Annotated in this window: 210 protein-coding genes and 5 pseudogenes (2 of these 215 only partly in view); 118 read left to right on the top strand and 97 right to left on the bottom strand. The window is 65.2% G+C overall.

Going from position 1 to position 218,928, the window contains the following annotated elements:
* The 7 genes in view from ACMGG8_RS22160 to ACMGG8_RS22130 are tightly spaced (at most 22 nt apart) and all read right to left on the bottom strand, a layout consistent with a single transcriptional unit that may run on beyond the window.
* Positions 1 to 393, bottom strand: partial view of an ATP-binding protein gene (locus tag ACMGG8_RS22160; protein WP_129405574.1) — the start only. The gene continues 1,020 nt to the left of window position 1, outside the view; 393 of the gene's 1,413 nt are visible here — the first part of the coding sequence; it begins with the start codon at positions 391 to 393; its stop codon lies off the left edge, out of view.
* On the bottom strand, positions 390 to 1,052 hold the full coding sequence (locus ACMGG8_RS22155; protein WP_060838808.1) for a response regulator: 663 nt from the start codon (positions 1,050 to 1,052) through the stop codon (positions 390 to 392). The genes ACMGG8_RS22160 and ACMGG8_RS22155 overlap by 4 nt, the downstream gene beginning before the upstream one ends.
* Positions 1,053 to 1,074: 22 nt before the next feature.
* Positions 1,075 to 1,719, bottom strand: a complete 645-nt coding sequence (locus tag ACMGG8_RS22150; protein ID WP_060838809.1) for a tetratricopeptide repeat protein — start codon at positions 1,717 to 1,719, stop codon at positions 1,075 to 1,077.
* On the bottom strand, positions 1,716 to 2,525 hold the full coding sequence (locus tag ACMGG8_RS22145) for an SDR family oxidoreductase (protein ID WP_108543048.1): 810 nt from the start codon (positions 2,523 to 2,525) through the stop codon (positions 1,716 to 1,718). Before ACMGG8_RS22145 ends, ACMGG8_RS22150 begins: the two co-directional genes overlap by 4 nt.
* Positions 2,512 to 3,186 (bottom strand): TenA family transcriptional regulator, encoded by a 675-nt coding sequence (locus tag ACMGG8_RS22140; protein WP_108543050.1) that lies wholly within the window; start codon positions 3,184 to 3,186, stop codon positions 2,512 to 2,514. The genes ACMGG8_RS22145 and ACMGG8_RS22140 overlap by 14 nt, the downstream gene beginning before the upstream one ends.
* Entirely contained in the window at positions 3,183 to 4,664 is a 1,482-nt protein-coding gene (locus tag ACMGG8_RS22135; RefSeq protein ID WP_414158415.1) for an AMP-binding protein, read from the bottom strand. The genes ACMGG8_RS22140 and ACMGG8_RS22135 overlap by 4 nt, the downstream gene beginning before the upstream one ends.
* Positions 4,654 to 5,343: a thermostable hemolysin gene (locus tag ACMGG8_RS22130; protein ID WP_060843286.1), complete on the bottom strand. Its 690-nt coding sequence runs from the start codon at positions 5,341 to 5,343 to the stop codon at positions 4,654 to 4,656. The genes ACMGG8_RS22135 and ACMGG8_RS22130 overlap by 11 nt, the downstream gene beginning before the upstream one ends.
* Positions 5,344 to 5,552: 209 nt before the next feature.
* Here ACMGG8_RS22130 and ACMGG8_RS22125 point away from each other — a divergent pair, with 209 nt between their 5' ends.
* A complete protein-coding gene (locus ACMGG8_RS22125; protein WP_060838814.1) occupies positions 5,553 to 6,098 on the top strand; it encodes a cytochrome b in 546 nt (181 codons plus the stop codon).
* 13 nt (positions 6,099 to 6,111) lie between these two features.
* Here ACMGG8_RS22125 and ACMGG8_RS22120 read toward each other — a convergent pair whose 3' ends face one another.
* From ACMGG8_RS22120 to ACMGG8_RS22110, 3 genes are all read right to left on the bottom strand, one after another.
* Positions 6,112 to 7,218 (bottom strand): DNA alkylation repair protein, encoded by a 1,107-nt coding sequence (locus ACMGG8_RS22120; protein WP_414158414.1) that lies wholly within the window; start codon positions 7,216 to 7,218, stop codon positions 6,112 to 6,114.
* Between the two features lie 212 nt (positions 7,219 to 7,430).
* Complete coding sequence (locus tag ACMGG8_RS22115; protein WP_060843289.1) at positions 7,431 to 9,254, bottom strand: monovalent cation:proton antiporter-2 (CPA2) family protein; 1,824 nt, start codon at positions 9,252 to 9,254, stop codon at positions 7,431 to 7,433.
* A 174-nt stretch (positions 9,255 to 9,428) separates the two neighbouring features.
* A complete protein-coding gene (locus ACMGG8_RS22110) occupies positions 9,429 to 10,319 on the bottom strand; it encodes a LysR family transcriptional regulator (RefSeq protein WP_016966118.1) in 891 nt (296 codons plus the stop codon).
* A gap of 170 nt (positions 10,320 to 10,489) precedes the next feature.
* Here ACMGG8_RS22110 and ACMGG8_RS22105 point away from each other — a divergent pair, with 170 nt between their 5' ends.
* From ACMGG8_RS22105 to ACMGG8_RS22090, 4 genes are all read left to right on the top strand, one after another.
* Positions 10,490 to 11,572 carry a 4-oxalomesaconate tautomerase gene (locus ACMGG8_RS22105; protein WP_414158413.1) on the top strand — a complete coding sequence of 361 codons (1,083 nt, stop codon included), beginning with the start codon at positions 10,490 to 10,492 and terminating at the stop codon, positions 11,570 to 11,572.
* A gap of 43 nt (positions 11,573 to 11,615) precedes the next feature.
* Positions 11,616 to 12,941, top strand: coding sequence for a C4-dicarboxylate transporter DctA (gene dctA / locus ACMGG8_RS22100; protein ID WP_060838818.1), 1,326 nt, complete (start codon positions 11,616 to 11,618; stop codon positions 12,939 to 12,941).
* A gap of 139 nt (positions 12,942 to 13,080) precedes the next feature.
* A complete protein-coding gene (locus tag ACMGG8_RS22095; protein ID WP_041117598.1) occupies positions 13,081 to 14,385 on the top strand; it encodes a CitMHS family transporter in 1,305 nt (434 codons plus the stop codon).
* A gap of 91 nt (positions 14,386 to 14,476) precedes the next feature.
* Positions 14,477 to 15,730: an OprD family porin gene (locus ACMGG8_RS22090; RefSeq protein WP_060845107.1), complete on the top strand. Its 1,254-nt coding sequence runs from the start codon at positions 14,477 to 14,479 to the stop codon at positions 15,728 to 15,730.
* Positions 15,731 to 15,735: 5 nt separating this feature from the next.
* Here the strand turns inward: ACMGG8_RS22090 and ACMGG8_RS22085 are convergent, their stop codons facing one another.
* Together ACMGG8_RS22085 and ACMGG8_RS22080 are read right to left on the bottom strand one after the other, a co-directional pair.
* Positions 15,736 to 16,746, bottom strand: a complete 1,011-nt coding sequence (locus tag ACMGG8_RS22085) for a M48 family metallopeptidase (protein WP_414158412.1) — start codon at positions 16,744 to 16,746, stop codon at positions 15,736 to 15,738.
* A 27-nt stretch (positions 16,747 to 16,773) separates the two neighbouring features.
* Complete coding sequence (locus ACMGG8_RS22080) at positions 16,774 to 17,373, bottom strand: LemA family protein (RefSeq protein ID WP_060838821.1); 600 nt, start codon at positions 17,371 to 17,373, stop codon at positions 16,774 to 16,776.
* Between the two features lie 199 nt (positions 17,374 to 17,572).
* On the opposite strand from ACMGG8_RS22080, the gene ACMGG8_RS22075 reads away from it, so the two are divergent.
* The 4 genes from ACMGG8_RS22075 (at position 17,573) to ACMGG8_RS22060 (ending at position 19,285) form a co-directional block, all read left to right on the top strand.
* Positions 17,573 to 17,992: a DUF4265 domain-containing protein gene (locus ACMGG8_RS22075; RefSeq protein WP_231979029.1), complete on the top strand. Its 420-nt coding sequence runs from the start codon at positions 17,573 to 17,575 to the stop codon at positions 17,990 to 17,992.
* A gap of 22 nt (positions 17,993 to 18,014) precedes the next feature.
* Positions 18,015 to 18,422 (top strand): Imm10 family immunity protein, encoded by a 408-nt coding sequence (locus tag ACMGG8_RS22070; protein ID WP_108543064.1) that lies wholly within the window; start codon positions 18,015 to 18,017, stop codon positions 18,420 to 18,422.
* 76 nt (positions 18,423 to 18,498) lie between these two features.
* Positions 18,499 to 18,837: an FKBP-type peptidyl-prolyl cis-trans isomerase gene (locus ACMGG8_RS22065; RefSeq protein ID WP_060843293.1), complete on the top strand. Its 339-nt coding sequence runs from the start codon at positions 18,499 to 18,501 to the stop codon at positions 18,835 to 18,837.
* A complete protein-coding gene (locus ACMGG8_RS22060; protein ID WP_108543066.1) occupies positions 18,827 to 19,285 on the top strand; it encodes an NUDIX hydrolase in 459 nt (152 codons plus the stop codon). The genes ACMGG8_RS22065 and ACMGG8_RS22060 overlap by 11 nt, the downstream gene beginning before the upstream one ends.
* 16 nt (positions 19,286 to 19,301) lie before the next feature.
* Here the strand turns inward: ACMGG8_RS22060 and ACMGG8_RS22055 are convergent, their stop codons facing one another.
* On the bottom strand, positions 19,302 to 20,324 hold the full coding sequence (locus ACMGG8_RS22055; RefSeq protein WP_060843295.1) for a sensor domain-containing diguanylate cyclase: 1,023 nt from the start codon (positions 20,322 to 20,324) through the stop codon (positions 19,302 to 19,304).
* Positions 20,325 to 20,416: 92 nt separating this feature from the next.
* Here ACMGG8_RS22055 and ACMGG8_RS22050 point away from each other — a divergent pair, with 92 nt between their 5' ends.
* Positions 20,417 to 20,860 carry a hypothetical protein gene (locus ACMGG8_RS22050; RefSeq protein WP_414158411.1) on the top strand — a complete coding sequence of 148 codons (444 nt, stop codon included), beginning with the start codon at positions 20,417 to 20,419 and terminating at the stop codon, positions 20,858 to 20,860.
* On the opposite strand, the gene ACMGG8_RS22045 is transcribed toward ACMGG8_RS22050, so the two are convergent.
* A complete protein-coding gene (locus ACMGG8_RS22045; protein WP_181321565.1) occupies positions 20,759 to 21,340 on the bottom strand; it encodes a LysE family translocator in 582 nt (193 codons plus the stop codon). The two genes, ACMGG8_RS22050 and ACMGG8_RS22045, sit on opposite strands and share 102 nt — an antisense overlap.
* A gap of 162 nt (positions 21,341 to 21,502) precedes the next feature.
* Between ACMGG8_RS22045 and ACMGG8_RS22040 the strand changes: the two genes are divergently transcribed.
* Positions 21,503 to 22,462, top strand: a complete 960-nt coding sequence (locus ACMGG8_RS22040) for a LysR substrate-binding domain-containing protein (RefSeq protein WP_414159967.1) — start codon at positions 21,503 to 21,505, stop codon at positions 22,460 to 22,462.
* A gap of 2 nt (positions 22,463 to 22,464) precedes the next feature.
* Here ACMGG8_RS22040 and ACMGG8_RS22035 read toward each other — a convergent pair whose 3' ends face one another.
* The gene (locus ACMGG8_RS22035) at positions 22,465 to 22,959 is read right to left on the bottom strand and encodes a DUF1543 domain-containing protein (RefSeq protein ID WP_108543072.1); all 495 of its coding nucleotides are present in this window, start codon (positions 22,957 to 22,959) and stop codon (positions 22,465 to 22,467) included.
* 50 nt (positions 22,960 to 23,009) lie between these two features.
* Positions 23,010 to 24,176 (bottom strand): cytochrome P450, encoded by a 1,167-nt coding sequence (locus ACMGG8_RS22030; RefSeq protein WP_414158410.1) that lies wholly within the window; start codon positions 24,174 to 24,176, stop codon positions 23,010 to 23,012.
* A gap of 81 nt (positions 24,177 to 24,257) precedes the next feature.
* Between ACMGG8_RS22030 and ACMGG8_RS22025 the strand changes: the two genes are divergently transcribed.
* Positions 24,258 to 25,007: an ArsR/SmtB family transcription factor gene (locus ACMGG8_RS22025; protein WP_414158409.1), complete on the top strand. Its 750-nt coding sequence runs from the start codon at positions 24,258 to 24,260 to the stop codon at positions 25,005 to 25,007.
* Positions 25,008 to 25,058: 51 nt separating this feature from the next.
* On the opposite strand, the gene ACMGG8_RS22020 is transcribed toward ACMGG8_RS22025, so the two are convergent.
* On the bottom strand, positions 25,059 to 28,661 hold the full coding sequence (locus tag ACMGG8_RS22020; protein WP_060838832.1) for a transporter substrate-binding domain-containing protein: 3,603 nt from the start codon (positions 28,659 to 28,661) through the stop codon (positions 25,059 to 25,061).
* A gap of 339 nt (positions 28,662 to 29,000) precedes the next feature.
* Between ACMGG8_RS22020 and ACMGG8_RS22015 the strand changes: the two genes are divergently transcribed.
* The 5 genes from ACMGG8_RS22015 (at position 29,001) to ACMGG8_RS21995 (ending at position 34,444) form a co-directional block, all read left to right on the top strand.
* Entirely contained in the window at positions 29,001 to 30,212 is a 1,212-nt protein-coding gene (locus ACMGG8_RS22015) for an EAL domain-containing protein (protein ID WP_414158408.1), read from the top strand.
* Between the two features lie 90 nt (positions 30,213 to 30,302).
* Positions 30,303 to 30,803 (top strand): AAA family ATPase, encoded by a 501-nt coding sequence (locus ACMGG8_RS22010; RefSeq protein WP_108543078.1) that lies wholly within the window; start codon positions 30,303 to 30,305, stop codon positions 30,801 to 30,803.
* Positions 30,804 to 31,286: 483 nt separating this feature from the next.
* A complete protein-coding gene (locus ACMGG8_RS22005; protein ID WP_060838835.1) occupies positions 31,287 to 32,696 on the top strand; it encodes a circularly permuted type 2 ATP-grasp protein in 1,410 nt (469 codons plus the stop codon).
* 3 nt (positions 32,697 to 32,699) lie between these two features.
* Entirely contained in the window at positions 32,700 to 33,650 is a 951-nt protein-coding gene (locus ACMGG8_RS22000) for an alpha-E domain-containing protein (protein ID WP_060838836.1), read from the top strand.
* A complete protein-coding gene (locus ACMGG8_RS21995) occupies positions 33,647 to 34,444 on the top strand; it encodes a transglutaminase family protein (RefSeq protein ID WP_060838837.1) in 798 nt (265 codons plus the stop codon). Before ACMGG8_RS22000 ends, ACMGG8_RS21995 begins: the two co-directional genes overlap by 4 nt.
* Before the next feature lie 14 nt (positions 34,445 to 34,458).
* On the opposite strand, the gene ACMGG8_RS21990 is transcribed toward ACMGG8_RS21995, so the two are convergent.
* Positions 34,459 to 35,256, bottom strand: a complete 798-nt coding sequence (locus ACMGG8_RS21990) for an AraC family transcriptional regulator (RefSeq protein WP_060838838.1) — start codon at positions 35,254 to 35,256, stop codon at positions 34,459 to 34,461.
* Between the two features lie 111 nt (positions 35,257 to 35,367).
* On the opposite strand from ACMGG8_RS21990, the gene ACMGG8_RS21985 reads away from it, so the two are divergent.
* Complete coding sequence (locus ACMGG8_RS21985) at positions 35,368 to 36,339, top strand: DMT family transporter (RefSeq protein ID WP_060838839.1); 972 nt, start codon at positions 35,368 to 35,370, stop codon at positions 36,337 to 36,339.
* Positions 36,340 to 36,519: 180 nt separating this feature from the next.
* Complete coding sequence (locus tag ACMGG8_RS21980) at positions 36,520 to 37,686, top strand: DUF1624 domain-containing protein (RefSeq protein ID WP_414158407.1); 1,167 nt, start codon at positions 36,520 to 36,522, stop codon at positions 37,684 to 37,686.
* 62 nt (positions 37,687 to 37,748) lie between these two features.
* On the opposite strand, the gene ACMGG8_RS21975 is transcribed toward ACMGG8_RS21980, so the two are convergent.
* Positions 37,749 to 38,399 carry a sel1 repeat family protein gene (locus ACMGG8_RS21975; protein WP_060843303.1) on the bottom strand — a complete coding sequence of 217 codons (651 nt, stop codon included), beginning with the start codon at positions 38,397 to 38,399 and terminating at the stop codon, positions 37,749 to 37,751.
* Positions 38,400 to 38,577: 178 nt separating this feature from the next.
* On the opposite strand from ACMGG8_RS21975, the gene ACMGG8_RS21970 reads away from it, so the two are divergent.
* The 3 genes from ACMGG8_RS21970 to ACMGG8_RS21960 are packed head-to-tail and all read left to right on the top strand — an operon-like array spanning position 38,578 to position 41,399.
* The gene (locus ACMGG8_RS21970) at positions 38,578 to 39,798 is read left to right on the top strand and encodes a putative DNA modification/repair radical SAM protein (protein WP_060838842.1); all 1,221 of its coding nucleotides are present in this window, start codon (positions 38,578 to 38,580) and stop codon (positions 39,796 to 39,798) included.
* A complete protein-coding gene (locus ACMGG8_RS21965; RefSeq protein ID WP_414158406.1) occupies positions 39,795 to 40,688 on the top strand; it encodes a TIGR03915 family putative DNA repair protein in 894 nt (297 codons plus the stop codon). Before ACMGG8_RS21970 ends, ACMGG8_RS21965 begins: the two co-directional genes overlap by 4 nt.
* 12 nt (positions 40,689 to 40,700) lie before the next feature.
* The gene (locus tag ACMGG8_RS21960) at positions 40,701 to 41,399 is read left to right on the top strand and encodes a hypothetical protein (RefSeq protein ID WP_414158405.1); all 699 of its coding nucleotides are present in this window, start codon (positions 40,701 to 40,703) and stop codon (positions 41,397 to 41,399) included.
* A gap of 99 nt (positions 41,400 to 41,498) precedes the next feature.
* Here ACMGG8_RS21960 and ACMGG8_RS21955 read toward each other — a convergent pair whose 3' ends face one another.
* The 5 genes from ACMGG8_RS21955 to ACMGG8_RS21935 all read right to left on the bottom strand — a co-directional run bounded on the left by ACMGG8_RS21955 (position 41,499) and on the right by ACMGG8_RS21935 (position 47,812).
* Positions 41,499 to 42,518, bottom strand: coding sequence for a branched-chain amino acid aminotransferase (locus tag ACMGG8_RS21955; protein ID WP_015635266.1), 1,020 nt, complete (start codon positions 42,516 to 42,518; stop codon positions 41,499 to 41,501).
* A 287-nt stretch (positions 42,519 to 42,805) separates the two neighbouring features.
* The gene (gene lpdA / locus ACMGG8_RS21950) at positions 42,806 to 44,197 is read right to left on the bottom strand and encodes a dihydrolipoyl dehydrogenase (RefSeq protein WP_060838845.1); all 1,392 of its coding nucleotides are present in this window, start codon (positions 44,195 to 44,197) and stop codon (positions 42,806 to 42,808) included.
* 17 nt (positions 44,198 to 44,214) lie between these two features.
* Positions 44,215 to 45,516, bottom strand: coding sequence for a dihydrolipoamide acetyltransferase family protein (locus ACMGG8_RS21945; protein WP_060843307.1), 1,302 nt, complete (start codon positions 45,514 to 45,516; stop codon positions 44,215 to 44,217).
* A complete protein-coding gene (locus ACMGG8_RS21940) occupies positions 45,517 to 46,575 on the bottom strand; it encodes an alpha-ketoacid dehydrogenase subunit beta (RefSeq protein WP_047303847.1) in 1,059 nt (352 codons plus the stop codon).
* Between the two features lies 1 nt (position 46,576).
* Positions 46,577 to 47,812 (bottom strand): 3-methyl-2-oxobutanoate dehydrogenase (2-methylpropanoyl-transferring) subunit alpha, encoded by a 1,236-nt coding sequence (locus tag ACMGG8_RS21935; RefSeq protein ID WP_060838847.1) that lies wholly within the window; start codon positions 47,810 to 47,812, stop codon positions 46,577 to 46,579.
* A 196-nt stretch (positions 47,813 to 48,008) separates the two neighbouring features.
* Here ACMGG8_RS21935 and bkdR point away from each other — a divergent pair, with 196 nt between their 5' ends.
* Positions 48,009 to 48,497 (top strand): Bkd operon transcriptional regulator BkdR, encoded by a 489-nt coding sequence (gene bkdR / locus ACMGG8_RS21930; protein WP_060838848.1) that lies wholly within the window; start codon positions 48,009 to 48,011, stop codon positions 48,495 to 48,497.
* Between the two features lie 3 nt (positions 48,498 to 48,500).
* Here bkdR and ACMGG8_RS21925 read toward each other — a convergent pair whose 3' ends face one another.
* Positions 48,501 to 49,709, bottom strand: coding sequence for an HD-GYP domain-containing protein (locus ACMGG8_RS21925; RefSeq protein ID WP_414158404.1), 1,209 nt, complete (start codon positions 49,707 to 49,709; stop codon positions 48,501 to 48,503).
* Between the two features lie 120 nt (positions 49,710 to 49,829).
* Entirely contained in the window at positions 49,830 to 51,437 is a 1,608-nt protein-coding gene (locus ACMGG8_RS21920; protein WP_414158403.1) for a methyl-accepting chemotaxis protein, read from the bottom strand.
* A 297-nt stretch (positions 51,438 to 51,734) separates the two neighbouring features.
* Here ACMGG8_RS21920 and ACMGG8_RS21915 point away from each other — a divergent pair, with 297 nt between their 5' ends.
* Entirely contained in the window at positions 51,735 to 53,219 is a 1,485-nt protein-coding gene (locus ACMGG8_RS21915) for a DASS family sodium-coupled anion symporter (protein ID WP_060843310.1), read from the top strand.
* Between the two features lie 6 nt (positions 53,220 to 53,225).
* On the opposite strand, the gene dapF is transcribed toward ACMGG8_RS21915, so the two are convergent.
* The gene (dapF, locus tag ACMGG8_RS21910; protein WP_414159966.1) at positions 53,226 to 54,020 is read right to left on the bottom strand and encodes a diaminopimelate epimerase; all 795 of its coding nucleotides are present in this window, start codon (positions 54,018 to 54,020) and stop codon (positions 53,226 to 53,228) included.
* A 238-nt stretch (positions 54,021 to 54,258) separates the two neighbouring features.
* On the opposite strand from dapF, the gene ACMGG8_RS21905 reads away from it, so the two are divergent.
* Together ACMGG8_RS21905 and ACMGG8_RS21900 are read left to right on the top strand one after the other, a co-directional pair.
* Entirely contained in the window at positions 54,259 to 55,914 is a 1,656-nt protein-coding gene (locus tag ACMGG8_RS21905) for an MFS transporter (RefSeq protein ID WP_414158402.1), read from the top strand.
* The gene (locus ACMGG8_RS21900) at positions 55,911 to 57,041 is read left to right on the top strand and encodes an HlyD family secretion protein (protein ID WP_414158401.1); all 1,131 of its coding nucleotides are present in this window, start codon (positions 55,911 to 55,913) and stop codon (positions 57,039 to 57,041) included. The genes ACMGG8_RS21905 and ACMGG8_RS21900 overlap by 4 nt, the downstream gene beginning before the upstream one ends.
* A gap of 186 nt (positions 57,042 to 57,227) precedes the next feature.
* Here ACMGG8_RS21900 and copD read toward each other — a convergent pair whose 3' ends face one another.
* From copD to ACMGG8_RS21885, 3 genes are read right to left on the bottom strand one after another with little or no spacing between them, the layout of a single operon-like run.
* Positions 57,228 to 58,103 carry a copper homeostasis membrane protein CopD gene (gene copD, locus ACMGG8_RS21895; protein ID WP_414158400.1) on the bottom strand — a complete coding sequence of 292 codons (876 nt, stop codon included), beginning with the start codon at positions 58,101 to 58,103 and terminating at the stop codon, positions 57,228 to 57,230.
* Positions 58,104 to 58,106: 3 nt separating this feature from the next.
* Positions 58,107 to 58,475 (bottom strand): copper homeostasis periplasmic binding protein CopC, encoded by a 369-nt coding sequence (gene copC / locus ACMGG8_RS21890; RefSeq protein WP_414158399.1) that lies wholly within the window; start codon positions 58,473 to 58,475, stop codon positions 58,107 to 58,109.
* Between the two features lie 31 nt (positions 58,476 to 58,506).
* Positions 58,507 to 58,941 carry a GNAT family N-acetyltransferase gene (locus tag ACMGG8_RS21885; protein ID WP_129405554.1) on the bottom strand — a complete coding sequence of 145 codons (435 nt, stop codon included), beginning with the start codon at positions 58,939 to 58,941 and terminating at the stop codon, positions 58,507 to 58,509.
* Between the two features lie 264 nt (positions 58,942 to 59,205).
* Between ACMGG8_RS21885 and ACMGG8_RS21880 the strand changes: the two genes are divergently transcribed.
* Positions 59,206 to 59,826, top strand: coding sequence for a TetR/AcrR family transcriptional regulator (locus ACMGG8_RS21880; protein ID WP_414158398.1), 621 nt, complete (start codon positions 59,206 to 59,208; stop codon positions 59,824 to 59,826).
* A gap of 66 nt (positions 59,827 to 59,892) precedes the next feature.
* On the opposite strand, the gene preA is transcribed toward ACMGG8_RS21880, so the two are convergent.
* From preA to hydA, 3 genes are all read right to left on the bottom strand, one after another.
* Positions 59,893 to 61,182, bottom strand: coding sequence for an NAD-dependent dihydropyrimidine dehydrogenase subunit PreA (preA, locus tag ACMGG8_RS21875; protein WP_060838858.1), 1,290 nt, complete (start codon positions 61,180 to 61,182; stop codon positions 59,893 to 59,895).
* Positions 61,183 to 62,550, bottom strand: a complete 1,368-nt coding sequence (locus ACMGG8_RS21870) for an NAD(P)-dependent oxidoreductase (RefSeq protein ID WP_414159965.1) — start codon at positions 62,548 to 62,550, stop codon at positions 61,183 to 61,185. It abuts the gene before it with no gap.
* A 409-nt stretch (positions 62,551 to 62,959) separates the two neighbouring features.
* Positions 62,960 to 64,399 (bottom strand): dihydropyrimidinase, encoded by a 1,440-nt coding sequence (gene hydA / locus ACMGG8_RS21865; protein ID WP_414158397.1) that lies wholly within the window; start codon positions 64,397 to 64,399, stop codon positions 62,960 to 62,962.
* A 621-nt stretch (positions 64,400 to 65,020) separates the two neighbouring features.
* On the opposite strand from hydA, the gene ACMGG8_RS21860 reads away from it, so the two are divergent.
* From ACMGG8_RS21860 to msrA, 7 genes are all read left to right on the top strand, one after another.
* The gene (locus ACMGG8_RS21860; protein ID WP_129405551.1) at positions 65,021 to 66,511 is read left to right on the top strand and encodes an NCS1 family nucleobase:cation symporter-1; all 1,491 of its coding nucleotides are present in this window, start codon (positions 65,021 to 65,023) and stop codon (positions 66,509 to 66,511) included.
* A gap of 173 nt (positions 66,512 to 66,684) precedes the next feature.
* Positions 66,685 to 67,962: a Zn-dependent hydrolase gene (locus ACMGG8_RS21855; RefSeq protein ID WP_414158396.1), complete on the top strand. Its 1,278-nt coding sequence runs from the start codon at positions 66,685 to 66,687 to the stop codon at positions 67,960 to 67,962.
* A gap of 121 nt (positions 67,963 to 68,083) precedes the next feature.
* Positions 68,084 to 68,635 carry a hypothetical protein gene (locus ACMGG8_RS21850; RefSeq protein ID WP_231979030.1) on the top strand — a complete coding sequence of 184 codons (552 nt, stop codon included), beginning with the start codon at positions 68,084 to 68,086 and terminating at the stop codon, positions 68,633 to 68,635.
* 109 nt (positions 68,636 to 68,744) lie between these two features.
* A complete protein-coding gene (locus tag ACMGG8_RS21845) occupies positions 68,745 to 69,713 on the top strand; it encodes an aliphatic sulfonate ABC transporter substrate-binding protein (protein WP_414158395.1) in 969 nt (322 codons plus the stop codon).
* A 151-nt stretch (positions 69,714 to 69,864) separates the two neighbouring features.
* Positions 69,865 to 71,946: an ATP-binding cassette domain-containing protein gene (locus ACMGG8_RS21840; protein ID WP_414158394.1), complete on the top strand. Its 2,082-nt coding sequence runs from the start codon at positions 69,865 to 69,867 to the stop codon at positions 71,944 to 71,946.
* Positions 71,943 to 72,998 (top strand): glycine betaine ABC transporter substrate-binding protein, encoded by a 1,056-nt coding sequence (locus tag ACMGG8_RS21835; RefSeq protein WP_041117702.1) that lies wholly within the window; start codon positions 71,943 to 71,945, stop codon positions 72,996 to 72,998. The genes ACMGG8_RS21840 and ACMGG8_RS21835 overlap by 4 nt, the downstream gene beginning before the upstream one ends.
* Positions 72,995 to 73,459 (top strand): peptide-methionine (S)-S-oxide reductase MsrA, encoded by a 465-nt coding sequence (msrA, locus tag ACMGG8_RS21830; protein ID WP_414158393.1) that lies wholly within the window; start codon positions 72,995 to 72,997, stop codon positions 73,457 to 73,459. Before ACMGG8_RS21835 ends, msrA begins: the two co-directional genes overlap by 4 nt.
* A gap of 226 nt (positions 73,460 to 73,685) precedes the next feature.
* Here msrA and ACMGG8_RS21825 read toward each other — a convergent pair whose 3' ends face one another.
* The 6 genes from ACMGG8_RS21825 to ACMGG8_RS21800 all read right to left on the bottom strand — a co-directional run bounded on the left by ACMGG8_RS21825 (position 73,686) and on the right by ACMGG8_RS21800 (position 81,580).
* On the bottom strand, positions 73,686 to 73,958 hold the full coding sequence (locus ACMGG8_RS21825) for a hypothetical protein (RefSeq protein ID WP_414158392.1): 273 nt from the start codon (positions 73,956 to 73,958) through the stop codon (positions 73,686 to 73,688).
* 1,080 nt (positions 73,959 to 75,038) lie between these two features.
* Entirely contained in the window at positions 75,039 to 75,446 is a 408-nt protein-coding gene (locus ACMGG8_RS21820) for a type II toxin-antitoxin system HicB family antitoxin (RefSeq protein WP_102864418.1), read from the bottom strand.
* A 43-nt stretch (positions 75,447 to 75,489) separates the two neighbouring features.
* Complete coding sequence (locus ACMGG8_RS21815) at positions 75,490 to 75,669, bottom strand: type II toxin-antitoxin system HicA family toxin (protein ID WP_414158391.1); 180 nt, start codon at positions 75,667 to 75,669, stop codon at positions 75,490 to 75,492.
* Between the two features lie 128 nt (positions 75,670 to 75,797).
* Positions 75,798 to 77,219 (bottom strand): efflux transporter outer membrane subunit, encoded by a 1,422-nt coding sequence (locus ACMGG8_RS21810; RefSeq protein WP_414158390.1) that lies wholly within the window; start codon positions 77,217 to 77,219, stop codon positions 75,798 to 75,800.
* A complete protein-coding gene (locus tag ACMGG8_RS21805; RefSeq protein ID WP_060838866.1) occupies positions 77,203 to 78,369 on the bottom strand; it encodes an efflux RND transporter periplasmic adaptor subunit in 1,167 nt (388 codons plus the stop codon). Before ACMGG8_RS21805 ends, ACMGG8_RS21810 begins: the two co-directional genes overlap by 17 nt.
* Positions 78,359 to 81,580: an efflux RND transporter permease subunit gene (locus ACMGG8_RS21800; protein WP_414158389.1), complete on the bottom strand. Its 3,222-nt coding sequence runs from the start codon at positions 81,578 to 81,580 to the stop codon at positions 78,359 to 78,361. The genes ACMGG8_RS21805 and ACMGG8_RS21800 overlap by 11 nt, the downstream gene beginning before the upstream one ends.
* 229 nt (positions 81,581 to 81,809) lie before the next feature.
* Here ACMGG8_RS21800 and ACMGG8_RS21795 point away from each other — a divergent pair, with 229 nt between their 5' ends.
* From ACMGG8_RS21795 to ACMGG8_RS21785, 3 genes are all read left to right on the top strand, one after another.
* Positions 81,810 to 82,214, top strand: a complete 405-nt coding sequence (locus tag ACMGG8_RS21795) for a hypothetical protein (RefSeq protein ID WP_108543130.1) — start codon at positions 81,810 to 81,812, stop codon at positions 82,212 to 82,214.
* Between the two features lie 33 nt (positions 82,215 to 82,247).
* A complete protein-coding gene (locus tag ACMGG8_RS21790) occupies positions 82,248 to 82,658 on the top strand; it encodes a hypothetical protein (RefSeq protein ID WP_060838869.1) in 411 nt (136 codons plus the stop codon).
* Positions 82,659 to 82,781: 123 nt separating this feature from the next.
* Positions 82,782 to 83,798, top strand: coding sequence for a PDDEXK nuclease domain-containing protein (locus ACMGG8_RS21785; RefSeq protein ID WP_414158388.1), 1,017 nt, complete (start codon positions 82,782 to 82,784; stop codon positions 83,796 to 83,798).
* Positions 83,799 to 83,873: 75 nt separating this feature from the next.
* On the opposite strand, the gene ACMGG8_RS21780 is transcribed toward ACMGG8_RS21785, so the two are convergent.
* The 6 genes from ACMGG8_RS21780 to ACMGG8_RS21755 form a co-directional block, all read right to left on the bottom strand.
* Complete coding sequence (locus ACMGG8_RS21780) at positions 83,874 to 84,212, bottom strand: YkvA family protein (protein WP_060838871.1); 339 nt, start codon at positions 84,210 to 84,212, stop codon at positions 83,874 to 83,876.
* 104 nt (positions 84,213 to 84,316) lie between these two features.
* Positions 84,317 to 84,736: a DUF6691 family protein gene (locus ACMGG8_RS21775; protein WP_060838872.1), complete on the bottom strand. Its 420-nt coding sequence runs from the start codon at positions 84,734 to 84,736 to the stop codon at positions 84,317 to 84,319.
* Positions 84,733 to 85,173 carry a YeeE/YedE family protein gene (locus ACMGG8_RS21770; protein ID WP_060838873.1) on the bottom strand — a complete coding sequence of 147 codons (441 nt, stop codon included), beginning with the start codon at positions 85,171 to 85,173 and terminating at the stop codon, positions 84,733 to 84,735. The genes ACMGG8_RS21775 and ACMGG8_RS21770 overlap by 4 nt, the downstream gene beginning before the upstream one ends.
* Before the next feature lie 136 nt (positions 85,174 to 85,309).
* Positions 85,310 to 86,137, bottom strand: a complete 828-nt coding sequence (locus ACMGG8_RS21765) for a sulfite exporter TauE/SafE family protein (RefSeq protein ID WP_060838874.1) — start codon at positions 86,135 to 86,137, stop codon at positions 85,310 to 85,312.
* On the bottom strand, positions 86,134 to 87,411 hold the full coding sequence (locus ACMGG8_RS21760) for an FAD/NAD(P)-binding oxidoreductase (protein ID WP_108543134.1): 1,278 nt from the start codon (positions 87,409 to 87,411) through the stop codon (positions 86,134 to 86,136). Before ACMGG8_RS21760 ends, ACMGG8_RS21765 begins: the two co-directional genes overlap by 4 nt.
* 30 nt (positions 87,412 to 87,441) lie before the next feature.
* The gene (locus ACMGG8_RS21755) at positions 87,442 to 88,326 is read right to left on the bottom strand and encodes an MBL fold metallo-hydrolase (protein ID WP_060843326.1); all 885 of its coding nucleotides are present in this window, start codon (positions 88,324 to 88,326) and stop codon (positions 87,442 to 87,444) included.
* A gap of 251 nt (positions 88,327 to 88,577) precedes the next feature.
* Between ACMGG8_RS21755 and ACMGG8_RS21750 the strand changes: the two genes are divergently transcribed.
* Complete coding sequence (locus ACMGG8_RS21750) at positions 88,578 to 89,891, top strand: sigma-54 interaction domain-containing protein (protein WP_060838877.1); 1,314 nt, start codon at positions 88,578 to 88,580, stop codon at positions 89,889 to 89,891.
* Positions 89,892 to 89,918: 27 nt separating this feature from the next.
* On the opposite strand, the gene ACMGG8_RS21745 is transcribed toward ACMGG8_RS21750, so the two are convergent.
* Positions 89,919 to 90,467, bottom strand: a complete 549-nt coding sequence (locus tag ACMGG8_RS21745) for an N-acetyltransferase family protein (protein ID WP_414158387.1) — start codon at positions 90,465 to 90,467, stop codon at positions 89,919 to 89,921.
* A 132-nt stretch (positions 90,468 to 90,599) separates the two neighbouring features.
* Between ACMGG8_RS21745 and ACMGG8_RS21740 the strand changes: the two genes are divergently transcribed.
* Positions 90,600 to 92,099 carry a PAS domain S-box protein gene (locus tag ACMGG8_RS21740; protein WP_414158386.1) on the top strand — a complete coding sequence of 500 codons (1,500 nt, stop codon included), beginning with the start codon at positions 90,600 to 90,602 and terminating at the stop codon, positions 92,097 to 92,099.
* Positions 92,100 to 92,235: 136 nt separating this feature from the next.
* On the top strand, positions 92,236 to 92,523 hold the full coding sequence (locus ACMGG8_RS21735) for a DUF1652 domain-containing protein (protein WP_060838880.1): 288 nt from the start codon (positions 92,236 to 92,238) through the stop codon (positions 92,521 to 92,523).
* Between the two features lie 158 nt (positions 92,524 to 92,681).
* Here the strand turns inward: ACMGG8_RS21735 and ACMGG8_RS21730 are convergent, their stop codons facing one another.
* Together ACMGG8_RS21730 and ACMGG8_RS21725 are read right to left on the bottom strand one after the other, a co-directional pair.
* Positions 92,682 to 94,076 (bottom strand): sensor histidine kinase, encoded by a 1,395-nt coding sequence (locus ACMGG8_RS21730; RefSeq protein ID WP_060838881.1) that lies wholly within the window; start codon positions 94,074 to 94,076, stop codon positions 92,682 to 92,684.
* On the bottom strand, positions 94,054 to 94,737 hold the full coding sequence (locus ACMGG8_RS21725) for a response regulator transcription factor (RefSeq protein WP_060838882.1): 684 nt from the start codon (positions 94,735 to 94,737) through the stop codon (positions 94,054 to 94,056). The genes ACMGG8_RS21730 and ACMGG8_RS21725 overlap by 23 nt, the downstream gene beginning before the upstream one ends.
* A 168-nt stretch (positions 94,738 to 94,905) precedes the next feature.
* Between ACMGG8_RS21725 and ACMGG8_RS21720 the strand changes: the two genes are divergently transcribed.
* The 6 genes from ACMGG8_RS21720 (at position 94,906) to hcnC (ending at position 100,159) form a co-directional block, all read left to right on the top strand.
* Positions 94,906 to 95,247 carry a hypothetical protein gene (locus tag ACMGG8_RS21720; protein WP_108543142.1) on the top strand — a complete coding sequence of 114 codons (342 nt, stop codon included), beginning with the start codon at positions 94,906 to 94,908 and terminating at the stop codon, positions 95,245 to 95,247.
* Positions 95,248 to 95,285: 38 nt separating this feature from the next.
* Positions 95,286 to 95,672: a hypothetical protein gene (locus ACMGG8_RS21715; protein WP_060838884.1), complete on the top strand. Its 387-nt coding sequence runs from the start codon at positions 95,286 to 95,288 to the stop codon at positions 95,670 to 95,672.
* A 195-nt stretch (positions 95,673 to 95,867) separates the two neighbouring features.
* The gene (locus ACMGG8_RS21710) at positions 95,868 to 96,809 is read left to right on the top strand and encodes a hypothetical protein (RefSeq protein ID WP_414158385.1); all 942 of its coding nucleotides are present in this window, start codon (positions 95,868 to 95,870) and stop codon (positions 96,807 to 96,809) included.
* Positions 96,810 to 97,189: 380 nt separating this feature from the next.
* Positions 97,190 to 97,507 carry a cyanide-forming glycine dehydrogenase subunit HcnA gene (hcnA, locus tag ACMGG8_RS21705; protein ID WP_047303914.1) on the top strand — a complete coding sequence of 106 codons (318 nt, stop codon included), beginning with the start codon at positions 97,190 to 97,192 and terminating at the stop codon, positions 97,505 to 97,507.
* Complete coding sequence (hcnB, locus tag ACMGG8_RS21700) at positions 97,504 to 98,913, top strand: cyanide-forming glycine dehydrogenase subunit HcnB (RefSeq protein WP_060838886.1); 1,410 nt, start codon at positions 97,504 to 97,506, stop codon at positions 98,911 to 98,913. Before hcnA ends, hcnB begins: the two co-directional genes overlap by 4 nt.
* Entirely contained in the window at positions 98,906 to 100,159 is a 1,254-nt protein-coding gene (hcnC, locus tag ACMGG8_RS21695; RefSeq protein ID WP_060838887.1) for a cyanide-forming glycine dehydrogenase subunit HcnC, read from the top strand. The genes hcnB and hcnC overlap by 8 nt, the downstream gene beginning before the upstream one ends.
* A 128-nt stretch (positions 100,160 to 100,287) precedes the next feature.
* Here hcnC and ACMGG8_RS21690 read toward each other — a convergent pair whose 3' ends face one another.
* Positions 100,288 to 100,899 carry a glutathione S-transferase gene (locus ACMGG8_RS21690; protein WP_414158384.1) on the bottom strand — a complete coding sequence of 204 codons (612 nt, stop codon included), beginning with the start codon at positions 100,897 to 100,899 and terminating at the stop codon, positions 100,288 to 100,290.
* 631 nt (positions 100,900 to 101,530) lie between these two features.
* Complete coding sequence (locus tag ACMGG8_RS21685) at positions 101,531 to 102,754, bottom strand: multidrug effflux MFS transporter (protein ID WP_414158383.1); 1,224 nt, start codon at positions 102,752 to 102,754, stop codon at positions 101,531 to 101,533.
* Positions 102,755 to 102,846: 92 nt separating this feature from the next.
* Here ACMGG8_RS21685 and ACMGG8_RS21680 point away from each other — a divergent pair, with 92 nt between their 5' ends.
* The 4 genes from ACMGG8_RS21680 (at position 102,847) to ACMGG8_RS21665 (ending at position 106,550) form a co-directional block, all read left to right on the top strand.
* Complete coding sequence (locus ACMGG8_RS21680) at positions 102,847 to 104,322, top strand: PLP-dependent aminotransferase family protein (protein ID WP_414158382.1); 1,476 nt, start codon at positions 102,847 to 102,849, stop codon at positions 104,320 to 104,322.
* A gap of 82 nt (positions 104,323 to 104,404) precedes the next feature.
* The gene (locus ACMGG8_RS21675) at positions 104,405 to 105,325 is read left to right on the top strand and encodes a DHH family phosphoesterase (protein ID WP_108543150.1); all 921 of its coding nucleotides are present in this window, start codon (positions 104,405 to 104,407) and stop codon (positions 105,323 to 105,325) included.
* A gap of 16 nt (positions 105,326 to 105,341) precedes the next feature.
* Complete coding sequence (locus ACMGG8_RS21670; RefSeq protein WP_060838892.1) at positions 105,342 to 105,593, top strand: hypothetical protein; 252 nt, start codon at positions 105,342 to 105,344, stop codon at positions 105,591 to 105,593.
* Between the two features lie 84 nt (positions 105,594 to 105,677).
* Positions 105,678 to 106,550, top strand: a complete 873-nt coding sequence (locus ACMGG8_RS21665; protein ID WP_414158381.1) for a patatin-like phospholipase family protein — start codon at positions 105,678 to 105,680, stop codon at positions 106,548 to 106,550.
* Here ACMGG8_RS21665 and ACMGG8_RS21660 read toward each other — a convergent pair.
* A complete protein-coding gene (locus tag ACMGG8_RS21660; RefSeq protein ID WP_060838894.1) occupies positions 106,547 to 107,467 on the bottom strand; it encodes a MurR/RpiR family transcriptional regulator in 921 nt (306 codons plus the stop codon). The two genes, ACMGG8_RS21665 and ACMGG8_RS21660, sit on opposite strands and share 4 nt — an antisense overlap.
* 310 nt (positions 107,468 to 107,777) lie before the next feature.
* On the opposite strand from ACMGG8_RS21660, the gene ACMGG8_RS21655 reads away from it, so the two are divergent.
* From ACMGG8_RS21655 to ACMGG8_RS21590, 14 genes are all read left to right on the top strand, one after another.
* Complete coding sequence (locus ACMGG8_RS21655; RefSeq protein WP_414158380.1) at positions 107,778 to 109,718, top strand: bifunctional 5-dehydro-2-deoxygluconokinase/5-dehydro-2-deoxyphosphogluconate aldolase; 1,941 nt, start codon at positions 107,778 to 107,780, stop codon at positions 109,716 to 109,718.
* 130 nt (positions 109,719 to 109,848) lie between these two features.
* Positions 109,849 to 110,757, top strand: a complete 909-nt coding sequence (iolE, locus tag ACMGG8_RS21650) for a myo-inosose-2 dehydratase (RefSeq protein WP_414158379.1) — start codon at positions 109,849 to 109,851, stop codon at positions 110,755 to 110,757.
* The gene (iolB, locus tag ACMGG8_RS21645; protein ID WP_414158378.1) at positions 110,754 to 111,560 is read left to right on the top strand and encodes a 5-deoxy-glucuronate isomerase; all 807 of its coding nucleotides are present in this window, start codon (positions 110,754 to 110,756) and stop codon (positions 111,558 to 111,560) included. Before iolE ends, iolB begins: the two co-directional genes overlap by 4 nt.
* 50 nt (positions 111,561 to 111,610) lie before the next feature.
* Positions 111,611 to 113,110, top strand: coding sequence for a CoA-acylating methylmalonate-semialdehyde dehydrogenase (locus ACMGG8_RS21640; RefSeq protein ID WP_414158377.1), 1,500 nt, complete (start codon positions 111,611 to 111,613; stop codon positions 113,108 to 113,110).
* A gap of 36 nt (positions 113,111 to 113,146) precedes the next feature.
* The gene (locus ACMGG8_RS21635) at positions 113,147 to 113,968 is read left to right on the top strand and encodes a TIM barrel protein (protein WP_414158376.1); all 822 of its coding nucleotides are present in this window, start codon (positions 113,147 to 113,149) and stop codon (positions 113,966 to 113,968) included.
* 142 nt (positions 113,969 to 114,110) lie between these two features.
* Entirely contained in the window at positions 114,111 to 116,048 is a 1,938-nt protein-coding gene (iolD, locus tag ACMGG8_RS21630; protein WP_414158375.1) for a 3D-(3,5/4)-trihydroxycyclohexane-1,2-dione acylhydrolase (decyclizing), read from the top strand.
* A gap of 34 nt (positions 116,049 to 116,082) precedes the next feature.
* On the top strand, positions 116,083 to 117,093 hold the full coding sequence (locus ACMGG8_RS21625) for a Gfo/Idh/MocA family protein (protein WP_414158374.1): 1,011 nt from the start codon (positions 116,083 to 116,085) through the stop codon (positions 117,091 to 117,093).
* A gap of 288 nt (positions 117,094 to 117,381) precedes the next feature.
* Positions 117,382 to 117,573, top strand: a complete 192-nt coding sequence (locus ACMGG8_RS21620) for a hypothetical protein (protein WP_414158373.1) — start codon at positions 117,382 to 117,384, stop codon at positions 117,571 to 117,573.
* A 53-nt stretch (positions 117,574 to 117,626) separates the two neighbouring features.
* Complete coding sequence (locus tag ACMGG8_RS21615; RefSeq protein ID WP_108543162.1) at positions 117,627 to 118,553, top strand: sugar ABC transporter substrate-binding protein; 927 nt, start codon at positions 117,627 to 117,629, stop codon at positions 118,551 to 118,553.
* 86 nt (positions 118,554 to 118,639) lie between these two features.
* Positions 118,640 to 120,205: a sugar ABC transporter ATP-binding protein gene (locus ACMGG8_RS21610; RefSeq protein ID WP_108543164.1), complete on the top strand. Its 1,566-nt coding sequence runs from the start codon at positions 118,640 to 118,642 to the stop codon at positions 120,203 to 120,205.
* A gap of 69 nt (positions 120,206 to 120,274) precedes the next feature.
* Complete coding sequence (locus ACMGG8_RS21605; RefSeq protein ID WP_060843343.1) at positions 120,275 to 121,297, top strand: ABC transporter permease; 1,023 nt, start codon at positions 120,275 to 120,277, stop codon at positions 121,295 to 121,297.
* A gap of 423 nt (positions 121,298 to 121,720) precedes the next feature.
* Positions 121,721 to 122,125: a TraR/DksA family transcriptional regulator gene (locus ACMGG8_RS21600; protein WP_016962869.1), complete on the top strand. Its 405-nt coding sequence runs from the start codon at positions 121,721 to 121,723 to the stop codon at positions 122,123 to 122,125.
* Positions 122,126 to 122,435: 310 nt separating this feature from the next.
* Positions 122,436 to 124,058, top strand: coding sequence for a methyl-accepting chemotaxis protein (locus ACMGG8_RS21595; protein ID WP_108544037.1), 1,623 nt, complete (start codon positions 122,436 to 122,438; stop codon positions 124,056 to 124,058).
* Between the two features lie 118 nt (positions 124,059 to 124,176).
* Positions 124,177 to 124,395, top strand: a complete 219-nt coding sequence (locus ACMGG8_RS21590) for a hypothetical protein (protein WP_060838905.1) — start codon at positions 124,177 to 124,179, stop codon at positions 124,393 to 124,395.
* Positions 124,396 to 124,499: 104 nt separating this feature from the next.
* Here ACMGG8_RS21590 and ACMGG8_RS21585 read toward each other — a convergent pair whose 3' ends face one another.
* Positions 124,500 to 124,730, bottom strand: coding sequence for a hypothetical protein (locus ACMGG8_RS21585; RefSeq protein WP_060838906.1), 231 nt, complete (start codon positions 124,728 to 124,730; stop codon positions 124,500 to 124,502).
* A 670-nt stretch (positions 124,731 to 125,400) separates the two neighbouring features.
* Between ACMGG8_RS21585 and ACMGG8_RS21580 the strand changes: the two genes are divergently transcribed.
* The 3 genes from ACMGG8_RS21580 to ACMGG8_RS21570 all read left to right on the top strand — a co-directional run bounded on the left by ACMGG8_RS21580 (position 125,401) and on the right by ACMGG8_RS21570 (position 127,225).
* Complete coding sequence (locus ACMGG8_RS21580) at positions 125,401 to 125,871, top strand: hypothetical protein (protein WP_082729236.1); 471 nt, start codon at positions 125,401 to 125,403, stop codon at positions 125,869 to 125,871.
* Positions 125,871 to 126,074: a hypothetical protein gene (locus ACMGG8_RS21575; protein WP_016962864.1), complete on the top strand. Its 204-nt coding sequence runs from the start codon at positions 125,871 to 125,873 to the stop codon at positions 126,072 to 126,074. The genes ACMGG8_RS21580 and ACMGG8_RS21575 overlap by 1 nt, the downstream gene beginning before the upstream one ends.
* Before the next feature lie 137 nt (positions 126,075 to 126,211).
* Positions 126,212 to 127,225, top strand: a complete 1,014-nt coding sequence (locus ACMGG8_RS21570) for an ABC transporter substrate-binding protein (protein WP_414158372.1) — start codon at positions 126,212 to 126,214, stop codon at positions 127,223 to 127,225.
* Positions 127,226 to 127,370: 145 nt separating this feature from the next.
* On the opposite strand, the gene ACMGG8_RS21565 is transcribed toward ACMGG8_RS21570, so the two are convergent.
* Both ACMGG8_RS21565 and ACMGG8_RS21560 read right to left on the bottom strand, forming a co-directional pair.
* On the bottom strand, positions 127,371 to 129,506 hold the full coding sequence (locus ACMGG8_RS21565; protein WP_414158371.1) for a TonB-dependent receptor: 2,136 nt from the start codon (positions 129,504 to 129,506) through the stop codon (positions 127,371 to 127,373).
* Between the two features lie 88 nt (positions 129,507 to 129,594).
* Entirely contained in the window at positions 129,595 to 129,981 is a 387-nt protein-coding gene (locus ACMGG8_RS21560; protein ID WP_181321550.1) for a DUF2946 domain-containing protein, read from the bottom strand.
* 96 nt (positions 129,982 to 130,077) lie between these two features.
* Between ACMGG8_RS21560 and ACMGG8_RS21555 the strand changes: the two genes are divergently transcribed.
* A complete protein-coding gene (locus ACMGG8_RS21555; protein WP_060838911.1) occupies positions 130,078 to 130,515 on the top strand; it encodes a DUF3995 domain-containing protein in 438 nt (145 codons plus the stop codon).
* Between the two features lie 133 nt (positions 130,516 to 130,648).
* Here ACMGG8_RS21555 and ACMGG8_RS21550 read toward each other — a convergent pair whose 3' ends face one another.
* From ACMGG8_RS21550 to ACMGG8_RS21525, 6 genes are read right to left on the bottom strand one after another with little or no spacing between them, the layout of a single operon-like run.
* Entirely contained in the window at positions 130,649 to 131,017 is a 369-nt protein-coding gene (locus tag ACMGG8_RS21550; RefSeq protein ID WP_060838912.1) for a Na+/H+ antiporter subunit G, read from the bottom strand.
* Complete coding sequence (locus tag ACMGG8_RS21545) at positions 131,014 to 131,292, bottom strand: K+/H+ antiporter subunit F (RefSeq protein WP_016962858.1); 279 nt, start codon at positions 131,290 to 131,292, stop codon at positions 131,014 to 131,016. The genes ACMGG8_RS21550 and ACMGG8_RS21545 overlap by 4 nt, the downstream gene beginning before the upstream one ends.
* Positions 131,289 to 131,777 carry a Na+/H+ antiporter subunit E gene (locus tag ACMGG8_RS21540; protein ID WP_060838913.1) on the bottom strand — a complete coding sequence of 163 codons (489 nt, stop codon included), beginning with the start codon at positions 131,775 to 131,777 and terminating at the stop codon, positions 131,289 to 131,291. Before ACMGG8_RS21540 ends, ACMGG8_RS21545 begins: the two co-directional genes overlap by 4 nt.
* Entirely contained in the window at positions 131,774 to 133,459 is a 1,686-nt protein-coding gene (locus ACMGG8_RS21535) for a monovalent cation/H+ antiporter subunit D (RefSeq protein ID WP_060838914.1), read from the bottom strand. The genes ACMGG8_RS21540 and ACMGG8_RS21535 overlap by 4 nt, the downstream gene beginning before the upstream one ends.
* On the bottom strand, positions 133,456 to 133,800 hold the full coding sequence (locus tag ACMGG8_RS21530; protein ID WP_011060906.1) for a Na+/H+ antiporter subunit C: 345 nt from the start codon (positions 133,798 to 133,800) through the stop codon (positions 133,456 to 133,458). Before ACMGG8_RS21530 ends, ACMGG8_RS21535 begins: the two co-directional genes overlap by 4 nt.
* The gene (locus tag ACMGG8_RS21525) at positions 133,800 to 136,718 is read right to left on the bottom strand and encodes a monovalent cation/H+ antiporter subunit A (protein WP_060838915.1); all 2,919 of its coding nucleotides are present in this window, start codon (positions 136,716 to 136,718) and stop codon (positions 133,800 to 133,802) included. The genes ACMGG8_RS21530 and ACMGG8_RS21525 overlap by 1 nt, the downstream gene beginning before the upstream one ends.
* A 223-nt stretch (positions 136,719 to 136,941) precedes the next feature.
* Here ACMGG8_RS21525 and ACMGG8_RS21520 point away from each other — a divergent pair, with 223 nt between their 5' ends.
* Positions 136,942 to 137,283: a hypothetical protein gene (locus ACMGG8_RS21520; RefSeq protein ID WP_414158370.1), complete on the top strand. Its 342-nt coding sequence runs from the start codon at positions 136,942 to 136,944 to the stop codon at positions 137,281 to 137,283.
* Between the two features lie 56 nt (positions 137,284 to 137,339).
* On the opposite strand, the pseudogene ACMGG8_RS21515 reads toward ACMGG8_RS21520, so the two are convergent.
* Positions 137,340 to 138,354 (bottom strand): annotated as a pseudogene (locus ACMGG8_RS21515) (DMT family transporter).
* Between ACMGG8_RS21515 and ACMGG8_RS21510 the strand changes: the two are divergent.
* From ACMGG8_RS21510 to ACMGG8_RS21460, 11 genes are all read left to right on the top strand, one after another.
* Entirely contained in the window at positions 138,349 to 138,912 is a 564-nt protein-coding gene (locus ACMGG8_RS21510; protein ID WP_060843348.1) for a helix-turn-helix domain-containing protein, read from the top strand. The pseudogene ACMGG8_RS21515 and the gene ACMGG8_RS21510 overlap by 6 nt on opposite strands.
* Before the next feature lie 201 nt (positions 138,913 to 139,113).
* The gene (locus ACMGG8_RS21505; protein WP_414158369.1) at positions 139,114 to 140,316 is read left to right on the top strand and encodes an SfnB family sulfur acquisition oxidoreductase; all 1,203 of its coding nucleotides are present in this window, start codon (positions 139,114 to 139,116) and stop codon (positions 140,314 to 140,316) included.
* A 12-nt stretch (positions 140,317 to 140,328) separates the two neighbouring features.
* Entirely contained in the window at positions 140,329 to 140,793 is a 465-nt protein-coding gene (locus tag ACMGG8_RS21500) for an acyl-CoA dehydrogenase (protein ID WP_414158368.1), read from the top strand.
* Positions 140,793 to 142,196: an LLM class flavin-dependent oxidoreductase gene (locus tag ACMGG8_RS21495; protein ID WP_414158367.1), complete on the top strand. Its 1,404-nt coding sequence runs from the start codon at positions 140,793 to 140,795 to the stop codon at positions 142,194 to 142,196. Before ACMGG8_RS21500 ends, ACMGG8_RS21495 begins: the two co-directional genes overlap by 1 nt.
* A 431-nt stretch (positions 142,197 to 142,627) precedes the next feature.
* Complete coding sequence (locus tag ACMGG8_RS21490; protein WP_414158366.1) at positions 142,628 to 143,617, top strand: AMP-binding protein; 990 nt, start codon at positions 142,628 to 142,630, stop codon at positions 143,615 to 143,617.
* Positions 143,614 to 144,390, top strand: coding sequence for an ABC transporter ATP-binding protein (locus tag ACMGG8_RS21485; RefSeq protein WP_414158365.1), 777 nt, complete (start codon positions 143,614 to 143,616; stop codon positions 144,388 to 144,390). Before ACMGG8_RS21490 ends, ACMGG8_RS21485 begins: the two co-directional genes overlap by 4 nt.
* Positions 144,390 to 145,271 (top strand): branched-chain amino acid ABC transporter permease, encoded by an 882-nt coding sequence (locus ACMGG8_RS21480; RefSeq protein WP_414158364.1) that lies wholly within the window; start codon positions 144,390 to 144,392, stop codon positions 145,269 to 145,271. The genes ACMGG8_RS21485 and ACMGG8_RS21480 overlap by 1 nt, the downstream gene beginning before the upstream one ends.
* A 4-nt stretch (positions 145,272 to 145,275) precedes the next feature.
* Positions 145,276 to 146,325 (top strand): branched-chain amino acid ABC transporter permease, encoded by a 1,050-nt coding sequence (locus tag ACMGG8_RS21475; RefSeq protein ID WP_060841929.1) that lies wholly within the window; start codon positions 145,276 to 145,278, stop codon positions 146,323 to 146,325.
* 28 nt (positions 146,326 to 146,353) lie between these two features.
* Positions 146,354 to 147,688 carry an ABC transporter substrate-binding protein gene (locus ACMGG8_RS21470; RefSeq protein WP_102864475.1) on the top strand — a complete coding sequence of 445 codons (1,335 nt, stop codon included), beginning with the start codon at positions 146,354 to 146,356 and terminating at the stop codon, positions 147,686 to 147,688.
* Positions 147,689 to 147,691: 3 nt separating this feature from the next.
* On the top strand, positions 147,692 to 148,459 hold the full coding sequence (locus ACMGG8_RS21465) for an ABC transporter ATP-binding protein (RefSeq protein WP_235758400.1): 768 nt from the start codon (positions 147,692 to 147,694) through the stop codon (positions 148,457 to 148,459).
* Between the two features lie 13 nt (positions 148,460 to 148,472).
* A complete protein-coding gene (locus ACMGG8_RS21460) occupies positions 148,473 to 149,909 on the top strand; it encodes an FAD/NAD(P)-binding protein (protein WP_414158363.1) in 1,437 nt (478 codons plus the stop codon).
* Positions 149,910 to 150,350: 441 nt separating this feature from the next.
* Here ACMGG8_RS21460 and ACMGG8_RS21455 read toward each other — a convergent pair whose 3' ends face one another.
* The 6 genes from ACMGG8_RS21455 to ACMGG8_RS21430 form a co-directional block, all read right to left on the bottom strand.
* Positions 150,351 to 151,460: a Gfo/Idh/MocA family protein gene (locus tag ACMGG8_RS21455; RefSeq protein ID WP_414158362.1), complete on the bottom strand. Its 1,110-nt coding sequence runs from the start codon at positions 151,458 to 151,460 to the stop codon at positions 150,351 to 150,353.
* Positions 151,461 to 151,691: 231 nt separating this feature from the next.
* A complete protein-coding gene (locus ACMGG8_RS21450) occupies positions 151,692 to 152,459 on the bottom strand; it encodes an SDR family oxidoreductase (protein ID WP_060838929.1) in 768 nt (255 codons plus the stop codon).
* Positions 152,460 to 152,498: 39 nt separating this feature from the next.
* On the bottom strand, positions 152,499 to 153,566 hold the full coding sequence (locus tag ACMGG8_RS21445) for a phosphotransferase family protein (RefSeq protein WP_108543192.1): 1,068 nt from the start codon (positions 153,564 to 153,566) through the stop codon (positions 152,499 to 152,501).
* Positions 153,567 to 153,820: 254 nt separating this feature from the next.
* Positions 153,821 to 154,771 (bottom strand): 2-hydroxyacid dehydrogenase, encoded by a 951-nt coding sequence (locus ACMGG8_RS21440; protein WP_414158361.1) that lies wholly within the window; start codon positions 154,769 to 154,771, stop codon positions 153,821 to 153,823.
* A 17-nt stretch (positions 154,772 to 154,788) separates the two neighbouring features.
* The gene (locus ACMGG8_RS21435) at positions 154,789 to 155,184 is read right to left on the bottom strand and encodes a VOC family protein (RefSeq protein ID WP_414158360.1); all 396 of its coding nucleotides are present in this window, start codon (positions 155,182 to 155,184) and stop codon (positions 154,789 to 154,791) included.
* Positions 155,185 to 155,317: 133 nt separating this feature from the next.
* Entirely contained in the window at positions 155,318 to 155,857 is a 540-nt protein-coding gene (locus ACMGG8_RS21430) for a cysteine hydrolase family protein (protein ID WP_060838933.1), read from the bottom strand.
* Positions 155,858 to 156,368: 511 nt separating this feature from the next.
* Between ACMGG8_RS21430 and ACMGG8_RS21425 the strand changes: the two genes are divergently transcribed.
* From ACMGG8_RS21425 to ACMGG8_RS21415, 3 genes are all read left to right on the top strand, one after another.
* Positions 156,369 to 157,649, top strand: coding sequence for a serine/threonine transporter (locus ACMGG8_RS21425; protein ID WP_060838934.1), 1,281 nt, complete (start codon positions 156,369 to 156,371; stop codon positions 157,647 to 157,649).
* 189 nt (positions 157,650 to 157,838) lie between these two features.
* A complete protein-coding gene (locus ACMGG8_RS21420; RefSeq protein WP_060838935.1) occupies positions 157,839 to 158,456 on the top strand; it encodes a ParB-like protein in 618 nt (205 codons plus the stop codon).
* Positions 158,446 to 160,128, top strand: coding sequence for a SulP family inorganic anion transporter (locus ACMGG8_RS21415; RefSeq protein WP_060838936.1), 1,683 nt, complete (start codon positions 158,446 to 158,448; stop codon positions 160,126 to 160,128). Before ACMGG8_RS21420 ends, ACMGG8_RS21415 begins: the two co-directional genes overlap by 11 nt.
* A gap of 147 nt (positions 160,129 to 160,275) precedes the next feature.
* On the opposite strand, the gene acnB is transcribed toward ACMGG8_RS21415, so the two are convergent.
* Entirely contained in the window at positions 160,276 to 162,876 is a 2,601-nt protein-coding gene (gene acnB / locus ACMGG8_RS21410) for a bifunctional aconitate hydratase 2/2-methylisocitrate dehydratase (protein WP_060838937.1), read from the bottom strand.
* Between the two features lie 409 nt (positions 162,877 to 163,285).
* Between acnB and ACMGG8_RS21405 the strand changes: the two genes are divergently transcribed.
* Positions 163,286 to 163,753 (top strand): DUF1289 domain-containing protein, encoded by a 468-nt coding sequence (locus ACMGG8_RS21405; RefSeq protein ID WP_060838938.1) that lies wholly within the window; start codon positions 163,286 to 163,288, stop codon positions 163,751 to 163,753.
* Positions 163,754 to 163,846: 93 nt separating this feature from the next.
* On the opposite strand, the gene ACMGG8_RS21400 is transcribed toward ACMGG8_RS21405, so the two are convergent.
* The gene (locus tag ACMGG8_RS21400; RefSeq protein ID WP_060838939.1) at positions 163,847 to 164,710 is read right to left on the bottom strand and encodes a universal stress protein; all 864 of its coding nucleotides are present in this window, start codon (positions 164,708 to 164,710) and stop codon (positions 163,847 to 163,849) included.
* A gap of 291 nt (positions 164,711 to 165,001) precedes the next feature.
* On the opposite strand from ACMGG8_RS21400, the gene ACMGG8_RS21395 reads away from it, so the two are divergent.
* The 3 genes from ACMGG8_RS21395 (at position 165,002) to ACMGG8_RS21385 (ending at position 167,779) form a co-directional block, all read left to right on the top strand.
* Positions 165,002 to 165,607: a tRNA-(ms[2]io[6]A)-hydroxylase gene (locus ACMGG8_RS21395; RefSeq protein ID WP_060838940.1), complete on the top strand. Its 606-nt coding sequence runs from the start codon at positions 165,002 to 165,004 to the stop codon at positions 165,605 to 165,607.
* A gap of 171 nt (positions 165,608 to 165,778) precedes the next feature.
* Entirely contained in the window at positions 165,779 to 166,489 is a 711-nt protein-coding gene (locus ACMGG8_RS21390) for a winged helix-turn-helix domain-containing protein (protein WP_060838941.1), read from the top strand.
* Positions 166,490 to 167,779 carry an ATP-binding protein gene (locus ACMGG8_RS21385; RefSeq protein WP_060838942.1) on the top strand — a complete coding sequence of 430 codons (1,290 nt, stop codon included), beginning with the start codon at positions 166,490 to 166,492 and terminating at the stop codon, positions 167,777 to 167,779.
* A gap of 69 nt (positions 167,780 to 167,848) precedes the next feature.
* Here the strand turns inward: ACMGG8_RS21385 and ACMGG8_RS21380 are convergent, their stop codons facing one another.
* Together ACMGG8_RS21380 and ACMGG8_RS21375 are read right to left on the bottom strand one after the other, a co-directional pair.
* Positions 167,849 to 168,649: a MipA/OmpV family protein gene (locus ACMGG8_RS21380; RefSeq protein ID WP_060838943.1), complete on the bottom strand. Its 801-nt coding sequence runs from the start codon at positions 168,647 to 168,649 to the stop codon at positions 167,849 to 167,851.
* 6 nt (positions 168,650 to 168,655) lie between these two features.
* On the bottom strand, positions 168,656 to 170,476 hold the full coding sequence (locus ACMGG8_RS21375) for a serine hydrolase domain-containing protein (protein ID WP_414158359.1): 1,821 nt from the start codon (positions 170,474 to 170,476) through the stop codon (positions 168,656 to 168,658).
* 175 nt (positions 170,477 to 170,651) lie between these two features.
* Between ACMGG8_RS21375 and ACMGG8_RS21370 the strand changes: the two genes are divergently transcribed.
* From ACMGG8_RS21370 to ACMGG8_RS21355, 4 genes are read left to right on the top strand one after another with little or no spacing between them, the layout of a single operon-like run.
* Entirely contained in the window at positions 170,652 to 171,770 is a 1,119-nt protein-coding gene (locus ACMGG8_RS21370) for an AAA family ATPase (RefSeq protein WP_414158358.1), read from the top strand.
* Positions 171,767 to 172,204, top strand: a complete 438-nt coding sequence (locus ACMGG8_RS21365) for a hypothetical protein (protein WP_060843363.1) — start codon at positions 171,767 to 171,769, stop codon at positions 172,202 to 172,204. Before ACMGG8_RS21370 ends, ACMGG8_RS21365 begins: the two co-directional genes overlap by 4 nt.
* Position 172,205: 1 nt before the next feature.
* Positions 172,206 to 174,023 (top strand): hypothetical protein, encoded by a 1,818-nt coding sequence (locus tag ACMGG8_RS21360; protein WP_414158357.1) that lies wholly within the window; start codon positions 172,206 to 172,208, stop codon positions 174,021 to 174,023.
* Positions 174,016 to 177,024, top strand: coding sequence for a bpX6 domain-containing protein (locus tag ACMGG8_RS21355; RefSeq protein ID WP_414158356.1), 3,009 nt, complete (start codon positions 174,016 to 174,018; stop codon positions 177,022 to 177,024). Before ACMGG8_RS21360 ends, ACMGG8_RS21355 begins: the two co-directional genes overlap by 8 nt.
* A gap of 125 nt (positions 177,025 to 177,149) precedes the next feature.
* On the opposite strand, the gene ACMGG8_RS21350 is transcribed toward ACMGG8_RS21355, so the two are convergent.
* Complete coding sequence (locus tag ACMGG8_RS21350) at positions 177,150 to 177,716, bottom strand: GNAT family N-acetyltransferase (RefSeq protein WP_060838945.1); 567 nt, start codon at positions 177,714 to 177,716, stop codon at positions 177,150 to 177,152.
* Between the two features lie 273 nt (positions 177,717 to 177,989).
* On the opposite strand from ACMGG8_RS21350, the gene ACMGG8_RS21345 reads away from it, so the two are divergent.
* Complete coding sequence (locus ACMGG8_RS21345; protein ID WP_414158355.1) at positions 177,990 to 178,421, top strand: GTP pyrophosphokinase; 432 nt, start codon at positions 177,990 to 177,992, stop codon at positions 178,419 to 178,421.
* A gap of 36 nt (positions 178,422 to 178,457) precedes the next feature.
* On the opposite strand, the gene ACMGG8_RS21340 is transcribed toward ACMGG8_RS21345, so the two are convergent.
* The 4 genes from ACMGG8_RS21340 to ACMGG8_RS21325 form a co-directional block, all read right to left on the bottom strand.
* Positions 178,458 to 178,787, bottom strand: a complete 330-nt coding sequence (locus ACMGG8_RS21340) for a hypothetical protein (protein ID WP_060843366.1) — start codon at positions 178,785 to 178,787, stop codon at positions 178,458 to 178,460.
* 53 nt (positions 178,788 to 178,840) lie between these two features.
* Positions 178,841 to 180,298: an amidase gene (locus ACMGG8_RS21335; protein WP_414158354.1), complete on the bottom strand. Its 1,458-nt coding sequence runs from the start codon at positions 180,296 to 180,298 to the stop codon at positions 178,841 to 178,843.
* A 105-nt stretch (positions 180,299 to 180,403) separates the two neighbouring features.
* On the bottom strand, positions 180,404 to 181,525 hold the full coding sequence (locus ACMGG8_RS21330) for a polyamine ABC transporter substrate-binding protein (RefSeq protein WP_060843368.1): 1,122 nt from the start codon (positions 181,523 to 181,525) through the stop codon (positions 180,404 to 180,406).
* 106 nt (positions 181,526 to 181,631) lie between these two features.
* On the bottom strand, positions 181,632 to 182,663 hold the full coding sequence (locus tag ACMGG8_RS21325) for an AraC family transcriptional regulator (RefSeq protein ID WP_060838950.1): 1,032 nt from the start codon (positions 182,661 to 182,663) through the stop codon (positions 181,632 to 181,634).
* A gap of 70 nt (positions 182,664 to 182,733) precedes the next feature.
* Between ACMGG8_RS21325 and ACMGG8_RS21320 the strand changes: the two are divergent.
* Positions 182,734 to 182,982, top strand: a pseudogene (locus ACMGG8_RS21320) (TRAP transporter large permease subunit); the annotation flags it as partial.
* Between the two features lie 248 nt (positions 182,983 to 183,230).
* Here the strand turns inward: ACMGG8_RS21320 and ACMGG8_RS21315 are convergent.
* The 5 genes from ACMGG8_RS21315 to ACMGG8_RS21295 all read right to left on the bottom strand — a co-directional run bounded on the left by ACMGG8_RS21315 (position 183,231) and on the right by ACMGG8_RS21295 (position 189,273).
* The gene (locus tag ACMGG8_RS21315) at positions 183,231 to 183,848 is read right to left on the bottom strand and encodes a DNA-3-methyladenine glycosylase family protein (protein WP_414158353.1); all 618 of its coding nucleotides are present in this window, start codon (positions 183,846 to 183,848) and stop codon (positions 183,231 to 183,233) included.
* Positions 183,849 to 183,963: 115 nt separating this feature from the next.
* Positions 183,964 to 184,878, bottom strand: coding sequence for an alpha/beta hydrolase (locus ACMGG8_RS21310; protein WP_060838953.1), 915 nt, complete (start codon positions 184,876 to 184,878; stop codon positions 183,964 to 183,966).
* Positions 184,879 to 184,898: 20 nt separating this feature from the next.
* Entirely contained in the window at positions 184,899 to 187,133 is a 2,235-nt protein-coding gene (locus ACMGG8_RS21305) for a TonB-dependent siderophore receptor (RefSeq protein ID WP_414159964.1), read from the bottom strand.
* Between the two features lie 110 nt (positions 187,134 to 187,243).
* Positions 187,244 to 188,581, bottom strand: coding sequence for a histidine kinase sensor domain-containing protein (locus ACMGG8_RS21300; RefSeq protein WP_414158352.1), 1,338 nt, complete (start codon positions 188,579 to 188,581; stop codon positions 187,244 to 187,246).
* Positions 188,581 to 189,273, bottom strand: a complete 693-nt coding sequence (locus ACMGG8_RS21295; protein ID WP_108543224.1) for a response regulator transcription factor — start codon at positions 189,271 to 189,273, stop codon at positions 188,581 to 188,583. The genes ACMGG8_RS21300 and ACMGG8_RS21295 overlap by 1 nt, the downstream gene beginning before the upstream one ends.
* Positions 189,274 to 189,454: 181 nt before the next feature.
* On the opposite strand from ACMGG8_RS21295, the gene ACMGG8_RS21290 reads away from it, so the two are divergent.
* The 4 genes from ACMGG8_RS21290 (at position 189,455) to ACMGG8_RS21275 (ending at position 192,168) form a co-directional block, all read left to right on the top strand.
* Entirely contained in the window at positions 189,455 to 190,150 is a 696-nt protein-coding gene (locus ACMGG8_RS21290) for a transcriptional regulator (protein ID WP_414158351.1), read from the top strand.
* Positions 190,151 to 190,155: 5 nt separating this feature from the next.
* Positions 190,156 to 190,941, top strand: coding sequence for a PhzF family phenazine biosynthesis protein (locus ACMGG8_RS21285; protein ID WP_414159963.1), 786 nt, complete (start codon positions 190,156 to 190,158; stop codon positions 190,939 to 190,941).
* A gap of 112 nt (positions 190,942 to 191,053) precedes the next feature.
* A complete protein-coding gene (locus ACMGG8_RS21280) occupies positions 191,054 to 191,701 on the top strand; it encodes a hypothetical protein (protein WP_414158350.1) in 648 nt (215 codons plus the stop codon).
* On the top strand, positions 191,698 to 192,168 hold the full coding sequence (locus ACMGG8_RS21275) for a surface-adhesin E family protein (protein WP_060838959.1): 471 nt from the start codon (positions 191,698 to 191,700) through the stop codon (positions 192,166 to 192,168). Before ACMGG8_RS21280 ends, ACMGG8_RS21275 begins: the two co-directional genes overlap by 4 nt.
* A 10-nt stretch (positions 192,169 to 192,178) precedes the next feature.
* Here the strand turns inward: ACMGG8_RS21275 and ACMGG8_RS21270 are convergent, their stop codons facing one another.
* Positions 192,179 to 192,607 carry an N-acetyltransferase gene (locus ACMGG8_RS21270; RefSeq protein ID WP_173655894.1) on the bottom strand — a complete coding sequence of 143 codons (429 nt, stop codon included), beginning with the start codon at positions 192,605 to 192,607 and terminating at the stop codon, positions 192,179 to 192,181.
* A gap of 89 nt (positions 192,608 to 192,696) precedes the next feature.
* Between ACMGG8_RS21270 and ACMGG8_RS21265 the strand changes: the two genes are divergently transcribed.
* The 4 genes from ACMGG8_RS21265 (at position 192,697) to ACMGG8_RS21250 (ending at position 194,697) form a co-directional block, all read left to right on the top strand.
* The gene (locus tag ACMGG8_RS21265) at positions 192,697 to 192,990 is read left to right on the top strand and encodes a hypothetical protein (protein WP_414158349.1); all 294 of its coding nucleotides are present in this window, start codon (positions 192,697 to 192,699) and stop codon (positions 192,988 to 192,990) included.
* Between the two features lie 39 nt (positions 192,991 to 193,029).
* The gene (locus ACMGG8_RS21260) at positions 193,030 to 193,380 is read left to right on the top strand and encodes a hypothetical protein (RefSeq protein ID WP_414158348.1); all 351 of its coding nucleotides are present in this window, start codon (positions 193,030 to 193,032) and stop codon (positions 193,378 to 193,380) included.
* Between the two features lie 107 nt (positions 193,381 to 193,487).
* Positions 193,488 to 194,099, top strand: coding sequence for a hypothetical protein (locus ACMGG8_RS21255; protein ID WP_041117820.1), 612 nt, complete (start codon positions 193,488 to 193,490; stop codon positions 194,097 to 194,099).
* A 10-nt stretch (positions 194,100 to 194,109) separates the two neighbouring features.
* Positions 194,110 to 194,697, top strand: a complete 588-nt coding sequence (locus ACMGG8_RS21250; RefSeq protein WP_414158347.1) for a hypothetical protein — start codon at positions 194,110 to 194,112, stop codon at positions 194,695 to 194,697.
* 85 nt (positions 194,698 to 194,782) lie between these two features.
* Here ACMGG8_RS21250 and ACMGG8_RS21245 read toward each other — a convergent pair whose 3' ends face one another.
* Both ACMGG8_RS21245 and ACMGG8_RS21240 read right to left on the bottom strand, forming a co-directional pair.
* Entirely contained in the window at positions 194,783 to 195,337 is a 555-nt protein-coding gene (locus ACMGG8_RS21245; RefSeq protein ID WP_060838964.1) for a UPF0149 family protein, read from the bottom strand.
* 95 nt (positions 195,338 to 195,432) lie between these two features.
* Complete coding sequence (locus tag ACMGG8_RS21240; RefSeq protein WP_414158346.1) at positions 195,433 to 195,834, bottom strand: hypothetical protein; 402 nt, start codon at positions 195,832 to 195,834, stop codon at positions 195,433 to 195,435.
* Positions 195,835 to 195,950: 116 nt separating this feature from the next.
* Here ACMGG8_RS21240 and ACMGG8_RS21235 point away from each other — a divergent pair, with 116 nt between their 5' ends.
* Positions 195,951 to 196,664 carry an RNA polymerase sigma factor gene (locus ACMGG8_RS21235; RefSeq protein WP_414158345.1) on the top strand — a complete coding sequence of 238 codons (714 nt, stop codon included), beginning with the start codon at positions 195,951 to 195,953 and terminating at the stop codon, positions 196,662 to 196,664.
* Positions 196,665 to 196,815: 151 nt separating this feature from the next.
* Here ACMGG8_RS21235 and ACMGG8_RS21230 read toward each other — a convergent pair.
* The 4 genes and pseudogenes from ACMGG8_RS21230 to ACMGG8_RS21215 all read right to left on the bottom strand — a co-directional run bounded on the left by ACMGG8_RS21230 (position 196,816) and on the right by ACMGG8_RS21215 (position 199,410).
* A pseudogene (locus tag ACMGG8_RS21230) lies at positions 196,816 to 197,084 on the bottom strand (ribbon-helix-helix domain-containing protein).
* A 107-nt stretch (positions 197,085 to 197,191) separates the two neighbouring features.
* Positions 197,192 to 197,812, bottom strand: coding sequence for a LysE family translocator (locus ACMGG8_RS21225; RefSeq protein ID WP_414158344.1), 621 nt, complete (start codon positions 197,810 to 197,812; stop codon positions 197,192 to 197,194).
* Between the two features lie 171 nt (positions 197,813 to 197,983).
* Entirely contained in the window at positions 197,984 to 198,556 is a 573-nt protein-coding gene (locus ACMGG8_RS21220) for an AidA/PixA family protein (protein ID WP_060843384.1), read from the bottom strand.
* 224 nt (positions 198,557 to 198,780) lie between these two features.
* Positions 198,781 to 199,410, bottom strand: a complete 630-nt coding sequence (locus tag ACMGG8_RS21215) for an alpha/beta fold hydrolase (protein ID WP_060838969.1) — start codon at positions 199,408 to 199,410, stop codon at positions 198,781 to 198,783.
* 232 nt (positions 199,411 to 199,642) lie between these two features.
* Here ACMGG8_RS21215 and ACMGG8_RS21210 point away from each other — a divergent pair, with 232 nt between their 5' ends.
* The gene (locus tag ACMGG8_RS21210) at positions 199,643 to 200,839 is read left to right on the top strand and encodes a PrpF domain-containing protein (protein ID WP_414158343.1); all 1,197 of its coding nucleotides are present in this window, start codon (positions 199,643 to 199,645) and stop codon (positions 200,837 to 200,839) included.
* Positions 200,840 to 201,520: 681 nt separating this feature from the next.
* Here ACMGG8_RS21210 and ACMGG8_RS21205 read toward each other — a convergent pair.
* A complete protein-coding gene (locus tag ACMGG8_RS21205) occupies positions 201,521 to 201,862 on the bottom strand; it encodes a low molecular weight protein tyrosine phosphatase family protein (RefSeq protein WP_414158342.1) in 342 nt (113 codons plus the stop codon).
* A gap of 189 nt (positions 201,863 to 202,051) precedes the next feature.
* On the opposite strand from ACMGG8_RS21205, the gene ACMGG8_RS21200 reads away from it, so the two are divergent.
* From ACMGG8_RS21200 to katG, 3 genes are all read left to right on the top strand, one after another.
* A complete protein-coding gene (locus ACMGG8_RS21200; RefSeq protein WP_178116115.1) occupies positions 202,052 to 202,609 on the top strand; it encodes a helix-turn-helix domain-containing protein in 558 nt (185 codons plus the stop codon).
* Between the two features lie 124 nt (positions 202,610 to 202,733).
* Positions 202,734 to 203,306 (top strand): HD domain-containing protein, encoded by a 573-nt coding sequence (locus ACMGG8_RS21195; protein WP_414158341.1) that lies wholly within the window; start codon positions 202,734 to 202,736, stop codon positions 203,304 to 203,306.
* Between the two features lie 256 nt (positions 203,307 to 203,562).
* Positions 203,563 to 205,743: a catalase/peroxidase HPI gene (katG, locus tag ACMGG8_RS21190; RefSeq protein WP_414158340.1), complete on the top strand. Its 2,181-nt coding sequence runs from the start codon at positions 203,563 to 203,565 to the stop codon at positions 205,741 to 205,743.
* A 61-nt stretch (positions 205,744 to 205,804) separates the two neighbouring features.
* Here katG and ACMGG8_RS21185 read toward each other — a convergent pair whose 3' ends face one another.
* The 3 genes from ACMGG8_RS21185 to ACMGG8_RS21175 all read right to left on the bottom strand — a co-directional run bounded on the left by ACMGG8_RS21185 (position 205,805) and on the right by ACMGG8_RS21175 (position 207,566).
* Positions 205,805 to 206,458 carry a hypothetical protein gene (locus ACMGG8_RS21185; protein ID WP_231979031.1) on the bottom strand — a complete coding sequence of 218 codons (654 nt, stop codon included), beginning with the start codon at positions 206,456 to 206,458 and terminating at the stop codon, positions 205,805 to 205,807.
* On the bottom strand, positions 206,451 to 207,071 hold the full coding sequence (locus tag ACMGG8_RS21180; protein WP_060838976.1) for a hypothetical protein: 621 nt from the start codon (positions 207,069 to 207,071) through the stop codon (positions 206,451 to 206,453). Before ACMGG8_RS21180 ends, ACMGG8_RS21185 begins: the two co-directional genes overlap by 8 nt.
* A gap of 66 nt (positions 207,072 to 207,137) precedes the next feature.
* A complete protein-coding gene (locus ACMGG8_RS21175) occupies positions 207,138 to 207,566 on the bottom strand; it encodes a hypothetical protein (RefSeq protein WP_060838977.1) in 429 nt (142 codons plus the stop codon).
* Positions 207,567 to 207,744: 178 nt separating this feature from the next.
* On the opposite strand from ACMGG8_RS21175, the gene ACMGG8_RS21170 reads away from it, so the two are divergent.
* The 3 genes from ACMGG8_RS21170 to ACMGG8_RS21160 all read left to right on the top strand — a co-directional run bounded on the left by ACMGG8_RS21170 (position 207,745) and on the right by ACMGG8_RS21160 (position 209,683).
* A complete protein-coding gene (locus tag ACMGG8_RS21170) occupies positions 207,745 to 208,689 on the top strand; it encodes a helix-turn-helix transcriptional regulator (RefSeq protein ID WP_060843390.1) in 945 nt (314 codons plus the stop codon).
* A gap of 36 nt (positions 208,690 to 208,725) precedes the next feature.
* Complete coding sequence (locus ACMGG8_RS21165; protein ID WP_060838979.1) at positions 208,726 to 208,989, top strand: hypothetical protein; 264 nt, start codon at positions 208,726 to 208,728, stop codon at positions 208,987 to 208,989.
* 121 nt (positions 208,990 to 209,110) lie between these two features.
* Positions 209,111 to 209,683: a DUF1963 domain-containing protein gene (locus tag ACMGG8_RS21160; RefSeq protein WP_198419651.1), complete on the top strand. Its 573-nt coding sequence runs from the start codon at positions 209,111 to 209,113 to the stop codon at positions 209,681 to 209,683.
* 134 nt (positions 209,684 to 209,817) lie between these two features.
* Here ACMGG8_RS21160 and ACMGG8_RS21155 read toward each other — a convergent pair whose 3' ends face one another.
* Positions 209,818 to 210,246 (bottom strand): hypothetical protein, encoded by a 429-nt coding sequence (locus ACMGG8_RS21155; protein WP_060843391.1) that lies wholly within the window; start codon positions 210,244 to 210,246, stop codon positions 209,818 to 209,820.
* A 234-nt stretch (positions 210,247 to 210,480) separates the two neighbouring features.
* Between ACMGG8_RS21155 and ACMGG8_RS21150 the strand changes: the two genes are divergently transcribed.
* Both ACMGG8_RS21150 and tnpB read left to right on the top strand, forming a co-directional pair.
* Positions 210,481 to 211,395 (top strand): SGNH/GDSL hydrolase family protein, encoded by a 915-nt coding sequence (locus tag ACMGG8_RS21150; RefSeq protein ID WP_060843392.1) that lies wholly within the window; start codon positions 210,481 to 210,483, stop codon positions 211,393 to 211,395.
* 49 nt (positions 211,396 to 211,444) lie between these two features.
* Positions 211,445 to 211,699: pseudogene (tnpB, locus tag ACMGG8_RS21145) on the top strand (IS66 family insertion sequence element accessory protein TnpB); the annotation flags it as partial.
* A gap of 41 nt (positions 211,700 to 211,740) precedes the next feature.
* On the opposite strand, the gene ACMGG8_RS21140 reads toward tnpB, so the two are convergent.
* Positions 211,741 to 212,406 carry a hypothetical protein gene (locus ACMGG8_RS21140; protein ID WP_060843393.1) on the bottom strand — a complete coding sequence of 222 codons (666 nt, stop codon included), beginning with the start codon at positions 212,404 to 212,406 and terminating at the stop codon, positions 211,741 to 211,743.
* A 95-nt stretch (positions 212,407 to 212,501) separates the two neighbouring features.
* Positions 212,502 to 212,630 (bottom strand): transposase, encoded by a 129-nt coding sequence (locus ACMGG8_RS21135; protein ID WP_082729237.1) that lies wholly within the window; start codon positions 212,628 to 212,630, stop codon positions 212,502 to 212,504.
* A gap of 214 nt (positions 212,631 to 212,844) precedes the next feature.
* Here ACMGG8_RS21135 and ACMGG8_RS21130 point away from each other — a divergent pair, with 214 nt between their 5' ends.
* Both ACMGG8_RS21130 and ACMGG8_RS21125 read left to right on the top strand, forming a co-directional pair.
* On the top strand, positions 212,845 to 213,108 hold the full coding sequence (locus ACMGG8_RS21130) for a hypothetical protein (RefSeq protein WP_060843394.1): 264 nt from the start codon (positions 212,845 to 212,847) through the stop codon (positions 213,106 to 213,108).
* A 2-nt stretch (positions 213,109 to 213,110) separates the two neighbouring features.
* Complete coding sequence (locus ACMGG8_RS21125) at positions 213,111 to 213,299, top strand: DUF6360 family protein (protein ID WP_232512107.1); 189 nt, start codon at positions 213,111 to 213,113, stop codon at positions 213,297 to 213,299.
* A 47-nt stretch (positions 213,300 to 213,346) separates the two neighbouring features.
* On the opposite strand, the gene ACMGG8_RS21120 is transcribed toward ACMGG8_RS21125, so the two are convergent.
* Positions 213,347 to 214,015, bottom strand: a complete 669-nt coding sequence (locus tag ACMGG8_RS21120; protein ID WP_060843395.1) for a phytanoyl-CoA dioxygenase family protein — start codon at positions 214,013 to 214,015, stop codon at positions 213,347 to 213,349.
* A gap of 430 nt (positions 214,016 to 214,445) precedes the next feature.
* On the opposite strand from ACMGG8_RS21120, the gene ACMGG8_RS21115 reads away from it, so the two are divergent.
* From ACMGG8_RS21115 to ACMGG8_RS21095, 5 genes are all read left to right on the top strand, one after another.
* Positions 214,446 to 214,739, top strand: coding sequence for a DUF3077 domain-containing protein (locus ACMGG8_RS21115; protein WP_060843396.1), 294 nt, complete (start codon positions 214,446 to 214,448; stop codon positions 214,737 to 214,739).
* 347 nt (positions 214,740 to 215,086) lie between these two features.
* On the top strand, positions 215,087 to 216,436 hold the full coding sequence (locus ACMGG8_RS21110) for an SIR2 family protein (protein WP_082729238.1): 1,350 nt from the start codon (positions 215,087 to 215,089) through the stop codon (positions 216,434 to 216,436).
* Between the two features lie 149 nt (positions 216,437 to 216,585).
* Positions 216,586 to 217,482 (top strand): restriction endonuclease, encoded by an 897-nt coding sequence (locus ACMGG8_RS21105; RefSeq protein WP_148659633.1) that lies wholly within the window; start codon positions 216,586 to 216,588, stop codon positions 217,480 to 217,482.
* Positions 217,483 to 218,193 carry a sensor histidine kinase gene (locus ACMGG8_RS21100; RefSeq protein WP_082729240.1) on the top strand — a complete coding sequence of 237 codons (711 nt, stop codon included), beginning with the start codon at positions 217,483 to 217,485 and terminating at the stop codon, positions 218,191 to 218,193.
* Positions 218,190 to 218,612 (top strand): hypothetical protein, encoded by a 423-nt coding sequence (locus tag ACMGG8_RS21095; protein ID WP_148659634.1) that lies wholly within the window; start codon positions 218,190 to 218,192, stop codon positions 218,610 to 218,612. The genes ACMGG8_RS21100 and ACMGG8_RS21095 overlap by 4 nt, the downstream gene beginning before the upstream one ends.
* Before the next feature lie 310 nt (positions 218,613 to 218,922).
* On the opposite strand, the pseudogene ACMGG8_RS21090 reads toward ACMGG8_RS21095, so the two are convergent.
* Positions 218,923 to 218,928 (bottom strand): annotated as a pseudogene (locus ACMGG8_RS21090) (cupin domain-containing protein); its annotated part runs 405 nt beyond the window's last position; the annotation flags it as partial.

Below are 218,928 nucleotides of genomic sequence, written 5' to 3'. Positions count from 1 at the left end.
CCACTGATGGTCGTTGCCGTCCTGTTCATTGCCGAACCCTGGCGCCAGCGGCTGTAGCGCCAGGACCGGGGCGCTGGTGGTGCGCACCAGCAGGTTGCCTTTGCGGTTCCATACCTGGAAGGCGATCTTGCTTTCGTAAGGGTGACCGTCGACCTGGGGCATGGCCTGGCTCAGGGCCAGGTTGAAGGCGTGATACAGCTGGGCCTGATCGATGCTGCTGCTGGGCATGCGCATGATGCCCAAAAGCAGCCGGGCATGTTGCGCCAGCTGGGCGTCGTAGACTTCGTCGATCTCATGGTTGCTGTCGTGCAGGTTGAAGCTGGTCAGAATCAGCAGGCCGGCGAACAGCAGACCGATGATCAGGGTCAGGGTGCGCTGGCGGATCGAATTCATCGACGCTCCTCCACCAGGTAACCCACCCCGCGAATGGTGCGGATCAGGTCGGCGGAAAACTTCTTGCGCAAGTGGTGGATGTGCACTTCCAGGGTGTTGCTCTCGGCCTCTTCATTCCAGCCGTAGAGCAGTTGCAGCAGGCGGTCGCGGGTCATCACCCGGCCCGGCGGCGAGAGCAGTTCGTAGAGCAGCTGGTATTCCTTGGGCGTCAGGGCCACCGGCTCGCCGTGGTAATGCACCTGCTGGGTGCCCGGATCGAGGCTGATGCCGGCATGCTCGATCAGCACCCGGGCGCGGCCGGCGCTGCGTCGCAGCAGGGCCCGCAGCCGGGCCTTGAGTTCGTCCAGGTCGAAGGGCTTGATCAAGTAGTCGTCGGCGCCGGCGTCGAGGCCGGCGATGCGATCCTCGGTGGCATCCCGGGCGGTGAGAATCAGCACCGGCAGGGTCGAGCCGCTGTCGCGCAGGCGCTTGAGCACTTGCAGGCCGTCCAGGCGCGGCAGGCCCAGATCGAGCAGGGCCAGGTCGAAGGTTTCGCTGAGCAGCGCATGCAGCGCGCTGTTGCCGTCCCTGAGCCAGTCCACGGTGTAGCCTTCGCGGGTCAAGGCCTGGTGGATACCTTCGCCCAGGGGCTGGTCATCCTCGATCAGTAGTAAGCGCACATCGACTCCTGTCCTGTTCCGGTCATCTGATTTTCTTGCCCACCTCGGCCAGCAAGGCCCGGATCTCTTCGCGCCGGCCCTGGTCGGCCACTTCCCGACCGGGGCGCGGCGGCGCCTGCAGGGCCTTGAGCAAGGCGACCCGGGCTTCGCCGTAGCGGCCCTGGCGATACAGGTGGTCACCCCAGAAGTACAGACTATCCAGGCCCTCGGGGTTCTGCTGCAAGGCTTGCCGGAGCAACTCCTCGGCCTTGTCGGCGTCGCCGAAACCGATGGGCCAGCCGGGAACGCGATCATACAGCGCGGCGAGGCTGGTGTAGGCGGAACCTTGCAGGGCCTTGGGGTCCAGGCCCAGGGCCAGTTCCAGGTCGGCCTTGGCCGCCTTGGCCTTGCTCAGGGCGCCGAGTCCGCCCTGGGCGCCGGCCCAACTGCTGGTGACGATGCCCGACCAGATCCAGGCCTCCGCCAGCGCGGGACGCTCCTGGGTAAAGGCCCGGGTTTGCGTGGCCAGTTGTTCAAAGGCCGCCGCCCGCTGCTCGGCCGGCAGTTGGTACTGAATGTGCGCCCAGCCTTGCTGGATACCGTTCAGACGCTGCTGGTCGGCGGCATCCAGGGCCCAGGCGGGCAGGCTCAGACAGCCCAGCAACAATGCACTGATCAGGGTTTTCATGGTTCCTCGTGCTCCCGTTCGGAACGGATGCTCAGCCGCCGGATCAGCGGCAGGTGTTTGCGCAGGCCGCGATCCACCAGATTCGGCAGCAGGCTGTTGAGGCGGACAAAGAAACGTTCCGGCCAGCCCAGGTACAACTCGCGGTGGTCGCCGGCGATGGCGTGCAGCACCGCGTTGGCCACGGTCTGCGGATCGTCGACATTGCTTTTCAAGGCATCGTTCAAGGCCTGGGCCGCGGGGCTGTTCATGCTGGTGCGGGTGGCGCGCGGCGCCACATAGAGCACGTTGACCCGGGTGTCCGCCAGCTCCCGGCGCAGGGCCTCGGAAAAACCCCGCAGGGCGAACTTGCTGGCGCAGTAGGCGGCGTAGCCGGGGTAGCCGATGGAGCCGTAGGTGGAGCCGACGTTGACCACCATGGCGCTGGGAGCCTGTTGCAGCAGGGGCAGCAGCAGGCGGGTCAGGCACATCGGCGCGCCGATGTTGACCGCCAGCATGGCGTTGATCTCGGCATCGTCGAGCTGTTCGAGCATGGCGAAGTGGTTGATTCCGGCGGCGTTGATCAACAGGTTGACCCCGCCGATGGCCTCGGCGGCCAGCAGCACCTTGCGCCGGTCGCTGAGGAAGGTCAGGTCCGCCGAGACCCAGCACAGCTGGTCGGGGTAGCGCGCCAGCAGGTGGGCCAGGGGCTCCTTGTGCCGGGCCACGGCCAGCACCCGGGCACCACTGGCGCACAGGGCCTCGGTGATGGCCAGGCCGATGCCGCCACTGGCGCCGGTGAGCACCGCGCGGGTTTCAGACAGACGCATGGGCGCTCTCCCCGACACGTGGCAGACCACGGAACATCTCGCTGTACAGGTGGTAGACCACCTTCGAGGCATGGATCACTGCGGCCTGGTCGGCGGGATCGTCGAGACGATCCATCAGGCGCCGGTAGGTCTGCATGTGTTCGATGTCCAGGGCGCCGTGGGACGCCAGGTAGCTGAACGCGCTCTGCGGCAGTTGCAGCGTCTCCCGTATGCTGCCGGCGGCCAGGGTGGCCAGGGCGATGCTGGTGCCTTCCAGCACGTTGACCATGCCGAACAGGCCCACCGGGTTGCCGCGGGCGATCAGGTCGTAGAGAAAGCTCACCATCAGTTCGATGGCCAGGCAGGGCTGACCGTCGCGCACCGCCAGGCGCTGGCCGCCGCAGGCGACGATGTCGTTGAGCACCCATTGTTCGTGGCCGTACTCGTCCTCGATGTACTCGCACACCGCGCCGCGCAGCCATTCCAGGCGCTCGGGCAGGCGGGCGCCGCAAGCCATCATCAGCGGCACGGTGTGGCGCACGTGGTAGTAGGCCTGGACCAGGAAGGCCCGGTAGCCCTCAAGGCTGACCTGGCCCGCCAGGGCTTCACGAATGATCGGCAGGTTGAACAGTTGCTCCCGCTCCTGGGCGGTGGCCGCTTGCAGTTGGTCAAAAAAACTCATGACGATGATTCCTCGGAGTGAACAGTCGGGCAGAGCAGGTCGCGATAGTGTTCGACGATGGCCTCGCGACGAGGCCGGCCGTTGGCGGTCAGCAGGCCGTTGGCCGGGGTGAAGGGCTGTTGCAGGCGGGTCCAGTGATGGACCTGGGCGTAGTCGGGCAAGGCCTCGTTGGCCTGGGCCACGGCGGCGGCCAGCTGGCTGTCGCTGCAGTCCGCGCGGTGGGGCCAGAGCAGGGCGTGGTTGCGGGGCTTGGCCTCGCCGTAGACGAAGGCCTGGGCAATGTGGCTGCGCTGGGTCAGTTCGGCCTCGACCCATTCGGGGTTGACGTTGCGCCCGTAGCTGGTGACGAACTGATGCTTCTTGCGGCCCTTGAGGTAGAGGTAGCCGTCGCTGTCGAACTCGCCGATATCGCCGCTGTGCCACCAGCCATCGGTCGTCGCGGTCTGCCCCAGGTAGCCCAGCAGCACCGAACCTTCGATCAGTACCTCGCCATCGGCCGCCAGATGCACCCGGACATGGGGCAAGGGCTGGCCGACGCTGCCCGGACGATGAGCCCCGGGACGGTTGAGGCACACCACCGAGGCGCATTCCGACAGCCCGTAGCCTTCGTAGACCGGCAGGCCCAGGCGTTGGGCCCGTTGCAGCAGCTCCAGGGACACCTTGGCCCCGCCGACCGCGGCGAAACGCAGGTGGGTGGGGTTGAACTGGCGCTGCTCGGCGGCGGCCACCAGCAACAGCAGCAACTGTGGCACCAGGATCAGGCTCTCGGCCTGGCGCTGGGCCAGGCAGCCGAGCAGGGTCGGCGCGTCGACGCCGCTGGCGCCCTGGATGCCCAGGGTCTTCTGGCTGGGCAGGCTGAGGGTGGCCCCGGCGTAGAGCGCGGCGTAGCAGCCCAGGTTTTCCAGAAGAATCCCCAGCGGCAGCAGCGCCAGGTGATGGCGCGGATTGCTGGAATGGCTGGCCTGCTCCAGCTCCCGGGCCACCCGCAGCAGGCTGTCGGCGCCCAGGCATACGCCCTTGGGGGTGCCGGTGGTGCCGGAGGTGAAGGTCAGTTTCGCGGTGCCCGGGGGCATGATCGACGGCCCGTCGAAGCGCCGGCGCCAGAACTCGCCCTGGCGCTGGTAGCCGGCGGCTTGCAGCGCTGCGTCCTGGCCGTCTTCGGCCACCAGCAGTTCGGCGCGGCTGTGTTCCAGGCAATGCAGGCGCTGGGCGTCGGTGAAGAACGGTGGCAGGGTCAGGCAGGCCAGGCCCTCGAACAGCGCGGCCAGATCCCACAGCAGCAGTTCCGGGCCGTTGTCCAGGACCAGCGCCACGACCTGCACCTGTTCATCGCGCAGGCGTTGCTGGCGGTAGATCACCTCGGCGTAGAGGGTGGCGTAGTCCAGGCGCAGGCGGTCGCCCCACAGCGCGATATGCACGGTCTTTTGTTCGGCGTGTTGGCGAAGCGCTTCCTTGAAACGCTGCACTTCAAGCGACATGACTGCTCTCCTCGAACGACAGCGGCAGGCCCAGGCGGTTGAACATCCCCATGTTGCGCAAATGGATGAACCCCGCCCGGATACTGCCCACATGCACGGCTGGCTGGCTCTGGTAATAGCTGCCCCAGTGATGACGGTCTTCACCCAGGCGCTCGGGGTCGGCCACGCACAGGGTCAGGGGGCGCAGGCCCAGGCGATGGAAACTGTTGACCAGGCCGACGTTGCCGGTGAACGCCACCCATTCCAGGTCACCCATGGCCAGCAGCCAGGTGATGGCGATGATCGACAGCCGCGCGCTGCCGGTGTCGCTGGCCGCCAGGTTGCCCACTTCCACCACGCCCTGGCGTTCCACCGGGCCTTGCACCGGGCGTTGTGCGGCGAGGTTGATCAGGTCCTCGATGGGCTCGTCCAGGTAGCGTTCCAGAAACAGCGGGCCAGCCTTGGCCAGGCGCACCCCGGCCACGGCGCACAGCGCGCCCTGGGGATCGCTGAGGCCGAACAGCTCGGGCATGAATTGACGGATATCGGCGCCGTGAACCTGGCGAAAGCGCTGGCTGACGTAGGTTTCGAAAAGTGCTCGCTGCCCGTCCCCGGGCAGGCTGCGGTCCAGGGTGAGGGGTGGGGCGCAGTCGCGCCCGAAATGCAGCGGCAGATGGATGTTCCAGTCGAAGCCAGGCATTGATATAGAGCCTCCCGGGGCGTGTTGGGGAGGAGTATCGGCAGGCTTTCTTAAGCCAATCTGAAGATGGCAAAGAGACAGTTCTGCGCTCTTCAGGTTGCCTTAAGGCTGGCCCGGCAAGGTGGCGCACCCGGGCAGCCAAAGGCGTTGCACGGGCCCTGCGACGACCTGAACGACTCGGGCGTCCCGAACCACCGTGAGGACTGTGTATGACTGCTGAAACCGCACCGCTGCGTTACGCGCGACTGTCGATCCTGATGCACTGGCTGATGCTGGCGTTGTTCGTCGGCGTCTACGCCTGTATCGAACTCAAGGGCCTGATGCCCCGGGGCAGCACGGCCCGGGGCCTGTTTCTCGGACTGCACAGCCTGTTCGGCATCAGCATCTTTGCCCTGGTGTGGATTCGCCTGCTGGCGCGCCTGCAACCACGGCCGGCGATCTCCCCGGCGCCGGCGGCCTGGCAGACCGGGCTGTCGCACCTGATGCACCTGATTTTGTATGGCCTGATGATCGCCACGCCGCTGCTGGCCTGGCTGATGCTCTCGGCGGCGGGCAAGCCGGTGCCTTACTTCGAGTTCTTCCTGCCGGCTGCGCCGGTGCCCGTGGACCCGGACCAGGCGCGTTTCTTCAAGCACTGGCACGAGCAACTGGGCAACGCCGGCTATTGGCTGATCGGCCTGCACGCCGCGGCCGGGCTGTTCCACCACTACTGGGTGGGCGACAACACCCTCAAGCGCATGCTGCCGGGCCGCTAGTCGGCGGGGGCCCTCAGGGGATCGACAGCTCGAAATGCGCGCTGGCCACGGGTTCGCCGTTGACCCGCAACTGCACGCCATGGCGCCCCGGATAATGGCGCCGGGTGGTCAGCTCACGGATCGGCTGGCTGCGGCCCAGGTCCACCTGGGCCAGGGCGGGCAGGGTGAAGGTCTTGAGCTTGAACACCTTGCTCGCCGTGGCGCCGGAGGCCTTGACGTAGTCGATGGCGTAATCCACCACCAGGCGCTGGTCGCGGGGGCTGGTGGAAGCCAGGGTCAGGGACAGATTGAGGCGTTCGCCCAGGCGCAGCTGCCCGGGAGTGACCTGAAAGCGCCTGACGTCGACCTCGGCCCGGGCTCCGGCGCCGATGATCGCCAGGGCCCGGCGCTCGCCCTGCTTGATCAGGCTGCGCAGGGCATGGCGGGCGATCCAGGCGCTGTGGGGATTATCCAGGGGCCAGCCTTCCAGGCGCTGCATGACCCACTGCGGATGGTCCTTGGTGATGTCGTTGAGGTGGTTGGCCACCGACTTGCGCACGTACAGGCTGGGGTCGCTCCTCAGGCGTTCGAGAATCGGCGCCGCCAGCTGCGGGTCGGCCTGCAGCTGTTCCAGGCGAAACGACCAGGGCAGCCGCGGGCGACTGCCCTCGCTGGCCAGGCGGCGCACGTGTTCATCCGGGTCGCCGGCCCATTCCTGCATCTGGGCCAGGGTGCGGGCGCAATCCTGGCGCAGGAAATGCCGCACGGCGAACTCCGAGGAGCCGAAGCCGGTGAAGTACTTCAATGCCGCCATCGACAGCTCGAAGTCATGCAGGCCATGGCTGGCCACGTAATGCGGCAGGAAGATGCACACGAAGCGGCTGTTCAGGCGCGGCGCCAGGGCCCGCAGCAATGCCAGGCTGGTGGGGTAGTCCAGCTCCAGCACCTGATGCAGGCTGTCGCTGACCCGGGCCAGGCGCTGCATCAACGACAGCTCGGCGAGATTGTGGCCGGCCAGTTGCAGGAAGCCTTGGCGGTCGAAGGCCGGGTACACCGCGAACATGGCGTCGGCGATGTGCTCCAGGCGTTGCTGGTTGAAGATTTCCTTGAGGGCCGGGGCGTTCTCTTGGGTGGAGCTCATGGGGCGTATCCATTCAAAGGCGAGGCGGCGCTCACTGTACACAACCCCTCCTGACAGAACCTGACGGTAGTCGCTGGAGGGAATGGTGTGTCCTTGCGTCCTTCAGAGCATTTGCCGGCGTCCTCGAGGCCGCCTTCGCCGGCAAGCCGACTCCTACGGAGTGTGCGTGCCGCAGGTGTAGGAGCTGGCTTGCCAGCGAAGGGAACGCTGCGTCAGCGCATGGGCGGCAGCGGGCTTTCGAGCTGTTCTTCCTGCTCGTCGGCCTCGAACAGCCGGGCCAGTTCGGCCCGGGCCTCCTGGGCGCTCTGCAGCACTTTGGCGGCGTCGTCGTAGACCGCGTGCTGGGCCGCCAGCAGCTGTTCGTCGTGCTGGGTGAAACGCTGGATTCGCGAGTCGGCCTGAGCCTGGCTCAGCCCCAGGCCGACCAGGGTGCGACGGCTCATTTCCAGGCTCGAGTAGTAGGTTTCCCGCACGGCCTGGGCCTCCAGGTCCACCAGCCGGTGCACGTGCTGGCGGTTGCGCGCCCGGGCGATGATCTTCAGGTGCGGGTAGAGCTTGCGCACCTGCTCGGCGGTCTTGATGTTGGTCTCCGGGTCGTCGGTGGCAATCACGAAGTACTCCGCTGTGCCGACCTTGGCCGCACTGAGGATTTCCGGGCGCATGGGGTCGCCGTAGAACACCGGCATGCCGCCAAAACTGCGGATCAGTTCGATGGTGTCCACCGAGGTGTCCAGGGCCACGAAGGGGATTTTCTGCGCCCGCAGGATACGCGCCACGATCTGCCCCATGCGGCCCATGCCGGCGATCACCACCCGGGGGCTATCCGCTTCGATCTGGCGGTATTCGGCGGGCATTTCCAGGGGTTTGGCCTTGGGTTTGAGCCAGCGCGAGCAGGCCAGCAACAGCAGGGGCGTGAGGGCCATGGACAGGGTGATGGTGAGCACCAGCAGGTCATGCAGGCGGGCCTCGAACAGGCCCTGGTCGCGGCCGATCTTGAACACCACGAAGGCGAATTCACCGCCGGCCGCCAGCACCACGCCCAGGCGCAGCGCGCTCTCGCGATTGAGCTCGCCGGCCAGCCGCCCGACCACGTACAGCAGCGGCAGCTTGAGGCCGATCAACAGCAGGGTCAGGCCCAGCACCGCGATGGGCGCGCTGAGCAGCAGGCCGATATTGGCGCCCATGCCGACGCTGATGAAGAACAGCCCCAGCAGCAGGCCCTTGAAGGGTTCGATCTGCGCTTCCAGCTCGTGGCGGTACTCGGAGTCGGCCAGCAGCAGGCCGGCGAGGAAGGCGCCCAGGGCCATGGACACGCCCACCAGATCCATCAGCCAGGCGGTGCCGATCACCACCAGCAGGGCGGTGGCGGTGGACACTTCCGGCAAGCGGGTGCGCGCCACGATGCGAAACACCGGACGCAGCAAGTAGCGTCCGCCCACCACCACCACGGCGATGCTGCCCAGCACTTGCAGGCCGTGGCGCAGGTCCTCGGCGCTGCTGGTGTGGTGATCGTTGCCGGCCAGCACCGGGACCATGGCGATCAGCGGAATGGCGGCGATGTCCTGGAACAGCAGGATGGCGAAGGCCATGCGCCCGTGGGGGCTGTTCAGCTCCTTGCGCTCGGCCAGGCTCTGCAGGCCCAGGGCGGTGGATGACAGGGCCAGCCCCAGGCCCAGCACGATGGCGCTGTTCAGCGATTGGCCGAACAGAAACAGGGCCACCACGCCGATCACCGTGCCGGTCAACAGCACCTGGGCCAGGCCGACGCCGAACACCGCCTTGCGCATCACCCACAGGCGCTTGGGCGACAGCTCCAGGCCGATGATGAACAGCAACAGCACCACCCCCAGCTCGGAGATATGACTGACGCTTTGCGGGTTGCCCACCAGCCCCAGCACCGACGGGCCGATCAGCACCCCGGCCAGCAGGTAGCCGAGCACGGCCCCCAGTTGCAGGCGCTTGGCCAGGGGCACGATGAGCACGGCGGCGCAGAGGAACACGACGGCGGCTTGTAGCAGGTTGCCTTCATGGGGCATTGGGGGGACTCCAGGGAAAACGGGGCACAGGTGATGACAAGGGCTCACCGGTGACGATGAGCGCACGGGTGTCGCCAGTCTGCGCCCGGATAAAAACGGCGTGGATGTCCTGAGACTGGCGGTGCGCCCTTCAAGGCACGTTGGAGTATGGGGGGCGTTGCCGGGGTGTGCCGGTCAATGTGGCCACTGCTCCAATAGGATCGCCACAAATTTTTCCGCCGCCGGCGACAGCGATGCGCCGCGGCGGTACACCAGGCCCAGGGTGCGGTTGACCACCGGCTCGGTCAGCGGAACGCTGACCAGGGTCGGGTGATCGGCGGCGGGCATGGCCAGGCTGGGCATGGCCGACACCCCGAGCCCGGCTTCCACCATGCCCAGTGACGTGGACAGGTGCTGCACCTCGTAGAACCACTGGGGCCGCCAGCTCAAGCCGGACAGGGCATGGTCCAGCAGCATGCGGTTGCCGCTCAGGCGGCCGACGCCGATCAAGCGATAGTCGCTCAGTTCCGACCAGGTCACCGAGCTGCGCTCGGCCAGTTCGTGGTCGCGCCGGCAGGCCAGGACAAAGGGTTCGTTGACCAGTGGCACGAACTCGATGTCCGGGTGCTGGCCGCTCATCATGTTGATGCCGAAGTCCGCTTCGCCGCGCAGCACCGCTTCAAGGCCCTCGTTGGCGCTGAGGTCGAGCAGGCGGATGCGGATTTTCGGGTAGCGCTGGTTGTACAGGCGAATCACCGACGGCAGGAAATAGAACGCCGCCGTGGGGATGCAGGCCAGGGTCACCTGACCGATCTGCCGTTCCGCCAGCTCACGGATGTTGAGGATCGAATCGTCGAAGTCGTCCAGCAGGCGGCGGGCCTTGGGCAGGAAGTCGCGGCCGACGCTGGTCAGGCTGACCTTGCGCGTGGTGCGATCGAGGAGGGCGGTGCCCAGCCCCTCTTCGAGCTTTTTCATGCGCCGGCTCAGGGCCGGTTGGGACAGGTGCAAGGCGTCGGCTGCTTCGTGAAAACTCCCCAGTTCGGCGATTTTCACGAAAGATCTGATGTCCTGGAGCTCATATTCCATGGGGGCTACTCAAGGCGGGAGTCGGGTGGGGCGCTGGCGGACACGATATTTAATTCATGCGCCAAACGCAATAATCTCTCTGATCTTTGCATTGGAAACACATTTTAATCCCTGACACTCTTGTGCCCAGAACATCAATTACCTCGATTGATCAACAAGAGTCAGTGTTCATGCAACGAATTCCTTGTGTGTTGATGCGCGGCGGCACCTCCAAAGGGCCGTTTTTTCTGGCCTGGGATCTGCCGGTGGCCGTGTCCGAGCGTGATGAGCTGTTGCTCAACCTGATGGGCTCCGGCCATGAGCTGGAAATCGACGGCATCGGCGGTGGCAGCCCGCAAACCAGCAAGGTGGCGATCGTCAGTCCGTCGCTGCACCCGGAGGCGGATGTCGATTACCTGTTCGTCCAGGTCATGGTGTCCCAGCGGCGGGTCGATACCGCGCCCAACTGCGGCAACATGCTGTGCGCTGTCGGGCCTTTCGCGATCGAGCAGGGGCTGGTCAAGGCCACGGGTGCTCAGACCCAGGTGCGGATCCGCAACCTCAACACCGGCACCCTGGTCCATGCCCAGGTCCAGACTCCCGATGGCAAGGTCAGCTACGAAGGCGGCACCACGATTGACGGCGTGCCGGGCAGCGCAGCGCCGGTGGCCCTGACCTTTCTCGATGCCGCCGGGAGCAAGACCGGCCAGTTGTTCCCCACCGGCCAGCCCCAGGATTTGATCGACGGCATTGCCGTGACCTGCATCGACATGGCCATGCCCATGGTGCTGGTGCAGGCGGCCTGCCTGGGCAAGCGCGGCGATGAAAGCCCCGCCGAACTGGACGCCGATACGGACTTTCTCCAGCGCCTGGAGAGCCTGCGGCTCAAGGCCGGCCTGGCCATGGGCCTGGGGGATGTCAGCGACAAGGTGATTCCCAAGCCGGTGCTGGTGTCCCCGGCCCGGGCGGGGGGCACCCTGGCGGTGCGCTATTTCATGCCCCACAACTGCCATCGGGCCCTGGCCATCACCGGCTCCATCGGCCTGGCTACCGCCTGTGTCACCGCCGGCAGCGTGGTGGCCGAGATGCTCGGCGGGATCAGTGAACCGCGTCTGCATCAGGTTCGAATCGAACACCCCAGCGGGGCGATAGATGTCGTATTGTCCTACAGCGGAACCAGCCCCGAGACCATCCGCGCCTCGGTGGTCCGCACCGCTCGCCGGTTGTTTTCCGGGTATGTCTACGCGCCTGCTGCACAACGTCTAGCCGGTTAGTCGACGCGCTGTCGATCCTGGTTGCATCAGAACAATTCTAAAAATGGGTGATGCCATGAAAGTTGTTAAATCGCTCTACTTCCAGATCCTCTGCGCGGTGTGCCTCGGGGTACTGGTGGGGCACTTCTGGGCCCAGCAAGCCATTGCCTTGAAGCCGCTGGGCGACGCCTTCATCAAGCTGATCAAAATGATGATCGCTCCCGTGGTGTTCTGCACCATCGTCACCGGCATCGCCGGCATGAGCGACAAGCGTTCCCTGGGGCGGCTGCTGAGCAAGACCATGCTGCTTTTCCTGGGCCTGACGCTGATCAGCCTGTTCATCGGCCTGGCGGCGGTCTACCTGTTCCAGCCCGGCGCGGGGATGAACATCGACCCCACCCGGCTGAACACCCAGGGCCTGTCCCAGTACACCGAGTCGGCGGCCAAGCTGGGGGTGGTGGAATTCTTCATGCACATCATCCCCGAGACCTTCATCGGCGCCTTCAACAAGGGCGAGGTCCTGCCGGTGCTGTTTATCGCGGTGCTGTGCGGGTTTGCCCTGTCGTCCCTGGGCGAGCGTGGCAAGCCGGTGCTGGAGGTACTGGAGTCGGCCTCGCAGATGGTGTTCAAAATTTTTTCCTACCTGATGCGTTTTGCCCCCGTCGGCGCCTTCGGGGCCCTGGCCTTTACCGTGGGCCAGTACGGCATCACCTCCCTGGGCGCCCTGGCCAAACTGATCATGACCCTGTATGTCGCCTGCGGCTTCTTTGTCTGCGTGGTCCTGGGGGGCATTTGCCGGGCCAACGGCTTCAGCCTGTGGAAGCTGCTGCGCTACCTGCGCGAAGAGTTCCTGGTGGTGCTTGGCACCTCGTCCACGGAGCCGGTGATGCCGCGCATGCTGGAAAAACTCCAGGCCCTGGGCTGCCGCAAGAGCGTGGTGGGGCTGGTGCTGCCCACCGGCTACTCGTTCAACCTCGATGGCACGGCGATCTACCTGTCCCTGGCGGCGATCTTCATTGCCCAGGCGTGCAACATCGACCTGAGCGCCGGGCAGGTGGTCACCATGCTGGCGATCATGCTGCTGTCGTCCAAGGGCGCCGCCGGAGTGACCGGCAGCGGTTTCGTGGCCCTGGCCTCGACCCTGACGGTGATTCATGACATCCCCCTGGCCGGCCTGGCGTTGCTGATCGGCATCGATCGCTTCATGTCCGAGGCCCGGGCCCTGACCAGCCTGGCCAGCAACGCCGTGGCAACCGTGGTGATCGCCATTTCGGAGCAGGCCTGCGACCGCCAGGTGCTGTTGCGCACGCTCGATGGCCAGCCCCTTGCGGCCCAGGCCGCTGCTGCCGACGACACCCCGGCGAGCGCGCTGGCGAACAAGCTCGGCTAGACCCGCCAGGCCGCACCGCTTCACCCCAAGTACCGACTCAACACCTGTGCCGGGCGCCCTTGATCGGGGCGTCCGGTGCTCGGGTGGCCGTGCGCCCGCGCGTCGGCCACGCTCATCATAAAAACAAGAGAATCGACTTATGCTCGCTTTACTCGGCCTCGCCATGGTGGTGGTCTTCACCTTCCTGATCATGACCAAGCGCCTGTCGCCCATCGTGGCGTTGACGCTGGTGCCTATCGTCTTCGCGGTGCTCGGCGGGTTTGCCGGCACCACCGGCAAGATGATGCTCGACGGCCTGAAAATGGTCGCGCCGTCGGCGGCGCTGTTGCTGTTCGCCATTCTGTTCTTCGGCTTGATGATCGATTCGGGGCTGTTCGACCCGCTGATCCGCAAGATTCTCAAGCGGGTCAATGGCGATCCGACCAAGATCGCCATGGGCACCGCGCTGCTGTCGCTGGTGGTGGCCCTGGACGGTGACGGCACCACCACCTACATGATCACTTGCGCGGCCATGCTGCCGCTGTACAAGCGCATCGGCATGAACCCGATGATCCTCGCCACCATCTCCATGCTGTCCTTGAGCATCATGAGCGGCATGACCCCCTGGGGCGGGCCGGCCACGCGCGCCATCGCCGCCCTGGGCCTGGATGCCGGCGAGTACTTCGTGCCGCTGCTGCCGACCATGATCGGTGGCGCCGCCTGGGTGGTGTTCACCGCCTACCTGCTGGGCCGGGCCGAACGCAAGCGCATCGGCAATACCCAGCTGCAAAGCGGCGGTGGCGACTGCTACATCAAGGCGATTCTCGAAGACACCCCGCACAAGCGGCCCAAGCTGGCCTACGTCAACCTGCTGCTGGTGATGGCGGTGATGACCGCGCTGGTGCTGGGCCTGATGCACTCGGCGGTGCTGTTCCTGATCGGTTTTGTCCTGGCCTTGATGATCAACTACCCGCAGCTGGATATTCAGAAAGAGCGCATTCTGGCCCACTCGGGCAACGCCATGACCGTGGTGCTGCTGGTGTTCGCCGCGGGGATCTTCGCCGGCATTTTCTCCGGCACCAAGATGGTCGACGCCCTGGCGCAGACCCTGGTGGACTGGATCCCGCCGTCCTGGGGCCACCTGTTCCCGCTGGTGGTGGCGCTGACCAGCATGCCGTTGACCTTCGTCCTGTCCAACGACGCCTACTACTTCGGCGTGGTGCCGATCCTGGCCAACGCGGCGGCGGCCTATGGCATTTCTCCCCTGGAAATCGCCCGTGCCTCGATCCTCGGTCAGCCGGTGCACCTGATGAGCCCGCTGGTGGCCTCGACCTTGCTGCTGGTGGGCATGGTGGACCGCGACATCGGCGACTTCCAGAAAGCCACGGTGAAGTGGGCCGTGCTGACCTCCCTGGTCATTACCGCCCTGGCCTTGCTGACCGGGGCCCTGACCCTGTTCGTCTGATTGCCTCGAAACCCTCTTTTGTAGCCGGGCGCGCCTGCTGGCGGGGCGCTTGGCGAACTGCGCCTTGAATAACAACAACGAGAAGTACGACATGAGCCATTTGCTGATTCGCGCAACGGTATTTTCCTGCTTGAGCCTGCCACCCGTGGCCGGGCTCCAGGCCGCTGACTTCATCGACGACAGCAGCCTCAAGCTGCAACTGCGCAACGTCTATTTCAACGAGAACTTCCGCGACGAACACGGCCTCAGCGCCAAGGCCGCGCGCACGGCCAAGAGCGAGCGCACCGAGTGGGCTCAAGGCTTCCTGCTGGACTATCAGTCCGGATTCACCCCGGGCACCCTGGGGTTCGGGGTCGATGCCCTGGGGCTGCTGGGGGTTCGGCTCGATTCCGGCAAGGGCCGCAGTGGCACGGGGCTGCTGCCGGTGCACGACGACGGTCGCGCCGCGAGCGAATTTGCCAGTGCCGGCGCCACGGCCAAGGTGCGGCTGGCCAAGACCACCCTCAAGTACGGCACCTTGCTGCCCAAGACCCCAGTGCTGGTCTACAACGATGCCCGCCTGTTGCCGCAGACCTATCAGGGCACCCAGCTCACCAGCACCGATATCGACGGCCTGAGCTTGACCGGCGGTTATCTGCAGCGCTTCAAACTGCGGGATTCCACCGACAGCGTGGGGCTGGTGCCCGACGGCTACAGCGGCGGCCAGTCCGGGGACTTCCGCTACGGCGGGGGCGAATACAAATGGAGCAAGACCCTGCGCCTGAGCTATTTCCATGGCGAGCTCGAAAACTTCTATCGGCAGGATTTTGTCGGCCTGCAACATGACCTGGCGCTGGGGCAGGGGACCTTGACCAGCGATCTGCGCTACTTCCGCAGCGCCGATTCAGGCGCGGCGTTCGACGGCAAGATCGCCAACCGCATGTTCAGCGGCCAGCTGACCTACGCGATTGCCGGGCATTCCCTGGGCGGCGGCTATCAGCGCCTGAGTGGCGATGCCGGCTTGCCCTATATCAGCGGCGCCACGGTCTACTCCTTCAGTAACGCCGGCATCGGCAAGTTCATCGAGGAGGGCGAGAAGACCTGGATGCTCGGCTATGGCTACAACTTTGCCAGCCTGGGTGTCCCCGGCCTGACCTTCAGCTCGCGCTACCTGAGCGGCAATGATGGCAAGTCCAATACCCGCGTCGATGAGTGGGAGCGCGACAGCGAACTGGCCTACGTGCTCCAGCAGGGCTCGTTCAAGGGGCTGGGGGTCAAGCTGCGCAACTACGTGTATCGCTCCGACTACTCCCGTGGACGCGACAGCAACCGCCTCTACATCACTTACGACATCGCCCTCTGGTAGCGCGTCTACAGCGGCGTGAAGCGCCCATCCCACTGCGGATCCAGGCGCTGGATGCGCGCGGCCAGCGGCGGGTGGGTGGCGAACAGGCGTTCCAGGCGCAGTTTCACCCCCTGATGGAAATACAGGTGGCTGTACTGGGCGGCGGCGAAGGCCCGCAGGCGTGAGCCGGCGCTGCTGCCGCCGATCTTTTTCAGGGCCCCGGCAATGCCCTGGGGGTTGCGGGTGAACTGCACCGCCGAGGCATCGGCGAGAAACTCGCGCTGACGGCAGATGGCGGCCTTGATCAGGTTGCCCAGCAGGCTGCCCAGGGAGCCGAAGATGAGCAGGGCCAGGCCCAGCACGGCAAACACGATCTGCCAGAAGAAGCGGTGGCGGTCGTTGCCCAGGTGTTGCTTTTCGGCCTGGCGCAGCACCGCGATGCCCGCCAGGCTGAACACCAGCAGGCCGTGGATCACCGCCAGCAGCCGAGTGTTGAGGCGCATGTCACCGTTGTAAATGTGGCTGAACTCATGGGCGACCAAGCCCTGCAATTCGTCGCGGTCCAGATGGACGAGGGCGCCACGGGTGATTCCGAGCACCGCCTGCTCCGGGGTCAGCCCGGCGGCGAAGGCATTGATCGCGTCTTCCGGCAGTACATACACCGCCGGCAGGGTGGCGCCGGAGGCCAGGGCCATTTCCTCGACGATATTGAGCAGGCGCTGTTCTTCGCTGCCCCGCGGCGAGTCGTTGATCAGGCGTCCGCCCAGGTGCTCGGCGATCACCTTGCCGCCGGCCCGCAGGCGCCAGATCTTGTACCAACTGCCCAGCACCACCACCAGCAGCATAAGCAGTGCTATGACCGCGACCACGGCCCAGTTCAGCACCTTGGGCTGGCCGTACTCCTGGCTCAGCTCGCGCCACAACAGGCCCAGCCCCAGGCTGCTGAGGCTGACCAGGGTGGTCACCGCCAGGGTCATCAACAGCAGCAGTTTGAGGGTGTGGCGCCGGGCACGGGCCTGGTGTTGAAAGAACTTCATGCAAGTTTCCGGGGGCAGGCGGCGGGGTTATTGAAAGGACACTTTGCTGGCGTCCTGGATCTGCGCGCTGTCGGCGAATTGCAGCAGCGCGGCATCGGCGCGATGGCCGAACAGCCCGGCGAAAAACAGCGCCGGTACTTGCTGCTTGCACAGGTTGTAGTCGGTCACGGCGTCGTTGAAGGCCTGGCGCGCGTAGGCGACCTTGTTCTCGGTGCTGGTCAGTTCTTCGCTGAGCTGCGCCATGTTCTGCGAGGCCTTGAGTTCCGGGTAGGCTTCCAGGCTCAGGTGCAGGCGGTCGAGGACCTGGTCCAGGGCACCCTGGTCCTGGCCCAGGCGGGCGATGCGCGCGCTGTCGCCGGGTTGCGCGGCGGCCGCTTGCAGGCTGTCCCGGGCGCTGTTGCGGGCCTCGGCCAGGGCGGTCAGGGTCTGGCGCTCGTGCTGCAGGTAGCCCTTGACGGTTTCCAGCAGGTTGGGGATCAGGTCGTAGCGGCGCTTGAGTTGCACTTCGATCTGGGCGAAGGCATTGCGCAGGCGATTGCGCCGGGTCGTCAGACGGTTGTAGAGACTGACCAGGTACAGCGCCAGAACGGCGAGCAGCACCAGGGCGACGATATCGGCGGTGGCCATGGGATGTCCTTATCGGGGTGAGGCGTGGGGGCGGCCATGGTAACGGAAACGTCCCGGGCCGTGACAGCGCTTTGCTCAAGTAGCCAATCAGGGATTGCCCCGGGCCGGCAATTCTGCGAAAAAGCGCGCGGCGCTCCGGCTTCAAGGTCGAGGGGGCGCCTTTCATTCGATGAACCAGGGACAGGCGATGGACAAGATCATGCTCAGGTTGACGGTGGTCGACGATTACCCACCGGTTGCCAGCGAAGGGGTCTGGGCTGAGCAGCAGCCGGACGGCCTGTACCGGATCGCCAATCTTCCTTTCTATTCCCAGGACGTCTGTTATGACGACGAGGTGGCCGTCCAGGTCGAGGCCGATGGCCTGAAATGGTTCAGGCAGGTGGGGCGCAGCAGTGGCAACAGCACCCTGCGCGTGGTGTTCTTCAAGGCCGGCCGGGAGCGGATCCCGGAGGTGCTGGAGCGGATCAACGCCCTGGGTTGTCGCTGGGAGGGCATGAGCCAGGCCTTCTTCGCGGTCAACGTACCGGCCTCGGTGCCGTTGGACAGCGTGCTGGAGTACCTGCAGGCGTGCGTTGACCAGGATTGGCTGGATTATGAAAGCGGGCTGTTGCGCCAGTGACCGCGCCAGGGAGCAAGGACCGATGAACTTGAAATTTCATGCCAACACCTACAGTGCCTATACCGAGGACGACGTGCAGATCCTGGGTTTTGCCGACGATGGGCAGCAGCCCGAGCACTACCTGCTGTTGCAGCGTGCCGAATGCTTCGACGAGCAGGATCGGCAACTGGGCATGGACACCTATTACGTCGAGCTGGGCGGGCAGGGCGTGGCCGGCTATGGCGGCATCGAGCAGCTGCAATTGGCCCCGGGGCGCTTGACCCTGCAGTTCTCCAGCACCCTGGACTGGTGCCGGGGCCTGCCCGGCCTGGACATCAGCTGGGACGCCGGGCTGGCCAGCGTCGAGGAGGTCCGGGCGGCGCTCGGCGAAATGCTGCTCGGCACCGACACGCGCATTCAGCTTCAGCCCGGGCCGGGGGCGCTGCAGTGATTGCCAAGGCGCGGCAATTCTGCGAAAAAGCGCGCCGCGGTCCCGTGTCGGGGCAATGTTTGAACGGGAGTGAAGCATGAGTGACCAATTACAGGTGATCGATATCCAGCTGGGCGACGGCAAGGCGGTGGTCAAGGGCGCTTTGATCACCACCCAGTACCGGGGCTTTCTGGAGGACGGCAGCAGCTTCGATTCCTCCTACGATCGCGGCAAGCCGTTCCAGTGCGTGATCGGCACCGGGCGGGTGATCAAGGGGTGGGACCAGGGCCTGATGGGCATGCAGGTGGGCGGCAAGCGCAAGCTGCTGGTGCCGGCGCACCTGGGGTACGGCGAGCGCAGCATGGGCGCGATCCCGCCCAACTCGAACCTGATCTTCGAGATCGAGTTGCTCGAAGTGCTGACCCGTGACGACTGAGGGGCCGGCGCACACCTCAGCCGCACCCTCGACACCCGCCAACAAGGCTTGCCCGGTGCTGCTGCGCTACACCACCGAGCTTGAGGTCTTGGCCTTTCGCCATCCGCTGGCCGGCCTGCAACTGGTCAAGGGCACGGTGGAGGCGGGAGAGTCGACGGCCGCTGCGGCGGTCCGCGAGCTGGCGGAAGAAGCGGGCGTCGAGGCCGAGGAAAGCCGTTTTCTCGGCCTCTGGCACTCGGGGTTTGCCGGCCAGGTGTGGGCTTTCCATGAGTGCCGGGTGCCGGCGCCGCTGCCCGAGAGCTGGACTCACTTCACCGCGGATGACGGCGGCCATCACTTCGAGTTCTTCTGGCACCCCCTGGCCAGCCCGCCGTCGGCCCAATGGCACCCGCTGTTCCAGGCGGCCCTGGTGTTTTTGCGCGAGCGCCTGCTCGACGCCGACGCCTAGGCCGGGTTGGCGGGTATCACTGCCCCAGGCGGTACTGATTGTTGCCGCTGCGCTTGGCTTCGTACATCGCCAGGTCGGCGATGTGCAGCAACTGGTCCATGCGCCCGGCATGGTCGGGAAACACCGCCACCCCCAGGCTGCTGCCGATGCTGTGGCGCTGGCTGTCCACCTCCACCGGGGGCGATAGCTGGCTGAAGATCTTTTCGCCGATGCGCCGGGCTTCTTCCGTCAGGTCGAGCCCCGGGGACAGTCCCTCCAGAATCACCACGAATTCGTCACCGCCGATCCGCGCCACGGTGTCGCTGCTGCGCAGGATGCCTTGCAGGCGCTGGGCCGTGGCGCTCAGCACCCGGTCCCCGGCGGCGTGGCCGTACTGGTCGTTGATGGCCTTGAAGCCGTTGAGGTCGACGAACACCAGGGCCACCCGGGTCTGATTGTGCCGCGCCTGTTCCAGGGCCCGGGACAGGCGCTGTTCCAGCATCAGGCGATTGGGAAGGCCGGTCAGCGGATCAAAGTGAGCCAGTTGTTGCAGCTGGCGGGTGGAAACCTTTTCATCGGTGATGTCGCGCACCACGCCGAGCATCTTGATGGTGGTGTCGTGCACGTTCTTCACCACGTTGCCGGTCTCGCGCAGCCAGTGGATGCTGCCGTCGGGCCACACCACGCGGTATTCCTCGTCATGGTTCTCGCCGGTTTCCAGGCAGCGCAATTCGCCGGCGCGCACCCGTTCCCGGTCCTCGGGGTGCACACAGGAGCAGAACAGTTCGTAGGAGGGCACCACTTCGCCGACCTTGAAGCCGAACATGCCGTAGATGGCTTCCGACCAGTACAGGCGCTGGGTGTCGACTTCCCAGTCCCAGGTGCCGATGCGTGCGAAGTACTGGCTGCGCTTGAAGCGCTCGGCATCGTCGGGCAGGCCCTCGACCCGTTGGCGATAGGCCCGCAACTGGGCCTGGGCGCGGCGCTCACGGCGCAGCAACCACAGTGTCAGCAGGGCCAGCAACAGGGTCAGGCACAGCAGGGACCAGACAGCAATCATGAGATTCTGGACAGCATGGAAGGGGGAGTCCTGAGGGTTGATGGCACGGGGCTATGTTAATCCACGCTATCGGCTGCAGAGCAGTTTTTTCTGTGGCGTCCGCTCATTCGGCGGCTGCCGGGGGGGCAACCCTGGGGATTGCTGGCGAGTCGCTGGTGCGGCTGTTGCAGCCCACCATGGTGGCCTTTGCCGAGGCCCTGACCTCGGTGCTGGCCATTGTCGCGCTGCTGGGCGGGCGCTACCGGGGCTGGGTCTGGCTCGACCCGGTGATGGGAATGATCGGCGCGCTGCTGATTGCCCGCAGGTCCCATGCGCTGATCAACTCCAGCGCGGCGGTGTTGCTTGACACCCGTGATGACCGCCTGGCCGCGGTGCCCGGGCTGGCGCACTTGCCCTTCGAACTGCGCAGCCTCCGAGGCCACTGGCCGGGCGCCTCAGCGGTACAGTTCCAGCACCGAATACACCAGCCCCACCACGGCCACCGCCAGCAGCATCAGGCTCGACAGGCCGGTCACCTGGCGCTTGTACTTGAGTGAGAACCCCTGGCGCGCCATCAGGATATAGGCCCCCAGCACGGCAAAGTCGATCACCACCCAGACCAGCGTCAGCAGCAGCGCGCTGCGCTCGAAGGAGCGACTGACCTGGATGAACTGGGGGAAGAACGAGACAAAGAAAATGATGTCCTTGGGGTTGCTGATGCCCAGCAGGAACCCATTGGCCAGGCCGCGCCGGCCCGGGGCGGTCGGCGCTGTGGCCGCTGCGGTTTGCGGGCCTGCGGCCTCCCGCAGGCCTTGCAACGCCAGCCAGCCGATAAAGCCGCAACCCAGCAGGCTGAACCCGCTGATCAGGCGCGGATCCAGCGCCAGGCCGGTGGTCAGCATCAGCACCGCCAGCAGCGCCAGGAGCAATGAGGCGGCATGGGTGCCCAGGGCGGTGAGCAGCGCCTGTCGCGGTCCGGCATGCAGGCTGGTGGTGACAATCAGCGCCACCACCGGTCCCGGGGTGGCCACCAGCATCAGCACGCTGAGGGCATAGGCCAACAATAACGACAGGTTAAGATCCACGGTGCAGGTCTCCTGCTCAATTCGAGAGCGCGCAGCTTGGCGCCTTTGCCCAGCGTTGAAAAACGCAAAAAGCTGTGAGCTACTATGATTTTTTATCATCATGAGTGCCTGTCGATGGTCGAGCCCCTGCCGCCGCTCTACGCCTTGCGTGCCTTTGAAGTGGCCGCCCGTTCCTGCTCCTTCACCCGTGCCGCCGAGGCGCTGTCCCTGACCCAGAGCGCCATCAGCCGGCATATCCGTACCTTGGAAAGCCAGTTCGGTTGCCGCCTGTTCCAGCGCCACGGCCCGCGGCTGCAGCTCACCGAGGCCGGGGAGCGCCTGGCCCGGGAGCTCAAGGTCGGTTTCCGGATCATCGAGGATGCCTGCCTGCCGCTGCGGGCCAGCCGCGGCCAGTTGCGTCTCAAGGCGCCCTCGACCCTGACCATGCGCTGGCTGCTGCGGGTTCTGCAGACGCTCAAGGGCGAGCAGCCGGAGCTGGCGGTGCAACTGGCCAGTGTGTGGATGGATTTCGATCACGTGGACTTCTACGCCGAGCCCTACGACTGCGCGATTCTGCTGGGCAACGGCCACTTCGGCGACGGGGTCGAGGCCTGCAAGCTGTTCGATGAGTGGCTGATTCCTATCGGCCCGCCGCAGGCTGCGGACGGCGCGCCCTGGCCCCTTGAGCGGCTCAGGGACGCGGAGCTGATCCACCCGTCGGCGGACCGCCGCGACTGGCGCCGCTGGCTGCAGGCCCAGGCGTTTGAGGAGCGGGCACTGCTGGAGCCGCTGCGGCTGGAGCGCGGCACGGTCTTCGACACCCTGGACCAGGCGATCAGCGCCGCCATGGCCGGGCACGGTCTGTCGATCGGTGACCTGCACCTGGTGGCGCAGGACATACGCGGCGGGCGGATCAGTCTGCCGTTCCCCAGCGCGGTGGCGTCAGGAGACGGCTACTACCTGGTGTGGCTGCGCGACAGCCCGAGCCAGGAGCGCATTGCCCGGTTGCGCACATTCCTGCTGAGCCAGGTCACGGATATCAGCGATCTAGGCGTGCACTACCGGGCCCCGGGCAGCGCTGACCGGCCGGCATGACGTCAGTTGAGGATGATGTAGTCGTTGCGTTGTTCGATGCCCTGGTGCGGCCCTGGCACCAGGTGCACATAGCGCCCTTGCAGCAGGTCGATCGGCAGGCAGTCGTCGACGTCGAGCAGGGCGTCGGTGTGGGATTTGTGCCAGTGGGCCAGCATCTGCCGCTTGCCCTTGGCCTTGGCTTCGGTCTTGTCTCTGGCCACCACCAGCAGGTAGCGGTGGGCCTCGCCGAAGGTTGCCGCCTCGTAGCCGCCCAGGTTGAGGAAGTACAGGCGCGGCGCGCCCGGCCCGGGGGCCAGGGGGCTGAACTCGACCTTGTATTCATCGACGCCGTCGACCTGCATCCACGAATCGATATGCAGGCCCGCCGGGCTGCCGAACCAGGCCTCGCGCAGTTGCGCGTAGGCCGACTCAAGGCGGTCGGCGACCACGAATTGGACGTCGTGGACTTCGATTGTCGCTTTGGGGTGCTTGCCCCCGAGCATCACCACAAACAGCATGATCCTTCCTTTTTCCAATAGCGGCGTCGGCAGAGGGGGCACTTTTTACCTCAAGCGTCCGCTTGCTGCCAGTCCCTTGGCCGGCTGCCCGGTGCGTCGCTGAACTGGGGCAGGCGGCCATTGACCGAGGCCCGGTACTGCCACTGCAGGGCCAGCGCGTCCAGGCCCGGTGGTTGCAGCAGGGTGCGCAGCAGGCTGTGGACGATGTTCAAGGCCAGGTCCCGCCCCGGGCAGCGGTGGGCGCCGGCGCCGAAGCTGAAGCCTTGCTGCGCCGGATCGCTGCCGGTGATCGCGCACAGGGCCGGGTCGTGGTTGGCCGCGGCCAGCAGCACCAGCACGCTATCCCCGGCTTGCAGGTCGACACCGAGCAGGGTGCAAGGCTCGGCCACGAAGCGGCGGGTGTTCTGCACCGGCGGGTCCAGGCGCTGCAGTTGCAGCAGCCAGTCCTGCAACTGCCGCGGATCGTGCTGCAGGCTCCGGGCCAGGGCCGGGTCCGCCAGCAAGGCCAGCAGGCTGTTGCCGAGCAGCCCGGCGCAGGCGTCGTGGGTTTGCGCCAGCAGGCCCACCAGGTTGGCCTGCAGGTCCTCGGGGGCCAGCCCGTTGCTGCGCTCAAGGATCGTTCTCAGCAGCGGGCCGGGTTGCGGGTTGTCGAGCACGGCCTGCATCTGTCGGAGCAAGGCTTGCGCCGCCGAGTCGGCGACCTGCAACTGTGGTTCCGTGCTCAGGGGCGAGAAGCAGGCGACGAACTCGCCGGTGCGTCGGGCCAGTTCTTCGCATTGCGCGGCGGGCACCCCCAGCAGGGCTGCCAGCAGGGCCACCGGCAGGCGCCACTGCCAGCGTTGCAGGTCGGCGGCGCACTGCGGGGCGCGAAGGGCCGGGCGCCATCGGGCCAGCCAGGGCATCAGGTCGATCCCGCCCAGTGCCTGCAGCCCAGGGGCCATGGCCTGTCGCGGACAGCCGTGGCGCGGGCCGTCGTTCATGCGCATCAGGCGGGCAAACACTTGCCCGGCGGGCCGTCCGGCGATGGCCCGGGGCACCGGTTCCTGCAGCGGTCGGACCCGGCAGGCCGGGTGGTTGAGCACCGCGGCGACCGCCGCGGCACTGCTGGCCACCCACAGTCCGAGGGCCGAATCGTAGGTCAGGCCGCCCCGGGCACGCAGGCGGGCGTAGTAAAAGTCGTAGGGGTCGAAATGGGTAGCGGCGCTGATCGGGTCCATGATTTTTCTCTTTGTTGGGCAGATATCCAGGTTGCTACTATCCTCTGCCTTTCGAAGACACGATTCGTCATGGAGCGAAATATGAATGTAGTGCAGAACGACCTTGGGCTATCCAACGTGGCGGCAGCCATCGCCGAGCCGGCCCGGACCCGGATGCTCTGTGCCCTGATGGACGGCCACGCCCGCACCAGCACCGAACTGGCGGCGATCGCCCAGGTCAGTACCTCCACCGCCAGCGCCCACCTGGCCAAGCTCAAGGACGCCGGTTTGCTGCGGGTGCAGGTCCAGGGGCGGCATCGTTACTACGACCTCGGCGATCCCCTGGTGGCCCAGGCCCTGGAGGCGCTGATGGTGATCGGCCAGGGCGGCACCTTCACCCCACGCACCCCGGACCGACTGCAGTTCGCCCGCACCTGCTACGACCACCTGGCGGGCACCCTGGGGGTGCAGTTGCACGACCGGATGCTCGACGCCGGCTGGTTGCTGGCGGCCGGGGAGGGCGAGGAGTACCAGGTCAGCGACAGCGGCGTCGAGTTCTTCCGCGGCCTGGGCATCGAGGTGGCCGAGCTTCGCGCCCTGCGTCGGCGCGTTGTCTGCTCGTGCCTGGACTGGAGCATGCGCCGTCCGCACCTGGGGGGCGCCCTGGGCGCTGCTGTGCTGCGGGTATTGCTGGAGCGCAAATGGCTGATCCGCGACCTGGACAGCCGTGCCCTGACCCTGACCGGCACCGGCGGGCGCTACATCAGCAAGCGTTTTGGCATGCCGCTGATCCAGCCGTCGCGGCCACTGTCGGCCTCGGCCAGCCGGGAGCTGCAGCAACTGGGGGGCTGAGCCCAATGAGGATGCGGCGGCTGGGGCTCGCCCGGGCGCCGCATGGGCCGTTCAATCGGGTTCCAGGGCCTCCAGCAGGTCGCCGTCGAGCCCGAGCATGGCCTGCTCCAGGCGCGTCAAGGCCGCCTTGATCTGATCGGCATTGGCGCCCTCGCGGCAGGCCTTTTCCAGGTACTCGCATTCATCGATCAGGGCCTGGGCCTTGATGATCCGCGCCGCGCCATGGATGCGGTGGGCCAGATCGGCCACCCCCTTGCTGTCGGAACCGGCGAGCTGTTCGCGGATCTGTTTCAGGTCCTGCCGGTTGCTCTGCTGCAGGCCCTTGAGCACTCGCTGGATGGAGGCGGGGTTGCCGCCGGTGAGGTGGTCCAGTTGCTGGATGTCGAAACGCTGGCTGGTACTTTTCAGCTGGGTGCGCGGCAGGGCCTGCAACTGGCGCAGGCGCCGATCCAGTTCGGGCAGGGCGATGGGCTTGAAGATGCAGCCGTTCATGCCGGCGTCCAGGCAGCGTTGCTGTTCTTCGGGTTGGACATTGGCGGTGAATCCGAAGATCTGCACCGGCGGCCGTCCCTGGATCTGCTCGGCAAGGCGAATCTGCCGGGTCAGGTCGTAGCCGTTCATCACCGGCATGTTGCAGTCGGTGATCACCACATCGAAGGTTTCCCGCAGCCACAGCTTGTAGGCGTCGGCGCCGTTTTGCGCCTGGCTCAGGCTGTAGTCGAGAAAGCGCAGTTGTTCGCAGAGCAGTTGGCGGTTGGCCTGGCTGTCGTCCACCACCAGGATGTGCAGCGCGGCCCTGGCGGCCAGCGGCTGGGTGTCCGGCGTCAGCGGCGGCGGGGTATCCGGCAGCGGCTCGAGTCGGCTCAACTGCAGCTGGACCCGGGCCAGGGTGCCGACCCCGGGCTGGCTTTGCAGGCTCAGCTGGCCGCCCATCATCTCGCACAGGGTGCGGCAGATCACCAGCCCCAGGCCGGTGCCCGAACGGGCGTTCTGATGCTGTCCGGGCACCTGGCTGAAGGGCTGGAACAGCAGTTGCTGGTCCTCGGGTTCGATGCCGATGCCGGTGTCCCGGACCGTCAGCAGCAGGGGCAGGGTCTGCGGATCGTCGCGCTCGGCCTGCAGGCGGATCTGCACGGTGCCGCGCTCGGTGAACTTGATGGCGTTGCTCACCAGGTTCGAGAGGATCTGCTTGAAGCGCAGCGGGTCGACCAGCACGTCGCCGCTGGCGCCGCCGTCCAGGTCCAGTTCCAGGCGCAGGCCCTTCTGTCGGGCCAGGCCATCGAAGACCCGGAACACCGATTCCACCAGGTCCCGCAGATTGGCCCGCTCGGGGCTCAGGCTCAGGCGCCCGCTTTCGATCCGGGCGATGTCCAGGATGTCGCCGATCAGTTCCAGCAGGCCCAGGGCCGAACTGTAGGCCACCTCGATCGAAGGGCGGTCGAGCTGCCCCTGGTCGGCGCGCTTGAGGGCCAGTTCGAGCATGCCGATCACCGCGCTCATGGGGGTGCGGATCTCGTGGCTCATGGTGGCCAGGAAGGTGGTCTTGGCCCGGTTGGCCTTGTCGGCGTCGTTCTTGGCCTGGGTCAGTTCACTCAACAGTTGCTGGCGTTCGCTGATGTCCAGCCAGCCGCCGATGATGCCGAGGATTTCGCCCTGGGCATCGCGGTAGGGCAGCATCCAGTGGTAGATCTGCATCTGCTGGCCGCGGATGTGCACCGTGCGGTCGATCAGCAGCGGCGGGCCGCCGTCGAGGATGCTCTGGAAGTCGGTGGCGAACAGCCCGGCTTCGGGCACCGCCAGCTGTTCGAGGTTGCTGCCCAGCACGCTCTGGCGATCGGTGCCCATGGTCTTGAGGTAGCTGTCGTTGCAGATCACCAGGCGCCGCTCGCGGTCGCGCACGTAGATCGGGTTGGGCGTGCCGTTGATCAGCGCGTCCATGAAGCGCAACTGGTCGTTGAGGGCATGCTCGGCCCGTTCGCGCTGGCTGACCTGGCGGCGCATGGCGTAGCCCCAGGCCAGGGCAATCAGCAGCAGCACGATCGACGCGGCGCCGGCCAGGTAGAGAGTCGAGCGATAGTCGCGCCAGGAAGGGGGCGCGACGGCCGCCTTGGAGCGCCAGCGATTGTTGAGCTCGGTGATGGCGTCCGGAGAAATGCTGCGCAGGGACTTGTCGATGATGCTGAACAGTTCCGGCTGGTCGCGGCGCACCGCAAGGGACTCGTTGAGCAGGGGCAGGTTGAGGGCCGAGCGGACCTTGAGCTGGTCTTCCCTGATTCGTGGCAGGTTGAAGCTGACGGCGATTTCCGCCTGCACGGCGGCGTCGGCCTTGTGGTCCCGAAGCAGGGACAGGGCTTCGAAGTTGGTCTGCACTTCCTTGATGCGGATCTGGGGGTAGCGCTGGCGCAGCAGGGCCACCAGGGCGTGACCGCTGCCGATCAGCAGGGTCTTGCCGGCCATGTCTTCCAGGCTTTTCGGCGCGTCGGCGGCGTCGCGGGTGATCAGCATGTAGGGCCCGACCAGGTAGGGGCGGGAGAACCGCAGGTAGGTTTCGCGCTCGGGGTTGCGGGCCCGATCGGCGACCATCTGCACCCGGCCCTCGCGCACGGCGTCGTTGAGGTCCTTGAAGCTGGGCAGCGTGGTGATTTCGAAGGTCAGCCCGGTCTTGGCCTCCAGCATCGCCAGCAGGTCGGCGGTAATCCCCAGGTAATTGCCGTCGGCGTCGAAGTAGGACATCGGCGGCAGATAGCGGTGGATGCCGATGCGCACCACCGGGTTCTTTTCGATCCAGCGCTGTTCCTCGGGGGTGAGGCTGGTTTTTTCCATGCTCAGCAGCAGGCGGTCGCCCCAGCGATTGCGGATGCTGATGTCCTGCTCCCTGTGGATCGCGCGCAGGGCGGCGTCGAGCAAATGCTGCAGTTGCCGGTTGTCCGGGTTCACCGCGAAGGCGAAGCCGGAGATGCTGGCCGGGCCGCTGTAGATGATCCGCAGGTAGTCGCTGTAGTTGCGCGAGATCAGGAACTGCGCCGAGACGGCATCGCTGAGCAGCACGTCGGCATCGCCGAAGGCCACGGCGGCCATGGCCGCATCCGCAGTGCCATAGGTTTCGATCCGCGCCTGGGGGTACATCGCCTGGGCCGAGGGCAGGCTGATGGTGTCCTGGGAGATGGCCAGGCGGCGTCCCTGCAAGCCGCCCTTGAGCGACGGCGAGTCGCCTTGGCGGGCGACCAGGGTCGGGCGATTGACCAGATAGCTCTGGCTGAGCAGCAGTTGCCGTTGCCGCGCCTCGTCCTGGGTGACGCTGCCCATCAAGTCGATCTCGCCCCTGGCCAGGGCATTGAACACCTGCTCGCGGGTTTCATAGGCGCGGATGCTGATCTTCACCCCCAGAGCGTCGGCCAGCAGGCCGATGTAGTCGGCGGTAACGCCTTCGTACTCCTTGGCTTCGTTGACCATTTCCAAAGGCGGCAGGTTTTGCTGTGCGGTGCCCAGCACCAGTTCGCGCTTGTTGCGCAGCCATTGCCAGTCATCGCTGGTCAGGGACAGTTGGTGGTGATGGGGGGATTCATAATTGAGCAACTGCAAAAGGGGCGTGGTGTCGCTCATGGCCGGCAGGCATGTCAGCGCCATCAGCATGGGCAGGATAAAACGAAGCATCGGGGCTCCTGATCGAGGAACGGCACAAGGGTGGATCGAAGAGGGAAGCGGCAGGCTGCGTCATCAGCCGGACAACAGCTGAGCGCCAATGCTGGACGTAAATATAGATCAAGGAACGGCGGCAAACGCGGCTATTTTCCCGGGTTGCGCAGGCTCGGGCAAGCGCGCTGATACGGGCGGACCGAAGGTCTGGTCGGCGCCTTGACCGGCTTGCGGTTAGCGATACGCTTGTTGCTATCCGTACGTTTCCCGTGGGCAGGCTGCCGGGTGGCCTGAATGGTGCCGGCGGCCGCACCATCGGCAGCCCCCCGGCCGTCGCCGCTGAGCCTGGAGCCGCGCTTGAATACCCTGAAGATATTGGTTCTGGAAGATCATCCAGTGCAGCAGTTGCTGGTCCTGGAGCAGTTGCTGCGCCTGGGGGTGGTGGCTCCCCTGGCGGCGTCCGACGGAACCGGTGCCCTGGAGCTGTTGCGCACACGCGGCGCGGCGGACATCGTTCTCTGCGACCTGCAGATGGCGGGCATGGACGGCCTGGAATTCCTGCGCCGGGCCAGCGCGGAACAATTGGTGCGGGCGGTGATTCTCTACAGCCTGATCGAACCCGACCTGCGGCGCGCGGTGTTGCAGATGATCAGCCTGCAAGGGCTGATCGTGCTGGGTGATGTGGGCAAGCCGGCGGAACTGGCGGCCCTGCAGGCGATGCTCGAACTCTATCAACAGCGCCACCAGTCACCGCTGCCCGCGCCGCCGCCCCGGCACTTCGAGCCGGTGAATCGCGAAGAGCTGCTCCGGGGCGTGGAGCAGGGGCAGTTCGTGTCCTACTACCAGCCCAAGTTCGATCTGCAACAGGCCACCTGCAGTGGCGCCGAGGTGCTGGTGCGCTGGCTTCATCCGCAGCGCGGCGTGCTGGCGCCGGCGGCGTTTCTCGCTGAACTGGAGGCCGAAGGCCTGCTGGACCGGGTGTTTCATCAGCAGCTCGACCAGAGCATGGCGTTGCAGCGCCGGCTGCTGGATCAGGGAGAGGAGCTGGAGCTGGCGTTCAACCTGATGCCCCGGCAACTGGCCAGCAGCGACATCGTCGGGCATATCCGCCAGGCCATCGAACGGCATCAGGTGCCGCCGCATTTGCTGAGTTTTGAAATCACCGAGGTCGGCCTGGTGCAGGCTCCGGCCATCAGCCTGGAGAACCTGGTGCGTCTGCGCATGATGAAGTGCAACCTGGCCATCGACGACTTCGGCGCCGGCTATTCCTCCTTGCAGCGCCTGTGCGAGCTGCCGTTCAACCAGATCAAGCTCGACGCGCATTTCGTCCGCGAACTGGTGCGTCAGCCGCGCTGCCGCGCGGTGGTGGGGGCGTCCCTGGCGTTGGCCAGCAGCCTGGAGATGTGCCTGGTGGTGGAAGGGGTGGAAACCCAGCTCGAACGGCGCCTGCTGCTGGAAATGGGCTGCCTGCTGGGCCAGGGCTACTGGTATGCCCGGCCGATGGCGGAATCCGAGTTGCTGGCCTGGCCGCGCAGGGCGCCGGTGTCGGTGTCGCAACAGACGCCCTGAGGCTGCCGGCTGGCGCCTGTGGAAACGGCGCTGGACGCGGGCGGCCTTTGTGTCGAAGCTGTGGGTCCCTTGATTCAGGCAGGTGCTTGCATGCTTATCGTCTTCAGCGGCTTGCCGGGCTCCGGCAAGACCACCATCGCCCGTACCCTGGTGCCGCACCTGGGCGCCACCTACCTGCGCATCGACAGCATCGAGCAGGGCCTGCGCGACGCCGGCCTGCCCGAGGTGGGCAAGGGCGGCTACCAGATCGCCCTGCAACTGGCCGAGGCCAATCTGGCCCTGGGCAACCGCGTGCTGGCGGACTGCGTCAATCCGCTGGCCGAAAGCCGTCAAGCCTGGCGTCGGCTGGCGGACAGGCTGGGCGTCGAGCTGCTGGACATCGAGGTGTTCTGCAGCGATCCGCTGGAGCATCGCCGGCGGGTCGAAACCCGGCAGCTGGATGTGCCGGGCCTGCAAGCGCCCGACTGGCAGTCGGTGCAGCGCCACGAGTATCAGGCCTGGGCTTCGCCGCCGCTGCGCCTGGACAGCTCGCGGCTGTCGCCGGAGCAGGCGGTGGCGGTGATTCTGGCCAAGGTGGCGGCGCGCTCCTGAGGCCCGGCTGCGCCGTGCCGATTTTTGTCTGTGAACCTCATTGGTGCAGCTACAGTCATTGCTCAGGGGGCGCTACTGGCCGCTGTGAGCAGCACTGGGTGAAAAACTCCCGATAACGGGGCAAAAAATTCCGCTGTCGGGCTTTCTGCACCGATTCTGCCCGCATCCGTCACCCCTGGTGCCGCCCGATCGGTCTTGAACAGGTTCAAGGCCGGCCTGTTCAGGGCGGACAAGTCACTTTTATGAAATTAAATGTCGCATTGAGTGCATTTATGGCCTAGGGCGGCGCTTTGCCCGCCGTTTGCGCATTTGCGGCATAGCGATTGCTACCGCTGTCTTACCAGGGCGGCAAGGGCCGCCCCGCACAGCACTCAGGAGGTGTTTTCACGGTCAGGGAGCGCTGCTCCCTGCCAGGGCAAAGCCGGGTTAGGTACACACAGGGTTCAGATAAGAAGCCGTTTGCATCACGGCAAGGAGTTGGCTATGTCCCGCGCTTTTTTCGATGAAATGTACGCTGCCAGCGGCACGTGTCGACCCCATTACGCAGCGTTCGCCCGTTGGCTGGCGGACACCCCCCTGGAGCTTCTGGACCAGCGGCGGCGCGAAGCCGATCTGCTGTTCCATCGCGCCGGCATCACGTTCACCCTGTACGGCGACGAGCAGGGCACCGAGCGCCTGATTCCCTTCGACATCATTCCCCGCAGCATCAAGGCCAGCGAGTGGCGCACCGTGGAACGCGGCTGCGTGCAGCGGGTCCAGGCGCTGAACCTGTTCCTGGCCGATATCTATCAGGGCCAGCGGATCATCAAGGAGGGCATCATTCCCGCCGAACAGGTGCTGGCCAACGAGGGCTATCAGGTGGCCATGCAGGGCCTGAACCTGCACCGCGGCATCTACGCCCATATCGCCGGGGTGGACCTGGTGCGCGACGGCGACGGCAGCTACTACGTGCTGGAAGACAACCTGCGCACCCCCAGCGGCGTGAGCTACATGCTCGAAGACCGCAAGATGATGATGCGCCTGTTTCCCGAGCTGTTCGCCGCCCAGCGCATCGCGCCCATCGACCATTACCCCAACCTGCTGCTCGAAACCCTGAAAAGCGCCAGCCCCCTGGACAATCCCACGGTGGTGGTGCTGACCCCGGGACGCTTCAACAGCGCCTATTTCGAACATGCGTTCCTGGCCCGGGAGATGGGCGTGGAACTGGTGGAAGGGGCCGACCTGTTCGTGCGTGACGACCGGGTGTTCATGCGCACCACGGCCGGGGCCCAGGCGGTGGATGTGATCTATCGCCGGCTGGACGACGCCTTTCTCGATCCGCTGTCGTTCAACCCCGACTCCATGCTCGGCGTGCCCGGGCTGATCGCCGCCTACCGCTGCGGCAATGTGGTGCTGGCCAACGCCGTGGGCACCGGGGTCGCCGACGACAAGTCGATCTACCCCTACGTGGACGAGATGATCCGCTTCTACCTGAGCGAGGAGCCGATCCTCAAGAACGTGCCCACCTGGCAGTGCCGCAACCCCGCCGAACTGTCCCATGTGCTGGCCAACCTGCCGGATCTGGTGGTCAAGGAAACCCAGGGTTCCGGCGGCTACGGCATGCTCGTGGGCCCGGCGGCCACCGCGGCCCAGATCGAGGAATTCCGCGCCCGGCTCAAGGCCCGTCCCGAGGCCTACATCGCCCAGCCGACCCTGTCGCTGTCCACCTGTCCGACCTTCGTCGAAAACGGCATCGCGCCGCGGCACATCGACCTGCGGCCGTTCGTCCTGTCCGGCCGGGAAACCCGCCTGGTGCCCGGCGGCCTGACCCGCGTCGCCCTGCGCGAGGGCTCGCTGGTGGTGAACTCGTCCCAGGGTGGCGGCACCAAAGACACCTGGGTAGTGGAGGACTGAACCATGCTCTCAAGAACCGCTGCGGACCTGTACTGGATGTCCCGCTACCTGGAGCGTGCCGAGAACCTGGCGCGCATGCTCGAAGTCAGTTACTCGCTGTCGCTGATGCCCCAGGCCGGGCGCGGCGACGGCCATGCCGAACTGTCCATGTCGCTGCTCGCCGCCGGCACCCTGGACGACTACAACCAGCGCTACGGTGAACTCAACAGCGAGCGCATGCTGCACTTCTTTGCCCTCGACGAAACCAACCCCGGCAGCATCTACTGCTGCCTGCGGGCGGCGCGCAGCAATGCTCACGCGGTGCGCGGGCGGATCACCGCCGACATGTGGGAGAACATGAACGCCACCTGGCTGGAGATGCGCAACATCGCCGCCAACGGCCTGGGGCGCTACGGCATCAGCCAGTTCTGTGACTGGGTCAAGGAGCGTTCGCACCTGTTCCGCGGCGCCACCGCCGGCACCATCATGCGCAACGATGCCTACCGTTTCATTCGCCTTGGGACCTTCATCGAGCGCGCCGACAACACCCTGCGCCTGCTGGATGCGCGCTACGAAATGTTCGGCGAGGAGTCCGAGGAGGTCAGCGACGATTCGGCCCGGGGCTACTACCAGTGGAGCGCCTTGCTCCGCGCCCTGTCGTCGTTCGAGGCGTTCAACGAGATCTACCGCAATGCCCCGGGGGCCGAGCAGGTGTCCGAGATGTTGCTGCTGCGCGCCGATGTGCCGCGCTCCCTGCTGGCCTGTGTCGAGGAGCTGGACCAGCTCCTGGCCACCTTGCCGGGGGACAACGGCCGCCCGGCCCAGCGCCTGGCCGCCGAACTCAATGCGCGCCTGCGCTACACCGGGATCGACGAGATTCTCGACTCCGGCCTGCACCAGTGGCTGACCGATTGCATCGGGCAGATCCGTCACCTGGGGCAGACCGTGCACGAATCCTATCTGGAGGTGGTATGAAACTGTCCATTCGCCACGACACGACCTACAGCTACGCCGACGAAGTCTGCACCAGCATCCAGTTCCTGCGCCTGACGCCACAGGACAGCCAGCGCCAGCAAGTCCTGCAGTGGCAGCTGGAACTGCCACGCCGGGTCCGCGCCCAGCGCGATCCCTACGGCAACATCCTGCACGTCATGACCCTCGACGAGCCCCACGGCGCGATCATCCTCACCGCCTTCGGCGAAGTGCAGATCGACGAGAGCCGCGAGGTGGAAGGCGACAGCCAGTCGCCGCTGCCGTTCCTGCGCACAAGCCACTTGAGTGCGGCCGACGCGGCCCTCTGCGACTTTGCCCGGCAGCACTGCGGCGCAGGCCGCGACCGCGCCGCGCTGACCGAGCTGATGCACGCCCTGGCCGAGCACATGCCTTACCGTCCCGGCGCCACCGGGGTCGGCAGTACCGCCGCCCAGGCCTTTGCCGGCGGCGCCGGGGTCTGCCAGGACCATACCCACGCGTTCCTGGCCTGCGCCCGCAGCCTGGGGATTCCCGCGCGCTATGTGTCCGGCTACCTGTGCACCGAGGACGCCAGCCATCTGGCCAGTCATGCCTGGGCCGAAGCCTGGCTCGACGACGGCTGGTACAGCTTCGACGTGACCAACCGCCTGACCCGCCCCGAGCGCCACCTGAAACTGGCGGTGGGCCTGGATTACCTGGATGCCTGCCCGGTGCGCGGCATGCGCCGCGGCGGCGGGGCGGAACAGATGCACGCGCAGGTGCAGGTCAGCTCCATGGTGCAGGTCCAGCATCAATAGGCGGCTGCCCGGGGTCAGTCGCGGCCCATGCACTGGCGACGGTATTCGTCCGGGGTGGTGCCCATCATGCGCCGGAACATGCTGATGAAGGCCGAGGCGCTGCTGTAGCCCAGGTCCAGGCCGATGCTTTCCACGGTCTGGCCCTGTTCCAGCAGGGCCAGGGCCTGCACCACCTTGAGCCGCTGGCGCCACTCGATCAGCGACATGCCCAGCTCGCGCTGGCTGCGGCGCATCAGCGTGCGTTCGCTGGTGTTGGCGGCGTGGGCCAGTTGCGGCAATGAGCGCGGGTCGCCGGGGTTGGCCTTGAGGGTACGCAGCACCGGTCCCAGCAACGGGTCGTCGGAAGAGGGCAGGTAGCTGCCGGCGCAGGAGGCATGCCCCAGCTTGTCCACCAGCACTTGCAGCAGGCGCTGTTGTTCGGCGCTCTGGGGCAGCCCCGGCGGCGCCTGGCGCAGGTCGTCGAGCAAGGCCAGGACCAGCGGGCTGAGGCTCAGGGCGCAGTGTCGGGCGGGCAGGGCGGTGCACAGCTCGGGCGCCAGGTACAGCGAGCAGTGGCAGGCCTCGTGGCGGTTGAAGCCCATGTGCTCGACATCCGGTGGCAGCCAGATGCCGTATTGCGGCGGCGCCAGGTAATGGTGGTCGCCCAGCTCGATTTCCATCACCCCGCTGTAGGCATAGACGAACTCGCCCCAGGGGTGGCGGTGGCGCGGGTAGGTGGCATGGGCCGGCAGGTTGGCCGCACGAAAGAAGATCGGCGCCGGCAGGGCTTCGCTGAACGGCGGCAGGTGCAGTTGTTGTGCGGCTTTGTTCACGGCGGGCACCGGTTGGCGGATAAGTGTTATGGGCTGGCGGAATAGAACTATATCTAGGAAAACTGTCAGGCGGACAATCCTTCATCACTTTTGCTCGATGAAGGATTCGCCATGGCCACTCGCCAACCCCTGGACGCCACCGCCGCTGGCCTGATGCTCGGCCTGTGCGCGATCTGGGGCCTGCAGCAGGTGGCGCTCAAGGCCACCGCCGCGGACATCGCGCCGATCCTGCAGATCGCCCTGCGCTCCGGCGGCGCCGCGTTGCTGGTGGGCCTGCTGATGCGCTGGCGCGGCGAACGCCTGGGGCTGGGCGATGGTCACTGGCGCCCGGGCCTGCTGGTGGGCGGGCTGTTTGCCCTGGAGTTTCTTCTGGTGGGCGAGGGCCTGCGTCACACCACGGCCTCGCACATGGCGATCTTCCTCTACACCGCGCCGATCTTCGCCGCCCTCGGGCTGCACTGGCTGATGCCTTCCGAGCGCCTCAAGCCCGCGCAATGGCTGGGTATTGGCGTGGCCTTTGGCGGCATCGTCGTGGCCTTCAGCGGTCCATCCCCGGCCGGCCACGGCGGCGGCAGCAATGTGCTGCTGGGGGATTTTCTCGGGGTGCTCGGCGGGGTTGCCTGGGGCGCCACCACGGTGGTGGTGCGCTGTTCGCGGCTGGCCTCCAGCCCCACCACCCGGACCCTGCAATATCAGCTGCTGGGGGCTTTTGTCTGGCTCGGCCTGGCGGCGTTGCTGTTCGGCCAGACCAGTATCCGTTTCACCCCGCTGGTGATCGCCAGCCTGGGGTTCCAGGTGCTGGTGGTGTCGTTTGCCAGCTTCCTGATCTGGTTCACCCTGTTGCGTCGCTACCAGGCCTCGCGGCTCGGGGTGCTGTCGTTCATGACCCCGCTGTTCGGCATCGGCTTCGGCGTCTGGCTGCTGCATGAACCCCTGGAGGCCAACTTCATCGTTGGCGCGCTGCTGGTGCTGGCGGGCATCGTCACGGTCAGCGGCTACGAGTGGCTGCGCCAGCGGCTCAAGCGCAACACCCAGGTCGCTGCCGCGCCGGCGAGCCTGCCCGGGAGCGGGCCACGCGCCTGAGGCTAGGCCCACTGGCCGCGGCTGGCGTTGGCTCGCCCGCGGTCTTGAGCGTGTCGTGCCCGCAGCAGCGGTTGTGGACAAGGTTTCGGATCAATCCTTGATGTTATAAAGTAACGGCCGATTGTCCCGCTTAGCCAAGCTGACGCCCTCTCTCTGAACCTGACGCTGCGATCCCTCCCTATGACTTCTTCAGCCCATCCTCCCGTGCGCCTCGGCGCGCGCTTGTTGAGCATCGACGCGCTGCGCGGCCTGGTGATGCTGTTCATGCTCCTGGACCACGTCCGCGAAACCTTCTTCCTGCACCGGCAGGTCAGCGATCCCATGGACGTGGCCACCACCGAGCCCGGGCTGTTTTTCAGCCGCACCCTGGCGCACCTGTGTGCGCCGGTCTTCGTGCTGCTGACCGGGCTCTCGGCCAGCCTGTTCGCCCACAAGCACGGCAATCGGGCCGAGGCCAGTGCCTTCCTGTTCAAGCGCGGCTTGTTCCTGGTGCTGCTGGAACTGACCCTGGTGAACTTCGCCTGGACCGGGCAGGTGCCGCCGAGCGTGATCTACCTGCAGGTGATCTGGGTCATCGGCCTGAGCATGCTGGCGCTGTCGGCGCTGCTGTGGTTGCCGCGCGCGGTGCTGCTGGTACTGAGCCTGTTGCTGATCGGCGGGCACAACCTGCTCGATGGCGTGCATTTCGCCGCGGGGGAGGCGCTGCACGTGCCTTGGGCGATCCTGCACGACCGGGGCTGGATCGAGTTCGGCGATGCCTTGCGCGTGCGCACCTCCTATCCGCTGTTGCCGTGGATCGGCGTGATTGGCCTGGGCTATGGGCTGGGGCCGTGGTTTGCCGCCGAGGCCGATAGCGCGCGGCGTCAGCGGCGGTTGCTGCTGGGCGGGCTGGCGGCGCTGGCGGGGTTTGTCCTGCTGCGCCTGCTCAACGGTTATGGCGAGCGGCCCTGGGTCAGTGGCGACAGCGGCCTGCAAACGCTGATGAGCTTTTTCAACATCACCAAGTACCCACCGTCGCTGCTGTTCATCGCCCTGACCCTGGGTGTGGGGCTGCTGGTGCTGCGCGCCCTGGAGCGCTGCCAGGCACGCCGCTGGGTCGCGGTGCTCGGGGTGTTTGGCGGCGCGCCGATGTTCTTCTACCTGCTGCACCTGTATGTGCTCAAGGGCCTGTACCTGCTGGCCGTGGCGCTGCTGGGGCGCAACCAGGGGGCCTACTTCGGCTTCGACTCGCTGGGCTGGCTGTGGCTGATCACGCCGCTGCTGGCGGTGCTGCTCTACCCGCCGGTGCGGGCCTTTGCCCGGCTCAAGGCACGGCGTCGCGACCTGGGGTGGCTGAAGTACTTTTGAGGGAGGGTTCGCCGGCACGCGTTGCGCAGCAGCCGGCCGGTGAAAGCATCCCCCGAACGCTGTCAGGGCCGCGCCGCGCGAATGGCCTCGCGGATTTCTTCCTGCAACTGGCGAGCGCCGCTGCAGGCCGGGTCGGCGGGGCCGTACTTGCAGGATTTATCCAGCACCTTCAGCGCCAGATCGGCGTCGGGCGCTACGCCAATGCCCCGGCTCAGGTGGAAGCCGTACATGGTGCAGGCCCAGGGATCATTCAGCTCACAGGCCTTGTTGAAGGTCTGCACCGCACAGTGTCGGGTGGCCTGGTTGTCGGCGTCGGCGGTGAGCATGCCGGCGGCGCGGTTGGTGCACCCGGAAACCAGCCCCAGGCTGCAGGCGCGCTGGTACAGCGGTTCATAGCCTGCGGCGGGGCCTTTGGCCTGTTGCAGGGTGGTGGCCAGCCAGTAGCAATCGTTGCCGTCGCCGGCTTCGCAGCGCTGCAGGCAGGCGCCCAGCTGCTCCGGGGTTTCGCAGCGGTTGGCCTGCGTGGCCCGTGTCGCGGTCCTGGCCGGCATGTTGTCGCTGGGGCATTGCCTGGCCTGGGCTTGCCAGTCTTGCCGGGCCTGGACCTTGGCGGAAATCCCCTCGACCAGGGCCGGGTCCCCTGGCGCGGCGCTGGCCGCGAAGGTCGACAGCCATACGGCGCCAAGCAGGCAGAAACGATAGAAACGGTGCATGGACGGGGTCCTTTCCAAAGGGAGGGGGAAGCGGGGGCGTATCTTAGGGGCTTTCTGCCCTGGTTGCTGGTGGCCGGCGGGCTGTGCCGAGATTTTTTTCGACGTCTACCTGCCAAGTCCCTTGTGGGCCCGGGGTTGTACTCTGTACTGTATATAAAAACAGTATCAGGGCCTTGCCATGCAATTGATCGACAAGCTGAGCATCCTCGCCGACGCCGCCAAGTACGACGCTTCCTGCGCCAGCAGCGGCGCGCCCAAGCGCAGCTCGGAAGGCCGAAGCGGGTTGGGCTCGAGCAATGGCATGGGCATCTGCCACAGCTACACGCCGGACGGGCGTTGCGTCTCGCTGCTCAAGGTGCTGCTGACCAACTTCTGCCTGTATGACTGCCAGTACTGCGTCAACCGCCGCTCCAGCGATGTGCCCCGGGCACGCTTCAGCCCCGAGGAAGTGGTGCGCCTGACCCTGGATTTCTACCGGCGCAATTGCGTCAGCGGGCTGTTCCTCAGCTCCGGCATCATCCGCTCGGCGGACTACACCATGGAGCAACTGGTGCGGGTGGCCCGGCTGCTGCGCGAGGAGCACGAGTTTCGCGGCTATATCCACCTCAAGACCATCCCCGACGCCGACCCGCTGCTGATCGAGCAAGCCGGGCGCTATGCCGACCGCCTCAGTGTCAATGTCGAATTGCCCACCGACCAGGGCCTCAAGGCCCTGGCCCCGGAAAAACACCTGGGCTCGATCAAGCAGGCCATGGGCACCATCTATACCGGCGAGCAGACCGTGCTCAACGAACCCCGGGCGCCGCGTTTCGCCCCAGCGGGGCAGAGCACCCAGATGATCGTCGGTGCCGACGACACCGATGACAGCACCATCCTCCACAGCGCCGAGTCGCTGTACGGCAACTTCCGCCTGCGCCGGGTCTATTACTCGGCGTTCAGCCCGATTCCCGACAGCCCGAAAAGCGTGCCCCTGGCCGCGCCGCCGCTGATGCGCGAGCACCGCCTGTACCAGGCCGACTTCCTGCTGCGCGGCTATGGCTTCAGCGCCAACGAACTCTTCAAGGGACCGGGGCACCTGGCCCTGGATATCGACCCCAAGCTGGCCTGGGCCCTGGACAACCGCAGCCTGTTTCCCCTGGACCTGAACCGCGCCGAACCGGCGCTGATCTCGCGTATTCCGGGGATCGGCCTGCGCACCACCCAGCGCCTGGTGGAACTGCGCCGCGAGCGGCGCATCCGCTTCGAGGACCTGGCGCGCATGCGCTGCGTGCTGAGCAAGGCCAAGCCGTTCTTCATCACCAGCGACTATCACCCGCAGCAGGCGGAAACCAGCAGCGCGCTGCTCTATCAGCAACTGCGGGATCGGCCGCAACCGCAGCAGATGGGGCTCTGGGGATGATCAGCCTGGATTGTGACGACCTGTTCGACACCTGGCGCCAGCAGGCACGCTGGCTGCTCAGCCACTCCATCGACCCGAGCCGGGTCAGCTGGGCCGGGACCCGGGAGGCCGACCTGTTCGCCAGCGACGAGAGCTGCCCCGAACAGCCCGGGCCCTTTCGCGCGCGCATTCCCCAGGCCCTGCTGGAGCTGTTGCAGCGAGCCGCCTGCTATCGCGGCGAGCAGCGCTGGAGCCTGCTCTACGAGGTGCTGTGGCGGGTCAGCCATGGCGACCGCACGGCCATGCTCAGCGGCGATCAACTGGGCAGCGAGTTGCAGCGGCGGATCAAGCAGGTGGACCGCGAGGCCCATCACCTGCATGCCTTCGTGCGATTTGTCCGGCTGCCCGAGGGGCGCTCGCGCCTGGCCGAGCAACCCGAATACGTGGCCTGGCACGAGCCGGCCCACGACATCCTGGCCCAGGCCAGCCGGCACTTCATCGGGCGCATGGGGCGCCACCGCTGGATGATTGCCACGCCCCGGGACGGGGTGTACTTCGATGGCGAGCAACTGCACCACCAGCGCCAGTGCCCCCGTGGCTGGCAGCAACTGGCCCAGGCCGGCGACGACCCCGGCAGCGAGCTGTGGCTGGCCTATTACAGCCACATCTTCAACCCGGCGCGGCTCAACCCCAAGGTCATGCAGGGGCATTTGCCAACCCGGTTCTGGAAGCACCTGCCGGAGGGACCGCTGATTCCGGCGCTGATCAGCGAAGCGCGCCACGGCAAGCAGCGCGACGGCCAGGCCAGCCAGGTGGCAGCGCGGCCAGGCAAGCGGATCGCTCAGGTGCGCAGTGATAGCGCTGGGCAGACGCCAGGGCCTTCCCTGACAATGCGCGGCTTTGAACAATGAGGCAGGCAGTCAATGGATGACGGCGTGGATGACGGCAAGGGCATTACCGAGGAGTTCTGGTCGAAGGCAGTGACTGACGACGCCAAGATGATGTGGCGGGTGGGCAGCCGCGGCGTGACCTTCCTGGCGGCGCTGCTGCTGCCCAAGACCGGGTTCAAGGTCGTGGACATCGCGGTTGGAGTGCTGACCATGCTGATCCCCTTGCTGGTGATCGAGACCCAGAGGGCCTATTCGAAGTTTTCCCCAGGGTTCCTGGCCTGGGTGGTTCGCATCAGTGTCTTTGCCAGTGGTGTGGCCATGGCCAGCCTGGGGTTGGTGATTTACGCCTGGGTAGTTGGGCCTGTGGTATCGGGGGTCGGCCTCGCCTTTTTTCAACAGGCAGTCAGTCTTGGCGGGCACGGGAACAAAGGGGTGGCGCTCTTTGTGTTCTGGTGTATCGCGATAGTCACTGCGATGGGGGTGATACACGCGGTGATCAAGCAGTTTCGCGAGCTGAAAATTTTCGAACTTGTTTATCACCTGCCACGCAATCGAATGGAGTGGCTCATGCAGGGCCGACCGCTGCGAGCAAGCAACTGGCCGATCTTCGTCTGGTTCGAACTCTGTGTGCTGATCACGAGTTTTCTCTACACCTTGATGGCGTCCCGGGCTGCACTGCTGGTGGTGGATGGAACGCAACAGGTGCTGATGTCGTTCGGTATCAGCCTCTGAGGGGGGAGCCCCGCCTTCGGCAGGCATCCTGCAGTCTCCAGGCATGAAAAAGCCCGCCCCTGGCAAGCAGGGGCGGGCTGGGGTGCAGCAGGGGGCGAATCAGACCTTGACGATCCAGCCCGCTGGCGCTTCAACGTCGCCGGTCTGCACGCCGGTCAGCTCTTTGTAGAGCTTCTGGGTGATCGGGCCGACGTCTTTTTCGCTGTAGAACACGTGCAGCTTGTCCTGGTACTGGATGCCGCCGATCGGCGTGATCACCGCGGCGGTGCCGCAGGCGCCGGCTTCCTTGAAGTCCGAGAGCTTGTCGATGAACACGTCGCCTTCGACCACTTCCAGGCCCAGGCGGGTCTTGGCCAGCTCGATCAGCGACAGGCGGGTGATACCCGGCAGCACCGATGGCGAGTTGGGGGTGACGAATTTGTCATCGTGAGTGATGCCGAAGAAGTTGGCCGAACCGACTTCCTCGATCTTGCTGTGGGTCAGCGGGTCGAGGTAGATGCAGTCGGCGAAGCTGGCTTTCTTGGCCTGGGAGCCGGGCATCAGGCTGGCGGCGTAGTTGCCACCGACCTTGGCCGCGCCGGTGCCTTGTGGGGCCGCGCGGTCGTAGCTGGAGATCAGGAAGTTGTGCGGAGTCAGGCCGCCCTTGAAGTAGGCGCCGACCGGGATGGCGAAGATCGAGAAGATGAACTCCGGCGCGGTGCGCACGCCGATGTTGTCGCCGACGCCGATCACGAACGGACGCAGGTACAGCGCGCCGCCGGTGCCGTACGGCGGAATGAAGCGCTCGTTGGCCTTGACCACGGCCTTGCAGGCTTCGATGAACTGTTCGGTGGACACCTGCGGCATCAGCAGGCGGGCGCAGCTGCGCTGCATGCGCGCGGCGTTCTGGTCGGGACGGAATAGGTTGATCGAGCCGTCCTTGCAGCGGTAGGCCTTGAGGCCTTCGAAGCATTGCTGACCGTAGTGCAGGGCGGTGGAGCCCTCGCTGATGTGCAGCACGTTGTCTTCGGTCAGGGTGCCCGCGTCCCACTCGCCGTTACGCCAGTGCGACAGATAGCGCTTGTCTGTCTTGATGTAGTCAAAACCCAGCTTGTCCCAATTGATGCTTTCGTTACCCATGACACCCTCTATCGCTTAACAACCGTCGGAACGGCTCAAGGCTTCTGACGTTTTTTTGGATGGGCACAACAATACTGCATTCCGGGGGCGCACCGCATCCCGGACGATGGGAGGGTGCGCAAAAAACTTGGCCTGCTCATGAAGCTTCCTCCATAACAGCCCCATACCCCCTGTAGGAGCGAGCTTGCTCGCGAAGGTCCCGGCGCGAACGCTTGGCTATCCCCGCCAGCTCTTTCGCGAGCAAGCTCGCTCCTACCTGGGCGCTGTCCTGTGTGCCCCTTGAATGGTTACAGGTGCAGGGCGTGGCCCAAGGCCCGCAGCGCCGCTTCCTGGACCGCTTCACCCAGGGTCGGGTGGGCGTGGATGGTGCCGCCGATGTCTTCCAGGCGCGCGCCCATTTCCAGGGATTGGCCAAACGCCGTGGACAATTCGGACACCCCGACCCCCACCGCCTGCCAGCCGACAATCAGGTGATTGTCACTTCGGGCCACCACCCGCACGAAACCGCTTTTGGCTTCCAGGGTCATGGCCCGGCCATTGGCCGCGAACGGGAAGCTGCTGACGATGCAATCCAGCCCGGCAGCGCGGGCCTCGTCCGGGGTCTTGCCCACCACCACCAGTTCCGGGTCGGTGAAGCACACCGCCGGGATCGCCGCCGGGTTGAACTCGCGGTGCTTGCCGGCGATCAGCTCGGCGACCATCTCGCCCTGGGCCATGGCCCGGTGCGCGAGCATGGGTTCGCCGCTGAGGTCACCGATGGCCCAGACGTTGCGCATGCTGGTCTGGCAGCGGTGGTCGATCTTGATCGCCGCGCCGTTCATGTCCAGGTTCAGGCTTTCCAGGTTCCAGCCCTGGGTGTTGGGTTTGCGACCCACCGCCACCAGCACCTGGTCGGTGGCCAGGTTCAGGGTGTCGCCGTTGGGCTCGCGCACCTGCAGGCTGCTGCTGGCGGCATCGAAGCCCAGCACGCTGTGCTTGAGGTAGAGCTTGATGCCCAAGTGCTTCACCGATTCCAGCACCGGCTGGGTCAGTTCGGCGTCATAGGCCGGCAGGATGCGTTCCTGGGCCTCGACCACGCTGACCTCGACCCCGAGCTTGCGGTAGGCAATGCCCAGTTCCAGGCCGATGTAGCCGCCGCCGACCACGGTCAGGCGCTTGGGCAGGGTCTTGGGCGCCAGGGCCTCGGTGGAGGAGATGATCGGCCCGCCGATGGGCAGCATCGGCAGGTTGACGCTCTTCGAACCGGTGGCCAGCAACAGGTGCTCGCAGTGGATGCGAGTCTCGGCGCCTTCGATCTCCACGGTCTTGCCGTCGATGACCCTGGCCCAGCCGTGAATCACCTGGACCTTGTTTTTCTTCAGCAGCGCGGCGACCCCGGTGGTCAGGCGGTCGACGATGCCGTCCTTCCATTCCACACTCTTGCCGATGTTCAGGGTTGGCGCCGCCACTTCGATGCCCAGGGCCGAGCCCTGGCTGTGGTGGCGGGTCTGGTGGAACTGCTCGGCCACATGAATCAGCGCCTTGGACGGGATGCAGCCGATGTTCAGGCAGGTGCCGCCCAGGGCCTGGCCTTCCACCAGGATGGTGGAAATGCCCAGCTGGCCGGCACGGATCGCCGCCACGTAACCGCCAGGCCCGCCGCCGATGATCAGCAGTTGGGTGTTGAGAGTCTGTTGCATGCCTGCTCCTCTGAAAGTCAGTCCACAAACAGCGTGGCGGGTTGTTCGAGCAGGCCGCGAATGGCCTGGATGAATTGCGCAGCGTCCATGCCGTCGACCACCCGGTGATCGAAGGAGCTGGAAAGGTTCATCATCTTGCGGATCACGATCTGGCCCTTGATCACCATCGGCCGCTCGACGATGCGGTTGACCCCGACAATCGCCACTTCCGGCAGGTTCAGCACCGGGGTGCTGACAATCCCGCCCAGGGCGCCGAGGCTGGTGAGGGTGATGGTGGAGCCGGACAGTTCATCCCGGGCCGCCTTGCCGCTGCGGGCCGCCTTGGCCAGGCGCGAGATTTCCTCGGCGTTGCCCCACAGGCTGCGGGCTTCGGCGTGACGTACCACCGGCACCATCAGGCCGACGTCGCTCTGGGTGGCGACCCCGACATGCACCGCGCCGTGGCGGGTGATGACCTGGGCTTCGTCGTCGTAGCGCGCGTTGATCTGCGGGAAGTCGCGCAGGGCGACGACCATGGCCCGCACCAGGAACGGCAGCAGGGTCAGCTTGCCGCGGCTGGCGCCGTGTTTTTCATTGAGGTGGATGCGCAGCTCTTCCAGGGCGGTGACGTCCACTTCCTCGACATAGCTGAAGTGCGCGGCGCGGTGCTTGGATTCCTGCATGCGCTGGGCGATCTTGCGGCGCATGCCAATCACCTGGATCTGCTCTTCGTCGTGGCGTTCGGCATAGCCGGCGCCCGGGGCCGAATAGCCCTTGAGCGGCTGGCTGTCCTGGGCCAGGTAGGCCTCCAGGTCTTCGTGCAGGATGCGCCCGGCCGGGCCGCTGCCTTGGACCAGGCGCAGCTGGATGCCCAGGTCCAGGGCGTGCTTGCGCACCGCTGGCGAGGCCAGGGGGCGTTCGTCGGCCTGGCGCGCCACCGGCGCCTGGGGCGCAGGGCGGCAGGCGGCTGTTTGGCTGACGACGGCTTGTTCCGCCTTGGGGGCTTCGGCCACTGGCGCGGCAGCTGGCTTATTAATAGCGGCCGGCGCTTGTTGCACCGGCGCGGCGGCCTGGGCGGATTCCTTGAGGTTGCCCGCGCCTTCGACTTCGATGCTGATGAGGATGCTGCCCACCGCCATCACTTCACCGGGTTCGCCCCCCAGGGAAATGACCGTGCCGTGCACCGGGGAGGGGATATCGACCATCGCCTTGTCGGTCATCACGTCCGCCAGGACCTGGTCTTCCACCACCTGGTCGCCGACTTTTACGTGCCATTGCGCCAGTTCCACTTCCGCGATGCCTTCGCCGATGTCCGGCATCTTGATAACGTGCGTGCCCATTCAGACCTCCATGACCCGTTGCAGCGCCGCGCCCACTCGGGACGGCCCTGGGAAATATGCCCACTCCTGCGCGTGGGGATACGGCGTATCCCAACCGGTGACGCGCTCGATCGGGGCTTCCAGGTGGTGGAAGCAGTGTTCCTGCACCAGCGACACCAGCTCGGCGCCGAAGCCGCAGGTACGGGTGGCTTCGTGCACCACCACGCAACGGCCGGTCTTCTTCACCGACTTGACGATGGTGTCCAGGTCCAGGGGCCACAGGCTGCGCAGGTCGATGACCTCGGCGTCAATGCCGGTTTCCTCGGCCGCCACTTGCGACACATAGACGGTGGTGCCGTAGGTGAGGACGGTGACGTCCTTGCCCGGACGGGCGATGGCCGCCACGTCCAGAGGTACCTTGTAGTAGCCGTCCGGCACCTGGGCCGCCGGGTGTTTCGACCACGGCGTTACCGGGCGGTCGTGGTGGCCATCGAACGGGCCGTTGTACAGGCGCTTGGGTTCGAGAAAGATCACCGGGTCATCGTTTTCGATGGAGGCGATCAGCAGGCCCTTGGCGTCGTAGGGGTTGGAGGGCATCACGGTGCGCAGGCCGCAGACCTGGGTGAACATCGCCTCGATGCTCTGGCTGTGGGTCTGGCCGCCATAGATGCCGCCGCCGCAAGGCATACGCAGGGTCATCGGCGCGGTGAACTGGCCGGCGGAGCGATAGCGCAGGCGCGCGGCTTCGGAAATGATCTGGTCCGAGGCGGGGTAGACGTAGTCGGCGAACTGGATTTCCGCCACCGGACGCAGGCCGTAGGCGCCCATGCCGATGGCCGCGCCGACGATGCCGCTTTCCGAGATCGGCGCGTCGAACACCCGCGAGGTGCCGTACTTGGCCTGCAGGCCCTCGGTGCAGCGGAACACGCCGCCGAAGTAGCCGACGTCCTGGCCGAACACCACCACGTTGTCGTCACGCTCGAGCATCACATCCATGGCCGAGCGCAGGGCCTGGATCATGGTCATGGTGGTGGTGGTCATGGCGGTTTCCAGCTGGATATTGTTGTTGTGATCGTTCATGTCAGACCCCCAGTTCCTGGCGTTGACGTTTCAGGTGCTCGGGCATGTCCTTGTAGACGTCCTCGAACATGGTCGCGGCGCTGGGGATCTGGCCGCCGGCCAGGGTGCCGTACTGCTCGGCTTCCTTCTGCGCGGCAATCACCTGGGCTTCGAGCTCGGCGCTGACCGCGGCGTGTTCCTCTTCGGACCACTGGCCGATCTTGATCAGGTGCTGCTTGAGGCGGGCAATCGGGTCGCCCAGGGGGAAGTGGCTCCAGTCGTCGGCCGGACGGTATTTCGACGGGTCGTCGGAGGTGGAGTGCGGGCCGGCGCGGTAGGTGACCCACTCGATCAGGGTCGGCCCGAGGTTGCGGCGGGCGCGTTCGGCGGCCCAGCGCGAGGCGGCGTAGACCGCGAGGAAGTCGTTGCCGTCGACCCGCAGGGAGGCGATGCCGCAGCCCACGCCGCGTCCGGCGAAGGTGGTGGCTTCACCGCCGGCAATCGCCTGGAAGGTGGAGATGGCCCACTGGTTGTTGACCACGTTGAGGATCACCGGCGCGCGGTACACGTGGGCGAAGGTCAGGGCGGTGTGGAAGTCCGACTCGGCGGTGGCGCCGTCGCCGATCCAGGCCGAGGCGATCTTGGTATCGCCCTTGATCGCCGAGGCCATGCCCCAGCCCACGCCCTGCACAAACTGGGTCGCCAGGTTGCCGGAGATGGTGAAAAAGCCGGATTCCTTCACCGAGTACATGATCGGCAGCTGGCGCCCCTTGAGCGGATCGCGCTCGTTGGACAGCAGTTGGCAGATCATCTCCACCAGCGGCACTTCCCGGGCCATCAGGATGCTCTGCTGGCGGTAGGTGGGGAAGCACATGTCGTCGATGTTCAGGGCCAGGGCCTGGGCGCTGCCAATGGCTTCCTCGCCCAGGCTCTGCATGTAGAAGGACATCTTCTTCTGCCGTTGGGCGACCACCATGCGGTTGTCGAAGATCCGCGTCTTGAGCATGGCGCGCATGCCCTTGCGCAGGATCTCCAGCGGCATGTCCGCGGCCCAGTCGCCCAGGGCGTTGCCCTGGTCGTCGAGCACGCGAATCAGGCCGCGGGCCAGGTCGGCGCATTCGGCAGGTTCGATATCGATAGGGGGTTTGCGGGCCAGGCCGGCATCGTTCAGACGCAGGTAGGTGAAGTCGGTCTTGCAGCCGGGACGGCCCGAGGGTTCGGGAACGTGCAGGCGTAGCGGTTCATACGCGGTGGTCATGGCTTTCTACGCTCGATCTTGTGGATTTCTTGTAATTGGGCGCGCTAGCTGACAGTCATTCTCTGGGTAAAAGAAATCTTGTCCTACAAACATCATAGGCCGGGCGAAGGAGAATATTTATCTCTGTTTCATTGCGCTTGAGATCATTTGCAGATAAAAAATCTGCATAAACATAAAAAAAAGGTTGTTTTATCTCATGCGTAAACTGGACCGTACCGACATCGGCATTCTCAACAGTCTTCAGGAGAATGCCCGCATCACCAACGCCGACCTGGCCCGTTCGGTGAATCTTTCGCCCACGCCGTGCTTCAACCGGGTCAAGGCCATGGAGGAGTTGGGACTGATCCGCGAGCAGGTGACCCTGCTGGATGCCGACCTCTTGGGGCTGCACGTCAACGTGTTCATTCACGTCAGCCTGGAGAAGCAGGTGGAGGAGGCCTTGCAGCACTTCGAAGAGGCCATTGCCGATCGTCCGGAAGTCATGGAGTGCTACCTGATGGCCGGCGACCCGGATTACCTGATCCGGGTGCTGGTGCCGACCATCCAGTCCCTGGAACGCTTCATGATGGACTTTCTGACCAAGGTGCCCGGGGTGGCCAACATCCGCTCCAGCTTCGCCCTCAAGCAGGTGCGCTACAAGACCGCGCTGCCGCTGCCGGCCAACGGCCTGACCCTGGGTACCTGAGGTTCAGGCCGGGAGCGGGTTCCAGAGCCGCTCCAGGTTCTTGAACTCCCAGTCTTGCGGGGCTTCGCGGGCCAGGATGCGCTCCTGGCCCTGGACCTTGGCCAGGTCGACCACGCTCTGCTCCAGGGGCAGGTTGGAGCGGGTGGAGAAGAACACCCGGACCTTGGGCGTGAGCAACGACTTGGGGTTCTGTTCGATCACCACCGCCAGGCGTCCGCTTTCCAGGCGCACCAGGGCGCCCACCGGATAGATGCCCACGCTCTTGACGAAGGCCTGGAACACCCGCTGGTCGAAGTGGCCTTTCCAGGTGGACATGCGCTGGATCGCCTCGGCCGGGTCCCAGCCTCGGTTGTAGGGGCGATTGGAGGTCACCGCGTCGTACACATCGCACACCGCGCCCATCTGCGCGAACAGGCTGATCTGGTTGCCCGCCAGCCGGTGCGGATAGCCGGAACCGTCGGCTTTCTCGTGGTGATGCAGGCACACATCGAGCACCAGCGCATCCACGTCAGGACTTTGCCGCAGGATCGCGCCACCGGCTTCGGGGTGCAGCTTGACCTGTTCGAATTCGCTGTCCGAGAGTTTTTGCGGCTTGTTGAGGATGCTGTCGGGGATGGTCAGCTTGCCCACGTCATGCAGCAGCCCGGCAATCCCCGCCAGGCGGATGTAGTCCTCCGACAGGCCCAGCTGGCGGGCGGTGGCCAGCATCAGCGCGCACACCGCCACTGAATGCATGTAGGTGTAGTCATCGGCGCTCTTCAGGCGCGCCAGGCTGATCAGCGCATCGGGATGGCGCAGCAGCGACTCGCCCAACTGCACCACCAGTTCCTCGGCTTGCTGCATCTCCAGGGCCTGGCCCATGCGCACTTCCTGGAACATCGCCATCACCGCCTTGCGCGATTCGGCGCAGAGCTTGATCGCGCGTTGGACTTCCTCGTCCATGCTGACCCGGGGTGTGCTCGTGCTGGCCGGTTGTAGCGGTGGCAGTGGCGGGGCGCCTGGCGCTGGCGTCGAACTGGCTTCGGGCAGGTCGCGACCCTTGGCGGTGTCGATCCACAGGCTGCTCAGGTTGGAGCGTTGCAGGCGTTGCAGGTCGTCACGGCTGTCGAGGACGAAGCCGGCTTTCCAGAACGAGTGGTCCAGCCAGGAACCACAGAATTGATGGATGTACATGCCCATTTGCAGCTGGTGGATGGAGATTTGTTTCAGCATGACCAGCACTCCATTTCAGGGCTCCGGCTGGTCGCCGCTGAAAGGTTCCTGCCGAACCGATCAGCGGCGAAGCACGCCAGCGCTTGTTCTACCTGACTTCTATACGGGCTTGGGCCCGTCTCACAGGGAGAAGCGTGCCACCAGCTTGTTCAGACCCATCGCCAGGTTCGACAGTTCACTGCTGGCGATGGAGGTCTGGCTGGCGGCGGACGAGCTCTGCACCGACAGGTCGCGGATGCTCATCAGGTTCTGATCCACCGAGCGCGCCACCTGGGCCTGTTCCTCCGAGGCGGTGGCGATCATCAGGTTGCGTTCGTTGATGTGGCTGATGGCCTGGGTGACGTGGCCGATGGCCGAACCGGCTTCATGGGCGATGGCCAGGGTCTGGCTGGCGTCCTCGCTGCTCTGTTGCATGGACAGCATGGCTTTGTTCGAACCGCTCTGGATGCCCTGGATCATCTGCTCGATTTCCTGGGTCGAAAGCTGGGTGCGGTGGGCCAGGGCGCGCACTTCATCGGCCACCACGGCAAAGCCGCGGCCTTGCTCGCCGGCCCGGGCGGCCTCGATGGCGGCGTTCAGGGCCAGCAGGTTGGTCTGCTCGGCAATGGCGCGGATCACGTCCAGGACCTTGGTGATGTCCTGGGCCTGTTGCGCCAGGCCGGCCATTTCCACCCGAGTGTTTTCCACGGTACCGGTGAGCTTCTCGATGGAGTGGATGGTCTGCTCGACCCGCTCCTTGCCCAGCCCGGCGGAGCGCTCGGATTCCTGGGTCGATTGCGAAGCGGACACCGCGTTGCGCGCCACTTCCTCGACGGCGGCGGTCATTTCGTTGACTGCCGTGGCGGCCTGTTCGGTTTCCATGCTCTGTTGCTGGATGCCGGCGTTGGACTCGCGGGTGATGGCGCTCATTTCCTCGGCGGCCGAGGCCAGTTGGGTGGAGGAATCGGCAATGTGGCGGATGGTCGACTTCAGGCTGTCGAGCATGGCGCGGGTGGCGGTCTGCAGCTCGGTGAGTTCGTCCTGGCCGCTGACTTCCACCTGGGTGCGCAGATCGCCCTCGGCGATTTTCCGCGTGGTCGCCAGCAGGGTCTGCACCGGCAGGATGATGCTGCGGGTGAAGAGCAGGGCGATCAGGGCGGTGAGCACGATGGCCAGGACAATGATCACGCTGGTCACGGTCAGCCCGGTGCTGAACTGGGCTCCGGCGTCGGTGCCTGATTGGGCGGCGCCACGTTCGTTGAGCTTGATCAGCTCATCGATGCTGGTCTGCAGGGTGTTGGCCAGGGGCACCGTGACCTGGTTGGCATAGTTGACCGCTTCCTCCGAAGTGCTGGTCTTGCTGCTCTCCATCAGCACCGCGAACTTGTCCAGATAGGCCTGGGCGCCGCTGCGCACGCGCTCGTAGATGTCTTGTTCCTGAGGGCTGGAAACCAGCACGGCATAGTCCTTGATGGCCTGGTTCAGGTTGTCCTTGAGGGCATCGAGACGTGCCCGCGAAGCGGTTTTCTCGCCGTTGTTCTCGGTGATGAAATGCAGCGTTTCCAGACGCAGGCGCAGGGTGCTGGATTCGATCAGCGTGGCTTGTCGCACGCTGGGCAGCCAGTTGGTTTGCAGGTCGATCGCGGCATCATGGATCTGTCCCATCTTCCACAGGGACAACCCTCCCAGGCCTACCAGTAAAACGCAGATCGAGCCGAAGCTGAGCAGCGCTCGCAAGGTCAGTTTCATGTTTCTTGTCACCATAAGGCACCTGCTTTTTTGGAGTGATACGACTGATACTTCGACTCCCTGTCGCCCTGATGCCAATCTGATCTCATTGAAGTGAAAAATCTGTAGAAATGTAAAAGAGTGCTTCTTTTTTTTGGATTTCTCAGGCATTCGATCAGTGCGGGCGAGGTGCTTGTGCAGGCGTCTTTGCGGCAGTCTAGAGGGCTTGCGGGCCGCCCGACTTGACCTCTATCAAGGCCGTTTGCCGCAGAAACCGGCATGCTGCACAGGCCCAACCGGAGAAGGAATACCCCGCACATGAACTCCCCTGTCAGTCAAACCTCCGAGGCTCGGGCGCGCTTGCCCGTCGGGCTGTTGATCGGCGTACTGGCGCTGGTCGCCGTGCTGCTGTTGCCGTTGCCCGCCGACCTGCCGGTGGCCGGCCAGCGGATGCTGGCGATCCTGGCATTTGCCGTGGTGGTGTGGATCAGCGAAGCGGTGTCCTACGAGGCCAGCGCCATCATGATCACCGCGCTGATGGCCTTCCTGATCGGCACCGCCCCGACCCTGCAGGACCCGACCCAGCTCTATGGCAGCTCGGCGGCCATCAGCCTGGCCCTCACCGGGTTTTCCAATTCGGCCCTGGCCCTGGTGGCCGGTGCCTTGTTCATCGCCGCCGCCATGACCCACACCGGCCTCGACCGGCGCATCGCCCTGGTGACCCTGACCCGGGTCGGCACCAGCACCCGACGCATCCTCCTCGGCGCCATCGCCGTGACCATCCTCCTCAGCCTGCTGGTGCCCAGCGCCACGGCGCGCAGTGCCTGTGTGGTGCCGATCATGATGGGGGTGATTGCCGCCTTCGGCGTCGACAAGCGCTCCAATATCGCCGCCGGGCTGATGATCGTCGTGGCCCAGGGCACCAGCATCTGGAACGTCGGGATCCAGACCGCCGCGGCGCAGAACCTGCTGACCGTGGGCTTCATGGACAAGATGCTCGGCCAGCGCGTGGCCTGGCTCGACTGGCTGATCGCCGGCGCGCCCTGGGCGCTGATCATGTCCCTGGTGCTGCTGTGGCTGGTGCTCAAACTGCTGCCGCCGGAAACCGACAGCATCCCCGGCGGCAAGGAAGCGGTGGCCCAGTCCCTGGTGGACATCGGGCCCATGACCGGGCCGCAGAAGCGCCTGCTGGCGGTGTCCCTGCTGCTGCTCCTGGCCTGGTCCACCGAAGGCAAGCTGCACCCCTTCGACACCACGACCACCACCTACGCCGGGCTGGTGATCCTGCTGTTGCCGCGAGTCGGCATCATGACCTGGAAGGACGTGCAGTCGCGCATTCCCTGGGGCACGGTGATTGTCTTCGGGGTCGGCATCAGCCTGGGGTCGGCGTTGCTCAGTACCCAGGCCGGGCAATGGCTGGGCGGGCAGGTGGTGGCCCATACCGGGCTGGACCAGGTCGGGCCGTTGGCGGTGTTCGCGATTCTCGCGGCGTTCCTGATCCTCATTCACCTGGGGTTCGCCAGTGCCACGGCACTGACTTCGGCGCTGCTGCCGATTCTGATCGCCGTGCTGCAGACCCTGCCGGGCGAGTTCAGCCGCCTGGGCATGACCATGCTCCTGGGCTTTGTCGTCAGCTACGGCTTCATCCTGCCGATCAACGCGCCGCAGAACATGGTCTGCCTGGGTACCGAGACCTTCAATGCCCGGCAGTTCGCCAAGGTCGGGCTGCTGGTGACGCTGATCGGCTACCTGCTGATGCTGGTGTTCGCCCTGACCTGGTGGAAATGGCTGGGCTGGATGTAGAGCCCTTCACAGTGACCCGCTGAACACCCGGGTCACACTGCCGGCCAGGCGCACCTTGCCCTGGCCGTCCCAGCTCACCGTCACCGGCCCACCGTCGCACAGTACCCGCACCGGGCTGTCCAGCAAGCCACGGCGGATGCCATTGACCGCCGCGGCGCAGGAGCAGGAGCCGGAGCCCAGGGGAATGGCACCGTTGCGCTCCCAGATGCGCAAGCGGATGGTGTGCCGGTCGATCACCTGGATGAAGTGCACATTGGTCTTGTGTGGGAACAGCGGATCGTTCTCGATCCTTGGACCCAGCGTGGCCAGGTCCAACGGTTGCAGATCCTCGACGAAAAAACTGCAATGGGGGTTGCCCATGCTGCACGCCGCCGGCGTTCCCGGCAGCGGCAGGTGCAGGCTGTCCAGCTCCTGAGCCAGGGGGATGGCCTGCCAGTCGAATGAGGGCAGGCCCATCTCCACGGACACCGACTGATCCTCAAGGCGCAGGCAGTGTTGCAGGCCGCGGGCGGTTTTCACCTGTACCGAGGTGGCCCCGCTTTCCTCCATCAGCAGGTCGGCGGCGCCGCGAGTCGCGCTGCCGCAGGTAGCCAGGCTGGAACCATCGGCATTGAAGAAGGTCAGTTGCGCCGCGCTCTCCTGGCAATCGCCCAGCACCACCAACTGATTGAAACCGATGCCGCGCTGACGATCCCCCAGGGCCCGGGCCCGTTCGGCGCTGATCGGGTTGTCGCGGCCACGGGCATCGATCAGCACGAAGTCGTCGCCATTGGCGTGCATCTTGAGAAAGTTCAGCGGCATGTTGAGAAGGTTCAGCGGCATGCGGGCTCCGGTGGGCGAGGGCAGGCGGCGCCAGGTTGGAGCGGCGCCGGCGAGTGCAGGATTGCGAAAAAAGACCACCGGCGCCAGCGCCATAAAATAAAATTCATCCGGCGGGCAGCGCTGCTGCCTGGATCGCGGGATTTTCCGGCACACTGCCGGACCACCGGGAACATCGTCCGGCGCTGCAACAGCGCTCGGCACAGCACAAGGTCACGGCATGGATCACTACGCCCCGCGCAACTGGCAGCCCCACGAAAAGCCCAGCCTGCCCGGCTCGCCCTCGACACCGCTGCACCCCCGCCACAAGCGCCTGGCCTACGCCCTGGTGGGTTTGCTGGTGGCGATTACCGGCGGCCTGGGCAACTCGCTGGTGATCGCCAACCTGCCGTACCTGCAAGGGGCGCTGGGGGCGACCACCGCGGAAATGGCCTGGCTGCCGGCCGCCTACGTGATGACCAACGTGTCGATGAACCTGCTGCTGGTGAAGTTTCGCCAGCAGTTCGGCCTGCGTGCCTTCACCGAAGTGTTCCTGGTGCTCTACGCCCTGGTGACCTTCGGCCACCTGTTCGTCAACGACCTGAGTTCGGCCATCGCCGTGCGCGCGGCCCACGGCATGGTCGGCGCGGCGCTCAGTTCCCTGGGCCTGTACTACATGGTCCAGGCCTTTCCGGCGAAATGGCGGCTCAAGGCCCTGGTGCTGGGGCTCGGCACTTCGCAGCTGGCCTTGCCCCTGGCCCGGCTGTTTTCCGAGGACCTGCTGCAAATCGCCGAATGGCGCGGCCTGTACCTGTTCGAACTGGGCCTGGCGCTGACCTCCCTGGGCTGCGTGTTCCTGCTCAAGCTGCCGCCGGGGGACCGTTTTCGCACCTTTGAGAAACTCGACTTCCTGACCTTTGCCTTGCTCGCCACAGGCGTTGCCCTGCTGTGCGCGGTGCTATCGCTGGGGCGCATCGACTGGTGGCTGGAGGCACCCTGGATCGGCTACGCCAGTGCCGGCTCCATCGTGCTGATCCTGGCCGGGCTGTGCATCGAACATAACCGCAGCAACCCGATGCTGATGACCCGCTGGCTGGGCAGCGGGGCGATGATCCGCCTGGGGCTGGCGGTGATCCTGATTCGCATGGTGCTGTCCGAGCAGTCCACCGGCGCCGTGGGGTTTCTCCAGGCGCTGAACATGAGCAGCGAGCAGATGCGCCTGCTCTACGGGGTGATGCTGCTGGGCAGCGTCGCCGGGCTGGCCACCAGCGCCCTGACCATCAACCCGGCGCACCTGCTGATGCCGCTGGTGATTTCCCTGGCGCTGATGGCCGTGGGCTCGGTGATGGACAGCTTCTCCAGCAACCTCACGCGCCCGGCCAACATGTACCTGAGCCAGTTCCTGCTGGCCTTCGGCGGCACCTTCTTTCTCGGCCCGACCATGGTCCTGGGCACCCGCAACGTGCTGACCAATCCGCGCAACCTGGTGAGTTTCTCGGTGCTGTTCGGCATCTGCCAGAACCTCGGCGGGCTGATCGGCTCGGCCTTGCTCGGGACCTTCCAGATCGTGCGCGAGAAGTACCATTCCAGCCATATCGTCGAGCAGTTGACCCTGCTCGATCCCCAGGTCCTGGCCCGGGTGCAGAGCGGCGGCGTGGCCTACGGCAAGGTCATCGCCGACCCGGACCTGAGCACCCTGCAAGGCATTCGCAGCCTGGCCAGCGCCGCTACCCGCGAGGCCAACGTGCTGGCCTATAACGATGTATTCATGCTGATCGCGGTGATTGCCGTGCTGACCATGCTCTGGATCTTCATCCGCAGCCTGTGGCTGATGAGCACGACCCGAGCGGTCGCGCCCACGGCTCCCGTTCAACAAAGTGGTGCCCCAAGTTCATGAGCGAAACCGTCAACCCCACCACCAACGCCATCGCCTCGACTCCGGAGTCCGGCGGCCCGCCGAGCATGCCCACCACCGAGCCGCGCCCGCTGGCGGTGCGCGTCCTCTCGTCCCTGGGCTTTGCCGCCATTGCCATCGTCGGCGTGCTGATCGTGCTCTACGCCTGGCAGCTGCCGCCGTTCTCCAGCGCCATCGAAAGCACCGAGAACGCCCTGGTGCGGGGGCAGGTGACCATCATCGGCCCGCAGCTCGGCGGTTATGTGTTCGAAGTGCCGGTGCAGGACTTCCAGCAGGTCAAGGCCGGCGACCTGCTGGTGCGTCTCGACGACCGCATCTACCGCCAGCGCCTGGACCAGTCCCTGGCGCAACTGGCGGTGCAGAAGGCCGCCCTGGCCAACGCCCTGCAGCAGCGCAACAGCGCCGAAGCCACGATCAAGCTGCGCCAGGCCGCCCTGGTCGACAGCCAGGCCCAGGCGCGCAAGAGCACGGCCGACCTGCAACGCAACCAGGCGCTGATCGCCGACGGTTCGGTGTCCCAGCGTGAGCTGGACGTGACCCGCGCCGCCCATGCCCAGACCCAGGCCGCGGTGGCCCAGGCCCAGGCGCAACTGGACATCGCCCGCCAGGACCTGCAGAGCGTGGTCGTCAACCGCGGCTCCCTGGAAGCGGCGGTGGCCAGCGCCGAGGCCGCGGTGGAACTGGCGCGCATCGACCTGTCCAACACCCGCATCCTCGCCCCGCGGGATGGCCAGCTGGGGCAGATCGGCGTGCGCCTGGGGGCCTACGTCAACTCCGGCGCGCAACTGATGGCCCTGGTGCCGAACCAGTTGTGGGTGATTGCCAACATGAAGGAAACCCAGATGGACAACGTCCGGGTCGGGCAGCCGGTGAGCTTCACCGTGGACGCCCTGAACCACCGCAGATTCACCGGCAAGGTGCAGCGGATTTCCCCGGCCACCGGTTCCGAATTCGCCTTGCTGCAGGCCGACAACGCCACCGGCAACTTCGTCAAGATTGCCCAGCGCGTCCCGGTGCGCATCAGCGTCGACCCGGATCAGCCGGAGTTGGAGCGGTTGCGGCCGGGGTTATCGGTGGTGGTCAGCATCGACACCTCCGTCACGCCTTGACCCCTCTTGCCGCGGATCCTCTGTAGCCGCTGCCGCAGGCTGCGACCGGCTGCGCAGCAGGCGCCAAGGATGGCGCTCCACCGCAATGCTCCAGACCAGGAGGGGGAGGCCTTGAGATCGCTGAAGGTCCTGCGGACCTTTTCGCAGCCTGCGGCAGCGGCTACAGGGGGCGCGGTGCGCGGGAGGTCATGTCGCCTGCATCGGCGGCAAGGTGCCCAGTAACGAGACGGCGGCCACCGCCGCCACGCCCAGCAACCACTCCACCAGCACGCTGCTGCGCAAGGTCCCCAGGCGCTGGTCGCAACCTTGAGTCCTCAAGCGGTTGAACAGCGCCAGCCCGAGCATGCCGGCCACCAGCAGCACCTTGATCAGCAGGATCAGGGCAAAGCCGCTGAACAATGGCGTCGGCCACCACTGTCCGGTGAGCACCCGCACATTGATCAGGCCGGTTAGCAGCAAGCCGCTGACCAGGCCATAACCCACGCCGCTGAAGCGCTTCAACAAGGGCTCGACAGACAGCCCCGCGGGTTGCCGCAACACCAGCAACAACACCAGCAAGCCCCCCAACCAGATGGCGACACAGCTTAAATGCACGATCTGATTGAGAATCAGCATCTGCCCCCGCAGCCCATCGAGCATAGCGCCGTGACCCACCGGAGCCAGGGTGGCCAGGAGCAGGGCGCCGAGCCCCAGTTGCAGCGGCAGGCGCCGGCCCAGCGGGCTCAGCAGCAACCCCAGCAACAACAAATTGAGCAGCAGATGCCAGGTCCAGACCTGACCGAAGAAGGTCTTGCCCAGCACCAATTGCACGGTCGTCGGGTCCAGCGCCGCCGACCAGGAGCCGGCCATGCTGGCGGTGATCAGCAACAGCCAGCACAGGCCGCTGCAAAGGCCGATCAGCGTCAGCCAGCGGCTGAGCCGATCGAGCTGTCGATGCACGGCGCCATGGCCGTTCTGTGCTGAATCACGGCCCAGCAACAGCGGGCGAAACACCCAGGCACCCACCAGGATCAGCACCACCGCAAAGTGCACTAAGCGGCACAGCACCAGCCATGACGCCACGGCTTACGGGCTCACCTTGAAGCTGTAGCTGCCTTCGCTCTTGTGGGTGTCCACCGACACCGCGTGCCATTGCACCTGGTACTTGCCGGCACGCAGCGGCGTGGCGGCCGGGGTGACGATCAGGGTCTTCTTGTCCGCGCCTTCGGTGGCCAGGCTTTTCACTTCGAGGGGCGCACCGTCCTTGCTGATCGTCACTTGAGTGAAGGCCGCTTCCACGCCTTCGCTGAACATCAGGCGCAGTTCGTTGGGCGCAACCACGCTGCTGTCGGCCGCCGGGTTCGAGCTTTTCAGATGGGCGTGGGCGAATACCGAGGAGGCCCCCAGCAGCGAGGCGAGCAGGGCGGTGGTGGTGAACAGGTTTTTCAGGGACATAACAGGGTTACCTTGAAGAAAGGGCAGCCGCTCAACGAGCTTGCAGCTGCATATGGATGATCGGAAACGGCCGGCCTTCGCCATCGGTTTCCGAGCGGCCGCAGTCGACGAAGCCGTAGTGACGATAGAAACCGTGGGCCTGTGGGTTCTGTTCATTGACGTCGACCTTGAGGCCGGGACGGCGAACGTGATCCAGAAGCGTTCGACCGATGCCCTGGCCGCGTTGGGCCGGTTCGATGAACAGCATCTGCACGGTGTTGTCGCTGGTGGCGATAAAGCCTGCGGGGCTGGCGTCGGGGTTTTCGAAGACCCAGGTCTCAAGGGCCGGCAGGTAGCTGTCGCGGACCAGCGGGTACAGGCGCTGGATGTCGTCTTCAGCAATGAAGTCATGGGTGGCGCGTACCGAACGCTCCCAGAGCGCGGTCAGCAGGGCGTCGTCCGCAGCGACGCGAGGGCGAATCGTCATGAGTGTGTTCCATCAGTAACAGGACAGATGGCCGGCGGTGGGGCAGGGCCGGCATTCGGGCAGAGACCTGTATGCCCGTGTCGCGAGTTAACGCCTGGACGGAGCACCGCAGTGGCTGCTGCAAATGAGCGGGAGGCCGATCCTACTCAATCCGGCCGGGCGGCGAAAGACCCATCGGCGGCGCGCAATGTCGCGGCCCTGACAGCCCCCGCAAGACCCGGGCGAATGCTAGTCTTGCCGCAGACTGTTTTCGTAGGAGCCCTCATGGGCAATCACAAGATCGAGATTCGTCGCAGCAACGTGGAAAAGATCCTCCTGGCGGCCGAGAAAATCTTCGCTGAAAAAGGCTATGCCGGGACCGCCATGGCCGACATCGCCGAAGAAGTGCAACTGCCGCGTTCCAACCTGCATTACTACTTCAGCACCAAGAACGAGCTGTACAGCGCCGTGCTCATGGACCTGCTGGACGTGTGGAAACAGGACGCCCTGTGCTTCGAGATGTTCGACGACCCGCGGGTGGTGCTCAGCAGCTACATCCGCGCCAAGATGCAGCACTCGCGCAGCCGGCCCCATGGCTCCAAGGTCTGGGCCAACGAAATCATCCATGGCGCGCCGACCCTGGGCGCGGCGCTGGATGCCAGCCTGTACGACTGGGCGAAGATGAAGGAAGCCAAGATCCGCCAATGGGTCGAGGCTGGACGAATCATGCCCGTGGAACCGTCGAGCCTGCTGTACATGATCTGGGCCTCGACCCAGCATTACGCCGACTTCGACCACCAGGTGATGATCCTCAACGACCACCAGCCGCTGTCGGACCTGCAATTCGAACGCGCGGTACAGACCGTCACCAGCGTCATCCTGCGCGGCATCGGCCTCGAACCATAGAAGCAGCTGCAAGCTGCAAGCAGAGGCAAGCTTCAAGCCAGGAGCTTGAAGCTTGCGACTTGCGGCTTAAAACTTGCCGCTTGCAGCTGCTTCTCCATAGGGATTGCGCGGGTCGTGCTGCCAGTCGAGGAAGGGTTTGCCGGTGTCCTGGGGCACCATTTCGATGCAGTCCTGCACCGGGCAGGTGATCTGGCACAGGTTGCAGCCCACGCATTCGTCGTCGATCACTTGATAGGTGTGGGTGCCGTCGGCCTGGCGGATGCTGGCAATTGCCTGGTGTGAGGTGTCTTCGCAGGCGATATGGCAACGGCCGCAACCGATGCACGCTTCCTGGTCAATTTTTGCGATCACCTGATAGTTGATGTCCAGGTACTTCCAGTCGGTGGTGTTGCCCACCGCGCGCCCGGAGAAGTCCTGCAGGCTGTGGTAGCCCTGGCTGTCCATCCACCGCGACAGGCCGTCCTTCATCTCGTCGACGATGCGAAAGCCATGCAGCATCGCCGCTGTACACACCTGCACCGCGCCGCAGCCCAGGGCCACGAACTCCGCCGCATCGCGCCAGCTGCCGATGCCGCCAATGCCGCAGATCGGCAGGCCGCGGGTCTGCGGGTCACGGGCAATCTCGGCCACCATGTTCAGGGCAATCGGCTTGACCGCCGAGCCGCAGTAGCCGCCGTGGGTGCTCTGGCTGCCCACCATCGGGTGGGCCACCATGCGCTCCAGGTCGACGCTGGTGATGGAGTTGATGGTGTTGATCAGCGACACCGCATCCGCTCCGCCGCGGTGGGCGGCGCGGGCGGCCATGCGGATGTCGGTGATGTTGGGCGTCAGCTTGACGATCACCGGCAGCGAGCAGTAGGTCTTGCACCAGCGGGTCACCTGTTCGACGTACTCCGGTACCTGGCCCACCGCCGCGCCCATGCCGCGTTCCGGCATGCCGTGGGGGCAGCCGAAGTTCAGCTCGATGCCGTCTGCGCCGGTGGCTTCCACCAGGGGCAGGATGGCTTTCCAGGATTCCTCGACGCAGGGCACCATCAGCGACACGATCAAGGCGCGATCCGGCCAGTCCTTCTTCACCTGGGTGATTTCCTTGAGGTTGATCTCCAGGGAGCGGTCGGTGATCAGCTCGATGTTGTTGATGCCCATGACCTCGCGGTTCGGTCCGAAATGCGCCGAATAGCGCGACGACACGTTGACCGCCGCCGGGTCCTCGCCCAGGGTTTTCCAGACCACGCCGCCCCAGCCGGCCTCGAAGGCGCGAACCACGTTGTAGGCCTTGTCGGTGGGCGGAGCGGAGGCCAGCCAGAACGGGTTGGGCGCCTTGATACCGGCAAAGACAATCGATAGATCGGCCATTTACGCAGCCTCCACAGTGAGCATGAGTTGGGCATGCATGGCTTCTGCGGCCAGCTTGCCGTGTTGTACCGCCTGCACCGTCAGGTCCTGGCCGAGGCTGACGCAATCGCCACCGGCGTAGACCCCGGGAATGCTGGTGCGCAGTTGTTCGTCCACCTGGATACGTTCCCCGCAACGCTGCAGTTCCCGCGCCAGAGGATCGGCCAGGGCGCCGTCGTCGAACGACTGGCCGATGGCCTTGAAGATCGCGTCGGCCGCCAGCTCGAAGGTTTCCCCGGTGTGTTGCAAACGTCCCTCCAGCATTCGGGTGCGGGCGAAGCGCATGCCGCGCACCCGGCCCTGATCATCCAGCAGCACCTGTTGCGGCGCGGCCCAGGTCAGCAGGCGCACCTGATTGGCCTTGGCGATCTCTTGCTCGTGCCCGGTGGCGCCCATGTCCTCGACGCCCCGGCGGTACACCAGGTTGACGTCCCGGGCGCCGAGGCGGGCCATCTGCACCGCCATGTCGATGGCGGTGTTGCCGGCGCCGAGGACGATGCAGCGGTCGGCCAGGGGCAGTTGGCTGAGGTCGTCGGCCTGGCGCAGCTCGCGGATGTAGTCGGTGGCGGCCAGCAGCCCGGGGGCGTCTTCATGCTCCAGCCCCAGCTGCTTGCTGGCGGCCAGCCCGAGGCCGAGGAACACCGCATCGAACTCCTGATGCAGTTGGGTCAGGCTCAGGTTGTCGCCGAGTTTGTGCCCGTGGCGGATCTCGATGCCGCCAATGCCCAGCAGGAACTCCAGCTCCTGCTGAGCGAAGTCGTCCACCAGCTTGTACTTGGCGATCCCGTATTCGTTGAGGCCACCGGCTTTTTCCCGGGCTTCGAACACCACCACCTCATGACCGTGCAGGGCGCAGCGGTGGGCGCAGGACAAGCCCGCCGGGCCGGCGCCGACCACGGCGATGCGCTTGCCGGTGGGCGCGGCGCGCTGGAACGGGTGCTCGGTGAAGTGCGCGTTGTCCAGGGCATAGCGCTGCAGCAGGCCGATCAGCACCGGCGCGCATTCCTGGGCGTTGTTGCGCACGCAGGCCTGCTGGCAGAGGATCTCGGTGGGGCAGACCCGGGCGCAACTGCCGCCGAGGATATTGGCCGAGAGAATCTTCTGCGCCGCGCCCTGGACGTTGTCGGTGTGGATATTGCGGATGAACGAAGGAATGTCGATCTCGCTGGGGCAGGCGTTGACGCAGGGCGCGTCGTAGCAATACAGGCAGCGCGAGGCTTCCAGGTGGGCCTGGCGGGCGTTGAGCGGTGGCGCCAGATCGCTGAAATGACCGGCGAGGGTGGCGCCGTCCAGGGTCGGGTGGGGCAAGTGGTTCAAGGTCTTGATCACGGTTTTGGCCTCACGGTTTTTCATCTGCCTCTGACGGGCATGGGTGTTCACGAAACTGCTAGCTGTCCTGCCGTCCTGCTGTCTTGTAGCCGCTGCCGAGCCTGCGAGGCTGCGAAAAGGCCCGCAGGGCCTTGCCTGGCGATCTCTTGCCAACCCTCTGCTGGCCTCAAGAACGCCGCGAGCGTGCCGCTCGTTCGCAGCCTGCGGCAGCGGCTACACGAAGCCCCGATCCCCGCAATCCCTGTAGCCGCTGCCGAGCCTGCGAGGCTGCGAAAAGGCCCGCAGGGCCTTGCCTGGCGATCTCTTGCCAACCCTCTGCTGGCCTCAAGAACGCCGCGAGCGTACCGCTCGTTCGCAGCCTGCGGCAGCGGCTACACAGAGCGTGGATTGGCATTGGGGCATTCCGGGGTCAGCGTTTGACGGCGGTCGGTTTGTGCCGCTCGGCACGCTTGCTCAACAGGTCGAACACCGCCGGGTAGGCCGGGCGTTCGATGTAGCGCCCGGCGCCGCGTTCGGCTCGCAGGTCGCCGTCGGCCCAGACCAGCTTGCCCTGGCTGATGGTGTGGCTGGGCACGCCGCGCACGGTCTTGCCTTCAAAGATGTTGAAGTCCACCTGCTGGTGGTGGGTCTTGGCGGAGATGGTGCGGCTGCCGTTGGGGTCCCAGAGCACCAGGTCGGCATCGGCGCCGACGCGGATCGCGCCCTTGCGCGGATAGAGGTTGAAGATCTTCGCGGTGTGGGTGGAGGTCAGGGCCACAAATTCCTGCATCGACAGGCGTCCGCTGTTGACCCCCTCATCCCAGAGCACGGCCATGCGGTCTTCGATGCCGGCGGTGCCGTTGGGGATCTTGCTGAAGTCGTCGCGGCCGGCGGCTTTCTGCTCGGCGCAGAAGCAGCAGTGGTCGGTGGCGGTGGTGTGCAGGTTGCCCGATTGCAGGCCGTGCCACAGCGCTTCCTGGTGGCCACGAGGGCGGAAGGGTGGGCTCATCACGTAACCGGCGGCGGTCTGCCAGTCCGGGTCGCGGTACACGCTGTCGTCCAGCAGCAGGTGGCCGGCCAGCACTTCACCGTAGACCGGTTGGCCCTTGCTGCGGGCGTAGGTGATTTCGTCCAGCGCCTCTTTGGTCGAGACGTGCACCAGGTACAGCGGCGTGCCCAGGGTCTCGGCAATACGGATCGCCCGGCTGGCGGCTTCACCTTCCACCTGCGAGGGCCGTGACAGCGGGTGGGCTTCCGGCCCGGTGATGCCCTGGGCCAGCAGCTTGCGCTGCAGGTGGTACACCAGCTCGCCGTTCTCCGCGTGCACCGTGGGCACCGCGCCCAGTTCCAGGCAGCGCTCGAAGCTGGCCACCAGGGTGTCGTCGGCGGCCATGATGGCGTTCTTGTAGGCCATGAAGTGCTTGAAGCTGTTGATGCCGTGATGCTGCACCAGCTCGGCCATTTCCTCGCGCACCTGTTCGCTCCACCAGGTGATGGCCACGTGGAAGCCATAGTCGCTGGCGGATTTCTCGGCCCAGCCGCGCCACTGGTGGAAGGCTTCCAGCAACGACTGCTGCGGGTTGGGAATCACGAAGTCGATGATCGAGGTGGTGCCCCCTGCAAGACCTGCCGCGGTGCCGCTGAAGAAGTCTTCGCTGGCCACGGTGCCCATGAAGGGCAGTTGCATGTGGGTATGGGGGTCGATGCCGCCGGGCATCAGGTATTGGCCGCTGCCGTCGAGTACTTCACAGCCGGCGGGAATATCCAGATTTTGGCCGATGGCGCGAATCACGCCGTCTGCGCAGAACACATCGGCCTTGTAACTTTCATCATGGGTAATAACGGTGGCGCCACGGATCAACAGAGACATTCCGAGTTCCTCGCAGGCATGACCGGCTGTTGCCGGTTCTAACTTTTTTATTGAACGCGCTGATAACTTAACAATCCTGTCAGCTGTGTCAGGATTAGAAGCTAGTCGCAGTTCAAAGAAACAGCAAGATAATTTTTTATAAGCTTATATTCGTTATAAGTTATTGAAAGTAAACGAATAAAAATCAAAATCCGCAAAATGGTGCGCGCCATCACCATTTTGACGCACTTGACAGGATCGAAAAATAGTCGAGATTTCCTATGTCAAATCAGCCGTTTGAGGAGGCGCTGCGAAGAGCAGAAGACAACTAAGAAAATAACCGTGCACTGCTTTGGGTCCTGATCGAACGGACAACTTGCCAAACACCCGGCCTGAGTGAACCGGCAACTAACCGAAGGCTTCAAAGTTGACTGAATAAAACTGAATCACATCAGTTGTTTACATGGATTCCGCACACTGTGCAGTCGCGTACCCGGCAGTAGTTGGCATCGTTATTGAGTGCCGCCGCAGATCGCTGGCCAGGAGGGCGGAAGTCGTAAGTTCTCCGGCCATCGTCCGGCGCACTGTTCCTGGGTGCGCTGGCCTGATGAGCAAAATAATCAAAAGAACAGTGGAGCGGCCATGCAACAGATCAGATCCCAGGTGACCGAGCGCGCCGGCTTGTACGAGCTGGACGCCGGCAGCGACGTACTCGACAGCCCCCGTTACAACCACGACATCGCACCGACCAAGGTCCAGGAGCGCACCTGGAACAAATGGCACATCACCGCGCTGTGGATCGGCATGTCGATCTGCGTGCCCACCTACACCCTGGGCGGGGTGCTCACCGCCTACTTCGGCCTCAGCGTCGGCGAGGCGCTGCTGGCGATCCTCCTGGCGAACATCGTGGTGCTGGTGCCCCTGACCCTCAACGCCTTTGCCGGCACCAAGTACGGCATTCCCTTCCCGGTGCTGCTGCGCTCGTCGTTCGGCATCATCGGCTCCAACGTGCCGTGCCTGATCCGTGCCCTGGTGGCCTGCGGCTGGTTCGGCATCCAGACGATGTTCGGCGGGTTGGCGATCCACCTGTTCCTGGGCTCGATCTTCGAGGGTTGGAAGGCCCTGGGCGGCACCGGCGAGGTGATCGGCTTCATGATCTTCTGGACCCTCAACCTGTGGGTGGTGCTGCGCGGCGCCGAGTCGATCAAGTGGCTGGAAACATTGTCTGCGCCACTGCTGGTGGCAGTGGGCATCGGCCTGCTGGTGTGGGCCTTGCCCAGCGTGTCGCTGACTGAGTTGCTGGCAATCGCGCCCAAGCGTCCCGAGGGCGCCAGCGTCACGGGTTACTTCATGGCCGGGCTCACGGCGATGGTCGGCTTCTGGGCCACCTTGTCGCTGAACATTCCCGACTTCAGCCGCTACGCGAAGAGCCAGAAGGACCAGATCCTCGGGCAGATCTTCGGCCTGCCACTGACCATGTTCCTGTTCGCCGCCCTGGGGGTGGTGATGACCGCCGCCTCGGTGAAGCTGGTGGGGGTCACCGTCTCCGATCCGGTGAGCCTGATCGGCCACATCCAGAGCCCGGGCTGGGTGGCCCTGGCCATGGCGCTGATCATCATCGCCACCTTGTCCACCAACACCGCGGCCAACATCGTCTCGCCCACCAACGACTTCCAGAACCTGGCGCCCAAGCTGATCGGTCGCACCACCGCGGTGATCCTCACCGGCCTGGTGGGGCTGGCGCTGATGGGCCACGAACTGCTGAAAAAGCTCGGCCTGCTGATTTCCGACGTCAGCCTGGAGACCGTGTATTCCAACTGGCTGCTGGGCTACTCCAGCCTGCTGGGGCCGATTGCCGGGATCATGGTGGTGGACTATTTCATCATCAAGAAACAGCGCCTGGACCTGGCCGGCCTGTACCGCGACGACGTCTACCCGGCGTGGAACTGGCACGGCTTCATCGCCTTTGGCGTGCCGGTGGCCCTGACCCTGATGTCCCTGGGCAGCAGCGCCTTCAACTGGTTCTACAGCTACGGCTGGTTCACCGGCTCGGCCCTGGGCGGCTTGATCTACTACGGCCTGTGCAGCCTGCGCAGCCCGCAGGTGGCGACCGTCAAGACCCCGACCCTGTAGGAGCGAGCTTGCTCGCGATGAACGTACAAACAACCCTGTCTCTCTGGGGATTGCGTAACGTCTGCTGGCTAATCGCGAGCAAGCTCGCTCCTGCAGGTGAGCACCGAAACCGCGACATTCAAGACGAGCCCGATCTCGTCAACCACAACCAGATAAAGCCTGAGGGGATCACCATGAACGCTGCCGTCGAGGTTCTGCAATCCAGTCACCTGCACATCAACCGCGACCGCCTGTGGCAGTCGCTCATGCAACTGGCTCAGCTCGGCGCCACGGTCAAGGGCGGGGTCTGCCGTCTGGCCCTGACCGACCTCGATCGCCAGGCCCGCGACCTGTTCGTGAAGTGGTGCGAGGAGGCCGGTTGCACGGTCACGGTGGACGGCATCGGCAACATCTTCGCCCGCCGCCCCGGGCGCAATCCGCAGCTGCCACCGGTGATGACCGGCAGCCATATCGACACCCAGCCCACCGGCGGCAAGTTCGACGGCTGCTTTGGCGTGCTGGCCGGGGTGGAAGTGCTGCGCACCCTCAATGACCTCAAGCTGGAGACCGAGGCGCCCCTGGAAGTGGTGGTGTGGACCAACGAAGAAGGCTCGCGCTTCCCGCCGTGCATGATGGGCTCCGGGGTGTTCGCCGAGAAATTCACCCTAGAGGACACCCTGGCCAAGACCGACGCCGAGGGCGTCAGCGTCGGCGAGGCACTGAACGCCATCGGCTACGCCGGCACGCGCCCGGTCAGCGGGCACCCGGTGGGTGCCTATTTCGAGGCGCACATCGAGCAAGGCCCGATCCTGGAAGACGAGCGCAAGACCATCGGTGTGGTGCTGGGCGCCCTCGGCCAGAAGTGGTTCGACCTCAAGCTGCGGGGTGTCGAAGCCCACGCCGGCCCGACCCCCATGCACCTGCGCAAGGACGCCCTGGTGGGCGCTGCCGCGGTGGTGGCCGCGGTCAACCGTGCGGCCCTGGGGCACCAGCCCCACGCCTGCGGCACCGTCGGCTGCCTGCAAGCCTACCCGGGCTCGCGCAACGTGATTCCGGGGGAGGTGCGCATGACCCTGGACTTCCGCCACCTGGAGCCGGAGCGCCTGGATTCGATGATTGCCGAGGTGCGCCAGGTGATCGACAACACCTGCGAAGAGCACGGCCTGAGCTTCGAACTGACCCCCACCGCGGACTTCCCGCCGCTGTACTTCGACCCGGTGTGTGTCGACGCCGTGCGCGGAGCTGCGCAGGGCTTGGGGTTGTCCCACATGGACATCGTCAGCGGCGCCGGACACGACGCGATCTTCGTCGCCGAGCTGGGCCCGGCGGGGATGATCTTCGTGCCCTGCGAAGGCGGCATCAGCCACAACGAAATCGAGAACGCCGACCCCGACGACCTGGCCGCCGGCTGCGCCGTGCTGCTGCGGGCCATGCTCGCCGCCTCCCAATCCATCGCCCAGCGCCAACCTTAGGAGTCGACCTGCCGGCGAAGGGGCCCGCCAGATGTGGGCCGCCGACGCCTTCGCCGGCAAGGGGCATCGTCAGGTGCTCGACTGGCGTACACTGGCGAACTTTTCGCACGGGATGTCGACTATGCACAGGATGGCGCTTTGTCTGGCCCTGGCTCTGAGCCTGGGGGGCTGTATCGATTACAAATGGGGCCACGACTGGAAGGCCGACAGCCTCGGCGGTTGGCAGGACGCCAGCAAGGGAAGCTATGACCAGGGCACCTCGTTCAAGCTGGCCTGCGGCCCCGAGCCGCTGTATGTGAAGCTGACCTCCGCGCCGTCCCACCACCTGATGTCGCTGCTGTTCATTCCCCTGGTCCCGGCGGCCACCGGCGATGACAACCATCTGAGCATCAACGCCCGCCACCCCAGCCTCTCGGCCTGTTCGGCAGCGCAGAACCCCCTGGTGATCAAACTGGACAACCGGGTGATCAGCCATATCGGCTACGCGGCAGGTGACCAGGCGGGCAGTTGCGAGCTGCGGCTGGACGAGCGCGAGTTGCAGGGCGAACGGGTGTCGATCGAAGTCAATCAGGCCGTGCTGCCTTGCGCCGTGGCACCGCTGACCTTGAAGAAAAACGGCTTCTTCTGCCTGCGCAAAACCGAGTTCGGCGGTTCCAAGCCTTGTGACCGTTAGGGGGGGGCGCTCGCACGAACCTAAGCTAATTCCTAAAAAGTATTTATTTTCGATTTATTAGATCGATTAGCTTTTAGCGACTGTCCTGTCTCCGAGAAGGTTCGCCCCCATGCGCCTGTCCTTTGCTTTGCGTCGTAGCTTGTCGATTACCGCCCTGGCCGGTCTGGCGCTGGGCATGGCCCTCAATGCCCAGGCCGATACCGACCTGCGCATCGGCTACCAGAAATCCTCGACCCTGCTGGCGCTGCTCAAGGCCCAGGGCACCCTGGAAAAACAACTGGCGGGGCAGGGCGTCAACATCACCTGGCACGAGTTCACCAGTGGCCTGCCGCTGGCGGAGTCGCTGAACGTGGGCAACGTCGACATCAGTGCCGATGTCGCCGACACGGTGCCGGTCTTCGCCCAGGCCGCCGGGGCCCAGCTGACCTATTTCGCCACCGAAACCCCATCGCCGGCGGCTCAGTCCATCGTCATCCCCAAGGATTCGCCGCTCAAATCCCTGGCCGACCTCAAGGGCAAGCGCATTGCCGTGACCAAGGCCGCCGGCAGCCATTACCTGCTGATCGCCGCCTTGCGCGAAGCGGGTTTGAGCTTCGCTGATATCCAGCCGGTGTACCTGACCCCGGCCGATGGCCGCGCGGCCCTGGAAACCGCCAAGGTTGATGCCTGGGTCACTTGGGAGCCCTTCGTCGCCAGCGCCCAGCGCCAGCAGGGCGCGCGAGTGCTGCACGACGGCCAGGGGCTGGCCAGTTACCGCCGTTATTACCTGGCCTCCAATGACTACGCCAAGGCCCATCCCGAGGTGCTGAACCAGGTCTTCGCTGAGTTGCAGAAGACCGGCGCCTGGGTCAAGGCGCACCCGAGCGAGGCGGCCAAACTGCTGGGCCCGCTATGGGGCAACCTGGACGTGCCGACGGTAGAGCTGGCCAACAGCCGCCGCACCTACCAGGTGGAAGCGGTCAAGCCCGACGCCCTGGGCGAGCAGCAGAAAATCGCCGATGCCTTCTACCAGGAAAAGCTCTTGCCCAAGCCGGTGGATGCCCGGGCCGTGCAGTTGTGGAGCCCCAAGAAGTTGTGATCGCTGGTTAGATTGCCTTCGCTGGCAAGCCAGCTCCTACATGCACCACGCGATGCCGTTGTAGGAGCCGGCTTGCCGGCGAACAGGTCCCCCCCTTTTTTTCTTGTTCACCGCCGGTTACGCCATCCCGCGCCCGGCGTCAGGAGTTCCCGTGTCTGCCGTTCACCCCCAAGAGGCTTTCGCCGTCTCAGCCTCAGCCGCCACGCCACCGAGCCCCGCCGACGTGGTGCTGGAGTTGCGCAACCTGACCAAGCACTACACCCGCCGCCGTGGCCAGAGCGCGCCGCCAGCGGTGCAGCAGGTCAGCCTCAAGGTGCGCCGTGGCGAAGTGCTGTGCCTGATGGGCACCTCTGGCAGCGGCAAGTCCACCTTGCTGCGGCATATCAACCGGTTGATCGAGCCCAGCAGCGGCGAAGTGCTGATCGACGGTTCGGCCATCAGCCAACTCTCGGCCCAGGAACTGCGTACCCTGCGTTCCCGGCGCATCGGCATGGTCTTCCAGCACTTCGGCCTGCTGCCCCATCGCAGCGTGCGCGACAACGTCGCCTTGCCCCTGGAGCTGCGCGGCGAGCCCGAGGCCCTGCGTCACGCCGCAGCGGATGTGCAACTGCAGGCCATGGGCCTGGAGGGCTGGGGCGAGCACTATCCCCATGAGCTGTCCGGCGGCATGCAGCAGCGGGTCGGGCTGGCCCGGGCGCTGGTCAGCGAGCCGGACATCCTGCTGATGGACGAACCCTTCAGCGCCCTGGACCCGACCATTCGCCGGGATCTGCAAAGCCACTTTCTGCGGGTGGTGCGCGAGCGCGGCATCACCACCTTGCTGGTGACCCACGACCCGGCCGAAGCCCTGCGCCTGGCGGACCGCATTGCCGTGTTGCGCCACGGCCAGCTGATTCAACTGGGCACCCCCGTCGAACTGCTGGAGCAGCCGGCGGATGCCGAAGTGGCGGACTTCTTCCAGGAGCACGGTGCCCGCAGCGCTGCGCCTGCGGTGGCGGCGATTGCCCCGCACCCGCGCGCGACGACCCCGGCTCCGGCCCCGGTCAGCCCCGGGCTGTCCCTGGCCCAGGCCCTGCTGCTGGGGCCCGCGGCCCTGGCCGCCAGCGGTCGCGGTAGCCTGTACTGGCTGGGCTTTGCCCTGGAGCTGGGCGCCGCCGCAGCCTTGGGGCAGGGGCTGGCCACGGCCGGTTTCGCCTGGGGCGCCTTGGCGCTCATCGGCTTGCTGTCCAGCCGCCTGTTGAGTGTGACCCTGGCCCGCCGTCCCAGCCGCCTGGGCCGCTCCGACTGGCGCCTGCCGTGGCTGGTGTTGCTGCTGTCCCAGACCCTGGTGCTGTGGCGGGTACTGGCCGCCGATGCCTCGGGCCCCTGGCTGCAGTTTCCCGCCGACCGCCAAGTGCTGCTGGGCACCGCGGCGGCCATCGACCAGTTGATCGGCTGGTCCCAGGTCACCTTTGAAAGCAGCTTTGTCGGCGTGATAGTCGCCGTGCGCACGGTGATCGAAAGCATCGAAAGCCTGCTGGGCTGGCTGCCCTGGCCGGTGCCGGCCCTGGCCCTGGTGCTGCTGGCCTGGCGCAGCGCCGGCGCCGCCCTGGCCCTGACCAGCGCCGCGGCCTTGCTCTACATCGGCCTGTTCGGCTTCTGGGAACGGACCATCGCCACCCTGGCCCTGGTGGGCTCCTCGGTGCTGATCTCGCTGTTGATCGGCGTGCCGGCCGGCATCCTCCTGGCCAAGCGCGCCCTGGCCCGGCGCCTGATCACTCCCTTGCTGGACGTGATGCAGACCCTGCCGACCTTCGTGTACCTGATCCCGGCGGTGGCGTTCTTCTCGGTGGGCAAGACCCCGGCGGTGATCGCCACGGTGATCTTCGCCCTGGCGCCGATGATCCGCCTTACCGCCCTGGGGATTCAGGAAGTGCCCAAGACCGCCGTCGAAGCGGCCCTGGCCCATGGCGCCACGCCGTGGCAGATCCTGACCAAGGTCGAGTTGCCCCTGGCGGCCGGCTCGCTGCTGCTGGGGATCAACCAGACCCTGGTGATGAGCCTGTCGATGGTGGTGGTGGCGGCGCTGATCGGCGCCGGTGGCCTGGGCTACGACGTGATGACCGCGCTGCGCAACATCAAGGGCGGCGAGGGCATGTTGGCCGGCGCCGCGATCGTGTTCTGCGCGCTGATTCCCGATCGAATCATTCAAGCGACCCTGCGCCAGCGGGATCGCACATTGCATCAATCATGAGGTGTCCCTTGAACAAGTCGTTTACCCGTACCCTTGGCGCCGCCGCGCTGTTGTTGGGTCTGTCCCTGCCGGTGCTGGCCAAGGACAAGATCGTCATTGGCGAGCAGAACTGGACCGGCGCCATCGCCATCCAGAACATCCTCGGCGAAGTGATCAAGAGCCGCCTCGACGGCGACGTTTCCTACCTCGCCGGTGACGTACCGGTGCTGTTTGCTGCTGCCGCCAAGGGCGACGGCTCGGTGGACGTGCTGACCGACATCTGGCTGCCCAACCAGTCCGCCGCCTGGGCCAAGTACGTCACCGGCGGCACCCGCTCCCTGGTGCCCAACAAGCAGCCGTACCTGGGGGTGCAAGGCTTCTACATTCCCGGCTACCTGCAAGATAAATACGGCGTGAAGTCGGTCTACGACCTGCAAAAGCCCGAAGTGGCGAAACTCTTCGAACCCCTGGGCGGCGGCAAGGCCCAACTGCTGGTGGGCCCGGCGGGCTGGGAGTCGACCTACATCGGCCAGATCAAGGCCAAGGATTTTGGCTTTGCCGATAAATTCGAATCGGTGTCCACCGAAGCCTCGGTGACCTACGCCAAGCTCGCCGCGGCCTACAAGGCCCAGCGCGGCGTGGTGTTCTACGCCTACACCCCGGACTGGATCTTCTCCGCCTTCGACCTGCGCCGCCTGGATGAACCGGCGTTCGACGGCTACGCCCAGGACAACAAGAAGGGCGACCCGCTGTACAAGGCCGACGGCTGCTGGAAATTCATCAGCCCCACGGTGGATGCCGACTGGCTGAGCAAGAGCAAGATCACCTGCGCCTACCCGGATGCCCGGGTCTATGTCCTGGCGTCCAGCGCTTTGCAAAAACGCGCACCACGGATCGCCGCGTTCCTGGAGAACTTCAGCATCGAACCCCAGGCCTTGAATGACCTGATCCTCAAGATCGAAAAGGAACAGCAACCGGCGGCGCAGGCGGCCAAGGAGTGGGTCGCCGCGCACCCGCAGATCGTTGATGGCTGGCTGGGTGCCAGCGGTGAAAAAGTGGGAGTGGCGCAATGAGTAGGGCGCCGGTGAACAGCCTCGAGCAAGCGACCTTCGGCGCCGGCTGCTTCTGGGGCGCGGAAGCCGCGTTCCGGGCGCTGCCGGGGGTCATCGACAGCCGCGTCGGCTACGCCGTGGAAGCGGCGGATGAAGCCTTGCAGATAGAAGTGGTGCAGGTGGATTTCGACCCGCAGGTGCTGACCTATACCCGCCTGATCGAACACTTCTGGGGCCTGCACGATCCCACTTCGGTGGATCGCCAGGGCGAACATGGCGGGGTGAAATATCGCTCGGCGATCTTCCACACCAACGCTGTGCAGGCCGCACAGGCGAGGGCGGCCAAGACCGCCCTGCAAGACTCCGGACGCCTCAACAAACCCGTGGCCACGGTGATCGTGCCCCTGGGCCGCTTCGAACTGGCGGATGAAGCGCACCAGCGTTACCTGGAGAAGAATGGCCTGAGCACTTGCCATATCTAGAAGCTGCAAGCTGCAAGCTGCAAGCTGCAAGCCGCAAGCTACAAGCTTGGAGCTTGGAGCTTGGAGCTTGGAGTCTTAGTTGCTGCCTGCTCTTCGTGGCGAGGGAGCTTGCTCCCGCTGGGCTGCGCAGCGGCCCCAAACTCTGATGACGCGGTGCATCAGGATGTATGGGGTTGAGGCCCAATCGGGAGCAAGCTCCCTCGCCACAGGTCCGCGAATAGGGTTGCTACGCGACTCGCCACTGAATCACTTCCAGCACTGCGCAGCCTTCTCGTGTCAGCAGGTGCACGCCACGGGTGATGCGGGTCAGGTCGCAATCGCTGATGTCTTTCAGTTCCAGGGTGGAGAGGCTGTCCATCAGGTCGCGGACCACGGTGAAGCGGTGGGCGGCGATGCTGGCCAGGTCGCTCAAGGGGGCTTGGGTGTCGAGGTAGAACACCGGGTGTTCGGTATCGTGGGTGTCGATGGGGGTGAAGCGGGGGAGGTGATGGTCAGTCATAGGTACGGCTCCTGCTTATAGAGCAATCGCCTTTGTTGCCGACCGAGTGGGCTGGGGCAGTGGTGCGCGAGCAGGCTTGCCGGGGATAGGGCTGCAGCACATGTCTGGTGGCCGGATCTGAAGGGGACATATCCGTTGCTGCGGGTGCGGCCACTTAGGGTTTCGCCCTTACGGCGAGTCCCTTTTTTTCAAACGCCAAAAAAAGGAACCAAAAAACGCTTGCCCCTCCATGGGCCCCTCGCTGGGGCTCGGGGTTCCCTCTCTCCGGCATTGCTCCGGGGGCCCGCCACCAACCGGCCATCCATGGCCGGGTGGCGGCTAGCTCGGCATCCCTGCCGAGCTGCCCCCTACGCAACGCCTACGCTCGGCCGGCTGGGAAGGGGCCGGAAGATCAAGATCAAGATCAAGATCAAAAGCCAAGGTGCGCAGGCTGGCTCCTTGTAGCCGCTGCCGAAGGCTGCGAACGAGCGCTCGCGCTCGCAAAACCAGGCGGCGCGGTAGTTCAGGAACATTGGGGAGGCAGGTTTAGCGTCTCCTGCGGAGCCGGTCGCAGCCTTCGGCAGCGGCTACATGTAACGCGAACGGCAATGAAACAGGCCGGCCGGCAGGCCGCCGTCAGATTTTGATCTTGCTTTTGATTTTGATCTGAACGCCCCCTTAACCACGATGGCCGAACGCAGGCATTGAGCCGTGGGTAACCCGGCAGGGATGCCGGGTTAGCCGCACTGGGCCATGGATGGCCCATTGCGGCGGCCCACGGATCAATGCCGGAGTTCGGGCATGCCGAGCCTAGGCGAGGCACCGAGTGGAGGGGCAGGAGCCTTTGGTTACTTTGGGCTGGCCGGCATTCCGGGTTTCAAAGTGACTCGCTGTAAGAGCGAAACCGCCAGTGGCCGTGACCGCAGCAACGGATATGTACCCAGAACTCGCGGTAAGGGCGAGTGACTTTGGCAAAGCCGGAATGCCGGTCCAGCTCAAAATAACCAAAGGGTTCCTGCCCCTGCATCCGGCGCCTCGCTCCGGCCTCCTGAAGGGAGAGCAAAGCCAAAGCCTGAACCCTCACCCTTTCAATCAAAACCCTCAAACGCCCTGCAAGACCCTCAACGCAGCCTGAGCCAAAAAGCCCGATCGGCTTTTCTGTTCCGGATGATGTTTCACATATTCATCAATTCGATTCAGCAAATAGCCCGGCAGGGTGATGTTGAGTTTTTCCGCCTTGCCCATGTAGCGAGTGATGTCGATATCAATCACGGCCCAAGTGCAGCCTTGATACTGGGGATTGGCGGCGTGGAGGGTCACTGTGCGCGCGGTGGGAATGGCTGCTCCTTCTTCGGCCAGTAATTCCAGGTGGCCTTCGATGGCTTCGCGGGCCATGGCCATGGCGTCGTCGAGGTCGTCGCCGGCGGAGAAGCAGCCAGGAATATCGGGTACTTCCACACCCCAGGCGTGTTGGTCGTCACCGGGGAGAATGGCAATGGGATAGAGCATGGACTGATCCTCCTTCGGACCTGGGAGCCTTGAGCCTGGGTGGTTAGAGCCGGGCTTGTTTCAATATGCTGCTTACCGTTTTGGCCAGTAGATCTTTTTTAGGATGGGGAATGGTGACCAGGCCTGGCTTGGTTGGGTGTTTGAAGTGGTGGTGACAGCCCTTGACCCTGACCAGATACCAACCATCTGCTTCGATCTGGGCGATGAGTTGCCGGATGTTCACATCACTTTCAACTCCCTGTCGTGGTGGTGGGTATGATAACTACTTTTTTCCGCTCAACACGATCAGCAACGGTTGGCGACTCATCGGGCGAGGCGGCAAACCTCAAGCTTTTAGCTTGCCGCTTGCCGCTACAAACTTGCCGCTGACACTCCTCCACCTAACGCCACCACCAACCCCACACTGGCCTGCAACTCCCGGGTCTGCAGCGCCTGCAACCCCCGTTGTGCCTGCAAGGCTGCAGTCTGCGCCGTCACCACATCCAGGTAACTCACCGCCCCGGCCTGATAGCTGTTCATGGCCAAGGTCTGGGTATGCAGCGCCGCATTCACCGCTGCCTGCTGATCCAGCGCTTCCTGGTGCAAGTCCCGCAGTTGCCCGAGGTTGTCCTCCACCTCGCGCACCGCTCGCAGCACTTGCCCACGGTAATGGGCGGCGGCTTCTTCGAACTCGGCATGGGCCTGACGCTCATTGGCGCTCAGCCGCCCGCCATCGAAGATCGGCAGGTTCATCAGGGGGCCCAGGGCCCAATAGCGATTGCCCGCCGCCAGCAGGTTGCCCACGCCCTGGGTCTGCCCGCCGAGCATGCCGGTCAGGCTGAAATCCGGGTACCAGGCGGCGCGGGCGATGCCGATGCCGGCATTGGCGGCGTACACCCGGCGTTCGGCGGCGGCAATGTCGGGTCGGCGTTGCAGCAGGGTGCTGGGCAGTTGCTGGGGAATACTCGGCAGGCTCAGCAGCCGCGAAGAGGGCGCCAGGCTGAAGCGGCTGGCCGGTTCGCCCACCAGTTCGCCAATCGCATGTTCGGTGAGGTTGCGCTGGGCGCGCACTTCGTCCAGTTCCGCCTCGGCGCTGGCCAGTTGGCTCTGGGCCCGGGTCAGGTCCAGTTCCGAGGCGATCTGCCCCTGATAGCGGTCGCGGGTCAGTTGCAGGGCCTGAGCGTAATCCTCCAGGGAACGGCTCAGGATCCGGCTCTGGGCGTCCAGGCCATTGAGTTGCACATACAGGCTTGCCAGCTGTTTTTGCAGGCTCAGGCGCGCCGCCGCCAGGTCGTCGCCGGAGGCCTGGGCCTGGGCGTCGCCGGCTGCGGCTTGATTGCGGATCCGGCCCCAGAGGTCGAGGTCGAAGCTCAGGGCAAAACCGGCGCTGTTGCTGTTGTAGATCGACGGTTGCGTGCTGCCGCGCAGGGGGCGGCTGTCCGACTGGCGCTGGCGCAACGGCTGGGCGCTGGCGCTGATCTGCGGGAACAGCCCGGCATGCAGTTGGCTGGCGTAGGCCTGGGCGCCGTCGTAGTGGGCCAGGGCCGCCGCCAGATCCGGGTTGGCTCGGAGCAGGCGTTGTTGCAGGTCATCCAACTGCGGGTCCTGGTACAGCCGCCACCAGTGCTCGGCGAGGCTCTGGGGCGCGGCGGCCGGGTGCCAGGGGCCGTCGCTGCTCTGTTCGCGGTAGTGCGCCGGCAGGTCGATGGCCGGCACCTGGTAATGGGGCGCCAGGGAGCAGCCGTGCAGGGCCAGCACCAGCAGGGCGGCGAGGGGCTTAAGCCTTGGGCGCATGCTCACCTCCGGCGTCGGCCAGTTGCACCAGGTCACCTTCGCGCAGGGCGTCCGGCGGGTTGTCGATGACGTGATCGCTGGCTTGCAGGCCCTGGTCGATCACCAGTCGCTCGCCCAGGTCCAGGCCAATATGGATGCTGCGCAGGTGCACGCGTTTTGCACTGTCGATCACCGCCACTTGGGTGCCCTGGGCACGGAAGATCAGCGCGCTGGCGGGGATGCTCACGCCGTGGGTGTCGGCAGGAATCGCCAGGGTGGCTTCGGCATAGTCGCCGGGCAGCAATGCGCCGTCGGGGTTGGCGGCGACGAACTGCGCCAGCAGGGTGCCGGAGCGCGGGTCGATGGCGGTGGAGTCGCCCACCAGTTGTGCGCTGAAGTGCTGGCCCGGGTGCTCGGGCACGGTCAGTTGCGCTTGCAGGCCGGGGCGGATCACGCTGGCGTAGTTCTGCGGAATCGGCACGTATAGCCGTAGTTTGTGGGTGTCCGCCAGGTCGAACAGCTCCGGGTCGCTGTCGTTGTCGGCCTTGATCAACTGGCCGATGTCGGTGTGGCGGGCGGTGATGGTGCCGGCGAAGGGCGCGCGAATGGTCTTGTAGTCTTCCAGCGCCGTGAGCCGTGCGTAGTCGGCGGCGGCTGCCTGGGCATTGGCCTTGGCCGCGGCGGCGTTGGAGCTTTTTTCATCGGCCTCCTGACGCGACACCGAGTGGCTGGCCAAAAGGTGCTGCCAGCGCTCGGCGGTGGTCTGCGCCAGCCTTGCATTGGCCTGCTGCTGGATCATCCGCGCCCGGGCCTGGGCCACTTGCTGGTCCAGGTCGGGGCTGTCGATATGGGCCAGTACCTGCCCGGCGGCCACCTTGGCGCCGATGTCCTGGCTCCAGTCCTTGAGGTAGCCGCTGACCCGGGCGTGGATCGGCGCCTTGCTCCAGGCTTCCAGGTGCGCCGGCAGGCGCAGGGTGTCGCCCAGCAGGTTGTGCTGCGGCTGGAACACCAGCACCTGCGGCACGGCGGCGGTTTCGGTCCAGGCGACCACGGCCCGTTCATGTCGGGTGCGCGCCGCCAGGCCGCTGGCGACCAGCAGCGCGGCCAGGCTCAGGCCGCCGATGCCCAGGAGCATCAGGCGTTTGCGCGAAGGGGTGTGATCAGGCGACATGGGTGTTTTCTCCAACGACAGCGGATTGGGGGTGACGGCCGTGGACCAGGCTGAAGACCACGGGGACAAAGATCAGGGTGGCGACGGTGGCGAGCAGCAACCCGCCGATCACCGCGCGGCCCAGGGGCGCGTTCTGTTCCTCGGACAGGGCCAGGGGCAGCATGCCGATGATCATCGCCAGGGCGGTCATGCACACCGGGCGAAAGCGCGTGTAGCCGGCTTCCAGGGCGGCCTTGAGGGCGTCGCCATGTGCCGCCAGGCGCTCGCGGCAGAAGCTCACCACCAGGATCGAGTTGGCGGTAGCCACCCCCATGCACAGGATGGCCCCGGTCAGCGCCGGCACCGACAGCGAGGTGCCGCTCAGGAACAGCATCCAGACGATCCCGGCCAGGGCCGCCGGCAGGGCGGTGATGATCACGAACGGATCGACCCAGGACTGGAAGTTGACCACGATCAGCAGGTAGATCAGCACCACCGCCCCCAGCAGGCCCAGGCTCAGGCCGCTGAAGGCTTCGTGCAGGGCGTCGATCTGCCCATGCAGGCTGACCGTGGCGCCCTTGGGCCGCAGGGCCGCGGCGTCGTCCAAGACCCTTTGCATGTCGTGGGCCACGGCGCCGAGGTCGCGCCCCTGCACGTTGGCGTACAGGTCCAGGGTGGGCTGGATGTTGTAGTGGCTGACCACCGCCGGGCTCTCGACCCGGGAGATGTCCGCCAGGCCGCCGAGGATCTGCGACTGGCCGTTGCTGCCGGTGACCGGCAGCGCCTCCAGGGCCGGCAGGCTGTCCAGGCGGTACTGCGGGGTGGCGGCGACGATGGAGTAGGACACGCCGTTCTTCGGGTTGAGCCAGAAGGTCGGCGCCACCTGGGAGCTGCCGGCGAGCGAGGCCACCATGCTGTTGGTCACGTCGCGCTCGGTGATGCCCAGGCCGTTGGCCCGCAGGCGGTCGACCTTGACCTGCAAGGACGGGTAGCCGGTGGACTGCTGGATGCGCAGGTCGGCGATGCCCGGTACATGTTGCAGGCGCCGTTGCAGTTCCAGGGCGAAGGCGCGGTTGGCTTCGGCGTTGGGCCCGGAGATTTTCACGTCCAGCGGGGCCGGGGCGCCGAAGTTGAGGATCTGGCTGCTGATGTCCGCTGGCAGGAAGGCGAACTGACTGCCGGGGAAGCTTTCCGGCAGTGCTTCGCGCAGCTGTTTCACGTAGTCGGCGCTGGGCGCGTGGCCGGGCTTGAGGGTGACCTGGATATCGCCATCCTGGGGGCCGATGGTGCCGCTGTTGCTGTAGGCCATGTCGATGCCGCTCAGGGGGATGCCGATGTTGTCGATGATGCTGTCCAGTTGCTCGGCCGGGATCACTTCGCGAATCCGCGCTTCGATGCGGTCGAAGGCCGCCGCGCTTTCCTCGATCCGCGTGCCCAGGGGCAGGCGCACGTGCAGGGCCAGGGCCCCGGCGTCGGTGGCGGGGAAGAAGTCCTGGCCCAGGCTCGGCAGCAGGGCGAAGGAGGCCAGTACGCAGGCCAGGAAGCCGAGGACGAAGGTCTTGCGCCGGCCCAGGGCCAGGTGCAGCAGGCCGTGGTAGGTGTCGCGCACGTTGGAGAAGCGCGCCTCGAAACCCTGCTGCAAGGCCAGCAGCCCGCGCACCAGGGCGCTGCGCGGCTTGGCGTGCTGTTCGCCTTCGTGGTGGTTGATGAAGGCGTCTTCCGGGTGATGCCCGGGCCCGGCTTCCGGCGCGTGGGGCTTGAGCAGGTACAGGGCCAGTGTGGGCACCAGGGTCCGAGAAAGGATGAACGAGCTGGCCATGGCGAAGATCACCGCCAGGGCCATGGGCCGGAACAGGTAACCGGCGATGCCCTGCAGCAGGAACATCGGCACGAAGACGATGCAGATGCACAGCAGCGAGACGAAGGCCGGGCCGACGATCTGCTTGGCGCCGTCGAGGATCGCCTGCTTCACCGCCTTGCCCTGTTCCAGGTGCCAGTTGATGTTTTCGATGGTCACCGTGGCGTCGTCCACCAGGATCCCCACCGCCAGGGCCAGGCCGCCCAGGGTCATGACGTTGAGGGTCTGGCCGCTGAGCGCCAGCAGGGCAATCGCGGAAAGCACCGCCAGGGGAATCGAGGCGGCGATGATCAATGTCGAGCGCCAGCTACCGAGGAACAGCAGGATCATCGCGCTGGTCAGTAGGGCGGCGATGATGCCTTCCCGGGCCACGCTGCCCACCGATTGCTTGACGAACACCGAGGCGTCCCCCAGCAGCGAAGTCTTCAGCGCCGGCGGCAGGGTTTCGTTGATCCGCGGCAGCATCTGGCGGATGCCGTCGACGATCGACAGGGTGGAGATGTTGCCGTTCTTCAGCGCTGGCATCAGCACCGCGCGGCGTCCGTCGACCCGCACGATATTGGTCTGCGGCGGCGAGCCGTCGCGCACGTGGGCCACCTGGCCGATGGTGATCAGCGCACCGTCCACGGTCTTGATCGGCAGGTCGTTGAGCTCGTCGATGGCGGTCGGGCTGTTGTTCAGCAGCACTGTGTATTCATCGCCGCCGAGCTTGGCGGTGCCCACCGGGATGATCTGGTTCTGCGCCGCCAGGGCATTGCCCACGTCCTGGGCCGACAGGCCCTTGGCGGCCAGGGCTTGCGGGTCCAGGTCGAGGGTGATCTGGCGCTGCTTGCCGCCCATGGGCGTGGGCATGGCCAGCCCCGGCAGCGAGCTCAGGGGCAGGCGGATGTTGTTCTGCACCAGGTCGCGGATCTTCGCCTCCGACAGGGTCGGGCTGGAAAACGCCAGCTGCAGGATCGGCACCGTCGAGGCGCTGTAGTTGAGGATCAGCGGCGGGGTGATGCCCGGCGGCATCTGCTTGAGCACGGTTTGTGACACCGCTGTCACCTGGGCGTTGGCGGTGCGGATATCGACCCCGGGCTGGAAGAAGATCTTGACGATGCCCATGCCCGGCAGCGACTGCGATTCGATGTGCTCGATGTCGTTGACCGTGGTGCTCAGGGAGCGCTCGTAGGTGTAGATCACCCGGCCGGCCATGGCGTCCGGCGACAGGCCGTTGTACTGCCAGACCACCGCCACCACCGGGATGCCGATGTCGGGAAACACGTCGGTGGGGGTACGCAGGGCCGCCAGGGGCCCGATGATGCAGATGAATATCGCCAGCACGATGAACGTGTAGGGCTTGAGCAGTGCGGTCTTGACCAGCCCGAGCATGCCGAAAACCTCCGAGGGAGTGGGATTGCAAACCTCGGCAGCCTGCAGCGACCCACCTAACACGCGGCTTTCAGCCAGGTGAAGGAAGTTTTAGGTAAGGCCTGAATTTCCTTTCATGTGGATTCATTTGTTCTCGCGCCCGGGCCTCGACAAGCTTGATGACCATCGACGCAGCCGATTTTTTCCGGCCGGCGTCGCACCTGTTTCTGTCACTTGCGAGGTTTTTTTCATGTCCCTCAAACCGCTGTTGCTGCTGCCGGGCCTGGGCCTGGCGTGCCTGCTCTCGGCCTGTGCCGGGCCCGTGCCCAAGGCCGATCCGCAGCAGGCCTGGATCGATCTTTCCGCGGAGTCGCCCAACGATTTGCTGGCCGACAGCGTCGACGGCAAGCGCCTGAATGATGGCCGCTACTTCCAGGTCAGCCCGGGCCAGCACCGCTTGCAGATGGCCCTGTTGCAAGGGGCCAACGGCAACTCGGCGCAGCCCGAGTGCCTGGGACGCCTGGACTACGCAGGGTTCAAGGCGGGTGGGCATTACCAACTGCTGGAGTCGAGCCAGGGCCAGGACGTGAGCGTCGCCCTGGTGGATGCCCAGGGCCGGCCAGTGGCCCGGAGCCAGCCGTTCAGTTGCCTGTAAACGCCTTTTTTTCGACTGTCGAGGTACTGCGTCATGACATTTAAACCGCTGCTGCTGATTCCTGCCCTGGGCCTGGTGTGCCTGCTGTCTGCCTGCGCTGGCCCCATGCCCCAGCCCGACCCCAGCGAGGCCTGGATCGGCTTGCAGGAAGAGGGTTCCAACGACCTGATGGCCGAACGGGTGGATGGGCACAAGGTCGACGACGGGCGTTATTTTCAGGTCAAGCCCGGCACTCATCGCCTGGACGTGACCCTGTTTGAAGAGAGCGTCGGTGATTCCAACCAGCAAGACTGCAACGGCCACCTCAGCTACAGCGGCTTCAAGGCCGGCGAGCATTACAAACTGGTGGAGTCGAGCCTGGGCAGCGAGGTGTCGGCGCGCTTGTATGACGCCCAGGGCAAGCAGGTGGCCAGCACCCACGACTTCAGTTGCATGCCCGGCTGACGGGGCTGTTTAACGCGCGCAAATCAGGACGTTTCGCTCAACACAAAGAGACAGGCCTGACTTCAGGCCCATGGCGAGCCACGGGATCATGGGGGCCTGTCTCCCAGCAAGCGGGCGTGCGTTATGAAGCAAAAGGCTGAAGCGGCAATTAACCCCACCGATGTGGCATTTGGCGAAGTGGCGCATATGATCAGCGCCGCGCGGCAACGGGCGGTGCGGGCGGTGAACACTGAACTGGTGGAACTGTATTGGCAGGTCGGGGCCTATATCAGCCGCAAGATCGAGGCGGCGGAATGGGGTGATGGCGTGGTCCAGCAATTGGCCGATTACCTGGCGCGGCAGCAGCCGGGGCTGCGGGGGTTTACCCGGGCCAACCTGTTTCGCATGCGGCAGTTTTATGAGGCCTATCGCGATGACGAGAAAGTCGCACCACTGGTGCGACAATTGTCCTGGAGCCACCATCTGGTGGTGATGGGGCAGAGCAAAGGGCCACGTGAGCGTGAGTTCTACCTGCGCTTGGCGATCCAGGAGCACTGGTCGAGGCGCGAGTTGGAACGGCAGATCAAATCCGCGCTGTTCGAACGCACGCTGAGCCACCCGGCCAATGCCACGGCCACCTTGAAACAGGCCCGTCCCGAGGCCCTGAAGGTCTTCAAGGATGCCTACATGGTGGAGTTTCTCGACCTGCCCCCGGGGCATGACGAGGCCGATCTGCATCAGGGGCTGGTGCGTCAACTCAAGGATTTTCTGATCGAGATGGGCCGCGACTTCTGCTTTGTCGCTTCGGGCTACCCCTTGCAGGTTGGCGGGCGCGATTTCGTCCTGGATCTGCTGCTGTTCCATCGTGGGTTGAATTGCCTGGTGGCCGTTGAACTCAAGGTCGGGCGCTTCGAACCGGAGTACCTGGGCAAGCTGGGCTTCTACCTGAAGGCCCTGGATCGTCAGGTGCGCAAACCCCACGAAAAACCGGCCCTGGGCGTGCTGCTGTGTGCCAGCAAGGAAGACGAGGTGGTGGAATATGCCCTCAACCGTTCGCTGTCTCCGGCGTTGATCGCCGAGTACCGGACCCAGTTGCCGGACAAGCAACTGCTGCAGGCCAAGCTGCAGGAGTTCTATGCCCTGGACACGCAGGCGCGGTGAGCCGGGCGGCGACTCTGGCCGGGCTGCCGCAGCGCCCTGGTGAGTCGAGTGCGCACCCAGGCGCCGCCCTCCGGTTCATTGCGGCTCACTGCCGAACCAGTCGGCCAGGCGTGCGCTGGCTTGCTCCCGGACCTCGGCGTTGATGTGGGCGGCCACCGTCACCACCGAGCCGGTCAACAGGCCGAGGTCATCCACGTACCCGGCCCCGGGAATCAGGTCGGGGATCAGGTCCAGCGGCAGCACGAAGTAACCCAGGGCGGCGTAGATGGTGGTCTTGGCCCAGATCGGGGTTTGCGGTCGTTGCGCGGCGTAGTAGAGCCACAGGGCTTTCTGGATCAGGGCCCGGCCGATGCGCGAGGCGTAGCGGCCGATCTTGTGCCAGAAACAGAGTTCAAGGGACTGGGCGGTGGACATGGCGCACTCCTGGTGGGGCATGGGTCCAGGTCATGGTCGCCACCTAAGCGCTGGTTCGGCAGAGGCCAATATTTCCCTGGTGGTTTCCCTCGTAGCAGTGCTGTTCAGGGCTGCCGACGGGCCTCCAGGCGCTGGAACAGCAGCATGCCCAGGAGCATGGCCAGGACGAACACCCAGGCTTGCCAGTGGCCCCCCGGCAACAGCACCAGGGCCGGTCCCGGGCAGATCCCGGCGATGCCCCAGCCGATGCCGAACAGCAGGCTGCCGCCGATCAGGCGTCGATCGACATTGCGCTTGGCGGGGATCTGCATGGGCGCCCCGAGCAGCGAGCGCGAGCGGCCCATGGCCCAATGGAAAGGCCACCAGGCCACGGCGATGGCGCCGAGCATCACCAGCGCCAGGGACGGATCCCAGCGGCCGGCCAGGTCGAGAAAGCCCAGGACCTTGGCCGGATTGGCCATGCCTGCCAGCAGCAGGCCGATGCCGAACAGCAGGCCGGCAAAAAATGCGCTGAGTTTTCTCATGGCAGCAGCCCCAGTCCGTGGCGCAACACCCAGACCGTGGCGAAGCCGGTGCCCATGAAGCACAGGGTGGCGACGAGCGAGCGTGGCGACAGCCGGGAAATGCCGCAGACCCCGTGGCCGCTGGTGCAACCGGCGCCGTAGCGGGTGCCGATGCCCACCAGCAGGCCGGCGCCGATCAGGCCGAGCAGGCCGCCCTGGAACTCGGCGACCGGCAGGGCGTGAAACAGGCCCCAGAGCAGGGGCGCCAGCAACAGCCCGAGGATGAACAGGGCTTTTTCGCCCCAGCCGTCGCTGCCCGGTTGCAGCAGGCTGCCGAGCAGGCCGCTGATTCCGGCGATGCGCCCGTTGGCGACGATCAACAGCCCGGCCGCCAGGCCGATCAGCGCGCCTCCGGCCAGGGCCGAGCCCGGGGTGAAATGTACGGCATCAAAGAGCATGGGGATTTCCTCTGCATGGGGCCTGTTGTTCCACCTTGGAAGCGCGGCGTCGGTGGCGACGCCTTCACTGGCAAGTCAGCGGCGACAGGTGCCGTGTAACTGTTGTTGTGGGAGCCGGCTGGCCGGCGCAAGGACCTCAATGGGACAGCCAGCCCAGGGCCCCGCCCGCCAGCAGCAGCGCCGCCAGCATGCCGGTGACGGCGAACAGTTGTTGCAGGCGCGGCCCGGCCAGGTGGCTGGCCACCTGACGGCCCAGCACCAGGCCCACTACCGCGCCCAGGGCAAAGGGTGCGCCCACCGCCCAGTGCATCACCCCGCTGAGGCTGGCGGTCACCACGCTGCCCAGGGACACCAGGGCAATCACCGCCAAGGAGGTGGCGACGATACTCTTGCTGTCCAGGTTGGTGTAGCGGCTCAGGGCCGGGATGATCACGAAGCCGCCGCCCACGCCGAGCAACCCCGACAGCAGCCCCGAGAGCATGCCGGTGAAGGTCAGTGCCCGGGCGCAGGGCAGGGTCCAGCGCAGGCGGCCCTGGGCCGGGTTGAGCACGCAGGGCAGGAACGCCGGACGCGGCGCCGCCCGGCCCTGTTTCAATTCCAGGCTGGCCTTGCGCAGGATACGTCCGCAGGCATACAGCAGCACCAGGGAAAACAGCAGGGCCAGGGGCAGGTTGGGCAGGCGGTGGGCCAGCCACAGCCCCAGCGGCGCCATGAGGATGCCGATGCTGGCGACAAACCCCGCCGCACGGTAGCGCACGATGCCCTGGCGCAGGCCCAGCACCGCGCCGACGCTGGCGGCCAGCCCCACCGCCAGCAGGCCGATAGGGGCGGCCTCGACCATGCTCAAGCCCAGGCCGAACACCAGCAATGGCACCGCGAGGATGCCGCCGCCGGCTCCAGTCAGCGCCAGGATCGCGCCAATGACCGCCCCCAGCCCAGCGCCCAAAAGACTGTGTTCATTCATGTCTTCGGGGTGTCCGTGGCCTGGGTCGGTTGCGCCAGCCATTCATGGCCCTTGAGCATGCCGCGCCAGTACAGCGGCGGCAGGATTCGTTCCTTTAGCCACCAGGCGCGACGGGTCGGTTGGCGGCCGTCCAGCAGCCAGCGCGGAAAGCTCGGCGCCAGCTTGCCGCCGTAGGTGAATTCGGCGAGGACGATCTTGCCCCGTTCCACGGTCAGCGGGCAGGAGCCGTAGCCGTCATAGGCGGCCAGCCGGGTCAGGCGCTTGAGGGCCACCAGCACGTTGTTGGCCACCACCGGCGCCTGCTTGCGCGCCGCGGCGGCGGTCTTGGCGTTGCTGGTATTGGTGGCGTCGCCCAGGCCGTGGATGTTGACGAAACGCCTGTGGCGCAGGCTGTGGGGATCGACGTCGATCCAGCCGGCGGCGTCCGCCAGCGGGCTGTGGCGAATGAAATCCGGGGCGCACTGCGGCGGCACCACGTGCAGCAGGTCGAAGGCGCGCTCCAGGGTTTCCTGGCGGCCGTCGGCCAGGGTGCGGACGAAGGTCGCGCGCTGCGCCGGGCCGTTCACCGCCACCAGGTTGTGGCCGAAATCCAGCTCGATGGCGTATTTCTTCACGTATTCCATCAGCGCCGGCACATAGTCGGCCACGCCGAACAGCACGCCGCCGGCATTCAGGAAACGCGGCTTGATCGCCCCCAGGCGACCGTGGCGCCGCCAGTGGTCGCAGGACAGGTACATGGCTTTCTGCGGCGCGCCGGCGCACTTGATCGGCATCGGCGGCTGGCTGAACAGCGCCTCGCCCTGTTGCAGCTGCTGCACCTGTTGCCAGGTGTAGGGCGCCAGGTCGTAGCGGTAGTTGGAGGTCACGCCGTGGTTGCCCAGGGCCTGGGGCAGGCCGTCGATGGCTGCCCAGTCGAGCTTGAGCCCGGGGCAGACGATCAACTGGTCGTAGGCCAGCACGTGGCCGTTGTCCAGCACCAGGGCATTGTGTTGCGGTTCGAACTGGCTGACCGCGCGCTGGATCCACTTGACGCCCTGGGGAATCAGCTCGGCCATGGTCCGTTCGGTGGACGCGGCGCTGAATACCCCGGCGCCCACCAGGGTCCAGCCGGGTTGGTAATAGTGGTGCTGGGCGGGGTCGATAAGGGCCACGTCCAGGTGCGGATCGCGGGTCAAGAGGCTGGCGGCAACGGCGATGCCGGCGGCACCGCCACCGACGATCAGCACCTGGTGGCTGCCGTCGACGGGGCGCAGGGCCGGGTTGAAGGGACGCATGGCAAGGTCTCCGTGTGGAGTCGTTAATCGTTATAGGGTGTTCAGGGGAATCTTCAGGTAGCTCACGCCGTTGTCTTCGGGCTCGGGAAACTGCCCGCTGCGCATGTTGACCTGCACCGAAGGCAGGATCAGCACCGGCATGTCCAGGGTCGCGTCACGGGCTTCGCGCATCTTCACGAAGCTGTCTTCGTCGATGCCCTGATGGATGTGGATGTTGTTGGCGCGCTGCTCGGCGACGGTGGTCATGTATTGCAGCTCGCGGCCGTTGGGCAGGTAGTCGTGGCACATGAACAGCCGGGTCTGTGGGGGCAGGGCGAGGATCTTGCCGATGGAGCGGTACAGGGTCCGCGCGTCGGCCCCGGGGAAGTCGCAGCGGGCGGTGCCGTAGTCGGGCATGAACAGGGTATCGCCGACAAAGGCCACGCACTCATCGCCGACCTGCACCAGGTAGGTCATGCAGGCCGGGGTGTGCCCCGGGGTGTGCAGGGCGCGGGCGCCGAGGCCGCCGATGGCGAATTCGGCGCCGTCTTCCAGCAGCACGTCGAACTGGCTGCCGTCGCGGGCAAAGCTCGGGGCCTCGTTGAACAGTGCGCCGAAGACTTTCTGCACCCGGGTGATCTGATTGCCGATGGCCACCCGGGCCCCCAGCTGGTCCTTGAGGTAGGCCGCGGCGGACAGGTGGTCGGCGTGCACGTGGGTTTCCAGGATCCAGTCGACCCGGGCGTCCAGCTCACGCACCCGGGCGATCAGGCGGTCGGCGGACTCGGTGCGGGTGCGGCCGGATTTCGGGTCGTAGTCCAGCACGCTGTCGATCAGCGCGCAGCGGCGGCTGGCCTGGTCCATCACCAGGTAGCTGATGGTCCAGGTCTGACTGTCGAAAAAGGCTTCTACACGCAGCGTGTCGCTGATGATCATGGGGCACTCCAGGCAATGAAGGTGAGGACAGTCTGCGCTGTCGCTCGTCCCTTGGACTGTCAATAAACGTGCCAACCTCAAACACCCGGATTGGCCACCTGTTCATTGAAGTAGAAGGCCGCAGAGGCTGCCATCAGGCGTTTTGTGCCGCGACTGCCAACGTCATTTGGCAGTGGTTTGGCAGTTTGTGGCAGAAAATGGCAGAAAGCCGCGGCGTGCTTTAAGCTGCCGCCACTGCCCCGGAGTTGCCCATGTCCCTGATCGCCACCGACCTTGCCCAGCCGTCCATGTCTGCCCTGGTGTCCTACCTCGAACACGATCCGCAACCGACCATCGTGCTCGACACCGACTACAACATCATCGCCGCCAACACCGCCTACCAGCGTCAGTTCGGCGTGGCCGGCAAGCCCCACGTCGGCGCCAAGTGCTACCGCGTCTCCCACCAGTTCGCCGTGCCCTGCGATCAGGCCGGCGAGCATTGCCCGATGCGCAAGGCCCATGACAGCCGGGTGCCGGAGCGCATGCTGCACATCCATCACACGCCTCGCGGCCCGGAGCACGTGGACGTGGAACTGCGGCCGATCATCGGCGAGGCCGGCACCGTGGTGGCCTACGTCGAGCGCTTGAGTTCGGTTGCGGTGGCTTCGGTGCAGCCCCAGCAGAAAGGCCTGGTGGGACGCTCGCCGGCCTTCAATGAAGCCCTGAGCGCCTTGCAGCGGGCGGCTCCGGCGCCGATCCCGGTGTTGTTGCAGGGCGAGTCCGGCACCGGCAAGGAGCTGTTCGCCCGGGCCCTGCACGACGGCAGCCCCAGGGCCAGCGGGCCGCTGGTGGTGGTGGACTGCACCGGGCTCACCGAAACCCTGCTGGAAAGCGAACTGTTCGGCTATGAAAAGGGCGCCTTTACCGGCGCCCTGCAACGCAAGATCGGCCTGGCGGAAGCGGCCCACGGCGGCACCCTGTTTCTCGATGAAATCGGCGAGGTGCCCCTGGCCATGCAGGTCAAGCTGCTGCGCCTGATCGAGTCCGGCAGCTTCCGCCCAGTGGGCAGCCTGCGCACCGTGCACTCGGATTTTCGCCTGGTGGCGGCCACCCACAAGCCGCTCAAGGAAATGGTCGCCGCCGGCAGCTTCCGCCAGGACCTGTACTACCGCATCAGCGCCTTCCCGATCCGCCTGCCGGCGCTGCGCGAACGCAGCGACGACCTGCCGCTGCTGATCGACAGCCTGCTGCGCCGCCTCGATCCCGGGGTGGTGCCGCGGGTCGATCCCCAGGCCCTGGAACAGCTGCAGTTGTACACCTACCCGGGCAATATCCGCGAGCTGCGCAACATCCTCGAACGGGCGCGCTTGTTCAGCGATGACGGGGTGATCCGCCTGCAGGACCTGCCGGCGGAACTGCGCCGTCCCCAGGCCCCGGTCCCGGTGACCCGGCGCCGGGCCGGCAAGGACCTGGAGCAACTGGCCCATGCCCTGGAAGTCTTCGACGGCTCGCGCAGCGAACTGGCCAAGGCCCTGGGCCTGAGCGAACGCACGCTGTACCGGCGCCTCAAGGCCCTGGGCCTGTAGCCGCCGGGCGGACGGCCGCAGCCGGGTTCAAGCCTCGGCCGGTGGCCGGGGCAGCGGCAGCGGCAGGTCGCAGGCCATCACCCACATGCCGATCTGTTCCAGGTCGGTGCTGAAGGGCACTTCACCGATCTGCCGCAGTCCGGCGCTTTCATAAAAGCGCCGGGCGCCGCTGTTGCTCTTGAGCACGTCCAGCCACAGGCAGGATTCCCCGGCGGCGCTGGCCCGTTGCAGCACCTGCTCCAACAGGCGCCGGCCATGGCCCTGGCCGGCCTGGGACTTGAGCAGGTAGATCTTCTGCAACTCGGCCCCGCAGCGGTCGCTGCCCGGAACCGGCCGCCCCCAGTTGAGCTTGGCAAAGCCCATGGGCTGCTGCTGCGGGTCCAGGGCCAGCAGCCACAGGTGCCGGTCCCGGGCGGACAGGGACGCTTGCAGGTGGGCGTCGGAGAAGTCCTGGTCGAGAAACTGCTGCATGCCGGCAGCGCTCCAGATCGCCGCGAAGTGCTCGCGGTAGGTGGCACAACCTATGGCCTTGAGCGCCTGGATATCGCGGCTGTCGGCTTCACGGATGGTGATCATGCTTGACTCCAGATGAATGGGCGGAACCGGGCGCAGCAGCTTAACGCCTGGTGCCCGGGTGCTCCAGTGCGCCCGGGGCACGATGGCGAACGAGCGTGGTCGTAGCTTCATCGCCCTTTTTCCGGAGATGCCATGAGCCAGGCCGTCCTTGCTACCGAAACCAATCGCCGCCAGTTGCAGCAGATCATCGCCGGTCTGTCCGACGGGGTGATCCTGATCGAAACCGACCAGGCCCGCAGCCTGCTCTGGGCCAACGAGGCGGCGCTGGCCATGCATGGAGTGAGCGAGGTCGGCGAGCTGGGGGCCAATGTCCGCGAGTACGCCCGGCGCTATGCCTTGCGCTACCGCAACAATCACCCCCTGGCCCTGGAGGCCTACCCGATCAACCGGGTGGCCGCCGGGGAAACCTTCAGCGACGTGGTGGTCGAGGTACAGGCCGAGATCGACGGCGAACCCCGGCACTGGGTGCACCGGGTGCGCAGCATGATCCTCACTGATCGCAGCGGCGCGCCGGAATCCCTGGTGCTGATCCTCAGCGACGCCACCGACTGGGCCAGCGCCGAGCAGCGCTTCGAGAAGACCTTCAACGCCAACCCGGCGCCAGCGGTGATCTGCCGCCTCAGTGACCTGCGTTACATCAAGGTCAACCAGGGCTTTTTGGAGATGACCGGCTATGCCCGGGATCAGGTGATCGGCCGTTCGGTGTACGAGCTGGATGTGCTGGAGGACGCCGAGCACAAGGACCTGGCCATCGAGCGCCTGGGCCAGGGCGCGACCATCCCGCAGATGCAGGCCGAGCTGCGCCTGCCGGACGGCGGCAGCAAGCTGGTGATCGTCGCCGGCCAGCCCCTGGACATCAACGATGAAGACTGCATGCTGTTTTCCTTCATGGACCTGGAGCCACGGCGCAGGATCGAGATTGCCCTGCGCCAGAGCGAGGAGCGTTTTGCCAAGTCGTTTCGCCTGACCCCGGTGCCGACCCTGGTGTGCAGCGCCGAGCAGCAGATCGTCGACGTCAACGAGGCCTTTCTCAACACCTGCGGCTACAGCAGCGAAGAACTGCTGGGCAAGAACGTCGAGGCCATCGGCTTCATCGCCGAGGCCGCGGCGGCCAGCCAACTGTTCAGTCAACTGGAGAAGGCCGGCAACGTCGATGGCCTGGACCTCAAGGTGCGCCAGAAGAACGCCGGGCTGATCGATTGCGTGGCCTACGCCGACACCGTGCTTATCCAGGACAGCCCCTGTTACCTGCTGGTGCTGATGGACATCACCGAGCGCAAGCGCTCCGAACTGGAGCTGGTGGGCGCCATCGAGGAAGTGATGCGCGACGCCTCCTGGTTCAGCCGAACCCTGATCGAAAAGCTGGCCAACGTGAGAAGCCCCAAGGCCCGGGACACGCCTGGGGTGTCCTCTGCCGACCTGACGGCCCGCGAGCGGGAAGTGCTGGGGTTGATCTATCAGGGATTGGCAGACAAAGAGATTGCCGCCCAGTTGAAGCTGGCGCCCAACACCGTGCGCAACCACGTCGCCACCCTGTATTCCAAGCTCGGGGTGCACAGCCGGGGCGAAGCCATCGTCTGGGCCCGGGAGCGCGGGCTGTTCGTCGGCACGGTCGGCAGTCGGGGACGCTGAACTGGTGCATATGCACCAGGGCAACCCGTGCAAATGCGCCTTCTTTGCGTGGTGGGTGTTTTCTACCCTTGGAGCCGCCACAGGTCCGGTCAATGGGGCTGTGGCAGAGCACAACCACAGCACAAGGACAGCCCGCATGGGTGATGAACAGAGCAAGGGCACCGTGACCGATCAGGCACCGGCGGTGCTCACCCAGGCCCAATGGCGCGCCTGTATCGAACAGCGCCTGGCGCCCCTGGCCTGCAGTTTCAGCCATGCCGGCGACGGCACCCTGACCCTGCGGGTGTTCGAGCCCGACAGCGGCCGGGTCGATCTGGTGGTCAGCGGGTTGCGCATCAAGTCCCTGCAGAGCGAGGCCGACGTATTGCGGCTCATTGACGAGTTGCTCTACGAGCTGGACAGCAACTCCCTGGGCCACCTGTAGCCGCAGCCGAAGGCTGCGAACGCTTTGGGCGGCACTCTGCCTCAGGAGACGCGGCGAGTTGAAGCCCGCTGGAGGTTCGTCGGGAAATCGCCAGGCAAGGTCCTGCGGACCTTTTCGCAGCTTCGCGGGCTCAGCAGCGGCTACAGGGATGGGGTGGGTCAGTGGTCGGCGATCAGGCTTGGCCGGCAATCCAGGCTCAGGCGCGCGCCGCCGCGTTCGCTGCTGCCCACTTCGAGCTTGAAGCCGTGCAGGCTGACAATCGCCGCAACGATCGACAGGCCCAGGCCAAAGCCGCCCTGGGCGTTGCTTTCGTCGACCCGGTAGAAGCGCCGGAACACCGCCGCCCGTTCCGCCGGGGGAATGCCGGGGCCTGAGTCCAGCACTTCCAGGCGCGGGCTGCCGCCGTCGTCGAGGCCGCGCAGTATCACTTCACCGCCCGGCGGGGTGAACTTGATCGAGTTGCTCAGCAGGTTGGCCAGGGCCTCGAACAGCAGGGCGCGGTCGCCGATCAGCCGGGGCAGGCTGGCCGGCACGTCGAGCTGCAGGGTCAGGCGGCCTTCCTCGGCCAGGGGCAGGTAGAAGTCGTACAGCTCCTGAAGCAGCGGCAGCGGATCGAGTTCGAGGAAGCCCGAACGCCGTTGCTGGTCCTCCAGTTCGGAGATGCGCAGCAACCCGCGAAAGCGCGCCATCAAGGTGTCGGCCTCGGCCAGCAGCTGGTCCATCTGCAGGGCCTGGGGCGAACCTTCCTCGGCCTGTTGCTGCAGACGATAGAGCTGGGCCCGCAGGCGGGTCAGCGGGGTGCGCAGGTCGTGGGCGATGTTGTCGCACACGCCCTTGACCTCATGCATCAGCCGCTCGATGCGTTCGAGCATGGCGTTGACGATGGCCGCCAGCATGTCCAGTTCGTCGCGCCGGTCCGACAGCGGCAGGCGCCGGGTCAGGTCGCCGGCGACGATGGCTTCGGCGCTGGCCTGGATCTGGCGGATGCGCCGCAGCGGCCGGCGGCGCAGCAGGTGCCAGCCGGCGGCGCCGGGAATGATGGTCAGGGAGATGCCCCACAGCAGCGCGTGGAGAATGATCCGGGTCACCGCGAACAGCGAGCCGTTGTCGCGCACCAGCACCAGCCAGCGGCCGTCGCGGGTGTGGGTGGCCACCGCGTCGCAGCTGTCCCGGGGCAGGCTCGTGTCGTCGGAGTCGATGCAGTTCTTCAACTCGTGGATCTGGCCGTCCAGGGGCAGGTCATCGGGGATCTGCCGGATCGGCCCGCTCAAGGGCCGACGCTGTTCGTCGAACAGGCCATAGGCGTCGATGGCGCGCATGTCGAAGGTCATGCTGGTGGCCAGGGCTTCCACCAGCTGCTCGCCTTCGAAGCGGGCGAACAGGTGCTGGCGCTGCATCAGCGAGTGCTTGGCCAGGCTGTCCAGGTAGGTGGACACCTCGTAGTACAGCACCCCCATGAGGATGCAGCTCCAGGCCACGAACAGCGTGCTGTACAGCGCCAGCAGGCGGCTGCTGGAGGAGCGCCAGCCCTTAGAGGGGTTCAGCAATGACATAACCCGAGCCTCGCACGGTGCGGATCAACGGAGTCATGCCAGGCGGGTCGATCTTCTTGCGCAGGCGGCCGATGTGCACGTCGATCAGGTTGGTCCCCGGGTCGAAGTGATAGCCCCAGACCTCTTCGAAAATCATCATCCGAGAGAGGATCTGCCCGGTGTTGCGCATGAGGAATTCCAGCAGCTTGTATTCGGTGGGCAGCAGGCTCAGCAACTGGTCGGCGCGGGTCGCCTCGCGGCTGATCAGGTTCAGCTCCAGGTCGGCCACCCGCAGGCTGGTGGCGAAATCCTTGACCGTGTTCTTGCGCCGCAGCAGCACCTCGACCCGGGCCGCCATCTCGTCGGAGGCGAAGGGCTTGGTCAGGTAGTCGTCGCCGCCGGCCCGCAGGCCGCGCACCCGTTCGTCGACGTCGGAGAGGGCGCTGATCATCAGGATCGGCGTCGACACACCGATGGTGCGCAGGGTGGTGACGATGGCCAGGCCGTCCAGCTCCGGCAGCATGCGGTCCAGGGTGATCAGGTCGTAGTCGCCGCTCACGGCGCGTACCAGGCCTTCGCGGCCATTGTCCACCCAGTCCACGTCGAGGCCGTGGCTGCTCAGTTCGGCGACGATCTCCCGGGCCGTCACGGCGTCGTCTTCGATGGTCAGAATGCGGGTCATAGGCGTTACCTGCTTGGCGGTTCGTGACACAGGCGGGCATTTTGCCAAGAAACCGCTGGCGGGATTCTAAAAAAACTTTCATCCAGGCGCGGGGCTCGTCGGTGTCCTACGGGTCAGGGGCGCTGAAGGTTGATATTATCCGGCCACTTTTTGCCAGGAGGCGTCACCATGAGAGCCCTGACCCGGGGCGGCTGGAAGCCCTTTTTCGCGGTGTGCCTGATGCTGCTGTGCAGCGCGGTGGCGCAGGCGGCCAATCAGCCCTGTTCTGGAAAGAAAGGCGGCATCGCCCGCTGCGATGGCGAGCTGTTCCTGTGCAATGACGGCTCCATCAGCGCCTCGAAGAAAAACTGCGCGCTGATGTTCGGCCAGCGTTCCTCCACCCCTCGTGCCGAGCCACTGCTGCGTGATACCCAGGGTTGCACCTGCGGCAGCGGTAGTTTCTGCACCGGGCCACGGGGCGGGGTCTATTGCCTGACCCCCAGTGGCAATAAAAGCTACAAGCGGCATTGAAGCCCCGATTGAGCTTCTTCGTATCAAGGTGTCATGCAATGAAATACGCATCACGTTTCAAAGGGCTGCTGTGGCTGTTGGTGGCTAGCCTGCTGTTGAGTCTGGCCGTGGACCTGGCGTTGCGCCTGCCGGGCTACCTGGAGGCCTATGCCGCCGATCCCCGTTATGCGCGCTGGATGCTGGGGTATCGCGGCCTGGACGTGCTGGTCATTGCCCTGATGGCGGTGATCGTGCCGGGCATCATGCGCCTGCTGGGTTTTCGCCGTTCAGCCTGGCTGGCATTGCCGCTCTTTATCCTGTGGGGGCAGGGCATCGCGCAATTGACCCTGGCGGCCAACCTGCTGCTGGCGCTATGGGGCCTTGGGCTGCTGGTGCACTGGTGCTACAGCCGCGGCCGGGTGTTCTACCTGAGCAAGCGCGGCTGAGGCGCACGCCGTGCAGAACGCCCGCCATAAAACCCCCGGAGCGGCAAATTGCACGATGCAGGCCCGATGACTAATCGCAAGTCATTGAAATACATGTGTTTATAAGACTCCTGCTGCTGGCACGCTGACTGCACCTGTCCTTTCTGTCCCTTCGTGACGTGCAACAGCCTCTTTCCTGCCTGGAGCAGAACAACAATGAACAGACCCTCTGAACACCTGCTGGCCACCGAGGACGCTTCGAGTCATCACTCGGGCGTGTCCTGGGCGGCGATCTTCGCCGGCGCGGCGGCGGCCGCGGCCTTGTCCCTGATCCTCTTGCTGCTGGGCTTCGGCCTGGGTTTTTCCGCGGTTTCGCCCTGGGCCGGCAACGGCATCAGTGCCAAGGGCTTGGGCATTTCCAGCATTGTCTGGCTGGCCCTGACGCAGATTCTCGCCGCCGGGTTGGGCGGCTATATCGCCGGACGCTTGCGGGTGAAGTGGGCCAACCTGCATGGCGATGAAGTGTATTTCCGTGACACCGCCCACGGCTTCCTGGCCTGGGCGGTGGCGACCCTGGTCACCGCGACCCTGGTGGTGGGCTCGGTCACCAGCGTAATTGGCGGTGGCGTGCAGGCCGGGGCCCAGGTTGCTTCCGCGGCCGCCGGTGCCGCCACCCAGGTGGCCGGCCATGCCGCTGCCCAGGGTTCCCCGGACGAGTACGGCTATTTCGTCGACAGCCTGTTGCGTGACGATCGCCCGGTGGCGGTCACTGAGGATGCGGCCCGGGGCACGGTGTCGCGGATCTTCGTGCGCACCTTGAGCAACGATGGCCAGTTGTCATCCGACGACCGCAGCTACCTGGCGCAACTGGTGGCCCAGCGCACCAACCTGACGCGGGCCGAGGCCGAGCGCCGGGTGGACGAGGTGTTCGCCAAGACCCAGCAGGCGCTGCATGAAGCCAAGCAGGCGGCCCGGGAAGCCGCCGACAGCGCCGCCAGGATAGCCGCCTGGTCGTCGTTGTGGATGTTCGTTGCCCTGCTGTGTGGGGCGTTCTTCGCCAGTCTGGCCGCCACCTTCGGCGGCCGGCGCCGGGATGCGGTGATCTGGCTTGAAAGCCCTGTGCAACCGCGCACCGTGGCTCCCACCCCCGTTCACTGATCCAGGAGACTCGTCATGCGCTCATTACTGTTGTGGTTTCTCGGTGTACCGATCCCGGTGATCATTCTGATCGCCCTCTTCATGCACTAAGCGCCCCCCGCGACGCGGGGTGACCCGTTGTTCACGCGCCGCTGCCGGCTTGTACCGGCAGCGGCTTTTTTGTGCCCCGGGCCCCACCGCGCAAGCGCAGGCGCGACGTGTTGGGGCGCTGCGGCAGTTTGCTTGGCCCAGATCAATATTCCTGTCGGACAAAAGTACTAGATTGGCCCGCGCTCGGTTCTGACAGCGTTATCGGAACCGCGGTGTTGCCACGTCCTCGCGCCAGGACTCTGAGCGGCAGGATGCCGGCAACTCCACTCACTTCTCACGGATGAACCGCAATGCGTCAGATAGACCGCAACTTTGATATTCAGCCGCTGCAGCATGCGGACATGACCATCAGTCTCAATGGCCAGCCGGTCACTGCCGCCCTGGGTGAAACAGTCCTCAGCGTGATCCAGGCCACCGGTCTGCGCCAGGTGGCGCGCAACGATCACGGGCAGTTGGTCGGTGCCTACTGCGGCATGGGCGTGTGCCATTGCTGCCTGGTGCAGATCGACGGCCGCCACAAGCGCCGCGCCTGCCAGACCCTGGTCAAGCCGGGGATGCAGGTGCAGACCCTGAGCAACCGCATCACTGAAACGGAGCCCAGCCTATGAGCCTGAACCCGGTGATCGTCGGCGGCGGGCCGGCGGGCATGGCAGCGGCCATCGAACTGGCCGAGCACGGGGTGCGCAGCACCCTGATCGAAGAGGCCTCGCGCCTGGGCGGGGTGGTCTATCGCGGGCCGCTGCGCGATGGCGTGCAACTGGATTACCTGGGGCCGCGCTACTGCGAAATGCTGGCCAAGCTGCACGGTGATTTTTCCGACCACGAACAAATGATCGAGGTGCGCCTCAACAGCCGGGTGATCGGCGCCGAAGGCCATAACAGCCTGATGCTGCTGGACGCCGAAGAGCAGGTGCAGCAGGTGGACTACTCGCAACTGCTCCTGGCCGCCGGTTGCCATGAGCGCAGCGTGCCGTTTCCCGGCTGGACCCTGCCGGGGGTCAAGTTGCTGGGCGGCCTGCAATTGCAGATCAAGAGCGGGGTGGTCAAGCCGCAGGGGCCGGTGGTGATCGCCGGCACCGGGCCGCTGCTGCCACTGGTGGCCTGCCAGCTGCATGCCTCGGGCGTGCGGGTGGCCGGGGTCTACGAGGCCAGTGCCCTGAGCAAGATCGCCAAGCAGAGCCTGGCCATGCTGAACAAGCCGCAACTGTTCCTCGACGGCCTGAGCATGCTGGCCTACCTCAAGCTCCACGGCATCAGCCTGCGCTATGGCTGGGGCGTGGTGGAGGCCCAGGGGCAGGACGCCTTGAGCGTGGTCACGGTTGCCCCTTATTCCGCCGACTGGCAGCCGGACCTGTCCAAGGCCCAGCGCATCGCGGCCCAGACCCTGGCGGTGGGCTACGGCTTCATCCCGCGTACCCAGCTGAGCCAGCAGATGGGCCTGGACCACGGCTTCAGCGACGACGGCTACCTGCGGGCCCACGCCAATGCCTGGCAGCAGAGCAGCGAGCCGCACATCCATCTGGCGGGCGACATGGGCGGGATCCGCGGCGGTGAAGCGGCCATGCTCAGCGGTCGCATCGCCGCGCTGTCGATCCTCATGCAGCGCAATGTCCTGGATAACGAAGCGGCCCTGCAGCGGCGCCAGGGCTACGAGCGCAAACTGGCCTCGATCCTGCGCTTTCGCGGTGCGGTGGACCGCTATACCGCGCGTGGCACCGGGCAGATAGAACTGCCCAAGGGCGACACGGTGATCTGCCGTTGCGAGCACACCACCCGCAACGATATCGAGCGTGCCCTGGCCCAGGGGGTACAGGACATGGCCAGCCTGAAAATGCGCACTCGCGTGAGCATGGGCGACTGCCAGGGGCGGATGTGCGTCGGCTACTGCAGCGACCGCCTGCGCCAGGCCACCGGACGCAAGGACGTGGGCTGGATTCGCCCGCGCTTCCCGCTGGACCCGATTCCGTTTTCCGCCTTTGCCGCACCCGACCAGGAGGTCCCCGAACATGAGTAAGTACTACGACGTGGTGATCGCCGGTGGCGGCGTGATTGGGGCGTCCTGCGCCTACCAGCTGTCCAAGCGCAAGAACCTCAAGGTGGCGCTGATCGACGCCAAGCGTCCGGGCAACGCCAGTCGTGCCTCGGCCGGCGGCCTGTGGGCCATCGGCGAGTCGGTGGGCCTGGGCTGCGGGGTGATCTTCTTTCGCATGATGTCGGCCAACCGCAAGCGCGAGGCCCAGGGTTCGGCGGTGGTGGTGGATTCCAGCACCCCGCATATCCTGCCGCAGTCGTTCTTCGACTTCGCCCTGCAGTCCAACGAGATCTACCCGCGTCTGCACCGCGAGCTGATCGGCCTGCACGGCATGGACTTCAAGTTCGAACAGACCGGGCTCAAGTTCGTCATCTATGACGATGAAGACCGGCTGTACGCCGAACACATTGTTGGTTGCATCCCGCACCTGTCCGATCAGGTGCGCTGGCTCGACCAGGCGGCCCTGCGCGCCGCGGAACCCAATGTCAGCCACGAAGCCCAGGGCGCCCTGGAGTTCCTCTGCGATCACCAGGTCAACCCGTTCCGCCTGACCGATGCCTACACCGAAGGTGCACGGCAGAACGGCGTGGATGTGTACTTCAACACCAACGTCACCGGCGTCCTGCACCACGGCAACCGGGTCAGCGGGGTGCAGACCGCCGAGGCCGGGCTGTTCCATTGCTCGACCCTGATCAACGCCGCCGGTGCCTGGGCCGCCGAGCTGAGCCTGCAGGCCACCGGGGTGGAGATTCCGGTGAAGCCGGTGAAGGGCCAGATCCTCCTCACCGAGCGCATGCCCAAGCTGCTCAATGGCTGCCTGACCACCAGCGACTGCTACATGGCGCAGAAGGACAACGGCGAGATCCTGATTGGCAGCACCACCGAGGACAAGGGCTTCGACGTCAGCACCACCTACCCGGAAATCAACGGTCTGGTGCAGGGGGCGGTGCGCTGCATTCCCGAGCTGGCCCAGGTCAACCTCAAGCGCTGCTGGGCCGGCCTGCGCCCGGGCTCGCCGGATGAACTGCCGATTCTTGGGCCGATGGACGGGGTCGAGGGTTACCTCAATGCCTGCGGGCACTTCCGCACCGGCATCCTGACGTCGGCGATCACCGGCGTGCTGCTGGACAAACTGGTGAACGACGAAACCCTGCCGCTGGACATCACCCCGTTCCTGGCCCGGCGTTTCGCCACCGCCCCGGTGAAAAAACAGCCCGAACCGGCCTGACAGATCCCCACGAGGATCTGTTGGACTTGCGTAGGAGCTGGCTTGCCAGCGAAAGCGTTTCCAGGAGTGCTGCATGGCTCAGGGGGCTCTTCACCAGCAAGCCGGCTACGGTGATGGCGCTGTGTGGGTCAGGTGGCGGGGGTGTCGAGGAACACCGGCAGCTGTTCGGCGTATTCGGCAAAACTGCGCACCGCCGGGAATTGCTCGGGACCAAACTGGTCCGCCACCATCATCTGGCTGAAACTCCAGGCCACCGCCAGGCTGATGCCGGCCTGGCTCAGGGTTCCATCCCGGGGCAGCGGCTGCTTCTGCAACTCGTGCTCCAACTCGGCATAGGCGGCCTGCAATTGGCCGCCGATCCGCTCCAGCCAGGGGCCGTGCTGTTTCTCCGCCGGACGCAGCTTTCGTTCGTAGACGATCTGCACCGACTTCTCACAGGCCGCCAGGGCCAGGCCGATCAGGCGCAACTCATGCAAACGCTCCGGCAGGGTCGCGGGCATCAGGCTTCGTTTCGGGCCGGCCAGGGTTTCCAGGTAGTCGAGGATCAGGCTCGAATCCATCAGCACTTCACCCCCGTCGCAGACCAGGCTTGGCGCCTTGACCACCGGGTTGATGGCCTTGAACTGCTCAAAGGTGCTGAACACCGAGATCGAGTGGTGCTCGAAGGGCAGGTCCATGCATTTGAGGCTGATGGCGACGCGGCGCACATAGGGTGAATCGAGCATTCCAATGAGTTTCATCACGTATTTCCTTGTCTTGTACGGCGCAACGGATGGGAACGGCGCGGCTAATGTAGCGGCATTGAATCGGCCTTGCCCAGCTCCTTGCCATGGCTCGGCAGCGACTACGTGCCAATGCCGATCGGGGATAGGTGTAGCCGCTGCCGCAGGCTGCGAACGGCACGAAGGGCCGCGGTGCCCTTGAGGCCGCTGCGAGTTTGGCTGGCGATCGTCAAGCAAGGTCCTGCGGACCTTTGCGCAGCTTCGCGGGCTCAGCAGCGGCTACAGGCCAATGCCGATCGGGGGGTTGTGTAGCCGCTGCCGCAGGCTGCGAACGGCACGAAGGCCGCGGTGCCCTTGAGGCCGCTGCGGGTTCGGCGGGCGATCGTCAGGCAAGGTCCTGCGGACCTTTGCGCAGCTTCGCGGGCTCAGCAGCGGCTACAGGCCAATGCCGATCGGGGATAGGTGTAGCCGCTGCCGCAGGCTGCGAACGGCACGAAGGGCCGCGGTGCCCTTGAGGCCGCTGCGAGTTTGGCTGGAGATTGTCAAGCAAGGTCCTGCGGACCTTTGCGCAGCTTCGCGGGCTCAGCAGCGGCTACAGCCAGGCAGGTAATCGGCGACCGGTAGGTTGCGCGTCGCGTTACCACAGGTGCTAGGGCTGCCGTGGTCGCAGGCACCACCAGACCAGGCCCAGGGCGAGGCTGGACAGGCCGGTCAGGGCCTGCAGCGAGCCGGCCGGGTGGTTCGCCAGCAGGCTGGCAAGCAAGCCGCAGCCGGCGGTCAGGGCCATCTGGATAAAGAAGAACAGCCCCGAAGCGGTGCCCGCCACCGCCGCATAGGGTTGCAGGATCGCCAGCTGGCAGGCGGGTATCGCCAGGCCCACCGAGAACATCAGCGGCAGCATCGGCAGGACGATCGCCCACAGGCTGTCGGGCCACAGGCTGCGAGCGAACAGCAACAGGCCGGCGCCCGCCAGGTTCAACAGGCAGGCCCGGGCTATCAGACGGTCGGCGCCGTGGCGCGCGCCCAGGCGCTGGAACAGCCGCGAACCCAGCAGGTAGCCGGCCACGGTGGCGGCGAATACCAGGGCGTAGGCCGTGGGCGACAGCCCCAGCTGGCGCTGCAACAGTGCCGACGATTGCAGGATGAAAGGGAAATAGGTGCAGTACAGGCAGCCGATGGCCAGGGAATAGCGCATGAAATAGCGCTCGCCCAGCAAGCGCAGGTACAGGCGCGGCAGGTGTTTGCCAGGCACCGGGGCGAGCTGCGCCGGGCGGGTTTCGGCAAGCCGTTTGTACATCAGCAGCCAGGCCGCCGCGGCCACCAGGCTCAGGCACAGGAACAGCCCGCGCCAGCCCAGCAGGTGGTCGACCAGGCTGCCCAGCGGCGGCGCCAGCATCGGCGACAGGGCAATGCCCATGGACAGCAGCCCGAGCAGGCGCGGCTGCTCTTCGGGGGCGCAGCGGTCGCGGACCATGACCCGGCCGATCAGGGTGCCGCAGCAACCGCCCAACGCCTGCAGCAGGCGGGCGACCATCAGCACCTCGACGCTGGCGGCGAGCATGCAGGCCAGGCTGGCCAGCAGGAACAGCGCGGTGCCCGCCAGCAGCACCGGGCGCCGGCCATAGCGGTCGCACAGCGGCCCGCCCAGCAGCATCGACAGGGCATAGCCGAGCATGTACAGGCTCAGGGTCAGTTGCAGTTGCGCATCGCTGGCCCGCAGTTGGTCGGCCATGGCCGGCAGCGCCGGCAGGTACAGGTCGATGCTGATCCGCGGCAGGCAGACCACCACCAGCAGCAACAGGGTCCAGAGCCTGGGGGCGAGGGGGCGTGCAACAGCAATGGTGCGGGGCGGGGCGTCGGCAAGCGGGGGCATGGCGGGCTCGGGGCAAGTGGGTACGGCGCTGAAATTAAGGTCTTTATGGTTTAATGCCGAGCACCGTTTAGAGCCCATTCGACTGGACCACTATGAGCCGTGGAAAACACCCCGTGCCCCTCGACCTGCCGCTGCCCATGGAGGGCGCTCAGGGCAAGCAGGACAGTGCCTACGCCGCGTTACGCCAGGCGATCCTGGAAAAACGCCTGCCGGCCGGCTGCCGCTTGCCCTCCACGCGCACCCTGGCCCAGCGCTGGGGCCTGTCCCGGGGCACCCTGGAAGTGGTTTTCGACCGCCTGCGCAGCGAAGGCTACGTGAGCCGCGCCAGCGGTTCCGGGACCCGGGTCTGCGCGGTGGTGCCGGATCTTTACCTGAGCGCCCCGGCGGCGGTTGCCGCGCCCGCCGCCGGTGACCTTGAACCGCCGTACCCGCCGCTGGGCGTGCGTGCCGGCCAGCCCTTTGTTGCGCGGCTGGCCGACCCGGCGCTGTTTCCCCTGCCGCACTGGACCCGCTCCCTGACCCGGGCCCTGGGCAGTGCCTCGGCGCAGTCGCTGTGCGACGCCGACCCCGGCGGGCTGCCGGCGCTGCGCCAGCAGATCGCCGAGTACCTGGGGCAGCACCGGGGCATCGCCTGCCATGCCGGGCAGGTGATGATCACCACCGGCATCCGCCATGGCCTCGACCTGCTGGCCCGCAGCCTGCTGCGCCCGGGTGACAAGGTGTGCCTGGAAGACCCCGGCTACCTCTCGGCCAAGGATCTGTTTGCCCTGGCCGGGGCGCGCCTGGTGCCGATCCCGTTGCAGGAGGAGGGCATCGACACCGCGCGCCTGCAAGAGCACCGCGATGCACGCCTGGTCTACGTGACCCCGGCCCACCAGGCGCCTCTGGGCATGACCCTGCCGGTGTCGCGGCGCCTGGCCCTGCTGGAATGGGCGCGGCATAGCCAGGCCTGGGTGGTGGAGGATGACTACGACAGCGAGTTCAACTACCAGAGCGCGCCGCTGGCGGCCCTCAAGTCGCTGGACCGGGACGACCGGGTAATCTACTGCGGCAGCTTCAACAAGACCCTGTTCGCCGGCTTGCGGGTGGGCTTCATGCTGCTGCCCGACAGCCTGCGCCCGCGCTTGCTGGCGACCTTGCAGAGCACCGGGCGCTCGGTCGGGGTGATCGAGCAGATGGCCCTGGCCGACTACATCGCCAGCGGCGCCTTCCTGCGTAACCTGCGGGCGGCGCGTCAGGCCTATCAGGAACGCCGCGACCTGCTGCTGGCGATCCTCGCTCGGGAGGCGCCGGGCTGCTACCGCATCAGCGGCCAGCAGGCCGGGCTGCACCTGCTCCTGGAGCTGCCACCGGGCAGCGACGAGACGCGCTTTCGCCAGCGCGCCGCCGAGCAGGGCCTGCTGCTGCAGGGGCTGGCCGAGCACTGTCAGGTGGCGCGCCGGCCGGCGGCGGTGATCATCGGCTACGCGGCCCTGAGCCTGGCGCAGATCCGTTTCAGCGGATCGCGGCTGGCGGCGCTGCTGGTGGCCGCGGCGCGGCAAGCGCAAGAACAAGCGCAAGCGCGCTGAGCCTGGGCTGTCATCTGCCTGTCATGTGGCTCGGGCACCCTCTGCGCCCCGGCCTCGGGCCTTTGTGGATTACACGGACGTCATGATCATTGTCACCGCCGGCGCGGCCTATCTGGATATCGACGCCTACGCCGGTTGCATCGCCTACGCCGAATTGCTCAACCTCAGCGGGCGCCCGGCCCGGGCCCTGAGCAGCGCGCCGCTCAACGAGAGCATTCCCCAAGGCTTCAGAGACCGCCTCAAGGGCCTGGACAGCCACGTCCCCGAGGGCGCCGACCAGTTCGTGTTGGTGGACATTTCCAACCACCTGCACCTGGACCCGCTGGTGGACCTCGCGCGGGTGGTGGAGGTCATCGACCATCACCCGGGGTTCGAGGCGTTCTGGGACGAGCGCCTGGGCAAATACGCGGATATCCGCCCGATCGGCGCCGCCTGCACCCAGGTCTATGAGCGCTGGCGCGACGCCGGCCTGCTGCCGCGGATCAGCCGCGACAGTGCGCAACTGCTGGCGGCGGGCATCCTCGACAACACCCTGAACTTCAGCGGCGGCAGCTGTACTGCGGCCGACCGCCAGGCCTATGCCGCCCTGGCCGCCCATGCCGGCCTGGGGCCCCAGTGGCCCGAAGCGTATTTCCAGCAATGCCAGCAGCAGATCGAAGCGCAGTTGCCCCAGGCCCTGCTCAAGGATTTGAAGGTGCTCGAAGCGTCCAGCAACCTGCCGCGGCGCTTTGCCCAGCTGACGCTGTGGCAGGGCGAGGGCCTGCTGGCGCGCCAGCGCCACCTGATCGAGCAGGTGCTGGGGCAGTGGGGCGATGACTGGCTGCTGAACCTGATCAGCCTCAGCGAAGGCAAAAGCTACCTGCTGACCGGCAGCCCGGGCAGTGCCCGCAAGCTTGAGCGGCTGCTAGAGTGCAGCGCCCAGGACGGCGTGCATTGCCTGGCCCGGCCGATCCTGCGCAAGGAGCTGCTGCGCAAGGGCCTGGCTTTGCAGGCGCTGTCCTGAATCAACGGAGCAGACCATGGACCTTGAACAACGCTTGCAGCAGGTGAATGACGAGCAGAGCTTCCTCGACTTCGTCCAGACGCTGCTTGACGACCGCCGTCAGCTGCAGCACCGCGACAGTTGGCAGAATCATTCCATCGAGGACTTTCTCGATGGCGCCCAGGCCTGGGCCGAAGCCACCGGCATGGGCGCCACCCAGGGGTTGGCGCAGGCCTCGCCCTGGCGGCGTTTCGCGGTGTTCCTGTACTGCGGCAAGATCTACGAGTAGAGCCGCTGGGGCGGTTGCTGCCGGTGGTTGGCGGGCGACTATGCTGAGCTTCTAGGGCGTCGACAACGGCGCGGGAGGTCGGTCATGGGTCAGGACAGAACCGCGCTGGTGCTTTCCGGGGGCGGCAGCCTCGGGGCGGTCCAGGTCGGCATGCTGCAAGCCCTGGTGGAGCTGGGGCTGGAGTTCGATCTGGTGGTGGGGGCCTCGGTGGGCGCCATCAATGGCGCCTACTTCGCCGCGCGGCCCGATGCCCGGGGCGTGGCCGAGCTGGCGGACTTCTGGCGTGGCTTGCGCAAGGGCGACGTGTTTCCGTTTTCCTGGTTCGACAGCCTGGTGGGCCTGCTACGCCATCGCGGCTGCCTGCTGCCGTCCACGGCCCTGTCTCGGCTGGTGCGTCGGGCGTTGCCGGTCGCGCGTATCGAAGACAGCCGGCTGGCGCTGCATATCGTCACCACCAACCTGCTGACGGGGGCCCAGGAAGTGCTCTCCAGTGGCGACACCGAGCAGGCGCTGCTGGCCAGCGCGGCGATTCCCCTGGTGTTTCCCTGGGTGCGCATCGGCGACAAGCTGCTGGTGGATGGCGGGGTCGCGAGCAATACGCCGATTGCCGCCGCGGTGGGCCTGGGGGCCACTCGGGTGATTGTCCTGCCCACCGGTTTCGGTTGCGCCTGCCCGGCGCCGCCGGCGGGGATGCTGGCCCTGGCCCTGCACACCTTGAACCTGTTGAGCATGCGCCAGCTGGTGCGCGACATCGAACTCTATGCGCCGCGGGTGGCGATCCATGTGGTCGACCCCCTGTGCCCGCTGGGGGTATCGGTGTTCGACTTCAACCAGACCGACGCGCTGCTGCAGCGGGCGTACCGCCAGACCCTGGGCTGGGTCGAGCAGGGCGGCCTGCAACGCCGGGGCGTGCCCGATGCCCTGCAAGCCCATAGCCATGGGCCGGCTTCGGGCTAGTCGTCGAAGCCGCCCTGTTCGTGAATCTCGTCCATCTTCAGTTCCAGGCGATAGGCCACGGCGATGAACAGCGCCTGGCACAGGCACAGGGTGGCGCTCAGCGAGCGGAAGGCGAAGGAGCTGCCTTCGTTGACCAGCAGCACGCTGTTGGCGCGCTTGGCCAGGGGTGACAGGGTGCTGTCGGTGATGATCAGGGTCTGGGCCTGGTTGTGCTGGGCAATGCGCAGGCAGTGCTGGGTTTCCTTGGCGTAGGGGGTGAAGCTGATGGCGATCACCAGGTCGTTGGGACGGATGCTGCGCATCTGCTCGCGGTAGCTGCCGCCCAGGCCCGACACCAGGTGGATGCGCTTGTTGGTGTGCTGCAGGTTGTACACCAGGTAGTCGGCCACGGCGAAGGAGCGGCGCACCCCCACCACGTAGATGTTGTCGGCATTGACCACCAGCTCCACCGCCTGCTCGAAGGCCGCGTCGTCCAGTTCCAGGCCCAGGCGCTCGATTCCCGAGAGCGTGGCGTTGACGCACTCCCGGGCCAGATCGCCGCCGCTGGCCTTCTGCGACTTGTTGGCGATCATGCTGCGGATGCGCTGCTGGTAGTTCTGCACCGGCGTGGCCTTGTGGGTGTAGGCCTCGCGAAACAGCGCCTGCATTTCACTGAAGCCGCTGAAACCGAAACGCTGGGAAAAGCGCACGATGGCCGAAGGATGGACCTCGCATTCCCGGGCGATGTCGCTGATGCGGTCGACCATGATCCGGTCGCTCTGTTGGCTCATGTAGCTGGCAATGCGCTTGAGCTGGCGGGGCAGGCTCTCGTATTCCTCGGTGATCAGTTGCAGCAGGCGCTCGGCATTGATCGGGGGGCTGACGAGGTCGCTCTCGGGCGTGCTCTCGGCCAGGGCCGGCTGATCGGTGCGGGACATAGAAAATCCTTCTGGCGTGTACTGATGGGCAGGCTGGAGAGCCGTCCCCTGACAATAGGTGGGCAGCCGGCAGTCTACAGGGTAGGGCCCCATAAAATCTTCGGGCCGGTGCCGGCCGGGGCTTTGCTGAAACGATGCAGGGCGTCTGGCTCAGGCTTGAAAAAGTTTAATGGAAAATATATTCCATGTAAAAAATATATAGAAAAAATATTGATTGAGGCCCGGAGACGTTTTAGTCTGCATCCACCAAGAGTGCTCGGCGACCGGTCACGGCGGCGAGCGCAGGCTGATAAAAATAACAGGAGCCAGCATGGGCCAGACTCGTTTTGCCAGTGGGCGTCAATTGGATCTGATTTGCCTCGGACGCCTGGGCGTCGACCTTTATGCGCAGCAGGTCGGGGCGCGGCTGGAGGACGTCAGCAGCTTTGCCAAGTACCTGGGCGGCTCGTCGGCGAACATCGCCTTCGGCACCGCGCGCCTGGGCCTCAAGTCGGCGATGCTGAGCCGGGTCGGCGACGATCACATGGGGCGCTTCCTGCTGGAGTCGCTGGCGCGCGAAGGCTGCGACGTCAGCGCGGTCAAGGTCGATCCGCAGCGCCTCACCGCCCTGGTCCTGCTGGGCCTCAAGGACCGCGAAACCTTCCCCCTGGTGTTCTACCGCGAGAACTGCGCGGACATGGCGCTGTGCGCCGCCGACATCGACGAAACCTTCATTGCCTCCAGCAAGGCCCTGCTGATCACCGGCACCCATTTCTCCACCGACGGCGTCTACCAGGCCAGCCTCCAGGCCCTGGACTACGCCGAGAAGCACGGGGTCCGGCGGGTCCTGGACATCGACTACCGGCCGGTGCTCTGGGGCCTGGCGGGCAAGGCCGACGGCGAGACCCGGTTCGTTGCCGACCAGCAGGTCAGCCAGCATGTGCAGGGCATCCTGGGGCGTTTCGACCTGATCGTCGGCACCGAGGAGGAGTTCCTGATTGCCGGTGGCAGCGACGACCTGCTGACGGCCCTGCGCACCGTGCGCTCCCTGAGCGCCGCGACCCTGGTGGTCAAGCTCGGCCCGCAAGGCTGCACGGTGATCCACGGCGAGATTCCGCCGCGCCTGGAGGACGGGGCGATCTATCCCGGTGTGCGGGTGGAGGTGCTCAACGTGCTGGGCGCCGGCGATGCCTTTATGTCCGGCTTCCTCAGTGGCTGGCTGGAAGAGGCCAGCGATGAGCGCTGCTGCCAGCTGGCCAACGCCTGTGGCGGCCTGGTGGTGTCGCGCCATGCCTGTGCCCCGGCGATGCCGACCCGGGCCGAACTGGATTACCTGTTCAGCAGCCCGGTGCCCATTACCCGTCCCGACCAGGACCCGATCCTGCAGCGCCTGCATCAGGTCAGCGTGCCGCGCAAGGCCTGGAAGCAATTGTTCGTCTTTGCCTTCGATCACCGTGGGCAACTGGTGGAACTGGCGCAGCACAGCGGTCGCGAGCTCAAGGCCATCGCTCAGCTCAAGCAGCTCTTCATAGAGGCGGTGCAACGGGTCGAAGCCGAGCTGCGGCGCCGGGGCATCGAGGCCGATGTCGGCCTGCTGGCCGACCAGCGCTTCGGCCAGGAGGCGCTGAACGCCGCCACCGGGCGCGGCTGGTGGGTGGCACGGCCGGTGGAAGTCCAGGGCTCGCGGCCCCTGGCCTTCGAGCACGGGCGCTCGGTGGGCAGCAACCTGATCGCCTGGCCCCAGGAGCAGATCATCAAGTGCCTGGTGCAATTCCACCCGGACGACGAACCCCTGCTGCGCCTGGAGCAGGAAGCGCAGATCCGTGGGCTGTACCAGGCGTCCCAGGTCAGCGGGCATGAACTGCTGCTGGAAATCATCCCGCCCAAGGACCTGCCCGGCGCCCATCCCGAGGTGCTCTACCGCAGCCTCAAGCGCCTGTACAACCTGGGTATCTACCCCGCGTGGTGGAAGATCGAGGCGCAGTCGGCCGAAGAATGGAAAAAGCTCGACGAGCTGATCCAGGAACGCGACCCGTATTGCCGTGGCGTGGTGCTGCTGGGCCTGAATGCCTCGGCCGAGGCCCTCGCCGAGGGCTTTCGCCAAGCCGCCGACAGCCGCACCTGCCGCGGGTTTGCCGTGGGCCGCACGATCTTCCAGGAGCCCAGCCGTGCGTGGCTGGCGGGGGAGATCGACGACGCCACCCTGATCCACCAAGTGCAGGGCACCTTCGAACAACTGATCAACGCCTGGCGCAGCGCCCGCTCACTTTAGCAGCCGGCTTGCCGGCGAAGAGGGTCTTGAGCCTGGTGCCAGGCTCGCCGGAGCCTTCGCTGGCACGCCAGCTCCTACGAGTGCGAGGCCGTACTCCACGCTTTCATGAATAACAACAAAAGGTGCAGACATGCCCGCGATCCGAATTGGCATCAACCCGATCTCCTGGAGCAACGACGACCTGCCGGCCCTGGGCGGTGAAACGCCCCTGAGCACCGCCCTCAGCGAAGGCCGCGACATCGGTTTCCAAGGCTTTGAACTCAACGGCAAATTCCCCAAGGACGCCCAGGGCGTGGCCGCGGTGTTGCGCCCCTATGATCTGGCACTGGTGTCGGGCTGGTATTCCGGGCGCCTGGCCCGGCGCTCGGCGGCCGAGGAAATCGACGCCATCGCCGGCCACGTCGAGCTGCTCAAGCACAACGGCGCCTCGGTGCTGGTCTACGGCGAAGTGGCCGACTCGATCCAGGGCTCGCCGGTGCGTCTGGTCGAGCGCCCGCGCTTCCACAGCGCCCAGGCCTGGCAGGACTACGCCGACAAACTCACGACGCTGGCGCGTTTCACCCTGTCCCAGGGCGTGCGCCTGGCTTATCACCACCACATGGGCGCCTATGTCGAATCGCCGGCGGACATCGACCAGCTGATGCGCTTGAGCGGCGAGGAAGTCGGCCTGCTGTTCGATTCGGGCCATTGCTACATGGGCGGCGGCGAGCCCCTGGAGGTGCTGCGCAAGCATGTGCGCCGGGTCTGCCACGTGCATTTCAAGGACGTGCGCAAAGCGGTGGTGCAACTGGCGCGCAACAACCTGTGGAGCTTTCCGGACTGCATCGTCAACGGCACCTTCACCGTGCCCGGCGATGGCGACATCGACTTCGCCGCCTTGCTCGACGTGCTGCTGCAGGCGGGCTACCAGGGCTGGCTGGTGGTGGAAGCCGAGCAGGACCCGGCCGTGGCGCCGAGCTACGTCTACGCGAAAAAAGGCTATGACACCCTGCGGGCGCTGCTGGACGCCGCAGTGCCATCTACGAGGACAGGCCAATGAATCTGCTGGTTAAAAGCGCGGCCCAGGGCCGGACCCTGGTCCAGTTGCCGGAAGGCGCCCTGGCGTACGTGGGGTTCAGTGCCTACCGCCTGAGCCTGGGGGACAGCCTGCCGCTCAGGGCCGGAGACCAGGAGCTGTGCCTGGTGTTGCTCAGTGGCCGCATCGACGTGCAGGGCGAGTCGCCCCAGGGCGCCTTCCAGTGGTCCAACCTGGGCGACCGGCAATCGGTGTTCGAGGACAAGTCGCCCTTTGCCGTCTATCTGCCGCCGGGCAGCCAGGCCCGGGTCAGCGCCTTGAGCGACGTGCAGATCGCGGTCTGCGCCGCCCCGGGCGCCCTTGAGGGCAGCCCCGGCCCGCGGCTGATTCGCCCGGAACAGTGCAAGCGCAGCGTGCGCGGCAAGGGCGCCAATACCCGCTATGTGTGCGACATCCTGCCCGACAGCGAGCCGGCCCATTCCCTGCTGGTGGTGGAGGTGCGCACGCCGTCCGGGCATTCCTCCAGCTACCCGCCGCACAAGCACGACACCGATGACCTGCCGCACCAGAGCTTTCTGGAAGAGACCTATTACCACCAGGTCAACCCGCCCCAGGGCTTCGTGTTCCAGCGGGTCTACACCGACGACCGCAGCATTGACCAGGCCATGGCCGTGGAAAACAACGATCTGGTGGTGGTGCCCAAGGGCTATCACCCGGTCAGCGTGCCTTACGGCTACGAGTCCTATTACCTGAACGTCATGGCCGGGCCCAAGCGGGTCTGGCAGTTCCATAACGACCCGCAGCACAGCTGGCTGCTGGATCTGTAAGCCGCTCGAACCTTGAGCCTCGACCGAACCCTTCACGGAGAACAAGAACAATGAGCGACACCCCGGTAATCGGCCATTACATCGACGGCCAGGTGCAGGCCACCGGCGAGCGTTTCAGCCCGGTGTTCAACCCGGCCACGGGCGCGGTCCAGGCCCGCGTGGCGCTGGCCGCCCAGCAGACCGTGGACGCGGCGGTGGCGTCGGCGCTGCAGGCGTTCCCGGCCTGGTCCGAACAGTCCTCCCTGCGCCGCGCGCGGGTGATGTTCAAGTTCAAGGAACTGCTGGACCGGCACCACCAGGAACTGGCGCAGATCATCACCCGCGAGCACGGCAAGGTGCTGGCCGACGCCATGGGCGAAGTGACCCGCGGCATCGAGATCGTCGAGTACGCCTGTGGCGCGCCAAGCCTGCTGAAAACCGATTTCAGCGACAACATCGGTGGCGGCATCGACAACTGGAACCTGCGCCAGCCCCTGGGGGTGTGCGCCGGGGTGACGCCGTTCAACTTCCCGGTGATGGTGCCGCTGTGGATGATCCCCCTCGCCCTGATCGCCGGTAACTGCTTCATCCTCAAGCCGTCCGAGCGCGACCCGTCCGCCAGCCTGCTGCTGGCGCGCCTGCTGAGCGAGGCCGGCTTGCCCGAAGGGGTGTTCAACGTGGTCCAGGGCGACAAGAGCGCGGTGGACGGCTTGCTCCAGCACCCGGACATCGAGGCGATTTCCTTTGTCGGTTCGACGCCGATCGCCGAGTACATCCACCAGCAGGCCAGCGCCCGAGGCAAACGCGTGCAGGCCCTGGGTGGGGCCAAGAACCACATGATCGTGATGCCCGACGCCGACCTGGAGCAGGCCGCCGACGCGCTGATCGGCGCGGCCTACGGCTCGGCCGGCGAGCGCTGCATGGCCATCTCCATCGCCGTGGCGGTGGGCGAGGTGGCCGACGAATTGATCGCCAGGCTGCTGCCGCGCATCGACCAGCTCAAGGTCGGCAACGGCTTGCAGGGCGACAGCGACATGGGGCCGCTGGTGACCGCCGAGCACAAGGCCAAGGTTGAAGGCTTTATCGACCAGGGCGTGGCCCAGGGCGCACAGCTGCTGGTGGACGGACGCGGCTTCAAGGTACCGGGGGCGGAGCAGGGCTTTTTTGTCGGCGCCACCCTGTTCGACCAGGTCACTCCCGAGATGAGCATCTACCAGCAGGAAATCTTCGGGCCGGTGCTGGGCATTGTGCGGGTGCCTGACTTTGCCAGCGCGGTGGCGCTGATCAACGCCCATGAATTCGGCAATGGCGTGTCCTGCTTCACCCGCGACGGCGGCGTGGCCCGGGCCTTTGCCCGCAGCATCAAGGTCGGCATGGTGGGCATCAACGTGCCGATTCCGGTGCCCATGGCCTGGCATTCCTTCGGTGGCTGGAAGCGTTCGCTGTTCGGCGATCACCATGCCTACGGCGAGGAAGGCCTGCGTTTCTACAGCCGCTACAAGAGCGTGATGCAGCGCTGGCCCGAGAGCATCGCCAAGGGCCCGGAATTCAGCATGCCGACCGCCAAGTAACTGCCTCGACGGGATGGATTTGGGAGAACAAGAAGAATGAGCCAGCCCCTGCGTTTCGCCCTGAATCGTATGGTTGCACCGGGTTTGTCACTGCCGCAGTTCATCGACCTGGCGCGCACGCTGAAGATCGATGCCATTGAGATCCGCAATGACCTTGCGGGCGTGGAAATCGAGGACGGCACGCCGCCCGAACGGGTCCGCCAGTTGTGCGCGGCCCAAGGGCTCAAGGTGTTGTCGATCAACGCCCTGTACCCCTTCGATGTGTGGAACGACGAGCGTCGCCGGCAGGCCCTGAAACTGGCCGCCTATGCCCGTGCCTGCGGCGCCGAGGGGCTGGTGCTGTGCCCGCTCAATGACCCTGCCGACCCGCGCGGCGAGGCCCAGCGCAGCAGCGCGTTGCGCACGGCCCTGAGCGAACTGGCGCCGATCCTGCGGGAGCACGGCCTGCTGGGGTTGATCGAGCCCCTGGGCTTCGAAGAGTGCGCGCTGCGCCACAAGCGCACGGCGGTGGAGGCGATCCGCGCCATCGGCGGCCTGGATGTGTTGCGCCTGGTGCACGACACCTTCCACCACCACCTGGCCGGCGAGCATGAGTTCTTCCCCGAGCTGACCGGGCTGGTGCACATCTCCGGGGTCGAGGATCGCCAGGCGCCGCTCAACCGCATTCGCGACGGCCATCGGGTGCTGGTGGGCGAGGCGGACATCCTTGGCAATGCGGCGCAGATCGACACCCTGCGCAGCAATGGCTACAGCGGCTACCTGTCCTTCGAACCCTTTGCCGAGAGCGTGCACGGGCTGGCGGATATCCAGCAGGCGATTGGGGCGAGCATGGCTCACCTGCAGCAATCCCTGACTTGACGCCGCCCTCATGCAGGAGCCGGCTTGCCGGCGAAGGGGCCCCTCAGGGGGGCAAGTCTCGAAGGTGCTTTCGCTGGCAAGCCAGCTCCTACGGGAGTATTGGCAGGGCCGTTGGCTTCACATCATGAATAAGGTGCAAACCATGAGTACGACACGCTTGACCATGGCCCAGGCCCTGGTGAAATTCCTCGATAACCAATACGTCGAGGTGGATGGGGTCCAGAGCAAGTTCATCGCCGGGGTCTTCACCATTTTCGGCCACGGCAACGTGCTCGGCCTGGGCCAGGCCCTGGAGCAGGACAGTGGCGAGCTGCTGGTGCACCAGGGCCGCAACGAGCAGGGCATGGCCCACGCCGCCATCGGTTTCGCCAAGCAGCACCTGCGGCGCAAGATCTACGCCTGCACCTCCTCGGTGGGCCCCGGCGCGGCCAACATGCTGACCGCGGCGGCCACCGCCAGCGCCAACCGCATTCCGTTGCTGCTGCTGCCGGGGGACGTCTACGCCAGCCGCCAGCCGGACCCGGTGCTGCAGCAGATCGAGCAGTTCCATGACCTGAGCATCAGCACCAACGATGCCTTCAAGGCCGTGAGCCAATACTGGGACCGGATCAACCGCCCCGAGCAACTGATGAGCGCGGCGATCCACGCCATGCGCGTGCTCACCGACCCGGCGCAGACCGGCGCCGTGACCCTGGCATTGCCCCAGGACGTGCAGGGCGAAGCCTACGATTACCCGGACGCCTTTCTCGCCCGGCGGGTGCACCGCATCGACCGCCGCCCGGCCACCGAGGCCATGCTCAGCGATGCCCTGGCGCTGTTCGAGGGCAAGCGCAAGCCGCTGATCATCTGCGGCGGCGGGGTCAAGTACTCCGGGGCCAACCGGGCCTTGCAGGCCTTTGCCGAACGCTTCGGCATTCCCTTCGCGGAAACCCAGGCGGGCAAGAGCGCGGTGGTTTCCGAGCACCCGCTGAACGTTGGCGGGATCGGCGAAACCGGTTGCCTGGCGGCCAACCTGCTGGCCCGGGAAGCCGACCTGATCATTGGCGTCGGCACCCGCTACAGCGACTTCACCACCTCGTCGAAATGGCTGTTCCAGCACCCGGAGGTGCAATTTCTCAACCTCAATGTCTGCCCTGGCGACAGCCTGAAAATGGAGGGCGTGCAACTGCTGGCCGATGCCCAGGCCGGTTTGCAGGCCCTGGGCGAAACCCTGGGCCGCAGCGGTTACCGGGCAGCCTGGGGCGGGCAGATCGGCGAGGCCCGGGCGCAACTGGAGGCCGAGGTCGACCGGCTCTACCAGCTGCAATACCAGGACCAGGGCTTCGTGCCGGAAATCAACGACCACCTGGACCCGGCGGTGCTGCGCGAATTCATCGAACTGACCGGCTCCTGCCTGACCCAGAGCCGGGTGCTCGGGCTGCTCAACCAGGCCTTGCCCGAGGACGGCATCATCGTTGCCGCCGCCGGCAGCCTGCCCGGCGACCTGCAGCGCAGCTGGCGCAGCAAGGGGGTCAATACCTACCACGTGGAATACGGCTATTCGTGCATGGGCTACGAGGTTAACGCGGCCCTGGGGGTCAAGCTCGCCGAGCCGGATCGCGAGGTGTACGCCCTGGTGGGCGACGGTTCCTACCTGATGCTGCATTCGGAACTGGTCACCTCGATCCAGGAGCGACGCAAGATCAACGTGGTGCTGCTGGACAACATGACCTTTGGCTGCATCAACAACCTGCAGATGGGCCACGGCATGGACAGCTTCGGCACCGAGTTCCGCTACCGCAACCCTTCGAGCGGCAAGCTCGACGGCGGCTTTGTGCCGGTGGACTTCGCCATGAGCGCCGCGGCCTACGGCTGCAAGACCTACAAGGTCAGCAACGAGGAGCAGTTGCTGGCGGCCCTGGCCGATGCCCGGACCCAGACGGTATCGACCCTGATCGACATCAAGGTCCTGCCCAAGACCATGATCCACGGCTACCTGTCCTGGTGGCGGGTGGGCGTGGCCCAGGTGTCCACCAGCGCGCGCACCGATGCGGCGGCCAAGACCCTCAATGAACGCCTGGCCCAGGCCCGGCAGTACTGATTGCTCTGCAACGAACAACAACAGGAGTATCTGCATGTCTTTGAAACTTGGCGTTATCGGCACCGGGGCCATCGGCCAGGATCACATCCGTCGGTGCAGCCAGACCCTGCTGGGCAGCCAGGTGGTGGCGGTCACCGACATCAACCTGGCGTCGGCGGCCAAGGTGGTCAGCGACCTCAAGCTCACTGCCGAGGTCTACCCGGACGGCCACGCGCTGATCCAGGCGGCGGACGTCGAGGCAGTGCTGGTCACCTCCTGGGGCCCGAGCCACGAGGAGTTCGTACTGGCGGCGATTGCCGCGGGCAAGCCGGTGTTCTGTGAAAAGCCCCTGGCGGTGACCGCCGCCGGTTGCCGGCGCATCGTCGAGGCCGAAATCGCCCACGGCAAGCGCCTGGTGCAGGTGGGCTTCATGCGCCCCTACGATGCCGGCTACCAGGCCTTGAAGGCGGTGATCGACGGCGGGCAGATCGGCGAGCCGCTGATGCTGCACTGCGCCCACCGCAACCCGCGGGTGGGGGAGAACTACAAGACCGACATGGCCATCACTGACACCCTGATCCATGAGCTGGACGTGCTGCGCTGGCTGCTGGCCGACGACTATGTGTCGGTGCAGGTGGTGTTCCCGCGCAAGACCAGCAAGGCCCTGGCCCACTTGCGCGACCCGCAGATCGTGCTGCTGGAAACCGCCCGTGGCACGCGGATCGACGTCGAGGTCTTCGTCAACTGCCAGTACGGCTACGACATCCAGTGCGAAGTGGTGGGGGAGAGCGGCATCGCCAGATTGCCGGAGCCGTCCCAGGTGCAGTTGCGCAGCCAAGCCAAGCTGTCCAACGCCATCCTGATGGACTGGAAGGAGCGTTTTATCGCCGCCTATGACGTCGAGCTGCAGGCCTTTATCGACGGCGTGCGCGGCGGTCGGGTGGGCGGGCCTTCGGCCTGGGACGGCTTTGCTGCCGCCGTGGCGGCCGACGCCTGTATCGAAGCGCAGAACAGCGGCCAGATCGTCAAGATCGAGCTGCCAGAGCGTCCCGACTTCTACGCCTGAGCTGCAGCCTTGCCGGCGAAGCAACCCTTGCAGGGCGCTTTCGCTGGCAAGCCGGCTGGCCGGCCAAGGAGGCCTTGCATCAAGCGCAGGTCTTGGGCCTGCAGCCGTCGTGCAGCAGCGGTTTTCCGGGGGGAAAACCGATTTAGAATAAAATTCTAAAATGAGTTGATATAGAAATTATTTTCCAATAAAGTCATTTCCAGGTTGCCGACTAGCTAGGTTGCAAACCCCTCGAACAGGCTTTGAGCGCGGTGTGCACCGACCCACAAAAACAAACAGGTACCGTCGATGAAAACCTTCAAATCCGCTGTCCTCGCTGTCGCTTCAGCGTTCCGCTTCTCCTCTGCGCCCGCCGCTGTGACCCCTCGGGCCCGCCGCTCCGCCCTTGTCCTGACCTGCCTCGGCTTTCTCTGCGTAGAGCGCAACGGTGCGTTGCTGTGCTGCGTTCCCGGCGCGCCGGTGGTGCGCCTGCCGCTCTGAGTCGTTCTGCGCTTTATCCATAAAACCTACAAGAATGTGGAGAAAGACCTGTTATGAACACCAAGATCCGTTTTGCCTCGCTCGCGCTGTCGCTGCTGCTGACCAGCGGGGCGGCGCTGGCCGACATCAAGATCGGCGTGAGCATGTCGCAGTTCGATGACACCTGGCTGACCTACCTGCGCGAGTCGATGGACCAGAAAGCCAAGTCCCTGCCCGACGGGGTCAAGCTGCAGTTCGAGGACGCCCGCAGCGACGTGGTCAAGCAGTTGAGCCAGGTCGAGAACTTCATCAGCCAGAAAGTCGACGCCATCGTGGTCAACCCGGTGGACACCGCGGCCACCCGCAAAATCACCGAGGCCGCGGTCAAGGCCGGCATCCCCCTGGTGTACGTCAACCGTCGCCCGGATGACCTGAACCTGCCCAAGGGCGTGGTCACCGTGGCCTCCGACGACCTGGAGGCCGGCAAGATGCAGATGCAGTACCTGGCCGAAAAAATGGGCGGCAAGGGCGACATCGTGATCCTGCTGGGCGATCTGGCGAACAACTCCACCGCCAACCGCACCAAGGGGGTCAAGGAGGTGCTGACCCGCTACCCGGGGATCAAGGTCGATCAGGAACAGACCGGGGTCTGGCTGCGGGACAAGGGCATGACCCTGGTCAACGACTGGCTGACCCAGGGCCGCAAGTTCGATGCGGTGGTGTCCAACAACGATGAAATGGCCATTGGTGCCGCCATGGCGCTGAAGCAGGCCGGGGTCGAGAAGGGCAGTGTGCTGATCGCCGGGGTCGACGGCACCCCCGATGGCCTGCGTGCGGTGAAGAAGGGCGACCTGGCGATCTCGGTGTTCCAGGACGCCAAGGGCCAGGCGGACGGCTCCATCGATACGGCGGTGAAGATGATCAAGCATGAGCCGGTGGAGCCGGCCGTGTGGATTCCCTATCGCCTGATCACCCCGCAAAACGTCGACCAGTTCAAGTAACGCCGCGCCTTTGCCAAGGGCTGTTGCATCACAACAATAAAGTAGCGGGGCGGCCCCGGGCCGCCGCGCCGATGGAGTAGCTGATCATGTTCTCTTGCGCGACTGCCTCAAGCACCCCGCTGGCCGCCGTCCAGCCTGCCACCCCGGCGACCCGGGAGCCTTACCTGCTGGAGGTGATCAACGTCAGCAAGGGCTTTCCCGGTGTGGTGGCCCTGTCCGATGTGCAACTGCGGGTACGCCCGGGAACGGTGCTGGCGCTGATGGGCGAGAACGGCGCCGGCAAGTCGACCCTGATGAAGATCATCGCCGGCATCTATCAGCCGGATGCCGGTGAACTGCGCCTCAAGGGCCGGCCGGTGGTCTTCGACACGCCCCTGCAGGCCCTGCAATCGGGCATCGCCATGATCCACCAGGAACTCAACCTGATGCCGCACATGAGCATCGCCGAGAACATCTGGATCGGCCGCGAGCAGCTCAATGGCCTGCGCCTGATCGATCACCGCGAAATGCACCGCTGCACCGCCGCCTTGCTGGCGCGCCTGCGCATCGACCTGGACCCGGAGGAACAGGTGGGCAACCTGAGCATCGCCGAGCGGCAGATGGTGGAGATCGCCAAGGCGGTGTCCTACGACTCCGACGTGCTGATCATGGATGAGCCGACTTCGGCCATCACCGACAAGGAGGTGGCGCACCTGTTCTCGATCATTGCCGACCTCAAGGCCCAGGGTAAGGGCATCATCTACATCACCCACAAGATGAACGAAGTGTTCGCCATCGCCGATGAGGTGGCGGTGTTCCGCGATGGCGCCTACATCGGCCTGCAACGGGCCGACAGCCTGGACGGCGACAGCCTGATCTCGATGATGGTGGGGCGCGAGCTGAGCCAGCTGTTTCCCCAACGCGAGAAACCCATTGGCGACCTGCTGCTCAAGGTCCGCGACCTGCGCCTGGACGGGGTGTTCGACGGCGTGTCCTTCGACCTGCACGCCGGGGAGATCCTCGGCATCGCCGGGCTGATGGGCTCGGGCCGGACCAATGTCGCCGAAACCCTGTTCGGCATCACCCCCAGTGACGCCGGCGAGATTCACCTCGACGGCCAGCCCCTGCGCATCAGCGACCCGCACCGGGCGATCGAGAAGGGCTTTGCCCTGCTCACCGAGGATCGCAAGCTCAGCGGCCTGTTCCCCTGCCTGTCGGTCCTGGAAAACATGGAAGTGGCGGTACTGCCGCACTACGCCGGCGGCGGTTTTGTCCAGCAGAAGGCCCTGCGTGCCCTGTGCGAGGACATGTGCAGGAAGCTGCGGGTCAAGACCCCGTCCCTGGAGCAATGCATCGATACCTTGTCCGGGGGCAATCAGCAGAAGGCGCTGCTGGCGCGCTGGCTGATGACCAACCCGCGGATCCTGATTCTCGACGAGCCGACCCGGGGCATCGACGTCGGGGCCAAGGCCGAGATCTACCGCCTGATCGCCTTCCTCGCCAGCGAGGGCATGGCGGTGATCATGATTTCTTCGGAACTGCCGGAAGTCCTGGGCATGAGCGACCGGGTCATGGTCATGCACGAAGGTGAGCTGATGGGCATTCTCGACCGCAGCGAAGCGACCCAGGAACGGGTGATGCAACTGGCGTCCGGAATGTCGCTGGTGCACTGATTCTTCAATCGATGGCAACCGGCGGCGCGCTGAGGCGCCACGGTCAGGCGATAACAAAGGTGAGTGGTTATGAACGTGATGTCTGAAAACAAACCGGCCGTGGCGCCCGCCAGAACGCGCCGGCGCTTTCCCACCGAACTGAGTATTTTTTTGGTGCTGATCGGCATCGGCCTGGTGTTCGAGCTGTTCGGCTGGATCGTTCGTGACCAGAGCTTCCTGCTGAACTCCCAGCGCCTGGTGCTGATGATCCTGCAGGTGTCGATCATCGGCCTGCTGGCCATCGGCGTGACCCAGGTGATCATCACCACCGGTATCGACCTGTCCTCGGGCTCGGTGCTGGCGCTGTCGGCGATGATCGCCGCCAGCCTGGCGCAGACCTCGGACTTTGCCCGGGCGGTGTTCCCGTCCCTGACCGACCTGCCGGTGTGGATACCGGTGGTGGCCGGGCTGGGGGTGGGCCTGCTGGCGGGGGCGATCAACGGCAGCATCATCGCCATCACCGGCATTCCGCCCTTCATTGCCACCCTGGGCATGATGGTGTCGGCCCGTGGCCTGGCTCGCTACTACACCGAAGGCCAGCCGGTGAGCATGCTCTCGGACTCCTACACCGCCATCGGTCACGGGGCCATGCCGGTGATCATCTTCCTGGTGGTGGCGGTGATCTTCCACATCGCCCTGCGCTACACCAAGTACGGCAAGTACACCTACGCCATCGGCGGCAACATGCAGGCGGCGCGCACCTCGGGAATCAACGTCAAGCGGCATCTGGTGATCGTCTACAGCATCGCCGGACTGCTGGCCGGGCTGGCCGGGGTGGTGGCCTCGGCGCGTGCCGCCACCGGGCAGGCGGGGATGGGCATGTCCTACGAGCTGGATGCGATCGCCGCGGCGGTGATCGGCGGCACCAGCCTGGCCGGCGGGGTGGGGCGCATCACCGGTACGGTGATCGGTGCACTGATCCTCGGGGTCATGGCCAGCGGCTTCACCTTTGTCGGCGTGGATGCCTACATTCAGGACATCATCAAGGGCCTGATCATCGTGGTGGCGGTGGTCATCGACCAGTACCGCAACAAGCGCAAGCTCAAGCGCTGATCCAGCGCCCGTTGTCGGCGCTGGCCGGCCAGCGCAGGTGCCCACATACCGATGCAACGCTTGCCGGCCTGTTCGCCGGCAAGCCGGCTCCTGCGGGGGGAAGAAAGGAGGGGTAAAAAGCTTGAATCCGCCGTCCGGTACTGCCGTTTGTCTTCTAAAAGGGCCGTGCTTATGGAATTTTTTGTTATAAACACACTCCGATAAGCGCCAGCAAAGCCCGTGATTACGGGCTTTGTGCGCTTTGTCGGACAGATTCGCTGTCATTTCAGTTGCTGCGCCCTCAAACCGGCCTTAGACTGCCGCCCCTCGTAAATTGAGTGCCGGGTGGCGCTTGGAAGGTATGGCGCCTTTCTGATGACCTGACGGGTCAACCGGAAACAGTTTGAATTCGCCTTAATGCACGTATTTTTTATAGAGAAATCAATGACCAAGGAAAAGTTGCTGGCCATGCCGGCGGATGACTACATGAATGCCGAGCAGCACGCTTTTTTCAGCGACCTGTTGCAAGCCATGAAGGTGGAAACCCACGAGCGCATCGAACAGAACCGGATCGCCATTGAAAGCCTGGACACCCCGGCTGACCCGGCCGACGCCGCTTCCGTCGAAGAAGAGCGCACCTGGCTGGTCAACGCCATTGATCGCGATCAGCGCATGCTGCCGCAACTGGAGCAGGCCCTGGGCCGGATCAGTGACGACACCTTCGGCTGGTGCGACGACAGCGGCGAGCCCATCGGCCTCAAGCGCCTGCTGATCAGCCCGACCACCAAATACTGCATCGAAGCCCAAGAACGCCACGAGCAGATCGACAAGCATCAGCGTCAGGCTTGAAAACAGCTGCAAGCTTGCAGCTTCAAGCCGCAAGCGTTTCAAGTGCATCCTTGCCTCCGGGTGCGCAGCCTAGCCAGCGCTGCGCACTGGGGCGCGAGCCAGCGCCCCCGCCACAATGTCCCAGCCTCCACTTCCCTTGATCTACTGCAACATCCGCCTCTGCAGACTCTGAATAATGCCTCGCACATGCCGCTTGCGGCTTGAAGCTTGCTGCTTGCCGCTGCTCTTCTTCCTACTAAGGGACCATGGTTAATGGCCTTATAGTGGCGTCTAATGCCGCAAACAATTAGAACGATGTGGGGTGATCAAGATGTCAAGAGATGGATCTCTAGCGGCGCCGGGCGCGCAGTCGCTGGCAACACCCGAAACCGCGGCCCGCTGGTGGCTTCCATCGTTGCAGAGTGCAGCGCTGATGGGCCTGTTCGCCGGTCAGGCCCTGGGCGACTGGCCGCTGTACCTGTGCCTGCCGCTGGCGGTGCTGGTGATCTGGATGCCCCGGCTGCGCTCGCGCAAGGCCTCCGAGGTGCCGGTGGCAACGGACAATGAGCTGTCGGCGCTGACCCGCGATCTGTCCTACAGCACCACCCATAACGCGCTGTCCGCTGCGGGCGTGGCCTATTCGGTGACCCAGTTGGCAGGCCGGCTGCAGTCCCAGCTCGATGCGGCGGCGCGCATCGTCGGCAATGCCGAGGTGATGATCAAGACCGAACAGGTCACCTCGCAGCTCAGCCAGCAGGCCCTGGGCGCCGCCAGCGAAGCCCACGCCAGCAGTGCCGAAGGGCGCACGGTGCTGGGCGAGTCCATCAGCCGCATGCACTCCCTGAGCCAGCGGGCCAACGGCAGCCGCGAGCTGATCGAGGCCTTGAGCCAGCGCAGCGAAGAGATCCAGCGGGTGACCCTGGTAATCCAGTCCATCGCCAGCCAGACCAATCTGCTGGCCCTCAACGCGGCCATCGAAGCGGCCCGGGCCGGCGAGCACGGGCGGGGCTTTGCCGTGGTCGCCGACGAGGTGCGCGGGCTGGCCGGGCGTACCGCCACGGCCACCGACGAGGTCGGGGTGATGGTGGCCGATATCCAGCAGCGCACCAGCGATGTGGTGGAGCAGATCCGCCAGCTGTCCGACGACCTGAACCTGGGGGTGGAGCAGGTGGAACATACCGGTCGGCATCTGGACAACATCGCGCGGCTGGCAGCGGGAGTGGAGGAGCAGGTCAGCGAGATCGCCCGGGGCGCCGAAACCAATCGCGAACAGCTCGACAGCCTGTTTCACGCCGTGGAGCAGATGCGCAGCGACCTGGCCATCAGCGACCAGCAGACCCGCAGCCTGGCCGAGGCCGCGGTGCAGATGGAAGGGCAGGCGGAGACCATCAGCGAGCGTCTGGCGGCGGTGGGCCTGGACGACTACCACCAGCGTATCTACGACCTGGCTCGCGAGGGGGCGCGGCGCATCGCCGAGCAGTTCGAGACCGACCTGGCGCAGAACCGCATCAGCCTCGATGACTTGTTCGACCGCCATTATCAGTTGATCGCCAATACCCACCCGCCCAAGTACCAGACCCGCTTCGACCGCTACACCGACCAGGTGCTGCCGCCGATCCAGGAATCCCTGCTGCCGCGCCACGACGGCCTGGTGTTCGCCATCGCCTGCACCCAGGAAGGCTACGTACCGACCCACAACAAGATTTTCTCCCAGCCGCTGACCGGCGATCCCCAGGTGGACAACCTGCACAACCGCAGCAAGCGCAAGTTCGCCGACCGCACCGGCATCCGTTGCGGCAGTCACCAGCAGCCGTTGTTGCTGCAGACCTACACCCGCGATACCGGCGAGCTGATGCATGACCTGTCGGTGCCGATCATGGTTCAGGGGCGGCATTGGGGCGGCCTGCGCCTGGGCTACAAACCCGAGCAGACAACCCCCCGGCGCACGCCTTGAGGGGCTGATTGTTACTCGTGGGGTAACGCTGCTGTGCAGATTGGGGCTGTTACACAGGCCAGGAAGTGATTAGTATCTCGACATCGTTAGGGAGCTAACTAATTCCGCGAGGTGCTCCATGCACAGCAAAGTCGATGTGGCAGTGATGATTGGCAGTGGCGTTCCCGCTTCGCTGCGGGCCCAGGGGCGCAAGGCGTGCTGGGTGGTGCTGGTCAACGGCGAGCAGCGAGGCACCGCGTTTGCCAGTCGGGCCGAGGCCGAGGAGTGCCGGCAGGCATGGCAGGCGCAACTGGCGGCGGTCCAGGGGGCGCGCCAGGGGTTCAGGCACTCGGCCTGAAGCTTGGCCGGGCGCCGGGGTTCGAGGCGGGGTCGTTGGGCTCCCGTCGCCGCCCTGAGCCTGGGCGGCGAGGGCGGCGGGTGGGTTCGCGCGAAGAGGGGGGATCAGGCGTTCAGGGCGCCCTGGTCAATGGCCAGCTTGAGGGCCTTGGCCGAGGCCTTGGCAGCGGCCAGGGCTTCTTCCGAGGTCTTGAACCAGCGGTCCCGTTCCACCTGGTGGAAGGTGATCTGAGTCAGTGGAGGTTTGGCGCGCATGGCAATCACGGCCTGGAATTCGCCTTCGACTTCTCTGCACTCGCCACGAATGAAAAACTCGCCAATATCTAGTTCGGTCACTTCTAGCCTTCCCTTGGAGATGAGTGAGTGCTTGAGCGCCCGTACCGCGGTCGCTCAACCAGCGGCGGAGTATGGCAGTTGTTGGGTTGTGACGGGCTGAGTTATGTCATTGCGGTTTTAGGTAACGAATGTTCTGAAGCTCTTAACTGAACTTTCTGACGCTTAAATCTGCCAATCCGCGTCACTGCACCAGAGTATTACTGGTTAGAATGCCGGGCCTGCGTGGACGACTCCGGGCAAGATTACCGACTGGTGTGCAACATTAGTCTTTGTACTAATGAACGGCCGGGCAGCCATGGATTGCTCGCTTTAAATGGTCGAAATGCACAAAGTTGCTCTAGAATTGCCTCTGCAACCCGAAGTGGCTGCCGATCCGGGGATTCAATCTCAGGGTATATCCGGCTTTCCGGCCTGTTTCAGTACCCGCCCCAGATAATTCGCCGCCACACTTTTCGGGGTGTCAGAGCCTACTCCTACAGCCTTCGACCTGTGCCTGATGCTTCGGCGAAATGCCCGTTGCTCAGCGCCGGCGCCAACGCCGTGGCCTGGAGTACCCGCTGCATTTGAGTGTTTTTTGGGTAACTGATTGGGGTGATCACGCCGTCATGGCGGTTTTTTGTGCTGTCCTTTTTTCTCGGGCGGCACCCTTTTGAGTATCGGGGAGTGTTCCTTGGCAGTAAGTAATCTTGAAATGCATGCGTTGTTCGTGTTGGGTGATTTGCGCGCAAAGTTGGTCAAGCAGTTCCAGTCTCGTTTTGTCTACATCACCGAACAATCCGCTGAAGGCTTCTACGTCGCCGAGATCGATACCGAGACGGCGCTGGTGGTGGACGACAAGCCACGCCTGGAACTCAAGGTCGGCGATCATTTTCGCGCCGCCGTGCTGCCCAGCCGGGAAGGCGGCAAGCTGGAGATCCGCTTTCGCGAGATCAAGCTCACCGTCTATGGCCTGGGCGACTATGCCTTTGTCAGCAGTCCCCTGGGGCAGGGAATCGTCTTCAAGGAAGGGCATTCGGTGGTGACGCTCTTTGCCGCCAACGAGCAATTGCAGGAAGGCCTGACCAAGACCCTCAAGGCCGTCACCGCCAAGGCCGCCAAATTCCGCAAGGGCGAGCTGGTGAGTTTCAAGGCCAGCGAGTGATGAGCCAGGGCCGCGCCGAATTTCATCGCCAGCATCAACAGGCCGCCGCCGAAGAGGCACGGCGCCTGTTCGCCGAAAAGCCCCGCTTGCAGGGCGCCTGGCTGAACTGGGTGGCCGGCGAGCTGTATCACCTGCGTCCGGCGGCCTACGCCAGCATGGTGCGCCGCGAGTTGCAGCGCTTGCAGGAGCCGGCGGACCCTTGATGGCCGATCCCGGCATCGCCTCCGGTGGAAAATACGGAACCTCTACTACAGTCAGTTGACTCAATGCTTCAGGGGCCGCGCGCATTCGTGCAGCTTGTCCCTTTTGGCCCTGGTCCCGACTCCGAGAGGTGTAACCCATGAAAGGCTTCCGAGCGCTGCTGGCCAGCGGCCTGCTGATCCTGGCCGGCTTGAACCCGTTGCCGTCGGCGGTGGCCGCCGAGCCGATTCACTTCGCCGACCTGAACTGGGAAAGCGGCAGCCTGATCACCGAGATCCTGCGCATCGTGGTGGAGAGCGGTTACGGCTTGCCCACCGACACCCTGCCGGGCACCACCATCACCCTGGAAACCGCCCTGGCCAGCAACGATATCCAGGTGATCGGCGAAGAGTGGGCCGGGCGCAGCCCGGTGTGGGTCAAGGCCGAGGCCGAGGGCAAGGTGATTGCCCTGGGGGATACGGTCAAGGGCGCCACCGAAGGCTGGTGGGTGCCGGAGTACGTGATCAAGGGCGATCCGGCCACAGGCCTCAAGCCGCTGGCGCCGGAGTTGCGCAGCGTCGCGGATCTGGCCCGCTACAAGGACGTGTTCAAGGATCCGGAAACGCCGGGCAAGGGCCGCTTCCTCAACAGCCCGATCGGCTGGACCTCGGAGATCGTCAACCAGCAAAAGCTCAAGGCCTATGGTCTGGAGGACAGCTACGTGAACTTCCGCAGCGGCTCCGGAGCGGCCCTGGATGCGGAGATCACCTCCTCGATCCGCCGGGGCCGGCCGGTGCTGTTCTACTACTGGTCACCGACGCCGCTGCTGGGGCGATTCAAACTGGTCCAGCTGCAAGAGCCGCCCTTTGATGCCGAAGCCTGGAAGACCCTGACCGACGCCAGCAACCCCAACCCGCGTCCGAGCCGTTCCCTGGCCTCGAAATTGTCCATCGGCGTGTCTGCGCCATTCCACAAGCGGTACCCGCAGTTGGTGAGCTTCTTCAGCCAGGTCGAGCTGCCCATCGAGCCCCTCAACCAGGCCCTGGCGCAGATGAGCGAAAACCACAGCACGCCCCGGGACGCGGCCCGGGCCTTCCTCAAGCAGCATCCTGATCTCTGGCGCAACTGGGTGCCCCAGGACGTCGCCGCCAAAGTCACCGCTGCCCTGTTGTAGGCGCCGCCTTGCCGGCGAAAGGGCCCGCAGGCCTTGCACCGTCCATGGCGCCGCCTTCGCTGGCAAGCCAGCTCCTACGCTCGCCCTGACACCGCGCGATGTTCCCGTAGGCGCCGCTTGCCGGCGAAGAGGCCCCCAAGGCGGGTCAGAAGCGGGTCTGCACCGCCAGTTCGAAGGTGCGCGGGGTGCCCAGGTAGTAAGCCGGGGAGACGTGGGCGAACTGGCCGTAGACCTCGTTGGTCAGGTTGCGGACCCGGCCGGTGACCGTGGTGTGGCTGTCGACCCGATAGCGCAGGAAGCTGCCGTACAGGGTGTAGGCGGGCATCCGCAAGGTGTTGGCGTTGTCGGCGTACACCGAGGCCACGTAGCGCGCGTCGACACCGGTCTGCCAGCTCGGGGCCAGGTCATAGGTCAACCACAGGTTGGCTACCCGCGCCGGGACGTTGGTCGGGGTGTTGCCCTGGCGCGAGACCACCGCGCCGCTGGCAATCTTCTCGTTGAACTCGTCATATTCGGCCTTGACCCAGGCGAAGTTGGCTTCCGCCAGCAGCTTGGGCGTGACCCGCAGCGAGTTGGCCAGTTCGATGCCCCTGGAGGTCTGCTGGCCCACGGGAATGCTGTTGGCCGGGTCCAGGGGATCGGTGACGGCAAAGTCCTTGCGTTCGATGCGGTACGCGGCCAGGGTCGCGGAGCCGCGTCCGTCCAGGTAGTCGAACTTGCTGCCCACTTCCCATTGCTTGCCGGTGGATACCTCGAAGTTCTGGGTGCCGCTGGGCTGTTCGGCGGCGGTGCTGTATTGCACGTAGACGTTGGCGCTGGGCAGGAACTGCCAGGTCAGCCCCAGGCGCCCGGTGACCGGCTCCCAGTTGCGCTTGAGGTGGCGCGGGTTGCTGGCGGTGAGCGCCCGGTGGTTGGTCACGTCCAGGTCGATGGCGTCATAGCGCAGGCCGCTGAGCAGGGACAGTTCATCGGTCAGGGCCAGGCGGTTCTCGATGAACAGGGCGCGGGTGGTGACCTGGTTGGTCTTGTCCTTGGCCCAGCCCTGGCGGGTGCCCTTGAGGTCATAGAAGTACCCCGGCTGGAAGTTGTCCGGGTCGACGCTGTTGCTGGCCGGCACGTTCCACGGTGAGTTGGTGGTGCTGTTGACCTTGTATTCGAAGCCCCCGGACCAGGTGGTGTCGAGGCCGAACAGTTGATCGTCATGGCGCAGTTCGAACTGGTTGCCGTCCTGCTGGCCCTGGTGCCGCACCAGGTAGGCGGTGGAACGGTTCACCCGGCTGTTGTCGGCGTTGTACTGGTAGGTTTCCAGGTTGCGGTAGTCGCGCTGGCTGTCCAGGTGATAGAGGGTGTTGCGCAGGGAGGTACTGGGGTTGATCCGGTAGTCGATGATCGAGCGCAGCCACACGGTGCGCTGCTCATACAGGCCGTCGGCGACGTTGTAGTTGTTGAAGCGGTTGTGCTTGTCGATCTTCAGCTCGCCGGCCTTGGGGTTGCGTACCGGGGTGCCCCAGTAGGGGCTGTCTTCGTGTTCGTCCTGGTATTCCACGGCCAGGGTGTGGGACAGGTCCGGGGTCAGGTCGCTGAGCAGCGAAAAGGCCAGGCTCCAGGCGTCCCGCTCCTGGCGGTCGATGTAGCCGTTGCTGGTGTTGTGGCTGACATCCAGGCGTGCGTAGTGCTGCACCTCTGCACCCGCCGGGCTCAGGGCGTGATTGACCCCGAAAGCGGTTTGCGTGGTGTCGTAGCTGCCGTAGCCGAGCAGGCCCTCGGCCGCCTGTTCGCGGTGGTCCGCCAGCTTGGTCACGTAGTTCAGCGAGCCGCCCACGGAGCCGGCGCCATTGATCAGCGACGAGGGCCCGCCCACCAGTTCCACCCGGTCATAGATCCAGGCGTCCACCGGCCGCGCCAGGCCGGTGGCGACATTGATGCCATTGAACATCTGGGTGATCTGACTGCTGGTGAAGCCGCGGTAGGAGACAAAACCGCCGAACCCCGGCGGCGCGCTGGCGTTGACCCCGGGCAGGGCATTGGCGGCGTCCTGGAAGGTCCGGGCGCCGCGGCGCTCCAGGTCCTGGCGGCTGGCCACGGCCACCGAGGCCGGGGTTTCCCGCAGGCTCAGGCCCAGGCGCGAGGCCATGCCGCTGGACTGCTCCAGGTTCAGGCCGGGCTCGACGTCCGTGCCCTCGGCGTTGACGGTGGTGGGGGCCAGCTCCAGGGCGGATTGGCCCCAGGCGTTGACGGACAGGCAGGCCAGCAGGCTCGCCAGCAAAGGAAGCTGTTTCATGGGTGAATCCTGAATTCTTGACTAGGAAAAAAGCCCACCAGAACGCGCCACGCAGCAGCGCAGTGGGCGGGTTGAGCACCAGCAGGAATCAGGCGTAGGGCGGCGCCCGGGGATGGGCGGCGGGCCAGGTGAAGCGGGTCGGGAGATGGGTCTGGAGCTGGCGGGCCAGCGGCGGCGCCTGGGGTTGCGGCAACAGCGCCAGATTGAGGCTGGAGTTGAGCGCCGGGCCCATGCCGCCGCTGGAGCACAGCGGGCAACCGAAGGCCTTGGACAGGGTCGGCAGGGAGTCCTGGTCGGCCGGTTGCTGCGACGGCGCCCGGGTTTCGGAATCGATGCTGCAGAACTGCCCGCCGATGCCGTTGAGCTGCATGCCGAGCATCTGGCCGTGACCGATGCTGCAGGCGAACACGTTGAACAGGACGCAGCAATAAAGCATCCAGGCAACGAGCGAGCGGTCGGCGCGGGTCAATTTCATGGGGCGGCACTTTACCATCGCAGGCGACGAACGTACTTACAAAAACCTGAAATCGAGTCCATTCTCTTTACGAATTTTTTACAAGGACGTCTGAACATGAATCTTCTGCTCGCTCAGGGGATGTCCGGGACTTTCCTGTTCATCAGCCTGATCCATCTGTACTGGGCCGCCGGCGGCAAGCGTGGCAGCGGCGCGGTGATTCCCGAAGTCCCGGGGCCGCTTCCCGGGCAGAGCCAGCCGGCCTTCCGCCCTCCGGCGCTGGCCACGTTGCTGGTGGCGGTGGGGCTGCTGCTGGTGGCCATGCTGGTGTGCCTGCGGGTCGGGCTCTACCTGCCCAGCGTGACCCATCCGTCCCTGCAATGGGTGATCAGCGCCATTGCCCTGCTGATGTTCGCCCGGGCCATTGGCGACTCCGAACTGGTGGGGTTCTTCAAGCAAGTGCGCGACTCGAAGTTCGCCCGTCTCGACACCCTGTTCTACTCACCCCTGTGCGTGGTGCTGGGGGCGGGGCTGCTGGTGCTGGCCTGGGCCTGAAGGGCCAGCCAGCCCACTGTGGGCGCTGGCTTGTGTAGGAGCTGGCTTGCCAGCGAAGGCGCCAGCCGATTCGCTGCAAGGCTCAAAGGCCTCCTCTTCGCCGGCAAGCCGGCTCCTACATGGAGTGGTGTGCTCAGTTGCCGCTTTCGTTGCGTTTGCTGCTCACCTCTGCCGGTACGTCATCGCCGGCCATGCGCTTGCGGAACAGCGCCGCCCGGGCCAGCAGCAGGGTGGTCACCGGCACCGTGATCGCCAGCAGGATTGGGATCAGCCAGGCGTGCAGCACCGGCCCGGACTTGAGCGCCGAAAAGTACAGGATCGAGGCCAGGGCCACGGTCCAGGAGCCCATGGTCGAGGCCAGCGCCGGTGGATGCATGCGCTGGAAGTAGCTTTTCATGCGCAGGATGCCCAGGGCGCCGATCAGGGCGAACAGGCTGCTGATCACCAGCAGCAGGGCCACCAGCACTTCCACCCAGAGGGGCAGTTGTTCCAGGCTGTTCATTCGATCACCTCGCCGCGCAGAAGGAATTTGGCCAGGGCGAAGGAGCCGACAAAGCCGAACAGGGCGATCAGCAGCGCCGCCTCGAAGTAGGTGTCGCTGGCGTAGCGAATGCCCAGCACCAGCATCATCAGCATCGCCAGGATGTACAGGTAGTCCAGGGCCAGAACCCGATCCTGGGCCGAGGGCCCCTTGAACAGGCGCACCAGGGTCAGGACCATGGCCAGGGAAAACAGGAACAGGCTCAGCAGGATCGCGTTGGTCAACAGCACGCTCATTCGAAAATCTCCATCAGCGGGCGCTCGTAGGTCACCTTGAAGTGCTGGATGAATTGCGCTTCATCCTGCAGATCGAAGACGTGCAGCAAGAGAATGCTGCGGTCCAGCGACAGCTCGGACCAGACCGTGCCCGGCACCACCGTGGTAATGGTGGACAGCGCCGCCAGGCCATTGGCGTCCCGCAGGTCCAGGGGGATCTTGACGAAGGCCGAACGCACCGGGCGGCGCCCTTCGTTGAGCACGCCCCAGGCCACGATCAGGTTCGATACCACCACGTCGCAGCCAACCCGCAGCAGCAGGCGCAGGATGGTGCCGGGGCGGCGGATACGGATCGGCAACGGCCGCAGCGGGCGCATCAGCAGCGGCGCGAGAAAGCCCAGGATGGCCCCCAGCAGCAGATTGCCGGGGCTGACGGACAGGTTCAGCACCAGCCACAGCAGCCACAGCGCCAGGGACAGGAAGGGAGCGGGGAACAGGCGCTTCATGGTTGCACCTCCGTCGCTGCCGCGGCCTTGGACTCGGGGCTGAGCACGGTGCGGGTGCCCAGTACCGCCATCACATAGTGCTCCGGATGATTGAGGCTGTCGGCCGTGGCCTGGGTGAAGCGCAGCAGCGGCTCGGCCTTGAAGCTGAGCAGCACGCAGAGCCCCAGCAACGCCACGATCGGCACGCATTCCAGACGCCGCAACACCGGTGAAGGTCGCTCTTCCGGGCTCCAGAAGCGCTGGATGCCCAGGCGCGCAAAGGCGATCAGCGAGGCCAGGCCGGAGAGGATCAGCAACGCCAGGAAACACCAGCCCGCCAGCGGGATCGGCGTGTCGCTGCTTCCCAGGCCCGTGGGGTTGAGCAGGGCGGCGATCAGGTTGAGCTTGCCGATAAAGCCCGACAGCGGCGGCATGCCGATGATCAGCAGGGCGCAGGCAATGAAGCTCAGGCCGAGGAAGGCCATGGTCCATGGGATCACCTGGCCGACCACCACTTGCTGTTCGTCGTCGAGGTTGCTGCCCCGGGGAGGGGGGAGGCCTTCCATGGGCCGGGGGAGGATTTCGCCTTCGTCTTCCAGGGGCACTTCCACCGCCGAACGCGAGCGCTCGATCAGTTCCGCCAGGAGGAATAGCGCGCACAGCGCCAGGGTCGAGCTGAACAGGTAGAACAGCGCCGCGCCGGTGAGGGCCGGCTGGGCGAAGCCGATCACCGCGATCAGGATGCCTGCCGACACCAGGATGCTCAGGCTGGCCATGCGCTCCAGGCGCTGGGCCGGAAGAATCGCCAGGGCCGCGCAGAAGATCGTCGCCATGCCGCCGTAGATCAGCCACTGGTTGCCGAAGTAGGCCGAGGCCCCGGCCTGCCCGGAAAACAGCAGGGTCCACAGGCGCAGCACGGTGTAGATCCCGACCTTGGTCATGATGGCGAACAGCGCCGCCACCGGGGCGCTGGCCGAGGAATAGGCCGGCACCAGCCAGAAGTTCAGCGGCCACATCCCGGCCTTGGCCAGGAAGGCGATGGCCAGGATCGCCGTGCCGGCGTGCAGCAGGCCGCGGTCGGCTTCCGGCACCAGCGGGATCTTCATCGCCAGGTCGGCCATGTTCAGGGTCCCGGTGACCCCGTAGATCATCGCCGTGCCGATCAGGAACAGCGACGAGGCCAGCAGGTTGATGGTGATGTAGTGCAGCCCCGAGGACACCCGCGCCCGGCCCGAGCCGTGCAGCATCAGGCCGTAGGAGGCCGCCAGCAGCACCTCGAAGAACACGAACAGGTTGAACAGGTCGGCGGTGAGGAAGGCGCCGTACAGGCCCATCAGCTGGATCTGGAACAACGCATGAAAGCTGGCCCCGGCGCCGTCCCAGCGGGCCATGGCGAACAGCAGCGCGCTGACCCCGATGATCCCGGTGAGCACCATCATCAGCGCCGACAGGCGATCCACCACCAGTGCGATGCCGAACGGCACCTGCCAGTTGCTGGGCAGGTACACGCCGAAGGAACCGGTGGCGCCCTGGGCCTGGGTCCAGTACAGCAGGTAGCAGGCCAGGCCCAGGCCCAGCAGGCTGGAGAGCAGGTTGATCCGGGCCTTGAGCGGACGGTGTTTTTCCCCCAGCAGCAACATGATGGCCGCGGTCAGCAGCGGCAGGAGGATGGGGGCGACGATCAGGTGCGACAACGAACTCATTCCTTGGGCTCCCGGCCGTCGACGTGGTCAGTGCCGGTCAGGCCCCGGGACGCCAGGAGCACCACCAGAAACAGCGCGGTCATGGCGAAGCTGATGACGATGGCGGTGAGCACCAGGGCCTGGGGCAGCGGGTCGGTGTAGTGCAGCAGGTCCTGGGGCACGCCGTCCTTGACGATCGGCTCCTTGCCGATGAACAGGCTGCCCATGCTGAAGATGAACAGGTTGACCGCGTAGGACAGCAGGCACAGGCCCATCACCACCTGGAAGGTCCGCGGGCGCAGGACCAGCCAGACTCCGGAAGCGGCGAGGACCCCAATGGCGATTGCGATGACTTCTTCCATCAGGCGGCTCCGCTCTTGATCAGGGATTTGGACTGGCTGGCTGGCTTGTGGGCCCGCACCGACTGGTGCGCCAGGGCGGTGAGGATCAGCAGGGTCGCGCCCAGCACCACCGCGTACACGCCAATGTCGAAGAACAGGGCGCTGGCGACATGGATGTCACCGAACAGCGGCAGGTCCACATGCACCGTGTGGGTGGTGAGGAACGGGTAGCCCCAGGCCAGGGCGCCGAGGCCGGTGGCCAGGGCGAACAGCAATCCGGTGCCCATCCAGCGCAGCGGCCGCAGGCTCATCTGGGCCTCGACCCACTGGGTGCCGGCCACCATGTACTGGAGGATGAAGGCCACCGACATCACCAGCCCGGCGACGAAACCGCCACCCGGCAGGTTGTGCCCGCGCATGAACAGGTAGAAGGACACCACCAGGGCGATCGGCAGCAGCAGGCGCACCAGCACCGCCGGCACCATCATGAAGCCCAGGGCGGTGTCGCTGGCCTGGCGCGGGTTGACCAGATCGGTGACCACGTCCGGGGCCAGCAGGCGCTGTTGCGCCGGCAACTGCATGCTCTCCTTGGGCGGGCGAAAGCGCCGCAGCAGGGCGAACACGGTCAGGGCCACCGCGGCCAGCACGGTGATCTCGCCCAGGGTGTCGAAGCTGCGGAAGTCCACCAGGGTCACGTTGACCACGTTGGTGCCGCCGCCTTCAGGCAGGGCGCGGCTGAGGTAGAACGAGGAAATATCGTTGGGCGTGGGGCGGGTCAGCATGGCGTAGGACAGCACCGCCATGCCCAGGCCGACGGCGATCGACAGGCTCAGGTCGCGCAGGCGGCGGATGCGCGCCTTGGGCAGGCTGCTGGGCAGCGGCGAGACTTCTTCGATCCGCCGCGGCAGCCAGCGCAGGCCAAGGAGGATCAGCACCGTGGTCACCACTTCCACCACCAGCTGGGTCAGGGCCAGGTCCGGTGCCGAGAACCAGACGAAGGTCACGCAGGTCATCAGCCCGCAGACGCTGACCATGGTCAGGGCCGCGAGACGGTGATACTTGGCCTGCCAGGCGGCGCCCAGGGCACAGGCGATGGCCAGCAGCCAGAAGGTCACGAAGACGATGGAGCCGGGGATCTTCGGCCGGTCGCCCCAGGTCAGCTGGCTGTAGAGCATGGGAATCATACCGGTGATCACCGCCGCCAGAATCAGCAGGAACAGCTGGGTCTGCAGGCGCTTGGTGCTCAGCCGCCGCTCCAGACGCCGGGCCAGGCGGGTCATGCCCACCAGGCTGCGTTCGAACAACAGCTTGCCGTTGAGACGGCCCACCACCGGCGGGTAGGGGAAACGCCCCGCCACCAAAGGTTTGTGCAGCAGCAGGTAGAGCACGATGCCGCAGGACATGGCGATCAGGCTCATGATCATCGGCGCATTGAGGCCGTGCCAGATGGCCAGGCTGTACTCGGGCAGGGTGCCGCCCACCACCGGCCGCGCGGCGGCGGCCAGCAGCGGCCCGATGATCTGCGCCGGGAACATGCCCACCAGCAGGCAGGTGAACACCAGCAGCTCCACCGGTGCGCGCATCCAGCGGGGCGGCTCATGGGGCGTGTGCGGCAGGTCGGTGGCCGGCTCGCCGAAGAACACGTCCACGGTAAAGCGCAGGGCGTAGGCGACGCTGAAGGTGCCGGCGATGGTGGCAATCACCGGCAGGGCGATTTCCACCCAGGCGCTGGAATTGATGAACACCGTCTCGGCGAAGAACATCTCCTTGGACAGGAAGCCGTTGAGCAGCGGCACCCCGGCCATGGAGGCGCTGGCCACCATGGCCAGGGTCGCGGTGTAGGGCATCAGCTTGATCAGGCCGTTGAGCTTGCGGATGTCGCGGCTGCCGCTCTCGTGGTCGATGATCCCGGCGGCCATGAACAAGGACGCCTTGAAGGTGGCGTGGTTGAGAATGTGGAACACCGCGGCCACCGCCGCCAGGGGGCTGTTGAGGCCCAGCAGCAGGGTGATCAGCCCCAGGTGGCTGATGGTGGAGTAGGCCAGCAGGCCCTTGAGGTCGTTCTGGAACATCGCGCAGTAGGCGCCCAGCACCAGGGTGCAGGCCCCGGCGCCGCTGACGATGTAGAACCATTCTTCGGTGCCGGACAACGACGGCCACAGGCGGGCCAGGAGAAACACCCCGGCCTTGACCATGGTCGCCGAGTGCAGGTAGGCCGAAACCGGTGTCGGCGCCGCCATGGCGTGGGGCAGCCAGAAGTGGAAGGGAAACTGCGCGCTCTTGCTCAGGGCGCCCAGCAGGATCAATGGCAACAGGATCGGGTAGAGCGCGTGGGCGCGGATCTTGTCTCCGGCAGCTAGCACCTGATCCAGGTCGTAGCTGCCGACCACATGGCCGAGCAGCATGACCCCCGCCAGCAGGCACAAGCCCCCGGCACCGGTGACCATCAAGGCCATGTAGGCGCCGCGGCGGGCGTCGGAGCGGTGGTGCCAGTAGCCGATCAGCAGGAACGAGAACAGGCTGGTGAGCTCCCAGAAGAACACCATCTGGATCAGGTTGCCGGAGATCACCAGGCCCAGCATGGCCCCCATGAACGCCAGGAAGAAGGCGAAGAAGCGCGGCACCGGATCTTCCGGCGACATGTAGTAGCGCGCATACAGCGCCACCAGGCTGCCGATGCCCAGCACCAGCAACGAGAACAGCCAGGCGAAGCCGTCCAGGCGCAGCACGAAGTTCAGGCCCAGGCTTGGCAGCCAGGTATATTCCTCACGGATAATCCCGCCGTCGGCGATCTGCGGGTACAGCAACGCCACCTGGATGGTGCCAATGAGTGCCACCAGGCCAGCCAGCAGAGATTCCGTGTTACGTGCGTTGTGCGGCAGCAGGGCCGCCAGACAGCTGCCAATGAATGGCAGAAGCAGTAGAACTATCAGGGACATAGGCTTCTAATCTGCGGAAAAGTATGACGCATAATACGTGCCAGGCCCCCGATCACCAACCGCCATGGGCGGCTCGGCCCCCCTAAGAAATGTTACATGCGCTTTCAAAGGTAGGAGACAAATGCCGGATGCGCCCGCTCACCGGGTGCTGCAAGGCCAACGCCCTGCCCAGGTCAACCTGCAGCAAGGATGGATAACGGTGCACCTCATACAAGGAACGACCATGGGTCGGATGATTCGACGCGGATGTTTCGCTTTACTGTTCACCGCCTTTGGCGCGGCGCTGGGCATTGGCCTGGAGCATTACCTCCAGCGTCCCGACATGCTCAAGACCCGCCAGGCGCTGATCATCGAAGGGCCGTTGGGCGATGAGTCCAGCTACCGGCTGCCGCCGGGCACGGTGCTTTACTTCGACCGCGCGCTGGCCGAGGGTCATGCGCTCTACCACGCCTATTTCTACTTCCACGGTACGCCCGAGCATGACCCGGTACGGCTTGAGCCCAAGCACCGGGGTTCGCTGACCGCCCCGACCTGGCTCTACGCCCCCGGCGATCCCCTGTTCTAGGCGCTGGCTTGCCAGCGAAGAGGCCCACAAGACCGTTTTCGCCGGCAAGCCGTCTCCTACACACCGTCCGCTGTCTGGTCGGTCAATGCCGGCGTGGCCCGGCCCTTGGGCTTCCATTCGCTGATGATCACCGCCAGCACGATCAAGGCGCCCCCCAGCAGCGCCAGCCCCGGCAAACGTTCCCCGGCGATCCGCCCGACAATCCCGGCCCACACCGGCTCACCGGCATAGATCAGGGTGGCGCGGGTCGGCGAGACGCTTTTCTGCGCCCAGTTCATCGCCACCTGGATCGCCGCGCTGGCCGCCCCCAGCCCCAGGGCGCTGGCCAGCAGCAGCCAGGAAAACTCCGGCAGCGCCTCGCCGGTCGGCAGCACCATGGCAAAGGCCAGCAGCGAGGTGACCGCCAGTTGCACCACCGTCACCCGGCGCACATCCACCCGCCCGGCGAAGCTGCTGATTAGGATGATTTCCGCGGCAATCGCCACGGTGCTGATCAGGGTGGCGATCTCCCCGGGGCTGAAGTCCAGCGACGCGCCATTGGGGCCGGACAGCAGCATCAGGCCGGTAAAGGCCAGCATGATGCCCAGGCTCGGCAGCAACCCCGGGCGCTTACCCATGAACAGCCACTGCAGCAGCGGCACGAAGGGCACATACAGGGCCGTGATAAATGCTGACTGGCTGCTGGGAATGCTTTGCAGGCCCACCGTCTGCAGGCCGTAGCCGAGCATGATGGCGGTGCCGATGAAGGTCCCGGCGCGCAGTTCGAACAGGGTCAGCCCGCGCAGGTGGCGCAGTGAAAACAGGGCGACGATGCACGCCGCCGCGGCGAAGCGCAGGCCGACGAAAAACATCGGTCCGCTGACGCTCATGGCGTGCTGCACCAGCAGGAAGGTGCCGCCCCAGATCATGGTGATCAGCACCAGCACCGCTTCGGCCCTGCTGAGTGGGAAGCGCATTGCGCGGGAGGGCGTTGAAGTCATGGCCTTGCGTGCTACCTGAGGGGGGACGCACAATGCGCCGGAAGCTGGGCAGTATACTGCGCAGGCCCGGAGAGCGAGCAATATAGTGCACAAAGATAACGTCCAACGGGCTTCGGTCCTGCAACATGTCAGCCTCAACGTGCGACGCCTGCGCCATGCCGCAGGCCTGAGCCAGAGCGCCCTGGCAGAAAAATCCGCCGTCAGCCGGCGGATGCTGGTGGCCATCGAGGCCGGGGAGAAGAACGTCAGTCTCGGCACCCTGGACCGGGTCGCCGAGGCCTTGAACGTGGCGTTCAGCGACCTGATCCAGGCCCCGGATTCCCGGGACCCGAGTCGCATCAACGAGCTGGCCTGGGCCGGTGTCATCCCCGGGAGCAAGGCGCTGCTCCTGGCCAAGGCCGAGGCCAGCCGTGAAGTGGAACTCTGGGAGTGGCAGCTGGAGCCCGGCGAGGTCTATCACTCCGAGTGCGACACCGTCGGCTGGAGCGAGCAGATCTATGTCTTCCAAGGCTGCCTGACGCTGTTCTTCGGCGACGCCGAGCGGCGCCTGGAAAGCGGTGATTTCTTTATGTTCGCCAGTCACGTGCCCCACGGCTATCGCAACGACGGCCCCCTGGCCACGCGCTTCGTGCGCAACGTGGTGTACTGATCGCCCTGGCGTGCCGGCCACTGTTGGCCAGCCAACAGCGGTTGGACATTTTGCCTGTTTTCAGTTGATGCCTTTTCTTCGGAATCGTCATCAAGTCATTGAAATAAAAGGTTTTTATATTTAGGCACGACTCCTGCAATTGTCCTGATAGCGAGCGCCCGAGCGGTGTTCATCTTGATCTTCAGGACGTGGAGTCGGCCCATGACAGCCCCAGCCCAACCCTTACCCAATGCCCACCTGATCCGCAGCGATGCCGAGGCCATCAGTGTCGCCCGGGACCTGGCCCAGCGCTTTGCCGTGGAGGCCGCGGTGCGCGACCGCGAGCGGCGCCTGCCGCGGGCCGAGCTGGACCAGTTCTCCGCCAGCGGCCTGTGGGGCATCACCATTCCCCGGGCCTACGGCGGCGCCGGGGTGTCCTATGTGACCTTGACCGAAGTGATCAAGATCATCTCCGCCGCTGATCCGTCCCTGGGCCAGCTGCCGCAGAACCACCTCGGGGTGGTGGACATCCTGTTGCAGACCGCCAGCGAAGAGCAGAAGCAGCACTACTTCGCCAAGGTGTTGCAGGGCTACCGTTTCGGCAATGCCTTTTCCGAAGCCGGCAGCAAGCATGTCGGCGCCTTTGAAACCCGGATCCGCTTCAGCGGCGAGCAGGCGCAGATCGACGGCGAGAAGTTCTACTGCACCGGCGCCTTGTTCGCCCACATCGTGCCGACGGTGGCGGTGGACGAGCACAACCAGGCGCACATTGCCTTTATCGAGCGCGACAACCCCGGCCTCACGGTGATCGACAGCTGGGACGGCTTCGGCCAGCGCACCACCGCCAGCGGCGGGGTCAGCCTCAAGGCGGTGCAGGTGCCGCGCAGCGCGGTGATCCCGGCCCACCGGGCCTTCGACCAACCCACCGCCGACGGCCCGATCTCGCAGATCATCCAGGCCGCGGTGGACACCGGCATCGCCGTCGCCGCCCTGGAAGACGCCAAGCATTACGCCCGGCAATCGCGGCCGTGGATCGACAGCGGCCTGGATCACGGCTGGCAGGACCCGTTCACCATCGCCGCCATCGGTGACCTGGAATGGCGGGTGCACGGCACCGAGGCGATCCTGGTCAAGGCCGCCGAGGCGGTCGACCAGGCCCTCGCCAGCCCCAGCGAAGACAGCGTCGCCCAGGCCTCCCTGGTGGTGGCCCAGGCCAAGGTGCTGTCGGCAGAAAGCGCCTTGCTCGCCGCCAGCAAGCTGTTCGAACTGGCCGGCACCCGCTCGGTGTCGGCCAAGTACAACCTCGACCGCCACTGGCGCAACGCTCGTACCCACACCTTGCACGACCCGGCCCGCTGGAAATACCACCTGATCGGCAACTTCCTGCTCAACGGCGTCAAGCCGCCCCGTCACGCCTGGAACTGAAAGGACACCGCCATGAACGCATTGACCCAACCCGACAGCCCCCAGGCTGCCCTGGCCGCCAGCGGCGAGCAGCTGCAACGGGCCCGCGACCTGTTGCAGCGGACCCTGGAATTCGTTCGCCAGCAGGCCCGGCCCTGGTCCGGCAGCGGCCTGAGCAAGGCCAGTGACGACCCCTATGTCATCAGCCGCTTCGGCGACCTGCAGATCCGCATCGAGGTGGCCGCGGCCCTGCAGGAGCGGGCCCAGTACCGGCTGCAAGAGGGCAAGGACCCGGCCGAGATCGCCATCGCCCTGGCCGAGGCGGCGATTGCCGCCGGCGAAGCCCTGCTGGCGGCGGGCAACGCCGAGTTCGAACTCACCGGCCAGCGCAGCCCCCAGCCCCCGGCCCTGCATGACCCGTTGCGCTGGAAGTATCAATTGGTCGGCAACTACCGCCTCAACGGCGTGCTACCTCAAGGTTTCAGGAGTGCTGTGTGATGTCCCGTGAAATCCGCCTCAATGCCTTCGACATGAACTGCGTCGGCCACCAGTCGCCGGGACTCTGGGCCCACCCCCGGGACCGCTCCTGGCAGTACAAGGACCTGGAGTACTGGACCGACCTGGCCAGGATCCTCGAAAAGGGCAAGTTCGACGGGCTGTTCATCGCCGATGTGCTGGGCATCTACGACGTCTACAACGGCAATGGCGAGGCGGCGATCCGCCAGGCGGCCCAGGTGCCGGTCAATGATCCGCTGCAACTGATCCCGCCCATGGCCCTGGTCACCGAGCACCTGGGCTTCGGCCTCACCGCCTCGCTGTCGTTCGAGCATCCGTACCCCTTTGCCCGGCGCCTTTCGACCCTCGATCACCTGACGAAGGGCCGTGCCGGCTGGAACATCGTCACCTCCTACCTGGAGAGCGGCGCCAAGAACCTCGGCCAGCAGGCCCAGACCGAACACGACGCCCGCTACGACTACGCCGAGGAATACCTGGAGGTCTGCTACAAGCTCTGGGAAGGCAGTTGGGAGGAGGGCGCGGTGTTGCGTGACCGCGAGCGGCGGATCTTCAGCGACCCGAGCAAGATCCACGAGATCCGCCACGTCGGCAAACACTTCCAGGTACCGGGCATCCACCTGTGCGAGCCGTCGCCGCAGCGCACCCCGGTGCTCTACCAGGCCGGGGCGTCCAGCCGCGGCAAGCAGTTCGCCGCCGAGCACGCCGAATGCGTGTTCGTCGCCGCGCCGTCCAAGGTGCTGCTGAAAAAGACCGTGGCCGACATCCGCCGCCGCGCGGCCGAAGCCGGGCGCGACCCGTCGAAGATCCTGATCTTCAACCTGCAGACGGTGATCCTCGGCGAGACCGACGCCCTGGCCAAGGCCAAGTTCGAGGAATACAAGTCCTGGGTCAGCTATGAGGGCGCCATGGCGCTGATTTCCGGCTGGACCGGTATCGACTTCAGTCGCTTCAAGCCTGACGAGCCCCTCAAGCACGTGCACACCAATGCCATCCAGTCGGCGGTGGAGGCCTTCTCCACGGCGGACCCGAACAAGGTCTGGACCCCCCACGAACTGGCCGACTGGGTCGGCATCGGCGGCTTTGGTCCGTTGTTCGTCGGCAGCCCGGAAACCGTGGCCGACCTGCTCCAGGAGTGGGTCGAGGAGACGGATGTCGACGGCTTCAACCTGGCCTACGCCCTGACTCACGAAACCTTTATCGACGCGGTTGAGCTGCTGGTTCCGGAACTGCAGAAACGCGGGGTGTACAAGACCGAATACGCCCCCGGCACCCTGCGGGAAAAACTCTTCGGCGCCGGCCCGCGCCTGCCCGAAAGCCACCCGGGCAACGCCTGGCGCAACCTGGGCGAGCAACGCCAAACACCCGCGCAACGCGCCCGCGCCTGACCCAACCCCTGTAGGAGCTGGCTTGCCAGCGAAAGGGCCCGCAAGACAGGCGTCGGATTCAGCAACGCCTTCGCCGGCAAGCCGGCTCCTACCAGGGAGCCGTCCAATTCCGGTAGGAGCTGGCTTGCCAGCGAAAGGGCCCGCAAGACAGGCGTCGGATTCAGCAACGCCTTCGCCGGCAAGCCGGCTCCTACCAGGGAGCCGCCCAATTCCGGTAGGAGCTGGCTTGCCAGCGAAAGGGCCCGCAAGACAGGCGCCGGATTCAGCAATGCCTTCGCCGGCAAGCCGGCTCCTACCAGGGAGCCGCCCAATTCCGGTAGGAGCTGGCTTGCCAGCGAAGAGGCCCGCACGACCTGCGTCCCAGGGCCAGCCCCGTTTATTTCCAGCCAGCGGACCACCGCACGCGTTTGCCAAGTTGTCGAGGTCAATTCATGAGCGTGCATGAACTCAAGCGTCCGCCCACCACGGATGCATCAGCCCCCGAGGACCGCTTGCAGTTGAGCGGTGCCCTGGAACAGTTGCGGCACTGGGCCCAGGCCCGGCCGTTGGACAATGCCCTGCGCCACAAGCGCCACGGCCATTGGTACGCCTGGCGCTGGATCGATGCCCTGCGCGATGTCGAGCGTCTGGCCGACGGCCTGCGCCAGCAAGGCCTCGACTCGCAGTCCCGGCTGGCCCTGAGCGGGCCGTTCGAGCCGGACCTGTTGCTGCTGGCCCTGGCTGCCCGGAGCCTGGGCGCCGAGGTGCTCAGCCTCGACCCGGAGCTGGCGCCCGAGGCCCTGCGCCAGGCGCTTTGGCGCCTGCAGCCGAGCCACGCCTTCGTCCACTCGCGGCGCCAGGTCCTGGCCTGGGTGGCCGCCGGGGAACAGGGCCCGGCCCCGGGGCTTTTGATCGCCGGGCAAGCCTTGCCGCGCCTGCCCGCCGGGGTGCGCCAGCCGCTGCTGTGCTTTGCCGACTTGCTCGGCCCCAGCGAAGCGCCCCAGCGCCAGCTCTATTGGCGCCATCCGGCCACTGCCGAGCAGTTGTGGAGCGAAGAGGGCACGCAATGGGCGGCGGGTCTGCAGGTGTTGCTGGAGCACTGGCTGAACAGCGGCCACAGCCTGGCCTTCCCCGAAACTGCGGCATCCGCCAGTCGCGACCGCCGCGACGTGGCGCCCAGCGGCCTGCTGCTGTCGCCGCCGCGCCTGCAGCAGTTGGCGGACGAAATCGAAAGCCGCCTGGCGCCTCCCGGCAGCTGGCGCCGGCGCCTGTGCGAGTGGGTCATCGCCCATCCTCGCCGGCCACTGCCCCGGCTGCTCAAGCAACGGGTGCGCCGGTTGCTGGGCTTTGCCCGCCTGCAGTTCATCTGGCAGCCGGCGCCGTCGCATGCTCACCCCTCAACCCCGGCCTGGATCGCCGAATTCAAACGGAACATTGCATGAGCCCCAGCGAACCCATCCTGCAAGTGCGCGCCGTGTCCCTGTCGTTCAAGGGGGTCAAGGCCATCAACCAGCTGTCGTTCGACGTGCGCCGTGGCGAAATCTGCGGCCTGATCGGACCCAATGGCGCCGGCAAGAGCTCGTTGCTCAACCTGCTCAACGGGGTCTATCGCTTCGACAGCGGGGCGATTGTCTTCGACCGCCAGAGCTATTCGCGCATCGACCCGCTGAGCGCCGCTCGCCGTGGCATTGGCCGGACGTTCCAGAACAATGCGCTGTTCAAGAAGATGAGCGTGATCGACAACCTGCTCACCGGCCTGTCGCGGCATTCGCGCACCTACCTGATCGAGCAGGCCCTGGGCTTGCCCCGGGCCCGGCGCGAGGCCGCGACCTTCCGCCAACTGGCCCAGGGCATCCTGCAGTTTCTCGATTTGCAGGCACTGCGGGATGTCCCGGTGGGCAACCTGTCCTACGGCCTGCAAAAGCGCGTGGAGCTGGGGCGGGCGCTGATCGCCGGGCCCAGCCTGCTGTTGCTGGACGAACCCCTGGCGGGCATGAACGCCGAGGAAAAGCAGGAAATGGCCGGCTTCATCGCTGACATCAATCGTGACCTGGGCACCACCGTGGTGTTGATCGAGCACGACATGGGGGTGGTCATGGAGCTGTGCCACCACGTGGTGGTCCTGGACTACGGGCGCAAGGTGGGCGATGGCACGCCGGCCGAAGTCCAGGCCAATCCCGACGTGATCGCCGCCTACCTGGGGGGGGTGCACTGATGAACTTCTTCCTCGAAACCCTGCTCGGCGGCCTGCTGGCCGGGACCCTGTACTCCCTGGTGGCCATCGGCTTCGTGCTGATCTACAAGGCCAGCGGCGTGTTCAATTTCGCCCAGGGCGCGATGCTGCTGTTCGCCGCCCTGACCTTCGTCAGCCTGCACGACCAGGGCGTGCCCTTCGCCCTGGCGCTGCTGCTGACGGTGCTGGTGATGATCATCGGTGCCTGGCTGATCGAGCGCCTGGTGCTGCGGCCCCTGGTCAATCGCTCGCAGATCACCCTGTTCATGGCCACCCTGGGCCTGTCGTTCATCATCGAGGGGCTGGCCCAGGGACTGATGGGCTCCCAGGTGCGCGCCCTGGACCTGGGCATCGACGACGTGCCGCTGTTCCTCGGGCCGCTGATGGTCAGCCAGTTCGACCTGATCGCCGCCGCGGCCGCCCTGGTGCTGGTGACGGTGCTGGCAGTGCTGTTCAACAAGACCCGCATCGGCATCTCCCTGCGGGCGGTGGCCGACGACACCACGGCGGCGCTGTCCATCGGCATCAACCTCAACCGCATCTGGCAGATCGTCTGGGCCGTGGCCGGGGTCGTGGGGCTGGTGGCCGGGCTGCTCTGGGGCGCGCGCCAGGGGGTGCAGTTCTCGCTGTCGCTGGTGGTGCTCAAGGCGCTGCCGGTGCTGATCATCGGCGGCTTCACCTCCATCGGCGGGGCGATTGCCGGGGGCCTGATTGTCGGTGCCGCCGAGAACCTGGCGGAGGTCTATATCGGCCCGCTGATCGGCGGCGGCATCACCCCCTGGTTCGCCTATGTCCTGGCCCTGGCCTTCCTCTACATCCGTCCCGCCGGCCTGTTCGGCGAGCGGGCCATCGAGCGAGTGTGAATTGATGTCCATCCCCCTGACCCGGCAAACCGCGCCGCTGCTGCTGGTCCAGCGCCGTCTGCCCCTGGGCCTGAGCGGCCTGTTGCTGTTGACCTGCGGCGTGGTGCCCCTGGTTGCCAACGACTATTGGCTCAACGCGATCCTGATTCCCTTCCTGGTGCTGTCCCTGGCCGGGCTCGGGCTCAACCTGCTGACCGGCTACACCGGCCAGACCTCGGTGGGCGCCGCCGGCTTCATGGCAGTCGGAGCCTTTGCCACCTACGGCTTCGTGCTGCGCCTGCCAGAGCTGGGGCTGCCCGTGGCGCTGCTCGGCGGTGGCCTGATCAGTGCCCTGGTGGGCTGGCTGTTCGGCCTGCCCAGCTCACGGATCAAGGGCTTCTACCTGATGGTCACCACCCTGGCGGCGCAGTTCTTCCTGGAGTGGCTGTTCGTCAAATTTCCCTGGTTCTACAACTACGGCTCCTCGGGCACCATCTCGGCGCCGCAGTTGAGCCTGTGGGGGCATGACCTCAATACCCCGACCGGGCGCTACCTGTTGACCCTGGTGGTGGTCCTGCTGCTGACCCGGGTGGCGCAGAACCTGGTGCAAAGCCAGGTCGGGCGCAACTGGATGGCGATCCGCGACATGGACACCGCGGCCGCGGTGATCGGCATCCCGGTGGCCCGCTACAAGCGCCAGGCCTTTGCCGTCAGCTCGTTCTACCTGGGCATCGCCGGGGCGCTGTGGGCCTTCGCCTACCTGGGCACCGCCAGCGCCAGCAGCTTCGATATCAATCGTTCGTTCCAGATCCTCTTCATCATCATTATCGGCGGCATGGGCAGCGTGGCCGGCAACTTCGTCGGCGCGGCCTTCATCAGCCTGCTGCCGATCTTCCTCAGCCACGCCGGGCAGTGGCTGCTGGGCGGGGCGGTGGACGCCGGGCAATTGCAGAACCTGCAGAAAATCATCTTTGGCGTGCTGATCATCCTGTTCCTGATCAAGGAGCCCGAGGGCCTGATCCGCCTGCTGAGCAACCTGCGCGAGCGCCTGCGGCACTGGCCGCTGCGTTTCTGAAATTCCACTCAAGACCTAGAGAGACAACATGCGTGCATCCTTGAAAGCTTCCCTGGCCAGTGCGGCCTTGCTGCTGTCCGCGGCGCTGACCCCGCAGGCCCAGGCCGCGCCGGACCAGCAGTTCTTCCCCCTGGCCACCTACCGGGTTGGGGCCTATGCCTCCAGCGGGGTGCAGGTGTGGGCCGGGATGATCGACTACCTGAACTACATCAATCAGGTGGAAGGCGGGATCAACGGGGTCAAGCTGGTGTGGCAGGAATGCGAGACCGAATGGACCGCGGAGAAGGGCATCGAGTGCTACGAGCGCTTCAAGAAGGGCCTGGACGGCGCGCCGGTGGCGGTCTATCAGCCCAACGGAGCGCCGGCGGCCTATGCCCTGAGCGAGCGAGCCGAGGTGGACAAGATCCCGCTCATTACCCTGGGCTACGGGCGTACCGAAGCCACCGATGGCACGGTGTTCCCCTACAACTTCCCGGTGATGCTGACCTTCTACAGCGAGGCCTCGACCCTGGTGAACTACATCGCCCAGCGCGAGGGCGGGTTCGACAAGCTCAAGGGCAAGAAGATCGCCACGGTCTATCACGACTCCGCCTATGGCCGGGAAACCCTCGGGCCGCTCAAGCTGCTGGCGGAAAAATACGGCTTCGAGAACATCCAGATTCCGGTGGCCGACCCGGGCAACGAGCAATCGGCGCAATGGCGGCAGATCCGCCAGCAGAACCCGGACTGGGTGTTCCTGCGCACCTGGGGCGTGTCGACCCCGGTGGCGGTCAAGACCGCGGCGCGCTTCGGCTTCCCGGTGGATCACATCATCGGCGACATCTGGGCCAGTTCCAGCGAGGACGTGCTGCCGGCCGGGGTCGCCGCCAAGGGCTACCTGGCGCTGACACCCTACCCGGCGGGCAGCGACTTCGAGATCCACAAGCGCCTGAAGCAGTACATCCTCGATACCGGCAAGAGCGACCTCAAGGACCTGAAGAACTTCGGCAGCGTGTACTACAACTCCGGGCTGGTGAACGCCGCGGTGGCGGTGGAGGCGATCCGCACCGCCCAGGGCAAGTTCGGCAAGCGCCCGCTCAACGGCGAAGAAGGGCGCTGGGGTCTGGAGCACCTGAACATCGACGACGCCCGGCTCAAGGACATGGGTTACCTGGGGCTGATGCAGAACCTCAAGCTGTCGTGCCGCGATCACGAAGGCGGCGGCGCGGCCCGGGTGCAGCAATGGGACGGGGCCAACTGGACCCTGATCAGCGACTGGATCGCCGCCGACCGCGCGCTGCTGCGGCCGCTGATCGACGAGAAGGCCGCGGCCTTCGCCAAGGAAAAGCAACTGACGCCACGCACCTGCAACGGGGATGACTGAAGCATGAGCCACAGCGCCACGGCCACCGCGGCCGAGCACCTGTTGCAGGTGCAGGACATCGAGGTGATCTACGACGGCGCCATCCTCGGGGTGGCCGGGGTGTCCCTGGACGTGCCCCGGGGGGCGATCGTCGCCTTGCTGGGGGCCAATGGCGCCGGCAAGAGCACCACCCTCAAGGCCATCTCCGGCCTGGGCCGGGCCGAGCGGGCCCAGCTGGGGCGGGGCAGCATCCGCTTCGCCGGGCAGGACCTGGCCGGGGTCGACCCCAGTCGCCGAGTGCGCCAGGGCATGGTCCATGTGCTGGAGGGGCGACACGTGTTCGGCCAGCTGACCGTGGAGGACAACCTGCGCAGCGGCGGCTTTGTCCGCGGCCTCGGCAGTCGGCAGTTGGCCGAGGATCTGGAGCGCATCTACCACTGGTTTCCGCGGCTGCTGACCAAGCGCCGGGTGCGTGCCGGCCTGACCTCGGGTGGTGAGCAGCAGATGCTGGCCATCGGCCGGGCGTTGATGACCCATCCTACTTTGGTACTGCTGGACGAACCTTCCATGGGCTTGGCGCCTATTATCGTCCAGGAGATTTTTCAGATCGTCGCCCAGCTCAATCGCGAGGCGGGGGTGAGTTTTCTGATCGCCGAGCAAAGCATTAATCTGGCGCTCAAGTACGCGTCCCACGCCTGCCTGCTGGACAACGGACGGGTGGCCCTGTCCGGCACCGCCGAGCAGTTGCTGGCCCGGGGCGATCTGCAGGATTTCTACCTGGGCAAACACTGACCGCGAGCATGCCATGAGCCAGAACCACACCCCACCGACCATCCCGGCCGACCCTGATGCGGACATTCTGATTGTCGGCGGAGGCCTGAGTGGCGCCTTGCTGGCCGCGCAATTGCTGCGCCGGCCGGGCCGGCGGCGGATCCTGGTGATCGAGCCGCGCAACGAACTGGGGCGTGGCGAGGCCTACAGCGCCGTGGAGCTGGGGCACACCCTGAACGGCAACGCCGCGCGCATGAGCGTCGACCCGGACAACGCTGATGACCTGACCCAGTGGCTGACCCGGCACATTGCCGAGGGCGGCTGGCCCGAGTCGGATCGCCAGCATGTGCCGGTCAGCGAACTGTTTCCGCCCCGCGGACTGTTTGGCGTCTATGTCCAGCAGCGGCTGGCCGAGGCGCAAGCGCAGGGCCGGGGGCAGGGCTCCTCGGTGAGCCATGTGCAGGGCGAAGCGGTGGACCTGGAAATCGAACCTGACGGCGTGCTCCTGACCCTGGCCGATGGCCGGCAACTGCGGGGCGCGCGGGCGGTGCTGGCCACGGGCATGTTCCCCGCGGCGCGCACGCCACAGACCCGGTCCAGCGGCCTCAACGCCGCCGCGCTGGACCCCTGGGACGTGGCCGCCATGGCCCGCCTCGATCCCCGGGCGACGGTGCTGATCATAGGCTCCGGGCTGACCATGGTCGACGCCGTGGTGTCCCTGGAGCAGGCCGGGCATCGCGGGCCGATCGAGGTGTTCTCCCGCCATGGGCTGTTGCCGCACGTGCGTCGCCAGCCGCCGGCCTGGGAGGATTTTCTCGCCGCCGACCCGAGCCTGTGCAGCCCCCGGCAGTTGTTCCGGGCGCTGCGGCGCCAGTGCCAGGCGGCGCAGGCCCGGGGCATCGACTGGCAAGCGCCGCTGGACACGGTGCGGGCCCATATCGGGCGCTTGTGGAGCCAGGCCAGCGAGGCGCAGAAACGCCAGTTCGTGCGGCATGTGCGGCCCTGGTGGGAAAGCCATCACCATCGCTCGCCGCCCTTGAGCGCGGCGCTGGTGGCGCGCCTGCAGGAGCAAGGCCGGTTGCGGGTGCATGCCGCGTGCTACCAGGGGCTGGAGGCGGGCGCCGACGGCCGCCTGGCGATCCGCCTGCGCTATCGCGGCAGCCCGGACAGCGTGCGCGTGCCGGGCGATGCCCTGATCAACTCCAGCGGCATCGAATACGACTGGCGCCGGGTGGCGCGGCCCTTGCCGCAGCAACTGCTGGCTCGCGGCCTGGTCACCCCCGGTCCGCTGGCCCTGGGCATCAGCGCCACGGCGGACGGCGCCGTGCACGATGCCCGGGGCCAGGCATCCGCGCGCCTGTTCGCCCTGGGCCCGCCGTTGCGCGGCCTGTGGTGGGAAAGCACCGCGGTCACCGACGTCGCCCTACAAGCCAAGGCCCTGGCCGTGCGCCTGGCCGCATTGCCCTTGTAGCCGCTGCCGCAGGCTGCGAACGGCTCCGCAGGAGACGCGGGGATCTTGAGGCTGTCCAAGATCGGCGGGCGATCGTCAGGCAAGGTCCTGCGGACCTTTGCGCAGCTTCGCCGTGGCTCAGCAGCGGCTACAGGCAATGCCGATCGGGGTTGTGTAGCCGCTGCCGCAGGCTGCGCACGGCTCCGCAGTAGACGCGGGGATCTTGAGGCCAGCCAAGATCGGTGGGCGATCGTCAGGCAAGGTCCTGCGGACCTTTGCGCAGCTTCGCCGTGGCTCAGCAGCGGCTACAGGCAATGCCGATCGGGGTTGTGTAGCCGCTGCCGCAGGCTGCGAACGGCTCCGCAGGAGACGCGGGGATCTTGAGGCCGGCGAAGATCGGCGGGCGATCGTCAGGCAAGGTCCTGCGGATCTTTGCGCAGCTTCGCCGTGGCTCAGCAGCGGCTACAGGAGGGGGACCCAGCGCTGTTCCTGGGCGGCGGTGCGGATTGCCGCGGCCAGGCGTTCAATTTCCCAGGCCTCGGCGAAATCCGTGCCGTCTCGACCCTGGCCGCACAGGGCCATGATCAGTTCGTGAACCTCCAGGGTCTTGAGTTCGTTGTAGCCCAGTTGATGCCCGGGGGCCGGGCTGAAGGCGGCGTAGCCGGGCAGGTCGGGCCCGGCCAGCAGGCGCTGGAAGCCTTTCTGTCCGACCCGGTACAGGCGCAGTTCGTTGAGCCGTTCCTGGTCGAAGGCCAGGGTGCCCAGGGTGCCGCTGATCTCGAAGCTCAGGTGGTTCTTGTAGCCGTGCTTGATCCAACTGCTGCTCACGCAGCCCCGGGCGCCATTGGCAAAGCGCAGCAGGGCGTGGGCCTGATCGTCGACTTCTATGCCGCGACGTTGCTGGCTGGCGCTGTGAACAGGGCGTTGCCGGTGCACGGTCTGGGTGTCGGCGCACACCGCCTGCACCGGCCCCATGAGAAAGCGCGCCATGGCCAGCAGGTGGCTGCCCAGGTCCGCCAGGGCGCCACCGGCGTGCTGCGGGTCGCAACGCCAGGACCAGGGCGAATCCGGGTCGGCCATGAAGTCTTCGCTGAACTCGCCCTGGAAGCTCACCAACTGCCCCAGCTCACCCTGGCCGATCAGTTGCCGGGCGAGGACGATCATCGGGTTGTGCTGGTAGTTGTAGCCGACCCGGGTCACCACTGCGGCGGCCTGGGCCGCGTGGTGCATCTGCCGGGCCTGTTCGACGCTGACCGCCAGGGGTTTTTCGCAGTACACCGCCTTGCCCGCCGCCAGTGCCGCCATGGCCATGGGGAAGTGCAAATGGTTGGGGGTGGTGATGGCCACCAGATTGACCCGGGGATCGGCGATCAGGCCTTGCCAGTCGCCGTGGGCCCGGGCAAAGCCCCAGGCCCCGGCGCAGTGTTCGGCGCGCTGCGCATCGGCATCGGCCAGGGCGGCCAGGTGCAGGCGCACCGGCAGTTCGAACACCGCGCCGACGCTGCGAAACGCCAGGGCGTGGGCCCGGCCCATGAAGCCGGTGCCGATCAAGCCAATGCCAAGTTCGTCCATAACCGCTCCTGCAGAATTATTGTTCTAGGGAGTGCTAGTTATGGAATAAATATTCTTTAATTGCAATTGCTGGAATTAAAATTTCGAGGCGGCCCTGCAGGCGCCGGCTGGCCGGCAAAAGGCGTCGTGAGGCGAGCGCCGGGTTCAAGTGGCTGTTCGTTGGCCAGTCAGCGCCCGCAGGACAAGAAAAAGACAGCCCGGGGGCTGCCTGTCTGGAGGTGCAAGCGGGTCTCAGGAGAGGAAGCCGCCGTCCACGTTCAGCGCAACACCGGTGGTGTAGCTGGAGGCGTCGCTGGCCAGGTACAGCACCGCGCCGGCCATTTCGCTGGGGTCGGCCACGCGCTTGAGGGGGATCTGCGCCAGGGCGGTCTTGAGGATGGCGTCGTTCTTCACCAGCGCCGAGGCGAACTTGGTGTCGGTCAGGCCCGGCAGCAGGGCGTTGCAGCGGATGCCGAACGGCGCGCATTCCTTGGCGAAGACCTTGGTCATGTTGATCACCGCGGCCTTGGTCACCGAGTAGATGCCCTGGAAGATCCCCGGCGAGATGCCGTTGATCGAGGCCACGTTGATGATGCTGCCGCCGCCGTTCTCGCGCATCAGCTTGCCGGCTTCCACCGACATGAAGAAGTAGCCGCGGATGTTGACGTCGACGGTCTTCTGGAAAGCCCCGAGGTCCGTGTCCAGGACGTTGCAGAACTGCGGGTTGGTGGCGGCGTTGTTGACCAGGATGTCCAGGCGCCCGAACTGTTCGCGGATGCCGGCGAAGACCTGGCTGATCTGCTCCATTTCGCCGATGTGGCAGGCGATCGCCGTGGCCTTGCCGCCAGCGGCGATGATTGCGTCGGCGACGTGCTGGCAACCGTCGAGCTTGCGGCTCGACACGATCACATGGGCCCCTTGCTGGGCCAGCAACTTGGCAATCGCCTCACCGATGCCGCGGCTGGCGCCGGAAACGAAAGCGATCTTGCCGTCGAGGTCGAACAACTGAGTCTTGGACATGGTTTTTCCCTGGTTGGGTTGTCGAGCGCCGGGGCGCGGTCAGAGGCTGGATTTGTCGATGACCTGCAGGCTCATCTGCTCCAGCAGCTTGTTCATGTGAATGAACTGCGCGAAGCGTTTGTCCTGGGTCTGGCCGTGGTAGAAGCGGTAGTAGATCTGCTGCACGATGCCGGCCAGGCGGAACAGGCCGTAGGTGTAGTAGAAGTCGAAATTGCCGATCTCGATGCCCGAGCGCTCGGCGTAGTAGTCGACGAATTGCCGGCGGGTGAGCATGCCCGGGGCGTTGCTCGGCTGGCGCCGCATCAGTTGCACTGGCGCCGGGTCGGCGGCTTCGATCCAGTAGGCCAGGCTGTTGCCCAGGTCCATCAGCGGATCGCCCAGGGTGGTCAGCTCCCAGTCCAGCACGCCGATGATCTGCATCGGGTTGTTGGGGTCGAGGATCACGTTGTCGAAGCGGTAGTCGTTATGGACGATGCTCGAGGTCGGGTGGTCGGCGGGCATCTTCTCGTTGAGCCAAGCCTTGACGGTGTCCCAGTGCGGCGCATCCGGGGTCAGGGCCTTCTCGTAGCGCTCGCTCCAGCCCTTGATCTGGCGCTGCACATAGCCTTCGGGGCGGCCCAGGTCGCCGAGGCCGCAGGCGTTGTAGTCGACCCGGTGCAGTTCGACGAAGCGGTCGATGAAGCTCTTGCACAGGGCCTCGGTCTGGCCGGCGTCCAGGCCCAGCTCCGGCGGCAGGTCGGAGCGCAGGATGATGCCCTTGACCCGTTCCATGACATAGAACTCGGCGCCGATCAGCGACTCGTCGGTGCAATGCACGTACGCCTTGGGGCAGTAGGGGAAGCCGTCCCTGAGCTGGTTGAGAATGCGGAACTCGCGACCCATGTCGTGGGCCGACTTGGCCTTGTGGCCGAACGGCGGGCGCCGCAGGACGAACTCCTGGTCAGGGTATTCCAGCAGGTAAGTGAGGTTCGAAGCCCCGCCCGGGAACTGGCTGATCCGCGGCGTGCCGCTGAGGCCGGGGATGTGGGCCTTGAGGTACGGATCGATCAGGTTGGCGTCAAGTTCCTCGCCGGAGCGAGTACGGGTGGACTGGTCTGTAAGCGCCATGCTTATCCCTTCTGCTTATTCTGGAGGCCAGAGATTATTGGCTAATCTAATGCGCCTACCGGCCGCTCACAATCGCCGCGGGCCTTTATAGGTGCGCGTGTTGCCGGACAATCATTGCTTTTGATACAAGCGTTTGAATTTTCCTCGCCCGGCCGCCAATCCCGCAGGAGCAAGGGCGGTCGAGGCGGGCGGGTAGATCGCGTCCAGCTCCCACACCCGCCAGCGGGGGAGCATAGGCGCTGCTCGGGGCGGTGTCAGTTCGCGGGCGGCAGGACCAGTGGGGTCAGCAGCGGCCGGCCTGCGAAGTGGGCCTGCAGGTTGTGGCCGACCCTCTCCACGGTGTCGCGGCTGGCCTGGGGCGACAGGCCGGCGACGTGGGGCGTGAGGACGACGTTGTCGAGAACCTTGAAGGCGTCCGGGACCTGGGGCTCGTCGTCGAACACATCCAGGGCGGCCCCGGCAATCCGCCGCTGCTGCAGGGCCTGGAGCAAGGCGTGGGTATCCACCACGCTGGCCCGGGCGATGTTCACCACAAAGCCCTCGGGGCCCAGTGCCTCCAGCACCTGATGGTCCACCAGGTGCCGGGTCTCGGCGCCGCCGGGGGTGGCGATCACCAGCACATCCACGTCGCGGGCCAGTTCCACCAGGGTCGGGCAGAAGCGATAAGGCTGGTCCGCGCGGGGCTGGCGGCTGTGATAACTCACCGGCATGTCGAACCCCAGGGCGCAGCGCCGGGCAATGGCCTGGCCCACGGCACCCAGGCCGAGGATGCCCAGGCGCATGCCGGCCAGGGACGGGCGCATGACTTTTGGCCACTGGCCCTGGCGCACCGCGGCATCGGCCTGGGGAATGCCGCGCACCAGGGCCAGCAGCAGGGCCAGGGCATGATCGGCCACCGAGGGGGCGTTGACCCCGGCGCCATTGGTCACGGCGATCCCGCGGTTGCTCGCCGCTTGCAGGTCGACCTGTTCATAGCCGGCGCCGATCACGCAGATGATCTGCAACCGGGGCAGGGCGTCGATCTCCGCCCCGGTCAGGCCCAGGGGGCCGCGGGTCAGCACGGCGTCGATCTGCCCGGCGTGGTCCCGGATCGCCTGGGCCCGGGCTTGCGCAGTGGGCGCCAGGATCAGCTTGAAACCCAGGTCTTCGAGGTGCGGCAGGTAGGCGTTGACGTTTTCAACCAGGACCAGGACGGTGGCGCGCATGGCGTACTCCTCGTGGGTTAGTGGGGCAGGGGTTGGCGCAATTGAAAGAGGTTGCCTTCCGGGTCGATGCCGTCGCAGGCCCGGGCGTTCTTGAATTGCCATTCGCGCTCGGCCTCGTACACCCAACCACCGGCCTTGGCAGCGCGTTGCCGGGCCCGGGCCAGGTCGTCTACCTGGAACAGCGGCTTGCAGGCGCAATCGCTGCGGGGCAGCGGCGGTTCCTGGAGGACGATGCGCGCAGCAATCGCTGGCGGCACCTGGACCAGGGTCAGCTCGAAGCCCTGGTGGGCCAGTTGCTGGTCATCGGCTTGCTGTTCGGTGATGGGCCAGCCCAGCAGTTCGGCATAGAAGCGGGCGAGGGCAGGTGGATCAAGGCTGTAGAACAGGCAGCCGGCGATCGTCGTGGCGCTCATGGAGGGTTCCATACGGGCAGGGGCGAGGGCTCAAGGGTGGGGGTTGCAGGGGATTTTGGCAATCGGCCGGCACTGTTCCCGGGGCCGAACGCGCACATCGGCGTCCCCGGGGCAGTGGCGGAAGCGCTTTGAATCAGAAGCTCACGTCAGGGGTCTTGATCAGGCGCACGAAGGGGCCGTTCAGGGTGGCGTTATGGTGGGCGATGATTTTTTTCGCCCCCAGCACGGGAGTGTCCATGCAGGTGTGGGCGTCTTCCACCAGCAGCGCGGCAAACCCCAGGTCGCCGGCGGCGCGGCAAGTGGCGTCGACGCAGTACTGGGTCTTCATGCCGACGATCACCAGCTCCTGGACCTGGGCCTCCTGCAGGCGCTCGGCCAGCCCGGTGCCGACAAAGCAGCTGGGGCGGGTCTTGTCCAGCACGCAGTCCAGCTCTTCATCCACTTCCAGGGTCGGCAGCAGTTGCCAGAACGGGCTGCCGGCGGCGATCGGCGAGTCGGCGGGGCCGGTATGGCGCACGGCGAAGATCGGCGCCCCGGCCTGGCGGGCGCGGCGGATCAGCTGATTGATGTTTTCCAGGGTCTGTTCGCGCTTGTAGGGCTTGTCCGGTCCGTTGAACAGGCCGACCTGCATGTCGATGACCAGCAGGGCACGCTTGGCGTTGGATAAAGGCATCTTGTCTCTCCTTGTAGTGCCAGTTGGACGGAGAAACAAAAGGCCCCGTCCATTGCTGGCGGGGCCTTGGTTTTACTGTGCTTGCCTTACCCTGCACAGCCACCACACGACCCGCCGGAAGCAGTCGTGGTGGTAGAGGTAGGGTTGAGCGCGTAGATATTCATGGGGTCCGATCATGCCGTCTGTCCGTGAGCCCTGTCAACGCAACCCCGCGGGGGCCGCCTCGTCGGCGAGTGGATTCATCGGACCTGCATCGCCCCGGCGGACCCCGGCGCTGGCTAAAGCGCTCTTTCGGGACCCGGGTGGGGGCGCGAGAAGGCCGGGCCAGACGCTTCGCCATCCAGTAAAAAAATATCTGCAGCGCACAAACCGTTCCTCAGCTGAGTCTATGCAGCGCCTGCGGAATCCCGGACAATCGCGCCCCCTCTGTTTCGGTCGGGGTTCTGTCTGTCGGGTACTCCGACGCGCCCTGACCGAATGGCAAATGACCGGAATGTGGAGATCCCACCGGATGAATGATCAGGCCAACAGCGTTGATCAACGCTTTGAAACGGCGGCCCCAGCGACCCTGAGCAGCTGGAACCGCCAAGACACCACCTGGATGCTGGGCCTGTTTGGTACCGCCATCGGTGCCGGTACCCTGTTTCTGCCCATCAATGCCGGCCTCGGCGGCTTCTGGCCGCTGCTGATCCTGGCGCTGCTGGCGTTCCCCATGACCTTCTTTGCACACCGCGGCCTGACCCGCTTCGTGCTGTCCGGTCGCGATGGCGCGGACATCACCGAGGTGGTGGAGGAGCATTTCGGGATCAAGGCCGGTGCCCTGATCACCTTGCTGTACTTCTTTGCCATCTTCCCCATCCTGCTGATCTACAGCGTGGCCCTGACCAATACCGTCGGCAGCTTCATGGAGCACCAGCTGCACATCGCGCCGCCGCCGCGGGCGATCCTGTCCCTGGTGCTGATCCTCGGCCTGCTGGCCGTGGTGCGCTGCGGCGAGCAGGTGATCGTCAAGGCCATGAGCCTGATGGTCTACCCGTTCATCGTCGCCCTGGGGTTCCTCGCGGTGTTCCTGATTCCCCACTGGAACGGCGGCATCCTCGCCACCGCCAGTGACGTGCCGGCACCTTCGGCCTTTCTGCACACCCTGTGGCTGGCGATCCCGGTCATGGTGTTCTCGTTCAACCATTCGCCGATCATCTCGGCCTTTGCCGTGGACCAGAAGCGTCGCTACGGCCTGCACGCCGAAGAGCGCAGCTCGCAGATCCTGTCCCGCGCCCACCTGCTGATGGTGGCCATGGTGCTGTTCTTCGTCTTCAGCTGCGTGCTGACCCTGTCGCCGGCGCAACTGGCGGAAGCCAAGGCGCAGAACCTGTCGATCCTGTCCTACCTGGCCAACCACTTCAGCAACCCGACCATCGCCTTCGCCGCGCCGCTGATTGCCTTCGTGGCCATTGCCAAGTCGTTCCTGGGGCACTACATCGGTGCCAGCGAAGGCCTCAAGGGGCTGATCGTCAAGAGCGGCCGGCGTCCCGGGGCCAAGGCCCTGGACCGCGTGACCGCGGCGTTCATGCTGGTGATCTGCTGGGCGGTGGCGACCCTCAACCCGAGCATCCTGGGGATGATCGAAACCCTCGGCGGCCCGGTCATCGCGGCGATCCTGTTCCTGATGCCGATGTACGCCATCCGCAAGGTGCCGGCCATGGCCCGCTATCGCGGCCAGGCGTCCAACGTCTTCGTGACCCTGGTGGGCCTGGTGGCGATTACCGCCCTGGTGTACTCGCTGCTCTCCTGAGTGCCGCGGCGCCCTCCCGGTAGGAGCCGGCTTGCCGGCGAAAGGGAGGGCTCAAGCCCGCTTCGACAGACAACGCCGCCGGTGCTTCACAGCATCGGCGGCGTTGTCGTTCAAGGCATTGACCGTGATCGTCTGCGGCCTTGAATAAAGGTCTAAGCTGACGATTTTGTGCCTGTCTGGAGTCATTGCATGGCCCGTGCTCACCCGCAGTTGATTCGCGCCCGCCTGGATACGCTGCACCCGACCCAACTCACGGTGGGCCTGGCCGAAGTCGAGGCCAAGCGCCGGATGTGGCAGCAGCTCAAGCGCAAGGCGCGGGCGGCAGCCCTGGAGGATCACTGGTTCCCCTGCGTGCTGGGCCCTCGGCAGCGCTATTACATCGTCGACCATCATCACTTCGGCATGGCCCTGCTGCAGGAACAGGTGAAGGAGGTGCCGTTGCTGGTGCTCAAGGACCTGTCCTTTGTCGACGCGGGCAGTTTCTGGGAGGTGATGGCGTTCAACCAATGGGCTCATCCTTATGATGCCCAGGGCGTGCGGCGCGCTTTCGAGCAGATTCCCGCGCGCCTCCTCGACCTGCAGGATGATCCCTATCGCAGCCTGGCCGGCCTGTTGCGGCGCGCCGGCGGTTTTGCCAAGGACACCACGCCGTTCAGCGAATTTCTCTGGGCGGACTTTTTTCGCCGGCGCCTCGACCGCGAGGCGCTGGGCAAGCTGGGGGCCAAGGTTCAGGCCCGGGCCCTGAAACTGGCGCGCAGCCAGGACGCACGTTACTTGCCAGGATGGGTGGGCCAGATTGTCGACTGATCCAGGGCAGCTCGCTGCCACTCTCGCACCGCGGCGCAGCCGCGACCTGCTGGCCGGCTTGTCCATCGCCGGCCTGTTGCTGCCCGAAGCGGTGGCCTATTCCAGCATCGCCGCCTTGCCGCCCCAGGCCGGGGTCATTGCCCTGTTCGCCGGGTTGTTGTGCTACGGCCTGTTCGGCACCAGCCGCTTTGCCATCGTATCGGCCACCTCGTCGTCGGCGGCGGTGCTGGCAGCGGCGACCCTGTCGCTGTCCGATGGCGATGCGCAACTGCGCCTGAGCCTGGGGTTCGCCCTGGTGCTGCTCACCGGGGCGTTCTTTATCCTGGCGGGGCTGTTTCGCCTGGGCGGCGTCACCGCGTTCATTGCCAAGCCGGTGTTGCGCGGTTTTGCCTTTGGCCTGGCGGTGACCATCATCCTCAAGCAGTTCGCCACCGTGGTCGGGGTGCACTTGAGCACCGGCAACCTGGTGCGCTTCCTGCCGCAGTTGCTCGAGCAATGGCCGCAGTGGAACTGGGCGGGCGTGGCGGTGGCGGCCCTGGCCTTGCTGGTGCTGGCGATCTGTTCGCGGATTCCCTACGTGCCCGGCGGGCTGGTGGCGGTGGTGATTGGCATTGGCGCCGGACAATGGCTCGACCTGCCGTCCCACGGGGTGGCGCTGATCGGTGTCATCGAGCTCAAGCTTGAGGTGCCGAGCCTGCCGGACCTGCCCTTTGCCGACTGGCTGCGCCTGGGGGAGCTGGCCTTTGCCCTGGTGATGATCCTCTACGCCGAATCCTACGGCTCCATCAGTGCCCTGGCCCTCAAGCATGGCGACCGGGTGTCGTCCAACCGTGATCTGCTGGCCCTGGGCGCCGCCAACCTGGTGTCGGGGCTGTTTCACGGCATGCCGGCCGGTGCCGGCTACTCGGCGACTTCCGCCAACGAGGCGGCCGGGGCACGCTCGCGGTTGGCGGGGCTGACCGCGGCGGCGGTGATGCTGCTGATCGTGCTGACGGTATTGCCCTACATCGCGCTGACTCCGGAGCCGGTGCTGGCGGCGATCGTCATGTATGCCCTGGGCCATGGCCTGAGCCTGCAGCCTCTGGGGCGCTACTTCATCTGGCGCCGGGATCGCTTCCTGGTGATCTGCGCGGTCGCCGCGGTGCTGGTGCTGGGGGTGCTGGACGGTCTGTTGCTGTCGGTGGGGGTGAGCATTCTGCTGATGCTGCGCCAGCTGTCGGCGGCGGATATCCAGATCCTCGGCCAACTGGGCAGCGGTCATGACTTTGTCGACCTGAACCGCCATCCCCAGGCGCGGCAAGTGCCGGGCGTGCTGATCCTGCGACCGGGGGAGGCGCTGTTCTTCGCCAACGCAGAGCGCATCCTGGGCGGTGCCTTGCGCCTGATCCGCCAGGTGCAGGCGCCGATTCACACCGTCATCCTCAGCCTGGAAGAGTCGCCGGACCTGGACGGCACCAGCATCGAAGCCCTGGACGCGTTCTTCCGCCAGGTCAGCCTGGAGCACAAGCATCTGGCCCTGGCCCGGCTCAAGCACAGGGCCAAGGATGCCCTGGCGGCCTTGCCATCGAGTGTCGGGTATCAGGTGTTGCTCAGTGGCACCAGTGTCGACGACACCCTGCAGGAAAGCCTGCAGGGCTGGAGCGGTCAGGCCCAGGCGGGACTCTGGCATTGAGTCTTGGCGCCTTCGCGTATCGCGTCCGGCCTGTGGCGCTGGAGCACAGGGCGCAATAGCCGGCAGGGGCGTCAGCACCGGCCAGGGGCATAAAAAAACGCCGCGTATCGTGGAATACGCGGCGTTCTTTTTTACAACGCTACAGCCTTAGGCTTGCACCACCGGGATGTTGGCGTTGGCGGCTGCTTCACGGAACTCGGCGATCTGGTCGAAGCTCAGGTAGCGGTACACGTCCGCTGCCATGCTGTCGATCTTGCCGGCGTATTCCATGTACTCCTCGACGGTCGGCAGGCGACCCAGGATCGAAGCCACCGACGCCAGCTCGGCCGAAGCCAGGTAGACGTTGGCGCCATCGCCCAGACGGTTCGGGAAGTTACGGGTCGAAGTCGACACCACGGTCGAGTTCGGCTCTACACGTGCCTGGTTACCCATGCACAGCGAGCAGCCCGGCATTTCCATGCGCGCGCCAGCCTTGCCGTAGATGCCGTAGTAGCCTTCTTCGGTCAGTTGGTGAGCGTCCATCTTGGTCGGCGGCGACAGCCACAGACGGGTTGGCAGCTGGCCCTTGACCTGGTCCAGCAGCTTACCGGCGGCGCGGAAGTGACCGATGTTGGTCATGCAGGAACCGATGAACACTTCGTCGATCTTCTGGCCAGCGACGCTGGACAGCAGGCGAGCGTCGTCCGGGTCGTTCGGCGCGCAGAGCACAGGCTCCTTGACGTCGGCCAGGTCGATCTCGATGACTTCGGCGTACTCGGCGTCCTTGTCGGCTTCCAGCAGTTCTGGGTTGGCCAGCCAGGCTTCCATCGCTTGAGCGCGACGCTCCAGGGTACGGGCATCGCCGTAGCCTTCGCCGATCATCCAGCGCAGCAGGGTGATGTTGGACTTCAGGTACTCGGCGATCGACTCTTTGGACAGCTTGATGGTGCAACCGGCAGCCGAACGTTCTGCCGAGGCGTCGGACAGTTCGAAGGCTTGCTCGACGGTCAGGGTTTCCAGACCTTCGATCTCCAGGATGCGGCCGGAGAAGGCGTTCTTCTTGCCTTTCTTCTCGACGGTCAGCAGGCCTTTCTGGATCGCGTAGTAAGGGATGGCGTGGACCAGGTCACGCAGGGTGACGCCAGGCTGCAGCTTGCCCTTGAAGCGAACCAGGATCGATTCCGGCATGTCCAGTGGCATGACGCCAGTGGCGGCGGCGAAGGCCACCAGGCCGGAGCCGGCCGGGAACGAGATGCCGATCGGGAAACGGGTGTGGGAGTCACCACCGGTGCCGACGGTGTCCGGCAGCAGCATGCGGTTCAGCCAGCTGTGGATGATGCCGTCGCCCGGACGCAGGGACACGCCGCCACGGGTCATGATGAAGTCGGGCAGGGTGTGGTGAGTGGTGACGTCGATCGGCTTCGGATAGGCCGCGGTGTGGCAGAACGACTGCATCACCAGGTCGGTGGAGAAGCCCAGGCAAGCCAGGTCCTTCAGTTCGTCACGGGTCATTGGACCGGTGGTGTCCTGGGAGCCGACGGTGGTCATCTTCGGTTCGCAGTAGGTGCCTGGACGCACGCCAGTCACGCCGCAAGCCTTGCCGACCATTTTCTGTGCCAGGGTGAAACCCTTGGTGCTTTCAGCGGGGGCTTCAGGCTTCTTGAACAGGTCGGACGGTGGCAGACCCAGCTCGGCGCGGGCCTTCTCGGTCAGGCCACGGCCGATGATCAGCGGGATACGGCCGCCGGCACGAACTTCGTCGAGCAGCACTGGGGTCTTCATTTCGAAGGTGGCCAGGACTTCGTCGCTGTTGTGCTTGGTGACTTTGCCAGCGTGCGGGTACAGGTCGATCACGTCGCCCATGTTCATCTTCGACACGTCGAATTCGATCGGCAGGGCGCCGGCGTCTTCCATGGTGTTGTAGAAGATTGGAGCGATCTTGCTGCCGAAGCAGAAGCCGCCGGCACGCTTGTTCGGCACGTAAGGAACGTCGTCGCCGAAGAACCACAGAACCGAGTTGGTGGCCGATTTACGCGACGAACCGGTGCCGACCACGTCGCCAACGTAGGCGATCGGGAAGCCGTCGTTGCGCATCTGCTCGATCTGTTTCATCGGGCCGATGGAGCCTTGCACGTCCGGCACGATGCCGTCACGGGCCATTTTCAGCATGGCCAGGGCGTGCAGCGGGATGTCCGGGCGGGACCAGGCGTCAGGTGCAGGGGAGAGGTCGTCGGTGTTGGTTTCGCCGGTGACCTTGAACACCCGCAGGCTGATCTTGTCGGCCAGTACCGGGCGGTTCTTGAACCACTCGCCGTCGGCCCAGGATTGCAGCACGGCCTGGGCGTGAACGTTGCCGTTCTTGGCTTTTTCCGCGACATCGTGGAAAGCGTCGAACATCAACAGGGTGTGCTTGAGTTGAGCGGCAGCCACCGGCGCCAGCTCGGCGTTGTCCAGCAGGTCCACCAGGGTCACGATGTTGTAGCCGCCCTGCATGGTGCCCAGCAGTTCAACGGCGCGCTTCTTGTCGATCAGGGGAGAGGTGGCTTCACCTTTGGCCAGAGCGGAGAGGAAACCGGCCTTGACGTAGGCGGCTTCGTCGACTCCTGGTGGAACGCGATTGGTGATCAGGTCAACGAGGAAAGCTTCTTCGCCAGCCGGGGGATTCTTCAGCAGCTCGACCAGGCCTGCAGTTTGTTCGGCGTTAAGCGGCTGGGGAACGATACCCAGTGCTGCGCGCTCTTCGATATGTTTGCGGTAGGCTTCAAGCACAGTTATTACCCTCATCAGTGGTCCCAAATGGGTGTCCGGGACGCTCATCCCGAAATTGCCGTACTCATGCGCTGCGTGGCGTTGTGGGCCACTTAGCCAGAATTACCGACAATTCCTTACAGAAGCTGCTTTCAAAGTTTTACGCCTGCAGAACGGGGAGCTGATGAGGGTTGGCGCTGGATTTTTCCCCGCTGGAAAAACCCCTCGCCAACACCGCTCTGAAGGAACGACTGTGCTCGTGACGCTTTGAAAACAGCTTCAAACGGACATTGGCGCCTAAAAAGGCTGGCTGATTCTACGGCAAAAAAAGTCTCAACGTAAGTTGGCGTATTAAAGTTTGAGGGGTGATCAATCTTAGACAAAGGGCTAACATGCCGGCCTGTTTTGCTTTTGCGCGTGCTGTCTATCTATGCCCAACCAGACCATCAAGACCCCCTGCGTCGGCCTCTGCTCCACTGTCTACGGCGATCTGGTGTGCCGTGGCTGCAAGCGTTTCCACCACGAAGTGATCAACTGGAATGGTTACAACGAAGAGGAAAAACGCGCGGTCTGGCTGCGTCTTGAGCAACTGCTGGTGCAGGTGATGGCGGCCAAGCTGGAAGTCTTCGACCCGGCGCGCCTGCGCGGGCAACTGGAACAGCGCAAGATCCGTTTCGTGCCGCACCAGTCCGAGTATTGCTGGGCCTACCAGCTGATTGCCCGGGGCGCGCGGGTGATCAACCAGCTCGACGCCTACGGCATGGTGCTGTTGCCGGAGTTCCGCGACTGGGGCCTGCCGGAGTTGCGCGACGCCATCGATCGGGAATTCTTCCTCCTGTCAGAAGCCCATTACCAGCGCTACATCGCCCCCGGTTTTCTCAAGGACGCGCTGGGCTGAGTCACTCGTCAATGGTTCTGTAGGGGCTGGCTTGCCAGCGAAGGCGGTGGGCCTGTTCGCCAGCAAGCGGGCTGCTGCAGGTGGGAGGAGGGCTCAGGCCTTGGCCGCCATTTCTTCCAGGTGATCCATGATGTCCGCCGGCTTGAGCACCAGCACGTCGCTGTCCAGGGAGTCGAGCACCACCTCGGCGGTGTTGCCGATCAAGGCCCCCGACAGCCCGGTGCGGGCCACGGTGCCGATGATGGTCAGCACGGCCCCCAGCTTGTGGGCCATATGGGGAATCAGCACATCCGCCGGACCTTCCTCGATGTGCAGGTGGGCGTCGTCGATCTCGAACTCGGCCTGGAACGCCTTGCACGCTTCGCGATAGCGCTTCTCGATGGTTTCCTTGAGCTGGAACACCGGATCGGCGGCCGAGAGCATCGGTGACGGGTGGGCGCTGATCACGTGCAGATGGGCCTTGGCCAGGCTGGCGATGTCGAAGCCATGGTCGACGATGCTGGCATGCAGCGTGCGGTGCTCGCCGTCCATGTTGCCAACGTCGATGGCCGCCATGACCACGCCGCCGGCCCAGGGGGTGGCGGTCTTGACCAGCAGCACCGGGGTCGGGCAGTAGCGCAGCAGCTTCCAGTCCGCCGGGGTCAGCAGGACCTTCTTCAGCGGGTTTTCATGAACGTGCTGCTTGATCACCAGGCCGCAGCCTTCGGCTTGCTGCACGTCGATGATGGTTTCATGCAGGCTCTCGTTCCACGCCTGTTCAGTGGTGACGCTGTAGCCTTCGCTGATCAGGCTGCTCTTGAGCACGCTGAGCAGCGCCGAATGCTCGTGCTTCCTGTCGCAGACCAGCAGGTGCAGATGGGCCTGGGTGACCCCGGCAATCAGCTTGGCGCGCTTGAGGGCGAGACTTTCGCCAGGCGTGGGATCGATGACCACCAGGATGCTGCGGATACTTTGCATGATCGGGTCTCCAGGAGAGGGATGAACGGCTAGGGTCTGTTCCCGTTTGGCCCGGCAACGCGGCTCGTCACCAAGCGGGAACAGACCCTGGCGTGCACAACTATAGATGCTGGGGCCCGCGCTGCATGTTGATGCATATCAAGCGCGGCCGCTGGTGGTCTGCGGCGTGGCCGGTATAATCGCCAGCCTTTCGCTGTGAAGCCTTATTTGTCTCGTGAGCCTCATGTTATCGATCACTGATAGTGCCGCCATTGCTCGCCTTGCGCTGGCGGATTGTTCGGAAATGCGCCGATGAACCTCCCGGAAATTCATGACTTCCTCGGCTGTCGGACCCCCGACGCCTGGGTCCAGGCGGCCCTGGCCGATCAGGAAACCCTGCTGATCGACCACAAGAACTGCGAGTTCAAGGCCGCCAGCACCGCCCTAAGCCTGATCGCCAAGTACCACTCCCATGTCGACCTGATCAACATGATGTCGCGCCTGGCCCGGGAAGAGCTGGTGCACCACGAGCAGGTCATGCGCCTGATGAAGAGACGCAAGGTCGAACTGCGCCAGTTGCACGCCGGGCGCTATGCCTCCGGCCTGCGCAAGGTGGTGCGCAGCCACGAGCCGGTGAAGCTGGTGGACACCCTGGTGGTCGGCGCCTTCATTGAAGCCCGCAGTTGTGAGCGCTTCGAAGCCCTGGTGCCGCACCTGGACGAAGAACTGGGCAAGTTCTACTTCGGCCTGCTCAAAAGCGAGGCCCGGCACTACCAGGGCTACCTGAAGCTGGCCTATCAGTACGGCGACGCCAAGGATATCGCCCAGGTGATCGACAAGGTGCGGGCCGCCGAGCAGGAACTGATCGAGTCCCCGGACCCGGAGTTCCGCTTCCACAGTGGCGTGCCGGCCTGGTAAGGCACTGCCCTTGTGTAAAAGCAGGGGCAAATTGTTAAAAACTCTTAAAAGAATGAAACTTTGCGCAAAACCGCGATAAGCCCCCGGTTTTGCTGCGGCCTTAGCCTTTTTTTAACCTTGGCCCCTCTATAATGCGCGCACTCAAAACTCTGCGTTCGCGAACGGGTAGGTATGGATAACCTGGGGCTTGGCAAGGTCCTGCTGGTGGAAGATGACGAGAAGCTCGCCGGGCTGATTGCCAATTTCCTGTCCCAGCATGGCTTTGAAGTGTTGACGGTGCACCGGGGCGATGTGGCCCTGGCGGCGTATCTCGAATTCAAACCGAAACTGGTGGTGCTCGACCTGATGTTGCCGGGTCAGAGCGGCCTGCACGTGTGCCGGGAAATCCGCGCCATGGCCGATACCCCGATCGTCATCCTCACCGCCAAGGAAGACGATCTGGACCACATCCTCGGCCTGGAATCCGGCGCCGACGATTACGTGATCAAACCCATCAAGCCGGCGGTGCTGCTGGCGCGCCTGCGAGCCCTGCAACGGCGCCAGGTGCCGGAGTCGAGCGCCTCGCGCGGCGCCCTGGAGTTCGGCGTGCTGAGCATCGATCGCAGCAGTCGCGAGGTGCGCCTGTCCGGCGATCCGATCGAACTGACCACCATGGAGTTCGAGCTGCTGTGGCTGCTGGCCAGCGCGGCGGGCAAGACCCTGTCCCGGGATGACATTCTCAACCGCATGCGCGGCATCGAGTTCGACGGCCTGAACCGCAGCGTCGACGTCTACATCAGCAAGTTGCGCGGCAAGCTCAAGGACAATCCGCGCGAGCCGGTGTGCATCAAGACCGTGTGGGGCAAGGGCTACCTGTTCAATCCATTCGCCTGGGAGGCTTGAATGCTGCGGCTGTTTCTGGGGCTTTACCTGTTCCTGGCCCTTGGCTTTGCCGGGGCCATGACCGCGGTGCAACACATCTTCCTCAATTACCTGGCGGTCGACCTGATCGAGGCCTACAACCGCGACGCGGTGCGCGGGCCGGCCTACAGCCTCAGTGAGCAACTGCGGCCCTTCGACGAGGCCGGGCGCAAGCACCAGTTGGAGTTGCTCAAGCCCCATTACGGGCTGGCGCTCAAGCTGGTGCAGGCCGGCGAGCTGGACCTCAACGAGCGCGAGCGGGCGCTGCTGAGCTCCAACCAGCTGGTGGTCCGGGATGATTTCAACCAGTTCATCTCCAGCATCGACGGCGGCTCCCAACTGCTGAGCATCAAGCTGCCGGAAGACCCGCCGCTGACCCTGCTCTACAACATCGCTGCCTATGCCTTGCTCGGCACCTTGCTGGCCATCGTCCTGTACTTCTGGGTTCGTCCGCACTGGCGCGACCTGGAACGCTTGCGCCTGGCCGCCGAGCGCTTTGGCGGCAATGACCTGAGCACCCGTCTGCACCTGTCACGGCGCTCGAACATCCGCGACCTGGCCCAGCACTTCAACCGCATGGCGGCGCGCATCGAGGGCCTGATCGCCAATCAGCGCGAGTTGACCAATGCGGTGTCCCACGAGTTGCGCACGCCCATTGCCCGGTTGTCCTTCGAGCTGGACCAGCTGCAGCAGCAGCCCGATCCGGATGAGAACCGCGAACTGATCGCCGACATGTACGCCGACCTTGGCGAACTGGAGGAAATGGTCTCCGAGCTGCTGTCCTATGCCAGCCTGGAACACGGCGCGGCCTCCATCAGTCGCGAAGACATCCAGGCCCAGAACTGGCTCGACAGCGTGGTCGGCAGCGTGGCCCTGGAGGCCGAGGCCGCCGGGGTGCAGTTGCTGATCCGCTGCTGCCAGGTGGACTACGTGCGCATCGAGCCGCGCTTCATGGCCCGGGCGGTGATCAACCTGCTGCGCAATGCCATCCGCTACGCCGACCGGCGAGTGGAGGTGTCCCTGGTGCGCCTGGAGCAGGGCTACGAAGTGCGGGTCAACGATGACGGTCCCGGAGTGCCGGTGGACGGGCGGGAAAAGATCTTCGAACCGTTTTCCCGCCTCGATGCCAGTCGTGACCGGCGCACCGGCGGTTTCGGCCTGGGTCTGGCGCTGGTGCGCCGGGTCTGTCAGTGGCATGGCGGCAAGGTCGAGGTGCTGGATTCGGAATGGGGTGGTGCTTCGTTCCGCATGACCTGGGCGCATGTGGATTGAAGGCAGCTGCAAGCGGCAAGCTACAAGCGGCAAGCCAAACGCCACCGCTTGCAGCTTGCCGCTTGAAGCTCAAAAGCTGTATTCGATCTGGGTGCCCAGCACCGTCTGCAGGCGTCGGTCGACGATCGGGCTGTTGCCGGCTTCCTTGCTCAGGTACTGCATCGACAGCTGGGTCGAGAGCTTGGTCTGCTCATTGAGCGGCAGGCTCCAGGTCAGGTCGCCGCCGCTGCTCACCAGGCCGCCCTTGGCGCGGTAAGCGCTGAAGCGGCTGTTGGCCGCCTGGGTGCTGCTCACGCCATACCAGGTCTGCATGTAGTCGGCGTTGCCGTACAGGCTGCTGAGGCTGGCGTCGAGGCTGCCCAGGCTGCCCTCGTACAGGGTACTGGCGATGCTCAGTTGCAGCAGGCTGTAGGCCGAGCCGGTGTCGCGATCGTCATTTTTCTTCTGCGCGTGAGTCACGGTGGCCCCCAGCTCGAACGGCCCCAGGTCGTAGCCCAGGTGAGCGCCGAACTGGGCCCGGGACTTGATTTCGCCCATGCCCTTGAGGCGCTTGGAGCCCTGGCCCATGTGGTTCTTGTCGCGTCGCTCGTCACTGGCGCCGACCCAGGTGCTGAAGGACAGGCCGCCCCATTCGTTGCCCCAGCCCAGGCCCGTTTCGGTACTCAGGAAGAAGCCGTAGGGGCTGACGATCTCGCCGCCGAGAATCGGCGCGATGCTGCGTTCGTCACTGCCGCTGTAGCGCGGCACGCTGGCCGCACCACCGCGCACGCTGAACTTCCAGTCCTCGGCGTGCAAGGCGGGGGACGCCCCGATCAAACCCAGGGTGCCGGCCAGGAGGGTGACGGAGGTGGTGCGTTTCAGGGTTTTCATACGGCTTTAGAACCTCAGGTAGTGGTGGGTGTAGGAACGCTTGAATGAGTAGCCCAGGACGCTGATGCCATTGATCTGGCGGCGCACCGTATCGCCCAGGCCCGGGCCCTGGCCGGCGATGACGGCGTGGGCGTTGTCCAGCGGGGCCAGGATGTAATCGGTGAGCACGCGGCCCTGTTGCAGGCTGCGGATCATCAGGAAGCCGTCTTCCACGGCGATGCTGATGTCGCTGATGGGGGCGGCCGAGTCCTCGTTGAGGGCCTGGTAGGTGCCCACCGTGGCCAGCCAGTTGTCGGGCAGGGGAACCGGATCGACGCGTTCGCCCATGGCCAGCAGCTGGCCGTGACGCCGGGCGGTGAACACCCGGCGCCCCTGGACGTTCACCAGGTCCAGCTGCACCCGGCCGAGGTCACCCAGGTCCTGCAGCCATACGCCGAGGAATTTTTTCTGGGCCCGCAGCCAGCCTTGTTCGTCGCGCAGCAGTTCGAAGCGTTTGCCGGCCAGTTCGCCGAACAGCCGCTGGTCCTGATCGCGAATGCGGAATACGCCCCAGGCGGTGGCATAGAAACCCGCCAGGTGCTGGCGGTCGGCGGCTTCCGGAACCCGGCGCCGCGCGGTGACCCGCTCCTGGGGCTGGGCGCCGTCGCGCTTCTGGCCCGCGGGGACACCGTGGGCCTGCAGCAGCATGCGCAACACCTTGGGCACCAGCGGCTTGGCCACGGCCTCACCGGAGCCGGAATTGCTCATCACGATCACTGCCAGCTGCTGCTCCGGCAGCACACTGACCCGGGCCTGGAAGTCGCTGCCCACCGCGCTGTGCTGCCAGGTGCGGATCCCCGGGCGGACCCACTCCTCGCCACAGGGCGAGAGGTACCAGCCCAGGCCCACCTGGCAATCGAAATCCAGCGGGTTGCCGTTGTTCTGCGTCCGCCCCATTTCCCTGATCGAGGCCGGGGACAGCACCTGGCGGTCCTTGTAGTGGCCCTGGGCAAACAGCATCCGCACAAAGCGGCTCAGGTCCCGCGGGCTACTCCACAGGCCCGTGGCGGACAGGTCGCGCAGCGGTTCGTCGGCGCTGCCGACCCCGTCGACATAGCCCCGGGCGCGGTAGGGCTGGGCCTGGCTGGTGCCGAGGAAGCTCGACTGGCTCATGCCCAGCGGGCGCAGCAGGCTTTTCTGCAACTGGCGCTCGAAGTCCAGACCGCTGCTGCGCTCGATCGCCGCACCCAACAGGGCGTAGCCCAGGTTGGAGTAGGCGGTCTGGGTGCCGGGGCAATGGGTCAGCCAGACGCCGCTGACCTTGCCCGGCAGCTCGCCCAGGGGCTGGGTGGTGTAACGGTCGCGCAGGTATTCGGTGGGCAGGCCGGACTGGTGGCTGAGCAGACGGCGCAGGGTCACGGCCTGGTCGGCGACGTTCTGGTCCTGGTGAAAGCGCGAGCGGACGTAGAATTCCCGCAGGCTGTCCTGCAGGGGCGCGTCCAGTTGCAGGCGGCCCTGTTCCACCAGTTGCATGACGGCGGTGGCGGTCAGCAACTGCGACAGGGCCCCGGCCCGAAACGCGGTGTTTTCCGTCACTTGCAGGCCGCGGGCCTGGTCGGCAAAACCGAAACCCCGCGCCCAGATCAGCTCCTGACCGTCCACCAGGGCGATGGACAGCCCCGGCACCCGATGCTCGGCCATTTCCCGGGGGATGTACTGCTTCAGGTAACCGATGATGCTGGCGTAGTCGCCGCGGCCGATGGTCGGCGGCGCGGGGGGTTGGCCATTGCAGCCCAGGCTGCCCAGGAGCACGCCCAGCAATGGCAGGTGAAGAAGTTTGGGAGACATACCGCAACCGACCGGAAATTCGATGGGCGGATGCTAGGGAAGGGCGTTTGCGGAGTCTTTGGCAGCTTTGTCGGGAAACTGTCAAAGAGTGTTAAGTGCCAGGCTGCCGAGGCGAGTCTTTGCTCGAGTCAGGGACTCAGGCAGAATCCACGGCTTTTATTCAGGGATGACGAAGATGACCACCTCATTGCAAAGTGCTGCTGCACAGATTCGTAGTGTGGTTCGCGTCGCTACCCAGGGGCTGGTCGGTCGCGAGCAATTGGCTGAACTGATTGTCCTGGCGGCTGTGGCTCAAGAGCACTTGCTGGTGATCGGGCCACCGGGTACCGCAAAAAGTGCGGTGGTGCGTCGCGTGGCCCAGTCCATGGGCGGGCGCTACTTCGAATACCTGCTAGGGCGTTTTACCGAGCCTTCGGAGCTGTTTGGTACGGTCGATCTGAAGAAACTGCGCGAAGGAACGGTGGAAACCGATGTCAGCGGCATGCTTCCAGAAGCCGATATCGTCTTTCTCGATGAGGTCTTTCTAGGCTCCACGGCCATCCTCAATACCTTGCTCGGGGTGCTCAACGAGCGTCGCTTCAGACGTGGCCACACTCAGATCCAATGCCCTTTGCGGGTGTGTGTCGGCGCCGCCAACGCTTTGCCTGAAGACCCGGCCCTGGCTGCATTCGGGGATCGATTCCTGCTGCACCTGTTTGTCGATGCGGTGCCGGACAATCAACTCGAAGCCCTGCTCAGCGGTGGCTGGCAGGTGGAGCGCCAGGCCGTGGCGCAGATGCTCGACTTGAGTCAGCTCGAGGGCCTCAATGATGCTTTGAAGGATGTCGATCTGGAGGGCGTGCGGCCAGTGTTGGCCCATGCGATCAGGTGCTTGCGCGAGGCGGGAATCAGCCTATCCGATCGACGCATCGTCAAGTCCCAGCGGCTGATCGCTGCGGCCACCTTGTTGTGCGGCAGGGTGCAGGCCACGGAGGCGGATCTCTGGCCACTTATTTATGCACTGCCCACCCAGGACAGCCAACAGCGGGGGCGTGAGGTGTTGCGAGAGCTGCTGGCGAAGTCAGGCAACAGCCATCTGTTCGGCGCGGTCGAGGAGGCCACCCTGCAACCGCTGTCCCGGCTCCACCGCTTGCTGGAAAGGGCTCGGGAACTGTTGCAGCGAACGGAGCTCGATGGCACCTCCATAGAGAGCATGCTGCGCGAGATCGACGCCAACTTCGACGCGCAGAACCTCCCGGAGCCGCTGCAAATCGTGCGGGCACAACTGGTGGGCCTGCTGGCTGTGCTGCCATGAGTGGCGTACCGGCGTTGACTTGGGCCTGGCGTGAACGAGCGGTGGCGCAGCCGCCGCGGGCGGCGGTCGCCTGGGATGCGGTTGCCCGGCGTTTGCATCAGCGCTTGCAGCAGTTGCCTGCCACGCAGGCCGAGCGTTTGCAGGCCACCGCCAATGCTCGGGTGCTGGTGGTGCTGGGAGCTGAATCCGACTTGCCCTGGGTCGAAGGCGTCCAGTATGCCGCCAGTCATGAACAGGCTCCCGCGTTATGGCTGCCGACCCGTTACGAACCTGAGGTCGCCATCGACCTGTTGGCGCAGGCACTGCTCGACAAAGAGGCGCGTTCCCTCTTGTTGTTGTGGCCAGAGCCCGCCGCAGTGATTCCTCTGGATCGGCAATTGCCGGTCACTGAGGAGCATTTGGCACGTATTGCCGACTACTGGGCGCAGAGCTGATATGCAGTTACCGCAAAGCCTTCAACCCTGGAGCGATTGGCTGCATTGGCTCGATCTCGAGTTGCAAACCGTGCTGGGCGATTGTCTGCGGCGCCTGCATCCGCTGCTGGGGCCGCTCAGCGGGCGACTGCAGGGCGGTGATCCGGAGCCCGATGGCCTGGGCGATCTGCACCAACGAGGCTCCTATGAGCGTTTGCTTGCCAGCGAATGGCTGCTGGCCGAGGAGCTGCCGGAGGAATTTCTGCGGCGTGCTGTTAGCGCGGAGCATCTGTTCGTTGCGCCTCAATACCGGACCCACCAGGCCAGCGGCACGCTGATTGCGCTGTTTGATGCCGGGCCCTTGCAGCTGGGCGCGCCAAGGCTGGTTCACCTGGCGCTGATGATCATCCTGGCGCAGCGTGCGCGTGCGGCAGGCGCGGAGTTTCGCTGGGGCGTCCTGCAGGATGCCGACAACCAGCTGCACAAACTGGAGACGGCGGTGCAGTTACGGCACCTGCTGGGGCAACGGACCTTCCAGTGCGTGGAGCCGGAGCATGGGCAGCGCTGGAGTGAATGGCTGAGCGCGCAGTCCGAACCTTGGGCTGAATGCTGGGTGATCGGGCAGCGGCTGCCGATCGACGACATGGGCCTGGCCGGTCGCTATCAGGTGCAGGTGCAGCAAAGCCTCGACGGTGGCTCCCTGGAGGTCGAGATCAGCGGCGCCAGGCGGGCCAGGACGTGCTTGCCAATTCCCCCGGTCAATGCCGGCCTGCGCTTGCTCAAGGGCGAGTTCCAGACGCCTGCGGCTGTAGAAGGGCGCTCTGCGATTGCTGCTCCACGGGTGCTGCTGACGCTGGCGCCGGTCATCTCCGATGCCGGAACCCACATTGCCATGGTGCTGCTGGACCAGCCCGGATGCCTGATCCTCAGGTTGCCGAGTGCGGCGCACAAGAGGCCTGCGACGATTCACCAGCAGCTCTGGAAATCCAGCCGCCGGCCCTTGGCCATGAGCTTCGTGAGGCGCAAGCCGGGGGCGTTGCTCAGCTATGACGATCGCCTGTCGTTCTGGAACGTAGGCGGCCTGCCAGATGTCTTGCGTCCCAGTCCAGATGTGCTCAAGCTGCCGTCGGGCACCGCGACGCTGCTGGCCTGCGCCTGGCTGCACGATGAGAATCATGGGCGCTATTTTGTTCTCGACAGTGAGGGGCGGCTGGCCAGATGGTCAGTGCTGCGTCATGCCTCCCCCGATGAGCCCCCCGGCACTTGTCTGCTGCTGGCAGACCATGTTCTGGGCCTGTCCAAGGTCGATTCCCAGACCTTGGTGTATGTGCGTGAAGAGGCCGGGCAATTACTGGCACGCACCGCTTGTGCAGGAGGCGAAATTCGCCAGACCTACCGTCTAGGGGCCGCCGCCGGGGTTACACAGATACTGGTGGCGGCCGGAGGGCATTGGCAAAAGGACTTCGGTGCCTGCGCTTTGCTGACACCGGGCGCCGCGGGCGAGCGCTGGCAACTGCTGACGCGCAGCGGCAGTCAGGAACTGCGCCTGGCACCGAGGTGGCGTGGCTTCGGCCTGTGGCATGACCCCGTGCGCGAGGGCAACTCACTGGTTTTACTGGGACCCGATAGACGCACCGTTGCGCTTTATCACTCGGGCGAGCAGCGGGTCTTGTTCAGTTGCAGCGATGAAGTCGTCAAGAGCAGCTTCTGCTCCATCAGCGGATTGATTGCAGTGCTCACCGGAACGCGCGAGCTGCTGGTCTATTCCCTGGCGCAGGAGCGGATGCGTCTGCAGATTCACTGCAACCTGAAACCCAGCGAGGAGCTATCCCATGCCTGAGTCGACCGCCTGGGTGATCCGTCGTCCGTTGTTGCAGGGCAGGCAGCCGGTGGCGGCTCTGTGGTTTGCCCATGAGCGCTTCAGTGAAGCGCAGCGCCAGCGAATGATCCTTGAGCAATGGCAACCCGGCGCCAGCGCCCGGCGTTTTGCCGACGGTGACCTATTGTCGTTCGCCCAGCCTCAGTGGCGGGTGTGTGAGCAGCTTGAGGGGTGGCCGTTGATACGTCTCGGGCCGGTCTTGTGCTCGGCAGCGCTGGACCCGCAAGAGCGCCAGGCCTTGCCACAGGCCGATCTCTGGTTGGTCCGTGGTGGTCAGGTACAGGCCCTGCAATTGGCATCTTCCCGTTTGCTGGCGCCTGGAAGCTGGCTGGAGCTCGGCGACTACCCGTTATTCGATACCTTCGACTGCCAGATGAGTTTACCGTCCCAGCTCCCTGAGCCAGAGCCGCTACAGAGCGACATCCGTCAGATCCTGGGTCACTGTGTGGCCGCGCCGGACCCGGAGCGTGAGGTGGTCATGCGGGCTTTGGCCGAGCGGCAGCCGCGTCAATCGACGACCGGCAAGGCGCGCAAGTTCTCCATGGGGCAGGCAGTCCAAGCCATGTCGGCGCCTGGCAAGCAGCGCTGGCTGCTGCATGGCGGCCTGGCGTTGTTGGGCCTGATGCTGTTTTTCAACCTGGGCCACAGCCTGCTCAAGCCCCGGCAGATCGACGCGCAAGCTGGGCCCGAGGATCTGCTGCTGTGGATTGCATCGATACTGCTCAGTTCCGTGCTGTTTACTCTGTTTCTGGCATGGCTGGGCCGCCAGTTGCGGGTTCAGCCCGGCGTGAGCGGCAAGGGCTCCCAGCACTCGGCGACCAAGCGTGCTGCTCAAGGCCTTGTCCAGGACCAGGGGGGGACGCCGGGTAATAGTGCCGAGGGCGGGGCCTGGGCGGCGGAGTCGGCCTGGCAGCAGGCGCCAGCGATCAAGCCCCGGGCCCAGGCACGGCGCTTCAAGCCGTCAGTCTGGCGCAAGTGGCTGCAGCGTCTGGTTCAGGGAGTGGTCTGGCAAGACCTGTATGGTCGGCGCCAGGCGGCCTATCTGCAGCGCATGCTCGACATGTTCGAGCGTGGCCAGTTAGACGAGGCCCTGCGCCACGCGATTCCGCTGATGAAGGACGGCATGCCGAGCGATCCTTCTTTTGCTACCCCGCAACCACGCAAGGACCTTGACCTGAACCGCGGGGAATCGGTATCGCGCAACCTGATGCTCAACGATGAGATTCGCGAGCACCTGCGCCAGGTCTATCGGCAGAGCTTCAACCGGCTGGACCGTGAGGGGCGTATCGAGGAGGCCGTGTTTGTCCTCGCCGAGCTGCTCAACGCCCATCAGGAAGCCCTGGACTACCTGGAGCGTCATGGGCGCTTCGAACAGGCGGCCGGCCTGGCCCTGGCCTGGGACTCTCCGGCGTCGGTGATCGTCCGCTTGCTGTGCCTGGCCGGGGATTGGCAGCAAGCCTTGCATGTCGCGCGGCGTGACGACGCGTTCGCCGATGCGGTGGTGCTGCTGCAAGAGCGCTGGCCAGAGCAGGCCGAGCAGTTGCGCCTGGAATGGGCATATCACCTGACGCGTCAAGGTTTGTGGCTGCAGGCGGTGGATGTGATCTGGAGCCTGCCAGCCGAGCGTGAGCGGGCGGCTCAATGGCTGCTCGCCGCCGAGGCCGCTGGAGGACGACTGGCGGCGGCAGCCCTGGTCAAGCGTGCCATCCTGCTGCCGGACACCCTGGATGCCTATGCCGACTATCTGATGCAACTGCGTGACGAGCCGCAGCGCAGCACCGAACGTGCGGCGCTGGCCGAGGCGTTGTTGCAGCACAAGTCGCAGAGCAAGCCGCTGGCCTGGCTGGCAAACGCCCTGGTGCACGCGCTGCTGGCCGACGCCGCTCAAGGCGTGGGGCAGATGCAGACGGCCCAGTTGCTGTCGCTGGTCAAACTGAGTCAGAACAAGCTGTTGCAGCAGGACCTGCCCGCCAGGCTGTTGCCGCGCCACCGGCCTGTGGCCCTGGCCGAGCGCAGTGAGCCGCTTGAGTGGCGTGCGGGCGATGCCGGCGCTCGTCCGATCCTCGATGCCGTGCCCCTGGACGACGGGCGTTATCTGCTGGCGCTCGGGGAGGCCGGTGCGGCGGTGGTCGACGCGCAAGGGCGGGTGCTGTTCAATTTTGCGCTGCCAGCCTGGCAGATTGTCCTGGCACATGGGCGGCAGGTAGCGCTGGTGCTGGCCCGGCGTGACAAGGTCTGGCGTGTCAGCAAGCTGGATCTGGTGCAGCGTCAGGCCAGGGACCTGGGAACGCTGATGCTGCAGCAGTTTGCCCGTGAGTTCGATGGTGTGGCCTGGACCATTGGCCTGGAACAGGAGGTACGGGTGGTGGATGTGGACCATGGTTTCAGGACCCTGTGGCACGTCGGCGATTTGCCGGGCCAGGTCTTGCAACTGCAGGCTGATGCGCAGAATGAATGGTGGTGGATCGGTAGCGAGTCAGGTGAGAGCGAATGCTGGCACTACCGGCTGCCGGAACGACGCCTGTGTGCCCGCGACCGCTTGCAGGCGGTTGCAAAGGACGTTGATGGTCCGTCGCCCCAGCGTCGCTTGAGCCAAGACGGGGTCGTATTCAGTGTCTGGGTAAAGGCCTCCGAAGCGGCCGAACCGGTGCTGATACTGGAGTTGGCAAACAATCGACAGGGCTGGCGCGTGCCTGGCCTGGGGGACGACCTCTACCAGTCACCGCGAGCACAGCTCAGTGAACAATGGCTGGTTGCCGGCTACTTCACTGCATCGGGTGAGCAGATGTGGCACTTCATTCACCGTCCTCGGGCACAGTTGGCGGCGAGCCTGATCTGGCCTGAGTCCTGTGCAGTCGGTGTGCGTTGCCTGGGGGGCGACTGGTTGCTGTTCGATCGGCGCGGCAGGCTGGCTCACGTTGATGTCGATACTGGCCTGTTGCGTAACCTGAGCCTGTATTGAATCGGGTCTGATACCGCGAGGGGAACGAGTTCCGTATGGGCTGAGCGCGGTATGCGCGAGTCATGGCATCTTGGGGCGTTGGCCGCTGCAACCGCGCCTCAAGCCGAGGCGCGGTGCGTGGGCGGTTACAGGGCCAGGCTGTGGATCACCTGGGTCGCATCGTCAGGGTCGATGCTGCTGCGCATGCCCAGCTGTTTGGCCAGGCGGCGCATGCTGTAGTTGGCGGCGCTGTCCACCGAATACAGTTGCTGGAAGCCATTGGCGCGGGCTTCGTCGATCAGGTGCTGCATCAGCAGCGCGCCGAGGCCCTTGCCTTGCCATTGGTCGGCAATGGTCACGGCGAACTCGCAGCGCCAGGGCTGGTCGTCGACCTGGGCATAGCGACTGATGCCGATTTCCCGCAGTTCGCCGTTGTCGTGGACCAGGGCCACGTAGGCCACCCGTTGCGGGGTGCCGACGTCCATCAACTGATCCAGCAACTGATCGCCGACTTCCTTGACCTCACCGAGAAAGCGCTGGTGCCGGGTGACGGGGGAGAGGTTTTCGATAAAGGCCTTTTCCCGATCCCGGTCCTGGGGGCGCAGCGGGCGGATCAGCACATGGCTGCCGTCACTCAGGGCGTCGATCCAGTATTGGCCTTGCTGGGCCGGAAAGGGCGGTTGGGCGAGGATATCGAGAGCAGTGCTGGACATGATCAAGTCTCCGGAAAGGCAAAGGACAAGCAATTGCCCCAAGCTTTAACCCGGCGCCGATCCGGGCGCTTGATCGACATCAATGTCTGCTGCAGTCGCGCGGTGGCCGGCGATCATCGGTCATGGCCCGGCATCAATGGCCGGTTGCGCGGATACCCGAGCGGGCTCGCCCTGGTACGTGGCCCGGGGGGTATCATGGCGCGGTCGATTTTTTCGTTCGAGGTCCGCCATGCCCCAGGTCTTTGTGCATTCTTCCTGCCGCGGTACCGGCTCATGAGCAGCCTGGAGCGGGCGATCGCCATCGCCGCCCATGCCCATGCCGGGCAGGTCGACAAGGGCGGTGCGCCCTACATCTTGCATCCGCTGCGGGTCATGCTGGGTCTGCAGCGGCCCGAGGAGCGCATTGTCGCGGTGCTGCACGATGTGCTGGAGGACAGCGCGGTGACCCTGGAGCAACTGCGCGGCGAAGGTTTTTCCGCGGCGGTGCTGGCGGCGCTGTCGGCCTTGACCAAGGTCGAGGGGGAGGATTACCCGGCCTTCATCCGGCGCGCGGCGGCCAATCCCCTGGCTCGCCGGGTCAAGCTTGCGGACCTGGCGGATAACAGCGACCTGTCGCGAATTCCCGAACCGGGCGCCGAAGACCTCCGGCGCCTGGAAAAGTACCGCCAGGCCATGCACTACCTGAACTCACTGGCGGCGGACTGACAGGCCCGGCCCCTCAGCCGGGGGCCTGCAAGGCATTCAACTGTTGTAGCTGGAGAGGGCCACTTCGGCGTTGCGCGCCGGCGGTTTGCTGCCCCGGGTGCGCCAGTGTTCGATCAGCGCGCGGCCATGGGCCAGGCCGGCCTGCAGCGCGGCTTCGGTGCTGGTGTAGTCGTTGCCGTAGGGCGGGCAGGCAAAGTGCACGGAAAAGCACGGGTGCTGGCCATGGCCGGTGAGGCGTCCCACGTAGCTGAAGCTGGGGCCGGACTGGTGGGCATACAGGCTCGGTGAGCTGGGCTCGCGGATGATCATCACGTAAATGTCATGGTCGAATTGGGTGTCTTGATACCAACTGCTTGAAGAGTCCATGGTCCACCTCCTTGTCCGTAAAGCGACGCGCTGTTGCTGCGTCAGCGGGTTGTTCAGTGCAATTCGCGCCCGGGGGCGTCGAGCAGCCCGACGGGGTGGCTGAACACTCCCGCAGGCAGCAGTTTTTCCAGGGCCCGGGCGGCCCGCAGGACCAGAGCGTCGCGGCCGAAGCGGGCGACGATCTGCAGGCCTATGGGCAGGCCGGCGGCGCTCAGGCCGCAGGGCATGCTCAGCGCCGGCTGGCGGCTGAAATTGAAGGGAAAGGTGGTCGGCTGCCACATGGCGCTGACGTGTTCCGGCCAGTCCGGCGGCATCTGGCGCTCCACGGCGAACGGCTCGACCACCGCGGTGGGGGTCAGCAGCAGGTCGTATTCACCGAGAAACCCGTGCAGTCGCTGGGCCACCTGATGCCGTTCCTGCACCGCGCAGGCGTAGTCCAGGGCGTTGAGCTGGCGTGCCCGGACCTGGGCCTGCTGCAGAAAGTCGCCGACCAGGTGGCGGTTTTCACCGGGTATTTCCTGGGTCACCGCGCAGGCCACTTCCACCGGCCAGGCCCGCAGGTAGTTCGGCGCCGGGTTGCCGATGTCCGGCGAGGCCAGGACCAGGGTCGCGCCGGCCTGTTGCAGCAACTGGGCGGCGCTCAGGCAGGCCGCGGCGATCTGCGGGTCGACGTGGGCGGCGTAGCCCAGGTCGGCGCTGAAGGCGATGCGCAGGCCGTTGACACCGTCCTCGATGGCAGCGAGAAAATCCGTCGGGCCATGGGACCAGGCAAAGGGTTCGCCGGGTTCATGCTGGCTCATGAGTTCCATCAGCAAGGCGATGTCGCGCACGTGGCGGGCAATCGGCCCTTCGGCCGGCATGCCGCCGGGGTCGATGCTCGGGCAGGCGGACACCAGCCCGTGGCTGGGCTTGAAACCTATGACCCCGCAGAAGCTCGACGGGGTGCGGATCGATCCGGCGGCATCGTTGCCGGTGGCCGCCGGGGCATAACCGGCGGCGACCCCCGCGGTGCTGCCGCCACTGCTTCCACCGGCATGCAGGGCCAGGTTCCACGGGTTGCGGGTGACCCCGGTCAGGGGGCTGTCGGTCAGCGGCGTGCTGCCCAGCTCGGGCAGGGTGGTCTTGGCGATGAAGATCGCCCCAGCCTCGCGCAGGCGCGCCACCAGGGATGAGTCGTGGGGCAGCGCCGCACGCTCGGCCAGGGCTCTGGAGCCGTTGCGGGTGCGCCAGCCGCGAATGTCGTGGTTGTCCTTGACCAGAATCGGAATGCCGTCGAGCCGGCCCAGCGGCTGCCCGGCGGCCCAGCGCGCGGTGGACGCCTGGGCGGCCAGCAGCGCGGCCTGATCCTGGCGTTCACACAGGGCGTTGAGCTGCGGCTCGTGGCGCTCGATCTGTGCCAGGACGGCCTGCAGCAGGTCCACCGGGGTGAACTGCAAGCTGGCAAAGCCTTGCAGCAGCGCCTCGATCGACAGCTGGTGCAGGGCCACGTGACGGGAATTGGGTAACGACATATTCGACTCTGGGTTCAGGCACGCCGGGCGCAGGCTGCGCCACGGCATGGAAGGGCTGCCGGAACGCGCTGCGCGGCGCTCCGGCAAGCCTTCGCGGTGAGTGACTCAGCGGCCACTGGTGACCTTGACCCAGGTGCGGGTGCGGACGCGCTCGGCCTTGGCCGGCAGCGGTGCCAGGGGGAACAGGCGGGTCATGGTCGCGGCGCTGGGGAACAGGTCCGGGTTGTCCAGCAGCGACTGCTGGATGAAGGGTTTGGAGTCGGTGATGCCATTGGGGTAGCCGACATAGTTGCTGATGGAGGCGATGACCTTGGGCTCCATCAGGTAATTGAGGACCGCGTGGGCGGTGTCCACGTGCTTGGCGCCGGCGGGAATGGCCACGGTGTCGAACCACACCAGGGTGCCTTCCTTGGGAATGCGCATTTCGATGTGCACGCCGTTCTTGGCCTCGTTGGAGCGGTTGGCCGCCTGCAGGAAGCCGCCGGAGTAGCCCACGGCCACGCAGATGTTGCCGTTGGCGATGTCGCCCATCCACTTGGCGCTGTGGAAGTAGCGCACGTAAGGACGCAGCTTGAGCAGCAGGGCCTCGGCCTTGCGGTAGTCCTCGGGGTTCTGGCTGTTGGGGTCCAGGCCCAGGTAGTGCAGGGCCAGAGGCAGCATTTCGGCTGGCGAGTCGAGGAAGGTCACGCCGCACTGGCTGAGCTTCTTGAGGTTCTCTTCCTTGAACACCAGGTCCCAGCTGTTGACCGGCGCCTCGCTGCCCAGCAGTTCCTGGACCTTGTCGCGGTTGTAGCCGATCAGGTTGGTGCCCCACATGTAGGGAATCACGTAGCGGTTGCCCGGATCGCTCTGGGCCAGCAGCTTCATCACCGCCGGGTCGAGGTTCTTCCAGTTCGGCAGTTGCGCGCGGTCCAGGGGCTGGAACGCCCCGGCGGCGATCTGCTTGCTGACGAAACCGCTGGAAGGCACCACCACGTCATAGCCGCTGTTGCCGGTCAGCAGCTTGGCTTCCAGCACTTCGTTGCTTTCGAAGATGTCGTACTTGACCTTGATCCCGGTGCTGGCCTGGAAATCCTTGATGGTGTTGGGAGCGATGTACTCCGACCAGTTGAAGATGTTCACCGTGCGCTCGGGGGCGGCGTGGGCGCTGAAGCTGGCGCTCAGGGCCAGTGCGCTCAGGGAGCAGCTCAGGGCCAGGCGGGTGAGGGCGGTATGCAGCAATTTCATCTGACAACTCCATGTCTGAAATAAGCGGGACCTTCCGGGGGAGTCATTCTTGGCCGGATGGGCCCCTGAGAGAATGTTGGCAACGGTCAATAGGGGATATTTAGCGTCAATCTTGCGCCTGGTCCGAGAGCGGACCGAGCTGGCCGGCCAGTTGCCGGAAGCGTCCGGGCGCGACGCCGCTCCAGCGCTGGAAGGCATGGCGGAAACTGGCCGTCTCCTTGAAGCCCAGGGCTTCGGCGATGCGGTAGATGGGCAGGCTGTGCTGGCCCAGCAACTGTTGCGCCCGGGCATAGCGCAGCTCATCGAGCAACTGCTGATAGCTGGTGTCCTGGGCCCGCAGGCGCCGGCGCAGGGTGCTCGGGGAGCAATGCACCTGGCGCGCCAGGCTGTCGAAGTCCGGCACCGCGTGCAGCTGTTCATTGAGGATGCGCCGCACCTGATCGATCCAGGTCGGCCGCGCGCTGAGCTCCTCGTTGAGGCGGATGCAGCGTTGCAGCATGTCGTTCTGGGTCACCAGGTCCGCCAGGGGCAGGCGCCGGTCCAGCCATTCCAGGTCGAAACCGATGGCGTTGTGTCCGGCATTGAACTGCACCGGGCAATTGAACGCCTGCTCGTAGCTGTCCAGATAGGGTTGCGGCGGGTGCTTGAGGTGCACCTCGCGCAGCGGCAGCTTGCAGCCCAGCAGGTCCTGGCAGGTGACCCGGTAGGACGACATGCAGAAGTCGGTGTTGAACACCTCAAGCTCGGTTTCGCTGTACTGGTCGGCGGTGAGCCAGGCCAGGCCGTCGCGGATCTGCAGGTCGAGGTGGAAGAAGGTGCCCAGCAGCAAGGGGTAGCGCAGCGCCAGGGACCAGCCCTCACGCAGGGTGGCGCTGGTCAGCAGGGTCAGGCCGAACATGCCGTAGGCACTGATGTGCAGGTTGCGTCCCAGCACCAGCCCCAGGTCCTGGCGAAAGGCCACGGCGTTGCTGAACACGCGCATTTCCTGGCTGATGTTGATCAGGCTGTTGGGCAGCTCCAGGTCCGCCAACTGGATGCCGCTGCCTTCCAGCAGCACCTCGGCGGACACCTCGCTGCCGCGGAAGGCGTCCAGCACCGCTTGGGTGGTGTGCAGGGTCGTCAGGCGCAGTGCGGTCATCGTTGACCTCGGATTGATATCGAGGGGCGTGACTTTAGGGGTTCCGCGCCTGCGGTTCAATTGCCCCCTCGCCGGCGCTGGCGTCGGGTACATCCGTGGCGGCCTGGCGATTGCCGCAGTGCTGGCCTGCATGCTGTGCGCTGCGTTGTCCGGTTCGTCGCCGGCCACGGTGGCGACGGTGGCGACGGTGGGCTCGATTGCCGTGGCGGGCAGGGTGCGCTCAGGCTACCCCAAGGGATTCGGCGCCGAGATCATCTGCAACGCCGGGCCCCGGGGCATCCTGATTCCGCCGTCGATCGTCATGGCGGTGTACTCGGCCTGAGTCGCGCTGTTCGTGTACCGCGACATGAGGCTGCGCGACCGCGCCAAGGTGCTGCTGTTTCTGATCCTGGTGACCTACGTCCCCCTGATCTCCCTGGCCTTGCCCAACTGGCTAGGCAGGTCAACAAGGCACTGGCTATCTGTAGCCGCTGCCGCAGGCTGCGAACGACTGCGAAGCAGGCGCCGTTCTTGAGGCCCCTGAAGCCCCTTCGGGGCTTTTCGCAGCCTGCGGCAGCGGCTACAGGGTTAGGGTTGGCGGGGCGGCACGCGCCACAGGTACCAGGCGGCGGTGGTGCGCCAGGGGCTCCAGGCCTGGCCGATCTGGCGCAGCTGGCGGGGGCTGGGCGGTTGCTCCAGGCCCTTGAGGCGGCGGTAGCCTTCGCGCACGCCAAAGTCGTCCACCGGCAAGATGTCCTCGCGCTCAAGGCTGTAGATCAACAGCATCTCCACGGTCCAGCGGCCAATGCCAGGCAGTTGGGTCAGGCGCTCTATCAGCTGTTCATCGTCCAGGCCGCGGGCGCTGGCGGCATCGGGGACGCGGCCGTCGAGGGTGGCCTGGGCGATGCCGTGCAGGGTCGCCACCTTGCGTGCGGAGAAGCCGCAGCCGCGCAGGTTCTCCAGGCTGGCATCGGCCAGTTGCCGGGGCGTGGGGAAGGCCTGCCCGGGAAACAACGCGCGCAGGCGGCCGAGTATCGCGTCGCCGGCGCGGGCATGCAGTTGCTGGTAGGCCACCGCGCGCACCAGCGCCTGATAAGGCTCGCGCTCCGGGCGGGGCTGGTGCAGGCAGGGACCGACGACGGCGATCAGTGCGGCCCAGTCGGTATCCAGTGCGGCAAGAAAACGAGTGGCGGGGCAGGTGGGCATTGGCGATCCGGGGCAAGGGGGGGCGAGCGGCAGATTAGCCCGCCGTCCCAAGGCTTGCACCCCGTCTCTTGCGCTGGAACTCGGCGCCCGGGCCTTGCACCCGGGCGCAGGGTTTTCAGTCCTTGGTCGTCGGCAGATAGAGCCGCTGCAGCACGTAGTGCAGCGACGCCGCCAGGGTTTCGCCATGGCCGAGTTTTTCGAAGCTGTGGTAGTCCAGGGTCAATCCCGGCACCTGGGCCAGTTGCGCCTGCAACTGGCGGGCGCGCTGGTCGGCCTCGGGCCCCGCTGGCTGACGCGGGTTGCCCGGCTCGGCGCCGCCACGCATCAGTAACAGTTGTGCACGCTGGCCGTGAAGGCGCCCGGCCAGGCCCTGGGCCTGGGTCAGGATCAGGCCGTCGCCCCACCACAGCGAAGGACTCGCGGCGGCGTAGTGGCGAAACTCCTGGGGCCGGGCGAACAACGCCTGCAACACCAGCAGGCCGCCATAGGAATGGCCCCACAGGGTCTGCTGCGCCGGGTCGATCGGTGCCTTCGCCGCCACAGCCGGGCGCATGCGCTCGCGCAACACCTGCAGGAAGGCCTCGGCGCCGCCGCTAGGCTGCCCGGTCAGCGGGTCTTGCTGCTGCGCCAGGCCCGGCTGCTGCGGGGTGTAATCGTAGGTGCGGGCGTTGCGCTCGATGCGCAGCGGGGTCTGGTACCCCACCGCCACCAGCAGCGGCGCCGGGCCCCGGTCCAGGCGCTTGAGCTGCTCGGGGTCCAGAGCGCCGAGGGCGGCGTTGCCATCGAGCATCCACAGCACCGGGTAGCCCTGGGGCGGCGGCGCCTGCAACGGCTGGCCGATCCACAGCTGGTAGTGGCGCTGGCCGTCGGCGGAATCCAGTTGCAGGCTGCTGAAGCGATAGGGCAGGTCCTGGCGCTGCAGCAGGCTGCGGTCCATGGGCTGGTCCGGGGCGGGGGCGGCCAGGGCCGCTCCCGCCAGGTTCCAGGCCAGGGTTAGGGCCAGGGCCAGGGGCAGAAAAAAAGTGCTCATCAGGCTTTCTCGTTATTGGTTCAGAACGATGCGCTCAGGCTGGTGTACAGGGTGCGCCCGGGTTCGTTGTAGGTGGCGGCGCCGGCCCCGGCGATGTTGTTCACGCCCTGGGCATTGCCTTCACGGAACAGGCGTTTGTCGAACAGGTTGTCGACCCCGGCGGTGACGCTCAGGTGGCGGGTCAGGGCGTAGGTGCCGCTGACTCCGGCAATGGCGTAGGGCGCCAGTTGCTGGGTGGCGCTGCCGGTGACCCGGTCGCCGTGGTAGTCGTACTTCTTCGGCGTCTGCTGGCCGTACCAGGCCACGCTGGCCTGCAGCGACAGGTCCTGGGTGGCCTGCCAGTCGAGCATCGAGTTGAGGGTGTAGCGCGGGGTCACCGAGAGGTAGTCGCCGGTCTGCTTGTTCTTCGATTGCAGCATGTAGGTGAAGTTGTTGTTCCAGGTCAGTTGGCTGGCCAGGGGAATGGTCAGGGTGCCTTCCAGGCCTTCCACCAGGGCCTTGGGCACGTTTTCCCACTGGTAGATCGCTGCGTTGCGGTAGGCGCCGCTGCCGCCGCTGGCCCGGCTCACCGGGGCCAGGCCGGATTCGACCTTGTTCTTGTAGTCGTTGCGAAAGTAGGTCAGGCCGGCGACCCAGCCGTCGGCCTTGTACTCCAGGCCCAGTTCCTTGTTGACGCTGGTTTCCGCCTTGAGCTGGTCGTTGCCCTGCAGGTAGCAACTGGTGCTCTGGCCATAGCAGCCCTGGCCGCGGCTGTAGAGCAGGTAGTCGGCGTTGAGCTGGTACAGGTTCGGCGCCTTGTAGGCCCGGGCGATGCCGGCCTTGAGGGTCAGGGTGTCGCTCAGGGCGTGGGACAGGTTGAGCGATGGGCTCCAGTTGTCGCCGACGATGCTGTGATGGTCGAAACGCAGGCCCGGGGTGAGCATGGTGCCCGGGCGCAGTTCGATGTTGTCCTCGGCGAACAGCGAGAAGATCTGCGCGCTGGATTGGGTACTGCGGTTGCTGCTGCTCAGGCCGCTGACCGCACCGCCTTCGCTGGTGCTCTGGGTGTTGGCGCTGGGGTCGTCGAGTTTTTGCTGCGACCATTCGCTGCCCAGGGTCAGGGTCTGCTCGAAGCCTGTGTGCAGCGGCAGGTTGACTTCGCCGTGGGCGGTCAGGTCGCGCAGCACCGCGGTGTAGAACTCGCTGTTGCTGAAGATGCCTTCGGTGCCGCCGGCCAGGCCTTCGTTGATCCGCGTGTTGCGGGTCTTCTCGTATTGCAGGTAGGCCATGGAGCTGCCGAAGTCCCATTCGCCGCGATGGGTCAGGGCATAAGTCTGGCGGTAGCTGCGGTTGGTCTCGTGGCCCAGCAGGTTTTTCACCGTGCTGTTGCTGTTGGTGTTCTGGGTATCGCCGGTGTAGAGGTTGCCCTGGCGGCTGAAGCCGGCTTCGAAGTCCAGGCTCTGGTCCGGGGTCAGTTGCCAGCTCAAGAGGCCGTTGAGGTCCTTGTTGCGCACGCCTTCGCGGCCGGCGGGCAGGGTGCCGACCTGGTTGCCGGTGCGCAGGGATTCATTGCCGGCGTTGATGTCGGCGTCGTCGGCATCGGTCTTGGCCACATTGCCGTAGAGCCGATAGCTCAAGGTGTCGGTCAGCGGGCCGTTGAGGCCGAAGCTGGCGCGCTGGGTCGCGCCTTCGTCCTTGTGGCTGGGGAACGAGCTGTAGAGCGTGACGTTGCCGTGGGGCTGGGCGCCGGCCTGCTTGGTGATGATGTTGATCACCCCGCCGGCGGCGCCGTTGCCGTAGCGGGCCGCCGCCGGGCCACGGATCACTTCGATGCGTTCCACCTGATCGGCCGGCACCCAGTTGGTGTCGCCGCGGCTGTCGCGCTCGCCACGCCAGCCGTAGCGCACCGAGTTGCGGCTGCCCACCGGCTTGCCGTCCACCAGGATCAGGGTGTTTTCCGGGCCCATGCCACGGATGTCGATCTGCCGGTTGTTGCCGCGCTGGCCGCTGGTGGAGTTACCGGTGAGGTTGACCCCGGGCATGGTGCGGATGATCTGCGACAGGTCGTTGGCCGGCGGACGTTTCTGGATGTCCTCGGCGGTGATCACTGAAACACCGGGAGCCTGCTTGGTTTCTTCCTTGGCGGTGGCGATGACATTCTGCGGTTCCAGCTCCAGGACCGGCTGGGTAGCGCCTGCATTGGCGGCCTGCACGGCATGGCTGAGCAGGCAGCAGCCGGACAGCAGGAAAGAGGCGAAAGGACGCAGCGAAGGCATGGACATCGGTGATCTCCGGGACAGAGGCAGAAACAGAAGATCACGAATGATAATGACTGCTATTTGCGAGTAAAGCGCATTAACTTTCTAAACACTTCCAGGTCGCGGGCCTAGGCGGCGGGCAGCAGCAGGTGCAGGCACAACCCGGGGTTGCCATTGCTGGCCCAGATCCGCCCCTGGTGCAGCTCCACGGCGCGCCGGGCGATGGCCAGGCCCAGGCCGAACCCTTCGCCCTGGGCCGAGTCCAGGCGCTGGTAGGGCTGGAACATCCGTTGCAGGTCCTGCTCGGCGACCCCCGGCCCCTGGTCTTCCAGGCACAGGTGCCAGCAGGCGCCTTCGCGCCAGCCACGCAGGCTCACCCGGCCATCGGCGGGGGAATAGCGAATGGCATTGCGCAGCAGGTTTTCCAGGGCCTGGGCGATGCTGTCCAGGTGCACCTGGACCCGGCAGTCGGCGTCCAGCAGACAGGGCAGGCGCTCGGCCTGCCAGCCGCTTTCGAAGCAGGCGTCCTCGCGCAGGGCTTCCCAGATCGACAGCACCTGCACCGCTTCGGTGGGCAGTTGCGGGCGTTCGGTGTCGAGCCAGGCCAGGTCCAGGGTGTCTTCCAGCAGGCGCTGCATGTCGGCGATTTCCCGGTCCAGGCGCTGGCGCAACTGCTCCGGCGGCAAGTGGCTGTCATGGGCGATGCGCAGCCGCGCCAGGGGCGTGCGCAACTCGTGGGACAAGGTGCGCAGCAGCAGGCGCTGCTGGGCCAGGCTCTGGCGCAGGCGCTCGGCCATGTGCTCGAAGGCCAGCGCCAGCTCCCCCAGCTCGTCGTGGCGCTTCACCAGCGGCGTGCCCAGCCCCTGGCTGTCCAGGTGGTCGGCGCGCAAGGCATCGGCGCGGTCGCGCAGGCGGTTCAGGGGCAGCACCAGGTGGCGATAGAGCAACAGGCCGAGCAGGGCGGCCAGCAGGGTCGGCACCACGCCATGGCTGAGCAGGTGGGTCCAGGGCGTCAGGCCGCCGGGCAGCAGGCGCTCGGGCAATTGCAGCACCAGCCGGCCCTGTTCCGGGTGCTCGGGAAATTCGATGCTGACGTAGGGCAACTCGTCCTGCAGGCGCCGGCTCATGGGCCAGTCGAGCTTGCGCATGAAGGTCAGGTGGCTGGCGTCCTCGGCGCTCAGCGGGGTGCTGCCCAGGCGTTGCAGGCGCTCGCCAAGCACCGCGACCCAGGTGTGCTCCTCGGCCGCCAGGCGTTGTTCGAAGGCATCCACCGCCGCCGCGCCACCCTGTTGCCAGGCGGCCTCGGCCTGCTGCGCGTAGCGGGCCAGGTACTGGCGATCGGCGGGGTCGAGGAAGTAGGTGCTGCGCTCGGCCGACAGGCCCCAGGTCCAGATGATCCAGGTCAGCAGCAGGCAGAAGCCGATCTGCAGGCCGGCCAGTTTCCACAGCAGGGGATGACGGCGCATCAATGGCGCTCCGCTTCCACCAGGATGTAGCCGGCGCCGCGCACCGCCTGGATCTGCAGGTGCTGCACCCCGAGCTCGGCGAGCTTGCGCCGCAGGTTGCACACGTGCACATCCAGGCCGCGATCCAGGCGGGTATAGAGGCGGTGCAGTACGTGCTGATAGAGAAAGGGCTTGCTCAGGGTTTCCCCGGGGTGCTCGCGCAGGGTCACCAGCAGCCGGTATTCGGAACCGGTGAGGCCCGCGGCGCGGCCCTGGAGCAGCACGTCCTGGGCGTGTTCGTCGAAGCTCAGCAGCCGGTCCAGATGGGTGGCCGACGGTTGTTGTACCCGGGCCATGCGCCGCAGCAGGGCGTCGGCGCGGGCATCCAGCTCGGCCAGGCTGAAAGGCTTGGGCAGGTAGTCGTCGGCGCCCCGGGTAAAGCCGGTGATGCGGTCCTGCTCGGCGCCCAGGGCCGACATCAGCATCACCGGCGTGCCCTGTTCCCGGCGCAGGGTTTCCAGCAGGGCCAGGCCGTCCATGCCCGGCAGCATGATGTCCAGCAGCACCAGGTCGAAGTGGCCGGCACGCACCGCTGCCAAGCCCTGGCGGCCGTCGCTGCAAGGGGTCACGGCAAAGCCGCGCTGGTGGAAATGCCGGTGCAGATCGTCGCGCAGTCGGGCGTCGTCTTCCACGAGGAGCAGGGTGGGGGTCATGGGGGGCACTTGAAGGAAAGTATTTAATGAGAATGTTTTACATTTGCGAATATTGCCGCAATGTCCCGGGCGCTGCAATTGCCGCAATCGGCTGACCGGGCAGGGCAGTGCAATCAACTAAAAGTTGAATATTCAACAGTGTGTTGATATTTTTCCCGGCCGCCCAGTTTGGTAAACGCCAATGAACGTGCCTTCCGATACCCTTCTTGCCGAGCGCCAGCTGGTCCTGCAGGTGCTGGGCAGCACTTTGCAGATGCTCGCCGGCGTGGTGGGCCAGCATGTGGAAATCGTCCTGCATGACCTTGATCGCCCGGAGTCGTCGATCGTCGCCATCGCCAACGGCCATGTCACCGGGCGCCGGGTGGGTGATCCGGTGCTGGGCGGGCCGCGCCAGGACCTGGGTTTTGCCGCCGTGCTGCGCGCCCTGCAGGACCGCTCCGCCAGCACCCCGCTGGTACTGGAGAACTACCCGACCCTGGCCCCCGACGGCCGCGAGCTACGCAGCTCCACGGTGATCTTTCGCGACCGCAGCGGGCAGCCCTTCGCCAGCCTGTGCAGCAACAGCGACCTGAGCGGCATCGCCGCCGCCCACGCCTGCCTGGGCCAGTTGCTGGGCCTGGGCAGCGCCCCTGCGCCGCGCCGCGACGAAGCCCCCGACATGGAACAGTTGCTGGCGCAGATCATCCAGGGCGCCTGCCCGGCAAGCGCGACGCGCATGAGCAAGTCGCACAAGCTGGAGGCCGTGCGCCAGATGCAGGAACGCGGGGTGTTCATCGTCAAGGGCGGGATCGAGAAGGCCGCCGCGGCCCTCGGGGTGACCCGCTACACCGTCTACAACTACCTGGAACAGATCCGCGCCGAAGGCGCCGAGGAATGACCGCGATGCAGCTCGATATCTTTCAAGTGGATGCCTTTACCTCCCATGTCTTCGGTGGCAACCCGGCGGCGGTGTGCCCCCTGGACGCCTGGTTGCCGGACGCGGTGCTGCAGCGCATCGCCCTGGAGAACAACCTGTCGGAAACCGCCTATTTCGTGCCCCGGGGCGAAGTGTTCGAACTGCGCTGGTTCACCCCCACGGTGGAAGTCGACCTGTGCGGGCACGCCACCCTGGCGGCGGCCTGGGTGCTGTTCGAGCAACTGGGCGAGCGCCGCGACGTGCTGCGCTTTGCCACCCGCAGCGGCGAGTTGCGGGTGAGCCGCGAGGGCGGCCTGCTGTCCATGGACTTTCCCGCCAAGCAGCCCGAGGCCGTGGCGATTCCTGCGGCCCTGCTGCAAGCCCTGGGCCTGTCCGCGGCCGAGGCCCTGTACCGCACCGACGACTATCTGCTGGTGGTGGACGACGAAGCTCTGGTGGAGGCGCTCAAGCCTGATTTCGCCGCACTGGCCGCGTTCGATGTGCGCGGCATCGCCGTGACGGCACCGTCCCAGGCGTTCGATTTCGTCTCGCGCTGGTTCGGCCCGCGGGTCGGGGTCAATGAAGACCCGGTCACCGGTTCCGCCCATACCTCCCTGGCGCCTTACTGGGCCGCGCGCCTGGGCAAGCACCAGTTACGGGCGCAGCAGGGCGGGGCGCGCAAGGGCCAGCTGGAGTGTCAGGTGCTGGACAACGGGCGGGTGATCATCAGCGGCTACGGCGCCTTGTACCTCAAGGGCAGCATTTTCCTCTGACGCGGCGCCGCCGCTCTGCGGCGCAGGCCGGGCGCCTGCAAGCGGATTTGTCTCGGCACGGCCTGCGCAGGTAGAGTCGCGTTTTTTTCGCCTGCTCAGGATGTTCCAGACCATGCACCGGACGCGCCCCTTGCCCCGCCTTGCCACCTCACCGCTGTTGGCCCTGCTCCTGGGCCTGAGTGCCGGCACTGCCCAGGCCGCCAGCCTCAGCGAGAGCCTGCTGGACTGCCAGCCGGGTTTCTTCAAGGCCCTGTATCAGCAGCGCGCCGAACTCGGGCAGGTGGTCAAGCTGGCCGAGAATCAGCGCCAGGGCATCGCCTGGGTGCCGGTCACCGACCGCCTGAACAGCGCCACCGCAGCGCAGGCGTTTTCTCGCCCGTTGAGCGATGGCGGCCTGCGCCTGACCGGCTACTACGATCGTCAGTTCGACCTGGGCGAGCAGGGCAGCTTCCACTTCTGGGGCTTCGACATCGATGCCAGCCGCGCCGCGGTGATGGCCGCGCTGCCCCAGGCCGGCTGGCAGGAAGCCGGTGAGTACTTCATCTCCCGGCCACAGATCAAACTCAACGCCACGGCGCCCTGGCAGGACAACCCGGCCGCCGCCTCGGGCATCGCCCCGGCGCCGGGTTCCGCGGAAAAGATCCTCATGCTCAGCGACGAAGACGGCAAGACCCGCCTGCTCTGCTCGCTGCAGGGCACGGTCGATCAGGCATTGCTCGACCAGGAGCGGCCGGACCTGGCCCAGGGAGCGGGCCGATGAACAAGCTGCTGGGCTTGAGCGCGGCGCTCGTGCTTGCCGGGTGCGCGCATTCGGGCAGCCAGGCCCCGGCGCCGCAGCGTCCGGACGGCATGTTCAAGGTGCTGGAAAGCCCGGAACTGGCCACCTACTTTGCCGCCAACTCGCTGGCCCTCTACCAGAACAACCCGAACCTGCGGCAGTTCTATCTGGTCAACAACTACGCCAAGCCTACCGAGCTGGGCGCGGGCAAGCCGCCGATCCACAGCTCGCGGGCGACCCGGGTGATCAACTGCGAGAAGGATGAGTCGGCGCAGTTCGGCCGGGTGTATTTCTCCGAGCCGTTCGCTCAGGGCGTGGAGGTCACGCGCAAGGCCGATCAGGCGCAATGGGCGGCGTTTCCCCGCCAGTCATTGCTGGGCGAGTTGCGCAACATGGTCTGCGCCATCGACCCGACACGGCTCAAGCTGGCTCCGGCCAAGGCGCCGTGAGCCAGGTCCTTCATTGCGGCCAGGCCATGATCAGTTCGGCCTGTGCGGTGTGGGGATCGATACCATCGCCGATCACCTGGAAACCCTGCTGGCGGTAAAAGCCGATGCTCGGCAGGTTGGCGGCATACACCGCCAGCTCAAGGCGTGAGCGCCGCTGGCGGGCATCGGCCAGCAGCTGTGTGCCCACGCCCTGGCCCTGGTGCGGCACCGCGACGAAAATCGCCGCCAGCTGATCCTCATGCAGGCAGTAGAAGCCCAGGAGCTGGCCGTCGCGTTCGGCCACTCGGGTCTGGGCATGGGGCAGGTAGAGCTGGCGCATGTCCTCGACCTTGGAGCGCCAGAAGTCGGGATCGATAAAGTGATGGGCCTGGATCGAGGCGTCCAGCCAGAGCGCCAGCAACGCTTGCATATCGCTGTTTTGAAAGTCCCTGATCAGCATGTTTGGGGGCCTGTCGGATTCAAGTGTGCGCCGCACGCTACCCAGGTGGCGGCGGTCTGTCCAATGATTGAGAACCAAGGAAGTATTCGATGCTGGAAAGCAACTGCACCCTCAGCCTTTCGGGCGAGCAGGCCCTGGAGGCCCTGGCGGAACTGGAGTTCGTGTTGATCTCGCTGCACAAGATGGGCGCCTACTACAGGGACAAGCCCGTGGCTGACTACCAGCGCGCGACCACCGATTTCATCGACAACCAGCAGGTCACCCAGCGCCTGGCCCGGGTGCGCAGGATCCTCAGCGAACCCTTCGACCACACCCTGGGGGAGGACGACATGGATGACATCGAGCGTCATGTGCAAGGGCTCGACCTGTGGCGCCCCGAGTAGGCGCGCTGTCATTGCCCGCGGTTTTTCAAGGAGCCTGTCATGTCCCGCATCAGCCTCGCCACGGCGACGCCCACCACCAGCCTGGCGCTGGTCAAGTTTCTCCATCAGCGCCTGGGCCTGTCCCTGAGCGCTGCCCAGGGCTATCTGCGCCGTGGCGCCGAGGGCTTCTTCTACAGCGCCAAGCTGTTTCACAACGACCATGTGCAGCGCGAGCAGGAACTGCGCGACATCCTCGCCTTCTTCAACAGCGCCCAGGTGCCGCTGCTGATTGTCGAAAGCGACCCCGATGAGGAATGGAACGGGGTTGCGCCCGAACCGTTGCAGGACTGCACGATGCCCCAGGAGCACTTGTTCAATCTGCTCCAGGCCCATGAAGAGGGCTATCAATAGGGACCGGAAGCGGGCCAGTGCCGCCCGAGGCAATGCGCGGTTTTCCTAAAGTTCTGGGCGCCGGGGTCGAGACGTTGGTGCTGTTCGTCTTTCAATAAGGATATTTCGTGTTCAGAACCCTGCTCGGGGCCGCCGCCCTCATCGCCACCCTGGCGCTGACCGGCTGTGTCTCCTACAACGTCACCGGCCCGCTGGGCGCGCCGTTGCATCCCGCACCCATCAGCAGCCCGCGCACTGCGCAAATTGCCGATGTGCAAGTTACCGCCAGCGGTATCGACGACGCCACGCGCACCGCCATCAGCCGTTCCCTCACGGCCCAGCTGACTCCCTACGTCAAGAGCGCCGGCTACTTCCGCCAGCTCAGCGAATTCCCCACCCGCCTGGGCGAGGAAGACGTGGTGCTGAAATTCAACATGACCTCCCTCAAGGGCCACCGCGCGCCCCATCCGGGCTACCTGCCCGGGGCCTTGCTGACCCTGACCGTGTGGATCTGGGTCAACGGTCCGATCTACGTCGATACCTTCGACCTGGCCGGCGACCTGTCGATCGTCGACCGCAACGGCAAGGAACTGGCCAGTGCCAAGGAGCAGCTCAAGTTCGAGCGCAACGTCGGCCTGTACGGCCGCGAATACTGGGCGCCGACCCAGGGCGCCAAACAGCTGAACGAACTGGTTGCCAAGTTGCTGGACAACGCCACCGCCCGGTTGGCGCAACACTAAGGAGAGTCCCATGTCGGGTTTCATCAAGCACACCCTGGTGCTCGCGGCGCTGCTGCTGAGCGGCTGCGTGTCCTACTCGCAACACGAACTGAGCGCTGTCGGCAGCTGGCCGCCGGCGGCACAGACCGCCGAACAAAAGCCCAGCGCCTTTGTCCGCACCACCGCCATGTACCAGGTCAACGGCGGCCCGGCCAATGCCGCCGCCGGCGCTCCGGCAGCCGCCTGGGAAACCGTGGTGGCCGATGCCTACCGCCAGTCCGGGCGCTTTGCCCGGGTCAGCACCGACAAGGTCGAATCGGACCTGTACGCCGAAGCCACCCTGTACAACAACGAACAGTTCAGCATGGCCTCGGCCATCATCACCGGCGCCACCTTCTTCGTGATTCCGTCCACGGCGAAGAACACCTTCACCCTGGAGACGGTGTTCAAGAACAAGGACGGCAAGGAGCTGGGGCGGATTCGCAAGAGCGAATCGGTGCGCACCTGGATGCAATTGCTGCTGATCGTCGCCATTCCTTTCCAGGCAGACACCCGCGACGTGGTCCAGCAACTGGCCCGCAGCACCCTGGATGAGGCGGTGCAGCGCAAATTGCTGTAGGCCTCGCGCCGCTTGCCGGGCGCAGACACAAACGCCGCGGGCTCCGATCGGAGCCCGCGGCGTTTTTCATGGGGCGCGGTTTATTTCAGCGCTGCGCCGCCCAGTAGGCATGCAGCGTGCGCGCGGCCGGTTCGATGGCCGCCACTTGCTGGCGATGCTGCTCCAGGTTCAGGTCGGCCGGCAGTTCGAAGTTGTCCTGTTCGGCGCAGTCGATGATCAACTGTAGCGCCTGGACCTGCGGCGCCGGCATCTCCGGCCAGTTGCCCACGGCCACGCCGCGCAGGTAGCCGAAGCACCATTCTTCGGCCAGCAGCAGGTCCTGGCCCTGGTGCTCGGTGTGTTCGAAGCGCGCCTTGAAGGCTTGCGGGGCCTGGGTCAATTGCACGGCCAGGGTGTTGATGTGGCGCACGCACAGGTCGATGAACTGCCGGCATTCCTCCGGGGTTTCCCAGGCCGGGTTTTCGCCGCCCCAGATACCCGGGAACCATTCGGCGATATCGACTTGAGCCGGGCCCGACACCAGCGCGGTGAAGTAACCGTCCAGCTCGCAGGGATTGAGCACCGAGTGGTCGTCGCCGTACTTGAGCAGGGTGTCTTCGATCAGTTCGAAGTCGGCGGCGTTCAGTGGGGTGTTTTGCATGAGGGGAGTCCTGGAAAAAGCAGCGGCAAGTTTCCGGGTTCACGGGCCAGGCTGCAAGCCTCAAGCGGCCAGCGCGAGGCCTGAACGAGCGGGGTTCAGGTGCCGCGCAGCAGGTCCTGGGCGTCCAGCAGGCGGTAGGCGATTTCCGGGCGGTTCTCCATGGCCCGGCGAATGGCGGCCGGAATCGCTTGCCGGGTCTTGCGGCACAGCCCGGGCAACTCGCCCAGGGAAATGGCGATGCCGCGCATGCTGCGCACTTCGTTGTCGCTGGGAGTGATCTGCACCCGGATGCCGAGTTTCTCCAGCATCTGGCGCTGCATGTGTTCCAGGTCGGCCAGGTCCTTGAGGTTTTCCAGGCGTTGGAGCAGGCGCTTTTCCTCCTGGCGCGTGAGCAAGAGGATGCGCAGGTCGGCTCCGGGGGTGTCCAGCAACTGCTCGCGCTCGCAGATGCAGGCGCCGGGCGGACAGGGTTGGCGAAGGGCGGGGCTGGGGTTCATGGGAAACCATCATAGCGAGCCGGACGCGGCGCGCAGAGAAATATATGCACGAGTGTGCATCCGTTTCCTAGGCTTGTTCGTAGGATTGTTGCCTCGGCGGTAAAGGGGGCGAGCTGATGAGCATGGAGATCCTCGACATGGAATCTTTGCAGCACCTGCCGCTGACCGCCGTCAGCGACGACTTGCAGTTATTGCCGCGCCTGCTGGCCGGCGAGCAGCGGGCCTTTCGCGAACTGGTCAGACAGCATCAGGGCGCCATGCGCTCGGTGGCCCTGGCGATTGTCGGGCAGCGGCACGTCGATGACGTGGTGCAGGACGCCTGGCTGGCGATTGTGCACAACCTTGGCGGCTTCCAGTGCCGCTCCAGCCTCAAGACCTGGATGCTGACCATCACCGCCAACGCGGCCAAGGGCTGCTACGTGCAGAACCGTCGCGAGGCGGGTCGCTTCGTGCGGCCGGCCCAGGCGGGCGACCAGCGCTTCGCCGAGGAGGGTGACTGGGCGCCGCCGCTGGAGTGGCACGAAGACAGCCCGGAAGCCTTGCTGTGCGCCGAGCAACTGCGTGGCTGCCTGGAGCAGACGCTGAACAGCCTGCCGCTGTTGCAGCGCCGGGTCTTGTTGTCCCGTGAGCGCCAGGGCCACGCGCTTGAGGCCATCGGCGGGCAGTTGGGTATTTCGCGCAGTCATGTTCGCGTGCTGTTGCATCGCGCCCGCTTGCAGCTATTTGCCGCCCTCAAGCGCCATCAGATGGGCGCCTTCGACCCTGTCGCGGGCGGGCATCGGCGGCGGGGCTCGACCGCCATCAAGGCGCCGACGTTCCGGGAGTTTTGAGTGCGGGGCGTGTTCATTCGCCTACGGGAGCCGCGGCTCACGATGGCGTCGGTATAGCGTTGGGCAATGTCTGGCGAGGCTGCGGTGGCTATATAGCGATAAAGCGCGGTTAGCTGCTCCAGAGCTTCTGGAGCAAATTCGACGGTGTGCCTCATTCCAGTTTGTTGCGGGCGTTCTGGTGCTCTGCTGACAACCGAGCACGGACCCGATCGGCACTGAGTGTGTGTGAAGCGTATCGTAGGCGGTTGCCACCTGGCCGGTGAGCCAGCTTTCCACGGCTCGATCACGGGCCATCAATGCCCGCAGGCCATCGCGTATGACTTCACTTTCGCTGGCATATTCACCAGTCGCGACTTTGGCCTTCACCGCGTTGGTCCTCTGGTTTGGCAGCGTGATGCTCAATTGCTGAGTGCTACGCATGGGGACTTTCTCTAGCTGGATAGGATTTAATCCTGCCCTCGCACCGAGCAAAATGCCTAGAACCCCTCATCCATGGACTGTACCCGTCCGACTGAAGGGACGCTCCTCTAGCCGCGACGCGCCATCAGCAGCACCGACGCCGCCCCCGACAACAGCAGCGCACAGCCGCGATTGAACAGGCGCTTGCCCCGGGGTTCGGCGAGCCAGCGGCGCATGTGCAGGCCCATGTAGGCGTAGGCGCAGATGGCGATCCACTCCAGCCCCAGGAACAGCGCCCCCAGGATCAGGAACTGCGGGCCCATCGACTGCGCCGGATCGACGAATTGCGGCAGGAAGGCGGTGAAGATCAGGATCGCCTTGGGGTTGCCCGCCGCCACCAGGAACTCCTGGCGGGCCAGGGCCCAGAGGCCGACGCGGGCGCTGTCCTCGCTCGCTTCAGTGCCGGGATGGGCCCGCCACAGTTGCCAGGCCAGGTACAGCAGATAGCCTGCGCCGAGGATCTTGATCCCATGGAACAACAGCTCCGAGGTTTGCAGGACCACCGCCAGGCCGGCGGCGGCCAGGGCGATCATGGCGGCGAACGCCAGCAGCCGGCCGGCACCCGCCAGGCAGGAGTGGCGATAGCCGTAGCGGGTGGCGTTGCTCACCGACAGCAGGTTGTTCGGGCCGGGGGCCATGTTCAGGGCAAAGCAGGCGGGGATGAACAGGCTCAGGGTGGCGAGATCCATAAACTCTCCAATAGGGCATGGGGGTGGGGCCCACTGCATCGGGAGTCGCGCAAATGACCGGAACGCTGCTGGGGCGGGACGGACAAAAATAGTGGCAGGACCGGGGGTAGGGCAATAGGGCCCGTGCATCCTCTCCCTGGCCGGGCAGGGAGAGGGTGCCTCGCTGCGGACTTAGCGGATCGAGAAGTACGGGTCCCAGGAGCAGTAGCCGAGCACCTTGTTGTCACGGTCGACGATCATGAAGGACCAGGTGTAGGTGACCCGGGTGCAGACGCGGGTGGCGTCGGCCTGCCAGTAGAAGGTCTTGACGTTCTGCGGGATCGGCTGACCGGCGGGGTTGTCCCGGTTGATGATGGGCAGTGGTGTGCTCGGCAGCACCGTCGGCACCACGTTGGTCAGGTAGGGGTTGGGGTCCTCGCTCAGCGGCGGGTGGGTCTGGGTGTACTGGTAGAGGATCACCGAGTAGTACAGGCCCTTGGACAGGCTGGTGGCGCGCCAGCGCAACTGGTCGCCCTGACGCAGGTTGACCGCCAGCTCGGATCCGCCGTCGGCGCCATCGGCATTGCTGCGCCGCACCACCATGTAGACCACCAGGTCCGAGAGTCGGTCGTTGCCGTCGTAGATGTTGTAAAGCTGGGAAGGGTTGGAAGCGTCCTGGCTGAGTTTGAAGAGTCCCTTTTCGGCACTTTCAAGGATGGTGTCCACATCGATGGTGATGAGGATGTCCACAATGTTGTCGTTCATGTCCAGCTCCCTGCTGTCGCGTTAGACGCCTGGAATGCCCAGGCAAGCCTGCATCGGTTTTCCATGGCGCGGCTGCTGGGCATCGGCGCTCGGGGCCTGGACGAACGGGCAGCGGGCGCGGTGCACTTGCATGCAGTCGCGAGTGGAATCTAGATCCTCGATACGCTTAGTCAAATGGCCGCTGGCAAAAAAACGCGGCGCAAGACGAGCGGTGCCGGCCGCGGCTAGGCGGCGCCGATCGACTCGCCGTTCAAGTGCCGATCGAGCCAGGGTGCGACCTGGGCCGCGTGGCTCAGGCCCAGGTCATGGTCGGCCCCGGGCACGATACGCAGGCAGGCCTGTGGCAGCAGGCTGGCCAGACGCTGGCCCACCGCCACTGGGCTGATGGGGTCGCAGTCGCCCCACAGCAGCAACACCGGCATGCCCAGCTCCCCCAGGCGCGGACCGAGATCGCTGTGGTCATCGATGAACCAGCGGGGCAACTGCGGGTAGGCCGCGGCATAGTCGCCGCGCCAGTCCGTGGCGCCCAGCTCGCCCATGTCCACGCCACCGGAGGTGACGCTTAACACCAGATGGGTGATCAGCTCCGGCCGCGCCAGGGCCGCCCGCACCGCGAGGATGCCGCCCATGGACTGGGCCACCAGCGCGGTGGGCCGGTCGATGCGCTGCAGCACCAGGTCCAGCAGATCGTCCATGCCCTGCACGTCTGGCTGTGGCGGGGTGTCGCCGAAGCCCGGCCAGCCCAGGTGCACCTGCCGCGCCGGATGGCGCAACTGCGCGGCCAGGGGTTGCCAGAATTGACGATTGCCCGAGGCGCCGGGCAGAAACAGCAGTTGTTGGGGGGCTTGGGGCATGGCATCGCTCCGGGTCCATGGGCGGTGGGTTGAACCCTCGCGCGGACAGGGGCCACCGGGCGGCGCTAGAAAATACGGTGCTCGGGGACGGTGAGCAAGCGCCGCATCAGGCGAGCGCCGCGCGCCAAGCTGGCGCCCCGGGACCCGCCGCCAGGGTTTATCATGCGGCGCTGCGGCCCGTCGCCCGCCCGAGCGGGGGCCGCCCCTTTCGCCCACCGTGGAGGCGCCCGCCATGCCCGATCTGCCAAAGCCTGCTGCTATCCCTGAGTTCCCCGTGTGCCACGCCCGTGGCGGCACCTCCACCGGGCTGATCCTGGCCCGCGAAGCGCTGCCCCGGGACGAAGCCCTGGTGGAAGAACTGCTGCGCCACCTGATGGGCGTGCCCCTGCATGGCGAGTGGCCGGGCAATACCCAGATCACCGGCCTGGGCCGCGGCGGGCCCACCAGCAACAAAGTGTTCATCGTCGAACGCCGCCCCGGCGAGACGCGGATGATCAGCACCCTGGCGCAACTGGCGGCGGGCAAGAGCGCCATCGACTGGAGCGTCAACTGCGGCAACATGTCCGCGGCCCTGCCGCTGTACGCCCTGCAACGCGGCTGGCTGCAGCCCGGGGAGGGCGGCGGGCAGATCGAGATCTTCAACAGCAACACCCAGACCACGATGTATGCGCGCCTGAGCCTGCGCGACGGTCGACTGCTCAGCGACACGCGGATTCCCGGGGTCAACGGGGTGTTTCCCGGGGTCGACCTGTTTCTCGACAAGCCGGTGGGAGCCAAGACCGGCGCGCTGTTTCCCAGCGGGCAACGGGTTGACCTGCTGGATGGGATTGCCGCCACCTGCATCGATGTGGCGGTGCCCATGGTCATCCTGCGCGCGGCGGACCTGGGCAAGACCGGGCAGGAGAGCCCGGCTGAACTGGATGCCGACCCACAGTTCAAGGCGCTCCTGCTGGAGCTGATGGTGCTGGGCGGGCTGCGCATGGGCCTGCGCCAGCGCGATGGCCGCCTGATGAGCGCCGACGACCTGCGGCGCAGCGAAACCATTCCCAAGATCTGCATCGTCAGCCCGGCGCGGCAAGGCGGCGATATCGCCACCCGCTACTTCACCCCACAGAACGCCCACCCGTCCCTGGCGGTGTCCGGCGGCTGCTGCCTGGCGGCGGCCTGCCTGGCCGAAGGCACTGTGGCCCATGCCCTGTTGGCGCGGGCACCGGCAATAGGTGAAGGGAAGGGCGAATACCCACTGGCGATTGAAAACCCCGCCGGAGTGCTGGAAACCCTGATCAATGCCCGACAGGTGGCCGGGGAGCTACTGATCGACGGCGCCGCCTACCGGCGCAGCGCGCAGATTCTGCTACAGGGCAGCACCCCGCTGTACAACGCCTCCCCCGAACTGACCGCCGCCCTTGGCGCCGCACACCGCGCCTGACCCCGCCCGCATCCGCCTCATGTAGCCGCTGCCGCAGGCTGCGAACGAGCCGCAGGCTCGCGGCGATCCCCCAACTGCCGAGGCCCCTGCGGTGCCTTGCGCAGCCTGCGGCAGCGGCTACAGAGGAGCCCGTGACGCCAGCGTCTGCATCCGTTTCGTGTAGCCGCTGCCGAAGGCTGCGAACGAGCCACAGGCTCGCCAGCGCTCTCGCAACCGCCGAGGCCCCTGCGGTGCCTTGCGCAGCCTGCGGCAGCGGCTACAGGGGTGCCCGTGACGCCAGCGCCTGCATCCGCCTCGTGTAGCCGCTGCCGAAGGCTGCGAACGAGCCGCAGGCTCGCCAGCGATCTCGCAACCGCCGAGGCCCCTGCGGTGCCTTGCGCAGCCTGCGGCAGCGGCTACAGAGGAGCCCGTGACGCCAGCGCCTGCATCCGCCTCGTGTAGCCGCTGCCGAAGGCTGCGAACGAGCCGCAGGCTCGCCAGCGATCTCACTACCGCCGAGGCCCCTGCGGGGTCTTGCGCAGCCTGCGGCAGCGGCTACAGGGGGGGCCGTGATGCTAGCGTTTGCATCCGCTTCGTGTAGCCGCTGCCGAAGGCTGCGAACGAGCCACAGGCTCGCCAGCCGATGGGGTCTTGCGCAGCTCCAGCCGCCGCTCAGGCGGGGCCCTGAATGCCAAAGGCATATCAGCGAGCCGCGTCGCCATCGGGAAGAAACTGCGGCACCTTCTGCCGCAGCAACTGGATCAACTCCGGGTCCATGAAGTCGTAATCATCGGGAATGTTCAGGCATACAATCTGCTGGTTGTTCAACAGCGCCTTGAAGCGCTTGCGCAGTTTTTCCCGGTGGCGGGTTTCCATCACCACAATCAGCCCGGCCCATTGCACCAGCTCCGGGCCCAGGGGCACTTCGGCATCGTGATTGAGCCCGGCGGAGGCGGTTTCGATCCCTGGCCAGTCGGCAAACACCTGCTCGGCGGTGGGGCTGCGCAGCTTGTTCTGGCTGCAGACAAACAAGACATTGAGCATTGGGCCGAACTCCTTGGCACAGACGCCCAGCCCGTAAAGGGCAGGGCAAAGGTGCTGATTTTTCGGGGCTTTTACCGCGCTGTCCAGCAACTTGTGACGCGCCGGGCCAATGGCGTTGGTCAGCCCCGGTTGCCCGCCAAGGGCTGTGGCTGCGAAACTGCCAGCCCCTTGACTTGCATCGCTCACGCCATGTCCGCAGCCCTGTTCACCTCACCCCATCTGGGCCTGGCCCTCAGGCGCTGGCGCCTGTTGCACCGGGTCAAGCAGCAGCACGCTGCCGAGCTGTTCGGCGTGGCGCAGTCGAGCATTTCCCGCTGGGAAAACGGCCGGCAGGCCATGGAGCCGGCGGAGCGTGCGCGCCTGGAGCACCTGCTGGCGGCCAACCTCAGCGCCGCTGCCGATCAGGCCCTGGCGCGGCTGGTGAACGACAGCCCGCGCGCCGTGCACCTGGTGTGCGACCTGACCCACCGCCTGCTGGCCTGTTCGCCGACCCGCGCCGCGCAGTTCGGCGTGCCCTTGAGCGAGCTGCTGGGCCAATCGCTGTGGGGCTTTTGCACCGAGGAAATCGTGCGCAAGGAAGCCGCCCTGGATGACCTGGGCTGGCGCGCAGTACTGGCGCCGCCGTCCCTGGAATTCTTCAGCGGCCACAACGATTCGGCCATCGTGCCCATCGCCCCCAGCCAGTGCCGCTGGACCCGCCTCAACCTGTCCGACGGCAACGCCGTGCGGCTGGTGGAAACCCTCTGACGCGCTCGTCGAGGCTCGCCACGCATATTTTATCCGTGGACCGGTTGCTGCCCGCTGGCTAGTCTGGCAAGCCTTCGCCCGCCGCCCCACGGCGCGGGCCCATTCACGTTCAGCAGGCTTGTCCATGACCCCCGAACTTCTCAGCGGCCGTCTCGACTTTCTCCGTGAAGCGGAAAAGCTCAAGGACGTGCTGCGCAGCGCCCACACCTCCAGCGGCCGCCAGGAAAGCACCGCCGAGCACAGCTGGCGCCTGTGCCTGATGGCGCTGCTGTTCGAAGACCAACTAGGGGACCTGGACCTGCTGCGGGTGCTGAAACTGTGCATCGTCCACGACCTGGGGGAAGCCATCCATGGCGACATCCCGGCGGTGGCCCAGGCCGCCCACCCGGACAAGAGCCAACAGGAACGCGACGACCTGCAATACCTCGCCCGGTCCCTGGACGCCCCGGCCCGCCAGCGCCTGCTGGAGCTGTGGGATGAATACGAAGGCGCCGCCAGCGCCGAGGCGCGCGCGGTCAAGGCCCTGGACAAGCTGGAAACCCTGCTGCAACACACCCAGGGCCAGAACCCGGCGGATTTCGACTACGGCTTCAACCTCGATTACGGCCGCCGCTACACCGACGCCAGCCCGTTGTTCCAGGCCCTGCGCCAACAGATCGATGCCGACACCCGGCGCCGCCTCGACGCCCAGGACTGAGCAGCGGTTCACGATCGCGGTGCCTGGCTCAGGCGCCGCTGAGCATGCCCGGGCAGCGCTCGCAAAAGGATGAACAGGCTCCGGCAGGGGGCAGGGCGCCCGCTGGGGGCCTGGCACGGGTCATGGTTTTTTTCTGGCAGGGTCATCAAGCGAAGCTATTTTTACCTTCGCTTGTCCTTCACTACGCTTTTCACACGGTTGTCCAACCCGGGGCCAACGTCGAGCGGCAGGTTTTCGATGACCGAAGGAGTGATCCATGTCCAATGAATCCAAGTGCCCGTTCAAACACACCGCCGGCGAAGGCACCAGCAACCGTGACTGGTGGCCCGGCCAACTGAACCTGAAGATCCTCCACCAGCACTCGCAGCTGTCCGACCCGATGGCCGAGGACTTCGACTACGCCGCCGAATTCAAGACCCTGGACCTGGCCGCGGTGAAGCGCGACCTGCTGGCCTTGATGACCGACTCCCAACCCTGGTGGCCGGCGGATTTCGGCCACTACGGCCCGCTGTTCATCCGCATGGCCTGGCACAGCGCCGGCACCTACCGCATCGCCGATGGCCGCGGCGGCGCCGGGGGCGGGCAGCAGCGCTTCGCCCCGCTCAACAGCTGGCCGGACAACGTCAGCCTGGACAAGGCGCGGCGGTTGATCTGGCCGATCAAGCAGAAGTACGGACGCAAGATCTCCTGGGCCGACCTGATCATCCTCACCGGCAACGTCGCCCTGGAATCCATGGGCTTTAAAACCTTCGGCTTCGGCGGTGGCCGCCAGGACGTCTGGGAGCCGGACGACCACGTCTACTGGGGCAGTGAAACCACCTGGCTCGGCGACCAGCGCTACAGCGGCGACCGCGAACTGGAGAACCCCCTGGGGGCGGTGCAGATGGGCCTGATCTACGTCAACCCGGAAGGTCCCAACGGCAACCCCGACCCCCTGGCGGCGGCCCGGGACATCCGCGAAACCTTCGCCCGCATGGCCATGAACGACGAAGAAACCGTGGCCCTGATCGCCGGCGGCCACACCTTCGGCAAGACCCACGGCGCTGGCCCTGCGACCCACGTCGGCCCGGAACCGGAAGCCGCCGGCCTGGAAGAGCAGGGCCTGGGCTGGAAAAGCAGCTTCGGCACAGGCGTTGGTGGCGACGCCATCACCAGCGGCCTGGAAGTGATCTGGACCACCACCCCGACCCGCTGGAGCAACGACTTCTTCGACCACCTGTTCGGCTACGAATGGGAACTGACCACCAGCCCCGCCGGCGCCCACCAATGGCAACCCAAGGCCGGCGCCGGGGCCGACAGCGTGCCCGCCCCCCACGACCCGAGTAAACGCCGCACGCCGTCGATGCTCACCACCGACCTGGCGCTGCGTTTCGACCCGGCTTACGAGGCCATCTCCCGACGCTTCCACCAGCACCCCGAGCAACTGGCCGAGGCCTTCTCCCGGGCCTGGTTCAAACTCACCCACCGCGACATGGGCCCGCGCGCCCGTTACCTGGGCCCGGAAGTGCCGGCCGAAGAACTGATCTGGCAAGACCCGATTCCCGCCGTGAACCACCCGCTGATCGACGCCCAGGACATCCAGCAGCTCAAGGGCCTGATCCTCAATTCGGGCCTGTCCGTGGCGCAACTGGTGTCCACCGCCTGGGCCTCGGCCTCGACCTTCCGCGGCTCGGACAAGCGCGGCGGCGCCAACGGCGCACGGATTCGCCTGGCCCCGCAGAAGGACTGGGAGGTCAACCAACCGGCACAACTGGCCCAGGTGCTGCAAGGCCTGGAAGCGGTGCAGAGCGCCTTCAACAGCGCGCAAAGCACTGGCAAGCGCGTGTCCCTGGCGGACCTGATCGTCCTCGGCGGCTGCGCGGCGGTGGAACTGGCGGCAAACAATGCCGGCTACAGCATCAGCGTACCCTTCGCCCCGGGGCGCATGGACGCCAGCCAGGAACAGACCGACGTCGACTCCTTCGCCGTGCTCGAACCTGTGGCCGATGGCTTTCGCAACTACCTCAAGCCGGTCAGCGGCGTCACCGCCGAAGCCCTGCTGATAGACAAGGCGCAGCTGCTGACCCTCACCGCCCCGCAACTGACTGTGCTGCTGGGCGGCCTGCGGGTGCTGGGGGCCAACGTCGGGCAAGCGCCCCACGGCGTGTTCACCGCGCGCCCGGGCACCTTGAGCAACGACTTCTTCGTCAACCTGCTGGACATGGGCACCCAATGGAAGCCCCAGTCCGAGGCCCGCGACCTGTACGAGGGCAGCGACCGCGCCACCGGGCAATACAAATGGAGCGGTACCCGGGTCGACCTGCTGCTGGGCTCCAACTCGCAACTGCGGGCTTTGGCCGAGGTGTATGCAGCGGCGGATGCGGGAGAGAAGTTCGTGAAGGACTTTGTCGCCGCCTGGGACAAGGTGATGAACCTGGATCGGTTCGATCTGCGCTAAAAGGGGAGCAAACCGGGTAATACGACAACGCCTCCCTAGGGAGGCGTTTTTCATGGCCCGGCTACTGCCCGGCACCCACCCGTTGCACCTCCGGGAACAGCTGGCCCAGGGTGCTGCGGGCCTGGGCCGCATTCAGGTAGGCGTAGAGCAGGTCGGTCAGGGCTTGGAAATCCAGGCGCTGGCCATCGAGCATCGGGTTGAACAGCCACAAGCGCACGCGCATGCCGGCGGCCACCGGCCAGGCGTGGGGCGCGGCCAGGGATTTGAAGCAGGCCGGCGCCAGGGTCGGTGCACGGCTACCGGCCATCACCGAGAACACCAGCCCCAGGCTCAGGTGGCGCTGCTCCAGTTCGAAACCATCGAAACATACCCAGGGAGTGGGTTCGGGCGCATTGGCGAACTGCAGGGTGTCGGGGGTCAGCGCCAGCACCTGCTGGCCATGCCGCCGACGCAGGGCTTCGGCCGCCGCCAGGCCCACAAGCCCGGCGCCCAGCATCAGCGCCCCGGGCAGCCAGAACCACAGCTGGGCAGAGCGCAACTGCCAGGCCGAAGGCAGGCTGGCCAGCCAACCGCCCACCAGCACCAGCAGCAGGGAAAGCAGGGCCAGCATGACTGCTTGCCCAAGAGAGCGCTCACGAATCTCGCAACGGCGCTGGGGGCCATCTGCATCGGCCTGCAGTTGCAGCAGCAAGGCTTCTTTTTCGGCGTTATCCACGGCCTTGCAACTCATCCAGCTGCTGTTGTGCATTAGCCGCCTGGCAGTAGGCATCCAGAAGCGCGGCGATGTCATCGATGGCCAGTTTGCGCCCCGCGCTCATCAAGCCGGCGGAATGAATGCGAATGTGGGGTTCGGGGCTGTGGAACGCCATGGCCTGGTTGCCGAACACCTGGCGCACGGGCCTGTGGGTCGGCAGTGGGCAGCCCGGGCGCAGGGTCAGCTGCTGCAGGGTCAGCAGCCCCTCATCCTTGACATGGACATCCACCACGTCCGTCAGGTTGACCGGTGCACTCAGGGAATCCACGAACAGCTGGCGTCGGGTCAAGCGCATGAAGGCATGCTGGCCAGCGTGGCGATGCTGCCAGGTCACCAGGGCGAACAAGGCGGTCAGAAACAGCCCGCACAGCAGCATGCCGGTCTTGCCCTGGTGGATGCCCCAGGCCAGCATCGCCAGGGAAATCAGGGTGAACAGCGGCCCCAGCACCTGATAACGGCGCGTATTGGTGAATTCGCTCTGCTCGGGCACACGCTGGATCACCTGCTGGAGCTGGGTGATCACCTGTTCGCGCTGAGCGTCGCGAGATGCATCGGGTTGCAGCGATGAAGTCATAAACAAGTCCTTGATTCACAGAAAACAAAGCGGTCGAGCGCCTGGGTGCCGGCGCTCCCCCAGGGCTCACCGGGCCTTGAGGTAGTCGGTAAGGAACGCCTGGGCATCACCCTGGCTCGACAGGTTCTCGTCATAGCGCACCCGCACCGGCGCAGCTTCACCCGGCAGGTACAGCTCGCCCCAACCCTCCTGGAGCACCAGCACCACGAATTTCTGCCCGTCGACGGTCGTGGCGTAGCGGGTATCCTTTGCGGTCTTTTCCACGGCCATTTTCTGGATGCGCAAGTTCCAGTCGTGATCCACGTCCGCCACCTGCACCAGGGCCTGATGCTCACTGCGCTCACCGATGCGCAAGGTCCAGACCTTCACCCCCTGCTGGCCGACATAGGCCGCCAGTTTATCCGCCACCTGGGGCCGCTCATCGGCCTGGACCAGACCGCTTCCCAGGGCCAGCGCCATGGCCCACACGGCCGTCCATTTGCAATAAAACTGCATGGTTCAAACTCCTGACATCTGAAAAAGCCGCTCATTGAAGTCGGCACCTGCGGCCCTGCCAAGCGCTTTGGCCGTCATTCACAAGAAAAATTCCGACGCTCACAACCACCGCTGCGCAAAGTGTGAGTGAGTTACCATTGGCCGCCGTAGCAACCCCACCCATGGACCCGCTTTGCCGATGGAATGCTGGAACCCCTACCTCGATACACAATTCTGCTTCGACCGGCCGGTTGGCCTGGCCCGCGCCGGGGTGTTCGACCCCAGTGCCCGGCGGGTGATGGGCAGCGCCGTCGGCCACTATCGCGCCCGTACCGTGCGCCCGCACTTGCAGTACTTCGACTGCAACCTGCAATTCCCCGATCCGCTGCGCATCCACAAGGTGTTGCCCGACAGCCTGTGCATCGTCCAGGTGCTGGCCGGGCAATGGCAGCACCGGATCGACGGCCAGCTCCACCACTACACCCCCGGCGCGCCTCAGGCCCTGGGCCTGAGCGAGACCATGGAAGCGCTGGACCAGATGCCCGCCGGCAGCCACGCCCGCATGGCCGGCCTGCGCATCGCCGGCAGCTATTTGCGGGAACTGGCCGAGGAAGACCCGACGCTGCAGCCCTTGCTTAGCCTGCTGGACGACGGCATCCGCTTTCGCCAGTTTCAACGCTGCCGGGCGCTGGGCAGCTTGCTGGAGCGGCTCTACCAAGCGCCGTACCAGGGCGCCCTGCAACACCTGCACCAGGAAAGCCTGAGCCTGGCGGTGCTGGTGGAACTGGCGGTGCACCTCCAGGGCCAGCGCCCTGCGGCGCCCACGGTGCGCGGGCAACTGGACCTGGCCCACGAAGCCCGCCGCCAGCTCGACGCCCACCTGCTGGACCCGCCCGGCAGCCAGGCGTTGGCCCAGCAACTGGGGGTAGGGGAGACCACCCTGCGCCGCGCCTTTGCCCAGGTATTCGGCCAGTCGATGCTGCAGTATGTGCGGCGCCAACGCATGGAGCTGGCGCGCACCCTGTTGCGCCAGCGCAAATGGCACGTGGCGCAGATCGCCTACCGCCTGGGCTACGCCAACCCGGCCAATTTCAACCACGCCTACAAGGCCCACTTTGGCCATCCGCCCGGCGCGGAAGGCTAGCGCAGGCGCACCCCAGCCCCTTGAGGAACAACCCCCATGAGCCAATTGACAGCACTGATTGCCCAAGCCAAAGCCGGGCTATCGGTCCAGCAAGACATTCCCCAGGAACGCTGGGAGGCCATCGCCACCCAGTGCGGCGCCGAGGAAATCGCCGAAATCAAAACCCGCATCGCCTCACTCAAGGCCGCCCGCGAAGCGGTGGAAGACTGGGACGGCGACACCCGGGATGACCTGTACTTCGCCATCGCTGATTTTACCCGCCTGCTGGAACTGGCCACCGCCCACGCACAAGGTGAATGAACCTGCCGGCTGAGCGCACAACGGATTATGTCGAGAGCAGCGAGGGCGCCGTGCGCCCACGCAACCATCTAGGCAACGGCACACCTGAGAGGAACAGCCCCTGTTTAACGAACTAGTGTTTTTGCCCGAAGGCCCCGACCAGGGCTCCGCCTACCTCGGCGGCAACCCCTACCTGCCTGAGTCCATCCCGTGGCCCACCGACTCGATGGGCGTCCCCTTGCTGCATCTTGCCAGCCTGCCGGCCAGCGTTATCAATCGATACCTTGCCGGCATGCAATTGAATGAGGAGCTGGTGGTTTCGCTGTTTACGCCTTACTCAATCGTCAGCGATGCCTACATCGAGCAAGCCATGCAAGAGGGCGGCAAGGTGCTGGCCTACAGGCCCGCGGCGCGACAGGTGGATGGTTACGGACAGCCCATCACCCCGGCGCGGCGAATCGCAGTGGTTGAAAATCCGGGGCAGGACAGCGACGAAAACGGCCTGGCCAAGATCGCCGGAATACCTGCCTGGATTCAGGGTCAAGAGACACGCCCAGGCTTGAACTATGTGCTGCAGATCAACAACTCCCGGCTGAACAGGGCCGCTCCAGGGCACAAGGGCATTTTGGTCGGCGGAACCGGCTATCTGCTATTGAAGCAAGGCATTGATGACGAAGACCTGATGGCCGGGGTCCTGATCATCCAGAGTTCATAAGAAAGGGGGGGCGGGTCCTCAGCGTCATGAGCCTGGACCGGTTTGATCTGCGTTGAGAGGGGGGCACACCGAGTAAAACGACAACGCCTCCCTAGGGAGGCGTTGTTGCAGAGCGGTCGCGGCCGCCAGACGCTTTACTGCGCCTTGAGGTACTCATTGAGAAACGCCTGGGCATCGCCATAGCTGGACAGGTTGCTGTCATAACCCACCTTCAGCGGCTTGGCCTCACCCGGCAGATGCAACTCGCCATAGCCTTCCTGAAGCAGCAGCACCACGAACTTCTGCCCGTCCACCTGAGTGAAGTAACGGGTGTCGCGATCGGTTTGCTCCACGTTCATTTTCTGAATGCGCATATTCCAGTCGTGGTCGGCGTCTTCCACCTGCACCAGCGCCTGATGGGCGCTGCGCTCGCCGATGCGCAGGGTCCAGACCTTCACCCCGTGCGGCCCGGTGTAGGCCAGGATCTTGTCCGCGACCTGTGGCCGTTCCTCGGCCTGGACCAGCCCGATTCCCAGTACCCACGCCATGACCCATGCGGCCGCCCAACGGTAATAAAGCTGCATCCTTCTAGCTCCTGAACATAAAAAGGGGCGCTCATTGAAGCCGACCCGTGCGGCGCTGCCAAGCACCCAAGGCAACAGGCGGGATAAAAAAACCGGCGCACTCGCTGGACTCACCCGCCACCGACCTGTCGCGAACAGCACACACTTTGCGCCCTCGGCTAAATACAGGTCGCAAGCGTGGCGAGGCAAAGCGTCGCCACCGGTAGTCTAAGAGCACCACCCGGGAGACTTTCAATGATTCGACGCGCGTGCTTGGCCGCTCTATTGACAATGACTGCTTCAACCGCCTTTGGCGGCCCTGGCTACGATCATCTCTATGCTTTCGGTGACAGCTACTCCGACAACGGTGCGGGTGAAGCCTTCACTCGAACCATGGCCGCGCAGAAGGTCAAAGATGCACAGGCGCTACCCGGTTCGTTGTATTGGCAGGGACGCTGGAGCAATGGCCCCACCGCCGTCGAGCACTTGGCGCAGGCCTTGAAAATCCCCTTGACCGACTACGCCATTGGCGGCGCCAAAAGCGGCAACGGCAACTACTACGCCTGGATGCAGCCCTCTCGCGACACTGGGGTTTTCGGGCAAATCGCCGATCACCTGAAAGCTGCTAAAACACACAAAGCGGATCCGGATGCGCTGTATTTCATTTTCGTCTCAGCCAACGATTTTTTTGAGTGGGCCGACTTCTCGCACCCAGAAACGATTGACGTGCTTGGCCAGAACAGCGTGGCGAACATACAGAAGAGCACCGAGACGCTGATCGCAGCAGGGGCGAAACACGTGCTGGTGGTGGGGACCACGGATTTGAGCCATGTGCCGGCTGTGGTGCAGGGCAATCAAGTCAAGAACGCAACGCAATACCAGCAGATACTCGAACAAAAACTGCCCGCCGTGCTGGCAACACTGGCTAACGCCCATCACGTGAGCATTGGTTACTTCGACCACCTGGCCTTCAGCAACGCGCTTCGCGCGGCACCCGAGGTGGCGGGCCTGAAGGATCTGGATACCCCGTGCCAAGCCACCTACCCGGACGTCAAACCCGTGTGTGCGGATCCGGATAGCCATTACTACTGGGATGAGTGGCACCCGACCCGCAAAGTCCACAGCCTGGCCGCCGAGGCGATGCTTGAAACGTTAAAAGCGAGCCGTTGAGGTTCGCTATCCGCCCATAGCCGGTCAGCACTGCCCGGCTATCGAGCCCATGGACATGCGCGCCGGAACTGAAACTACGCTGGCCCGGGTGGTTGCCGTGTTCGGTGCGGCGCAACCGCACTGTGCTTATCTGTTTGCTAACCGCCGCGCCAATCGCATGAAAGTGCTGGTGCATGATGGGTTTGGCATCTGGCTGGCTGCTCGCCGATTGAACCAAGGCAAGTTCCACTGGCCAGGCATTCGCCAAGGCCCTGAACTCGAGTTGAATACCGAGCAACTTCAGGCGTTGGTGTTGGGTTTACCCTGGCAACGCATGGGCAGTGGCGGTACGCGTTCATCGACTTCCTACGGATCAACTCCGGGAAGCCAGGCAAGGGGCCAGTGTGTCGTTATTTGCAGCGGCAACGAAAGAGCGATGAATTGTGTCTCAATCCGCACGCGCCCCTGTGAGTCGGTGCGTTCCCCTAGAATCACCGGCAGCCTCCTGCAACGCGCGAGAGCATCAGCCACACTTATGTGCAGCAATTTAGCGATGACGCGCGCAGCATCTCGGATGCGATCAGCCGGACACGTATCCAGCTGAAGATCGTATTCGGGAAAAAAGTCGCGTGAAATGCCTGGCAACGGTTGTTGATCCACGCACCGACCACTGTAGAACTCACCCCGATCTAGAAAGGCGTCTCGCTCGGCGTAGTGTTCAAGCGCAGCGGCATAGTCCTCAAGTTGTGAGAGCGGCTGCTGACGCTTCTGTACGCTCAGTACATCTACAAAGTCGGCAGCTTCAAGGCAATACGAAAGGCCGTGTGCTACGGCAAAGGTCGGCATTTGCTCACCGTTCTCGCCGGGTACGCTATTCGATTCTTCCTCGGGCGAAGAAAGGTAAAAGCGAGCTTCGATCAGCGGTGCCCCGTCCTTGACATAGACCCATGAATAGCGGCTCCAGACATCGTTATTGCCATCACAGGTCGCAAGGGCTTCGATAACGTCACGAAGACTCAAAAGTAAAAGCATTTTAAAAATTCCCTCCACCCAATGCACCATATTCTACAGAGCCAATTAAGGTGTCCCACAGCTCTCTGAAGGTTGTTCATGCCTTGACAATGCCATCAGGGTGGGACGGCCAGACGCATACTGTGCTTCTGCGCGACGCTGGCAATCGAAGCGCCGGGTTGGGCGCATTCTTGGACAACCTGGGCCTTGAAGGATTTGGAATAGGAACGGCGTTGTGGCTGCATGGAAAGACCCGCTTAAAAGGCTAGAGAGGGTGTCCACTTAAATTGAGGTGTACACCATCGCCTTTGGCGTCGGGGTCAGGAAGATGTGTTGCACAGACGCTTACCGATAAAGTGACCCACCTCAAAGCGCCTGACGCACAAGCTGCGCCTCTGCACATTCCAGCCCGCGATCGCGCCCCGATTCAAAGGCTGCATTTTCAGGACGAATACCCCTATGAGCCAACTCACCGCACTGATCGCCCAAGCCCAAGCCGGGCTGTCGGTCCAGCAAAACATTCCCCAGGAGCGCTGGGAGGCCATCGCCACCCAGTGCGGCGCGGCGGAAATCGCCGAGATCAAAACCCGCATTGCCTCACTCAAGGCCGCCCGCGAAGCCGTCGAAGAATGGGACGGCGACACCCGCGATGACCTGTATTTCGCCATCGCCAACTTCACCCGCCTGCTGGAACTGGCCACCGCCTACGCACAAGGTGAATGAACATGCCGGCTGAGCGCACAACGGATTATGTCGAGAGCAGCGAGGGCGCCGTGCGCCTATGGATAGAGCAGGGCAGTGCCATTCATCTCAAGGCCATCAGCCCGCACAACGACCCGGTGGAGCTGACGGCAGAACAGGCCCTGGAACTGGCCCAGGCACTGCAACGTTTGGCCAGCCGCCTGGCCGACTGAATGAGCAGCCATGCTGTGGCTGACGCACCCCTGGCGCCCGAGCCCACTCAGGCAAAATCCGCAGGCTCGAAGCGCTCGCTGGTGTCCATGCGGATAGCACGCAGGCCCAGCGTCTGCAGATGGGACTCATACAGCCCCAGGGCGCAATAACTGATCAGCAAGCTGCGACGGCGCGCACCACTGGGGTTGAGGCTGGCCCCATGCACCAGATCGGCATCGAACAGCAGCACGTCCCCCGCACTGCCCGCCAACGGCACCACCCGGGATTCATCACTGAAATCAAAGGGCGCCAACCGCTCCCCGGGGCGATGACTGCCGGGCACGATGCGCGTCGCGCCATTGGCCGGCCCATAGTCATCGAGATAGACCAGCGCCGTGACCCGGTCACCGAGGCGCTGTTCCGACAGATCCCGGTGCAACACCTGATGACCGCCCCCCGCCAACGGCTCGCGGCCCTCCACCTGCGCCAGAAAAAAGCCTTCCCCGATCAACGCCCCGGCTACCGCCAACATCGCCGGCAAGCGACACACCGCCTGCACCCGTGTATCCAGATCCACCAGCGCATGACGCCAATCGTGGCCCCTAGGCACCGGCCATTGCTCAGGCCCAATCACCCCCGCATCAAAGGTGGTCCGCAGCTCATCCAGCCAGTCGGCGGGCACCGCCTGACGCAGCAACAGGTAACCGTTTTGATGGAGGTGTTCGCGGTCGATCATGAGGGGGCAGATGTCCTTATCCGGGGTGGGGGAGAGCATAACGGCTCGCTAATCCGAACGACATAACCGGCTACGGTTTAGCGGTTGCCGGACCCTGAGCAGACCGCCTAGTCTGCTGCGGTCGCTGCAAAATCAGCGACCGGGCCTGAGAACCCGGTAAGATGCAGGCGCACAAGCGCCCGCCCATGAATGCAGGCGCATTTTTGTGCCCGTCTGTTCGTGTTATGGCGGCTGTGCGTGGGAGACCTTCGGGTCTGCCGGGTTCCTGTATCTCCGGTTTCTCAGCCCGCGCACAGCTGCCACCCACTCGCCTGAGAACGAAGGTGGCAGCTCTCATTACCGATATGGGAGTTTCAATCATGTACGCCCGTAATCTGTGTGGATCTTCCCTTCGTAATACCCGTCTCCTGGCTGTTATAGGAGGTATCCGATGAGCACTTCAGCCTCAGTCAAGACACTGGGTTTCGTCACCTTTGGCAGTTGTGCCGATCCTGAACTAGAGCTGTTTCGCGTGAATGCTGACGTGCCTTTGCAGCAGGCGTTGGAGCACGCTTCTACTTTGCTTTACTACGCCAAGAAGCTAGCGCTAGATGCTGCTATGGAAGAGCAGGGCGAGCGGTATGCTTGGGCTTCGCACTTTTTGGCGGAGATGGGTAAGGCGGTGATTGATGATGTTTGTTTGGGGTTGGGTGGAAGAGCGGCTGAGGGAGGGGCTCTGAGTTAGAGCTAAACTGTACTAAGTAGATAGAAACGCCGCTTATTGTTGGTTGATAAGCGGCATTTTTATGATTTGAGGAGGAAGCTTTCGGCCACTAGCTGCCGTTCGTGACAGGCCGGTTTCGGCCAAAAGCTACCATCCGAATCACTGAGCTGGATGCGCCAGATTCTGCTTGCTAGGACTCTGTAGTCGTTATCAAAGAAATGAAAATCGTCGATCTTGATCAAGCCACTAGCCACCAGAGATGGCTAGTGGCTATTCTGACATTGCTCATTGGGGGGCTGAGATCCTTGACGAATCCCGTCACGTAACCGCTCCTCGCTCAGCAGGCACAAAAACACTAGGGAGCACATATGAGCGATTATGATAAGTATAAAGACGATGTGACGGATGATATTAAAACCTGTATTGAAGCGATGGGCTGCCAGCCTATACTTTTCGTAGGGTCAGGCCTAACTAAAAGGTACCTTAACGGTCCTAGCTGGGAGGAGTTACTGCACTCGCTTAGTGAGATGTGTCCCGAGATCGATAAAAAATTTGCTTATTATTTGCAGCGTTATCCTAATCTTGTCGATATTGGGACCGTATTCTCCGAAAAATTTAATGACTGGGCTTGGAGTGGCGGCGAAAATGAGTTTCCCGCTGAATTATTTGGCTCAGGCAATGAATCCGATATTTACTTCAAACATGCAGTATGTGAGATTTTTAAGAAGTTATTGAGTGAAGCAATTACCACGGATAAAGAAGAAATTGAACTGCTAAAAAAGATTCATCCTCACTCAATAATAACAACCAACTATGATTGTTTGCTTGAGAGCATTTTTCCTGATTACGCTCCAATCATTGGGCAGCGAATTCTCTATGCAAATCATTCAAGCATAGGTGAAATATTTAAGATACATGGATGTGCTTCTGATTCTAGGAGTGTAGTAATCACACGAGAGGATTATGATAATTTCCTGAAAAAGAAAAAGTATCTCAGCGCCAAAATGCTTGCTTTTTTTGCGGAGCATCCTCTTGTTTTTGTTGGTTACAGCGCCGAAGATCCAAACATTAGAGCTATACTGTCGGATATTGATGAGATTCTTTCCGAAAATGGCGCGTTAATTCCAAATATTTACCATTTAGAGTGGTCAAGCAAGGAGGTCACCGAATATCCTAGGCGTGAACGCCTGATATCGGTATCAGAGAATAAAAGCATACGTATAAAAAGTATCGTTGCACATGACTATAGCTGGGTATACAGGGCTTTTGGTGCGAACCAAGCACTGGACAATGTCAACCCAAAGTTACTGCGCGCGCTACTGGCAAGAACCTATGAGCTTGTGCGTTCTGACATTCCGAAAAACCCCATTCAAGTTGATTATACTGTACTTGCAAACGTCTCTGAGTCAGAGGGAGCATTAGCTAAACTTTACGGAATAGCTGATGCCTCTGATGGTCTAGCTTTTAACGTCAATTTCCCACACACGCCATCAACTTTAGGTGTAAGTTTGGGTTTCAAAGGATGGCACGACGCGAATAAGCTGCTCGAGATTTTGAAGAACACTACTGGTGTAGATATAAAGTCGTTCGACAATAAATACCATTGTGCTGTAATGAACGGCAATGAGGTTCAGGCGCATCGATACTCTAACTTGCTGCGACAGTTGCTTGAGAAAATAAAAAACGGAGAGGAATATACTTTGGATTTGCCCACATAACCTTTGATGGTTAAATCTCAATGAGCTTGGTGCCTTAACAGCTCATCACGAGTGACTGAAATTGGCCAGAAGCGGTTTCGTTTCCAAAGGGCTAAAGTACTATCATGGAATCATTATCATTAATTTACTAGGGGTTTCAAGGAGGAGCATTGAATTTATTAAGTCTTTCCCCAGAGCAATTTGAAAGTATGGCATTTGATATTGTGACTATGCTCGGATTGAGAAATACAGTATGGAGAACTCCTGGAAGCGATGTTGGAAGGGACATTGAAGGTGATTATTTTATTTCGGATTTATCCGGTCAGTATCAACGCCAAAAGTGGTATGTTGAATGCAAAAGATATACAGGTTCTGTTGACTGGCCTACAGTGTGGAATAAGATATCATATGCCGAAGCGCAAAGCGCTGATATGCTTTTGTTCGTAACAAGCTCTTCCCTAACGCCGCAAGCAGTTGATCAGGTTAGAATCTGGAATGAATCACGAAAAAAACCAACTATTAGATTCTGGGGAGCAGTGGAAGTTGCTGCAAAATTAAATCTTTATCCCGAACTCGCAAGGAAGTATGGGCTGAAATCAGAGGTAGCATCTAAGCTAGATATATTTTACCCTTCAATTTTACTGCTTATTAAAACATCTAATGCTCTTTCGCCGGACACCGGGCCGATACCTGAAATAAAACTATGGCTGGCTCATTCTGTCAGCGAACTGGTATCAACCAGGATGTCAGATGTAAAAGTTTTAGATGAGTTTTATTTTCGAACTCACAATACTGAAGATCAATTCGAGTGGATAGATTATTCAGGGTTGTGTGTCAAATATTATGATAGGTTTTCTATTAGAGCGCTATTTGCATACTTGTTATTTATTTTTAAAGGGGCGCCAGTAATCACGCAAGGCCAAAAACTTGACTTGGTAATTGAATTGCCTAGAGCTTTAATTGAGTCGGAAGAAAATCACATCCAAGCGCTTTCAGGTCTGTCAAATTTTAGCGCTCAGCTGGGGGCTGAAAACATTAGCTTATCTGTAATTAAAAAGGCCGTATAAATGGATAACAAAGAAACCTTATTCCTCATTCAAAATATTACTCACCAGGCAATAAATCCAATGAGTGGCGTGATTGGAACACTCGACAATTTAATAAGTGACGTAATTCCAGAGCATAAAAAGGCTCAGCGATTAGCACGCGCTAGGGCACAACTAGAGTATACAGTTTCGCTGATAAGAAACCTTTCATATTTTGCAGAATACGCATCGGGAAATACTGAGTCAATTTCGAACTCCTCCATCAAAACTACTGTTATACCACAGGCGATTATCGAATCTGCGCAGTTCTTTCAGGAACAAGGGGTGAATAGTAAGGTAAAGGTAGAGCTAGAGGATCGGAATACTCAAAACTGCGTAAAGGGTGACCCGAATTTACTTAAACAGGTCTTCATGAATCTCATCGATAATGGAGTTAAATATGGCAAAGCCGGCTCGACTTTGACAATAAAAAATTGGATACAGAAAAAAACTGACAACCTAATTATAACGTTTGAAGGACAAAGCGAGGCATTTTCTAACGAAGACGATATTTTCGCAATCGGATATCGGGCAAAAAGTGCAAAAGAAAGAACATCTTCCGGGTCCGGCTTAGGGCTTCATATTTGTAAACTAATCGTTGAGAATGCATTTCAGGGGACGATTGACGGGAGTCATTCATCTTCTGGAATTACAAAATTTGAAATCAGAATTCCAAATGGGTTTTTAAAATGAGCGCAAAAATTCTAATTCTTGATGATGAACCTATGTTTTTGGATTGGCTAGAGGACTATGTCGAGTCACTAGGTTTCAGCGTGGATTTTTCAACCTCGATAGATGATGCAAATAAAAAGCTAGCGGGCGCCAGCGTAGATGACTATGCAGCACTGATTTTTGATCTCAATGTGCCCGCCTCTTCTGAGTTTGAAAGCGTATTGGAGCAAAGGGGAAAACTATTTCAAGAGTTCAGAGGTCTCTTTATAGCGCAGCAAGCTCGAACGAAAGGGATTAACGGTAATAGAATAATAGTCTACTCGGTTCATGACAAGCCAGAAGTCGAAGACATGTGTCAAAGATTAAATGTTTCATATATACCTAAAGGTCGAGCAAGAGCGTTAAAAGATAGGCTTGCATCAATATTGACGAGAGCGTGAATAGACGCTGACGAAAATATTTTTATTGCTCAGAGGTCGCAGCTTTAATACACCTGAGCCGGTCGCGTGACGGATAGGGGGGTGAGAGGACTGACCGTTTTTAATCCAGTAAGCCGATCACTTTCAAACTACCTGCGCTTCCACGCCGGCAATGGTGATGCGATTCTCTTCAGTTGGCTCGCAGCCCCCAAGAATCGCCCCAAGGTTTGGTCATTTCCAGAGTGACAAATTTTGGACTAAAGCACACTTCTGCGACCGTCTTGTTTTGGCCGTTAGCAGCCGTTCGGTTGCTCCCCCCTCAACATCCCCCTCAAAA

The sequence above is a fragment of the Pseudomonas sp. BNK-45 genome, from assembly GCF_047456255.1.
Lineage (GTDB): Bacteria > Pseudomonadota > Gammaproteobacteria > Pseudomonadales > Pseudomonadaceae > Aquipseudomonas.
This window is presented reverse-complemented; position numbering and strand designations above follow the sequence as displayed.

Bases quoted from the DNA above. Each gene is read 5' to 3' on its own strand.
- ACMGG8_RS21420 (WP_060838935.1), top strand. From the start codon at position 157,839: ATGGCCCGTGCTCACCCGCAGTTGATTCGCGCCCGCCTGGATACGCTG.
- ACMGG8_RS21215 (WP_060838969.1), bottom strand. From the start codon at position 199,410: ATGCCCCAAGCCCCCCAACAACTGCTGTTTCTGCCCGGCGCCTCGGGC.
- iolB (WP_414158378.1), top strand. From the start codon at position 110,754: ATGAATCTGCTGGTTAAAAGCGCGGCCCAGGGCCGGACCCTGGTCCAG.
- ACMGG8_RS21120 (WP_060843395.1), bottom strand. From the start codon at position 214,015: ATGATCGACCGCGAACACCTCCATCAAAACGGTTACCTGTTGCTGCGT.
- ACMGG8_RS21905 (WP_414158402.1), top strand. From the start codon at position 54,259: ATGGATCACTACGCCCCGCGCAACTGGCAGCCCCACGAAAAGCCCAGC.
- ACMGG8_RS21860 (WP_129405551.1), top strand. From the start codon at position 65,021: ATGCAACAGATCAGATCCCAGGTGACCGAGCGCGCCGGCTTGTACGAG.
- ACMGG8_RS22135 (WP_414158415.1), bottom strand. From the start codon at position 4,664: ATGTCGCTTGAAGTGCAGCGTTTCAAGGAAGCGCTTCGCCAACACGCC.
- ACMGG8_RS21920 (WP_414158403.1), bottom strand. From the start codon at position 51,437: ATGAAACTGACCTTGCGAGCGCTGCTCAGCTTCGGCTCGATCTGCGTT.
- ACMGG8_RS21850 (WP_231979030.1), top strand. From the start codon at position 68,084: ATGCACAGGATGGCGCTTTGTCTGGCCCTGGCTCTGAGCCTGGGGGGC.
- ACMGG8_RS21995 (WP_060838837.1), top strand. From the start codon at position 33,647: ATGAAACTGTCCATTCGCCACGACACGACCTACAGCTACGCCGACGAA.
- ACMGG8_RS21380 (WP_060838943.1), bottom strand. From the start codon at position 168,649: ATGAAAACCCTGAAACGCACCACCTCCGTCACCCTCCTGGCCGGCACC.
- ACMGG8_RS21350 (WP_060838945.1), bottom strand. From the start codon at position 177,716: ATGTCCAGCACTGCTCTCGATATCCTCGCCCAACCGCCCTTTCCGGCC.
- ACMGG8_RS21675 (WP_108543150.1), top strand. From the start codon at position 104,405: ATGATCATTGTCACCGCCGGCGCGGCCTATCTGGATATCGACGCCTAC.
- ACMGG8_RS21280 (WP_414158350.1), top strand. From the start codon at position 191,054: ATGCACCGGACGCGCCCCTTGCCCCGCCTTGCCACCTCACCGCTGTTG.
- ACMGG8_RS22075 (WP_231979029.1), top strand. From the start codon at position 17,573: ATGCTCAGGTTGACGGTGGTCGACGATTACCCACCGGTTGCCAGCGAA.
- ACMGG8_RS21855 (WP_414158396.1), top strand. From the start codon at position 66,685: ATGAACGCTGCCGTCGAGGTTCTGCAATCCAGTCACCTGCACATCAAC.
- ACMGG8_RS21785 (WP_414158388.1), top strand. From the start codon at position 82,782: ATGAAGCAAAAGGCTGAAGCGGCAATTAACCCCACCGATGTGGCATTT.
- ACMGG8_RS21835 (WP_041117702.1), top strand. From the start codon at position 71,943: ATGAGGTGTCCCTTGAACAAGTCGTTTACCCGTACCCTTGGCGCCGCC.
- hydA (WP_414158397.1), bottom strand. From the start codon at position 64,399: ATGTCTCTGTTGATCCGTGGCGCCACCGTTATTACCCATGATGAAAGT.
- ACMGG8_RS21655 (WP_414158380.1), top strand. From the start codon at position 107,778: ATGGGCCAGACTCGTTTTGCCAGTGGGCGTCAATTGGATCTGATTTGC.
- ACMGG8_RS21405 (WP_060838938.1), top strand. From the start codon at position 163,286: ATGCCCAACCAGACCATCAAGACCCCCTGCGTCGGCCTCTGCTCCACT.
- ACMGG8_RS21325 (WP_060838950.1), bottom strand. From the start codon at position 182,663: ATGACCGCACTGCGCCTGACGACCCTGCACACCACCCAAGCGGTGCTG.
- ACMGG8_RS21640 (WP_414158377.1), top strand. From the start codon at position 111,611: ATGAGCGACACCCCGGTAATCGGCCATTACATCGACGGCCAGGTGCAG.
- ACMGG8_RS22080 (WP_060838821.1), bottom strand. From the start codon at position 17,373: ATGGCCACCGCCGATATCGTCGCCCTGGTGCTGCTCGCCGTTCTGGCG.
- ACMGG8_RS21825 (WP_414158392.1), bottom strand. From the start codon at position 73,958: ATGACTGACCATCACCTCCCCCGCTTCACCCCCATCGACACCCACGAT.
- ACMGG8_RS22000 (WP_060838836.1), top strand. From the start codon at position 32,700: ATGCTCTCAAGAACCGCTGCGGACCTGTACTGGATGTCCCGCTACCTG.
- ACMGG8_RS21565 (WP_414158371.1), bottom strand. From the start codon at position 129,506: ATGAAACAGCTTCCTTTGCTGGCGAGCCTGCTGGCCTGCCTGTCCGTC.
- hcnC (WP_060838887.1), top strand. From the start codon at position 98,906: ATGAGTAAGTACTACGACGTGGTGATCGCCGGTGGCGGCGTGATTGGG.
- ACMGG8_RS21375 (WP_414158359.1), bottom strand. From the start codon at position 170,476: ATGTCTCCCAAACTTCTTCACCTGCCATTGCTGGGCGTGCTCCTGGGC.
- ACMGG8_RS21685 (WP_414158383.1), bottom strand. From the start codon at position 102,754: ATGCCCCCGCTTGCCGACGCCCCGCCCCGCACCATTGCTGTTGCACGC.
- ACMGG8_RS21760 (WP_108543134.1), bottom strand. From the start codon at position 87,411: ATGCGTCCCTTCAACCCGGCCCTGCGCCCCGTCGACGGCAGCCACCAG.
- ACMGG8_RS21235 (WP_414158345.1), top strand. From the start codon at position 195,951: ATGAGCATGGAGATCCTCGACATGGAATCTTTGCAGCACCTGCCGCTG.
- ACMGG8_RS21720 (WP_108543142.1), top strand. From the start codon at position 94,906: ATGAGAGCCCTGACCCGGGGCGGCTGGAAGCCCTTTTTCGCGGTGTGC.
- ACMGG8_RS21915 (WP_060843310.1), top strand. From the start codon at position 51,735: ATGAACTCCCCTGTCAGTCAAACCTCCGAGGCTCGGGCGCGCTTGCCC.
- ACMGG8_RS21620 (WP_414158373.1), top strand. From the start codon at position 117,382: ATGAAAACCTTCAAATCCGCTGTCCTCGCTGTCGCTTCAGCGTTCCGC.
- ACMGG8_RS21970 (WP_060838842.1), top strand. From the start codon at position 38,578: ATGCAATTGATCGACAAGCTGAGCATCCTCGCCGACGCCGCCAAGTAC.
- dctA (WP_060838818.1), top strand. From the start codon at position 11,616: ATGGGTGATGCCATGAAAGTTGTTAAATCGCTCTACTTCCAGATCCTC.
- ACMGG8_RS21425 (WP_060838934.1), top strand. From the start codon at position 156,369: ATGAATGATCAGGCCAACAGCGTTGATCAACGCTTTGAAACGGCGGCC.
- hcnA (WP_047303914.1), top strand. From the start codon at position 97,190: ATGCGTCAGATAGACCGCAACTTTGATATTCAGCCGCTGCAGCATGCG.
- iolD (WP_414158375.1), top strand. From the start codon at position 114,111: ATGAGTACGACACGCTTGACCATGGCCCAGGCCCTGGTGAAATTCCTC.
- ACMGG8_RS22140 (WP_108543050.1), bottom strand. From the start codon at position 3,186: ATGAGTTTTTTTGACCAACTGCAAGCGGCCACCGCCCAGGAGCGGGAG.
- ACMGG8_RS21465 (WP_235758400.1), top strand. From the start codon at position 147,692: ATGAGCCACAGCGCCACGGCCACCGCGGCCGAGCACCTGTTGCAGGTG.
- ACMGG8_RS22040 (WP_414159967.1), top strand. From the start codon at position 21,503: ATGGTCGAGCCCCTGCCGCCGCTCTACGCCTTGCGTGCCTTTGAAGTG.
- ACMGG8_RS21710 (WP_414158385.1), top strand. From the start codon at position 95,868: ATGAACAGACCCTCTGAACACCTGCTGGCCACCGAGGACGCTTCGAGT.
- ACMGG8_RS21345 (WP_414158355.1), top strand. From the start codon at position 177,990: ATGAGCAGCCTGGAGCGGGCGATCGCCATCGCCGCCCATGCCCATGCC.
- ACMGG8_RS21660 (WP_060838894.1), bottom strand. From the start codon at position 107,467: ATGTCCCGCACCGATCAGCCGGCCCTGGCCGAGAGCACGCCCGAGAGC.
- ACMGG8_RS22125 (WP_060838814.1), top strand. From the start codon at position 5,553: ATGACTGCTGAAACCGCACCGCTGCGTTACGCGCGACTGTCGATCCTG.
- ACMGG8_RS21810 (WP_414158390.1), bottom strand. From the start codon at position 77,219: ATGCGCCCAAGGCTTAAGCCCCTCGCCGCCCTGCTGGTGCTGGCCCTG.
- bkdR (WP_060838848.1), top strand. From the start codon at position 48,009: ATGCGTAAACTGGACCGTACCGACATCGGCATTCTCAACAGTCTTCAG.
- ACMGG8_RS21985 (WP_060838839.1), top strand. From the start codon at position 35,368: ATGGCCACTCGCCAACCCCTGGACGCCACCGCCGCTGGCCTGATGCTC.
- ACMGG8_RS22010 (WP_108543078.1), top strand. From the start codon at position 30,303: ATGCTTATCGTCTTCAGCGGCTTGCCGGGCTCCGGCAAGACCACCATC.
- ACMGG8_RS21260 (WP_414158348.1), top strand. From the start codon at position 193,030: ATGTCCCGCATCAGCCTCGCCACGGCGACGCCCACCACCAGCCTGGCG.
- ACMGG8_RS21935 (WP_060838847.1), bottom strand. From the start codon at position 47,812: ATGACCACCGCGTATGAACCGCTACGCCTGCACGTTCCCGAACCCTCG.
- ACMGG8_RS21310 (WP_060838953.1), bottom strand. From the start codon at position 184,878: ATGAGCACTTTTTTTCTGCCCCTGGCCCTGGCCCTAACCCTGGCCTGG.
- ACMGG8_RS21125 (WP_232512107.1), top strand. From the start codon at position 213,111: ATGCCGGCTGAGCGCACAACGGATTATGTCGAGAGCAGCGAGGGCGCC.
- ACMGG8_RS21690 (WP_414158384.1), bottom strand. From the start codon at position 100,899: ATGAAACTCATTGGAATGCTCGATTCACCCTATGTGCGCCGCGTCGCC.
- ACMGG8_RS21205 (WP_414158342.1), bottom strand. From the start codon at position 201,862: ATGCTCAATGTCTTGTTTGTCTGCAGCCAGAACAAGCTGCGCAGCCCC.
- ACMGG8_RS21520 (WP_414158370.1), top strand. From the start codon at position 136,942: ATGGGTCGGATGATTCGACGCGGATGTTTCGCTTTACTGTTCACCGCC.
- preA (WP_060838858.1), bottom strand. From the start codon at position 61,182: ATGGCCGATCTATCGATTGTCTTTGCCGGTATCAAGGCGCCCAACCCG.
- ACMGG8_RS22105 (WP_414158413.1), top strand. From the start codon at position 10,490: ATGCAACGAATTCCTTGTGTGTTGATGCGCGGCGGCACCTCCAAAGGG.
- ACMGG8_RS21680 (WP_414158382.1), top strand. From the start codon at position 102,847: ATGAGCCGTGGAAAACACCCCGTGCCCCTCGACCTGCCGCTGCCCATG.
- katG (WP_414158340.1), top strand. From the start codon at position 203,563: ATGTCCAATGAATCCAAGTGCCCGTTCAAACACACCGCCGGCGAAGGC.
- ACMGG8_RS22145 (WP_108543048.1), bottom strand. From the start codon at position 2,525: ATGCGTCTGTCTGAAACCCGCGCGGTGCTCACCGGCGCCAGTGGCGGC.
- ACMGG8_RS21240 (WP_414158346.1), bottom strand. From the start codon at position 195,834: ATGAACCCCAGCCCCGCCCTTCGCCAACCCTGTCCGCCCGGCGCCTGC.
- ACMGG8_RS22085 (WP_414158412.1), bottom strand. From the start codon at position 16,746: ATGAAGTTCTTTCAACACCAGGCCCGTGCCCGGCGCCACACCCTCAAA.
- ACMGG8_RS21525 (WP_060838915.1), bottom strand. From the start codon at position 136,718: ATGTCCCTGATAGTTCTACTGCTTCTGCCATTCATTGGCAGCTGTCTG.
- ACMGG8_RS21900 (WP_414158401.1), top strand. From the start codon at position 55,911: ATGAGCGAAACCGTCAACCCCACCACCAACGCCATCGCCTCGACTCCG.
- ACMGG8_RS21600 (WP_016962869.1), top strand. From the start codon at position 121,721: ATGACCAAGGAAAAGTTGCTGGCCATGCCGGCGGATGACTACATGAAT.
- ACMGG8_RS21295 (WP_108543224.1), bottom strand. From the start codon at position 189,273: ATGACCCCCACCCTGCTCCTCGTGGAAGACGACGCCCGACTGCGCGAC.
- ACMGG8_RS21445 (WP_108543192.1), bottom strand. From the start codon at position 153,566: ATGGCGCTTACAGACCAGTCCACCCGTACTCGCTCCGGCGAGGAACTT.
- ACMGG8_RS21735 (WP_060838880.1), top strand. From the start codon at position 92,236: ATGGGTGATGAACAGAGCAAGGGCACCGTGACCGATCAGGCACCGGCG.
- ACMGG8_RS21480 (WP_414158364.1), top strand. From the start codon at position 144,390: ATGAACTTCTTCCTCGAAACCCTGCTCGGCGGCCTGCTGGCCGGGACC.
- ACMGG8_RS21625 (WP_414158374.1), top strand. From the start codon at position 116,083: ATGTCTTTGAAACTTGGCGTTATCGGCACCGGGGCCATCGGCCAGGAT.
- ACMGG8_RS21430 (WP_060838933.1), bottom strand. From the start codon at position 155,857: ATGCCTTTATCCAACGCCAAGCGTGCCCTGCTGGTCATCGACATGCAG.
- ACMGG8_RS21665 (WP_414158381.1), top strand. From the start codon at position 105,678: ATGGGTCAGGACAGAACCGCGCTGGTGCTTTCCGGGGGCGGCAGCCTC.
- ACMGG8_RS22070 (WP_108543064.1), top strand. From the start codon at position 18,015: ATGAACTTGAAATTTCATGCCAACACCTACAGTGCCTATACCGAGGAC.
- ACMGG8_RS21570 (WP_414158372.1), top strand. From the start codon at position 126,212: ATGAAAGGCTTCCGAGCGCTGCTGGCCAGCGGCCTGCTGATCCTGGCC.
- msrA (WP_414158393.1), top strand. From the start codon at position 72,995: ATGAGTAGGGCGCCGGTGAACAGCCTCGAGCAAGCGACCTTCGGCGCC.
- ACMGG8_RS21670 (WP_060838892.1), top strand. From the start codon at position 105,342: ATGGACCTTGAACAACGCTTGCAGCAGGTGAATGACGAGCAGAGCTTC.
- ACMGG8_RS21150 (WP_060843392.1), top strand. From the start codon at position 210,481: ATGATTCGACGCGCGTGCTTGGCCGCTCTATTGACAATGACTGCTTCA.
- ACMGG8_RS21795 (WP_108543130.1), top strand. From the start codon at position 81,810: ATGTCCCTCAAACCGCTGTTGCTGCTGCCGGGCCTGGGCCTGGCGTGC.
- ACMGG8_RS21225 (WP_414158344.1), bottom strand. From the start codon at position 197,812: ATGGATCTCGCCACCCTGAGCCTGTTCATCCCCGCCTGCTTTGCCCTG.
- ACMGG8_RS21590 (WP_060838905.1), top strand. From the start codon at position 124,177: ATGCACAGCAAAGTCGATGTGGCAGTGATGATTGGCAGTGGCGTTCCC.
- ACMGG8_RS21250 (WP_414158347.1), top strand. From the start codon at position 194,110: ATGTCGGGTTTCATCAAGCACACCCTGGTGCTCGCGGCGCTGCTGCTG.
- ACMGG8_RS22065 (WP_060843293.1), top strand. From the start codon at position 18,499: ATGAGTGACCAATTACAGGTGATCGATATCCAGCTGGGCGACGGCAAG.
- ACMGG8_RS21200 (WP_178116115.1), top strand. From the start codon at position 202,052: ATGTCCGCAGCCCTGTTCACCTCACCCCATCTGGGCCTGGCCCTCAGG.
- ACMGG8_RS21100 (WP_082729240.1), top strand. From the start codon at position 217,483: ATGGATAACAAAGAAACCTTATTCCTCATTCAAAATATTACTCACCAG.
- ACMGG8_RS21265 (WP_414158349.1), top strand. From the start codon at position 192,697: ATGCTGGAAAGCAACTGCACCCTCAGCCTTTCGGGCGAGCAGGCCCTG.
- ACMGG8_RS21805 (WP_060838866.1), bottom strand. From the start codon at position 78,369: ATGTCGCCTGATCACACCCCTTCGCGCAAACGCCTGATGCTCCTGGGC.
- ACMGG8_RS21945 (WP_060843307.1), bottom strand. From the start codon at position 45,516: ATGGGCACGCACGTTATCAAGATGCCGGACATCGGCGAAGGCATCGCG.
- ACMGG8_RS21790 (WP_060838869.1), top strand. From the start codon at position 82,248: ATGACATTTAAACCGCTGCTGCTGATTCCTGCCCTGGGCCTGGTGTGC.
- ACMGG8_RS21550 (WP_060838912.1), bottom strand. From the start codon at position 131,017: ATGAACAGCCTGGAACAACTGCCCCTCTGGGTGGAAGTGCTGGTGGCC.
- ACMGG8_RS21635 (WP_414158376.1), top strand. From the start codon at position 113,147: ATGAGCCAGCCCCTGCGTTTCGCCCTGAATCGTATGGTTGCACCGGGT.
- ACMGG8_RS21505 (WP_414158369.1), top strand. From the start codon at position 139,114: ATGACAGCCCCAGCCCAACCCTTACCCAATGCCCACCTGATCCGCAGC.
- ACMGG8_RS21745 (WP_414158387.1), bottom strand. From the start codon at position 90,467: ATGATCACCATCCGTGAAGCCGACAGCCGCGATATCCAGGCGCTCAAG.
- copC (WP_414158399.1), bottom strand. From the start codon at position 58,475: ATGTCCCTGAAAAACCTGTTCACCACCACCGCCCTGCTCGCCTCGCTG.
- ACMGG8_RS21370 (WP_414158358.1), top strand. From the start codon at position 170,652: ATGACCACCTCATTGCAAAGTGCTGCTGCACAGATTCGTAGTGTGGTT.
- ACMGG8_RS21715 (WP_060838884.1), top strand. From the start codon at position 95,286: ATGAAATACGCATCACGTTTCAAAGGGCTGCTGTGGCTGTTGGTGGCT.
- ACMGG8_RS22120 (WP_414158414.1), bottom strand. From the start codon at position 7,218: ATGAGCTCCACCCAAGAGAACGCCCCGGCCCTCAAGGAAATCTTCAAC.
- ACMGG8_RS22130 (WP_060843286.1), bottom strand. From the start codon at position 5,343: ATGCCTGGCTTCGACTGGAACATCCATCTGCCGCTGCATTTCGGGCGC.
- ACMGG8_RS21275 (WP_060838959.1), top strand. From the start codon at position 191,698: ATGAACAAGCTGCTGGGCTTGAGCGCGGCGCTCGTGCTTGCCGGGTGC.
- ACMGG8_RS21110 (WP_082729238.1), top strand. From the start codon at position 215,087: ATGAGCGATTATGATAAGTATAAAGACGATGTGACGGATGATATTAAA.
- ACMGG8_RS21220 (WP_060843384.1), bottom strand. From the start codon at position 198,556: ATGAACGACAACATTGTGGACATCCTCATCACCATCGATGTGGACACC.
- ACMGG8_RS21460 (WP_414158363.1), top strand. From the start codon at position 148,473: ATGAGCCAGAACCACACCCCACCGACCATCCCGGCCGACCCTGATGCG.
- ACMGG8_RS21300 (WP_414158352.1), bottom strand. From the start codon at position 188,581: ATGCGCCGTCATCCCCTGCTGTGGAAACTGGCCGGCCTGCAGATCGGC.
- ACMGG8_RS21530 (WP_011060906.1), bottom strand. From the start codon at position 133,800: ATGGAAGAAGTCATCGCAATCGCCATTGGGGTCCTCGCCGCTTCCGGA.
- ACMGG8_RS21450 (WP_060838929.1), bottom strand. From the start codon at position 152,459: ATGTCCAAGACTCAGTTGTTCGACCTCGACGGCAAGATCGCTTTCGTT.
- ACMGG8_RS22020 (WP_060838832.1), bottom strand. From the start codon at position 28,661: ATGCTTCGTTTTATCCTGCCCATGCTGATGGCGCTGACATGCCTGCCG.
- ACMGG8_RS21165 (WP_060838979.1), top strand. From the start codon at position 208,726: ATGAGCCAATTGACAGCACTGATTGCCCAAGCCAAAGCCGGGCTATCG.
- ACMGG8_RS21285 (WP_414159963.1), top strand. From the start codon at position 190,156: ATGCAGCTCGATATCTTTCAAGTGGATGCCTTTACCTCCCATGTCTTC.
- ACMGG8_RS21180 (WP_060838976.1), bottom strand. From the start codon at position 207,071: ATGACTTCATCGCTGCAACCCGATGCATCTCGCGACGCTCAGCGCGAA.
- ACMGG8_RS21545 (WP_016962858.1), bottom strand. From the start codon at position 131,292: ATGAGCGTGCTGTTGACCAACGCGATCCTGCTGAGCCTGTTCCTGTTT.
- ACMGG8_RS21725 (WP_060838882.1), bottom strand. From the start codon at position 94,737: ATGACCCGCATTCTGACCATCGAAGACGACGCCGTGACGGCCCGGGAG.
- ACMGG8_RS21115 (WP_060843396.1), top strand. From the start codon at position 214,446: ATGAGCACTTCAGCCTCAGTCAAGACACTGGGTTTCGTCACCTTTGGC.
- ACMGG8_RS21780 (WP_060838871.1), bottom strand. From the start codon at position 84,212: ATGTCCACCGCCCAGTCCCTTGAACTCTGTTTCTGGCACAAGATCGGC.
- ACMGG8_RS21330 (WP_060843368.1), bottom strand. From the start codon at position 181,525: ATGAAATTGCTGCATACCGCCCTCACCCGCCTGGCCCTGAGCTGCTCC.
- ACMGG8_RS21095 (WP_148659634.1), top strand. From the start codon at position 218,190: ATGAGCGCAAAAATTCTAATTCTTGATGATGAACCTATGTTTTTGGAT.
- ACMGG8_RS21955 (WP_015635266.1), bottom strand. From the start codon at position 42,518: ATGGGTAACGAAAGCATCAATTGGGACAAGCTGGGTTTTGACTACATC.
- ACMGG8_RS21245 (WP_060838964.1), bottom strand. From the start codon at position 195,337: ATGCAAAACACCCCACTGAACGCCGCCGACTTCGAACTGATCGAAGAC.
- ACMGG8_RS21755 (WP_060843326.1), bottom strand. From the start codon at position 88,326: ATGATCATCAGCGACACGCTGCGTGTAGAAGCCTTTTTCGACAGTCAG.
- iolE (WP_414158379.1), top strand. From the start codon at position 109,849: ATGCCCGCGATCCGAATTGGCATCAACCCGATCTCCTGGAGCAACGAC.
- ACMGG8_RS21820 (WP_102864418.1), bottom strand. From the start codon at position 75,446: ATGCTCTATCCCATTGCCATTCTCCCCGGTGACGACCAACACGCCTGG.
- ACMGG8_RS21500 (WP_414158368.1), top strand. From the start codon at position 140,329: ATGAACGCATTGACCCAACCCGACAGCCCCCAGGCTGCCCTGGCCGCC.
- ACMGG8_RS21390 (WP_060838941.1), top strand. From the start codon at position 165,779: ATGGATAACCTGGGGCTTGGCAAGGTCCTGCTGGTGGAAGATGACGAG.
- ACMGG8_RS21775 (WP_060838872.1), bottom strand. From the start codon at position 84,736: ATGAGAAAACTCAGCGCATTTTTTGCCGGCCTGCTGTTCGGCATCGGC.
- ACMGG8_RS21730 (WP_060838881.1), bottom strand. From the start codon at position 94,076: ATGTCATTGCTGAACCCCTCTAAGGGCTGGCGCTCCTCCAGCAGCCGC.
- ACMGG8_RS22115 (WP_060843289.1), bottom strand. From the start codon at position 9,254: ATGCCCCATGAAGGCAACCTGCTACAAGCCGCCGTCGTGTTCCTCTGC.
- ACMGG8_RS21470 (WP_102864475.1), top strand. From the start codon at position 146,354: ATGCGTGCATCCTTGAAAGCTTCCCTGGCCAGTGCGGCCTTGCTGCTG.
- ACMGG8_RS21610 (WP_108543164.1), top strand. From the start codon at position 118,640: ATGTTCTCTTGCGCGACTGCCTCAAGCACCCCGCTGGCCGCCGTCCAG.
- ACMGG8_RS22030 (WP_414158410.1), bottom strand. From the start codon at position 24,176: ATGGACCCGATCAGCGCCGCTACCCATTTCGACCCCTACGACTTTTAC.
- ACMGG8_RS21455 (WP_414158362.1), bottom strand. From the start codon at position 151,460: ATGGACGAACTTGGCATTGGCTTGATCGGCACCGGCTTCATGGGCCGG.
- ACMGG8_RS22045 (WP_181321565.1), bottom strand. From the start codon at position 21,340: ATGCTGGTGGCCACCCCGGGACCGGTGGTGGCGCTGATTGTCACCACC.
- ACMGG8_RS21555 (WP_060838911.1), top strand. From the start codon at position 130,078: ATGAATCTTCTGCTCGCTCAGGGGATGTCCGGGACTTTCCTGTTCATC.
- ACMGG8_RS21395 (WP_060838940.1), top strand. From the start codon at position 165,002: ATGAACCTCCCGGAAATTCATGACTTCCTCGGCTGTCGGACCCCCGAC.
- ACMGG8_RS21385 (WP_060838942.1), top strand. From the start codon at position 166,490: ATGCTGCGGCTGTTTCTGGGGCTTTACCTGTTCCTGGCCCTTGGCTTT.
- ACMGG8_RS21880 (WP_414158398.1), top strand. From the start codon at position 59,206: ATGGGCAATCACAAGATCGAGATTCGTCGCAGCAACGTGGAAAAGATC.
- ACMGG8_RS21340 (WP_060843366.1), bottom strand. From the start codon at position 178,787: ATGGACTCTTCAAGCAGTTGGTATCAAGACACCCAATTCGACCATGAC.
- ACMGG8_RS21360 (WP_414158357.1), top strand. From the start codon at position 172,206: ATGCAGTTACCGCAAAGCCTTCAACCCTGGAGCGATTGGCTGCATTGG.
- ACMGG8_RS21765 (WP_060838874.1), bottom strand. From the start codon at position 86,137: ATGAATGAACACAGTCTTTTGGGCGCTGGGCTGGGGGCGGTCATTGGC.
- ACMGG8_RS21135 (WP_082729237.1), bottom strand. From the start codon at position 212,630: ATGCAGCCACAACGCCGTTCCTATTCCAAATCCTTCAAGGCCCAGGTT.
- ACMGG8_RS21490 (WP_414158366.1), top strand. From the start codon at position 142,628: ATGAGCGTGCATGAACTCAAGCGTCCGCCCACCACGGATGCATCAGCC.
- ACMGG8_RS21925 (WP_414158404.1), bottom strand. From the start codon at position 49,709: ATGCTGAAACAAATCTCCATCCACCAGCTGCAAATGGGCATGTACATC.
- ACMGG8_RS22025 (WP_414158409.1), top strand. From the start codon at position 24,258: ATGAATGTAGTGCAGAACGACCTTGGGCTATCCAACGTGGCGGCAGCC.
- hcnB (WP_060838886.1), top strand. From the start codon at position 97,504: ATGAGCCTGAACCCGGTGATCGTCGGCGGCGGGCCGGCGGGCATGGCA.
- ACMGG8_RS21800 (WP_414158389.1), bottom strand. From the start codon at position 81,580: ATGCTCGGGCTGGTCAAGACCGCACTGCTCAAGCCCTACACGTTCATC.
- ACMGG8_RS21940 (WP_047303847.1), bottom strand. From the start codon at position 46,575: ATGAACGATCACAACAACAATATCCAGCTGGAAACCGCCATGACCACC.
- ACMGG8_RS21475 (WP_060841929.1), top strand. From the start codon at position 145,276: ATGTCCATCCCCCTGACCCGGCAAACCGCGCCGCTGCTGCTGGTCCAG.
- ACMGG8_RS21845 (WP_414158395.1), top strand. From the start codon at position 68,745: ATGCGCCTGTCCTTTGCTTTGCGTCGTAGCTTGTCGATTACCGCCCTG.
- ACMGG8_RS21540 (WP_060838913.1), bottom strand. From the start codon at position 131,777: ATGAAGCGCCTGTTCCCCGCTCCCTTCCTGTCCCTGGCGCTGTGGCTG.
- ACMGG8_RS21485 (WP_414158365.1), top strand. From the start codon at position 143,614: ATGAGCCCCAGCGAACCCATCCTGCAAGTGCGCGCCGTGTCCCTGTCG.
- ACMGG8_RS21770 (WP_060838873.1), bottom strand. From the start codon at position 85,173: ATGCTCTTTGATGCCGTACATTTCACCCCGGGCTCGGCCCTGGCCGGA.
- ACMGG8_RS21140 (WP_060843393.1), bottom strand. From the start codon at position 212,406: ATGCTTTTACTTTTGAGTCTTCGTGACGTTATCGAAGCCCTTGCGACC.
- ACMGG8_RS21495 (WP_414158367.1), top strand. From the start codon at position 140,793: ATGTCCCGTGAAATCCGCCTCAATGCCTTCGACATGAACTGCGTCGGC.
- ACMGG8_RS21400 (WP_060838939.1), bottom strand. From the start codon at position 164,710: ATGCAAAGTATCCGCAGCATCCTGGTGGTCATCGATCCCACGCCTGGC.
- ACMGG8_RS21315 (WP_414158353.1), bottom strand. From the start codon at position 183,848: ATGCCCACCTGCCCCGCCACTCGTTTTCTTGCCGCACTGGATACCGAC.
- ACMGG8_RS21155 (WP_060843391.1), bottom strand. From the start codon at position 210,246: ATGCAGCTTTATTACCGTTGGGCGGCCGCATGGGTCATGGCGTGGGTA.
- ACMGG8_RS21195 (WP_414158341.1), top strand. From the start codon at position 202,734: ATGACCCCCGAACTTCTCAGCGGCCGTCTCGACTTTCTCCGTGAAGCG.
- ACMGG8_RS21365 (WP_060843363.1), top strand. From the start codon at position 171,767: ATGAGTGGCGTACCGGCGTTGACTTGGGCCTGGCGTGAACGAGCGGTG.
- ACMGG8_RS21960 (WP_414158405.1), top strand. From the start codon at position 40,701: ATGGATGACGGCGTGGATGACGGCAAGGGCATTACCGAGGAGTTCTGG.
- ACMGG8_RS21440 (WP_414158361.1), bottom strand. From the start codon at position 154,771: ATGCGCGCCACCGTCCTGGTCCTGGTTGAAAACGTCAACGCCTACCTG.
- ACMGG8_RS21605 (WP_060843343.1), top strand. From the start codon at position 120,275: ATGAACGTGATGTCTGAAAACAAACCGGCCGTGGCGCCCGCCAGAACG.
- ACMGG8_RS22090 (WP_060845107.1), top strand. From the start codon at position 14,477: ATGAGCCATTTGCTGATTCGCGCAACGGTATTTTCCTGCTTGAGCCTG.
- ACMGG8_RS21170 (WP_060843390.1), top strand. From the start codon at position 207,745: ATGGAATGCTGGAACCCCTACCTCGATACACAATTCTGCTTCGACCGG.
- ACMGG8_RS21335 (WP_414158354.1), bottom strand. From the start codon at position 180,298: ATGTCGTTACCCAATTCCCGTCACGTGGCCCTGCACCAGCTGTCGATC.
- ACMGG8_RS21560 (WP_181321550.1), bottom strand. From the start codon at position 129,981: ATGAAATTGACCCGCGCCGACCGCTCGCTCGTTGCCTGGATGCTTTAT.
- ACMGG8_RS21210 (WP_414158343.1), top strand. From the start codon at position 199,643: ATGCCCGATCTGCCAAAGCCTGCTGCTATCCCTGAGTTCCCCGTGTGC.
- ACMGG8_RS21130 (WP_060843394.1), top strand. From the start codon at position 212,845: ATGAGCCAACTCACCGCACTGATCGCCCAAGCCCAAGCCGGGCTGTCG.
- dapF (WP_414159966.1), bottom strand. From the start codon at position 54,020: ATGCCGCTGAACTTTCTCAAGATGCACGCCAATGGCGACGACTTCGTG.
- ACMGG8_RS21175 (WP_060838977.1), bottom strand. From the start codon at position 207,566: ATGCAGTTTTATTGCAAATGGACGGCCGTGTGGGCCATGGCGCTGGCC.
- ACMGG8_RS21575 (WP_016962864.1), top strand. From the start codon at position 125,871: ATGAGCCAGGGCCGCGCCGAATTTCATCGCCAGCATCAACAGGCCGCC.
- ACMGG8_RS21980 (WP_414158407.1), top strand. From the start codon at position 36,520: ATGACTTCTTCAGCCCATCCTCCCGTGCGCCTCGGCGCGCGCTTGTTG.
- ACMGG8_RS21355 (WP_414158356.1), top strand. From the start codon at position 174,016: ATGCCTGAGTCGACCGCCTGGGTGATCCGTCGTCCGTTGTTGCAGGGC.
- ACMGG8_RS21535 (WP_060838914.1), bottom strand. From the start codon at position 133,459: ATGAGTTCGTTGTCGCACCTGATCGTCGCCCCCATCCTCCTGCCGCTG.
- ACMGG8_RS22095 (WP_041117598.1), top strand. From the start codon at position 13,081: ATGCTCGCTTTACTCGGCCTCGCCATGGTGGTGGTCTTCACCTTCCTG.
- ACMGG8_RS21965 (WP_414158406.1), top strand. From the start codon at position 39,795: ATGATCAGCCTGGATTGTGACGACCTGTTCGACACCTGGCGCCAGCAG.
- ACMGG8_RS22110 (WP_016966118.1), bottom strand. From the start codon at position 10,319: ATGGAATATGAGCTCCAGGACATCAGATCTTTCGTGAAAATCGCCGAA.
- lpdA (WP_060838845.1), bottom strand. From the start codon at position 44,197: ATGCAACAGACTCTCAACACCCAACTGCTGATCATCGGCGGCGGGCCT.
- ACMGG8_RS21270 (WP_173655894.1), bottom strand. From the start codon at position 192,607: ATGCTGATCAGGGACTTTCAAAACAGCGATATGCAAGCGTTGCTGGCG.
- ACMGG8_RS21595 (WP_108544037.1), top strand. From the start codon at position 122,436: ATGTCAAGAGATGGATCTCTAGCGGCGCCGGGCGCGCAGTCGCTGGCA.
- ACMGG8_RS21290 (WP_414158351.1), top strand. From the start codon at position 189,455: ATGAACGTGCCTTCCGATACCCTTCTTGCCGAGCGCCAGCTGGTCCTG.
- ACMGG8_RS21975 (WP_060843303.1), bottom strand. From the start codon at position 38,399: ATGCACCGTTTCTATCGTTTCTGCCTGCTTGGCGCCGTATGGCTGTCG.
- ACMGG8_RS21885 (WP_129405554.1), bottom strand. From the start codon at position 58,941: ATGACGATTCGCCCTCGCGTCGCTGCGGACGACGCCCTGCTGACCGCG.
- ACMGG8_RS22005 (WP_060838835.1), top strand. From the start codon at position 31,287: ATGTCCCGCGCTTTTTTCGATGAAATGTACGCTGCCAGCGGCACGTGT.
- ACMGG8_RS21750 (WP_060838877.1), top strand. From the start codon at position 88,578: ATGTCCCTGATCGCCACCGACCTTGCCCAGCCGTCCATGTCTGCCCTG.
- ACMGG8_RS22055 (WP_060843295.1), bottom strand. From the start codon at position 20,324: ATGATTGCTGTCTGGTCCCTGCTGTGCCTGACCCTGTTGCTGGCCCTG.
- ACMGG8_RS21305 (WP_414159964.1), bottom strand. From the start codon at position 187,133: ATGCCTTCGCTGCGTCCTTTCGCCTCTTTCCTGCTGTCCGGCTGCTGC.
- ACMGG8_RS21615 (WP_108543162.1), top strand. From the start codon at position 117,627: ATGAACACCAAGATCCGTTTTGCCTCGCTCGCGCTGTCGCTGCTGCTG.
- ACMGG8_RS22035 (WP_108543072.1), bottom strand. From the start codon at position 22,959: ATGCTGTTTGTGGTGATGCTCGGGGGCAAGCACCCCAAAGCGACAATC.
- ACMGG8_RS21740 (WP_414158386.1), top strand. From the start codon at position 90,600: ATGAGCCAGGCCGTCCTTGCTACCGAAACCAATCGCCGCCAGTTGCAG.
- ACMGG8_RS21435 (WP_414158360.1), bottom strand. From the start codon at position 155,184: ATGAGCGCCACGACGATCGCCGGCTGCCTGTTCTACAGCCTTGATCCA.
- ACMGG8_RS22150 (WP_060838809.1), bottom strand. From the start codon at position 1,719: ATGAAAACCCTGATCAGTGCATTGTTGCTGGGCTGTCTGAGCCTGCCC.